The following is a 230686-nucleotide window of genomic DNA, read 5'->3' on the forward strand; positions in this document are numbered from 1 at the left end:
TCAGGATGAATGTCAGCTACTGGGCTATCTGGACAAGGGAAAACGCAAGCGCAAAGAGAAAGCAGGTAGCTTGCAGTGGGCTTACATGGCGATAGCCAGACTGGGCGGTTTTATGGACAGCAAGCGAACCGGAATTGCCAGCTGGGGCGCCCTCTGGGAAGGTTGGGAAGCCCTGCAAAGTAAACTGGATGGCTTTCTTGCCGCCAAGGATCTGATGGCGCAGGGGATCAAGATCTGATCAAGAGACAGACTTAGTGCTTGATGAAGCTTTGTTGCCCGCAGGGGGATTAATTGCTTCAGCGCCAGCTTATGCCGCCTTTCAGCATCTATTACATTCTGGCAAGTTGATGAGTGCAAAGAGTTATCAACGGATGACAACGGCGTATACCGAGATCCAATTCTTATGGCCGAATATGCGCTATGGCTATGGGGTGAGGATCAATAAGGACGATGGTCTCATCGAATACAGTCATACGGGCTATTTATCTGGCTATATGTCGATGACACTGCATTATCCTGAATTCAATTTGGATCTGGTGATGCTGGAAAATCTATCGCTAAATCTTAATGATCGCGCTCGAGTATTTGAACTGCATAATCAGATACGTCAAATCATTCGTAGCCAGTTACTGCTTGTTAAAACATCACTTGCACCAGTGATTTGAGTAAACTGACTACTGACATAAGTGCCCTTATGCTGATATTAAGCATGGTACTTTAGTACTTAAAAGATTTCTAAGATATAGTTTCTGCGGGAGATAATGGCTACTATCTCCCGCGTTAAGGGAATAAATATAGTCTTTTACTACTTAATGTCGCCATATTTAATTGAATCACGACTATCTGTTTCATATATCATTTCATATTCATAGTTCAATGAGTCTAACAAGCTAATTATATAATCTTCGGATTTAATTCTTTCGTATCCAGGAAAATCTTTGTGGAAAATGATACTCAATAACCAGCTGCATTCTGGTTTTGATGGTGCGAAAGTATTTGCATCAAGATCTACATTGGGAAATAATTTAATGAATGTGCCTGTCTCTTTATTTAGATTCCAATGGTAATGTTTTATCCTGAATGGTAAAAAACTCTCAAGCATAGTAGGGTTCTTAGCTGTAGATGTTTTTCTATCTATTAATACTAGAAATTCTTTGAGTTTATTATGAATTGTTTTTTCATCTTTACTTGTTGACTTTATACCAAATAGTACTTGATGTTTCATATGGTTGAATCTCCTCATTGAATAGATTTTATCGGCACTGGTGTCTTTTAAAGAGCCATTTTCTTTAGTTAAGGGTGTAAGTTTGTTAGCTAACAGAGAATTCAAACTCTATTTTAATGATTAACGTCCCTAACAAAGAGACGTTAATCTGTGACTTACAGTTACCAAAAGCGCTTTCTAAGTGCGGTCTCGATATCAATATCAACCCTAAAGTACTGCAAAATAGTCCAAACTGAATCGACTAAGGCTTCGGTAAGCGCTGGATAATCATCCTCGATAATTCTGTTAATTTCTTCGACGGTTTCATCGATATATTCCTGAACACCTTCCTCAAATTCGGCCTTTGTCGCTTGATTGCGGAAAAAGCTAAAGTTGTCGAGCTTTTCTATCAATTGATCAATAAGGACTCTCACCGAATTGAGTTGCTCAACTGTGATCGTGGGATCGGTGGCGATCAGTTTAAAAAAACTCTGCACTTTGGTTTTGAGATCGAATAGCGTTGGGATTTGATCTCGATTTGCCGCCGCATTACTCACCTCTAATTTGGTTTGCTTGACGGGGGCAGGTGTCACATTCACCTCAGATGCTTGCGGATTGGCCGTCATAGGCTCGGCATTGCTCGAAGCTGTTGCTGGTATTGCGTGATTGTGGGCTATGGTTGTGGGCGCTGGCGGTATCTCGCGCCCCAGTGTTTGTAGCAGGCGGCGCTGGAAATAGCTTTGCGGCAGGGCTTTGCTGAGTGCTTGCTCAAGCTGAGTTTCACTGTAGGAGGCTATCTGCAGCAGCGCTTCGAAAATCTCTTTATATTCTTGCTCAATAGCCGCTATTAGCGGGCTATTGCCTAAGCTATTGGTCACGGTTAAGTCGGCGCCATATTGCTGCAAAAGTCTTAAGATCCGCACAGCTGTTGATTCAAAGCGGGGGAACTCGATTGAACTGCCGCCTATCACAGCGCAAAGGGCAGGAGTGGTGTCTTCACCATTGAGCACATTGGGGTTGGCGCCATGTTCGAGTAGCGCCTCTACGCAGGACTGTGCGCCGTAGTAACAGGCGCACATCAGTGGCGTAAATTGCTCATCTACTGAGAATTCTTCTAACTTTGCTCCATGGCGCAGTAATAGTTCTACGGTTTTTCGCCGCATAGGGCCGGTAATTTCATCCCACCAGTAGGTCGAAATCGCCTTGTGTAGAATGGGCGAATTATCGTGGCCACAATGGGTAAAAATATCCCCGCCTTGGTGAATGAGCCATTCAAGTAGTTGGATTCGACAGGAGATGGCCGCCGCGGACACATAGTTAGTGTTGTAGATATTGGTGAGGCTTAAATCCAGCCCCTTGGTGAGCAGATATTCCATCACTTGGATAAGCGTTGCTTGATCTTCTTTCCCTGAACCACGCTGGCAGATAGTGAGTAAGGTTGGTTCATCCACCGCCCCAAATTTTTTATTGATATCCATACCATATTGCAGGAACAGATCGAAAAACTCGGGCAGAAAGGTTTTCTTTTCGACCATTGGATAAACCAATAGTCGTAAATTCGACCAGACTAACATCTCATAGGATTTACCCGTATTCACAAATTCGGCATTTGGATTAGCGCCATATTTGAGCAACAGTTCAAGGGCTTGGTAGATGTAACTCCGTTTATTCGGATCGGTAAATTGGGCATTATTAATATATTGGTTGAGCAAGGGTGAATGGTCGGCATCAGGCGGTGTCATCCTATAGATGCGATTGATATCGACGGTGGCCTTAATCAGTTTTTCGATAATCCTAAGGTCAAATTCTGAGGTCAATGCCGCATAGACCAAACTTTTAGCGTGGGAGTCGGCTTTGAGCTGCGGATAATGGTCTAACAGGTATTCAGTGTAGTCTTGCGCTTTAGCGTAAACGCATAGTTCGAGTAAATTAGCATCATCCCAGAAGCTGCTATCGTTGGCCATAATATAGCGTGACTTTTTAAATGCAGGGAAGCGTTTAACTAAGGGAGAAAATGTTTCTACTCCCCAAAATTCGCTCGAAGAAATAATGTTTTCAATTAGGCTTAATTTGCCAATGTCTAATGGAATATCTTTATTAATGATATGCAGGAACAGATCTTTATTGCGTTCATCATATAATATTTCTAGTGGGTGATTTAATTCACCATTAGTCCAAAAGCTCACTGGTTTATTGATATCTAAGTTAGCTGCAAGTAGAAGGTCGATCATGTCTCTACGTTGATGGTCTTGATAGATATATTGCGGATTAGGATGAAATAGATAGTTGAGCCAGCAATTACTATATTGATTTTGAAAGTAAAGATTGGCACTAGAGTCTAGGTATAGGGTAACGAGTTCTGAGTTGTTATATTCAATAGCCGAATGCAAGGCACTGAAACCATTACATTCGATTTTAGCACCTTTGCTGAGCAAGTATTTTATAAGCACTAAATCGGACTGAGGACTGCAAGATAGTGGAACTAATATATTGCAGGGCGAAACATTGAGATCAATAAAGTTGAGATCTCCACTATCGGCAAGAAATTGATCAACTTTCTTTATTTTAGCCGAGGTCGAAAGCGTGTTATCTAGGCATATTTCCCGAAGTGTGAGTTTCTTATCACTAAAAATCCAACTGAGCATAATGTTCCCTATTTAATGCCGTTAACAAAATGGTATCAAACACCTTTCAATTTATTAAAAATTGAGTGAGGTAAATTGCCATATTTTAATGCATTTAAGTTAAGAAAAACTATGCCCTAAGACTGATAATTAAAATCATCTTGCTGAATAACATTTGCTGATACAAATTGATAATGCCAAACAAGTTTAATCATGGCTGTTTGGCATTGTTACTTTGATTGGAATTCTGCTTCATATCCTATTGATTAAGATCTAGCTGCATCGGCATTTCGCAGGCGTCGTGGCCTGTGTTCCCTAGGGGAGCCGACAGATGTACAAAGCCTAATTTCTCATAGAGTTTTACGGCTTCATTTAGTACAGCGGTGGTTTCTAAATAGCAGCTTTGATAACCCGTTTCGCGGGCGAAATCGAGTGCCATTAACGCTACGCGTTTTGCGAGTCCTTTGCCGCGGATTTCTGGCATAAAGTACATTTTTTGCAGTTCGCAGACGCCATCATTGTTAGCTAAAGGCGCAATACCGGCGCCGCCTAAAATGCGGCCCTCTAATTCAATAATCCAATAGTTGGCGCCCGCTTGGGAGTAAATCTGGCTTAGGCAATCTAAGGTCGGGTCCGCCACGCTATAGCCTTTATCCGCGGTTAAGCCGTATTCGGCCGAAACATCGCGGATGACTTTGGCAATTGCGGCATCATCTTGGGCTGTGGCTTGGCGAATGTGGCAACCACTTTGCTGCTTGGCGTTATGTACGGCTTGATTATATAACACAAGGGCCTCTTCGATTTGTGAAGTTTGCAATGGAGTCAGTTGGGCTAAGATCCCTTGGAATAATTGATTCTGCTGAGTATCCAATTTAACGAGTAACTTCTTACCCGCAGGTGTCAGTTGCACAACTAAGCAGCGACTGTCCCGTGGGTGCACCTGACTCTGGGCAAGATGTTTATCGATCAAATGTTTGATAGCGCGGCTCGCATTGGACTTATCTATGCTGAGTTTGCTTGCAAGCTCTTTGATGGTCAGGGGCTGCTTGCCTATCTCAAACAGGGCATGGGCTTGCACGGGCGAAAGGGGTAAATCCCCAAAGGCGGCGTTGAGCATGCCTAAATTTCTCACCAGATAGCGAGACAAATGCCTGAGTTGGGCGGATGAGCCTGACTCAGTCGTTTGCTTAGTTTGAGTCACAGGCTTCGCGGGATCTTGAGCCAATGGTGCGTCTGTTTGAGCCATAGTCGAATAAGTTTGGTTGCATGTCACAACTAAGTTAGCGGGCTTTAATTCCTCTTGCAACATATTACTAACAATCTACTGTGTAAATATCAGGATTCAATAATGGCGCCATGGCGAGAATAATCGCTTGGGTGTAATTACTTTCACGGGTCGCATGGCCGTGGGTGAGTAAACCTATGGCACCGCCTTTTTGCTTAATATTGATTGTATTGAACAACCTATCCATGACATCCCCGAGTTCTTCTCCCGCTTCTAATGCCCGATAAACTTGCATTGGTAAAGGTAAAATCGCACTGCGGCCAATGGCAAGCTGGTCTTTATGGCCAATCGCGATATAGGCGAATGTGGCTGGGCCAAAGTCGAAACAATCGACACCGCCTTCCATCGCAAAATAGTAGTCGGCTTTAGTCTCTTGCGGGTCCTGCTGTTGACAATAGCGCACCCGATTGATCGCCCCTTGGCGAGTGTCGAGATCTGTCATTGGCTGCGCTGCAACACCAGAAGGGGCATCCATACCGCTGGCTTCTATGATGCTCTCTGGGAACAGCTGTGCCATGGCGTTAGTTGCCGCGTTGATTTTTACCGGGTTTTTAGAACCCACTTTTATCTTAACAATGTTTTGTTGCATATAAGTTATTTATTTTGGATTTTAATGTGGACGCTCGTTTGAATCATTGCTTAAATGGTCTGAGGTGTCTAAGCGTTTGGGTTTTCTATTCTGCCACAGTCGTCGGCGAAGCTCAGTAAAAAAGCCAACAGTAGGGGAGGCAATAGCCAGCCTTAGGGACTAGGAAGCGACATGCAACTATTGCTCCTTCAGTAATTTGGGCTGGAATAGGCAGTAAGGCTATGTCATTGAAGGAACCCAAACCAAGAGATAATAATAATGAAATTCAACAAACTCGTGATTGCTATGGGAATGGCCTGCGGTGTAATACTGACCGGCTGTAACGATAGCGAAGATAGCACTACGCCTACCGAACCTGAAACTCAACTGCAAGCTTTTGCCCCCAATGGTTTACTCAAAGCCAGTATTCGCCGTACTACCTTTGGCGTGCCGCATATCCAAGCAGACAACTTAGAAAGTTTAGGTTTTGGTAGTGGTTATGCGCAGGCACAGGACAACTTATGTGTATTAGCCGATGGTTTTATCAAGGCGAACTCACAGCGTTCTATGTACTTTGGTCCCCATGCGTCGATTGACTTCACTACGGGTCAACCTACGGCGGAAGATAACGGTAACCTTATCTCAGATTTTGCCTATAAAGCGTTAAAGATCAGAGCGCAAGCCGAAGAAAAATGGCCGAAATTTAGTGAAAACTCTCGGGCACTTATCCAAGGTTTTACCTCTGGTTATAACCAATATCTTGCTGATGTCGAAGCGGGCACACAAACGGCAGAACCTTTCTGTGGCGGTCAGCCTTGGGTGAAACCCATAGTGCCAGAAGATGTGGTGACTTATTTGTTTTCTATCGCCTTATTACCGGGCGCAGCTAACTTTCTCGATCTGATTTTTTACGCTAACCCAGGAGATGCACAGGAATACATGCCGCGTATCGTTGGGCCCGCGCCTAGCCGAGACCAAACTGCGTTTGTGGCCGATATGCAGTCTAAGTTGATTGCCCGCGCGGCTCGTATCACGACACCAGAAACCAATCCCCGCGATTTAGGTTCAAATGGTTGGGGTTTAGGCAAGGATAAAACCGAAAATGGTAAGGGCATGGTGCTAGGTAATCCGCATTTCCCGCATACGGGTAACCTGCGTTTTTGGCAATCCCATATTACGATCCCAGGGCATTTAGATATGATGGGCGGCTCGTTAGTGGGTATGCCTGGACCGATTAATATTGGTTTCAATAAAGATCTCGCTTGGACTCATACCTTCTCTACCGCTGAGCATTTTGTGATGTATAACCTTGAGTTAGTCTCGGGTGATCGGATGCAGTATTTGTTTGATGGTAAACCTATGCCGATCACCAAAGAGACAGTATCGGTTCTAGTGAATGCAGGTCCTGCGGGCATGCTGGTCGCCGAGAAAGATATTTATACTACGGCCAAAGGCCCTATGGTCGAAGCTCCTCCTGCTTTAGCGCCTTTTGGTTGGGATGATGGCAGTGCCTTTATGATCCAAGATGCCAATATGGGGACTATGGACCCTGTTGACCATTGGTTAGCCATGAACATGGCGACGAACAAAGAAGAGTTCCAACAGGCATTTAAGGACTACGATGGTGTCATCTTCAATAACACTATGTACGCCGATAAAGAGGGCAATGCTTTTTATATCGACGACTCAACTGTGCCAGGATTATCTGAATCGGCAGTTGTGTTGTTAAAAACCTCACCGGATATTAAAGCGGCTAAGGCAAAAGCCGGATTTACGATTTTACCCGGTAACACTTCGTTGTTTAGCTTCGATGGTCCTACGCCCTATGAGCGTGCGCCCAAGCTTGAGCGCAGCGACTTTGTGCAAAACTCCAATGACTCCTTTTGGTCGACTAACTTGAATGAACCGCTGACTTACTTCTCGCCTATGTACGGCGCAGAGGCTGGACAGCTATCACTGCGGACACGGATGGGCTTGAGTTTAATGCAGGATGCCGCGGGGGCTGATGGCAAGTTCAGCTTGGAAGAACTCGAAGCGGCTGTGCTGTCGAATCGCAGTTATCTCGCCGAGTTAGTGCTGCCTGACTTGATTGCCCAGTGTGATGCCCAAGGCAGTACACCTGTGGTGGTGTCGGCGAGTTTATCTAAGGATATCTCTTCGGCTTGTGCGGCTTTAAAGGCGTGGAACGGTAAGCAAGATAACGACAGTAAAGGTGGTGCTTTACTACGTGAATTTGCCCATCTATTCAGCCAAACAACCATGTTGACCCAAGGATTCGATCCCGCTAATGCGGCAACGACACCTAAAACCTTGACTACGGATGGCAGTGCCTTAAAGGCCTTGGCGCACAGTGCGCTTAACCTTGAGGCCGCAGGCTTTGCCTTAGATGCGCCATTAGGGGATGTGCAATTTGTGGAGAAATCTCTGCCAGATGGAACGCCAAGTGGGTCGCGTTTACCTTGGCCGGGTAGCCATAATGCTGAAGGTGGATTCAACGTGTTTTCAACCAGTTTGTCGGGTGATGACACTTTGATCCCGCAGCACAAATACGCTGCTGTGATGGATGTAGTCACAGGCAAGGCGATGAGTTCTGGCTTAACGGCGAAAGGATACCAAGTGCGTTACGGGTCGAGTTGGATGATGGCGGTGAACTTTACCGATGAGGGGCCTGTGGCGCGGGGGATTTTAACTTACTCTGAGTCGAGTAATATCTTAATACCTGCGTTTGCTGATCAAAGTATCTTGTACTCGAGTGCTAAAAGCTTCCGTCCTTTGTTGTTCAAAGAGGCTGACATAGCCCCTGCTGTAGTGTCGACGACTGAGCTGACACTACAAAAACCATAAGTCAGATTTTGCGCTTTAATCGTTAGCGGCTCACTTCGGAGTTGAATCTGGATGAGCCGTTTTTTATGCGTGTTTGCGACTGATAGCGATTTGTAAAAATTTAACATTAACGACTGTGATCTCGATCTACCTTAGGTGTGAGTATGCGGCGACTAGTCTCGTTTTGTTGATTTTTGCGACGCATGCCCGGTTAGCTGTTTTTCTCGGCGCTTATGCAATGTCACTGGATTTGGCTTGAGGTGAATACCTTGTGTTTTTAAGTGGCTTTTTATGTATATGTTTTGATGCTGTATTGAAAACTTATTACATTAAATCAGCGATCTAGATCTCAATATCAGTTTATTATGAAATTCCCTTACATAAAGCCGTGTCAGATCAACTTTTATGGGCTTTTTTTGGTTATCCTTAGCGCGAATTTATTATGCTAGTCACACCGTAAGGTAACTTTTATATGCAAAAAGATGCGACCAGTGTTCTTGGAACACCTCAAAGCACACAGAATCTAGATTCAACGAAACACTTACCTTGGACTCGCCAAGACACGACTTGGATGTTGAGTTTGTTCGGCACTGCCGTTGGCGCTGGAATTTTATTTTTACCTATCAATGCGGGCATGGGCGGCTTTTGGCCTCTTGTGTTAATGGCAGTGATCATTGGTCCTATGACCTATCTTGCCCACCGTGGTTTATCTCGTTTTGTTTGTTCATCAAGCATTCCTGGTAGCGACATTACTCAAGTAGTTGAAGAGCATTTTGGTGTTGGCGCGGGTAAAGCCATTACCGTACTGTATTTCTTTGCTATCTACCCGATTGTATTAATTTACGGTGTGGGTATTACCAACACTGTTGATAGCTTTATCGTCAATCAGTTAGGCATGGCATCGCCACCACGCTTCATTCTATCGGGTGTATTGATCCTCGGTATGATGGCTGTAATGGTCGCAGGTGAGAAATTCATGCTCAAAGTGACACAATTGCTGGTGTATCCGCTGGTGGGTATTTTGGCCTTTATGTCTATCTACCTGATCCCTGAATGGAAAATGGATGCTTTACTCGTTGTACCAGAAGCGGGTGCATTTTTAGGCACAGTTTGGTTAACGATTCCAGTTTTAGTGTTTGCCTTTAACCATTCTCCAGCGATTTCACAGTTTTCTGTGTCATTGAAACGTGACCATGGCGCGAATGCTTCTCGCAAAGCTGATGTTATTTTACGTAATACTTCCATGATGTTAGTGGGCTTTGTGATGTTGTTTGTGTTCTCTTGTGTGTTGTCATTATCGCCAGCACAATTGGCCGAAGCGAAAGCTCAGAATCTACCGATTTTGTCTTATCTCGCCAACGTGCATTCAAGTGGTTTTGTGAGCTACTTTGGTCCATTAATCGCCTTTATCGCGATTGTGTCTTCTTTCTTTGGCCATTACATGGGCGCGACAGAAGGCATGAAGGGGATTATTGTTAAGCAGTTAGACACGAATAAAAAAGGCATTTCAGAGCAAAAAATCAACAAATTTATTCTGGTGTTTATGTTTGTGACGATTTGGGCCGTGGCAATCAAAAACCCAAGTATTTTGAATATGATTGAAGCTTTAGGTGGCCCAATTATCGCGGCTATCCTGTACTTGATGCCTATGTATGCTGTATACAAAGTGCCAGCATTAAAAGCGCACCGTGGTCGCATCAGCAATATCTTCGTGGTTATAGCGGGTTTATTGGCAATGACGGCTATTCTGTTTGGCTTCTTTCGTTAAGTTTTAATCTTAGTAGGAACGCGGTTTGAATGTGAATCGTGAGTCGTAAAAAGAAAAGGATCGTGCCATTGGCCCGATCCTTTTTTATTACGTATAAGATTTGAATCGCTTATTTTTCTTCGTACATTAAGTAGTAACTCTGCTTCATCCCTAACGCTTGATAGGTCTGCTGTGCGGCGAGGTTTTCTTGCTCGACATATAAACGGAAGCTGGCGGCACCACCATTGGCTTCGGCCAGTTGTTTGACTTCGCTGTAGAGTTTGGCATAGATGCCTTGGCGACGATTTTGCGGGCGAATATACACACTCTGGATCCAGTAATAATCCTTCGCACGCCAATCGCTCCATTCAAATGTCACCATGAGCGAGCCGACTAGCTCACCTGCGATTTCAGCGACCAGGTAAAACCCTTTTTGCGGGCTCTCAAGTAGCGTGCCCACACCTCGAGTCAGTGTCGCTTCATCTAAGGCTAGGCCTTCGGTTTCTTGGGCCATGGCCTGATTAAACTGCACTAAGGCGATCAGGTCTTGAGCCTTAGCTTTACGAATCAACATACTACAACTCCTAGGCGGTTATTTGGCAATACCGCTCTTGTTTAGTAAACAACATTTTGTGATTCACTTTAGCATGGAACGACGAGGGATAACGAGTTTGGCAGTGGCAGGTTAGGCACTGATATTATTTATTGCTGTGGATATTTGTACGACTAAAGTCTTATCTGCTAGGCTTGTCTCTAGTGTCCTTTCGCTGAACTAAGTGAGTTAATGATGGGATTTATTAAGTCTACTCGCCGCTATAAACTTAAGATTTTACCCGTCTATGATATTGCTGCTGATGAACAGATAAATCATCGTCTGCATTTTATTTTAACGCTGTTGAGCTTCGGTTTATGGGGTTTAGTTTGGTGGTGGTTGGTCTTAAAAGCTAACGGTAAGTCCGACTTTATTTTCAGTGGTTTTGATGACGATTATTGGAGTTATTTGATTGAGCGTGAGCAACCGCCTGCGTCGCTTTATCGTCAGCAAATAGCACCAAAAAAAGTCACAGAATATTTTGATGCTTAAGCAGGAAAACTAACATCTCAGCGGCCAATTTAACAAAGTTGGTTTGGTTAATATTACTGATTTTAAGGCGGTTTAGCTCAACGTGACCCAGATCATCCCTCGATTAAAACCCCTCTGCTAGACTCGGCGATTGCCCCATTTAGACTGAGAAACTAGCGCGCTAGTTTTGGTCTTTGCCCCATCATAGTTTCGAATTCAAGGTTATCAATATGACAAAACAAAAGTCGTCAGCATTAGGCCGTGTTTGGTCTCGCTGGATGTCAGTGCCGCTGTGGCTGCAAATTGTTATCGGTATGGTGCTAGGTATTTTAGTGGGCATCATCTTCGGCGAGCAAGCGACTCACTTAAAACCGATAGGCACCTTGTTTGTTAATTCCATTAAGATGTTGATTGTGCCATTGGTGTTTTGCTCACTGATTGTAGGCGTCACTTCGATGCAAGATACGAACAAGATGGGGCGTATTGGTTTTAAATCTTTTGCGTTTTATCTCTTTACCACGGCTATCGCGATCACTATCGGTTTAATTGTCGGTTATGTTCTTCAACCCGGTGCTGGTTTAGGTTTGTCATTGGCAGATGGCGCGGCTCAAACTGCCAAAGAAATACCTTCTTTAGTCGATACTTTGATCGACATAGTACCGACGAACCCTATTGCGGCTTTAGCAAGCGGGCAAATTTTGCAAGTTATAGTATTTGCGATTGTTTTAGGTATCGCCTTAGTGCTGATTGGCGAGCATGGAAAACCTGCAATTAAAGTGTTCGAAAGTTTAGCTGAGGCCATGTATAAAATGGCCGACATGGTGATGAAGCTCGCACCCTACGGTGTATTTGGTCTAATGGCTTGGGTAGCGGGGGAGTATGGGATTGATATGCTCTGGCCACTGATCAAAGTCATTATTGCTGTGTACCTTGGCTGTATTATTCATGTGATTGGATTCTATAGTTTGTTACTGCGCGGATTTGCGAAGTTAAGCCCGCTGCAGTTTTTTAAAGGGATTAGCAATGCCATGTTAGTGGCGTTTACCACGTCGAGCTCTGCAGGCACGCTCCCTGTGAGTATGAAGTGTGCGAGTGAAAATTTGGGGGTTCATAAGAAGATCTCTAGCTTCGTATTACCGCTAGGCACCACAATCAATATGGATGGCACAGCATTATACCAAGGGGTCACAGTGCTGTTTGTGGCACAGGCGTTTGGTATCGACCTGACTTTAGTTGATTATCTCACCATTATTTTAACGGCGACGTTGGCCTCTATTGGTACTGCGGGTGTGCCCGGTGCGGGTTTAGTGATGTTGACTTTAGTACTCACAACCGTAGGGCTTCCCTTAGAAGGGGTGGCATTGATTGCGGGAATTGACCGTATTTTAGATATGGTGCGTACTGTGGTAAACGTCTCCGGTGACTTAGTGGCGACGACTGTCATTGCAAAGTCTGAAGATGAGTTGGATATGGCGCATTATAATGCCGACATAGATCAAAGCGCCGTAATAGCCGAACAGAATATCGCCCTCGAAATTGCAGCGGCTAAGAGTGTCAAAGCATAGGGACTTTTTATTGCTGGTTCGTTAACTAAAAAACCGCCATTGGCGGTTTTTTTATGCTGACAAGTTTTATGGTTACTTCATTTGGCTTAACACTAACACTGGCTTGTCGTCGCTGTTAAGTAAGGTAAGTCGGCCTTGCACTAATTTTGCTTTGGTAACTAATGGCATAGCTTGCATCACTTTGTGCTCTTGCTGCATTAGGGCATCCACACAGGCTTTCATTGTGCTACCGGCAGGAGATAGCTTAAGCTCTTCGCCTTGCTGAGTATATTGACCGAAAAAGTTATTGCAGCTGTTGTTGCCATGTAATTTACCTTCGGCCTCAAAGGTGATTTGCGCTGGGCTGTAATCGATAGTCGGTTGGCCTTGGACCATTTCAATGTGCCAGCGGCCTTCTAATGGAATGGTATCATTTGGGGCTATATCGGCACTTTGGCAGGCGGTGATGCCTAAGAGTAGTGCACCTAAGATGAATGTTTGTTTTAACATCGTTGCGGTTCCTTTTTCCATGATTATGGCCATAGTGTGACAAGTTTTTCGTAAGATCTAAAGGGGTTTATATGACAGGCTCATTTAAAAGCACTCTGAATTTGTTGAAGTTTTTACATTGGTTAGGTGTATTGATGCTAGTTTGTGGACTTGGGTTTTATATGTTGACGCAATGGAGTCTAGAGATAAGCGGCATGTTATTGATCTCAAGTCTGATTGGTTTAGGGTTGGTCTTAATGTCGCCCTATCCTGTGGTGCTGTTTATACAATGGGCGAAGCGCCAAGATGAGCATTCCAAGTAATTTTGTACTGCCTAATTAAGCTTAAATTTCATTAAATCAAAGCTCTGCCGAATCTGCGGCGGGATTATCGTACAAGCTTGAGTCAATGGCGGGTTCTACTGGCGTGTCTGCGGCTTGTGGTACAGGTGGGCGCATTGAATCGAGTTTACCCCGTGCGAGTTCCATCATAGGTGCAAGTTTGGCGCTGGATTCTGGGGTAAAAAAACTGTAGCTCACATCGAGTTTTAGCTGATGGTTTTGTTGTTCTAGCTGCTTTTCTACTCGCTTCATAATATGTAGAACATCCCGTTCACCATCCACAAAGGCCAGTACCACAAATTGAGTGCTGTTGTAATGGGCGGCAACGTCAGCGGTTCTTATCGTATCTTGGATTAACTTGCCTAACAGTCTGTGGTGATTATTTTCGAGTGGTATTGGAGTGTTATCCGTGCTCAGTAATTCAAAGAAGATGATACCTGCATGGGCGCCAAAGCGGCGGCCTAAATTGAGCTGTCTTGGCGCCATCATCAAGAAGCCGTAATGGTTGAGCATGCCCGTTTCTTGATCGCGCATCGAAAGGGATTCAATTCTATGGTTCTGACACAGAAGGGATAATTCCTGTTGCAGTAAAATCTGAAATGGTTCGAGCATAGCGGCATTGACTAGTGGCTCTGTTATATGCGGGTTGAGTACACACAGGGCACCAAATTGGCTACCATCCGGCCAAGCGATAGGACGTGAGAGAATATGCTGAATACCATCAAAATCCCTTGGTAAATCTTCTAACATAAAGCTGCCGAGGTTTTGATATAAACCATCAGGTTGGCTGTTTTGTATCTGTTTGAAGAGTTCGAGTGCTGGTGGATATAAAGTGCCCGCGGTAAATTGTGGTGTTTCAGTGATTGAACTGACGATGATCTCAAACCCTGCACTGATTTTTTGGAATATGAAAACCGTGTTGGCGTTGTAATAGCTTTTGATGAGCTCACATTGGTGCATCCAGCGTGTGAGATTCACTTGTTGATTATCGGTATCAAGTAAACTCAAGTTGGGATTAATGGTTTCTGGCAACATACAAACGCCTAGCTATGGCTAAATATCCATTAAGTTTGGGAAATAAAAGGATATTTAGCAAATCAAAGCCCTAAATATTGCCTCGTTCTTGCTGTGCCTATTAACCCAACCGAGTATACTGACGGCCTTAAATTGGGCCCAAAGCCGAAATAATGCTGTGAGAACACTGTGAAAATTAGACTAGCCTTACCTCAAGATGTTGATTTATTAGCGATGCTAGAGAAAAAACATCTTAATGATGAATTAGCTTCCGCCAGTATAGGGTTACAAGGGCAAGCTTTTTCCCACGGTGAACTGAGCGAATTAGTGTTGCACCATTGGGTCGTGGTGGCGCAGGTTGAGCAGCAGATCGTCGGTTATGTGATTGCCGGCCGCTGGGGATTTTTCGAACATTGGCCCATTTACCGCACTTTGTTGAATCGTTTAGGGCAACTCGATTGGGATGGACCTAAATTAACTAAGGTCAATTCTTGCCAATACGGGCCGATATGGGTGCAGCAAGCCTACCGTGGGCAAGGGATTTTCGAGGCATTAGTCTGTGAAATTCGTCGCCAACTTGCTCCGCATTTTAGCTATATGTTGACCTTTATTGCCGAAGATAATGAACGTTCCTTTGCCGCTCACTCGGGTAAAGCGCACATGCAGGTTGTGGATTTTTTCACCGTTTCGGCAAGAGATTATTATTTAATGGCGGCAAAGACCCAAGCTTAGTTGTTCAACGATAAGAATTAAGGGTTAAATCTCTACTGATATCAATAACGGAGATAAATACATGCGTGTGCAATTTGTTGAGTCATTATTAACGACTTATGCCAAGGTCAATTTATCGGCTTGGGACAGCTTGAGGTTAGTCTTATCAGAATGCGCTCACCATGAGTATGAGGCGAGGGGATTTGAAGTCGAGTTTTTATCTGACTTAGGTGCATTGCAACATTATTGGGTACAAGTGGGAGATATTTGGCTCGATTGTGGCCGAATCAATGCCTATTCGACGGTGATTACGCGACTGACCGATAAGGAACTTAGCCGTGTAAACTCCAAGAGCGCGTTAGAATGCGCTATTTTATCCCAAGAGCAGATTGGTCTACTGTGCATGCAAAACGCCCATTTCGACCATTGCTAAGTGCGCTTATTCTGCCTCAACCACCTTTTTGATCAATACTTCTTCATCAGAAAGATGCGCTGAGGGGTAGTGGTGACTGTGCCTATGATCTCAAACCCTTGTTTTTCATAAAATACAGGGGCTTGAATCGATAAGGTATCCACTTGAGCTACCAAGCAACCCCGTTGTTTCGCCTCTGCTTCAGCAAGCGCCATCAGTTTACGCCCAAGCCCTGTGCCTTTGGTTTGGTCATCAACCCAGACAACATTGATTAAGAAGTTTTTATAGATAGTTCGGCCACCCACACCACCAATCAACTTGCCAGCTTCATCACGTGCAATGACAGTCAAAGGTACTGATTTCTCTGGTCCTAAGAGCCCAGCATTATATTGCCGAACGCCGTCTACCAGCGCATCCACAATCGCGGTATTTTCTTCACTCATAACTTCAAATTTCATGTCAAAAACTCTTTCTTGAATGTGATTACTTTACAAAACGTAAATGTTATGTCTGTTGCATTCAACTTTTGATTGATCTCACTAATGTTAATCATTATCATTCGCGAAATCATTTATAGGTTACATTTGTAAACTAAGTTTACTAAACAGGAGAGGTTTATGTTATTTCGTCAAACTTGCTTGGCAGTTGCCATTACCGCTGTATTTGCGGGTAATTTTGTCCAAGCCGAAGAGGCTCCCGACAGAAAAATGGAAGTTATGGTTGTTACTGCCTCTGGATATGAACAGAAATTGGTTGATGCACCTGCCAGTATTTCTGTTATCACCCAAGAAGATTTGATGATAAAACCTTATACCACTCTCCTAGATGCAGTGCGTGACTTGGAAGGGGTTGATATTGGTGAAACCCGTGATAAAACAGGGCAAGGTACCATCAGTCTACGCGGTATGGGATCTGACTATACCTTAATCCTTGTCGATGGTAAGCGTCAGAATAACCATGGTGATATTTATCCAAACAGTTTTGGTGGCAATCAATTTGGTCATGTACCACCACTTGATGCTATTGATCGAATTGAAGTTATTCGTGGGCCAGCATCAACGTTATACGGTGCAGATGCTCTAGGTGGTGTGGTGAACATCATCACTAAAAAAGTGGGCGACGAATGGTCTGGCTCTATCACTCACAGCCGAACTCATCAAACCAATGATGCCTATGGTGAAGATATCACTACCGATTTCAGCGTGATGGGTCCCCTCATTAAAGGCGTTCTTGGGTTATCGATTCATGGCAGTATTTATGATCGAATGGGGTCTACACCAGAGTATGCACCAGTAGATTATCCCAATGGAGAAGTACGCACTCGTTCACTCGGTTTTGGTGGTGGCGGTAAAACCGTCGATAACGAAAATCATATGTTAGGTGGGAGTTTAAGTTGGACACTAAATGAACATCACAAAATTTGGTTTGATTTAGATTCCTCATCTCAAGATTATGATAATACACCACTGATCAATGATAACGGTGAACGAGAGTATCCGCTTGGTACTGTTGATAATATCGATAGTCTCTGGATTGCCAGTAACTTCTGCAAAGGCGGCGTAGGTTCCCGTGAGGCTGCTTGTCTAGCCAGCGGTGGTGAATGGGCAAGACGATCAAATCCGCGAGCGGGTTACAGCGAGACTCAAAAATTTACCCGTGATGCTTGGGCATTAACCCATGAAGGTGCTTGGGATTTTGGTACAAGCTTTGTGTCACTATCCTATGTAGACACACAAAATAATGGCCGCACACTGCCATTTACCACTGCTGAACGAGTATTACTACTGCAGATGATTGATGGTAAAGGGGATTACACCGGCATGACTGAAGCCGAACGTAAAGCGATTGCTGAATCCACTTTCCTGCCTAGACCTAAACGCGAAATGGCAAGTAATCAATATACGCTTGATATGAAACTCGATATTCCATTTGAAGCTGCAGGAAATCATGTCGCAGTGACGGGTGCGCAGGTGATTCGTGGTGAGTTGAAAGACGGTGTATTTGGTATGGAAGAAGGTACGCCGGGCGCAGTACAAGAACATAATATGTGGTCTGTTTTTGCTGAAGATACATGGAGCATGACTTCTGATTTATCTGTTACTGCGGGTTTACGTCATGATGATCATGAAATATTTGGCAACCAACTCAGCCCACGTCTATACGGTGTTTACACCATTAATAATGAGTGGACTGTAAAGGGTGGGGTGAGCACAGGCTTTAAAACACCTAAAACCACACAATTGTATGATGGTGTCGTTGGCTTTGGTGGCCAAGGAACCTCACCGCAATTTGGTAACCCAGATCTCGAAGCTGAAACCAGTGTGTCCAGCGAAGTCGCCCTGTATTGGTCTCATCCAGATGGCCATAATTTTAACGCCACTATCTTTAAAAATGACTTTGACGATAAGATTGCTTCACAACCCTGTGGTAAAGGTACGAGCATAGAATGTTCCGATGCGGGTGAATATGCTGATTTAGGTTATGCAGTCAGTAGCAAAACAGTCAACATAGATAAAGTTACTATTCAAGGTGCTGAGCTCGCGGGACGTTGGGAAATTCTAGATGCCTTAACGTTAAATGCTAATTATACCTACACAGATAGCGAGCAGAAAAGCGGTGCAGAGCAAGGCCGTCCACTCGGCAACAGTGCCAAGCATATGGCAAACGCGACATTAAAATGGGAGTTGACCGACTCATTTAACGTATTCTTGACCTCAGAATACCGTGCTAAACGTTATCGCTCTTGGGATATCATTAATGATGCTGCACTTTACTATAAGGGTTATAACGTGTTCCATCTTGGTGGTTCTTATCAGGCGAGTGAGTTTGTCACCTTCAACATGCGAGTAAATAACTTGTTTGATAAAGATTTTACTACATACGATATTGTCTTCACCGAATGTAGTGACACTAGCACCACTTGTGTCTCTGACGACAATGGCCAAAACGGATACACAGCATCTTACGTTGATGATTTTAATAACAAAGATAAGGCCCGTAACTTCTGGGTTGGTATGAATGTACGTTTCTAAACGAATACCCTGTGCATTAGCCATTATTTGATATTCATGGGCGATAGATAAAACTGAGAGTTACCCGTTTGATAAAGGTATCCACTATCAATTAAACAATAGGGTAACTCTCATTACTCATTACTCATTACTCATTACTCATTACTCATTACTCAGTGCACCTGCACTGTGCTGGTGAGTCCGCACTATCGAGCCATCAATAAAGACCCATTCCGTGTCGGCCATTTTCACTAAAGCTTTGAGTAAATAGGCCTGAATGTCTTTTTAGATCATAAATAAAACCGTCTAAAGACCGTACTCCAATGGTCCAACTCTTTGGGTAAATCTTGCTAAGGGGGGCCTGCTAGAAGGCGGTAAAGAATGCCTTCGAATGTTTGTCTATGTTCAGGTTTATCATAAACACGGCCTGTGCTTTTCATTAAAGGAAATAGTGTTTCCCAGCGTGCATTGGTTAGCATCAGTATTGGCATGCTGTCTAAAAATTATCCTCGAAAGCTCAATAGACCCTAGATGAAGTCAGAAAAATCAAAGGTGCTAGCGTATAAGCCTAAAGAATCAGCCATTGCCCGTTTGGGTAAGTACCAATATAACCAAAGGGGATTCTTCCACAGAGATACCAAGATAGGCGTTCACTCGTAAAGGCTGAAAGTTTAACGTCAGCTAGGAGCAGTGTTGCGAGCGTATCAGCGTCATCGGATGTCAGCGCGCATATTTCTGCAACGGGAATAATTTTCCAAGTGGAGAGGTAAGCTGACTTAGAAATTTCATCGACTTCGCTGTCAGAAATCCAAGCATGCACATCATTTACTACTGCCTTTGTTTTTAACGAATTTGCCAAGTCATGATCAGTTACACACAGGCTTTCATATTGGATTTCGTAAGGTGTTTCAAAAAAGGCTTCAGGATCGGATTCAAGAAAAGCGGCGATCTCCTCTAATGTGCCGTATGTCTTTGCTGTTTCCTCTGGCAGACCTACGTTGGCTGCCCATGTACAAGATTGAAGTTGCTGTAATAAGATGGCGTTATCGGTCATGGGGTCTGTGCACTCTAATGGTCTGTGTATATGCTGCTTTTATTTTGCCATATTTGTAATCTAACTAAATGTCAGACATAAAAAAACCGCTGGGTAGCGGTTTTTCATGGGTCTTAAGTGTAAAAATTGAAATGAATTAAGACTATAGACCCGCGTCAGCGCGCAATATTTCGGCTTTATCAGTCGCTTCCCATGGGAATTCGCTGCGACCAAAGTGGCCATAAGCGGCGGTCGCTTGATAAATTGGACGTGCTAAATCTAGCATGGCCGTTAAACCGTATGGGCGCAGTTCAAAGTGTTGACGTACTAACTTGATCAGCACTTCTTCAGACACTTTACCGGTACCGAAGGTCTCGATGCTGATAGAGGTCGGCTCTGCCACACCAATAGCGTAAGACACTTGGATTTCACAGCGATCAGCAAGACCAGCTGCAACTATGTTTTTTGCCACATAACGGGCAGCATATGCCGCGCTACGGTCCACTTTTGATGGATCTTTACCAGAGAATGCGCCACCACCATGACGGGCCATGCCGCCGTAAGTGTCAACGATGATCTTACGACCCGTTAAGCCGCAATCACCTACTGGACCACCGATAACAAAACGGCCAGTTGGGTTGATAAAGAACTTAGTCTCTTTGTTTAACCATTGAGCCGGTAATACTGGCTTAATGATGGTTTCCATCACGCCTTCAATTAAGTCGGCTTGTGAAACGTCATCTCTGTGCTGAGTCGATAACACAACTGCATCGATACCGACAATTTTGCCATCATCATAGGCAAAAGTGACTTGGCTTTTCGCATCTGGGCGTAACCAAGGTAGCGTGCCATTTTTACGCACTTCAGACTGACGTTTCACTAATGCGTGAGCATAGGTGATAGGTGCAGGCATCAGAATGTCGGTTTCGTTGTTAGCATAGCCAAACATTAACCCTTGATCGCCAGCACCTTGCTCTGCAGGGTCTGCGCGGTCTACACCTTGATTAATGTCGGGTGATTGCTTACCAATGGCGTTTAATACAGCGCACGAGTCTGCATCAAACCCCATATCTGAATGGGTATAACCAATTTCACGCACCGTTTTACGGGTGATTTCTTCAATATCAACCCAGGCAGAGGTAGTGACTTCACCACCTACTAATACCATGCCGGTTTTGACATAAGTTTCACACGCTACGCGTGCTTTTGGATCTTGAGCCAGAATTGCATCTAGCACAGCATCAGAAATCTGATCTGCAATCTTATCGGGATGACCTTCTGAGACCGACTCAGAAGTAAACAAGTGCTTTGCCATAGTAGGAAAATCTCGTCGTTAGCATTCAAACGTGTAGAAGCATCTACATCTAGACGGCTATTTTAGTTTAAATCCGATTGCCGATCACCCCCGATAATAAAAAATCCTCTCAGATTGTGACCTGAAAACGACTACGCTCTGTCATAAATAGGTTATTTTGCTTATATTTCATAGTATTAAGTTTACTATATTTTTGAGAAATTTATTTCTCCATTATAAGTGATCCTTGCTATGCCCTCTCAAGTAAACGCGAGCAAAGTGACTTGCTTATTTCTGCGACTTATATACTCAAGCAACCTGAATCCTGCATCTTCAGGTTGTTTGGGTACATATTCGCCCATCTTTTGCTGAGTGAATGGCAATTTTAGTTTGCGTCACACTGGCATGTAGGGGAAAATATGCATCCAAATTGCCCGCTAGACCCCACAAACAAGCAGGAGAGAGCATGTCTTCCCGTAAAGTACTCGCAAACGCAATCCGTGCGTTAAGTATGGATGCAGTTCAAAAAGCAAATTCAGGCCATCCCGGCGCCCCAATGGGTATGGCAGATATTGCTGAAGTGCTGTGGAATGATTTCCTTAAGCACAACCCGAACAATCCGAAATGGGTAGATAGAGATCGTTTTATCCTCTCTAACGGTCACGGTTCAATGCTGATTTACTCTTTACTTCACCTGACTGGTTATGAATTACCAATTGAAGAGCTAAAACAGTTCCGTCAATTGCATTCTAAAACCCCGGGTCACCCAGAATACGGTTACACCCCAGGTGTTGAAACCACAACGGGTCCACTCGGTGCGGGCATCAGCAACGCTGTCGGTATGGCGATTGCTGAGAAAACCTTAGCGGCACAGTTTAACCGTGATGGTCACGATATCGTTGATCACTACACTTACTGTTTCCTCGGCGATGGCTGTTTGATGGAAGGTATTTCCCACGAAGCCTGTTCATTAGCCGGTACTTTAGGCTTAGGTAAACTGGTCGCATTTTGGGATGATAACGGTATTTCTATCGATGGCCATGTTGAAGGCTGGTTCACCGATGATACGCCAAAACGTTTTGAAGCTTACGGCTGGCATGTGATTGCCGGTGTCGACGGTCACGATAGCGCGGCAATCCGTGCTGCTATCGAAGCGGCTAAAGCCGTTACCGATAAACCAACAATGATTTGCTGCAAAACCATTATCGGTTTTGGTTCACCCAACAAATCTGGCAGCCACGATTGTCACGGCGCGCCACTAGGCGATGCAGAAATCGCAGCCGCCCGTGAATTCCTTGGCTGGCCACATGCGCCATTCGAAATCCCTGCTGATGTTTATGCCGGTTGGGATGCCAAAGAAGCCGGTGCTGCCCGTGAAGCGGCGTGGAACGAGAAGTTTGCAGCATATCGCGCTGCTCACCCAGAACTGGCTGCTGAATATGAGCGTCGCGTTCTAAAAGGTGAATTACCGGCTGATTTCGAAGAAAAAGCGCAGGCATTCGTACAAGCATCACAAGACAAAGCCGAAGGCATTGCGAGCCGTAAAGCCTCACAAAATGCTATTGGTGCATTTGGCGCTATGTTGCCTGAACTGTTAGGCGGCTCTGCTGACTTAGCGGGTTCTAACTTGACACTGTGGTCAGGTTCTAAAGGTATTCAAGACGACCCAGCTGGTAACTACATTTACTACGGCGTGCGTGAATTCGGCATGAGTGGCATTATGAACGGTGCTTCGCTGCATGGTGGTTTCATCAATTACGGCGCAACGTTCATGATGTTCATGGAATATGCTCGTAACGCAGTACGTATGTCGGCGCTGATGGGCATTCAAAACATCTTCGTTTATACCCATGACTCTATCGGTCAAGGTGAAGATGGTCCAACGCATCAGCCAGTTGAGCAATTAGCTAACCTGCGTATGACGCCAAATATGGCCGTATGGCGTCCATGTGATGCGGCAGAAACGGCAGTTTCTTGGAAAGCTGCGATTGAGCGCCGTAATGCACCTACGTCACTGATCTTCAGCCGTCAAAACCTGAAAGCGCAAGCGCGTACCGCTGAGCAATTAGCTAATGTGGCTAAAGGTGCTTATGTACTGCAAGACTGTGCGGGTACACCAGAACTGATCCTGATCGCAACTGGTAGCGAAGTACAATTGGCAATGGATGCAGCTGCTGCACTGACTGAGCAAGGTAAACACGTTCGCGTCGTCTCTATGCCATCGACAACTGAGTTCGATAAGCAAGATGCCGCGTATAAAGAATCTGTATTACCACGTGCTGTGACTAAACGTGTGGCTATCGAAGCGGCGCATACCGATTTCTGGTACAAGTACGTCGGGTTTGAAGGCACAGTTGTGGGCATGACCACATTTGGTGAGTCTGCACCGGGTAACGTGCTATTGAATCACTTCGGTTTCACCGTTGAAAATGTGCTGAATGCTGCAAAATCATTGGGCTAATGGCTCAAGGGATTAGATTCAATACAAAAGGTTAAACTTTTTAAGTGTTAATCTGTATAATGCGGCCTGCAATCGTTTGCAGGCCGTTTTTGTATTAAGAGGAAATTGAGACCTCAATGATCCGAGTCGCTATCAATGGTTATGGCCGTATCGGCCGCTCTATTCTCCGAGCTTTATATGAGTCTGGAAAACGGCAGCAAATGCAGATTGTCGCGATTAATGAATTAGCTAAACCTGAAGCCATTATTCATCTGACCCAGTACGACACCACCCACGGTCGGTTTGCGCACAAAGTGAAGCTTGTTGATGATCATATGCTGATTGGCGACGATGCGATAAAAATCCTCCACGAGCCTGATCCGGCAAAACTCCCTTGGCACGAGATGGACATAGATATTGTCTATGAAGCCACAGGCGTATTAGTCGATCGTCAAAGCTGCGAAGCCCATATTCATGCTGGCGCTAAACAAGTGCTGATAAGTCATCCATCCTCAGCCGATGTCGATGGCACGATTGTCTATGGGGTGAACCACGATTTACTCCGCGCCGAACACACTGTGGTTTCCAACGCTTCTTGCACCACAAACTGTATCGTGCCTGTGATCGACGTACTCGATCGCCACTTCGGCGTTAAAAGCGGTGCCATTACTACTATCCATTCGGCAATGAACGATCAGCAAGTGATTGATGCTTATCATGATGATTTGCGTCGTACCCGCGCCGCGGGCCAATCGATTATCCCAGTAGACACTAAGCTTGCCCGCGGCATTGAGCGGATCTTGCCGCACATGAAAAATAAGTTTGAAGCGATTTCGGTGCGCGTGCCCACCATTAACGTGACCGCCATCGATTTGTCCGTGACCTTAGAAAAAACCGTCGATATTGCCACAGTCAATCAGGTGCTGGAATCAGCCGCCAATGGGCGATTTAACGGCATCTTAGGCTATACTGATGAGCCCTTAGTCTCATGTGATTTCAACCATGATCCGCGCTCCAGTATTGTCGATGGTACCCAGACCCGCGTGAGCGCCGGTCAGTTGGTGAAGTTACTCCTGTGGTGCGATAACGAGTGGGGTTTTGCCAATCGTATGTTAGATACGAGTTTGGCGATGATCGCGGCCAAGCGAGGCTGATAAAAGTAGATTATTCACTTGTGGGTTACTGAATTTATGCCAATTCGACGGGATGTCGAGCGCCGAGCGGCAGTCAATTCATACCGGCTATAGTGTGAAACAGTTTGTTTTTTGATTATAAAAGGAAGCGTTACCATGGCAATTATCAATATGTCAGATCTGGATCTACAAGGTAAGCGCGTGCTTATCCGCGAAGATCTCAATGTCCCTGTCAGCAACGGCGTCGTCACCAGTGACGCACGTCTGCGCGCCTCTCTACCGACTATCGAGTTGGCCCTTGAAAAAGGTGCGGCTGTGATGGTGATGTCGCATTTAGGTCGTCCGACCGAAGGTGAATACAATGCTGAATATTCTATGCAACCTGTGGTCGATTATTTGGCAAAAGCCCTGTCTTGTCCTGTGCGTTTAGCGACCGACTATTTAGATGGCGTTGACGTTGCCGTGGGTGAAGTGGTTGTGTTCGAAAACGTGCGTTTCAACGTGGGTGAAGGCAAGAACAACGAAGCCTTATCGAAAAAAATGGCGGCGCTGTGTGATGTCTATGTGATGGACGCCTTCGGTACAGCACATCGTGCCCAAGCATCGACCCATGGCGTGGGCATGTTTGCCCCAATCGCCTGTGCCGGTCCATTACTGGCACAAGAATTAGATGCCTTAGGCAAGGCATTAGATAATCCTGCGCGTCCTATGGTGGCGATTGTCGGTGGCTCTAAAGTGTCGACTAAGCTGACCGTGCTAGAAAGTCTTTCAGGCATAGTCGATCAGTTAGTGGTTGGCGGCGGTATTGCCAATACTTTCATTGCGGCGGCGGGCTACAATGTCGGTAAATCGCTGTATGAAGCGGATTTGATCGACGAAGCTAAGCGTTTAGTGGCTAATGCTAAGAGCCGTGGCGCCGATATTCCTGTGCCGACCGATGTGGTCGTTGCGGGCGAGTTTAGCCCAACAGCAGCGGCAACGTTAAAATCGGTTAGCGAAGTCGCTGATGGTGAAATGATTTTCGATATTGGTCCAGATAGCGCTGAAGCACTGGCTAAAATCATCGAATCTGCTGGCACTATCGTGTGGAACGGCCCTGTGGGCGTGTTCGAATTCGACCAATTCGGTGAAGGTACTAAGCGTATCGCCCAAGCGATTGCTGATTCAAAAGCCTTTTCTATCGCAGGCGGTGGCGACACTTTAGCGGCAGTCGATAAGTACGGTATTGCCGATAAAGTGTCTTACATTTCGACTGGCGGCGGTGCTTTCCTCGAGTTTCTCGAAGGTAAAGAATTACCCGCTGTGGCTATGTTAGAAAAGCGCGGCGCTTAATCATTAAGTTTTAAAAACGCGGCGCATAAGACGCTGCGATAAGCTCTGATAACATCAAAGCTTTGATAAAAAGTAAAAAATTATAAAAAAACCGCCCGTATTCATCTAAGGTACTTAATTTAAGTTGTTTAATTAAGGTACAGAGTTGAATGCGGGTATAAAAATCCATCCAAACGATAGCGACCTCGGTGATAGATATCACCCTATTATTGGAGTTAAAAAATGGCGTTAATTTCCCTACGACAACTACTTGATCACGCAGCAGAACATGGATACGGTGTGCCTGCGTTTAACGTTAACAACTTAGAGCAGATGCGTGCCATTATGCAGGCCGCTGAAGCAACAGACAGCCCTGTGATAGTGCAAGCTTCTGCTGGCGCGCGTAAATACGCTCGCCCACAGTTCTTAAAATATTTGATGGCAGCGGCTCTTGAGCAGTACCCAGATATCCCTGTGTGTATTCACCAAGACCACGGTACCGATCCTGATATTTGTCAGCGTTCTATCCAATTAGGCATGTCATCAGTCATGATGGACGGCTCTTTGATGGCTGACGGCAAAACGCCTGCATCGTACGAGTACAACGTTGATGTTACCCGTCGTACAGTGGCATTTGCCCATGCGTGTGGTGTGTCAGTTGAAGGTGAAATCGGCTGTTTAGGCAGCTTAGAAACTGGCCAAGCTGGCGAAGAAGATGGTGTTGGTGCATCAGGTACTTTAAGTCACGATCAAATGCTGACTAGCCCTGAAGAAGCGGCGCGTTTCGTTGCCGATACCCATGTTGATGCACTCGCGATTGCTATCGGTACTAGCCATGGTGCATATAAGTTCAGTCGTAAACCGACGGGCGATGTACTGCGTATCGACCGCATCAAAGAAATTCATGCGCGTATTCCTAACACTCACTTAGTGATGCACGGTTCATCTTCTGTGCCACAAGAGTGGCTAAAGATCATCAACCAATATGGTGGTCAGATCCCAGAAACCTACGGTGTGCCATTAGAAGAAATCGTAGAAGGTATCAAACACGGTGTACGTAAAGTCAACATTGATACCGACTTACGTTTAGCATCAACGGGTGCCGTTCGTAAATTCTTAGCTGAACACCCAAGTGAATTTGATCCACGTAAATTCCTGAAAGCATCAATGGAAGCCATGGCCGATATCTGTACGGTTCGCTATGAAGCTTTCGGCTGTGCAGGTCAAGCATCTAAGATTAAGCCATTGTCTTTACAAGCAATGTATAAAGCGTATCAGTCTGGCGCGTTAGATCCTAAGATCAATATGTAAGCGTTATCGCTGAGATAAAAACCCGCTAAAGCGGGTTTTTTTATACTTAAAATAGCTGCAATTTTCATTTTTTAATCGTAAATGTTAATATCGCGCAGATTTTCAGGGGAAAATACTAACCCTTATTAATATGTGCTTATTCAGCATCGCTGGGACGAACAGATATTTATAGGGATTGGATTTAACGGAACAGGAACGGATAAACATGAAGAAAGTACTGACCGCAGCACTATTAATGACTGCACCTTTTATGGCGACAGCTGGGGCCGATTTTGTAAAAGGCGATGAGACATTCGCAGGTGAAGCTGAGCTTGGTGCAACCTTAACCACAGGTAACACTGAAACCTCATCATTCAAAGGACGTTTAAATCTTAAGCATGAGCTTGGCGATTGGGAGAATCAGTACTTACTCGAAGGTTTATATAAAGAGGATACAGGTTCTGTTACCGCGAAACGCTATTTAGCGGGTGCACAAGGTAACTACAAGATGACAGATCGTAGCTACTTGTTTGCTAACGGTAATTATGAAGTCGATCCTTTCACCGGTTATGATTACACGCTATCTGGCGCCGCGGGTTATGGTTATAGATTCTATGATACTAACAAGACCTTTTTAGATGTCGAAGTCGGTCCAGGTTATATCTATCAGCGTCTTGATACAGAGCAAGCACTTATCGAAGGCCATGACACCAATGACAGCGTCGTCGCTCATGGCGTGATCAACTTTGAAACCGAAATCACTGACACCTCTAAATTCCAACAACGTTTCGTTGCCGATTACGGTGATAAGCTCGATGCCCGTTCTGAAACTTCGTTAACGGCGAATATTATCGGCGCATTAGCAATGAAGTTTGCCATTATTGTGCGTTACAACAGCGAGCCGTTGGACAATAAGAAAAGTACAGATACAGAAACCAATATGACCTTGTTATATTCCTTCTAAAGCTGTGACGCTGATTAGAAACTAAAAAGCACCTTTGAGGTGCTTTTTTATTGGCTCTTTTTAGACTAAGTTAAATGTTTCTTTATTAGTTATCGCTGTAGTTATACAAAAATTAATGTTTTAAACGCCTTTGGTTATAGGGTAATGCATAGAAAGTTGCGTTTTATCAACATTTACTATGCCGAAGCTATGGTAATTTTCGACTAATTTCCTACGTAGAGATGAACTTTAATGAAATTACAGCGGTTGTTTAAAGGCAGTGGAATGGCGTTATGGAGTCTATTCTGCGTTGCAATATTGAGCGGATTCTCACCTGCAGCATGGGCTATGACAGAAGGGATAGAACGGCTTAATTTAACCGCCTCGAGTGTGGGTTATGTTGCCGTCTTTGTGTTTGTACTTGCATACATAATGGTGATGGCTGAGGAGTCGTTACATTTACGCAAGTCGAAACCTGTGCTGGTCGCGGCAGGGATTATCTGGGGCATGATAGGTTTTGTGTATGTACAAAATGGTATGTCTGAAGTGTCGGAAGCGGCATTCAAACATAACTTGCTTGAATATGCGGAGCTTCTACTCTTCTTACTCGTGGCGATGACTTATATCAATGCTATGGAAGAGCGAAATTTGTTTGATGCCATTCGTGGTTGGCTTGTCGGCCGTGGGTTTAGTCTAAGAACCGTATTTTGGTTGACGGGGTTTATGGCGTTCTTTATCTCACCCGTGGCAGATAATTTAACGACTGCGCTATTGATGTGTGCCGTGGTGATGAAGGTGGGGGCAGGGCAACGCAAGTTTATCACCCTAGCCTGTATCAACATTGTTGTTGCGGCTAATGCGGGTGGCGCGTTTAGCCCGTTTGGTGATATCACGACCTTAATGGTGTGGCAAAAAGGATTAGTGCACTTTAGCGATTTCTTCCATCTGTTTATTCCTGCTTTAGTGAACTTTGCATTACCCGCTGCCATTATGAGTGTGTTTATCCCACATTTCGTGCCAGAGCCAGAAAAAGAGCATGTTTATACTAAGCCGGGTGCTAAGCGAATTGTTGCGTTGTTTTTACTCACAATCGCTACGGCAGTGTGTGCTCATTCCTTCTTAGGTATGCCACCTGTATTGGGTATGATGACGGGATTAGGTTTCTTACAATTCTTTGGTTTTTATCTGCGCAAAACCTTCAATCGTTCCGTTGCCCGCGAACGTGCAAAGGCTGAATTGCGTCAGGACGAGCAGCGTCTTCAGCAGCTTGGTAGTGTGGTGCCCTTCGATGTGTTTAGCAGGATCTCCCGCGCTGAATGGGATACCCTGTTGTTCTTTTATGGTGTAGTGCTATGTGTGGGTGGCCTTGGCTTTATGGGGTACTTGAGCTTAGTATCTGAGGCTTTGTATTCCAATTGGGATACGACCTATGCCAACGTGGCTATCGGTCTGTTGTCTTCGGTTGTTGATAATATTCCGGTGATGTTTGCTGTGTTGACGATGAACCCTGAGATGGCCTTAGGCCAATGGTTACTGGTAACGTTAACCGCAGGAGTTGGGGGCAGTTTATTGTCAATTGGCAGTGCTGCAGGGGTCGCGTTAATGGGACAAGCTAGGGGGATTTACACCTTTGGTGCCCATTTGCGTTGGACACCTGTCATTGCGCTGGGTTATATCGCGAGCATTTTAGTACATATGTGGCTCAATGCTGCGATGTTCTAAATAAAAGTACTGCTCATTCATCTTTTGGGCTGTATTGACGTTTGTGAGTCGTTTTGTAGCGAATTATTTAGCGAACAACATCGATCTAACAAAATTCAATCGCATAACGTCTAGATATCAATGAATAAAATAGAGGCATCCGATGGATGCCTCTATTTGTTTGGATATGTCATTGGAAGGATTATTGCGGTAGCACTTGAATTAAATCCAGCTCGTTATTGGCTTTTGCGCCGTAGATCTGAATCGCGACTTTAATTTGTGCCACTGAACCACTTGGATCCTGCTGAGCCCAATCTAAGCCTGCTATCTCAAATTGGTATTGACCGCTTGTGACTTCGGTTAATTTACCGCTGCATTCTCCAAGACTTTGGCAACGATAATTTTGGGTAACATGCCAGTGTTTCCATGCCTTCGGATTCGAGGATTCCTTGGCTTTGTCGGGGAACCCAAAATAGTAAATATCATAGGTTTTTGCCGCAGTGATCGCTTCTTGTTGCGCATCCGTCAGTGAAAATTGAATTGTCCCTGTACTCGAGTCAAATTGCTCAAGCTTGAGATTTATTTGCGTTGCTTCATCAATGTTTACTGCATTTTCGACGGGAGGTGGCTGCGTCGGCGGAGCTTCAGGCTCAGTGTTATTGTTGTCACTGCCACATCCTACGAGCATTAATGTCGCGAGGGTCAATGTGAGTAATGGGTATTTCATCACAGTCTCCTTAATTGAAATGCCCTGTATGGCAAGTGGTGCATTCCATGTCTGTTTTTACACTTGCCGCTGAGCCTAGTGTGCTAGTGCTACCATGACAAGTTTGGCAATCTTGCGCATCTGGTGTTGGCTTACTACCAACAAGGGCGCCGATATTCTCCCCTTGATAGGCACGATTCAATACATCTACTAGGTAATAAGCCATAGACGCGGATAAGCGGTAGCAGCGTTCACCTTTTTTCGCGAATGGTAAGCCAGAAGCCTTTGACCAGTTACTGATAGATGAGTGACATAACACGCTCTTGGCTTTTGATGAACTGCCCACAAGAGCCGTTTTTTCTGCTGTCGAGCCAATACCAGTAACAAATTCAGGTGAAGATAAAGGGAGCGTTGTATTTTCGTAGTAGCGGAAGGTATTAGCTATCACGGCGTTATTGTGACCATTAATGTCATCTAAAATATTCACTAACATGCCTATCGCATTAAGATTACCGCAGAGCGTGCCTTGACCCGTTACCCCTGCAAAACCATAGGCGGCTAATGCCGTTGGAATTGTTTTGAACTTGTCTGCATCGGCACTATTAGATTGGGCTAGCATAGTCACAACGGCATGAAAAACTTGGTGCATACAACCACCACCCGTTTCATAGGCCAGTTTTGCTGTTGCCATTGCATCAAGTGGAACGTATTTAAGTTTCTCACCTATCGCTAATTGATATTGACCATCGGCATTCGTTGCCGCGAGAACCGATGTTCCCATGAGGGTTGCACCTGCCGCAGCGGTGCTAATACCAATAATACGGGTTAATGCTTGACGTCTATTTATGCTCATTATGTATTTCCTCTATGTAGGATTACTTCTATTTATCAAATGCTAAAGATAAATTGATGGCGTAAATTCTAAGCATGCTTGAGATAAATATTGTGATTTACGCCGGAGGATATTTGCCTTTTACATGAGCGGTAAATAGCGTCACTACAATAGGATTAACCGACTTAAATTATGCATTTTAATTAACTAAACAGATTGCAAAGTGCTCATCGTCCCGATATTTGTTATATTTATGTAAATTTATGCCGAATTTCCCATGTGCTAAATGGCATTTATTCCTGTGAGTTAACGCATGTTTTTACCTAATAGCGCTGAACTTGGAGGTCGTCTCACGAAAATTAACTATTTGCTGACTTGGGTTAGCAAGATCACATTAATCATTAGTTAGTTTGCATAGACTTAACTTTGTGTTTTTATGGAGTTGAGTGGATGTTGATGCAATTGGGAGACTGCAGGTTTGATCGGGAACGAGGCATACTGATTGAGTTGTCTCGCGATGAATCTTGGCATCTTCCTCGAGCCGAGTTACAAGTACTTAATTTGCTTGTTGAGCATCAAGGTAAGTTAGTTTCTAAGCACATGCTGAAGACAGGGGATGGAAAACATCCGCCGCTAACTGATACCTCTGTGGCCCGTGCTGTTTTTATGCTTCGCAGCTTTCTTGGACCTCAATATGAGGGCTTGATTGAAACCGTGAAAGGCCAAGGTTATTTACTCCAACCATCTAATGGGACTGAGTTTAGAGGTGTTAATTACCTCAGATTGCACACAGTGCCTTTGTGGAGTGCCTTAGTGTTATTCGGGTTTATGTTAGCGTTTTCGGTGTTTTATTTGAATCATACGGATCACAGCAAGCCAACCCAAGCACTTATGACCTCAATATTACCTTTGGCTTCTGGCCAGCAAGTACGATTACACTTATTTGCTGATTCCAATACTAATAACACTTTACTCTTCGAGTTAGGTGAGCGCTTAAGTGCAGGATTAATCGCCTGCGGTCAAAGTGATTGGGCTGATGTCTATGCTTCTTTGTCCCATGATAAACAAGTGCTTAATATTACTTTTCGAGGCGAAAAACTCGGTCAGTCAGTGATCCGTAATATTAAAATCAGTGATTTCACTCGACCGAAAACCTTTATCGATGCTGCTTGGCTGCAGGAGGTTAACATCTGTGGCTAAATGGCTAAAGTGGACGATTAATATTGTTATCTTGTCGGCATTGATTATGGCCTGTGGTGTGATATACAAACAGTCGGCTACTAATCAGACGATGATTTTAAATTGCAGCTCTGAATTATTCGACCGCCATTCTAGTGCCAATCCTAGCGGCAGCTCGAGTGTTAGCAGTGATGGTAAATTTTACCTACTCGTGGATGTTTTGATTGCCGCTGACAATACGCAGATCAATTATCGTTACTTTAATATTGACGGTACGAGTGCGGGCAATATTTTAATGCAAGGCAAAGTCGACAGTATTGAGGCCAATAGCATGACCTACAAAGTTACCGTTAAAACGAAAACGGAATCTGAAATTGAAAAGCAAAAAAATTGGCCAGAACATATGAAATATCTTTCCTATATCAGCAGCTTACATTTTAATGATTCGGAAATGCACAATCTCAGTATCGAGGTGTTAGATATGGATGACACCAAAGATTATGCCGTGGTCCTTTTTCAGCCTAGCAATACCATTTGTGGATGCAGAATCGTAAATAGTCGAATTTAATCAGTGAATTTGAGTTTATTTCAGTTAAGATTAGTGCTCATTGATTTGTGATTACTGTGGTGAGTCTCCTGTGAGGGATTCATGAAAAGGGTGTTGTGTCTAAGATACGTGTAAAGCAAGAAGAATCCCTGTCGATTAAGTTCAGCCATCAGATGGAAAAGGGCGATAATCGTCAACTCGATCTCTATTTCTTTTTACCTAAGGAAATGGGCATAGGCTCGCGCACGCTCAATGAAGAAGAGTACTACTACAGCTCAATAGTTGGACGTCGCTCATACTATTCAGAAGGCTTGCACTTACCTCTGGTGCAGGGGCGTTTTGCCAGTTTAAATCGCCGTACTGTTGAAGAATTCAGATTGTACCTAAATCTTTTCGCCTATCAGTTTGCGGTTGCGGTTGAAAACGATGTTAAAGAACTCAATCAAATCACAGATGTAACCCATTTTTATTTTGCCCTCGACGAATTACGCGAGCAAATTGCTCAGTTGCTGAAAAAGTTTCGTCGTAACGAACCAGGTGATCCTAAATGGAAATCTTACTTTGAAAATGCTGATAACTACTTGTCTTGGTTTTGTGAGCAGCAGTTACTCAAAGTGCTCGCTTATGCCACTCGTACCAGTGATTTCAACGATATTTTAGAGCGGGTACTCACACTCTGCCGTAATGAATGTGCCTATCGTGATGAGCATAAGTACAACTCAGCGCAAACTAAGCAAGATCCTAACCGTATCTCTAACAAGATGTTGTTGTTGCGCCGTTTAATCCAACAAGGTGTGGTACTCAAAGAAGAGTTAAAGCCTTTAGGGATTGGCCTTAAAAAGTTTACGACAGGACTGGCAACCGCGTTAGTGATGTTGGTGGTGTCTGCGTTGATAATTCAAGCGCAGGGCGCCTTTAGTGGTTTTACTATTGCGCTAGTGCTGACCTTAGCCGTGATCTACGGTTTCAGGGAAATCTTTAAGGACGATGTGCGCAATGCCATGTGGCGATTTATTCAGCGGGGTCGACCACGTTGGAGCCGCATTTTACGGGATACTACGAGTCAGGCGGTTATCGCTAAGCAGTTGGTATGGCTTGAGTTTATGCGTCAGCAAGATCTACCGGAAAAAGTCAGTGACATTCTAAAGCACAGACATAGCCAAAATAAAGTCGATGCGGAAATTCTGCACTATAAAATCGCCACTAAGGTGAATCAGAGTGAATTCCAAGCGGGATATTCGACTATTCAAGAGCAAGTGAGCTTTAGCTTAGTGCCTTTCGCCCGTTATTTAGAACGGGGTAAAGCGAAGATTTATAAGGAAGTTGAAGGCAAAATTAGTTATGAATCGGTTGAGCGGCGCTATCAAGTCAACCTGATTTTAGTGTTGCGTGATGGGCGCGAAGCCCCGCAGTATATCCGCTATAAAATCACCATGAACCGCTCGGCAATCATAGAAATTACCCAGAGTCAGTTGCCTGACTCCGTTAATGCACCCGAATCTACGATTGATGACGAGTAAAGGCTTGACCGATATTCTGATCGTTATTTTGCTTCGCCCGTTTTAGGGCGATTTCGGCATTATTCAGATATTGCTCTAATGTCTGGCCTTCTTGATAACCCGCAATACCAATACTAATACCTTCCCCTAAGCCATTACCATTGAGCTTTTCCATCATATTGAGGGCAAAGTTGTGCGCATGGGTGGCATCTGTGTCAGGTAACATCACAATGAGCTTCCCTAGCTGCCAATGCAGAATTTGATAATTAGCTGGAATTTCAAGCAATAATTGCACTTCTATTTCTTGCTGACGATTTGCCAGTTGGTCGATATCACTCATGTGGCTTAGCATGCCCTCTGGATTGATATCCATTAACAGTAAGCTTGAACTGAGACGGCTTGGTGGCGGCAGAGAGTTAAAGTAACGTTCTAAATCTGCCAAATTCAGCAGAATAGTACTGCGATGGGGCACAAGGTTACGCTTCTCTGTGCCTCGACCACGCTCGGCGGCTTGCTCTAAAGTGCAGACGATATAATCAATCTCACCATCGGCGGCCACATGACCCTTCAAGGTGGCTTGCAAACAATTGGAATGCGCCTGTTTAGGTGAGCATAGAATTTGCCCTTGCCACTGACCTTGCATGGCAATTTGGGCGCTGATCCTCTGCCATTGATTGCCCAAATCATTCGCGAGTAATGACGCTAAATCTTGATTTAAATCGCCATTGAGTTGCATTAGCGCATCGAATACTGGATTGATTTTAATCAGTTTACCGTTAGCATCTGTGAGGGCTGTCGCGACTGTGTTATCGCATAAAAGCTCACTGAGAAAAGCATTTTGTTTGCTGCTGATTAACTCACTGATGTCCTCAAGGGTGATTAATAGATGTGGTGAGCCTCGGCTCGCCCTTGGTGCTTGGCGGATATGAACGCGTAAAGTAGGGCCATCGATACTGTCTAGACTGATTTCACCAGACCATTGACCTGTTTTATGTACCTGCTCCATTAACTCCGAGTAGGTTTTATCATCGAGGCATAAGGTACGCTGTAGGCTTCGGTCTGTCAGTTCATCTAATGGGACTAAGGTCGCTTGTGCCGCTTTAGTATTGGCACTGATGACTCTGGCATTTTCGTTGACCATCATAAAACCGATGTCACTATTAAATAAGCCATTAGCAACATCAATACTGTATTGGCGTGAACGCTGTTGTAAGCGATACATGTGGCTGAGTAGTACAACCCAAGCGGCTAAAACCGTTAATATTAACGATGCCACAATGACAATGTTTTGCCATTGTGAGAAACGAGCTGCTATGTCTGAGTTGCGCACATAGGAGAGTAAAAAATATTCTCTGTGAGTCTCAGGTTGGGCTGTGAGTTCGATTTTAAGGTAAACAAAAGTGGCTTCTTCACCGTGGAATTGTCCAAAGTTGCTCATGGACATATCGCGCCACAGGGCCGGATAGCTCTGTCTTAAACTTGCTCCTAAGGTCTCTGGCATATTGCTTAGAGGGGCGAGATCGCTCGCGCCAGCATAGAGTAATCCCTGAGTATCCAGCACTAACATAGGGGATTTATTGCTCGAAAAGGCTGGTTTTATGGCCTCCAGCATTTTTACCATAGAGTTGTACGTCACCAGATAACCGATAGAACTCTGATCGGGCTTCTCGAGCCACGCCATTTGATACATATAAGGTTCAAGCATGCCGTCTATCGGAACAAATTCCAGGGGCGAGGTATAGACCTCCTTGCCACCCATGCTCCGACTCGCTCCAAGTAAGGTCGGTGGTAAGGCATCTTTATTGAAATTAGGGGGAGTTGAGAATTTATAGTTACCTTGGGGATCGTACAGTGCAATGCCGAGTAACTCAGGAATATGTTTTACTAGATCTTGCCAGTTTTCCTGCAATTTAAGTTGTTGCTTGGCGGTAGGATTGCTTAAGTATTGTTTTAGCAGTTCCCCATTGGCGAAAATTTGGGTTCGAAATTGCTGAAAAGACACTTTATCTGCGATCAATGAGCCTATGGTTTGCAGTTCACTGTATCTTTGCGTTGCCCACTCTTCTTGCAGGCGTCGTTCACCTAAAGTAATGATTAAGTGAGTTAAAATAATCATGCCAATCACCAGCATAGAAAGCTGGCTTGCAATAGCGAGTAAGCGTTGATGCGACCAATAGATCCCTTGAGTTAAAGAGAGCAGTGGCGCAAGGGGATACGTGCTTGGGTTATTCTTCAGCATGAACCGATTATGAGTGGGTGAACTGTTAATTTCGCTATGTTAACACGAAAGAATTGTTACGACAGTGCCAAGTTACTCAGCAAGATTTCTTGAGTAAAAGTTAAGACGATTCACACATGTACCACTCACGTAATCGACAGTGTTATCTGCTTGGGTATTTCAGTCGATTTTGGCTGTATTAGAATGCCGTTTAGCCTAAGGCACCTAATATGCGATGCTTGAATTCGCAGCCGTAGGACTCAACTTGTTCACGACAGATGTCGATATCAACACCCGCTAATCCTTCGATGGCCGAAACTTGTACCGTTTCAATATAGTGTGGCGCTAATGCGATGAAAGCATGTACGGCGGCATAAGAACCGGCGAGTTTGGGGCGACAATGTTCCATATAGGCGGCTTCATTATCCGCATTAAGGGAAATGGATAAACTATCAACGCAGTTAGCCAGTTCTGGCAAAATATTGCGCCTATGGACTAAATTACCTAAACCATCGGTATTAATGCGTATTCGCCCGCCTCTTTGTTTAATTTCTTTCGCCACCGCCAGCAAAGTTGGAAGATTTAAGGTCGGTTCGCCATAGCCACAAAACACATATTCTTCGAAGTCTTTAACATCGCCAAGCAGTGGAATAATTTCTTCGGGCTTAGGTTGGTGACACAGTGCCAGTTGATATTCGTGGATCTGTTTACTGCCATTATGTTTCGGACAAAACGCGCAGCGCAGGGTGCAGCGACCCGTAATATTAAGGTAGCGACTGCGACGAATATCATAGACAAGCGTTTCAGTCGCACAGGTTTCATTTGTGCAAACTTCATCTGTTATGTGACCGTTCGCTAGGGTTTCTGTGGTGACAACTTGTGGTTTATCAATATTTTGCTTGTGCAGATGCTCAGACATAATGATGGGTTTCATTCTAACGATAGCTGACGACTTAAACACAGTGTAGCGAAAGCCTGATGCGATAACTGTCAACTAGATCGCAACTTGAAAGCTCAAGCCACTCGCGGCAGACTCAAAGTGACATAGATGATTGAGAGGTTATTGACTCGCACTGAGGATTAAAAAGAGAGCCTAAGCTCTCTTTTTAAGGTTCAATATATTGATTAACTGCTTCTAGTTAACTTCCTATAGATAGTCTTTTTTATAGTCAGTGGGGACTGGCGGCTCTAAATGCTCAGGTGTAAAGTCCACTTCATGGTCTTTTTTAGGCTGCCACCACCAATGGAAGAAGCGGCTGCTAGTGCGCTTAACGTCGTCGAGTATGATGTACAGCAAGGGTACTAAAATTAGCGTCACAACGGTCGAGAACAGGATACCGAAGGCGAGGGATGTCGCCATAGGGATCACTATTTGCGCCTGCAAACTACGTTCGAGAATAATAGGCACTAAGCCGACGAAGGTGGTGAGTGACGTCAGGATGATCGCCCTAAAACGATAACAGCCTGAATCGACCGCCGCCTGCCTGACCGATTGCCCTTGCTCCCGCGCACGGTTCACAAAGTCCACCAAAATCAAGGAGTCGTTCACCACCACACCTGCTAATGCCACTATGCCGCAGAGACTTAACACGCTCATCGCGAGTCCCTGAATTAAGTGACCAAACAGAGCGCCGATAATCCCGAAGGGGATCACAGACATGATGATTAACGGCTGACTGTAGGATTTAAGTGGGATTGCCATTAGGGCATAAATGGTGAACAGTGCAAAGAAGAAGCCTTGCATTAAACCGACCATGGCATTCTGTTCATCCAAACTGCCACCGTCCAGTGCAGTTTGGATTTTAGGGTACTTGGCCTGCAATTGTGGCAGGTAATCTTTTTGGATTTCTTGCACTACTTTTGAAGGTTCAACGATGTTTTTGTTGGCATTTGCCGTGATGGTAATCGCTCGCTTGCCGTCAACACGGGTAATTGAGGCGTAGGATTCACCTTTTTCAATTTGTGCCACGGTCGAGAAGGGAACCGAGGTGCCCGTTGGCGTGCGGATCAGCATATTTTCAAGATAACCCACAGTACGACGTTGCTCTAATGGGTAGCGCACCATCACCTTGATTTCTTCTTTATTACGCAAAATCCGTTGGGCTTCGTAACCGTAGAAACCATAACGTACTTGGCGAGCTAAATCGGAAAGCGTGAGGCCAAGGGCTTCTGCTTCTGGGCGTATCTTGAGGCGAATTTCATGGCTGCCCGATGAAAAGTTGTCGGCAATATCGTATACGCCTTCATAGCTGGCAAGTTTTTGCTTCAACTCTTTAGAGGCTGCGGACAGCTCATCGAGGTCACTCGAGGTCAATCTGAAGGAAATATCGCCACCGGCATCGTTGGTGCTCGCGTTAAAGCTGAGTTTTTTGACCGACAAAAGCTCGGGCAATTGTTCACGCCAGGCCGCAGCAATCGTCACGCCATCGACTTCACGGTCTTCACCTTTCGTCAGTTCGGCAAAAATGAAGGCCGAGGTACGGGAGCTCATATTGATAAAGCTGTGCTTCACCACTTGATAACCGTTATCTTTCTCCATTTTTTCGTTCACCTTGTACAGGGCTTCTTCTATGCTCTGTACCACTTTTAAGGTGTTACCTTCGGAGCTGCCTTCATCCATTTCAAGCTCAACTTGAATAAAGTCTGAGGGAATGTCTGGGAAAAATACCCAGCGCACTTTGCCACTGGCGACTAAGGCAATCGACAGAATCAATACACCGATAAAGGCCGCGACCACGTTGTATCTGTGTTTGATACAGCGCTCGAGGAAGTTGCGATAACTGTGGTGAATAAAGTATTGCACTCTGTCGTTAAAATTGGCTTTTAGGTGGCCAAAGAATCCCTTTGGTGCGCCAGGTTTTTTAAACTTCATGTGCGCTAAATGCGCTGGCAGAATGAATTTAGACTCTACCAGTGAGAAGGCTAAACAGAGGATGACCACCATACCGATGGATTTCCAGATAATCCCCATAGGGCCAGAAACCATTAACATGGGAATAAATGCTGCAATTGTGGTTAAGACCCCGAAGGTTGCGGGCATCGCCACTTTTTGCGCACCGCGGATCACGTTCTCAACCGAGTGACCGTGGCGTTCGACCTCTGTGTAGGCACTCTCGCCGATGACAATGGCATCATCCACCACTATTCCGAGCACTAAGATAAAAGCGAATAGGGTCAACATGTTGATCGTCATGGAGAAAGGTTCGAGCGGCATGACCAACATAGTGCCGAGGAAACACACGGGTATTCCCATCATGACCCAAAATGCTAACTTCAGATCGAGGAACATAGCTAAGATGATAAACACCAACAAGGCACCGTAAAACATGTTCGACATCATCATGTCTAAGCGGCCCTGGAGATAGTGGGTCATATCACCCCAAGTATCGAGTTGAGCGTTAGCTGGCAGTGTGGCGCGGCGCTGCTCGACGTACTGTTTGACTTGGTCTGCAATGTCTAAGGCGTTTTGATCATCAATGCTGGTGACTTCAATAATCGCAGCGGGCTTGCCGTTAAAGCGGGTATATTCCAAACGTTCTTCAAAATCATCTTTGATGGTCGCCACTTGCGGCAGCATCACGCGGCTACCGTCTGCGCGAGTTGTGACGACTATATTGGCAAAGTCATCGCCCGTGTAGGCTTGGCCTTTGGTGCGCAATAGAATATCGCCATCTTGAGCACGAATAGAGCCACCTGGTAAGTCTAAGGAGGAGTTTTGCACTGCTAATGCGACTTGTGAGAAGGTCAAGCCGTACTCTCGTAACTTATTCTCAGAAACTTCAATACCGATTTCATAATCGCGCACCCCTGTGACTTTCGCACGGGTTACAGCGGGGAGTTGGGTTAAATCGTCACGAACCGATTTAGCCAATTCTTTCATATCGTGGAGTGTCATATCGCCATAAACAGAAACCCAAATGACGTTATTCTCAGGTTTGATTTGTGAGATATTCGGTTTTTCGATGTTCACTGGGAAGGTTGAAATTGCATCTAACCGCAGTTTGGCTTCATCGAGAATGGTCTGCACTTCGTAACCGTCTTCAACTTCAACGGTAATCGAGCCAACGCCTTCGCTAGCCACAGAAGTCACTTTCTTGATGCCGTTGATATCTTGGATGGCTTCTTCAATCTTGATATTGATGCCTTCTTCGATTTCCTGTGGCGCCGCACCTGGATAGGCGACGGAAATATTTAATAAATTGAGTTCGAAAGAAGGAAAAACCTCTTTATTAATCAAAATACTGCTGAACAGGCCGCCGATGAGCAAAACACACATTAATAAGTTCGCGGCCACACTGTTGCGGGCGAACCAAGCTAAGATCCCTTTTTGAGTGTCCATTATTTGACTCCAGCGGCCGCAAGACTCGATTCAGGAGTCTTTTCTTTTGGTGTCTCAGTGGGCAATGCCGCTTCACCTAAGATTTTAACCATTTGCCCATTTGCCATACTGTTGAAGTGGGTCGTAGCGACGCGTTCGCCCGTTTTTAGACTGTCTTTGATGAACACATTCTCTAAATCACTACGAACCACATTTACTTGGCGCATTTCAATGATATTTTTGTCGTTGACTAGGGCGACTTGGTCGTTACGAACCACATGGCGGGGCAATTTGACTATGCCATCGACAGTGCGGCCCTTGATGACTGCATTGACGAAGCTGCCGTATTTAAGCGGTAAGCTACCTGGCTCTTTATTCGCGCGCAGATAGGGATCTTTGATTTCTGCGACTAAATACACCATGCGATTTTCGGCATCGATAACACCTTCACTGCGGATAATATTGCCTTCCCAAGTATTTTCTTTGCCCGCCAAAGAGGCGCTAAGCGTGACTTGGGTATCGGGATTATCGACAGACTCTAAATAGGCTAAATCATCATTAGAAATGGGTAAGCGGATTTCAGCAACGCGAGTATCGTAGAGCTCACCTAGATTAGTGCCTAAGCTAACGTATTGACCTAAATCGACATTTCTAACTTTGATTATGCCGTCAAAGGGCGCACGAATAACTGTGCGCTCAAGGTTACGTTGGGCACGCGCCAGTGCTGCCTGCGCATATTTTACGTTAGCTTGTTCTTTTTTGAGTTGCGGGATACGTAGACCTAACTCAGGGGGCAAGCCCTTGTCGTAGCCTTTGAATTCGATTTTAGCGACTTCACCACGGGCTATTTCTTCGTTCAGTGCGGCGGTGGCTTGGGCCAGCGTCGCTTCGGCTTGCATTAAGTCAGCCTCGTAATCTGAGGGCTCGATTTGTGCTAATTGGTCGCCTTTCTTGACTATGCCACCTGCAACAAAATGAGGGGAGATAGTGAGCATTCTGCCTTGAACTTCGGTCACGAGTTGGGTTTTATACTTTGGGGTAACCACGCCGTAGGAAGGTAAGTTTAGCGATACTGTTTGCTGAGTCACTTGCGTGACATCAACGATAGGAATGGGCATCTCTTCAGGTTTTTGTTCTGGCGCCTCCTTCGTTTGCATTAATAAGGCTGCGCCAAAGACAAACAGCAGCAGAATAAGAAAAGGAGACAGTCTCCTCAGTAGGGTCTTCATCATATAATGGTTAAATCCATGCTAATCGCGTAATGGGGTTAAAGTAGCAGAGTCGGCCACGCCAATAAATTTATTTTTGTAAATTAAATGTTTCTAAAAGTGATGCCGTGACAGATATGCGCATCGTGCATCGATATTTGGGCGAAAATTAGAGCAGAAAGGTGATGAAAGGTTCAGTTAGGTGATTGGAATATATTGAAATAAGAATGAATACGCATTGGGGTTAACCGCTCTAAAACCGCCGCATTTCATTCTATATAATTAAACATAGCAGGATATTTTTAGTAAAATCACCCACGTAAGTTATATTTTGGTAATAAAAAAGCCGCATATAGCGGCTTTAGTTTGGTGAATTTAAGCGGGTGTTACTTTTTCTTACGGGCGATTTTACTCGCTTTCTTTGCCGCTTCTTTCTTGCTCGTTTTCTTCGCAGCTTCTTTCGCTTTCACTTTGGCTTTTTTCTTACCCGGTGTGCGCGCTTCTTTATTCTTTGGACGCAGCTCTTCGATCACGCGGCGTTTCAACGGTTGCTCGATATAACGCTCGATTTTACCAACGATACGCATGTCGTGGGCTTCGGCAAGCGAAATCGCGGTACCTTTTGCGCCAGCGCGGCCAGTACGGCCAATGCGGTGGATATAAGTGTCGGCAGAACGTGGCATATCGAAGTTGATCACATGAGTGATATCGTCGATATCGATACCGCGTGCAGCCACATCGGTCGCCAACAAGACATTGACTTCACCTTTAGTAAAGCGACTCAAGGCTTGGAAGCGTTTCTTCTGTTCCATATCGCCACGCATAAAGGCGCAGGGAATACCGACTTTAAGTAACTGGCCTTCTAGGCTAGAAACGATGTCGCGGGTTTTCACAAATACGATAGTCCGTTTGACATCTTCTTGGCGTAGCAGATGACACAACAGCGCAAATTTATGCTCTTTATCATCGGCTAAGTGGATCCATTGGTGGATCTTGGCTTTTTCACTGCGAGGGGCTTCGACATCGATTTCAATCGGGTCGTTTAACACTTCACGGGCAAAACGTTGTACACCGCCGCCTTCTAAGGTGGCAGAGAACAGCATGTTCTGTTTGCGGCCTTGGGCCTCAATAGCAATGGCTTGCACCACAGAAGAGAAGCCCATGTCTAACATGCGATCGGCTTCGTCGATAATTAAGATATCGACTTCTTGGGCGTTGAAATTGCCTTTGTCTAAATATTCCATCAGGCGGCCTGGGGTCGCGACCAGAATATCGACGTTGCCTGCTAAGGCTTCTTCCTGTGGTCCATAAGGAACGCCGCCAGTAACGATAGCAATATCTAAACCTTGGCCTGTGGCTAGGTGACTCGCATAACGGTGGATTTGGCTGGCTAACTCACGGGTTGGCGTGAGGATTAGCACCCTTGCTTGTCCAGCAAAACGACGGGGAAAGTCGATCAAATGCTGTAGCGATGGCAGTAAAAAGCTTGCTGTTTTACCTGTTCCTGTCGGGGCGCGCGCAAGAATATCTCTTTGCTCTAGGGCGTAAGGAATCGTTTCTTGCTGAATCGTAGTGGGTGAATGATGCCCCATGGCATTAAGCGACTCTAATAAGCTAGGGTCAAGCTGGAAATCTTCAAATTGCATGCGCAGCGTCTCGACGGATAATAGCGAAGCATTATAAAGGTTATGGCGGTTAACTTAAATAACTTATCTAGATCTCCTGTGTTTATCTTCTGTGTTAGTAAAGTTTTATGGTAATTGGCATAAGTTAATTACTTTTAGGTCAATGTATTAGCATTTAATTTGTGGGAAATTGGACCTTTCGTTAAATTTGCCAAACTTAGCTAGCTTTACTTAACTTGTCAGGATTGGACTCGATATCAGTATTTAAGGTAAAAATCTTGGACCAATTGCACCATGGTTTGTGTGTATTGGCCAGAACGTTCACGAATAGTGATATCACTGAGCTTTGGAGCCATTTGTGGATGAGTCTTGTGGGCGAGTACGCAGAGTACTCGATTAGCGCTTTTCCCTACAATGCTGATAAGGTTGGTTATTTCAATCAAATTGAGCTGAGAGTGCGTTAAGATTTCGTCGAAACGGACCATACTCTGCATTGGTAATATGAGACTTGCCTTTCCTTGCGGTGCTAGGCACACATGAATGGCATCGAGTAGTGCGGTAAAGCTTAAGTTATCTGTGTGGCGGGCCATAGCGCGCTGGGATTGTATCGCTTGCGTGCCTTGCTCAAAATAGGGGGGATTACAAATTATATGATCAAAATACCCTTGATACTCAGTTTGTTGGCAAAAGTTTTGGATGCTGCAATTAACTAAGGTCAGTCGATTGGCCCAAGGACTATTGTGGAAGTTATGTTGGCAAGCATGGGCGGCATTGGTGTCTAATTCGACACTGGTGATATGTGCTTGACTGCGCTGAGCGGCCATTAAACTGAGTAAGCCGCTGCCTGCGCCTATATCTAAGATTGATTTCGCGGTGGTCAGTTGTGCCCATGCCCCAAGGACGACGCTGTCTGTGCCTACGGCCATGCCGCAATTCATGTCATCGATATGAAATTGTTTAAAAGTGAATGCCATGGGGAGTTAATTTTGCCGTTCTAAAGTGATTTAGGCCCAATATTGGGCGCGCAATATTCTAATTCTAGCCTTCGTTTTTAGCTAATGTTTTTAAACAGTCGCATCTGTCCTAGCTGTATGAATTTGTGTCGCCAAATCATTTACTATTTTACGTGGCAATACCGATTTCACTTAATTAACGCTTTAATTTATTGCCTTAGAAACCTTTTATTAGCAGTTAATTAGCATTATTTCACTTTTTTGCCTGAACGGACTTGTTGTCTTGTATTGACGCTTTAAGTCTGGTATTAGTTTCGCCCCCATTTTTAATCACTTTTAAGATTAACGGATAGGTAAACGAGTTTGTTGGTGAATTAGTCGTCAGTTAGGCTACATAAACGTTCGCCATCGTTTATAAACTCGGCAGATATCGAACATATTTACCACGGAATTGTGTAAACATAGATTTGCACTCCGGATGGGCTTTGTTTTAGCTATGGCTAATCGACACATAATCACTTAAGTTTGTAAAAAAACAATAAGACAAGATGGGGCTTCCAGTGCAAGACAATCAGATGAGTATCGGAGATACATTAGGCTTAGGTTTTATGACCTTTGCGTTCTTTTTAGGTGCGGGAAACCTAATTTTTCCACCATTCGCGGGTATGTTAGCGGGCGAAAATATGCCCCTCGCCATGTTGGGTTTTTTGATTACCGCCGTAGGTTTACCTTTAGTTGGACTGATTGCTGTCGCTAAGGCTCAAGGTAAGGTTATGGCTATGCTGCCAGTATTTGCAGCAACGACATTGGCCGTCGCGATTTACATTATTATCGGCCCTGCTTTTGCTGCGCCGCGTACGGGATTAGTGGCTTACGAGATTGGCGCTAAGCCATTTATCGATGACACCACGGCAACGTTTTTGCTGGGCAGTTTAGAATTAAACCTGACGCAACTGCTATACACATTAGGTTTCTTCGCTGTCACTATGTTGCTGGCGCTTTTCCCTGGTAAGTTGCTCGATAGCGTAGGTAAAGTATTAACACCTATTTTATTGATTTTGTTGGTCGGATTAGCAGTCTCCGTGCTGTTTTTACCTGCATCCGAAGTGGGCCAAGCTGTGGGGGACTACCAACAGCATCCGCTGACCAAAGGTATTTTGGAAGGCTATAACACTATGGATACGTTAGCATCCTTGATGTTTGGTATGTTGATTATTGATATCCTGCGTAAAAAGGGCATTGACCAACCCAGTGATCAAACTAAGTATCTAATCCGTGCAGCCTTTATTGCCGCCGCTGGTTTAACTTTTGTGTATGTGTCCTTGTTCTTTTTAGGTGCAACTGCTGGCGATATCGCTATCGGCACTAAAAATGGTGGCGAAATATTAACAAATTACGTGACCCGCGAGTTTGGGGAACTAGGCTCAGTCTTGTTGTCATCAGTCGTGACTTTAGCTTGTTTAACCACTGCGGTTGGGCTGGTGAGTGCGTGTTCTGAGTTCTTTAATGAGCTGATGCCTAAACTGTCTTACCGTTTCCTCGTGATCTTTTTAAGCTTGATATGCGCTGTGATTGCGAACGTGGGCCTAAGTCAGTTGATTGCTATTAGTATTCCCGTATTAATGACGATTTATCCTGTGGCTATTGCTCTTGTGGTTGTGACTTTCCTGACCGCTTATTTTGCGAATCCACAGTTTGCACATCGCGCAGTACTGAGCGTGGCACTGTTTTTCGGCATCTTCGATGGTCTTAAAGTGGCAGCGAAAAGTTTGACTGACGCTGATGGTCAAGCCATGAATGGCTTAGCACAGGTTTTTATCCATATAGTGAATGTTATGTCTCCAGTGTTATCTAAGCTGCCACTCTATGAAGAAGGTATGGCTTGGTTATTGCCGACCATTGCGACGATTGCACTGTGTTTAGTATTCGGTCGTGGCCGTGGTCAAACGGCTGCAGCCTAGGCTTTGCATTCTAGTTCTCGTCTTTATGCTTAACTCAGTTAAGCTTATGCAGGCTTAGACATATTTAAATTAATATCAACGGCGTATCATTTGATTACGCCGTTTTTTTATGGAGTATTTGTGCCTAAAACCTATATGCCAGATCCACTTATCGATGCTTTTCTTGATGATCTTTGGTCAAGCAAGGGACTGAGTGATAACACGCTATCGGCCTATCGTACCGATCTACGCCATTTTGATCGTTATCAAGGTCAGCAAGGCGTGACGTTACTCGCGGTTTCTCAGGCCGATGTTAGGGCATATCTGGCCTTTAGAGTTGAGCAGAATTTTGCGCGTACCAGTAGCGCTCGGCTGCTCAGCAGCTTACGGCGTTTCTATACTTATCTGGTGCAGACCAAGCAGATTTCAGCCGATCCTATGGCCTTAGTCGAGTCGCCTAAGTTAACGCGCCATTTGCCGGATTCTCTGAGTGAGTCGCAGGTTGACCGTTTACTGTCTGAGCCCAATGTGGATGATGCCGTCGAATGCCGTGACAAGGCAATGCTAGAGCTTTTGTATGCAACTGGCCTCAGGGTGAGTGAACTTGTCGGCTTGACCATGGAGCAAATGAGTTTGCGCCAAGGCTTAGTACGTATTGTGGGCAAGGGTGGCAAAGAGCGTCTTGTGCCGCTGGGGGAATTGGCTATTACCGAAGTGGAGGGCTACATGAAATTTGCTCGCCAAGAGTTGCTCGGTAATAAACAATCTGATGTGGTATTTCCGTCGAAACGCGGGCAGATGATGACGCGGCAAACTTTTTGGCATCGGATTAAACTTTATGCTCTGCGTGCGGGGATTGAAACTGCATTATCACCGCACACTTTACGCCATGCTTTTGCCACTCATTTACTCAATCACGGTGCCGATCTGCGGGTTGTCCAACTGTTATTAGGTCACAGCGACTTATCGACGACACAGATTTATACCCATGTAGCACGGGCAAGATTGCAGGAATTGCATCAACAGCATCATCCTAGAGGCTAAAAAAGGATTTAGTTACAGCATAAATTTGCTTTCCGCGCGGCTTGTCTGTAACTTTTTGCCCCTATACAGGGTCTATTGAATATCTCGAGTTAGAACGGCCCCAATATCTCGTTGTAGCGACACAATTTATAGGATGTCCCATGAAGTTGACCCCAGCATTATCCTTAGTTTTTGCCCTCCTAGTTGCACCACTTGCCAGCGCTGCCACTGCGACGTCTCCCGATACCGCTGCGATTAAGCAAAAACTCGGTGAGATGTTAGATGTTGAAGTCATTTCTATGCAGGACTCACCGATTGAGGGCTTGTATCAAGCCATGACCAACCGCGGCGTGCTCTATATTAGCCGTGATGGTTCAAAACTATTCCACGGTAGTGTGTATGATATCGATAAGGGCATGAAAAACTTAACCGAAGCCGCATTAGCGGGTCCGCGTTTAGAAATGATGAAGCCGCTTGAAGAGAATATGCTTGTCTATAAAGCGAAAAACGAAAAACATGTGGTCACTGTATTTACCGATGTTAGCTGTGGTTATTGCCGTAAATTGCATAGCCAAATGTCTGACTACAATAAACTTGGTATTACAGTGCGTTACTTAGCCTTCCCGCGCGCGGGTGTGCCGTCAGCTAATGCCGACGAGATGCAAGCTATCTGGTGTGCTAAAGATCCATTAAAAGCCATGACTGATGCTAAAGCGGGCAGCAAAGTTGCCGCGGCAACATGTGATGCTAAAATTGCTGAGCAATATGCGTTAGGCACAACCTTTGGTGTTAATGGTACGCCTGCAATCGTATTAGAAGATGGCAATATGATCCCTGGTTATCAACCGCCTGAAGACTTATTACGCACCTTAGAGGCACGTCAGTAACAGCCTAAAATGTAAAATTTATCCCACGAAAGGTGAGCTTAAGGCTCACCTTTTTGTTATCTTATTGCCACGATTTCATGAGAGTTTGAGTCCCTTGATCCATAAGATAGTCCGTCGCCCAACCGTTGATGATAGCCATTTACCCGCTCATCTTTCGCCGCTATTGAAACAGCTTTACGCTCGCCGTGGTGCGCTAACCCACGAATGCGAGCTTGTCCTTAAGGGGCTATTAAGACCTGAAACCATGAAAGGGTTGCCTGAAGCTGCGGCGCTTATTGCCGATGCCATGCAGGCGAATAAGTCGATTCTGATCGTGGGTGACTTTGACGCAGACGGCGCCACATCGACCAGTGTGTGTATGTTGGCGCTGCGGATGATGGGCGCGGTGAGAGTGGATTATTTGATCCCTAATCGCTTCGATTACGGCTACGGCTTAAGCCCTGAAATTGTAGCAGTTGCGGCCTCCAAACAGGCTGAGCTACTCATCACAGTTGATAATGGTATTTCATCAATTGACGGTGTTGCGGCGGCCAAAGCCTTTGGTATGCAAGTGGTGATTACCGACCATCATTTACCCGGCCATGAGTTACCCGCTGCCGATGCGATAGTGAACCCTAACCAACCGGGCTGTCCATTTGCCAGCAAATCGATAGCGGGTGTCGGCGTGGCCTTTTATTTGATGACGGCATTAAGGGCTGAATTACGGACGCGAAACTGGTATCAAACCCACGGTATTGCTGAGCCCAATTTAGGCACACTACTCGATATCGTTGCCCTTGGCACCGTTGCCGATGTGGTGTCACTCGATGCCAATAATCGTATTTTGGTTGAAGCAGGTTTGCAGCGCGTGCGAGCCGGGCGTTGCCGTGTGGGGATTACTGCGTTGCTTGAAGTGGCGAAGCGAAATCCGGCGCGGATTGTCGCATCTGACTTTGGTTTTGCCGTGGGCCCAAGGCTTAATGCTGCAGGCAGGCTGGACGAAATGGCACTTGGGGTTGAAACCTTACTCTGCGAAGACATGATGTATGCGCGGCGTATGGCGGCAGAGCTTGACGGATTGAATCAAGAGCGCCGTGAGCTGGAAGTCGGCATGCAGCAGGAAGCCTTAAAAAGCCTAGAGCACTTAAAGCTTAACGAAGCCGAGTTGCCTTGGGGAATTGCCTTATTTCAAGAGGATTGGCATCAGGGCGTGATCGGGATTTTGGCCTCGCGCATTAAAGACAAATACCATAGACCCGTGATTGCCTTTGCCGATGCAGGCAATGGTGAAATTAAAGGCTCGGCGCGTTCGATCAAAGGCTTGCATATGCGCGACTTATTGGAGTTAGTGAACACTCGCCATCCGGGACTGATTATCAAATTTGGTGGTCATGCAATGGCGGCGGGTTTATCGCTCAAAGCGGGCAGTTTTGCGACATTTGCTAAAGCCTATGATGATGCGGTGCGTGAGCAGCTTAAACCTGAGTTGTTAACGGGCGAGCTTTGGTCCGATGGCGAACTCACTCCCGCAGAGTTGAATCTTGAAATGGCTCAGTTACTGCGTAATGCGGGGCCTTGGGGACAAGCTTTCGAAGAGCCGTTATTCGATGGTTACTTCACGATAGTGCAACAACGTCTTGTCGGTGAGCGCCACCTTAAGCTCGTACTCGAAACCCAATGCGGCACTGTGATGCTCGATGCGATTGCTTTTAATGTGGATTTGCACACTTGGCCAGATGCGACGATTAATCATGCTCGTGTTGTGTATAAACTCGATGTGAATGAGTATCGCGGCAATTTTTCGCTGCAACTTATGGTTGAGCAAATCGAAGCTATGTAAGATGACAAGGAGTGAAGTTGAAATCATTATCCGATAAAAAAATCCGCCAGCTACTTAAGCGTTTTGCTTGGATATATGTTGTCTGCTTAAGCATACCGTTTATCTCAACCTTACTCACCACTAAGGCTCAGGGGCAAATGCTGCTTATGGGGATTTGGCCTGCAGCCTCCTTGTTTTACTTTCTCGCTTACCGTTATTTAGCTAAATCCTTTAAGTATGAAATCAATCGCCACTTAGCCTTTAGTTATCATGGCGGTGGTACTTTAGCGGGGGCTTTGTATTCGTTAGCTAAAGTGGTGTTATTAGCGATGGCATTTATGATATTTATGAGTGCCAATAACACCTGAGCTGACGTTAACGGAAAATTTCGGAGAAAGGAAAATGCAGCAGGAAACAGGATACAGAGTCAGTACAGATCAAGCTGAAATGAATCTTGAGGTTATCCATGGCTTTATTAGTAATAGTTATTGGGCGCAGGGCATGCCAAAGGCGCTGCTACAAAAAGCGTTAGCCAATAGCCTGTGTTTTGGGGTATTTGATAAGGACAATCAACAAGTGGCTTTTGGCCGCTTAATCACAGATAAAGCCACTTTTGCCTATCTTGCCGATGTGTTTGTACTTGAGTCGCACCGCGGCTTAGGTTTAAGCAAGTTGATGATAACAGCGATTCTTGAACATCCTGAATTACAAGGTTTAAGACGGATAATGTTAGCCACCCGTGATGCCCATGGACTCTACGCCCAGTTTGGTTTTGGTACCGTGGATCATCCTGAAACCCTGATGCAAATTCGGCTTGAGAATGCCTACCTTTAGAAAAGGATTGTTGAGATTATCCTCGTTGACATCGTCATGATTAAGATAAGGAAATTCAGATGACAAAACTACATTATGCCTATTTTGCCAGTTTTATGGTTTCCTCCGCTTTTTTGAATTGGTTACTCGAGGGACAAGTGCCTTGGGTGAGACTACTTTGCTTAATCTTGTTGTTTTCAACCTTCGTATTTGCCAGTTTAGACCATAGTTTAAAGCGGTCGATAAAATCAAAATATTAGAAGTAAACCCTATTAAAAACAAAAAGCCAGCTTGCGCTGGCTTTTTATCTTATGCGGTTAATATTTCACTATTATGCGGCTTTCGTTTCGGCGGTTTCTTCATCGCTGTGGCGAATTAAGTAATCAAATGCGCCCAGTGATGCGGTCGCGCCGCTGCCCATGGCAATGATAATTTGCTTGAAAGGTGAGTTAGTGACATCACCTGCGGCAAAAATACCTGGGACTGAGGTTTGTCCGCGCTCATCGACTATGATCTCGCCCCTTGGGGTTAAATCGATAGTGCCCTTTAACCATTCCGCATTCGGTACTAGCCCTATCTGCACGAAGATACCTGCAAGTGCGACATGGTGACTCTCGCCAGTGGTTCTGTCTGTGTAGTTCAGACCATTAACCCGAGTACCATCGCCAGTCACTTCAGTGGTCATAGCTTGGGTAATGATTTTAATGTTACCCATAGAAGCCGCTTTACGTTGCAGTACATCGTCAGCGCGCAGGGTTTTATCAAATTCCAGCACGGTCACATGTTCTACTATGTTCGCAAGATCGATAGCCGCTTCGATACCTGAGTTACCGCCGCCGATCACCGCCACACGCTTGCCCTTAAATAACGGGCCATCACAATGCGGGCAGTATGCGACACCTTTGCCGCGGTATTCTTTCTCGCCAGGGACGTTCATTTCACGCCAGCGTGCACCTGTGGCTAACAATACGGTACGGCTACGTAATTTAGCGCCGCTTGCCAGTTCAAGCTCGAACAAGCCATCTGTTGATAACGACACTGCCTTTTGGTTGTCCATGATGTCGACTTCGTAGTCTCGTACATGGGCTTCAAGGTTTGCCACTAGTTTTGGACCTTCGGTCGCTTTGACCGAAATAAAGTTCTCGATACCGACGGTTTCAGCCACTTGTCCGCCAAACTTGTCGGCAACAATACCGGTGCGAAGTCCTTTACGTGCTGCATAAATAGCGGCCGCTGCGCCGGCTGGGCCGCCGCCAACGACTAAGACTTCGAATGGCGCTTTTTCATTAATTTCATCGGCCTTACGGCTTGCTGCATTGGTATCCAGTTTATTGAGGATCTCGCCAATGCTGATACGGCCTGCTGCAAACACTTCGCCATTTAAGTAGACAGAAGGCACCGCCATAATGTTTTTGCTGGTTACTTCTTCTTGGAACAGGGCACCGTCGATCATCACGTTGGTGATATTCGGGTTAATGGCCGCCATCATGTTCAGTGCCTGTACTACGTCTGGGCAGTTTTGGCACGTCAGTGAGACGTAAGTTTCAAAGGCATATTTGCCTGGCAGATTGCGGATCTGCTCAATAATGTCATCGCTGAGTTTGATTGGGTGTCCACCCGTGTGCAGTAATGCCAGCACGAGTGAGGTAAATTCGTGACCCATAGGCAGACCAGCAAAGCTGATTTGCGTATTAAGCTCTGGGTTAATCACTGTCATTGCCGGGGTGCGTTCGCCCTGAACTTCTTTCAGGCTCACCAGAGAAGATAGGCTGACAATGTCTTGCGCTAAGCTTTTTAATTCTTGAGACTTTCTACTCTCATCTGCAGACACGACAAGTTCAACTGGTCTCTTGAGGTTTTGCAGATAGGTTTGCAGTTGATTTTTTAAATTCGCATCTAACATGTGATGACTCCAAAATCGCTTAAAAGGGAGAAGTAAGGGGGCCAGTCTAGGCTCTTGCAGGGGCGGGCTTAATCCTTTGCTGCGTGGCGCTACAACTGTGTTGGCTGTAACGCCAATCAGCTTGGGACGCTAGACTGGCGGGGTTGACGCTTTGCAGGCTAAATTAGATTTTGCCAACGAGGTCTAAAGACGGTGCTAATGTTTCGTCACCTGGTTGCCATTTAGCTGGGCAAACTTCGCCATCGTGAGTAGCAACATATTGAGCTGCTTGAATTTTACGAACTAGCTCTTGAGCGCTACGGCCGATGCCTAAATCGTGAACTTCGCTGACCTTGATTTGGCCTTCTGGGTTAATCACGAAAGTACCACGCAGTGCTAAACCGTCTTCTTCAATCATCACGCCGAAGTTACGGCTGATAGTGCCTGTTGGGTCAGCCAGCATTGGGAAGTTGATCTTCTTGATGGTGTCTGACGTGTCATGCCATGCTTTGTGAGTGAAGTGTGTGTCAGTTGATACTGAGTAAACTTCAACGCCCATACCTTGCAGTTTTTCGTAGTGATCCGCCATGTCGCCTAATTCAGTTGGGCAAACAAAGGTGAAGTCAGCTGGGTAGAAGAATACGACTGACCACTTACCTAACAGGTCTTGTTCAGTTACTGGAACGAACTCACCATTGTGGAATGCAGTGGCTTTGAATGGTTTGATTGTGCTGTTGATAATTGATTGAGTCATTTTATGCTTCCATTTAGTTGATGATGGCTTAAGTTCATAACGAGGACATTTGCTTGCGTCCTGTCGATGTGAAGCATATTACCGACTCGATTAAAATTAAGATAACGGATAAAAACTATTATCCTAATCGGTTTAGTCGAATTATGATGCGATTAGGTCGGACTCAATCGGTTTTTCTACGACGGCTGCGGGTTTGGCGTGATTGGGTGTAGTCAGGGTTTAGCCAGCTGGTTTTTGTTGATTGAGATAAGATAAATTTCGAGCATAAAAAAGGGATATCAATGATATCCCTTAAAGTGTAAATACAATTAAAACAAGATACTGAGGTTCTAGGTTCTAGGTTCTAGGTTCTAGGTTCTAGTTCTGTGCTTTGGGTTGAGTTAACCAAGTGCTGAGTAAGCGCACGCCGTAACCTGTTGCACCCGCAGGCACAACAGCGGTATCAGTGGCGGTTAAGGCATTGCCCGCGATATCCAAATGTGCCCAAGGCTGTTCGCCCGCAAAGCGTTTTAAGAACATGGCCGCAGAGGAAGCACCCGCGCTGCCTTCTTTACCTGTGTTTGTGAGATCCGCGATAGTGGATTTAAGCTCATCCGCATAGGCTTGATCTAACGGTAAGCGCCAGACCTTTTCGCCAACCTGTTGACCTGCATAAGTTAGCTGCTGCACTAAAGGCTCAGAATCGGTAAACAAGCCAGCATAAACATTGCCTAACGCACTCACTTTTGAGCCAGTCAGTGTCGCAACATCGATAATCACCGATGGCTTATAATTTTCTCTGGCATACCAGAGGCCATCGGCCAGCACTAGGCGACCTTCGGCATCGGTATTGAGCACTTCAACGGTGAGACCTTGGGCGGTTTTAATCACATCACCTGGGATCATTGCATGACCCGATACCATGTTCTCCGCCATGGGCATAATCGCCACTACGTTGACAGGCGCTTTTTGAATCGCCATGGCTTTAATAGTGCCTAGCACAGTGGCTGCACCTGCCATATCTGACTTCATCCGCGCGATTGAAGTACCTGTCGCCTTAATATTGTAACCACCCGAGTCGAAGGTGATGCCTTTACCGACCAGTGCGATTGGCGCGTCTTTGCTACCAGGCCAATGGGCGACCACTAACTTAGGTGGGCGCTCGCTGCCTTTACCTACAGCAGCTAAGGCGCCCAGTTGTAGACGTTCGATATCTTTGGCTTCTAATACCGTGACTTTAACGCCGAGGGATTTGAGTTTTCTGGCTTCGTTAGCAAAGCTGTCGGGATACATAATGTCTGCAGGTGCGTTTGTCAGATCGCGCGCTAAAAACACACCTGCTTCAACCGCTTGCAGATTTTTATGGTGTTTTTGGTTGCGACTTAAATCATCGACAGCGATTTGGTAATTCTTCTCGGCACGGGGGCTCGCTTTGAACTGAGTATAACGATAACTGCGTAGTTCAATTCCGTGGGCAAGCTCAGAGGCAAATAGCGGCGCGGCAGTTAAGCCTTGGGTGAGTACACGCACTGTGGCTTGGGGAACCGTATCGAGTTTAGCCGCAACATTGCCACCGATGGTATTAATGTCGCCGGGCGTTAAGTTTTTTGCATCGCCAATGCCGACCAGTAAGACCCGTTTAGCATCAATTTCGCTGGGTACCAAAATCTCGAGGATTTCTCCCCGTTTGCCGGAAAAAATATTATCCGCCGTTGCTAGGTTTAATTGATCTTGGGTCGACTGAGGTAAAAAGTCGATCCCATAGGTAGTAGAATCAGCGCTTTGGAATAGCACTAGTGTATCTGAATTCAGTGAGCTACGAGTGTCAAAACTAAAACTTTCGGCGTTAGCATTGAGAGAGTTAAGGCACGCCAGAGCCATAACGCTTAATATCAATTTATTATTATTTTTCATGGTGACAGCTCATATCATGGAAGTGTGAGAAGAATATCAAAGCTCAGCCTTAGGGTTAACTAATTTACGCTATTTTGCTGATATTAGTATTAAATCCAAGGCCCAAAGCGTGTCAATGATCGATCAAGGGCAAAACCCAATTGTTGCGATAAAGATTGAGCACTACTTTTAAGGGCCGAGGTGCCTAAAAGCTGTGGCGATTGGCTCGCAAAAATCACCCAATTCCCGCCGCCTGTGAGACAAGCGTTCACATGGGCAAAGTGTTGTTGTAAGTCGGCTAACAACTCGCGATTTTGGCTATGTTCTTTCCAGCAGTTCAGCACTAAATACCCATTGGGTTTGATGAGGTTAGTGCACTGCTCAAGGAATATTGGCGAAAGCTGCCCTGTTTCAACGCCTTTGGCTGTGTAAATATCGGCAAAAATTACATCCACTTTTTTATGATCGCCAGCAGCTAAAAAAGCAATAGCATCATCATTGATAAGATTGAGCTTTTTACCTATCGGCAGCTGAAAATAGCGCTTAGCTAACTCAATCACCGCGGGGCGTAATTCCACCGCTGTTAACTTTATTGCCGCGTCGAAATTGCGCAGTGAGTGAATAATCGAGCCGCCGCCTAAACCTAAAACAATAGCGCTCTTAGGCTTACAAAACAGTAAAACCAACAACATGGCTTGCACATAAGTGTGCTGGGGAATATAGGGCGCCGCCTTGAGGATCTTACTCTGCTCATCGTTATCCCCAAAGGACAGGATCCGTGAGTCGTCGTAATCGATTACACGAATCGGGCCTAGTGCGTCTTGGGTTTCATGTAAGAGGGTCGAATCGGCCATATTGGATTAATTACTCGGTTTAGCTGTTTGGCTTGTTTGCACGGGCTATAACTGCTCGCGCAAAAAAGTTAGAATTCAGACAGTTTTAGTTAATTGAGCCGCTATTATGACAAATCAAATCCTGCTTGCCTGTATTTATCTTGCAGTGTTTATCTTTTTACAGCGCGCCTTAACCCATTGGGTTAGAAAACTCGCGCAAATGAAGCAAGTGAGTGTTGCACGGACCAGTTTAGTGACCCGTTTTATTTCCTATGTGATGTTTTTTATTACTCTGTCCTTGATGGCGGTCTCGCTCGGACTGGGCTATCAGGATGTGTCGCTATTTGTGTCATCCGCCTTTGCAGTAATGGGCGTAGCATTGGTTGCTCAATGGTCGATATTGAGTAATTTAACCGCTGGCGTGCTGATCTTTTTCGTGTTTCCTTACCGTATCGGCGAGCGCATTCGAGTGGTTGATAAGGATGAAGATATTAGCGGAGTGATCATCGAAATCGCTTTATTCCATGTGCTTATTCACCGCGACAATGGCGATACCATTACTTATCCCAATAACCTCATGCTGCAAAAGGCAGTGTTAAAGCTGGCTGATCAGACCCCCTTAGCCGAACGTCAGGCGTTACTCGAAGGCAAAAAGAAGTTTGATCCTGAGTAACAAAGGATATAGATACATGGTCATTGAAGAAGATGTTGGCAAATTGATTGATACTGAACTTTATAGTTCATTACTCGTCTATGCAAAAAAGAATAGCAAAGTAAATGTGAATGAATGTGATCTACCTAAAGTGTTATTAGCCTATGATGCACAAAAAATAAACGCCGCCGAGTTTTCTATTTTAGAGATGGAGAAGATAGTGTCATCGAACATGCCACTATTTACTCGTTTCTTCGATAAAAAAATAGATACTTTTATTGATGCACCAGATGAGCAAGAGAGCAATGATGATGTTATCGCAACACTGCCTTTTTATAAAAATTTCTTGGTGATATACATTATTGAGTTCTGCCTCTTAATTGAAAAGCAAGATGAACTAGAACGTTATCTTAAAAAAATAAGAGTACCAGGCAGCAAAAAATATTCACGAAAATTAAAGGAGATAATGACTGCTTTGTAATTGAGAACAGTCAGAGTAATACGTGTATATAATTTTGAAAAAACTTGATAGATCTGACCATGGTTGGCAACCTTAGTTATTTGGAGTTCGCATGTTTGCAAAGTCAATAACCATTTTTCCTTTTGGTGATATTTCAGGAAAAGGTCAATCAAAAATCTGGGAAAGGAAGTTAGATATACCTTATTTAGGGGATGGCTTTCTCATACGTATTTGGGGGACAAAAGAGGGACCAACAGTATCCCAATGTGAGGCATTCGATAAACTCATCAATAATGCAGAGCAGATTAGAAAAGATGCAACTGCTAGGATTATTCATTTCCTTACCTCTTCTGACATTGTTCCTGCAGATATTGAGCTCTCCTCATCCAATGTTTGGGCATTTTTGTTGCCATGCTTGATCGAAGTTCATGCAAATAATGAATACAGCCTTGGTGTTGGTAAGCTAGGTTCAAATGCCATTACTATTGGATATGATATTTCTTGGGGTAAAGGTTTTCCCCTTTTGTAGATAGGTGTTTTAGATGGCTTTATCGATGAAATATATTCCGAATAGTGATTATCTGCTTTTTACTAGCAGTTTAATATATGAAAGGATGAATCACTAAAACCATAATATTAGTTAAGGTTTTAGTGATTCATTTTATTTTAAAAAGTTAGATCGTTAGGTGTATTTTTGGCAACACTAAATGCTATTTTAACGAGGCGATAAAGGCTTCAGACTTTTGGCGGTAGGATTCTTCAAATGCAATGATAGCAGCTATGATACCAGAGCCCAAAAGCACTTGTAGAGAGGGGATAAGAGTAGCTATGCCCACTGTCGACCAAAAGTTAAGGCTAAATCCACGTGTCATCCAAAACTGACTCGCTAGGCCAATTAATGAAAGCACGACGGCTAATAACGAAACAACGGTTGTTACTCGGGTAATCATTAATAGTAATGCTAAGTTTTTTGAGGATAAATTTTTATAGGGTTTCATTTTTACTCTTTCCTTAAGTATTTAATATTTTTGTATGTTTAATTTATAAACTAGTGAAGCACTCTTTGAAAAAAAGCTACCGCTTGCAGGTACATTTGCAGTGCGAGTGCGGGATCATAGCGTTCGCCTTCATCACGCATAAAGGCGTGTTGGGCGTTGACTTCAAGCCAAGTGAAGTTACGGTTCAGCGCCATTAATTGCTGGTGGATTAGTACTCGTCCCTCCGCGGATACGTGGGGATCTTGCTTGCCGAACACTAACACTAATTCCCCTTGAATATCACCGCTGCGGCTCAATGAGTCATTGCCGTAAGCGCAGGGTAGGGTGTTGGAATGAATGTCGGTAGGATAGAGGCAAAATGCACCTAAAATAGCGGGGTTGAGTGCGGCGCGGTAGGCTAAGTGGCCGCCGATACACACGCCCATAGAGCCAACTTTGCCATTGCAGTAAGTTTGTTGAGTGGCAAAATCGATCAGTGCTTGGGTATCGCTATCGTGGTGTTCTAGGGGTTTGGCAAATTTATCGGCGTTACCTTTATCTTTACCTGATTCATCATAGGCCAGCACTGTGCCTAAAGGATTTAGTTCATGGAACACTTCGGGTACTAACACCACAAAACCGTGGCCAGCAAGAATAGTGGCGGTGCGGGCGATGGGCGCAGTTTGCTGAAATATCTCGGAATAAAAGATGATACTTGGGAATATTCCCTGTGCTTCTGGGCGATAGATATAGGTGCGCATTAGCCCTGAAGGTGTGGAGATATCCTGAATTTCCTGAGTCACTAACATATTTATATTCCTCTATGAGGCTTCAAACGTTGAAGCCTCACTTTAGCAGTCAGGATTTTATCTGTCAGTTAAAACAATTCGTTACCTGAGAGTTCACCAGCACATAGTGCTTTTATATTACTCAAGGTCGTTTTGGCAATGGCGCCTAGGGCTTCTTCGGTGAGAAAGGCTTGGTGACCCGTGAAAATCACGTTATGGCAGGCTGATAAACGACGGAATACATCGTCTTGAATAATTTCATTCGATTTGTCTTCGAAGAACAGGCCCTTTTCGTTTTCGTATACATCGAGCCCAAGCGAGCCGATTTGCCCCAGTTTTAATGCTTCCATTGCGTCGAAAGCATTGAGTAAACCACCGCGGCTGGTGTTGATCACCATGACACCGGGTTTCATCTTGGCGAAGCTGGCTTGGTTAAGTAAGTGACGGTTATCCGCGGTCAACGGGCAATGCAAGCTGATGATATCGCTGTTGGCATAAATAGAGTCGAGATCTTGATATTCAACATTCAGCGCGATGACAGCCGGATTGATAAAGGGATCGAAGGCAATGACTTTACAGCCAAAACCGAGCAATACCTTGATGGTTGCTACGCCGATTTTACCTGTACCAATCACGCCGACGGTTTTGCCGAACATGTTAAAGCCGACTAAGCCTTCGAGGGAGAAGTTGGCATCGCGAGTGCGTTGGTAAGCTTTGTGGATTTTTCGATTCAGTGTCAACATCAGTGCGACTGTATGTTCGGCCACGGATTCAGGAGAATAAGCAGGTACGTTAACGACTTGCATGCCTAAGCGTTTAGCGGCAACTAAATCGACGTTGTTAAATCCAGCGCAGCGCATGGCGATAATTTTTGTGCCACCCTTAGCGAGTTCGACCAGAACTTCTTCACAGAGTGAATCGTTGACGAAGGCGCAGACAATTTCAAAACCTTCGGCAAGCTTCACTGTTTGCATGCAGAGGCGATAATCGAAGTACTCAATTTGTGCACCAAACGCAGCATTTGTGCGGTTAAAGTGCTGCATGTCGTAATGTTTCGCGCTAAAAAATCCAATTCTCATTTCAGTCACCTAACGGGTTTGCTGATGTAATTATCTGGCAAAGAGTGTAAGTGAGTTAGGGCTTTTTGTCCTTAGCCTTAGAAAATTCCCCTTTAAAAGAGTGAGCTTTATCATCAATTGGGAATAAAAAAGCGAGCCCCTGACGGCTCGCTTATTGATTGACTGCTTTTACTTGAAGTGTTCAAGCTAGAGCTCTCATATTGAAAGTCGTACTATATGAGCTGAGGGCTAGTCCTTTAACCCTCCGTTATTGCATTTTACTTTTTGTCTTTAGCGTATTTAGCTGCAGATGCACCCGCGATACGGCCATAAGTAACGATATCGGAGATAGCATTACCACCTAAGCGGTTAGCACCGTGAACGCCACCTGTGACTTCACCTGCTGCATATAAACCATCAATAGGTTTGCCTGTTTTTTCACTCTTCACTTCGGCTTTAGTATCGATCACAACACCACCCATAGTGTGGTGAACTGCTGGCGCGATTTCGAGAGCGTAGAAAGGTGCAACAACTAATTCACGTGGTAAATCAGGACGTTCAAATTGAGCATCTTTACCTGATTTAACAAAGCCATTATAAGCTTTCACTGTTTTAGCGAGTTCGGCCGCTGGAATATCTAACTGTTTAGCCAGATCTTCAATTGTTTTGCCTTCTTTAACAATGTTCAGGTGCACATAGCCTTCGATAGCTTTTAAGCTCTTACGGATAGAGTCATCGAATACCAAATAAGCACTTTCGCCTTTTTGTTGCAGAATCGCGGCAGACGCTTTGTCACGGGTGGTGATTTCGTTCATAAAGCGGTTACCTTCACGGTTAACCACGATCGCACCGTTACCACGTACCGCTTCGGTGATCATCACACCACCAGCAGGTGAATAAGTAGGGTGAGCTTGAATAAACTCTAAGTCGCGAGTTGCCGCGCCCGCTTGCAATGCCACGTCTAAGCCATCACCTGTAGCACCTGGGTGGTTAGTCGCTTTAAAGCCTTTTAACTTAGGATCATACTTAGCTACACGATCGTTATTTTTCGCAAAACCACCCGCTGCGATAACGACAGCGTCAGCTTTGACCACGTAATAACCTGTGTATTCACCCTTCACTAATACGCCGGTAATTTTACCGCTCGCATCTTCAAGAATACGTACTACACGGCTGTTTAAGCGGATGTCAGTACCACGTTTCACTGCATTGTCCCATAGAACTTGTGCTACGTGTGCACCCACGCCAGCGCCGCCTGTTGGACGGTGACTACGGTTAACACTTGCGCCACCCATACGACCTACGTCAGTCATATCGGCACCCATAGAGGTTAACCAATCGATAGAGTCTGATGAGTTGTTGGCTAAGGTTTTGACTAATTCAGGATCGTTAATATTGCGACCACCTTTCATGGTGTCGTCGATCATGATTTGTTTCTTGTCTGCGATACCTAGTTTAGCCTGTGGCTTAGTTTCTGCAGCGTTCATACCGCCAGCAGCAAGTTTAGTGTTTCCGCCTGGGATAGGTTCTTTTTCAAGCAGGATAACTTTAGCGCCTGCATCACGGGCTGAAACGGCTGCAGCAAGACCTGCACCACCTGAACCTATGATCACGACATCAGTGGTTTCTTTTGCGCCAGCGGCAATGGCTTTATCTTGAGCAGCTTTGTCTGCATCAACAGGCACAAACTTACGTTCCCACTTACCACCGTAAGGCATATCGAAGCCGAAGCTGTGACAAGCATCGCAATAGGTGACTGATTTTTCATGACCTTTATGGCAGCTAGTACAAGCAATTTCGCCAATTAGGTGAGATTTATGGGGGGATACTTTATCTTTAGGTGCAGCGGCGGCCAGTTCTTTTAAATCACCGTGGCAGCTAACACACTGAGCATTTTCATGGGTAAGGTTGTCGTTGGTGACGCCACCTTTGTCTGATACGTGGCAGCTGTCGCAGCTACCCATTTCACCGTGAAAATCGGCTAGCACTTCTGGTGCTGCATAGGCAGTACCTGCCATAGCGCCAGAGATCAGCATGGCTAGTGCTGTTTTTTGAATCTTTCTTGTGAACATGATAGTTCCTCCGCCGTATATTCATCTACTTAATAAGGGTTATTCATCGTGGCGTGATATTTATTTTTTACGCAGCTCACGCACTGTTAGAGCATTCTCCATTTGCAAATTTAGCACTATCTAAAGAGGTATATGTGTGTTCAGATCACATAACCTTTGTTACAGCGAAAATAACATATTTAAAATGTGCAATCGGATGGGAAATATTAATGAAGTTGAGACTAATCACTGCTTCAATACGGTATAACATGCGTTAGTTAACATATTGAATGGATTGATTTTAACTTTATAAAATAAAAATGGCATGAATTATGGCTTTGGTGGTGTGTTTTATCTATTTGTATTTTATAGATATTATAATTTAATCTTGTATATTGAGGAGATGGCTTATTTATTTTTATATATTCTATAAATAATGTTATTTCAAAAGCCTTTATTGTATAAAATTATATTATCATTTTAATTAAATGTTACGCAATTGATTCTTAAGGGGTTGTAATGCACAAACAAGGCATATCAGAAAAACGTTTTTGGTTTCAACGTTTGAGTAAAACCAGTTTAAGGGCATTACATATTTTAGGGATCGTCGGTGTCGGTGGTGGCATTTTATTAGATGTAAATAAAGTGCAATGGTTGAGTTATTGGTATCTCGCGATGACGACGGGCAGCATATTAATGTTGTGGGAAATCGTACGGGATTGGCGCTGGCTGATCCAGCTTAAGGGAGTGTTAACTTTAGTAAAAATAGGCTTGCTTGGCCTGTTTGTGCCGCTGGCTCATTACAAACCTGAGCTATTAATCGTGATACTTTTTTTGTCAGTTATCGTGTCCCATGGTCCTGCAGGGCTCAGGCATTATTCTATTGTGCATCGTCGGCAAATTGACTCGAAAAAAGAAATTAAGGGCTAATTGATATGTCTGTAATCCATACGTCAACTTTAACGCCTGCTGCGTTAATCACAGAGTTCGCTTGGCCTAATCCATCTGTGTCTAACTTAGACTTGAGTTGCTTCGATGGACTTAAGGTACTCGATCTCGCTTGCGGTTCTGGGCGTAATGGTTTGTGGTTTTTAGCGCGAGGGGCTGAAGTGACTTTTATCGATCGAGATTTGTCCGCTATGTCACACATTGATCAGGCTAATGCTTACAAATTACAAAGGGATTTAGAAGCAGAGGCAGGAGCATTATTGCTGGTTGAAGAGTACGATATTGTCTTAGTATTTAATTATCTGCATCGCCCATTACTGCCACAAATTGCTAAGGCGGTTAAGAGCACAGGCCTTATTGTCTATGAAACCTTTACAACGCAACAGGCGCAGATAGGTAGGCCACGCAACCCAGATTTCTTACTTACTGAAAATGAACTCAAATCAGTGTTTGCTAACTGGCAATCTTTACATTACTTTGAAGGTCGATTATGTGATCCGCAGTCCACTCAAAGCAGTTATAAAGCACAGTTGATTGCGCGAAAACCTACAACGTAAATTTATTGATTGAGACTCAGAGGTCGTAGGATGTTTCCCTATCCAGAGCAATATCGCATTGCAACGCCGCCGTTGACGACCGCCTTTATGGTGGCGTGGGCTTTATTCAGTCACAGCTTATTTTCCGATGCAAATCCTGTCGCACTCTATCCGTTGTTAGCGCTATTTCCCTTGGTGATTGGATTACACTTATATTTGATTTTGTTAGCAAAAGGAATGGGGCGACTCGATCAGTGTTTCTATGCCTTAGTGCATATCCCACTGGCGTTTGTGGTGTGGACATTCACTATTATGCACGTGAATGGTAACGCTTTTTCTTAAATTCGCCTGACGTTTTAGAGAAAATAACAAAAAAAAGCGCCCTGATAATCAGAGCGCTTTTTTTGATTTTGTATTGCTAACAATTAGGCCGTGGTGTTGATGTTGTGGCCTGCATTGCCTACGGGTTTTGGCGCCGCAGCTGCAATTAAATCTACCGCGATTTTACCTTCGGCTTTTTGCTGCTCTTTGGCTAACTGAGCAACCTTAACGCCAATTGCACCATTTTCTAGATTCGGTGCGATAGCTTGGGTATTCAGTGAAATTGACATAACTAACCTCGATTGTAAGCTGGATCCCTTTATCGGCAAACCCACGGTTAACTTTAGTCGTTACACATGAATTTGCCAATCTACAATTATTTTGCCTTGGCCGTGAACAGTTTGCGGCCGATGACAATTATTGCTGTAACGCCTAGTGAGCCTAAGATCAATCCAAGTGCCAGGCTCACATTTTGCAGTGCTGTTGGGTCAATAACCAGTGCGATACCCATACCCAACATCATCACGCCTGACATAAGTTTCAGGGTTTGGCCTTCTTTTTCGGTTAATTTACGTTTGCCTAAGGTCGCACTGAAAACGATAACAATAATAGCCAGCGGGATCACATATACAATATTGTATAAAACCAAATACATATAGCGTTCAATGTCTGGCAGATTGTGCATAGATAGCACACTGGTGTAGATCATTGGGAAGCCTGCGGTGCAAAGTAATTCATAGGCGTTGGCAAGGATAGCTAATACGGTAGAACCTATGAGTAACGCGCCTAAGTTACTGGAATTGGATAGTTTCCCCATGCGTTTTATCAGACTCGTACGATTTTCTGCCGACATCGATAGTGTCACTTCTCCCTTAGTAAAGAAGTAATCTTTGATATTGATGACTCCTGCGATCAAAGCTAAACAACCCGCTGCTAAAATGATCATACCGCCATCACTGCCTGCCCCCAGCAGTTGGAAGATGTTTAGCCATGCCGTCATAAACAGGAAATAGATAAAGCCGGAGAAGAATACGAAAATCCCGCCGACGAGTAACATGCGGCTGCGACTCTTGGCATTAACCATTATCGACAGTAAAAATAGCAACACAAAGAAGGCACAAGGGTTAAAAGCATCGACACCTGCGAGCACTAAGGTGAGTAACGGCAGAGACATAGTCTCTGGTGTCACTACTCCCACTAAAGGTAATTCAACGGGTTGAACTTCTGGCTCTGCAACGGGCTCGCTTAAGCTGGTGGCATCACAGGTGCCTTCACCAGTATCCGTGCCACAAGTGCCAAAGAGCGGTGCATCTGTTTGAGCGCTTGTGGTTGTGCTGGTGGCTCCTTTGGTGGGTAGGTCAGCGTCGCTCAGTTTACCGCCAAGGGATAAATAACAATTCTTCAGTCGATTGACTAAAAATTCACCCGTTACAGCTTCACTTGAATATCCCACAATGGCCTTTTCACAACTTGCCATATAGGGTACTGAGCGTGCTTCTGTACTGGTTTTGGAGGCGATATTTTGCCAAATATCCTGCACGCCGGGATCTGACACCCTATGGGATTCGAGTTCTATCCAAGGGTATTTTTGCGGTAATGAATCAATGAACGGATGGGCCTCTGCACAGTGCGGACAGGTTTTTGACCAAAAGAAATACAGCTTAATTTTGAGCTCACCCTGATCATTCACATAATGCCACGTTCGATCCGCTGAGCTTGAGGGTGTTGTCTCGGCCCAGCTCGGGATAGAAAAGGCAAAGAGGAATAATAGCGAGCAAAAGAGAGATAATTTCGATAGATATTTTGTCATAGCGCCTCCCACAGAAAGTGGGTTTAAGTATCGTCAAACGGTTCGATTATCTCTTACTCTACTTAAATCAATCATTTTGATTAAATTAGATATTAAGAAGTGTTAGTTAACTCGCGAATAATAATTTTTTGGGAACTGAAACCAGTTTATCTTCCTGTGAAATGGTGTGATGCACACTCACTCTCAGCTTGAGTCGTTATTGGCTAATAAAGAATAAAGCACCCGAGGGTGCTCTATTTCTGACGTTATCAACAGTTGTCGATGATGGGTTATGGTTAGCCTAGCGTTAAGCCATTTACGCTAAGTTTCACGTCGATATTATTGCGCGTGGCGTTCGAGTATGGACAAACTTGATGTGCATGACGCACTAGGGCTTCTGCGGCTTCTTGCGGTAAATCTAAGCTGACTTCTAAGGCAACCGCTAATGCAAAACCACCGGCGTCATTGGCACCTATGCCAACAACCGCACTGACTGGCGCTTCGGTAATATCCACTTTGCCGATTTTTGCGACGTGCAGAACGGCGTTTGAGAAACAGGCGGCATAACCTGCGGCAAACAGTTGTTCAGGATTCGTGGCGAGACCGCTACCGCCCATGGCTTTTGGATAGGTTAAAGCGACATCCAGTAAACCATCATCAGTGCTGACTTGACCTTGACGACCCGCTTTTGCTGTGGCACGTGTTTCATAAAGTGTTTTCATAGTATTAGACCTTCTGAGGTTAAGGATTAAGTAAATCGATTTAAATTGCGCGCAATTCAATTGTGATAAACTATAATTCGATCTTTGGTGTGAATGCAAGTATATTGTGCGCAATATATTTAATTTGTCGGATCTTCCTATGGCAACAACTCAAGCCAACACCCGTGTTAATACTGTCGATATGGCCGAAAATACCAGCACAGAGAATGCCTTATGTCTTGAGAATCAAGTGTGCTTCTCACTTTATAGTGCTGCAAATGCTATGGTGCGTGCCTATCGCCCTTTGTTGGACAAATTAGATCTAACCTACCCGCAGTACTTAGTCATGCTAGTGCTATGGGAAGAGCAGGGGATTAGTGTCAAAACCTTAGGCGATAAACTTTTCCTCGATTCAGGCACGTTAACGCCATTGCTGAAGCGGCTAGAATCTAAAGGATTAGTGACTCGTGGTCGTAGCGAGCAGGATGAACGCGTGAGAGTGCTGGCCTTAACGCCAGCGGGGTTTGCCCTCAAAACACAGGCAAGTGAAATTCCCCATTTGATGCGCTGTAAAGTAGGCGGCGAGGCGAGCGAACTAAAAGCCTTAAAGACCATGTGCGATCAAGCACTTAAGCAATTACATGCCAGTATTGATTAAACTCTTATCATCGAGATTTGATCTAAGATTAACTTATTGACATATTAACGCTTATTAGCGGTTCGATTGAGTGTAATGGGTTGTATGCTTGAGGCTCAGCGGGTCAGTCGTCTATTGAAGGTTAGCGAGAGTAAGTTATGGCCTGTTTCGATGTAGCCATTATTGGCGGTGGGATCAGCGGTGTCGGCATTTCCCAATATGCGGCGGCAGCGGGCTATTCCACCTTGCTGATTGAAAAGGGCGAAATTGGCGGCCAAACCTCAGCGAATTCCAGCAAGCTTATCCACGGTGGTTTACGCTATTTAGAAACTGGGCAAATTAATTTAGTCCGTAAGTCATTGCTTGAAAGGCGACATTTACTCAATCTTGCGCCATCACTTGTTAAAGCTGTGCCCTTTTATATTCCCGTGTACGACAACAGTCAGCGCAGTCCTTGGACCATTCGCGCAGGACTGAGTATGTATGCACTGCTGAGTGAATTTGATCCTTTAGGCCAATTTGTGTCAGTACCTGCTGTGCATTGGCATCGTTTCAAGGGATTAAAACTCTCTGGATTAAAAGCCGTATTTCAGTACTGGGATGCGCAGACCGACGATAAATTGCTCACTCAAGCGGTGGCGCGTAGCGCACAGGCACTGGGCGCTGAAGTGTATGCCGAGGCTGAATTTCTTGAGTTGGAACACAAGCGCGAGACCTGTGAGCTGAGTTTTAGCCACAGGGGCGAAATCCATAAAGCCGAGGCGAAGCTTGTGATTAATGCTGCAGGTCCTTGGGTGAATGCTGTTTTAAGCAAAGTCTTGCCCCCACTTGCGGGTGTTGAACTCGATTGGGTGCAAGGCGCCCATGTGTTGCTGAATATTCCCGCGCCCGATGGCATCTTGTACTTAGAGTCATGCTTCGATAAACGGGTAATATTTGTGATGCCTTGGTATGGTCAAACCTTAGTCGGCACCACAGAAACTGAATTAACCTCTTTAGATAAGCCGCCCCAAGCGACCGAGTCAGAAATTAATTATCTGCTTGGTATTTATAAGCATTACTTCCCGCTAACGCCGGAGATTGATGAGCTTAAGGCTTTAATTACCCAAACCTTCTGCGGTATTCGGGTTTTACCTAAGCAAAATAGCCAAGCCTTTGAGCGACCGCGGGATACGTTGATGAAAACATCAATTTCCCATCCGCGAATACTCAGTTTATATGGCGGTAAGTTAACGACGTTTCGCAGTACCTCAGCCGAAGTGCTTGAATGGATTGAAAAGGCCATAGGTAAGCGGCAGTCTATTGCTGATGTTGATAAACTCACCCTATCTTGAGTGCGCCGTGAATTATGCACTTGATGCTGATTTGAATATGCTTCAAGGTGATTTTTACCTGTAAAACCGCTACAGTGTGGCGCTTTTTTACTGATATCTAGGATCTGCCGTGAATGCTGCTATTGTAAATACCGCCAAGCAATGTGGTTATTTTAACCAAGGTCAGTGCCTTTCTTGCCGGCATATACAACAGCCTATGGTGCAGCAAGTGGCGGTTAAGACTCAAACTTTACAGCAACTACTCGCGCCTTTTATCCCAGCTAATTTGCCCGATATTTTTCAGCCGCCGGTAATTGGGGAGGACAGCGGCTTTCGTAATAAAGCTAAAATGGTAGCCTTAGGCGTCGCCCATGCGCCTGTGTTGGGGATTGTGAGCCCAAGTGGCGAGGCGGTAGATCTTTGCGACTGCCTTTTATATCCATCTGATATGCAAGATTTATTACATCGCTTAACACGCTTTGTGCAGCAGGCTGGACTTCCTCCTTATCGGGTAGATAGAGCCAAGGGTGAACTTAAATTTATTCTGCTGACCCGCAGTCAAGTGCGTGGTGAATATCTACTGCGGTTTGTACTGCGGTCCACCAATAGTATCGAACGTATCGAACGTGAATTACCTGCATTATTAGCTGAATATCCGCAAATAAAAGTGGTGTCAGTCAATATCCAACCGGTTCATATGGCAATACTTGAGGGTGATGAAGAGATTTTCTTAACTGAGAATACTAGGCTTGAAGAACGTTTTAATCATGTGCCTTTGTTTATTCGGCCTAAGAGCTTTTTCCAAACCAATCCACACGTTGCGGCTCAGTTATATCAAACGGCCCGTGAATGGGTTGCCGAGTTTTCACCTCATTCGTTATGGGATCTCTTCTGTGGTGTAGGCGGTTTCGGACTGCACTGTGCATCCAAAGATATTACCCTCACAGGGATTGAAATTGAAGCTGAAGCGATTGCCTGCGCGCAAATGTCAGCGCAAATGATGGGGCTCGAAAACGTACAATTTATGGCGCTCGATTCCACCGACTTTGCTAAGGGTAAAAGCGCTGCCGATAAGCCGGATTTGATCATTGTTAATCCACCAAGGCGTGGCATTGGCGAGGCGCTATGTCAGTCTTTAAGCGAGTTTGCCCCTAAAGCCATTCTCTATTCAAGCTGTAATCCCAAAACCTTAGCGAAAGATCTCGAACATATTCAAGGCTATCACTTAACCAAAGTGCAGCTATTTGATTTATTCCCCCACACGGATCACTTCGAAGTACTAGTCATGTTGGTGAAGGATTAGCTTTTTCTCTCATCATTTTATCACTAAGCATTTGTGTTCACTCGCTTTACGACTCTTGAAGTCCGCTCAAACAATCATAAGGACTCTACCATGTGGAGTCTTTGCAATACTTTTATCTGCGCTGCTCGCGTGAAACTTCATCAAAGTGTCTTTTTAGTGGCATAATCTTCAGCACTTTATGCATTGATGGGCGGCGATTTATGCTACAGATTTTCCTACGCTTTTTTACCTTGGGCTTGATGAGTTTTGGTGGACCTGCGGCGCACATTGGTTATTTTCGCCAGACCTTCGTAAATGAACTCGGTTGGCTCGATGATAAGCGTTACGCCAGTCTGGTTGCCTTAAGCCAATTTATGCCGGGGCCAGGGTCGAGCCAAGTGGGCTTTGCCATTGGTTATCAAAGAGGCGGGCTTGTTGGCGCGCTTGCTGCTTTTGCCGGTTTTACACTACCTTCCTTTATTTTGATGTACTTACTGGCGGTAACGACGTCGGCTTGGCTCGCCAATCATTATGTTCAAGGGATGATTTATGGGCTTAAGTTAATGGCCGTCGTTGTGGTTGCCGATGCCGTTCTCGCCATGTTTAAACAGTTCTGCCAACGCAAATCCGCACGCCTATTAATGTTAGTCAGTACTGCTGCAATCTTGATTGTGCCATCTATGTGGACGCAAATCCTTTTGTTACTTGGCGCCGCCACTATCGGCATCTATAAATTGAGTGCGAGCCAAGATGACACAGTAGCCCTGGCACCGATTCGATTGAATTACTTCTATTTGTTGCTCTTTTTCGTGTTGCTCATCGGCAGTTTTTTTATCGTGGATTTAGGCTCTGAAGCTTGGATCTTCGGTGAGTTTTATCGCGTAGGGAGCTTAGTATTTGGTGGTGGTCATGTTGTGCTACCTCTGTTGGAAACTGCGGTGGGTGATACCATAGGTGGCGATCGTTTTCTGACAGGTTATGCCTTTGCCCAAGCAGTGCCAGGACCTATGTTTACCTTTGCGACCTTTTTAGGCGCTGAAGTGATGTTAGATAAGCCCTTCATGGGGGCTTGCATCGCAACCGCAGCCATTTTTTTACCCGGTTTTTTACTCATGCTGGTGGGGTTGAAAAGCTGGCATGCGATTGCCGCAAGACCAAAAATTGCTGGTGCGATAGCGGGCGTCAATGCCTGTGTTGTTGGCTTACTTGCCGCAGCACTTTATCAACCCGTGTTTTCTCAGGCGGTATTCTCAGGTAAAGATATGGCCTTGGTATTGCTCGGTTTTGGTGCATTAAAGTTATTTAAACCACCCATGCTACAACTGGTATTAGGTTTTAGTGTATGTGGTGTGCTGCTTAATATGCTTTGAACTGAGTCGTTATTAATCGAATGTTTATTGAGCAAGATTAAGATTTTGTTACTTTAAGCGCATAGAAATACAACAATCTTAGCTATACTCCGAAGATACAAGTTGTAATCCTTTGGAGCATTCAAGTATGTCTAAGTTGAGTTTGCGCAATAAATTATTATTGCTATCGCTGTTCCCTTTGATCCTCGCATTATTGGTGTTGATGTCGGTTTCTTATTATGTCGAGAAAAATGCGCTTGCCGATGAGGTGGTTACCTTTAGATCTAAGCTCGTCGGTGAACGTAAACAACAAATTAAAGAAGCTACCGAAATTGCCGCTGGTATAGTGAATTACCAATTATCGTTAAAAGAACAAGGGAATGTGAATCAAGCGCTAAGAGACATACGTTTTGGCAGTGCGGGTTATTTCTTCATGTATGACTCTCAAGGGAAAAATATTTTCCATGCCCTAATACCGAGTTTAGAAGGGCAAAATAAAATGGATATGACAGATCCTCGCGGCACTAAAATTATCGTCGGTCTGCTCGATGCCGCTAAACGTGGCGATGGTAGTTTCTCCTATTACTATCAAAAACCTAATACTAATGAACAGATTGAAAAAATCAGTTACGCCATGATGATCCCAAGTACTGACTGGATGTTAGGTACTGGGGCATATATCGATGATATTGAAGCTGTTGTTGAAGATTATCGCCAGACAGTGACTGAGCAAATGGCAGAAAAATCCTTCGCGATTTTGCTGATAGCGCTTTTCCTTACGGGTATTACTGGCTTTATCATTATGATTGCCGCCCACCGTATGGTCGTGCCAATCAAGAATATGGCCGATAACTTAAATGATATTGCTAAGGGCGAAGGGGATTTAACCAAGCGACTTACCGTAAAAGGTGAAGACGAAATTGCCCAACTTGGGCGCTCCTTTAACCTCTTTGTCGATAAACTTCAGCATATTATCGGCGATGTTGCGACTGCGACGGCTAAAGTAAAAACGGCAGCCAATGCGATTCATGATCAAACTAAAGTCATGTCGAGCCAGTTGGTGAGTCATAACAATGAAACCGATCAGGTGGTGACTGCAATCACTGAGATGTCCTCCACTGCGAACGAAGTGGCTAAGAATACCACTCAAGTAGCCGAAGCTACTCACGCTGCTACTGGTGATGTGGCGAATGCACAGCGTTGTGTTGATGCTTCGCTTGAGGAGATTGCGTCTTTAATGTCGCAAATTAACAATGCGGCAGGCAGTATAAAATCACTCAGCGAGCAATCACAGAAGATCAACAGCGTGCTTTCTGTCATTGGCGGTATTGCCGAGCAAACTAACCTATTGGCATTGAACGCCGCCATCGAAGCGGCCCGTGCTGGTGAACAGGGTCGTGGATTTGCTGTGGTCGCCGACGAGGTGCGTAATTTAGCCAGTCGAACTCAAGCCAGCACGTTAGAAATCAACGAGATGTTATCGGCACTGCATAAGCTAGTGACCCAAGCCGTGAAAGCCATGGAAGAGAGTCAGCAAAGCTGTGTACGTTCGGTGGATTCTTCTCGTACGATTTCCGATAGTTTAGGCTCAGTCACTTCAGCGGTAACGGCGATTAATGATATGAGTACCCAAATTGCGGCCGCGGCGACAGAGCAAAGCTCAGTAACCGAAGAAATTAACCGTAACGTGTATGCCATCCAAGAGATTGTAAACGAGTTACTTCATTCCAGCGAAGATGCCGCCAGGATCAGTATGACAGTCTCGGAAGAAGGCATTAACTTGGGCAAGTTAGTTGGCCAGTTTAAGATTTAGTGTGACAGTTTAAGATTTAATTGCAGCAATCTTGATTAAAAACGGGAGACTTAAGGTCTCCCGTTTTTATTTGGCTTATTTACCTTTTTGAAGAGCACTTAATCCATCTACTTTAGTCAATTCAGCCTAGTCAGTTCATTCTAATCAATTTTCTCGGCAACCCGCTCAACCCTTACCGAGCAGACCTTATATTCTGGGATAAAAGCGACAGGATCGAGCGCATTGATGGTAAGTTTATTCGCCGCCGCTTCAACAAAATGGAAGGGCAGGAATAGCACGCCAGCTTGGGCTCTTTTCGTCACAAAGGCGTCGATTTCAATTTCGCCGCGACGGGTAGTGAGTTTGATTTTATCGCCATTGCCTATGCCGAGTTGCTCGGCGTCATAGACTGAAATCATTACTTTAGGCGAGCCGAGTAAGTCAAGTCCGGCCGTTTTACGGGTTAAGGTGCCTGTGTGAAACTGTTCCAGTAAACGTCCGGTCGAGAGGGTGAGCGGGTACTCACTGCAGGGCATTTCTGCGGGTAAGCGATAACTCACTGGCGTGAACTTACCTAAGCCGCGGGTGAATTGGCCTTGGTGCATAATGGGAGTACCTGGATGAGCTTCATCTGGGCAAGGCCATTGAATGCCTTGGGGAATTTTACCGTCAACTCTAGTGCTTAATCGCTGCCAAGTAATACCGCGATATTGTGGTGTCAGCTCATTGATTTCCTGCCAAATCGCTTCTTCATTAGGGTAATCCCAAGCGGCACCCATCGCATTGGCAATGGCTTGGACAATTTGCCAATCGGGCCGGGCTTCACCTGGCGGTAGCAGGGCCTGTTCGAGTCGCTGCACTCGTCGTTCAGTATTAGTGAAATGACCGCGTTTTTCGACAAAGGCCGCGGCGGGCAGAACCACGTCGGCAAGCTCGGCGGTTTCGGTGAGGAAGATGTCCTGCACCACTAAAAAGTCGATTGCATTAAGCGCCCTAAGCACATGGGCTTGATCTGGGTCGCTTAATACGGGGTTTTCGCCCATCACATACAACGCCTTGATTTTCCCTTTGGAAATATCATGCATCATATGGGTGGCGGTCACGCCAATTTCTCCCGATAACGGCGTTTGCCAATGTGCCTCGAAACGCATTCTGGCATGAATGTCAGTGACTTTTTGGTAACCACTGAAGAAGTTAGGCAGTGCGCCCATGTCACAGGCACCTTGCACATTACTTTGTCCCCGCAGTGGGTTAATCCCCGCTCCTTCAACTCCAATATTGCCGCATAGAAGTTGTAGATTAGATATGGTGGTGACATTGTCGTGTCCCGTCGTGTGCTGGGTAATGCCCATGGCATAGTAGACTGCGGTTTTGTCGGCCGTGCCTATGGTACGGGCGATGCGGGCGATATCTTCGGCTTTAACACCTGTTATCAAGGCTGCATTTTCTAGGCTGTAATCTACTTTTTTGAGTTCAGCATAGAGAGCATCCACGCCTTCGGTGCGCGCTGCAATATAGCTTTTATCCTGCCAGTCATTACGGATAATTTCCGCCATAATCGCATTGAGTAGCATGACGTCAGTGCCGGGTCTGTGGGCGACATAAAGCTGTGCACTGTCGGCAATGGCGACACGTTTAGGATCGGCCACCATTAATCTTGCGCCATGCAAAGCCACGGCTTGCTTAATTTTCGAGGCGATGATCGGGTGAGCACTGCTGGTGTCTGAGCCTATGATAAAAATCACATCCGATGCTTGAATGCTCGGAATGTCGTTGGTCATAGCGCCACTTCCGATACTTTGCTGCAGGCCTGTGACTGTGGATGAATGGCACAGACGGGCGCAATGGTCGATGTTATTGGTGCCGAGTATGCTTCTGACAAATTTTTGCAGGAGGAAGTTTTCTTCATTGGTGGCTTTTGCCGAGGCCAAGCTTGCCAGTGCATTGCTGCCATGTTGCTGTTTTATTTGCTGTAAATATTCGGCCACATAGGCGATGGCTTCAGGCCAACTACTTGGCGTGAGCTGGCCATTTTTACGAATGAGTGGCGTGGTGAGGCGTTTTTCACTGTGAATAAAATCGAAACCAAACCGGCCTTTCACACACAACATGCCTTGGTTTACCACAGACTCTTTATTGCCCTCGATATGACGGATCTGATTCGTGCTGGTATCGATTTTAAGGTCAAGCCGACAGCCTACTCCGCAATAGGTACAAATCGTTGAGGCGGTTTTGAGTGGCGTTTCATCGCCTTGGCGTTTATCCCGCGCATCGACGAGTGCGCCTGTTGGGCAAACCTGCACACAGTTACCGCATTGCACACATTTGCTATCGGCCATGCTAGCGCTAAAGCCGACTCTCGGTGCTCGGCGCGTGGCGGTTTCACTTATGTCTTGCGACAGCGCTTGATAGGAATCATGGGCAAATTGAATCGCACAATGGCCACTCTGCAACTGGCACACATCGACGCACTTACCGCAGCTAATACAACGATTTGCATCAAATTGAATGAACGGACTCGATTTATCGACCGAAAACTTACGCGCGCTTTGAGTGCTGAGTGACTTAGGTTCGACATGGTAGTCGGTCGCATAGTCCCTTAATTTACAATCCGTATTGGCTTGGCAGGCGCATTCGAGGCAGCGAGCCGCTTCTTGCATGGCGGCATCGGGAGCAAAGCCTAGTTCGACTTCGCCGTAATTGAGTAAACGTTGCACCGCGTTCAATTCGGGCATGGTTAAGCGGGCTTTACGTGCGACAGAGGGGTAGAGCTCGGTAGTTGGCAAGACTTGTTTTATTGTGTTACCGACGGCTTTTGATGAATTAAATTCAGTTGCATGTAGCTCACAGCTTAGGCCTTGTTTGAGCAATTTATCTATGGCAATTGCGGCTTTATGGCCATCGCCTATCGCGGCGACTGCGGTAGCAGGACCGCGGCGCGCATCCCCTACCACAAAGAGTTTTTCAACCCCGGACGACATAGTGTGCTCGCAGCCAATAAAGGTATTCCAGCGGCTGAGAGCGAGTTCACCATTGCTTAAGTGGCTCGCGGGATCTTGCATAAAACTCATATCGGGAGTTTGTGATACTGCGGCTATCACAGCGTCGAAATCTTGAGTAAAGGTTTCACCGGTATCAACGGGAGCGCGTCTGCCAGAGGCATCAGCTTCGCCGAGTGCCATCTTAGCGAAGGTGACTGAATGGACTCTACCTTGCGCATCGCTATGGTTTTCAAGCGGATTGGTTAAAAAATGAAACTTCACCCCTTCGACTTCGGCCTCATGTACCTCGTAAGCTTCGGCGGGCATTTCTGCGCGGGTACGACGGTAAATTAGGGTGACATCGCAGCCTTCACGCACCGCTGTGCGGGCGCAATCAATAGCGGTATTGCCACCGCCAATGACGGCGACTTTCTTACCTAAAACAAGTGTCTTTTCGAGACAATGATCTTTTAAGTAATCGACACCTAAGTAGCAACCCGCGAGTGTGCTGCCGGGATAATCCATAGGCACAGCTTTTTGGGCGCCAATGGCGAGACAGACGGCATCAAAATCTTCAACTAATTGATTTAAATGTATCTCGTTACCGAGACGAGTTTCTGTGTGTATGGTTAAGCCATTGCGGCACAGGAGTGCGATCTCCTTGTCTAGTATCGTTTTAGGTAAACGATACTCAGGAATACCATAACGTAGCCAACCACCCGCCTGTGGCATAGATTCGAATATCTCAACGCTATGGCCTTGGTTTGATAAGTAATATCCGGCACTTAACCCTGCTGGACCCGCACCGATAATGGCGACTTTTTTGCCCGTGTCGGTTTGGCGTGGCGGGACATAACTTATGCCCCCATTTTCGCCATCAGCTAAGTCGAGATCGGCGGCGTGACGTTTTAATTGGCGTATGGCAATGGGCTCATCGACGAGTCCGCGGCGACATTGTGCTTCACAAAAAGCAGGGCAGACACGGCCAATGGAGAGTGGCAGCGGCAAAGTTTGTTTAATGACTTTAACGGCTTCAGTATGGTTGCCTTGGGCTATGTGATACAGGTAACTCTGCACATCGACGCCCGCAGGGCATGCTTGTTGGCAGGGGGCTTCGCAATCGGCAAAATGATCGCTCAAGATCTCAGTCAGCGCTTGTTTGCGTTTTTGACTTAAGAATTCAGACTGAGTTATGACTCGCATGCCGACTGTGGCGGACGTTTCACAGGCGCGTACGCAGCGCAAACTGGCGTCGGAATTCTCAATCTGGACGACACACAAATTGCAGGCTTGCTTGTCTGCATGTTCGTGAACGCCTAATTGCTGCGAGGCTGCACTGGGATCACATAAGCTGGGTATTGCTATGCCAGCAGCATGCGCCACTTGCAGTAGGTTATCAGTCGGATTAACCGACAACACTTGGTCATCAATTCGAAGTTCTATCATCCCATGGCCTTTTTATATGTAGGGTGCTTAGCTGCTATAGCGCGGGGCTGCAGGCTTAGGTTGTTTCGAGTATACCTAGACAGCTTTAGAAGACGCTTATGGGCGAGTGAAGTTTGCTGCAAAATTGCAGCTTGAATCACAAACCCGCTCAGACTGTGCGCTGGTGAATGTTTGCTCTAATTTGATCGTGATGGGGTTGACGTTATCTGGCCTTTTTAGTTGCGTTTCCTTTGATATTATGGGGATTTTTTAGGCAGGAGATCGCTTGTGTGTCAGCCATTGGCCTCGCGCATAGCACTATCTTGGCTAAATTTAAGTAAGATCACAGTCTTAACTCATTGCTTTTTGTTAGTCTCGGCTTTAGTGCTGTGGTCTTTTAGCTTGGAAAATAATCCTTGTTATCCCATTTAATGAACAGTGCACCCCTAGGTTTACCAGTCTGGTTAGGTTAAAATGCGCGGTTGCAAATACTGTTAATCATCGCCCCTTTTAGTGGAAGATCAATTAAAGCGGCCAAATAAAGAAAGTTGAAAACTCATGTTTGAAGTTAATCCAGTAAAATTCAAAATTAAGGAGCTTGCCGAGCGCACGGAGCTTCTTAGGGGGTATCTTTGACTACGATGCCAAAAATGAGCGTCTAGAAGAAGTTACCCGTGAGCTTGAAAGTTCAGAAGTGTGGAACGACCCAGAGCGCGCCCAAGCCTTAGGCAAAGAGCGCGCCAGCCTAGAAGCTGTGGTCAAAACCATAGACGATATGGACTCAGGTCTTGAAGATGTTGAAGGCTTACTCGAGCTGGCTATTGAAGAGGAAGACGAAGATACCTTCAATGAAACCAGTAAAGAGCTGGATTATCTCGAAAGCCGTCTTGCCGATCTTGAATTCCGTCGTATGTTCTCCGGCCCGCAAGATGCGTCAAACTGTTATTTAGACATTCAGTCTGGCAGTGGTGGTACCGAAGCCCAAGATTGGGCCAACATGGTGCTGCGTATGTACCTACGTTGGGGCGAAGCCCATGGCTTTAGCCCTGAGTTGATGGAAGTAACCGATGGTGACGTGGCCGGTATTAAAGGCGCGACCATTAAGTTTACTGGCGAATATGCGTTTGGTTGGTTACGCACTGAGACTGGCGTGCACCGTTTAGTACGTAAGTCGCCATTCGATTCATCGGGTCGTCGTCATACGTCATTCTGCTCTGTGTTCGTTTATCCAGAAATCGATGACGATATCACGATTGATATCAACCCATCGGATCTGCGTATTGACACTTATCGTGCATCGGGCGCGGGTGGTCAGCACGTTAACAAAACGGAATCGGCGATTCGTATTACCCACTTACCGACGAATACCGTCGTGCAGTGCCAGAACGACCGTTCACAGCATAAAAATAAAGATGCTGCGATGAAGCAGCTGAAAGCAAAACTGTTTGAGTTAGAAATGCTCAAGCAAAATGCCGACAAACAGGCCGCAGAAGACGCTAAGTCTGATATCGGCTGGGGCAGTCAAATTCGTTCTTATGTATTAGACGATGCCCGCATTAAAGACTTACGCACAGGCGTTGAAACCCGCAATACTCAAGCGGTACTCGATGGCGATCTGGATAAGTTTATCGAAGCCAGTTTGAAATCTGGGCTGTAATTAATTCAAGGTATAGACGAGAAATAAGATGACTGAACAAGTAATTGATGAGAACAAACTGATCGCCGAGCGCCGTGCCAAGCTAGAAAGCATCCGCCCAAACTGTAGTGCTAATGCCCATCCAAATACCTTCCGTCGCACCCATAAAGCGGCTGAACTGCAAGCACAGTATGGTCAAAACACTAAAGAAGAACTCGAAGCCTTAGGTTTTAAGACCAGCATTGCTGGCCGCATCATGGCAAAGCGTGGCCCTTTCTTAGTGATCCAAGACGTGTCTGGCCGTATTCAAGCCTATGCTGAAAAAAGCGTACAAGCTGATTTGAAAGAGCGTTTTCAAGGTCTGGATATCGGTGACATCATAGGTGTAACCGGTCAGCTGCATTTGTCTGGCAAAGGCGACTTATATGTCAACATGGAACAGTACGAGCTACTGACCAAGGCGCTGCGTCCATTGCCTGCGGATTATTATGGTCTAGCCGATCAAGAAATGCGTTACCGTCAACGTTACGTGGATCTCATCGTTAACGAAGATTCACGCAATGCCTTTATCATGCGTTCTAAAGTGGTTTCTGCAATCCGTAACTTCATGATCAAAAAAGAGTTCATGGAAGTTGAAACCCCTATGATGCATGTGATCCCAGGTGGTGCTTCGGCCCGTCCTTTTATCACTCATCACAACGCCTTAGACATGCCAATGTACCTGCGTATCGCGCCAGAATTATACTTGAAGCGTTTAGTGGTGGGTGGTTTTGAGCGTGTGTTCGAAATTAACCGTAACTTCCGTAACGAAGGTCTGTCGCCACGTCATAACCCAGAATTCACTATGATGGAATTCTATATGGCTTATGCAGACTACAAAGATCTGATGGACTTAACCGAAGAAATGCTCAGCTCGATTGCTATCGAACTGCTTGGCAGTGCGCAAATGCCATACGGCGAGCACACAGTTGATTTCGGCGGCCCATACGCACGTTTAAGCATGTTAGAAGCGATTCAGAAGTACAATCCTGATAACGCGACTATCCAAGCTATGACCTATGAGCAAGTGAAAGATGTTGAATTCATGCGCGATTTGGCGAAAAGCTTAGGTATGAAGATTGAGAAGTTCTGGACTTGTGGTCAGCTGCTTGAAGAAATCTTCGGTGAAACTGCTGAATGGCAATTGATGCAACCGACGTTCATCACTGGCTACCCAGCGGATATTTCACCATTGGCACGTCGTAATGATGACAACCATTTCATCACTGACCGTTTCGAATTCTTCATCGGTGGCCGCGAAGTGGCTAACGGCTTTAGCGAGCTGAACGATGCTGAAGATCAAGACAACCGCTTTAAAGCACAGGTTGACGCGAAAGATGCAGGTGACGATGAAGCTATGTTCTACGATGCAGACTATATCACTGCACTGGAACACGGTTTGCCACCCACGGCAGGTCAAGGTATCGGTATCGACCGTTTAGTGATGTTGTTCACTAACACTCATACTATCCGTGACGTGATCCTGTTCCCTGCCATGCGCCCACAGGCGTAATGCAGTCGAACAAGGTATTTCGTTGTACATTTTGTTGTATTAGTTTAGCCACTCGACTTTTAGTAAGTCGCAATAGGTTAAGTTTACAGTGATTGATTTAGGTATGATCTGAGCATCGCTACGATGAAATACCCCCTAAAAAACCAGCCATTTGGCTGGTTTTTTGTTTTCTAAAATAGTTAAAAATAATGAGTGATAAAGTCGCACCATTAGTAACCTAAAAATGGGCTAGATGAGCATCATCAAGTGGCACGTTAGCTTTAGGTTGTGGCTATCGATCGTAGTGTAGATTGCGGGTTTAGCCTGTGAGTGTAGATAGTGTATTTAACTTGGGGTTGTATATTGGGATGTCACGAAACACTCGTCTATGCTGCTAGCATCTCGCCGCCAGTCACATGCGATATTGTCTGTGTTCATTTCATTTTCGATAGCGATGGTTTGCAGGAATACCTAGGGCAAAGAGTTCAAGAAGAGGCAATTGGGATACATCAAAATAGTTGGTTGTATTACTGAGTGCATAAATACTTCATAGGGATTATTTTTAAACGCGTTTGTTCATTTATACCCACTCGTACGGCTGTTTCAGATAATCAACCCGACATTAGTCTAATAGTGTGTTGCTTGACCTCAGTCGCTAACTCAATGAAACTCTCCATTAAATCACCTCCTACTAAAGTATGGATAATTAAATAATGTTAATTTTCTTTATTTGTATCGCACTCTTAGTGCTTGCATACAAGTTCTATAGTCCCTTTGTTGAGCGGCAAGCGGGTATCGATCCTAAAGCGATAACACCACAGGCGAGATTCGAAGATGGCGTCGATTACGTTCCGGTTCATCCGGCTAAAGCGTTTCTGATCCAGTTCCTCAATGTCGCTGGTGTGGGGCCGATATTTGGCCCGATCCTCGGTGCACTTTACGGCCCAATAGCCTTAGTGTGGATTGTACTGGGGAATATTATTGGCGGCGCAGTACATGATTATTTTTCTGGCGTGCTCAGTATTAAAGAAGACGGTAAGAGTCTGCCAGAGATTGCGGGCCACTACTTTAATATTTACTTTAAAGGCGTGATGTTGCTGTTTACCGCTATGCTGCTGTTTTTTGTGGGCGTGGTCTTCATCATGAGCCCCGCAGGTTTGCTGAGTAATCTCGATTATTTTAAAGACACCATCTTTGGCAATAATACCTTCTGGGTGTTAGTGATTTTAGTCTATTACTTTTTAGCGACTATGCTGCCGATTGATAAAATCATCACTAAATTATATCCCGCATTTGGTTTGTTGATGATAGTCATGACAGTTTCTATCGCCGTTGCTCTAATGATCAATGCGCCGCAGTTACCTGAAATGGGGGATGTGTTTGCCTATTTCGACCACAGCCATTACAACAATGAGTTACTCGAACCAAACCCTGATGGACTACCTGTTTGGCCACTGTTATTTGTGACTATTACCTGTGGTGCGATTAGCGGTTTCCATTCAACTCAAGCGCCCATCATGGCTCGTTGCTTGACGAATGAGAAGTATGTTCGCCCTGTGTATTATGGCGCTATGGTTGCTGAAGGTATCGTTGCTTGTGTATGGGCAACGGCGGGTATTGCAGCTTTCCCTGGCGGTTATGTTGAGCTTAAGAGTTTGCTCGACCAAGGTGGCCCAGGTTTAGTGGTTAACCAAGTGGCAACTACGTATTTAGGTGTTGCGGGCGGTATTATGGCGATTGTGGCCGTGGCTATCTTCCCTATCACCTCTGGCGATACCGCATTTCGTTCGCTGCGTTTGACGATTATCGATGCCTTCCATATTCCGCAAAGTATGCGTAATCGTTTATTGGTTGCAGTGCCTATTCTGACCATTGCGTACTTTATGACGAAGATCGATTTCTCTTTGATTTGGCGTTACTTTGCCTTCTCAAATATGCTGCTATCAACCAGTGTGTTGTGGTTAGCGACTAAGTATTTGTTCGATCGCGGGACCTTCCATTGGATTGTTAGCTTACCAGCAATTGGCGGTACCAGCGTTACTGTGTCTTATATTATGACTGCGGGTATTGGCCTAGGTTTACCGCAACCTTTGAGCCAGCCAGTGGGTATCGCTGTCGGGGTTATCTGTTTAGTTGCCCTGATCATTGCGCACAATAGACGCAAACCTGTGGCAGAAGCTAAATAGTTAGTTATCCCATAGTTTTACCCAATAAAAAACAAGGGCTGCATTTTGCAGCCCTTGTTTTTTATGATTGGTATCATTCTACTATCCTTTAATAGCTTATTTTAGAAAGGGTAATTTTGCTGAATATTTTTTAATGAGCGGATTCATCGCGTTTCATCTAGAGGTAAGGTAAGGTCGTTAGACTGGTTTTTATTTCTCTATTGAAACGATTAGTCTGTGGTAGAGAGCGTTAAGCAGTACAAACTTGCGGCAAAAGTCATTTAGATTTTATTTACTTGAATATTTTTTGCGAACAGAAGGAGAGCACGTTATGTCTGAGAACAAATGTCCTATGCACCATTCTGCTGGTGGCACCTCGAATCGAGATTGGTGGCCTAAACAGCTCCGGCTCGATATTCTGCACCAACACTCTTCCTTATCTAATCCTTTGGGTGATGACTTCAATTATGCTGAAGCCTTTAAATCCCTCAATTTAGCTGCTGTAAAGCAAGATCTCCTCGCATTAATGACGGATTCACAGGACTGGTGGCCAGCAGATTTTGGCCACTATGGGCCGCTATTTATTCGTATGGCATGGCACAGTGCTGGCACCTATCGTACCGGTGATGGACGTGGCGTAGCGGGGAGCGGTAATCAACGTTTTGCACCGTTAAACAGCTGGCCAGATAACGTAAACCTCGATAAAGCACGCCGGCTCCTTTGGCCGATTAAACAAAAATATGGCAATAAAATCTCTTGGGCCGATTTGATGATCCTTACGGGTAATGTCGCGCTGGAATCTATGGGATTCAAAACCTTAGGTTTCGCTGGTGGGCGAGTCGATATTTGGGAACCCGAAGCTGATATTTACTGGGGCGCGGAAAATAAATGGTTAGACGATAAGCGTTACTCGGGAGAGCGAGATCTTGAAGATCCCCTCGCCGCAGTCCAAATGGGGTTGATTTATGTTAACCCTGAGGGACCCAATGGCGACCCAGATCCTTTCGCTGCCGCCGTTGATATCCGCGAAACCTTTGCCCGTATGGCGATGAATGATGAAGAAACCGTAGCCTTGATTGCAGGTGGTCATACTTTTGGTAAAACCCATGGTGCAGGTGACGCAGCATTAGTCGGACCTGAGCCAGAAGCCGCAGGTATTGAGCAGCAAGGCCTAGGCTGGCAGAGTCGCTATAAAAGCGGTAAAGGTGGCGATACTATTTCCAGTGGCCTCGAAGTGACTTGGACTTCAACACCAACCCAATGGAGTAACAATTTTTTTGAAAATCTATTCGGATATGAATGGGAACTGACTAAGAGCCCTGCGGGTGCCCATCAGTGGATACCTAAAAATGGCGCGGGTAAAGGGGTGATCCCCGATGCGCATGATGCCTCAAAACGTCATGTGCCAACCATGTTGACTACCGACCTTGCACTGATTTTCGATCCTGATTACGAGAAAATATCACGTCGATTCTTTGAAAATCCCGATGAGTTTGCCGATGTATTTGCAAAAGCTTGGTACAAGCTGACACACAGAGATATGGGGCCATGCACGCGTTATTTGGGTCCTGAAGTGCCTGCAGAAACGTTTCTTTGGCAAGACCCAATTCCTGCGGTTGATCATTCCCTGGTTAATGAGCAGGATGTTACTGATCTTAAACTGAAGATTATTGGTTCTGGATTAACGATTTCAGAAGTCGTTGCCACTGCTTGGGCCTCGGCGTCTACCTATCGCGGTTCTGATATGCGCGGTGGTGCGAACGGTGCGCGAATTCGACTCGCACCGCAAAAAGATTGGCCAGTGAATCAGCCTGAGCAGCTCGCTAAGGTGCTCAAAGTGCTTGAGAGTATTCAGTCTGAGTTCAATCAAGGTGGTAAGACAATCTCCCTTGCTGACTTGATTGTGCTAGCAGGTTGCGTAGGTATTGACCAAGCGGCTAGAAATGCGGGGGTTGAAGTGACGATTCCATTTACGCCAGGTCGTATGGATGCCACGCAAGCACAAACTGATGTGGAATCTTTTGCGGTACTTGAACCTGTCGCAGATGGCTTTAGAAATTATCATCCCACTCCGTTTTCTGTTTCGGCGGAGGAGTTATTGGTTGATAGGGCACAATTGCTGACCTTAACTGCGCCGGAAATGACAGTGCTTATTGGCGGTCTGCGGGTGTTAGATACGAACTCTGATCAGTCAAAAACGGGTATATTGACTGCGCGTCCTGAGTTTTTGACCAATGACTTTTTTGTTAACTTGCTCGATATGGGGACGACGTGGAAACCCACTTCCAAAGCGGAGGATATGTTTGTGGGTGTTGATCGTGTCAGCGGCCAGCAAAAGTGGACTGCAAGTCGTGTTGATTTGATCTTTGGCTCTAATTCGCAGCTGCGTGCACTCGCAGAAGTGTACGCGAGCAGTGATGCACAGCTGCGATTTGTCGATGATTTTATCGACGCTTGGACTAAGGTGATGAACTTAGATAGATTCGATCTTCGCTGAGCTTATATTTATTAGTCTTTTTAGTGGTATATGGATCCAATTTAGGCGCCGCTGGGGTTAATGCGGACCGAGCGTTTAAGTGGATTTTCAGTTAAATGATCGCCTAATCCAAAGTGGTTAAGCGGTCATTTTTATTCATGTGCTTTGACGCTCAGCAATTTAGGTGGAATATGAATATTCAGCAAATGTCGGGTTTAGCCATTTTACAGGCGATGGCAAGGGGTGAATTACCCGCACCTTCTATCTCTCTCACTATGCCAATGTCGCTGGTTCAAGCCGACGAAGGAACGGTGACATTCCATGCGACTGCCGATGATAAGCACCTCAACCCATTGGGCGGCGTTCATGGTGGTTTTGCCGCGACTGTATTGGATTCTGTTACAGGTTGCGCCGTGCATACATTGCTTGAAGCGGGTGTCGGTTACGGCACTATCGACTTGAATATTAAAATGATTCGACCTGTGCCTAAACATCAAGTGTTAGTGGCTGAGGGTAAGGTGATCAATTTATCTAAGTCTTTAGGTATTTCGGAAGGTACGCTAAAAACGCAAGATGGAAAACTGCTCGCCACTGCTACGGCGACTTGTATGATTTTAAGGCCATAAACCGATTTTGCGGGCTGGCGATATTATCTCTTCGAGTTAACACGCTGAGCAGATAATTAACCTATGCCGAAGGTGCACTTTATCTTCAGATATTAAGTCGACGGCCTTCTTGCTGGCAGTGAAGTTTTTATGGGCGTGAATTCAGTAAATAACGGAATTTTTTAATCATATTTTCATAAATAGGCCTCAAGATTGAAAATAGCTAGCATGCCATATTCCATTCGACAGAAAGTATGCTAGATTCTGGCGAATTGTTGCTGATCGCTGTATTGTTACCTCTGTCATCAACAGTTCTCCACAGGGCCATCGCTGCAATTGAGTCAGATTTGCAGGGAAGTGTCAGGAAGTTACACCAATTCAGAGTCTGCTTATGCAACCCAATTTATTTCCCGAACAAAGAAACGTTTATCAAGAATCGAGGGCGACACAACCCTCGATTGAAGCCCAATCTTCCTCTCGTCGCGGCCGTTTGCAGCGTATGGTCGGTGGCGTATTGTTAACCTGTAGCGTATTGCTGAGTCTTTCAGCATGTGCGGCAGGTAAGCAGGCGTCACCACAAGAAGGTGAAGAGTTTAGTTACGCTTGGCTTAAGGGTTATGCCCGTACTATGGCTGCACAACCCTATGAGAGTCATAAAGGCGAATTACCTAAAAGCCTTCAGGGCATGAGTTGGGATGATTACCAACAATTCCACTTCAAGAAGAAAGCCGCGCTATGGCGTGATCAAGATTCGGAGTTTCGTGCCGAACTGTTCCATCTTGGGCTGTTTTTTGATACCCCTATCCATATTTATGAGCTAAATGAGGGTAAGGCTAAGTTAATCGAATATTCACCTTCAATGTTCGATTACGGCAAGTCAAAGGTCAAAGGTAGTCAGTTGCCTAAGGATCTTGGTTTTGCGGGTTTCCGTATGCAATTTAATACCGATTGGCAGCGTGACATTGTTGCCTTCCTTGGCGCTAGTTATTTCCGCGCAGTGGGTCAAGAAATGCAGTACGGTTTGTCGGCTCGCGGCTTAGCGGTTGATACTGCACTGCCAAAACCCGAAGAGTTTCCAATGTTCACCAATTTCTGGTTAGAAAAACCTAAACCAGGATCGAATATCACCACTGTGTATGCCTTGCTAGACTCTCCGAGTGTCACGGGGGCTTATCGTTTTGATATCGAACCGGGTGAACGTTTAAAAATGAAGGTGGATGTGGCTGTTTATCCACGTAAAGCGATTGAACGTTTAGGCGTTGCGCCACTGACCAGTATGTTTATGGTGGGTGAGAACGATCGCCGCACCGGTTATGACTGGCGTCCAGAAATCCATGATACCGATGGTTTAGCCATGCACACGGGGAATGGTGAATGGATTTGGCGTCCGCTAGGTAACCCTGAAAACCTGCGATTCAACGCCTATAGCGATGAAAATCCAAAAGGTTTTGGCTTACTGCAACGTGATCGTAACTTTGATCATTATCAGGACGACGGCGTGTTTTATGATAAACGCCCAAGCCTATGGATTGAACCAACCAGCAGTTGGGGTAAAGGTTCAGTGCAGTTGGTTGAAATTCCAACACTGGATGAAACCTTTGATAACATAGTGGCTTTCTGGAATCCTGCTGAGCCGATTGTTCCTGGTCAAGAGCTGCTGTACAGCTACAATATGTACTGGGGTGGCATTCCACCGGTTCAATCACCCCGTGCTCGGGTTGTCGATACCTTCACCGGGATTGGCGGCGTAGTTGGCCAGAAACGCAAATACTACAGTAAGCGTTTTGTGGTTGATTTCGCGGGCGGAACTTTACCTATGATAGGTAAAGACACCCAAGTTAAAGCCGTGATCACAGCATCTGAAGGCAAAGTGGAAATTGAATCTGCCCGTCCTCTAGCCTCGATTAATGGTTACCGCGCTATGTTTGACGTAGTGCCACCGGGAGACGGGACTGAGCCGATTAACCTGAGAGTCTATTTGGAGGTCGATGGTCAGCCATTGTCTGAGACTTGGATGTATCAGTGGAATCCGCCTGCTAAGGATGATCGTGAATTGCACAATGCAGGTCATCTGCAATAAGCGATTCGTGATTCGTGATTCATTAATCTAAAACGCCAGCTAACTTAGCTGGCGTTTTTGTTTTGGCTTGAGCCACTTTTTACTTTATACGGCTTGATAGGTTAGGACTAGATTATCTAAAAAATGCCCCAGCAACTGATTCATCCTAGCCGTTGATTGCCCCAGTATGAACTCAGGGCTTTGAATATATGGCATTTTCTGTGTGCTAGAAAAAGCATTTTCTTGATCAATTAATGGCGCTAATTGGCTACTGATAAATTCAAGATGGCATTGAAATCCAAAAACTAAATTTGTGTAACGTACAATTTGCCGCGGGCAGGCTGCACTTGTGGCGAGCACTTCGCAATCGGGAGTGAGGCCTGGCATGTCGTTATGCCAGTGGCCGACCACTTCAGTGGTCGAAAATGTCTTAAGGTTAACATCACTTTTTCCTGCCGCAGTCAGTTCAATAGGAAAGTAACCAATCTCGGCATGTGGACTCTTTTGATAACGGGCACCTAATGCCTCTCCGATTAACTGTGCCCCAAGACAAACCCCCACAACGGCTTTATTTTTTTGGATAGCTTGTCTGATAAACCTTTGTTCTGCTTGGCTATCAAAATATGGACAATCGTTTTGGCATGTCGCGGGAGACTGAGGGCCACCGAGGATAATTAATAGATCAAAACCATCACTATTGTCTGGTAAAGCTTCATCTAGATAGATTCTGCTAAAGCTCATACTGTAGTTTTTGCTTGCAGCCCAATAGCTAAAATAGCCTGGACCTTCATAGCTTTCATGGATAATGCAATGAATGCGCATCGAGTTTTCCTGTGTCTTTTATGGGATAACGCTATGCTACAATCCTTTTTATTTGGCTGAATAACGTTATATGGACAAGTAATGATGCTAAGTCGCCAACTCGATTCGATTAACGCCATTATTGAGCAAGCGCTTAATATGCCTTCTTTTGTCAAAACGATTGAGATGCAGAAGGGTTATGTGGATGTTTTACACCAGCACTGTTGGCATCAGCTTATTTTTCCGCTTCAAGGCCTGTTACAGACAGAGGCAAATGAGGTACTTTTTTTGGTCCCCCATACCACAGCGCTTTTTGTGCCTGCAGGTGTCATGCATGAGTCTGTTGCGATTACAGATACCTGCTTTATTGGTGTCTATTTGAATCCTATGTATGGTCGAGATTATGGTGCCATGGTTAAGCCCGTCGCCATGAGTGCTTTTATAAGGGAGTTAGTGCTAACGCTCAGAAAACAATGTGCTTTTAATACCCCAACGAATGTTGATCCAATGGTTCAGGCGCCAATACTGCGTTTGCTTGAGGTGTTATATGATCAAATTAATAGTGCGGAAGGACAGACTTTCAAGTTACTGATACCGCAAGATAGGCGCCTAAAATTGATTTTTGAGCATTTAACCCAAACGCCAGCTTTAGATTTCTCTTTAGTGAAATGGGGTGAGATGGTTGGGGCATCGGAACGAACATTGTCGAGGCTATTTGTGAGGGAGTTTGGTTCTTCATTCGTATTATGGCGTCAACATTTGCGGCTGATCTATTCACTGTCGTTATTGGCCACTGACCTATCAATACAGAATGTGGCCCACCAAATTGGTTATCAAAATGATTCATCCTATATCAAAGCCTTCAAGGAGCGTTTTGGGATGACGCCACAGCGATTTCGGTTAGGTGATCATGGGATATAACCCTGTTACGACGTATGGTTATGAACACTATTTCTAGTTGGCTTATTTAATATTAAATCAATATATTGCACCTTTTTGCGGCACAAATATTCATTTGGCCGAATAAAATCAAGCCAGTTGTAATTGCAAGCATGCTACTGAGTTATTGGGGGCTAATTCACTTTTTGACAATCTAAACAATTTTTCACTGTAAAAGACCCCAAACTTGGGCGTAACCTGTGGGCGTTCTCGCCATGGGTAAATATTTTATGTTTGAAATGTTCACAACGTTAGGCTTTGCGTGGTCGGTGGGTTTAGTCCTTGCCGTACTTTTTGTACTGGCATACGAATTTATTAATGGCTTCCACGACACAGCAAATGCGGTGGCGACGGTGATCTATACCAAGGCAATGCCGGCAAATCTGGCGGTCGTTACCTCCGCACTCTTTAATTTTGCGGGTGTGCTGTTAGGGGGGTTAGGGGTGGCCTATGCGATAGTGCATTTATTACCTGTAGACTCCTTGCTCGGTATGGACTCAATCCAAGGCTTGCTGATGGTGTTTTCCCTGCTATTTTCGGCAATTATCTGGAACTTAGGCACTTGGTATTTTGGTATTCCGGCATCGAGTTCCCATACCTTGATTGGTTCGATAATGGGCGTGGGTGGCGCGTTCGCTTGGATAAATCATCAGCCTATCTTGCAGGGCATTAATGTCTCTAAAGCAACGCAGATCATGCTGTCCTTGATTATTTCGCCGACCTTAGGGTTTGTGATGGCAGGGATTTTTTTGCTCATCATGAAATACGTTTGGCAGAAACATAAAATTCACCGTACCCCCGATGAGCAGATGCAGATTAATGGTAAAAAACACCCTCCATTTTGGGCAAGGGCGAGTTTAATTATCTCCGCTATGGGGGTAAGTTTCGCCCATGGTTCTAACGATGGACAGAAGGGGATAGGTTTAGTGATGCTAGTGCTGATTTGTATGGCACCGGCTTATTTTGCCTTGGATATGGGCAGTCAAACCTATGATTTAGAAAGAACTCAAGATGCTAATCGTCGCATTATGGCGATTTATGACCGTAACCAAGCCGTTATCGCGGATGTTATCGACTTTAAAGCCTTAGTCAACGTTCCCGAATATATGCTGGCCCATTGCTCATCTGCCAATGTATTACCGGCGATGTCGTTGCTTGACCGTCGCTTAGCAAAAGTCTCGACTTACAAAGATATGGATGTAGAAGAGCGACGCGAGGTGCGACGTTTATTGTTGTGCATCGATGATACTGCTCGCCAAGTGGCTAAATTGGATCTTCCTGCTAAGGATTTGAATTCATTGGCTAAATGGCGAAAAGATCTCACTAGAACTACTGAGTATGCGCCCATTTGGGTGATTATTGCCATTGCGACTGCGCTGGGCTGCGGCACGTTGGTGGGGTGGCGGCGGATTGTATATACCGTGGGGGAAAAAATTGGTTCATCGAGTATGACTTACAGCCAGGGCATTGCCGCGCAGGTCACCGCTGCCGTCTCTATTGGGATTGCCAGTATGACGGGGATGCCGGTATCGACGACTCATATTTTGTCTTCCGCTGTAGCGGGTACCATGGTGGCTAATCGTTCAGGGCTTCAGATCCAAACCATTAAGCAGATCATGCTTGCTTGGCTGCTGACACTACCTATTACTATGTTGCTCTCCGCGAGTGTGTTTATCCTTGCCAATGCACTTTGGGGTTAGCCAAGAATACTCAAGTTGAATGCTCACATAGCCAAGCCTTGAGGGCTTGGTTTTTCGGTTCAGTGCCGTTTCCCGCGATAATTACCTAAGCCATCTTGTTAGAGTTGAGCCTTTAACACCAACAAGGACATAAGATGGCTGAGCAATCTAGAATACTTTTCAAAGCACTACATCAACAATCAGAGCCGCTGATATTAACTAACGCTTGGGATGCCGCCAGTGCGGCCATCATCCAAGCATCGGGCGCCCGTGCGATTGCGACCAGTAGCGCGGCATTGGCTTGGTCGCTCGGTTATCCCGATGGGCAAGTGCTACCTAAAGCGGCTTTATTGGACGTAGTGAACAATATCCTACGGCTGAGCCGAGTGCCCGTGACGATAGATATTGAATCTGGTTATAGCCAAGATCCCGATGAGGTTGCTGCTTTTGTTGCGAAGTTCGCTGAGCTTGGCGTAGCAGGAATTAATATTGAGGATGGCAGTGCAGGTGTTGCTGAGATGGTGGCAAAAATTAAAGCTATTCGCGCCCATCCTCGTTGCCAAGGATTATTTATTAATGCGCGAACTGATGTGTATTTACTGGGTTTAGCCAGTGGTGAGGCCGCTGTTGTTATGACTATCGATAGGTTAACTCAATATCAGGCTGCGGGTGCGGATGGTGGCTTTATCCCTGGCGCGAATCAGGTCGAGACCGCTAAGCGCTTGTCTGCCGCTGTGGATATGCCACTGAATTTTATGCTATTGAATGAGCAGATGGATATCGGCGAGTTATTTGCCGCAGGTGTGCAGCGTTTTTCCACTGGCCCAGCTTCATTTTTACAGGCCTATAGCACTTTGCTTAATCCAATTTTGTTAAATTCAATTAAGGCAAAACCGTTTCAGCGAGAGTCAAATGATGCGGTTATTGCCGTTGATAAGGATTCAATACCTAAAACCATTTCCCTTGGTTTTGAGCAAATGAATAACTTATTTATCCCGAGTTAAAGCTGTTTTTCATCTATACCCAAGCTACCTGAAGATACGAGTTTCAGAGCGCCCAGGGTGCTTCAATTCAAGGCGCATTAATGACAGAATGTCGGCCACCTTTTGAATTGATGCAACACGGAAGTGGAGTGCCCTGGGCGCTCCGTCCCGGCGGGTTTTAACGCACTTTATGCTGCGTTGGTTATTTTTAACTTAGCCCGCTAGGCCTGCAAATAACCGCAATCGCCATGGATGGCGTGAATGCCATTTATGCAGGAGCAATAAATGGCCTTGCCTAAAGTGCGTTAAATTCCCGCTGAATCCTGCATCTTCAGGTTGTTTGGGTATATACCCACGGCGAGTTTGCCGTGGGTTTCTTCTTACGTCCATTTTACTTAGCGCCCGTTTTACCAAGAAAGTCCCATCTGCGTGCTTGTCTCCTCAGGTTTCTTATCAAGCAGGCGTAGCTCGGCGAGTTGAATGTGCGCTGCAATTTGGCTGCGCAATTTTTGATAGAGACGGATGGCTAGTTCAGGCGCGGCTTCATTGTCGGGAGTATGGATAAACAGATAGGGTTCACGATCTTCTGCGAGCCACTGCGGGAGTTGGGTGAGCCAATTATCAAAAAAGGTATCGTTATCCTTAGGTAAAACAGCAACGCCTTGCTGTGCGAGTTGTGTTACGGCATCGTCTGGTTGGCCGATAAAGCGCACCACTGGATTATTGGCGGTGGCAATTGCATGCACTGGCACTCGAGGTTTTTTCTTGTGAGCGTCGATAATCGCGACATTGCAGGGCGGCAGTGCAAACAAGGGCCTACTGTCCATGATGATGCGATTCACTTTTTTATCGATGAGTAATCGATTAAGCGCACGCTCGGCATCTCCTTTAGCAAAAAACGCTGCATGCCTGACTTCGACGCCATAGGTTAACCCTTGGGGGATTTGATCTAGAAATTGCGCTAACGCAGGCAAGTTTTCTGGGCCGAAATGGGCGGGCAGTTGAATTTTCCAGATCCCTGTTTTATCGATTAATGGTGCCATTATCTGGAAAAAATCTTTCAATTCTTGGCCGCAGTGTTGCAATAATCTTTGGTGAGTGATGGTTTGCGGTAGTTTGAAGGTAAAACGAAAGCTATCGGGCGTGGCACTGTGCCAATTCATTACCGTTTGCTGTGCAGGCGTTGCGTAGAAGCTGGTGTTCCCTTCGACAGTATTGAATATTGTCGCGTAACGGGCGAGTCGCTCCGCTTGTTTAGTTCCGTGACCATACACACTTTCTTGCCAATTCGAGTGCGACCACATGGCAAGCCCAAGGCGAAAATGGTTGGGTTGATGTAACGGAGAGCACAATCGGTCCAAAAATAAATTCCTTTAATGCGATTTGCGCGTACCAAAGCTGCGCCCTGATGTTGACCAACATTTTAGGGCATTGTGCCGATATCTGTCGTCCAGAGTCAAATAGTGCCACCGATGGCCTTAAGTATTGTGTTTGATTTTGTTTGAATTTAACTCTGTAAAAGTCGGACTTAACTTAGCCAACTCTGGAATGACATTGAAAATTAACCTACTCTAATAGTGTGTTATTATTATTTTTATGCTTATGATCAAACTTAGGACTTAGCCAAAGACGGACGTTTATTGGAGAATTACGTGAATAATGATGGCTACACTTCCTTAAGCAATTTTATCGACCTTCTCTTGGATGCTATTTGTGTCGTCGATAAAACGGGGAGGTTTGAATTTGTCAGTGCAGGGGCAGAACGTATTTTTGGCTATACACCAGAAGAAATGATGGGTATGCAGATGCTAGATCTTGTCATTCCAGAGGATAGGGAACGCACTCTCGCAACGGCCAATGAAATTATGGCAGGTCGCTTTAAAGTCGATTTTGAAAACCGTTATGTGCGTAAAGATGGTGTTATCGTCGATATTCTTTGGTCTGCACGTTGGTCCGATGCTTATCAACAACGTGTCGCAGTCGCTAGAGATATTTCTAAGAGCAAAAATGCCGAACGTAGACAAGCAGCCTTATATGAGATTTCAGAGGCTGTGCATGTCGCTGAGGACTTGCTAGCCCTGTATCGGCGAATTCATGAAATTATTGCTAAATTACTGCCCGCAGCAAACTTTGCTATAGCATTGTACGATCAAGATTTAAATGAATTAAGTTTTCCTTATAAAGCCGCTACTGGCGAGGATTCGCTTATCGATATTGCAAGTTTCAGTGTGTTCACTGACCAAGTGATCCGCAGTGCTGAGTCTTTACTCCTGTGCCCCGTGACCTTAACTGATTATCCCCAAGCGATTCGTGAAGATTTGGGTAATGGCTGTTTAAGTTGGCTGGGTGTGCCGCTGAAGCTACAGAAAGGCGTTATCGGCGCTTTGATTATGCATAGCTTGCCCACTTCGGCTTCATATACACACCAAGACCGTGAGTTATTGGAGTTTGTTTCTACGCAAATAGCCTTTGCGATTGAGCGTCGACAAATGCTCGCGCGATTAGAGCATATTGCACTTTATGATCAGTTAACCTTGTTACCCAATCGTGAGCTTTTTTACGATAGATTTCAAAAGGCGCTATCTCGAGCCCATAGGGAATCAAGTTATTTCTCTTTGCTTTATTTAGACTTAGATAAATTTAAGTGGGTTAACGATACTTTTGGTCATAGCGTGGGCGATTTATTACTGCAAGTGACAGCGCAGCGAATAGTCAGTTGTGTGAGGGGCTCAGATACCGTTGCGCGTTTTGGGGGGGATGAGTTTGTCATCTTACTTGAACGAGTCGATTCAGCACATAATACCCTGCTGGCCGCGCAAAAAATATTGCAAGTATTCGAGCACCCCTTCGAGCTTGCCGAACAGCAGATCCATATTCTGCCGAGTATCGGTATTGCTCTGTATCCAGAGCACGGTGAAAATGAGAAACAGCTTATTTCCTGTGCCGATGCCGCTATGTATAAAGCTAAAAAGAATGGCGGAAATCGAATTGAAATGGGTTATCAAGGATTAAGAAACGTACATGCTGAGCTTCGACCTGAGGCCAATATTCCTGAAAATAAAGCGATGAAGATCATTTAAGCTCGCTTTAGGCGAGCCATTGTAAGTCTTTGAATAAATAATATGTAAAGTAATGCCCGCAAATGTCACTGACACTTGCGGGCATTATTGTATGGAACTGTTGATGTAATCTTTATATAAAATAAGGCTTTTGATTACAGTTTAAAGCGATTAACTTCCTGCTGCAATGATGCGGCTAAATGGGCGAGCTCTTGAGCTTGGACCATAGACGTTTGTGCCTCAATCGAGAGATTCTCTGACACTTCACGAATCGACTCTGTATTACGGTTGATTTCGCTGGTGACTGAGGTTTGCTCCTCGGCTGCTGTGGCAATTTGGCTCGCCATATCTGAAATATCATTAATGGCTTTGCTGATTTGCAACAGACTTTCGCTGGCTGAATTAGCATCGGCCACACTGGTTTCTGCCATTTCATGACTTTGAGTCATAGACTTAACGGCTTTGCCTGCGGTTTGTTGTAGGGTTTCGATCATCGCTTGAATTTCTTGTGTCGATGAATGCGTACGTTGTGACAGTACACGCACCTCATCAGCAACTACAGCGAAGCCACGACCTTGTTCTCCTGCACGTGCCGCCTCAATGGCTGCATTGAGTGCAAGTAAGTTGGTTTGCTCTGCGATGCCACTAATGGTCAACAAAATGCTGTTGATCTTTTGTGAGTGCTCGTTCAGTTCACCGATAATTCGCCCTGCAGTTTCGACTTCACTAGCTAAATTACGGATAGATTGCTGGCTTTGCATTACCTGTTTATGGCCATGGTTTGAAAGTCCGACCGCATTTTGAGCGGTCTGCGCTGTATGCTCAGCATTACTGGCAATTTCCTCGGTGGCGCTGGCCATTTCGGTCACCGCAGTGGCAACCATAGTCACTTCATCTTGCTGTACTTCAATGCGCTGACTGTTATCCGTTGCCGATGCACTACTTCCTTTGGCTTGATATTCCAATTGACCCGCAATCTTGTGCATGCGGGAAATCATACCGTGTAGACGTTCTACAAAGCGGTTAAAACCCGAAGCTAACATACCAATTTCATCATGGCTGTTGGCAGTATGAATGCGCACAGTGAGATCGCCATCGCCTTCGGCAATATCATTGAGTGCTTGGGCAACGCGTTCGAGATCTTTGAATTGAATTTTAAAGATGGCGATTAAAATCAAACCAAACAGCACCAATAGTGCAACACCTACGGCAGACATCCACCAAGCGAGATCGGTTGCCTGTGACATGATTTCTTGCTTATCCATCACGAAAATCAGTGCCCAGTCAGTTGAGGGTATTGCCGCAACGTAAACTAATTTAGTGGCACCATCGAGGTTTCGCTCTTCCATGGTATTGGCATTAGTGCGCTGTGATAACCAGTTATTGCTAAAATTACTATCGATTTTAGTGAGCTGTTGAGTATTTAGCTGGCTATTGGGATGACTAATAATGAGCCCTGCATTATCGACCATCAGAGTGTAACCTTTGCCTGGTACTTGGAGGCGCTGCACTGCATCTGTTAACTGATCTATGGTTAAGTTCGCAGCCGCTACGCCTATGAGCTGGCCTGAGCTCATCACAGGTTCTGCTATAGTTACGACTTGTTTTTTCAATGTGGCGCTGACGTAGGGCGCCGTCATGATCATTTTACCCGCCGTTTTAGCATCCATATACCAAGGGCGAACGCGGGGATCATAATTTGCGGTATTCAGCGACGGATCTTGGCGATACATGTTGCCTTGCTCGTCACCATAGTAAGTGAGGGCAAAGTCAACCGCAGTATGCGCTTGCAACAAATGAGGGGTAACGTTGGCACTAGGATCGGCTTCAATGGTCTGCTTTAGGCTAGTAATGGCCATTTTTCTGTCTTGCATCCACTGACCTATGCCGGATGAAAAAGTCTTCGCCAGTTGGTCAATTTCATGTTGGGTGTTTTCTAACGCATTATTTCTAATGAAATAACTAGAGATACTCACGAGTACAGCAATAGTGATCAGTACAGCGGAAAGACTGCTAAACAGCAGCCGCGTTTTGAGTGTCGATCGCATAATCTATATCCTTTATATTCCGTTAGCTCTCTAACGTTGTTTTAGTATAGCGGCAGTACGGGGCAAAACATTAAATCATTGAAGAATTATAGTAATAAATTTAGAAGTGACGCCCATAATTTATGAATTTAATAATTACATGATTTTTATATCAATAACGATTGCGTCAGCGGTTGTTTATTTGATGAGCTGATGGAACTTAGCAGACTAAACTGAAGAGATGAATAATATTTTACAGGTGATAAATAACATTAGTTATCGTCAGTAAGCCGTTAAAATACATAAGCTCAAGCTAACAATTTAATTAAATATGTCACTGGTTGTGAGTGTGATTAATTCATTATTCAGAATGCTGGCTTGTTTATATCAAAGGTTAGTGAGCATAATTTCGCGCGGGTAGCATCTTGTGTGCTGGTTCAAGTTTAAGACTCATCTGTAACAGAACATAAAAAAGGGACTCCTAGGAGCCCCTTGTTCATTTTTAAATGACCTAAATATTAGTGAGTCATTTTATTTTTGATCAGCACACAACGCTGTTCTATTTGACGGGTTTCCAGTAGATTACGGCGGGTAAGGTTAGATAGCCCAGTTTGGCGATCAAGTACTTTGTCCAATGCCGCTATGCTAGTGTAATTACAATCGGTTGGGATGAGGAAATGGCTATAATTACGCATAAATACTGGCCCTTTTTTGTCCATATCCATTAAGCTCGCCAGACGCTCTTCCGCTGTAGCTGCGCTTAATAGTTTTTGCTCAGCAGGATAAAGATTTTGCATAATAATCCGCTGTTTGGAGAAAGGCAGGCTGTCTAGATGGACTTTACTTAACCAACGACGTTTTGCGGCCGCTTCAGGGCGGATCACTTGTGCCGCAAGTGCCGCTTTTTCGCCAGAGTCTGAATTATCCTTGGCAGCTTCTTTGGTTAAGCGCTGCAGCGCGTTAGGAAAATCATAGCGATTAAGCTGGGTGATGATTGCCCATCGTAAATCTTGATCTAAGGTTAATCCCTTAATTTTTGTTTCACCGTCAATGAGTTGTGCTAAATGACGTAGTGAATCTCTATCGCTTGCTAAACTGACATAGGCATTGAACCAGATCCGTTGGAAGTCATTATCGCCTTTATTTTCCATTGCTTTTCTCAGACTCATTTGGCTTAAGCCTTTAATTGCATTTTCTGCGTAGTTTTGCTGAATAGGGGCGATCTGCGCGAGATATTCCTTCGAGCGCAACATGCTATCGATGATCTGACCAACAATTGTGTAGTCCGTTTCAGCAGGCGCGTTAACAAACACTGTGCTTAGGTATTGATCTAAGCTCAATTTACCTTCGCGGACGCTGTCCCACAGACTTTGCCACAGCATAGATCGCAGTAGTGGATCGGAAATATTACTCAGTTGTTGTTTTGCGGTATTAAATGACTTGTCATCAAGCTCGACTTTCACAAAGCCCCAATCATCAAAGTTTGGATAGACTAGGTCTGGGCAGCGCTCACCAATCAGTTGTTTAACTTCAGTACGCTCGCCTTTGTAAGTCACTGGCACTGTAATGTCATTTCGCAGATCAAAGCGACCTTGGGTAAATAAAGCCACTTGGACTTTTTGTTCACGTAATGTGGGTAGCTCTGCGCTTGCAGGGAGCTGTCGTAGGCTAAATTCGCTGATTCGGTTGCCCTCACAACGATATTCCGCCTTGATGGTGTTAACGCCCGCGCTGTAGAGCCATTCTTGAGTCCATGCACTTAAATCGCGGCCAGCGGCTTTCCCTAGGCTATTGATAAAATCGTCTAACTCAGCGTTTTGATAACTGTATTGTTTTAAATAGTTACTGACGCCACGACGAAACACCATGTCCCCGAGTAAATGGCGTAATTGTTTCAGCGTTGATGCGCCTTTTTGGTAAGTGATAGCATCGATATTGTCGAAGGCGTTCTGAGTCGTTGCTACGGGTACTTCAATGGGGTGCGTGGTGACTAAGCTGTCTTGCTCATAGGCTTTTTGCTTGCCTTTAGCATAGAAGGTACGCCAAGCATTAGTGAACTCTGTAGCTTCTTGAGTCGCTAGTGTGCCCATAAATGAAGCAAAACTTTCATTTAACCACAAGCCGTTCCACCATTTCATGGTGACGAGATCGCCAAACCACTGGTGCGCCATTTCGTGCATGATCACGCCTGCAAGATTTTGCTTCTGATCCGCTGTCATAGCCGCTTTATGAAGGAAGATATCTTCGGAAAAGGTCACTGCGCCCGCGTTTTCCATCGCGCCATAAAGGAAGTCTGGCACTAGAATTTGATCGTATTTCTTAAAGGGGTAAGGAATACCAAAGTAATTATCGAAAAAAGTTAACCCTTGTTTTGTATAGGTAAACCAATCTTGCTCCGTGACTTGATTAGCAACGGATTGACGGGCGAACAGGCGCATAGGATAGCGGCCTGAGTTGTCTTGCCACATGTGATAAGGGCCCGCGTGCATCGAAAAGTTATATGGGCTTAGCTTAGGAGTTTGTGGGAAAGTCCAACGATTGTAAGCACCCGCTGGGGTGATTTGGCTTTCACGCATCGAGCTAATGACTTGCCAGTCTTTGGGCGCTGTTACCGTAATTTGATAGTTAGCCTTGAGATCCGGTTGGTCGAATACTGCGAACATCTGCTGAGCAGCAGCGGGTTCAAAATGAGAGTAGAGGTAGACCTTGCCATCGATTGGATCTTTAAAACGGTGTAAACCTTCACCATTGGTGCTGTGGGCACGGCTAAATTGCACTTCAATGGTATTTTCACCTGAGGTGAGCAAACGCGTATTTAAGCTGATGTAAGCGCCATTGTAATTGGGGTATACGGCGGTACCGTTGATGATAAAGCGTTTTATCTGCGCCTTGTTTAAATCTAAGCTCAGTTGTTTTGGCACTTCACTTAATTGAAATGTCGCTTTGGAGGTGGCGGAAAACTCGGCATCCCCTGTGAGCTGAAAATCCAAGTCATAGTGAATATCGGAGATGACCTGCGAGCGAAGCGCAGCCTGATATTGGCTAATATAAGCGCTAGCATCACGTGGACCCGTATTGAGTGTACTTTGGGTTGCACACGACATTAATGTGCCGCAGGTAAGGGCAACGAGACTGGCTTTAAACAAGTTCACAACTTAAATCCTTCAACGATTTGTTTTGTTTTCTGCTTGGATGTTTGCATTCAATATCGTGTGTGTAGGTTTGCCTTTGTGGCAAATTATCCCTCGCGCCAGCGCCAATTTTGAGCATCATCATCGCAGTGTATTTTGGCCGAGTACACTACCTTATTTACCTTGGATTACCAATGTTAAAAATGTAAAAAAAGCCAGCGTTAACGCTGGCTTCTTGAGATTACTGTTTGGCAGAATTAAGTGCCAATAGGACAATTACATGCCTAAGAAAGACTTAGACTTCATCTTACGGATTTCTTTTTCATCAGACCATTCGATAAGGCCTGTTTCTAAATCCATTAAACGCATTGTCATCTTATAGTAGACGTCTTTAGTGCTACCGTCTTGCTTCACTATGCTAGATAAATTGCCATATAACATGTATTGAGCGCCAATTTGACGACCAAACTTGATGGCGGTTGATGGGTCAACCATGCCAGTGTTGTTTTGGTAATCCAGTTGTTTACGGACTGAATCTACTTTAGTCATGTCGATAAAACGGAACTTGCCTGAGCGCAATAATTTGTTACTGATAGAGTCAGTGACAGACTCAGTGTCGATATGTTCTGAGGTTTTGTTTTTGATGCTATCAACAAATAAAATCGGGCGGTCATTGGCTGTTATTGCCACGATAGGAGGGAAAGTCATCATGCTATCCACCATCTTGGCTGCAATAGCTTGTAGATCCGTCGAGCCAAAGTTCTCATTGACGGTTTCAACTTCTGTGGCATCGCCATATTCGACTTTAGATTGACATGCAGCTAGACCCATAACGGCAGCCAGTACAAAAATCAGTTTAAATTGTTTCATAGTCAGTTCCATTTTGTGATTGTATAAACTTAATGACACACGTCTTATTCAAATACCACAACCGCTAGGCTAAATGATTATTGAATAAATTCGGGTGTAATTACCAGTATCAATTGCCCAGACTAAGGTGGTTTTGCCTGCTGCAACATCAATTTTAGCCGGTGGCGCTTTGTCTAACTGCAAAGTGTATTCACCTGCACTCAAATAACGCCGCCCGATCTGTGCTTGTTTAGGGAGCGTCAGCCAACTACGACGATCCGCTTGTTCTGTTACTACGTTAAAAATCTGCATCGCAATGCTGCCAATATCGGCCGCATTGTTACCTGGTTTACCACTCTTCTCAATCTGATAGGCCATCTCAGATTTAGCATAGACCCTAGCGACTTGACGAACTAGCGTCGCGGGCAGATCTTCCTTGAGTGCTGTGATGGCTAAGGCATCGATATTGGCAATAGGTTCAGTTTTCAGCACTGTACCTAAACCTTGCACTTGCGTCTCTGGCACAAAAGTATTGTTTGGCATGTAGGTAGCGAGTGACACTGTCTGCCAGTTACCATGGATAGTAAAAGGTACCGTGAGAGCTTGTTTTGCAGGCACAAAGCCGCGCTCGACCATCAAAATCACTTGACCATCTTTGGGATTGGGCAACTTAGCATCGCCCCAACGGCGCTTAAACTCATCATACTGTGGCATGCCGAGTTGCTTGGCGAGGCGGACCAGATCTTGCTGTAAATAGGTGTTATCTGGAGTGATTTGTGCTGCTTTACGATAATCGATATAGGCATCGTTCGGCTCACCCAGCACTTCGTGCAGTACGCCAGTGGTGTAATAACTGTAAGCGTTTAAGAAAGAACTGGTGACTGTGCCCGCGGCTTGTCCTAGTTTGTTAACCTCGGCATCTATGGTGCCGTTTGCCATGGCTTGAACTGACTTTTGTGATTTTTGATAACGTTCTTGCTCGCTGCTCTGTAGTTCGTTACTGCGACGAACTTCGACGAGAGCCCCCTGATAGTCGCCACTAAACAAATAGTTAAGAGCTTGGTATTGGTGCAGCATAATGCGTTCATACCCAGGGCCTCGGTACGGAATCGCATTGTCGTTTAACACTAAGCTGCTGGCTGTTGCGCCAATGTCACTAACGCTGACTTTGGCCTTATCATCAAAGGCGGTATAAGCATCTACTGCTTGCTGATAATATTTTTTACTGGCAGCAAAATCGCCGGCGACTTGAGCAATTCGTCCCGCTTCTTGGGCATAGAGTAAGCCGTCATTGCCATTGATATTACTAGCAAGTTTGTCGATATCGGCCATGGGAGTCGCACTATTAAGTTCTTGTTTGAGTGGTTCAATCTGCGCAGGATAATTAATGAAAATACTGTTATAAGCGCAGCCCGATAAGTTTAAAACCAATCCCATTGCCAAGGTTGGTGCAATAAATGCGCGAGAAAAAGGTGTAACGAAGGACAGTTTCATTATTGCGCTTCACCTTTTTTGATGGATTGGGCTGAAATCGCCTGAGTCTGTTCTGGCATAAGTGAACGCTCGAGTAATGTGATCCCTTGAAGGTGATCAAATTCATGTTGAAAAATCCGTGCAATAAAGCCCGTTAATTCGGTTTGTTGCCACTCGCCTTGTAAATTTTGATAGCGTACTTCAATGGCTTGATGTCTTTGTATCGTAAATCTTTGCCCCGGTACAGATAAGCAGCCTTCTTCTCCGCTGACCAACTCGCTTGATGCATTAATGATTTGCGGATTAACCACGACCACAGGCGCCATATTAGGCGCGTCGGGATAACGCTCATTAGGGCGAGAAGCCATAATAAATAAGGCTAAAGGGCTGTGAACTTGGGGGGCCGCGATACCAACGCCATTGGCAGCGTCCATGCTGGCAGACATTTGCTCGGCAAGATGCATAAGCTCTGCATCGAAATGGTGTACTGTGATTGCAGTCTGCCTTAGAATGGGTTCACCCACTAACGCTATGGGTAATAGAGTTGGGGTTTCTTTTGGCATTAAATGTTTAAACATCGCATTCCCTGGATATTTTGCAGTAACTGTTTTTTAATCAAAGTTAACATCTAAAGCGTCAGTGTTAATAATGAGGTGGTGGCGTTTCTTCAGCCTGAGTCGCCATATTACTTGGTTCCATGTCCTGCAACTTACCAATTAACATGTGAATTTGGTGTTGCTGGTGAGCCACCAGTCGATTTAATTTGATGACCTCTTGGTTTAATTCTTCGACTGTGAGCTCTTGAAAAGCCAATTTGGTTTCTAGATCTTCAATCTGTGCTTGTACGCCTTGCATGGCTAACCTCTATTTCTGCCAAGTTTCAACTAAGCCTTGGCTACTGATACTAACGACTTTATTGGTATCTCGAATTGCCACAGAGTATACAACGGCTCCTCGATTTTGGCTGTTTTTAGTGAGTGCAACCTGCCATTTTTCAATTTGTTTACCCGAGTCACGTTGCCAGAGTATAACTTCCCGCGCTGGCGTACCTGTTAATAGCTGGCTGTCTTGTTTGATAAACCTCACCGCTGAAAAGTTCATTTGGCGACGGGTAATATCCAGCTTATTTAACAGCTTACCGCTTGTGTTATCCCAGATTTTTGCTTCATCTGTGCTGCCATTGGTAAAACTTAAACTACCACTGTCGTTGAGTGCCACTTTGGTTATACGGCTGCCGAGTGTCCACGTATGAAGCGGTTGGCCAGTTTGTGCCTGCCAGAGAATCGCCTGCATATCATTTGACCCCGTTAATGCTAATCGGCCATCAGCAGAGAGGGCAACACTATTGACGCGCTCTTTATGTCCAAGAAACTTGATTAAGGCAGATTTTTCGGCATTAAGCGACATGACTGAACCATCATTTAAACCAATAAGTAGTGCGCCATTATCTGCTACCGCGACACTTTCACCGGATGAAGGTAAGGACCACCAGCCCAAAGGCTTACCGTCGGCTATTTTCCACATAGCAACTGAATCTCGGCTTAACGATGCTGCAAATATCCCGTTGGGAGAAATCGCTGTACCTGTGACGCCAGTATTAATATCGCCATGTATCCATTGGTATTTGAGGGTAAGGGTGCTGAGATCCCAGCATTGAACTCCACTACTTTGAGTGGCAACTAAGGCGAATTGCCCATTACTTGATAGGCTCGCGCTATAGCTGGGTTCTGTCGTGAGAACACTGATATCTTCTGCTTTGGGGTGGCAAGCGATTAGAAAAACTGTGCAAATTACCAGCAGTAGATTTTTCTTCATGAACTTGCTCCCTAAGTTGTTGTCTTTAGACTTGATCAAGTGACATTAATCACTGTTAACCCATAAAGAATCTAGTTGGTATAACCGAGATAACTAGTATAAAGTTGTCACGCTTAGGTTATTGTAACCGCTTGAGGATGCTGAGGAAGCTTTAATGAAATCGATTTATAAATTATCGTTAGTTGCATTGGCTATTATTGGCCTATCTGCTTGTAATCAAGAAGAAAAAGCAGCTACGAGTACAAATGTTGAATTAACGACTGAAGCTCAAAAAGAAGCTTACAGTGTAGGCGCTTCAATCGGTCGTTATATGTCTGGCCATATCAAAGAGCAAGAAGAATTAGGCCTGCCAGTTGATCGCACTCTGATCGTCACTGGTTTCACTAATGGTCTGAATGACCAATTAAGTTTAACCGAAGAAGAAATGCAAACCATTCTTCAAGGTCTAGATAAAAAGTTAAACGATAAACGTCAGGAACAAGCCACAGCGATTTCTGCGAAAAATATCGAAGATGGTAAAAAATTCCTTGAAGAAAACAAGGTTAAGCCTGGTGTAGTGACAACTGAGTCTGGCTTACAATATGAAGTATTAACTCCAGGCACGGGTGAAAAGCCTGCCGCAGAAGACACTGTAGAAGTGGATTATGTCGGTACTTTACTTGATGGTACTGAGTTTGATAGTTCTTATAAACGCGGCGAAGCGGCTAAGTTCCCTTTGAATCGCGTTATTCCAGGTTGGACTGAAGGCGTGCAATTAATGCCTGTTGGCGCTAAGTACAAGTTTGTGATCCCATCAGAATTAGCCTATGGCGTACGTGATACTGGTACTATTCCACCAAACTCTACGTTGATTTTCGAAGTTGAGTTGAAATCAATCGAGAAAGCTTCTGCGGCGCCAGTAGCTGAACCTGCTAAAAAGTAATTGATTAGCTGCGACGTGTAATACGCCGCAATTGAAAATACCGCTCCTAAATGAGCGGTATTTTTTTGTCTGTAAAATTCGCATTATTGTTTTAATATTGAGTTCACTATCTTACAGCCGTTGGTTCTCAGACTGGCTCTGTGTTTCATTTTTATACCCATCATCAACATTAATCTGCTGCAATAACCAAGGGTATAAATCATCCACTTTAGCAGTTTGACTGTTATGTTTATTTCAAAATAATGAATGCTAAATTAAGTTTTAATTATATCCATTACCTTTTAAGGACCCGTGTTCCTTATATTTTATTGGGTATTGCATACTGAATAATATCATCAAAATATCACATTAAAATATTGATTGTTATTTAAGCAGGATGCCAAATGCTTTGAGCTTATGTGTATTGCTCTTACTGTTTGTTTTTACATGGCTAATACTTTTGATTTACCATCCTGTTCTGTTAGGTGAACAGTGAGATGTCTATAATTAGTTACTCATCAATGTGTTACATTAGCAATGTGCGATCTTGCCCTCTTTTTTTACGCATTCAACTCTGAAATAATCCGCTCGCACGTTAATAGAAGTTAGCGGCAATATTATAATAATGGGGTTGATGATATGGATAATGTTAATAAATTAACGGCTATTTCTTTAGCTGTTGCAGCGGCTTTGCCTATGATGGCAAGCGCAGATGTGATGATCACCGAATATGTTGAAGGTAGCTCAAATAATAAAGCGATTGAACTGTATAACAGCGGCGATACGGCAATTGATCTCGCGGGTTATAAACTGGTTCGTTATAAAGATGGTGCTACTGTTGCGTCGGATATGGTGGCTTTAGGTGGTCAAACTATTGCGGCAAAATCGACAAAAGTTATTTTAAATACTAGCGGTACTATTACTGTTGCTCAAGGGGTTGATAGTTACTCTGGTAGTTTAAGTTTTAATGGCGGTGATGCGGTTGCCTTAATGAAAGATGATGCAGTCATCGATATTATTGGTGATGTGCCGACGCCAACGGGTTGGGGATTAGACGTTACCTTAAAACGTAAATTAGATGCGTTAGTGGCGAATACAGTATTTAATGCCGCCCAGTGGGAACAATTACCTAAAGATACCTTCTCTGGTTTAGGTTCTCTAGAAACGCCTGCTGAGCCAGAAGTGTCGCTCTTTAGCTGTACTGGCGCTAAAATTGTGCCTATTTATCAAGTACAAGGTGCGGGCGAGTCGAGCCCATTTGTACCAGCAGGGGCATTCGAATCTGAAGCCGAAGTGACTGTGCGTGGCGTAGTGACTGCCCGTGGTGAAAGCTTGTTTAAAGGTTTTTACTTACAAGAAGTTAAGGGTGATAACTCACCGTATACCTCTGATGGTGTATTTGTATTCTTAGGTGAAGCTGCACCTGAAGCGATTCAACCAGGGGTTGAAGTGTGTGTGCAGGGTAAAGTGAAAGAATACTTTGGCCTAACTCAAATCGATATTAAAGCCGATAAGAAATTTGATGTTGGCGCTAAGGGTGAAGTCCCTGTTGCCGCACCTTTCTATGTGGCCGATGGCGAAACCTTAGCGCAAGCATTAGAGCGCTATGAAGGCATGAATGTGGCCTTAGATGCGGGCAGCGATCTTAAAATCAGCCGCACCTTCAGCTTCGACTATGCGAGTAGTCGCAATAACATGCTAGTGTCATATCAAGCACCTTTGATGAAGCCTACACAGCTGTATCCAGCGCTTTCTGCTGAAGCAACGGCATTAGTTAAATCTAACCTCGAAAACCAACTCTTTATCGAATCCGATTACAAGCCTGCCAATGGTGTTATTCCATACTTCCCTGATTTCAATGTGGAAACGGGTTACATCCGTGTTGGCGATCAACTGACTAACCTGCAAGGTGTGATTGGTTACAGCTACGGCGCTTATCGTTTAGTGGCGACTAATACTATTACAGCGGGTGATTTTATCCGTGGTGACGATAGAACCGAAGCCCCAAGTGTTGCAACTAAGGGAGATCTGCGCGTGGCTAGCTTTAACGTGCTGAACTTCTTTAACGATGTTGATGGTGGCGATACCAATCCATCAGGCAGTAACCGTGGCGCCCTAACGCTGGAAGAAATGGTGCTACAACGTACTAAAATCGTTAGCGCTATTACCGCCATGAACGCCGATATCGTCGGTTTGATGGAAATTGCTAACAACGGTTTTGGTGAGAAGAGTGCGATTAAGGATTTAGTCGATGCACTAAATGACAAGCAGACGCCTGAAAACGCCTATAGCTTTGTTGAAATCACCGATGCTGATAAGTATGACGGCAAGTACTTTGGCACAGATGCGATTACTGTCGGCATGTTATACCGTGGTGGTAAAGTGGCTTTAGCGGGGGCAGCACAAGTTATCGGTACTCCAGAACAGCACGCCAGTGCTGGCAGCGTGACTCGCACAAAAGATGGCAAAACTGAGACTAACCCTGGCAATGATGCTTATCAACGTCACAGTTTAGCGCAAACCTTTAAAATCCATGATGAGTCTCTGACCGTAGTCGTTAACCATTTGAAATCTAAAGGCTCAGGTTGTTTAGAAGATTGGGTTAACTTCGAAGAGTCAGTTGATCCTGCCGATCAACAGGGCAAGTGTAATGCTTTCCGCGTATCTGCAGCGAAAGTCTTGGGTGAAACGCTAAAAGACGTGAAAGGCGACTTACTGATCATCGGTGATATGAATGCCTATGGTATGGAGGATCCTATCCGTGTACTAACCGACTTCGATGCGAGCAAGTCAGAGCGTGACATCCTGACCGCTTCGTGGACGACGCTCGACGGCAAAGTGTTTGAACGCCAAGGCAGCAAGATTGAAAAAGGTTATGGCTTTATCAACTTGAACACGAAAGCCCACGGTGCAAGCACTTTCTCTTATAGCTATAACGGCGAGTTAGGTAACTTAGATCATGCTTTAGCCAATGCTAGCTTAGCCAAACGTTTAGTGGATATTGAAGATTGGCATATCAACTCAGTGGAATCTAGCCTGTTTGAATACGGTAAGAAGTTCTCTGGTGATCTGGTTAAATCTGAAAATGCTTTTTCTGCATCGGATCATGATCCTGTGATTGTTGCTTTAAGTTATCCTGCGCCAGTAGTGCCGCCAAAACCTGAGCCAAAGCCTAAAGATGATGGCGGTGCTTTAGGTTATTTAGGTTTAGCACTGATGTCCTTGTTTGGTTTGCAGCGTCGTCGCCGTTAACCTGTATATGGGGTTAACTCACAAGTGCAATTTGTGAGCTAGACTGAAACAAAGGGATGGTTAACCATCCCTTTTTTATCTCTTTTTTCAGTTTTTATTAGGAGTGAGTATGGATACCACCTCAAATCCGCTGAAAACCATGAATATCAAGGCGCCACTGTGGTTTTACTTTGTCGCAACGCTCAGTTTGTTGTGGAATATCATGGGGCTGATGGCTTTTGTGATGCAAATGACTATGACGCCAGATGCACTCGCACAGATGAGCCCAGATCAAATTAAACTCTATGAAACGACGCCAATTTGGGTTGATGCTGTATTTGGCTTTGCCGTGGTTTCAGGGGTTCTAGGATGCCTATTATTGTTATTCAGAAAATTAATTGCTTATAAAGTGTTGGTCGCCTCGCTTATCGCTATTTTGTTGCAAATGACCTATGTATTTTGCATTCAGCAAGCGGCTGTGGTGCTAGGAGCTGACGCGTTAATTATGCCAAGTGTAGTCGTGGTGTGGGGATTATTTCTTGTCTGGTTTAGTCAGCTAAGTACCACTAAATCTTGGTTAGTTTGAGCTTTATTTTTGCCGATATTGATGTGACCAGCTGAGAGTAAACTAGTTGAACTTCATCCACTTCACAGTAAACTGCTGATTGGTTTTATTGACTAGGAAGTTGCAATGAGTATTTGGTTTAGAGCTGTAACGTTAGAGGATTGCGCGCGTTTAGATGCCGGTATGGGTGGCAAAGGCACCTTGATGCAGACTTTAGGAATTGAGATCAGTGAGATTGGCGACGATTACATGAAGGCCACTATGCCAGCCAGTCCGGCGGTGCATAACCCTTTGGGCATAGTGCATGGTGGCGCGAATGTCGCGCTTGCTGAAACCGTTGCCAGCTATGCGGCAAATTTCGCGGTGGATTTTGAGCAGTACTATTGTGTCGGTCAAGAAATTAACGCTAACCACTTACGGGCTTCCCGTAATGGGGTATTAACCGCTACGGCTAAGCCTATCCACTTAGGGAAGCGAAGCTCTGTATGGGAGATTTTAATCCACAACAGCGCGGGTGAACTGACTTGTATTTCACGGATGACGGCGGCTGTCGTTAAACGCTAAATGCAATGAGCCAGCTTATTACCTGTGGTGTGAATGGCGTATCAATCGTTTGATTTAAATAATATATAGATAAGGATTGGATATGGATAACGCTACAATTTGGGAATGGGTTGGTTATTTAGCTTCAGTGGTCGTTGCAATATCACTGATGATGTCAAACATTAAGAAACTGCGCTGGTGGAATCTCATTGGTGCGGCTTTATTTGTGGCCTACGGTGTGGCAATTGGGGCTTATCCTGTTGCCTTAGTTAACTTTTTTATCGTGCTGATTGACACTTATTATTTGGTTAAGCTTTATCGTGAAGCCGACTTATCCAGCAGTTAATAGCAGTGTATCAGCTTAACTCCGCTTTCTCGCACCGCACTTCGCTCCATTGTCCTGAACAGCTATTTGGTTTTTAAACAGCATCTTAAGTGATGTGAGCGGACCATTGGCTGTGAGTCCGTGTAATTCATTTACTGTCTTGCCAAACTTATCCTTAATCTTTTTTTTAGATTATATAAATCTAGTTTAATCGCTTTATTCTTAAATGGTAATTATCTATTCTTGCTCTATCGACAACACGTCGCCAGCCAAGGAGATAAACCATGGCCACCATTTACGATTTAATTGAAACCTGGTTAACCAGCAATCAAGACTAAGGAGCAGGGCATGAGTCAACAACATCAAACAAGTCAGTACTTAACGAGCCAAAACGGCGCCCCAGTGGCCGACGATCAAAACTCACTGTCGGCGGGTGAACGTGGTCCTCTGCTATTACAAGATTGGCATTTAATTGAAAAGTTAGCCCATTTCAACCGTGAGCGTATTCCTGAGCGTATCGTGCATGCTAAAGGTACTGGGGTTTACGGCACATTTACGCTGACTAAAGATTTAAGCGATTACACCATTGCTGACCATTTCAATGGTGTTGGTAAGCAAACCGAAACCTTTATTCGTTTCTCAACCGTAGGTGGAGAAATGGGTTCTGCCGATGCAGAGCGTGATCCACGCGGCTTTGGTTTACGTTTTTATACTGCCCGTGGTAATCACGATATCGTGGGTAACAATACGCCGACCTTTTTCTTGCGAGATGGGATTAAGTTTCCAGACTTTATCCATACGCAAAAGCGTAACCCCAAGACAAACTTAAAAGATCCGCAGGCTATGTGGGACTTTTGGTCATTGAATCCTGAAGCCATGCATCAAGTGACCATTTTGATGTCGGATCGTGGTATTCCGGCGAACTACCGTCAAATGCACGGTTATGGTTCACACACTTTCTCGCTGTGGAATGTCAAGGGCGAGCGTTTCTGGGTGAAGTTCCACTTTAAATCGCAGCAAGGCGTGGTCAACTTAACCAATGAACAGGCTGATAAATTAAAAGGGATTGATCCCGATTCATCACAGCGCGATATGGTGGTTGCTATTACTGATGGTAACTTCCCGCGTTGGACGGTTAATGTGCAGATTATGCCTGAGGCGGATGCCAATACTTACCATATCAATCCATTTGATTTAACTAAGGTTTGGCCGCATAGCGACTATCCATTAATTGAGATTGGTGTATTAGAGCTGAATCGTCTGCCACAAAACTACTTTGCTGAAGTTGAGCAAGTGGCATTAGCACCTAGTAATTTGGTCCCAGGCGTCGGGGCTTCACCAGACAAGATGTTACAAGCACGTTTATTTGCCTACGCCGATGCGCAGCGTTACCGCATTGGTGCTAACTACAACCAATTGCCAGTGAATTGCCCGCATGCCGCTAAGGCAAATCACCATCAACGTGCAGGTGCGATGGCGGGTACACAATGTCCTTATCATGGCAGTCAAACAGGTGGCGACGCTTCGGCAAACTATGGCCCGAACAGCACTGCTGATGCCTTGGTTGAGCCAGTAAACTTTAGCGAACCACCATTGCGTTTAGAAGGTGAAGCGGCGCGTTACAGTCGTTATAATCAAGACGATTATACCCAAGCGGGTAATTTGTATCGCATCTTCTCTGAAGCTGAGAAAGCGCGCCTAGTGGCAACAATTTCGGGTTCATTAAGTCAAGCGAGTTTAGATGTGCAGCAACGTATGGTGGCGCATTTTACTCAAGCCGATGCGGATTACGGACAACGTATTAAACTGGCATTAGGTCTTTAAACTATTGCTGTTGCGAATGTTTGAATAATAGTAGAAACGATAAAACTGAGTAGAAAGCCTCTACTCAGTTTTTATTATCAGCGACAACAATATTAACATTCTCGTTAATGTGCTCTTAGGCCGCGATGAGCGCTGCATTAGGGCTATTTAGCTGCTTTAACAATCCAAATGCTTGCTGCATTTTATCCTCGGTTACGATAAATCCTATAAATGTTTCATCCACGTCGAATGCTTTAATACAGCTTCCTTGAGCATCAATATCGACTTGCCAGCGATGGACGCCATTCACTGTTATACCGCTGAGTTGCATAGGTAACAGTGGCGTTTTCACTTTAATGAGCATGGCGGGAAAATTCACTGCTGTCGGTTGGTTCAGTAATGTGTTCGCCAGCGCATTGGCGCTCAGTAACGCAGGTTGCAAATAGGCCCTATTTTGGCCGTTGATTTGGGCGCAGTCACCTAGCGCATAAATATGGGCATCGTTGGTTTGTAAGCATTCGTTAACGACGATACCTTTATTGACCTCTAGCCCTGCATGCTGGGCAAGTTGACTGTTAGGGAGAAGTCCCGCTGCACAGATAACCGCATCACAAATAAACCGCTGGTCATTATCTAGGCACACAGAGATACTGCCATCTTGGTGTTGCAGTTGGCTGACTCGGGTTTGCAATTGCACTGTGACGTTATGCTGCGTTAGTACAGCGGTCAGTTTGTGGCTTAACATTTCGGGTAGCATATTCGGCATTAAGCTCGCTTGTGGATCGACCAAAAACACTTGCTTACCTGCAGTTGCTAAGTCCATTGCCAGTTCAACTCCGACCAAACCAGCACCGATAACCAGTACTCTCCTCGCGCCATGGATGTCTGCTTCGCAGGCCTGATACTCCATTAAGCTGTTAACTGTGTGGATGATATCGACGCCATCCCCCTCTATAGGCGGAATAAAGGGTCGAGCACCTGTGGCAAGCACTAATTTTTCGTACGCAATTTCGCGTCCTTGATGGCAACAGACTACCTGACGAACTTTATCTATTTTTATGACTTCACAGTGATTTATTAAATCAATTTGTTGTTCATGTGCAAATTCAGTCGCGGTCAATTTTATGAGGTCTGACGCCATTTTTTTAAGGCTAAACACATGGCTTAAATCTGGTTTATGGTATTCCTCACCAGAGTCGGCTGTGATAACTGTAATCGGTTGTTCGCGGTTTAAACGTCGCAGTGTTTTGACTAGCTGATATGCCGCGAATCCACTGCCGATAATGACGATTGGCTTAGGCATTAGTCACCTCATTTTTTATGACAGCGAAAACGCTTTTACCTAGGCCACATTCGGGACAGAGGAAGTCTTCGGCCACTTGAGTCCAAGGTGTGCCAGCAATGACATCTTGATTAGGTTCTCCTTTTTCAGGGTCGTAAACCCATTGGCAAACGGTGCAAATCATTGATTGTGTATCATTTAATTCGCACGCTTTTGTTGCAATCGGTGCCGTCACAGGGACGTTATTAGTAGCAGTATTTTCAGCTGTTTGACTGGCCGTGGTGGCTTGGCTAGGTTTTGACATGACTTGATTAATGATAGAGCGACTATTAGCGCTATCGAGGGGACGCAATGCCCATTCTCGTGCGATTCGCTGGCCGTGCTGACGGCATTCTTGCATCGCATCTCGATCGGGACGCCATTTGACTTTTAATCCCACCGAGGTTTCAAAACCAGCATCCATCAAACGAGTGTGAATTCTATCGACTGCGCCGCCATTCCAGCCATAACTACCAAAAGCTGCCGCCTTTTTATTGCGAAAACGCAGGCCCGTGATTTCTTCAAGCATGGCGGCAATTTTAGGCATCATCACATTATTCATGGTGGATGAGCCGACTAAAATACCTTTTGACCTAAATGCCTGTGCAAGGATTTCGTTTTTATCATGACGTGCGACGTTATACACTTTTACTGCTACATTGGGGTCAACATCATGAATACCTTGAGCAATACCGTCGGCCATCATGCGAGTATTATTGGACATAGAGTCGTAGAAAATCGTGATGCGGTCTTCTTGATAAGCGTCGGCCCAAGCTAAATATTGGTGAATAATTTGGGCAGGATTATCACGCCACACAATGCCGTGTGAAGTTGCGATCATATCTACAGGTAAATTAAAGCTTAATACTTCGTGAATTTTAGCCGTCACTAGGCTGCTAAAGGGCGTTAAAATGTTTGAGTAGTACCGTAGGCATTGTTCCATTAATTCATTTTGATCAACCTCATCATTGAATAAATGTTCGTCGCAATAGTGTTGGCCAAAGGCATCGTTACTGAATAAAACCGCATCTTCGGTGAGGTATGTCATCATGCTATCTGGCCAATGCAACATAGGTGCTTCGATAAATATCAGTTGCTTACCATTGCCTATCGCTAAACTATCCCCTGTCTTTACGGTAATGAAATTCCATTCTGGGTGGTGGTGATGTCCTACAATGGAGTCGACCGCATTTTCACTGCAGTAAATTGGAGTGTTAGGAATTTTGGCCATTAATGCAGTCAGGGCGCCTGAGTGGTCTTCCTCTGCATGGTTCATCACAATATAGTCTATGTCGGTTAAATTAATTTCAGCTTCAAGATTTTGTAAGAATTGCTGGCTAAAACGATGATCAACTGTATCAATTAACACGGTTTTTTCTTCACGGATAAGGTAGCTATTGTAGCTTGTGCCTTTAGTTATTTTGTACTCAGTACCATGAAAATCTTGCACTTCCCAATCGCGTTGACCCACCCAGTGGATATTGTTTTTTACATGAATAGTCATAAATACACCTGTGATAATTAATAATGAATGCGCTACGTAAATCTTGCTTATTTAGTTAAATCTCTTATTGCACTCACTATGCCAACATTGTAAGGCGTTGATTTTTATTGGTATTAACGTATTTCAACATTTGAAATCACTTGTTGGTGTCATAATGACAATTTGATATTGGTCAAATTGACATTACACTGTTGTCAATATGACTTTATTTGACTGTGGATGTGCTATGAGTGCCCATGCTGATTTAACTCAGTTAGCCTTAGATTTAACTGTCGGCGTGTCGACGCAAGACAGATTTGAGCGTTTGTTGGCAGTGGTCAGGCGGCGTGTCAATTGTGATGCTGCGGCATTATTGGCATTTCGGGAGCAGCAATTTGTCCCCTTGGCGATAGATGGGCTCTTTGCCGAAGTGTTAGGGCGGCGCTTTCAAATTAGTGAGCATCCGAGATTAGAGGCTATCGCCCGTGCTGGCGATGTGGTTCGTTTCCCTGCCGACAGTGAACTTCCCGATCCGTATGATGGTTTAATTCCACATCATAGTGCGAACTTACATGTACATGCTTGCATTGGTTTACCACTAATCGCGAACGATCGCTTAATTGGGGCGCTCACCATTGATGGTTTCAACCCTCATCAGTTTGATGGTTTTAGTGATAGCGAGTTGCGTGTGATCAGCGCACTGGCCGCAGCCAGTCTTAATACTGCGTTATTGATGCAACAGCTAGAATCCCAAGTTGTTGAAGTTTCCAATGGCACTGAGGTGCTCAATCGTCCTGCTAGTCAGCAGGAGATCATAGGGCAATCCACACAGATCCAATCGCTAAAGCAGCAGATAAGTGCCGTGGCAGGCACTGACTTATCGGTATTAATTACCGGCGAAACCGGTGTGGGTAAGGAGTTAGTGGCCGCGGCGATACATAATCAATCGACCAGAGCCGATAAATCACTTATCTATTTGAACTGCGCTGCATTGCCGGAGTCCGTCGCCGAAAGCGAGTTATTTGGGCATGTAAAAGGGGCATTTACGGGGGCAATCAGTCATAGGCAAGGCAAGTTTGAACTCGCTGACAAGGGGACCTTGTTTTTAGATGAAATCGGGGAGCTTCCCTTGGGGCTGCAAGCTAAGTTATTGAGGGTTTTACAATACGGTGAATTACAGCGAGTGGGCAGTGATAAGAGCCTAAAAGTTAATACTCGGATTATTGCTGCCACTAATCGAATTCTGCACCAAGAGGCAACGGAAGGGCGCTTTCGTTTCGACCTTTACCATAGGTTGAGCGTATTTCCTATCCACGTAGCACCATTAAGAGAGCGTGGGCAAGATATTGTTATGCTGACAGGTTTTTTTCTTGAACGTTGTAAAGCGAAGTTAGGACTCACCCATATCAATATCACACCCGCAGCGCAGCAGTTATTAGAGCAATACACATGGCCGGGTAATGTGCGTGAGCTAGAGCATGCGATACACAGGGCTGCGGTGTTGGCGAAAGCCGAGCTAAAAACGGCTTACATCAGCTTAAGTGATAAACATTTTCAGCTCGATTCTTTGATGAATCAAGCACACAGAACAGTCGACGAAGATAGGCCATCAGATGCCGCAACGCCAGCCAGTGAATTAGCATTTAGGTCTGAGTCGGCCTGTCGTGAGCGACAATCGCAAGATAATTCCAGTGTTATACTGGGGCTTAAGGCGGCGACTGAGAGATATCAGCGTCAACTTATTCGTCAAGTTTTAGCCGCGAATCAACAAAATTGGGCTGCGTGTGCAAGAATATTGCAAATCGATACAGGTAATTTGCACCGACTTGCAAAACGGTTAGGTTTAAAAGAATAAAATATTGCGTGAAGAAATTTTATTCTGCAGCAAAACCCCTGCCTCGATTCTTAGAAGAACAGTGTTGCTACGCCTAAGAGTGCGAACAATACGGCGCAGCCACGATGTATCCACAACATAGGCAATTTTTCAGCGCTGAAGTGGCCTGCGATCACTACGGGTACGTTAGCAAGCAGCATGCCTAAGGTTGTGCCAGCAACCACCATAGTTAATGAATCGTATTTTGCGGCTAATACCACAGTTGCGATTTGCGTTTTATCCCCCATTTCGGCGATAAAAAACAGGATAAAGGTAGCGAGAAAGGGGCCCATTTTATAGAAACGGCTCTCTTCTGCATCGACTTTATCTGGGATTAACACCCAAAGAGCGATCGCGAAGAAGGACGCAGCCACTAAATAACGTGCAAGATCTGGGCTTACCCAGTTAATGGCCCATTGACCAATCCAAGCGGCGGCAAAATGGTTAAATAATGTCGACAGCAAAATACCTAAAATAATGGCGGTTTTATTTTTAAATCTTGCGGCGAGGATTAGTGCAAGTAATTGAGTTTTATCACCAATTTCGGCGATAGCAACCGTAAAGGTTGAGGCAAGTAGGGCTTCCAAGTGTGATCCTTTAGGGGTGGTTATGACATAAGCACAATAAACCGTCCACCCCTAGGTGCGGTAATTGTGCTCAGGTCTTGCTGGGCAAATCTATGATTTGCTGTGAACACCATGGCATGTTGCCAAGTATGTTGATGTTCACCCTAGATGACGATGGTTCGAAATCCAGTTAGCTACTCCCCCGAAGCGAGGTGGGCATTATACCTAGGTAAGATTTAGTTTCAAGCACGAGTTTATAACAGTAGGTGCTGATAAATGTTTGACGGGTGTCAGAAAAATACCGATTCACATTCTGTAACTTAATGAATGTAAATGAATTATTTTTTGACAACGTTGTCTTTTGTTGCTAATTTAGCCAAGTCATTTCTACTTAGTTACATACTGTTAACTCGTAGTGACTCAATGATAACGACTGTATTTGGCAAACTAATTGAAAAGTTAGGACGCAAAGCTTCCGGTCTAAGGTTGTAAATGGATTTTTTAGTGAACTAAGATAGCGGAGTTGCCGCAGAATTCGATTTCTGTGAAAGATAAACGACTGCTGTTTAATGCTGTTGTTTGCCCAAATACCACTTTTATATCTAAGCCTATCATTATGTTTAGGATGATAGGCAATCAATGGAGTGCATTAAAGTGGCAAATCCTACTGTTTTTTCCCCTATTTCTAAATTGAGTTTATTGGCCGCGGCAGTAATGGCGACGAATGCGTTTGTGAGTATCTCTGCGCAGGCGCACGGTTATGTTGTGGCACCTGAATCGCGTTCATATGCCTGTAAAACAGGTAAAAATGCCAATTGTGGTGCGGTGCAATGGGAGCCGCAAAGTGTTGAGGGGCCATCGGGTTTTCCTGAATCAGGTCCTGCTGATGGCAAATTGGCGAGTGCTGGCAATGGTGCTTTTTCACCTTTGGATGAACAAAGTCCGAGCCGTTGGGCAAAGACGGATATTAAAGCGGGCTGGAATAAGTTCAGTTGGCAGTTCACAGCAAACCATGTCACCCGTAATTGGCGTTACTATTTAACTCGCCAAGATTGGAACCCAAACCAAGCTTTGAGTCGAGCGAGCTTTGACTTAGCACCCTTTTGCGTAGTTGATGGTGGTATGGAACAGCCGCCTAAGTTAGTGACCCATGACTGCTACGTGCCAGAAGGTCGCAGTGGTTATCAAGTGATCTTGGCCGTGTGGGAAGTGGGAGATACGACGAATAGTTTCTACAATGCTATCGATGTGAACTTGGGCTCGGGTCCTGTTGTGCCGAGTGAATGGCAAGATGTGGGGGATATCAATCCGTCACTCGATCTAAAAGCAGGCGATAAAGTGATGACCCGGGTGTTTGACGCCAATGGTGAGCAAGCGGCTAAGCAAACAGTCATTACCATTAGCGATGCGACTCAAGGTGATAAACAAAATTGGCCTTTCCTATTAGCAAGCGCGATTAATGCCCAGCAGTCCCAGTTAAAAGCGGGACAAAAAAATGCATCGGGTGTGATTGAGCCTGTGTATGGCAAAAACGACATTTTTACAGCGAAAAACTCAGGTATTGAGCGTGTCGAAGTAGGATTTGATTTAGCTCCTGCTCCGGGCAACAGCTTAGAAGTCACTTCACTTGCCGATGATTATCAAATTATCGATGGTGCGGCGAAGGTCAGCTTTGATGTGACCAGTAACGCCGAGATGCTAGTGTCAGCGTATTTGTTTAGCCATGATGGCACAGCGGCAGGTTTTGTGAGCCAAACTGTTAACAATACCAGTGCTAGCTTAGTGTTAGACGTCGTTGAGCCTAAAGCTGGGCATTATCATTTGCAGGTAAAAGCTGAGCCTAAACAAGGTGATGTTATTCAGCAGAACTTTGATCTCTTCTTAAAGGACCAAGCTCCTGCACCAGAAGCTGATTTTGTATTCCCAGCAGGCGTGAAAGGTTACGTTGCAGGTACTACAGTGTTACAGCCTAAAAATGGCAAAGTGTATCAATGTAAGCCATTCCCTTATAGCGGCTATTGCGTGCAGTGGTCGGCTTCTGCCACTGGATTTGAACCAGGTGTTGGCGCTTCTTGGGCTATGGCGTGGACTGAGCTGTAAATTAACTTTTTGAGTTAATCAATTCTCAACATGATGTGATTGGGCTTAAACATATCCGTGTGTTTAAGCCCTTTTTGTCTGCATCGGATGGAAAAAGACCGGCTTTATTTTGATTCGAGCCTAATACAAGATTACAGGTATTCTCAACAAAGGTAGCGCTTTTGTTGGCTTGTATATTTTCGTTTATCACAGCGCTATTAAGTTGTTACCGTACCGTTTGCTGCCCTTCTTTGTTCACAACTGGCTTGCCCACTGGGTTTGGCTCTGTTAATGTCCCAAACTATCTATTTAATCGATGCTTATATCGGTACATTAATTTGGGCTATCACAATTGAAAGTCATGCCATTTTTCAATAATCGATTTAGTTAGCCTCAATGGCTACTGGGTTGAAACATTCAAAAGCTATTGGGGCCAATTGATCTGCTAGGTCGAGATCTGATTGGATGCTTTAAGTGATGTGTCGCTTATTTCGATTTAAGACGCAAGGCTTTATCGGTTCAAATCTTACTCAAATAAAATAATAATTAATTATTGAACAGGACTATTGTGTGAATTCAAAAATGTTAGGCTCGATCGCCATCGTTGCCGGGACGGCCATTGGCGCAGGTATGTTAGCGTTACCTTTAGCCACAGCGGCTTTAGGTATTATCCCTGCTTTAGTGTTACTCGTCGTTATTTGGGGCGTGTCCGCCTATACCTCATTACTTATGCTCGAAATTAACTTACGCACTGGCGTGGGGGATAACGTGCATGCTATTACGGGTAAGTTACTGGGTAAAAAAGGTCAAATAATTCAAGGTGCTTCTTTCCTGAGTTTATTATTTGCTTTGACCGCGGCTTATCTCACCGGCGGCTCTTCGTTATTAGTGCTTAAAGCGAAGAACATGTTCGATATCGTGCTCGATAATCAAGTCGCAGTGTTGTTATTTACACTCGTGCTCGGTGGCTTTGCGGCGCTAGGTGTTGCTTGGGTCGATAAAGTTTCACGTTTCCTATTTTCGTTAATGATTCTATTGCTCGTGGTGGTGGTATTATTTTTATTGCCCGAAGTCAGTATTGCTAGCATGGCAACTGGCGCGATTGCCGAGTCTATGACCAGCAATTGGATGGCGGCAATTCCCGTAGTGTTTACTTCGTTTGGTTTCCACGTCTGTATCGCCACTTTAGTGCGTTATCTCGATGGCGATGCGGTATCACTGCGTAAAGTGTTGTTAATCGGCTCGACGATCCCACTTGCTTGTTATGTTCTGTGGTTATTGGTGACTTTAGGCACTGTCGGCGGATATGAGGTGAATAGTTTTGAAGGTTCACTACCTTCACTCGTCACGGCATTGCAGGATATTGCTCATACGCCTTGGATCAGCAAATGTATTTCATTATTCGCTGACTTAGCTTTAGTGACCTCATTCCTCGGTGTGACCTTAAGTTTATATGACTTTATCGCCGAATTAACTCGTGCCAAAGAAACGTTTGCCGGTCGTATTCAAACTTGGTTACTCACCTTTATTCCGCCTGTCTTGTGTGCCTTGTATTTGCCTGAAGGCTTTGTGGCGGTACTGGGATTTGCGGCCGTACCATTGGTCGTGATGATCATCTTCTTGCCAATTGTTATGGCACTGCGTCAACGTCAGTCGCAGCTCGGTGGTTATCAAGTGTCTGGCGGATCTGTTGCATTAGTCATTGCTGGCTTGTTAGGTGCCGTGATTGTGGGTGCCCAACTATTTGTTGGGATCTAATTCATTGCAATAGGCGTGGCTTTTTAGCGAACGCTGCTGGGTAACTTTGATTAAATGTATTTGCTTTGTAAGCGAGTTTTTCAGAGTCTGTTATAGAGAGTGTTGCATGTGATAAAGTCAGGCCCCGGCCTGACTTTTTGCTTTTTAGGTTTTAAAGCGAGTGATGCTGGTTTTTAGCACAGTTATTTAAAATTAAAACAACGCTATTAAAACGAGAAAATGGCCCAGCTTGCGCGTGGCTTCATTCACATCAAACGGACTTAACACAATGAAAAAATGGTTACTCACAGTTGCCGTGGCCGCTAGTTTTGGCGCACAGGCTGACGAAGGTATGTGGCAGCCCCATCAACTGCCTGCTATGGCTGATGAGCTGAAAGCAAAAGGCCTTGAAATTGATGCAAAATCGATTTCTAAACTTACCGAATTCCCTATGAATGCCGTGATAAGCCTTGGCGGTTGCACTGCATCATTTGTATCGCCAAAGGGCCTAGTCGTGACTAACCATCACTGTGCCTATGGGGCAATTCAATACAACTCCACTCCTGAGAAAAACCTGTTGCAGGATGGTTTTTTAGCTAAGACTTTCGCCGATGAATTACCTGCGACCCCAGGCTCACGTGTCTATGTGACTGAAGATGTCACTAATGTCACTGAGCGAGTTAAAAACGGACTTGAAGATAAAGTGGGCAGCGCCTTCTATCAAGGCATTGAAAGCCAAGAAAAAGCGTTAGTTGCTGAATGTGAAAAAGAAGATGGTTACCGTTGCCAAGTGTATAGCTTTCACGGTGGTCTCGAATATTATCTGGTTAAACAACTGGAAATCCGTGATGTGCGTTTAGTCTATAACCCAGCCGCGAGCGTGGGTAAATACGGCGGCGACGTAGACAACTGGATGTGGCCACGTCACACAGGCGATTTTTCTTTCTACCGTGCTTATGTATCTAAAGCAGGTAAACCCGCAGAATTTAGCAGCGACAACGTGCCATACGAGCCAAAAAGTTTCTTAAAAGTATCGGCTAAAGGCGTAAGTGAGGGTGATTTTGTGATGGTGGCAGGCTACCCAGGTCGCACCAACAGATATCGCACAGCCACTGAAGTTCAAAATGAGTTTGAGTGGGCTTATCCCGAAGGCAAAATGCTGCGTGAACGCTTTATAGAGATCATTAAAGAAACCGCGCCAGAGGGCAGCGACGAGCGTATTAAGTACGAGAGTCAAATTGCTGGCCTTGCAAATTATGCGAAAAACTTCACTTCTATGATTGAGTTTTACGGCAAATCAACCATGTTGGCCGACCGTAAAGCCCTCGAAGCTAAGCTTGCGTCGTGGATAGCCAAAGACAGCAGTCGTGAAGCGAAATACGGTAAAACCTTAGCGGAATTAGATGCCTTGATTGCCAAAGGCAAGACGCATCAAGAGCGTGACATGATCTTAAGCTACATAGGCAGCACGACTATGTTGCCGACGGCGCGCAGCTTATATCGCCTCGCGAACGAGAAACAACTGCCAGATATGCAGCGTGAACCGGGCTTCCAAGATCGTGATATGACACGTCTAAAAGCCAGCATGGAGCGTATTGATCGTCGTTATGCGCCGAGCGTTGATAAAGCGGTATTGCTCGACATGCTAAAACGCTACGCCGCACTGCCAGAAGATCAGCGCCTACCCGCATTGGATAAAGCCTTTGGTATCGATAAAAAGTTTAGTGAAGCTAAGCTTTCGAAAACCTTAGATAAAATGTACGCCAAAACTGAGTTAGGTAAGAAAGACGTTCGTCTGGCGTGGATGGATAAATCCGTTGCCGATTTTAAAGCCTCTAAAGATCCTTTCATTCAATTCGCTGTCGCTATGTATGACACAGATATGGCCGAAGAAAAGAAAGAAAAAGAATTAGCGGGTGAACTAATGAAGGTGCGTCCGCAATATATGGATGCCATTATTGCTTACAACCTAGAGCAAGGTAAGCCAGTGTATGCCGATGCTAACTCAAGCTTACGTGTCACGGTTGGTCATGTGAAAGGCTATTCGCCAAAAGACGGTTTAGTGGCCGTGCCATTCACTCGCCTTGAAGGCATAGTGCAAAAGGACACGGGTGTTGACCCATTCGATGCACCAAAGAAAGAGTTAGAGCTGATTAAGCAGAAGCAATATGGTGATTTCTATATGAAATCAATAGATTCTGTACCAGTAAACTTTTTATCAACTTTAGATACTACTGGCGGAAATTCTGGCTCACCGACCTTAAACGGACGTGCTGAATTAGTGGGCCTGTTGTTCGACGGTGTGTATGAAAGCATTATCGGCGGTTGGGCATTTGATAACGAGATTAACCGTTCTATTCATGTCGACAGCCGTTATATGCTGTGGGTAATGAAGTATTTAGATCATGCCGACAACCTATTAGCCGAGATGGAAATCGTTAAGTAATCCATTGCCGCATCAGCAATGGTGCGGCCTATAGTGGCATAGTGAATTTGGATTAACAGCATTCAAGTGCGATTTAGTGCTTTAAGAATACTGAAATAACAAGACAACAAAATAGCGATAAACTCACTGGGTTTATCGCTTTTTTTGTGCAATGACTGCTGATAGCTGTTGAGATAGCTTCGCTATGGTATTAGCTCACCGACTCGCAGCAAGTCCATCCGTGGATGCTCGACCGCCCCGTCCATGGGGCGGACGGTCGTCTCGCAAATCACCATGGCTCACCTTTTTAGCGTTAGTGTAATCTGTAGATTTAAAAGACATACGCAACACCGTTTTTGGGAGAATTCCGAGTTAGATTTTCAAAACTAATTGATGGGTTTCGGATTAAAATTTCTATGAATTAAGCGCACGTATAATAGGCGAAAGCTTACGAGCGTCCTAATTGTCGCGTTTGTTAGGCGATTTATCGGTTATTCAATGAACCACACATGATAAGCACCATTCCAACCATAGTGCTTATCACGAAAGGCATTCATAGCTGCGACGTACTGTGAAAGTATCAACGTGACGTCACTTGCCTGAGGCACATCATCCTCGTCCAATATATCCAAAAAACCAATAGATTCCTCATCTGACAAAACAGTTCTAACTTTTTCTAGCAAACGATTTTCATTTTGCTTTTACTTACCGCAGAATCGGGCTTTTTCTTCGATATCTCTTTAAACTCAGCGTACATAGCTTCTAGCAAAGGCGTCATATTATCGTGTGTTTTTGCCTTGTATTCTGTTGTATAGAATTTTTCTTTTTCCACTTTTAATCCTTAAGCTTTTTAGGCTTGACTGTACGAATAAAAACCATCCCGTCTTCATCTACTTTATCGTTTTCGCTCCCCTCAGCCCTCCAGTACCAAGCGCCATTTCTAAGGACAACATTATCAGACCGTTGCTTTTCAAAGCATTGTAAGTATTGAGAAAGGATAAAAACGACGTCGCTATTTTGCGGTATATCATCTTCATCAAAACTATCAAAATCATCAAAAGGCTTATACTTATCAGCCAAATAATCATTACTTTGAGATAGTAGTTTGTTAACAAAGTTTAGTTTGAACTTATTTACCGCATCATTCGGGCACTTTTTTGAAAGAAGTGATATTTCCTCATATATGCTCAGCAATTGACCAGATAGCTTTTCAAATGTATCTATATTAGCTCTATTCATACTTCTTACCTTATGATGGACATGAGCGTCTAAACTCGATGTACTTTTTTTTCAAGACTTCAATAGGAGCTCGCTGCTTACTTTCATAAACATCAACCATTAGCTTTAAGTCGTCATCTGTGATTGCAATTATGCACTTTCTTTGAGATGACCATAAATCAACAGTGTTACTAAACATCGCTTTTTGTAATGGATTTCGGGTAAGAAAAATCCCAAATCTCCCAATATTAGCTTGGAGATACCGATTAAGCTGATTTATATGATCCCGATCTATGGCTTTTACATTCTTCATCTCAATTACGAGCTGGCGATTCTCATATTCAGTAAAAATTTCATCAAGGAAATCAACGTCACGATTATTATAGAATATTAAATCTCGAATATGCCTTCCAGATTCTGTTCTACTTTGCGTTTGGGCAAAATCTAAATGAGGGTAGAATAATGTAGCCAATAAATCAGCAGCCAGCTCCTCATACCTCATGTCCGCACCATCTTCTTTCCCTGTATTGAGCTTTAAAATCTCGTTTAATTTTCTTTTTGCCGATAAAACTGGAATTTGACTAAAAAGAGGATCGTTTTGACAATTTTTTGAAGTTCTATCCTTATACTTGACGTAGTCTTCCACAACACCATAGTTGTCTCTGTTAAAGTTTAAAATCTTTACTCTCTCTTCGGGCTCATCTGGGTTGAAAATCTCGTCTCTCGGACAATGAGATTTAAAGTAATCTTCAAAATTAATCCAAGGGCTAAATCTGAGCCAGCGCTTGGGTGTGAAAATTAATGGCTCCCTAGTCTTCGGGTTTACAGGCAGAAACAGTTTTTGATTAAGATCAAATGCATTTTTTTGGTAGTTGTATAAAGAATCTAGGATAACCCCCTCTGTGGGTATTCTGTTAATTTCACACTGCTCAATTGTGTAATCAATTAAGAAAGATTTAATGTAGTTACAGGCAATATCGCTTATTCTATCTTTTGATATGCCAGCAACATAAAGCTGAATCAGCTCAAAATGCGTGAACCCAAACTGGCTATATTCAGGAATATCTCTAAACAGGCTTAAAATTTCACCTGCTTGTTTCTTCCCAATTTTCAGGCCTTTTCGTGACTTTGATACACCAAGCCCAACTTCAGGACATTCAGAGAGATTAACGAGTGTTTCAACTGCATCGTCCTCGCGCCCCTTTTTGATCATATAATTTAGGTGGTTGAATGAGTTGGTAATTGCAGTATGCAGTGACTGATCCTGCATAGATGGTGACTTCCATAGCAGGAACGGATCGACGTAAAGCGGAATGTCTTCATCAAAAAACTGAATTGCGAAATCCAAATCTGCTTGAGATTTATGAATACCATGATGGTCAGTCAATCTAGGTCGAAACAGATTCATATATCCTCAGTTTAATTTTCGTCTAATATCTTAGTATTTATTCGCTGCGCTGTTTGCAGGGCATAAATCGCTTGTTGACTAAATCTCAAATATGGTCGCTGCCACATCCGTGTAAATGGGTATAAATGATGTTATAGGAATTTGCTTTTTTGCAGTAGCTTTTTTATACAGTTTGGTGGGTAATTACTTGATATCGTTTTAGCTTTATCATTTTTTGCTGATGAATTGCTATCTAACGACTCAAAACTCCAAGGAATACACTTCCCCTCGGAGTTGCCGCAGGGCGAATAGAGCTCTTGATTTAATAAAGAGTGCGTGAGTTCGGTCATGGATGACCGACTAGCTTTCGCAGGTGCAGGGACGCATCCTTCGGAAGCGATAGCAAATTTGTCAATGAGCACAAGGGGCTTTCAACTCCGTTGGGGGTGTCTTGGAGCATCCAAGGGTGAAGGCCAACGGCCGTTTTGAGCGCGAGATAGGGATATCGAGCTGGCAGTTTAACATGGACGTTTTTGATAGGACGAGCAGTCATCCTTGGTCGACTCTTGATTAAACATCAGGGGGTGAAGCCCCACGACTTTGATTTTGATTAAAGCATTCAAACTAAGCTTGGAAAACTCTAAGGTCTTGCTTTGGTGCAGACGATGACGATTAACAGCTATTGGCTTAATGTAATATCCCAACCAACTGTCTACTTATTCTATCGCCAGTACTGTTTTTAGCGCTGCAATTTCCGATTCTGTTAATGGCCGCATTTGCCCTTCTTGTAATTCACCCAATGCTAATTTGCGTAAATTCAGTGTCATTATGACGACGCGCTCAAGATCGATAACGTGATATCCGAGCGCCTTGGACATCCTACGAATTTGTCGATTTAATCCCTGAGTCAGCACGATTTCAAAGCTGTCTGAACTGAGGCGGTGGACTTGGCAGGGCAGGGTTTGCAGGTCTTTATAACGCACTCCACTGGCCATTTGTTCAACAAAATCATCAGCAAATGCTCTATCGAGGCGCACATGGTAGGTTTTGCTGTGGGCAAAACTGGGGTGCATGAGTTTATGGGTCAGCTCACCATCGTTAGTTAACAGCAACAGGCCGCGGGAGTCTTTATCGAGCCTGCCGACGGGGTAGAGCCTTGGCGCTTTGGGAAGTAGGTGTATAAGGCTCGTTTCATCTTGCTCAAGTAAACGGCAATCCGTGCCCACAGCTTTGTTAAATACCCAATAGGCGAGTGTTTCGGCTTTAGTGATAGGCTTGCCATCAAACTCAATACGGTCGAGGCAGTTTAATGACTCGTCTAAACAGATGGGATCTGTGTGGCGGGCGATACCGCCATTGAGTGTGATGCGCCCAGCCTCAATCAAACGGCAGGCTTCACGGCGTGAGCCTATGCCACACTGGGCGAGGTATTTTGCTAAGCGCATGGATTACCCTAAAGTATTTGGCGTTCTTGGGCGCGATGATACAGTATTTTTGATAGGCGCCGCATTGCAAAGGCTAGGCTTAAACACCAAATAATACTCAAGTTAGTTTGGAGCCACATATTGGCTGAAACAGTACTTGGGGCACACAGGGAGGGAAATCCAATATGGTCCAATCTAATTGCAGGGTTAAACTCACGGCACTACAAAAGCTGATCAGGCTCAAATAGAACAGTGGTTTTGGGCAAATAAACCGAGGCACTATCCCCGCTATAATCACAAGGCTGTGTAAGATGAGGGTGCTTAATAGATAACTCGTTGAAACTATTCTGTGTATGCTCAAAAAATTAATGGGGAATATTCCCATCAAAATCACAGAGACTCCTACCCAAGCACCTGTAAGTGCTATGCATTGGCTGAACGTATCCAGTTTTAGTAAGTAGAGCCCGGTCATTGAAATGAGTATGCAGAGCCCTGCAGCTAATAAGCTTAAATTAAACACATAAGCGAGGGGTGAGTTGATATAGTTACCTAAATAATCAGCTCGTATTTGTAAGACTTGAACTCCAACGTTTTGATATTCAGCATAAATAGCAATTAAAACTCCAGAAGCGCTAATAAAGGCTGCGCCTACAATCAACCATGTAATAAGACGATGTAGATCGTAATAACTTGGTTCTTGGTGATAAAGAGGATTCATGGAGACTAAAAATATACTGACGGGATATGACCACATTGAATGCGGTAACTTGCCTGAATTGTTTAATGAAGGCAAGCGAGTTGATGCTTTTTCGTCAAAAGAGGGCTTTAAAATGACAAGGAACGCCTAGTGCGTTCCTTGTCATAAACGTTAGATTTTACTCATGCGACTCAAATATCATTTAGTGTCGTTTGCGGAAAATTACAATCGCAACAGCCACTACGGCTAAAATCATACAGTACCAAGCGTGTGATACCGCTGCTAATGGCGTGATGCTAAAGGTCGAAGCAATCAAGAGTGCCTGTGCACCATACGGGATCAAACCTTGGATAATACAGGCGAAAATATCGAGTATGCTGGCGGCACGTTTTGGACTCACGCCATGCTTCTCTGCTAAGTCTTTTGCAATATCCCCCGTCACCACGATAGAAACCGTGTTGTTAGCCACACAAGAGTTAGTCACTGCGACTATACCAGCCATGCCTAGCTCAGCAGCGCGGCATGAAGCTTCACCTTGCGCCTTGGAGAAACGAGTGATCAGCTTTTCAATCTGTTTACTCACAAAGGCAAGACCACCTTGCTGCTGCATGAGTGCGGCTAAACCACCCACTAGCATAGACAGAATGAAAATCTCCTGCATATTGCTAAAGCCAGCATAAATATCTTTACCGAATTGGATCATGCCGTAATCCATAGTAAACAGGCCGGTTGCGCCCGCTAATAAGATACCTAAGGTCAAGACCACAAATACGTTCAGACCCGCCACAGCTAAGATCAAAATGGTCAGATAAGGAATGACCTTAATAAGATCGATATTCTGCGTTGCTAATTCTGCTTGTCCTTGTCCGGCAAATACAAAGGCGATTAAAGTTAGCAGTGATGCGGGGATAGCGAAAATCAAATTTTCACGAAATTTATCTTTCATATCACAGCCTTGGGTGCGCGTAGCTGCAATTGTGGTATCGGAAATAATCGACAAGTTGTCACCAAATAGGGCGCCAGACATCACGGCTCCCGCCATCAGTGCATAGTCGATTTGCGCTTGGTCGGCTACGCCTAGGGCGATGGGAGCGACAGCAGCGATTGTCCCCATAGAGGTTCCCATGGCCGTTGCGATAAAAGCGGCAATCACGAAGAAACCAGGTAGTAACAGGTTCGATGGGATTAACGATAAACCAAGAGCAACAGTAGCATCGACGCCGCCAGTGGCTTTAGCGACTGCAGCGAAGGCGCCTGCAAGTAAGTAAATTAAACACATAGCAATAATATTGCTGTGACCAATACCGCCAATAAAGGTATCAATCGATTGATTTAATTTCTGTTTTGATAAAATCAACGCCAGAATGATTGCAGGTAAAATAGCGATAACGCTGGGTAATTGATAGAAGGCAAAGTCGACACCTTGGCTTTGGAAATACACACCCGCGCCAATGAAAAGACCAAGGAAAACAAATAATGGCAACAGGGCAATAAAAGATGCCGGGCTGTGCTGTGTTGCTGTTGGATTGCTCAAATGTTATCTCTCTTTCGCTTAGGGTTTTTCCGCAGGATCCTTGGCAGTCAAACTCGCTTAAATTCAGTGTTGCCGCGGCATCGTATCCTAGCAACTTGAGGCAAAGCATATTTGATCCCTGATAACCTGTCAATTTAGACGTCTAGATGTTTTTACTTCCGTTGTGATCGATAGGTTATTAATAGGTTGTATAAGATGAGAATTAGTCTTTATTTTAATTATTAATCAATACTTTAATAGTTTTTGTTCAGGTTGGCTTAGAGGATTTATATCTGATTTAGCGTGTATTTCAACTGAACGGAATAGCGTAAAATTTAAGCGGATGACTGGTGTGATGGAGTAAGCCGGCTATTTATCGCTCCATTTAGTGTGAGTTGTTGGTGGGTAAGCCAGCATAAATAACGTAAATGATGAGTGGCATTAATCAATAGGGCTTATTTGGGGACGTATTGACTTAGTTCGCTTGTGCAGCGTTGTGATAGCAATGATACGTCAAATAACTTTAATAAAACCTTAATAAGCAATCTATTGTTTTTAAATGTAAAACAGTTTCAAGCATCTAAAATCCCCATAAAAACTAATGGCAACAATTTGTATTGAAGTAGAGACTTTAATAGAATCCGCACAAATTATGTTAATTACTCTTAGTGCTTTGTTTAAATTTAACTGGATGAAGCGTTTATTGCTGATTCCTCAGATCTTCCTACTACAGTGGGTATTATCATGATACGTCGCGCTAAGCCATTACTCGGAACGCTGGTGGAAATCGCTGCCGAGTCACTGCCAAATCAAAGCGGTGAGGCACTACTTAAAGATAAAGCATTGGAAGCGGCTATTAGCGCGGCTTTTTCGCGTGTGACCCATATTGGGCGGTTGCTGAGCTTCCATCAACAGGACAGCGAGTTAAATCAGTTAAATCGGCAGCCGGGAATTTGGGTAACGTTAAGCCAAGATAGTTTACGAGTGCTCAAGTTGGCTAAGGGGCTGGGTAAGGCGAGCAACAACTTATTCAATTGTACCGTTGGCGGCGAAATGATGTCTCGCGGCGCTTTGCCTGCTTACCTTGGTATGCCATTGTTATTGCAAGGTGACTGGCAAGATATTGAAATAAAAGGTAATCAAGCGCGATTAGCTAGACCGCTAATTTTAACCTTAGATGGTATAGCTAAAGGTTATGCGGTTGATATGGCAGTGAGTGAGCTGCGTCGCGCTGGCGTGAGCGGAGGTTGGGTCAATGCGGGTGGCGATTTAAAAGTTTTTGGCAGTGCATCTTTAAATGTAGTGTGCCGCGGTCCATTAGGAGCGAGCCAAAAGCTCTGCGTTAGCAATATGGCGCTCGCTAGCTCAAGGGTCTCACAAACCTTAAGTCATGATTACCCTGCACTATTACTGCCAACTGGCAATGTTGCCGATACGAACGTCGATGCTGAAAGCGAGCGTATTGTTAGTGTGAGAGCCTCTTTTGCTTGGCGCGCCGATGCGTTAACGAAAGTCGCAGGCTATCTTAATCCCGACTTGGCCGCTGAAAAAATTGCTCACTTGGGTGGTCAATTAGTCAGTTTTGATTGATGTATCTTTTGGCTGTTTTACAGCTTTTGCAGATGATTGAATTAGAAATTCAATCATTACTGTGAGTTAACATTAAACAGTTAGTACTGTTATTCGCACTTTAACGGGTGAATCGATACAACTTGGGTTCAGTATCGTTACCGTTATTTGCAACTTGCATACGGTTGTTGGCTTTTATTGTCTTCAAGCTTTTCTTGGTATTATTTCCATTAAAAAGAGTGCCCATATTGGGCACTCTTTTCGTTTCAATAGCTAATCGCTCACCATGTGTCGTTAGTCATTTATCTTAAGCGACTTTAAATCGCGCAACTTCTTTTTGTAGGTTGCTGCAAATGGCTTTAGTGTTGACGACTATTTGCTGCGTTTCTTGGATCACTAAGTTGCAGTATCTTGTTTTATCGGATAATTCGGTCAAGTTACGATTAATTTCTTCGGTCACATGGGTTTGCTCTTCGGTCGCAGTCGCCGTTTGAGTGGACATCTCACTGACCTTAGAGGTGGAGTTTAGAATTTCATCTAGTGCATCTTGGGTTTGGCTGGCGAGGGTCACGGTTGATGTGGTCAAGCTAGCTCCCGATTCAATGCTTTTAACCGCATCATTTACTCCGCGTTGCAACTCTTCAATCATGCGCTGAATATCTTGGGTTGAGGTTTCGGTACGACTCGCCAGTGTACGTACTTCATCGGCGACTACGGCAAAGCCACGGCCCTGTTCGCCAGCACGTGCCGCTTCAATGGCCGCGTTAAGGGCAAGGAGGTTAGTTTGCTCAGCGATTGAGCGGATCACATCAAGCACTGAGGCAATATTGGCAGAATTGACTGAAAGTTTTTCAATAACTGTCACTGCATTTTTAACTGATTCAGACAGTTGCTGAATATGATTAACGGACTGGGCGAGGATATTCTTACCCTCTACTGTTTGGTCATTCACTTTAGTGATTTCGGTGGCAGTATGAAGAGCGTTACTGGCGACTTCTCTTACGGCTGCACTCATTTCATTTACTGCTGTGACAATAGTATCGACAAACTGCTCTTGTTCATGGCTGATGTTGATTGTGGTAGCTGACTTAGTTGCAAGGCTTTCAACGGTTTGGCTCACATCTTTAGTTTGACCAATAATCGAGATGACCATTTGCTGTAGCTGCTCTACAAATAAGTTAAATGCATGGGCGAGCTCGCCGATTTCATCCTGACGTGTGATAGGGATCCTTTGGGTTAAGTTACCGTCACCATCGACAATGTCATTGATCCTGCTAGTGATATCTTCAATTGCATTGACTATGATTTTAGGTCCGAAGTAGGCAATCAACAGCGCCACAATGGCGACTAAGCTCGCTATCGTTAAGGATATTTGGGTTTGCGTAGTTGCCTGTTCCGTTGCTTGTAAATCTAGCTCTTTTACTCTGTTATCGGCGGCTTCGCCCGCAGCATTGTAGATATCTCTTAATGCCTTAAATTCTTGCTTGGATTTGGTTTCGTGGAGTTGTTTCGCGCGTTCAAAATCATTACTTTTAACGGCATTAATGACCTCTGATGAGGCTTGATACCAGAGCGAAAACTGCGCCTCAAAGCCATTGGTTGATTGCAGTACTTGCAGGTGATCTGTAAGGATTTTTTTAAATTCTCCCATTCTGTCACGGGCTTGATCGACATTCTCTTGCCAGTTATCAATCTCACTCTTGCGATTATCGGCAGATAATTCTTCCCTGAGTAACACTTCTTCACTTAGCTGCGCTTGATAAAGGTCGCGATCTGCATTGAGAATTGCCGAAATTGCGGGATTAAATAACTGACTAAATTCCTGCATCTGTTTCACAGTAGCACGGCTTTGCATAGCGTCGGTGACAGCCATAACAATGAGGGCTGTCGCCATAATGGCAAACATCAGTGAAAACTTAACGCGAATACTGTTAAACATAGGACGATCTCCATTAATAACTTAATAAATAGCTTAGCCGTTATTTATAGAATTGCCTTTGCATGCAGCAGATTGCGATGGGATTTTGTACACATTGAAATAAGCGAAACCGCCTTGGTCACAGTTACCAAGGCGTTGACGCATTACTTTGGATTATTCAGGACAAGCTAGGGTAGGGATGACTTTAGGCTTAGGTTTTATCTGCACTAGCATGACGCCAATAATGACCATAGAACCGCCAATATAATGATAAATGGCTAAGGTTTCATCTAGGATGATGGCCGCCAGTATCGCCGCAATAATAGGCATTAAATTAAAGAATACGCTGGTGCGATCGGCGCCGAGTTTGCTTATGCCATTGATCCAAGCCCACGGCGCTAAAAGTGAGGCAGCGATAGCAGCGTAAAGTATCAGTGGTGCCGATTGGGCACTGATCGCTATGCTGGGACTCGTAAACAGCAGTGGCGTTAGCATGAATACGGCTATGAGTCCTTGAATATAAACCGATTCCCAAGTCGGTAGTGGCAGTTGCCAGCGTTTCAGTAATACGCCATAGAGCGCATACACAAAGGCGCTAAAGAGCAACAGTAAATCACCTTGAGTCACGCCGATGGCAAGATTCATCATATCGCCGTGACTGAGCATAAAAATCAATCCAAATAGCGAGATTAAGGTGCCACCAAAGGCTAACGGTGATAATTTTTGCTTGAGTAATGGCACGGCTAAAAACAGACTGATCATAGGCACGAGAGAGGTGATTAATGCCATATTTGTTGCCGTGGTGGTTGCCGCCGCAAAATAGGCCAGACTTTGGTTTAGCACCATACCTAACAAAGCCAAAGTAGCGAACTTAGGTAACAAAGGTAGTATCACTTGGCGTTTTTGCCAGACGCGACTTGCGACAAAGGGTGTTAACAATAACATAGCGAAAAACCAACGGTAAAATGCTATGGCTTCAGGATCGATAATCCCAAATGAGAGCTTGTTGACTATCGAATTGCCTGCCCAAATTAATACGGCCAACAGGGGAAACAAATACAGCATGGTCTTGCCTTTAGGTACTGGCTAAAGTGACTGGCCATAGCTTATGGCTTATCACTTAAGCATCCAGATAATAGATTAGTGGCTATTATCCATGGTCGGTTATGATATAAATATCGCTTATCAGACAAGGTCAGTTCCTCTACGGACAAGCGTAATCTGGGTTAGCGATTTCGTTTGAGTTTTTTGGACCACCATAGCTTTGAGGGCATCAAAATGCGCACGGTTTACCATCCGCTCACGGCAGAGCAAGAGCCTGCTGCAGATATCTTCTTCAACTATGAAGCTTTCCTGCCAAATACGGTAACGCCAAAACATCAACATGTTTGGGGGCAACTGCAGTTAATCAGCGGTGGAATTATGGAGTTACATGCTGCAGGGCAACGGTTTTTATCGCCGTCACAATACGCGATTTGGGTTCCTGCGGGGATAGAACATGAAAGTTATACTCGGCGCAGTATTCATTATTGCTCGATGAATATAGTTGCTGAGCGGGCTGCGGCTTTTCCCATAGAGACCTGTTTGTTAGCCGTGACACCCATTGCCCAATCGATAGTGAACGATCTGCGGGAGCGGCAAGTCACTGTGGCAGAAACTGAGGCGGATAAGCGACTGGTTGAGGTTTTGCTCGATCAGCTGACCTTGGGTAAAGCTCTACCGCAATTTCTGCCCACCGTTTCAGATAAACTGTTACAGCCGTTGTTGCTGGCACTTGAAGCCGACCCTGCGAGTTCGAAAACCTTTAAATCTTGGGCCAGTGAATTACATACCACAGAGCGTACCTTAGCTCGTCGCTGCCAAGAGGTTCTGGGGATGAGTTTTACTGAGCTAAGACAAAGGCATAAGTTTATCTATTCATTACATCTATTACGTCAGGGACTTGCGATCAAAGAAGTGGCATTGACGCTCGGCTATAACCAAACTTCGCCTTATATCGTGATGTTTAAAAAATATGCTCAGTGCTCACCTGAGCAGTATCGCCGCCGATTGTGATTGAGTGGCTGATGGAGCAAGGCTTAATAAAGGCGAGATGATGAGATCTTATGCGAAAGTCGCGCTAGATGATGCACTAAAAATATTGGGGTAAACTGTGAAATAAGATAGGGTGCTAAAGTATTAACACCCTATTTTCGGCCTATTTAAAGAGAGGATTTAAGGTTTTTTACAGAGTTAGATAAGTTAGTCGGAAGCCTTTTGGCGGTTCCGTTTATCTTGACGCTTCTCTTTTAAGGTTTTCATTGGCGGTTTTTTGTTTTTTTCTTTACTCATAGATATAAACTCCAAAGTGAAGGTTACTATCCGAACCCGCGCCGCAAATCGGTTTCGATAGTTGGGCTCAATTTTTATTTCAGGCTTTAATTGAGACGGTTTATTTATAAAGAGTATAAAAATAAATTTAACGATTGAGGCGCCGTGCTAAACCTCTTAACCCCTTTGCTGTTTACTCTAAAGCGCTGCCATGACTTATACGTAAATAGTTGCAAAGAGTCGTTAATTGCAGTGTTAAACTTATCTAAAGTGTCTCTTTAATAAATATCGCGGCCAGTTAATGACTTCAAAATAACATTCCCTCTTATTATATTATGTTGAAAATGCCGCTATAAGCCGCCGCTAATAGCGAGTTCAAAGCATGTTGCCACTGAATTGAACATGCTTTATTTTAAAATGCTTACAACCTTATAATCATATTTTTTAAAATTTTCTGAAATGTTATCAAGTAGCAATACTCAATAGCCATTTACAAAAAGTATGCCCAAATGATTTTTTCTATACAGACTTTTTAGGTTGTTTTTTCGTTAAACTGACATCTTTAATCATAAACAGAACTGGTTTGCCTAAAATGCTCACCTCTGCCAGTTCGCCCTTTGATAACCCAAGTAAGCTGACGCCTAAATCTGATATGACAGAGAAACGTCCTGCACTGGGTTTATGCCTTGGTGGATACACGAGTTCAATTTGGTACTCTTGCTGATCCTGCAGATTAACTAAGTGAATTTCCCGTCCCACAGTCACTTTATCACTCGTCGTATCATGCTTTAGCTGCTCAAGCTTACTAATCACGCCTGCCAAAGCCGTTGGGCGTAGAGAGGCATTAAAACTGTTTTGTAAATAATAGGTTTCAGTTTTTAGAATAAAATTATGGAAAAGACCACTAAAAAAAGAATACGCCATTGCCGCCTCTGAAATAACAAAGTTAAAATATAAGCATAGAAATTAAAATGAGTATTACTCTGTGCTTATTTCACAAGAAGTTATAATTCTGCCGAGCGCGAGTGACGCTCGGCTTAGACTGGGAATTTGAGCGAGAGGCGGATTGAGCTTACTGAACTAGATGTGTTAGCTAACACATGGGAAAATAGTGATGAAAATGCAGTGCTAAACATAGTGTTACATCTCCAGTCAAAAGTTAATATTCGATTGATTATTTATTTTTTGTATATCGATTTAGTATATCGGTCTTGCCATTAACTAAATCTCATCATTAATAAATAAGTACTAATTGCTTGGCTGATACCATAGGTCAAGTAAAAATATAAAGCAAGCCTAACTAAGCTAATCTTGCTGAATATACTGATAACAGTAAAGCTGGATTTAACATGGTTTTAACTTTGCTACATTGGGGCTAGTCTTCGTCAATTTAATGCTAGCACTCGTAAAGTAAACTGAGCACTTGTTAATTTGGCTGAACTGAAAGCCAAATTAATTCAACCATTGAATGTTCTAGTGCATTGTTGCTAGATGCTATGGGCATTAACTGAATTAAGCCTTAATATAAGCTTCTAAAGTCAATATTTATTTAGGTTGTTAAGCCCGCACCTTTTAAAAGTATTTTGATACACATAGAGACGAGGAACAGACAGCTTACGCTTGTACACCAAATCAGCACTAACCAGCCGAGTCGATAGGCGAGGGATTTCGTTTGGGTCGTCATGTTGATCTCCTGCATATGTAAAGTCATCTAAAGTGAATCAGCGACTTAAGCCAAGTTAGCTTCAGTCGCGTTTTGGGAACTCTCATCTAAAGTCATGGCTAGTGATAGCCAGCATCCTTGGTTACTTTGCCGCGGAACACGTAGTAGCTCCAAAAGGTATAAACCAAAATCAGCGGGATGATCATAAGGGCGCCGACGAGCATAAAGCTTAGACTGCTGTCGGGGGCTGCTGCCTGCCAAAGGCTGATGTTGGGTGGAATAATGTGCGGCCAGATACTGATCCCTAAGCCACTAAATCCTAAGAAAATCAGCCCTAGAGTGAGTAGGAATGGTTGATAGTTATCATCACGATTTAGGGATTTTATCAAGGCCCAACTGCAGGCTAATACCAGTATTGGCACTGGGGCGAAGTAGAATAAATTCGGTAAACTAAACCAGCGCAGGGCAATATTGGGTTGCACAAAAGGCGTCCATAAACTGACTAAACCTATGGTCATAAGCAGGCATAAGGTCAGTGCTCTACCGAGTTGTTGCATGGTCGTTTTAAGCTCGCCTTGGCATTTTTTCACCAGCCAAGTCGCGCCGAGCAGAGCATAGGCCAGCATAAGGCCAAAACCGCAGAAAAGTGAGAAGGGCGTTAACCAATCGAAACTACCGCCGCTAAATTGTTGCTTACTCACCGAAATGCCAGAGATAAACGCCCCCAGTACTACGCCCTGTGAAAAGGTGGCCGTGATAGAGCCAAACATAAACGCTTTATCCCAGAATGGTTTAGCTTCTGCGCCCGACTTAAATCTAAACTCAAATGCCACATCGCGAAAAATCAATGCCAGCAGCATGATGAGCAGCGGTATGGTTAGCGCTTCGAGCACTATGGCATAGGCGAGGGGAAAGGCACCGAGCAGACTAGCGCCGCCGAGCACTAACCAGGTTTCGTTACCATCCCAAACGGGGGCGACGGTATTAACCATAATATCCCTGTCGTCCTCGTCGTGAATGAAGGGAAACAGTATGCCGATGCCGAGATCGAAGCCATCCATCACGATATACATTAAGGTGGCAAAAATGATGATCCCGAACCAAATCAAGGGTAGATCGAATTCCATGGTGAGCCCTTAAATATGTTTAAGATTGAATAAGTAAACCTAGATTTATTTTCTTTAAAATTAATGGCTTGTTGCCGCGATATCTGGCCCTTTGCGGATGAGTCGCATCATATAGCGATAACCCACGCCGAAGATGCCGCAGTAACTGACGATGAAAATCCCTAGGCTGATACTCAGGTGGGTAACGCTGTGGGAAGACACGGCATCCTGAGTACGCATCAACCCTTGGATCACCCAAGGTTGACGGCCAAGTTCGGTAGTGAACCAGCCTGCCAGTGTGGCGAGCAATCCGGCGGGGCCGAGCACCAATACAAATCGCAGAAAGTGTTTGTTGCTGTAGAGGCTGCCTTTGCGCCTGAGATAAGCACTCCACAGTCCAGCAAAAATCATCAATAAGCCTAAGCCGACCATGAGCCTAAAACTCCAAAACACTAACAACACATTGGGTCTGTCCTCGGCGGGATACTCAGTCAAGGCTGGCACTTGTTTGCTTAAATCATGCTGTAAGATCAGGCTCGCGAGCCCTGGAATTTCGAGACTGAAGTGGTTTTTCTCTGCGTCCATATCGGGAATCGCAAATAAGATAAGCGGTGTGGCTTTATCGCCCTCATTACGCCAATGGCCTTCCATCGCCGCTACTTTTACAGGTTGATATTCAAGGGTATTTAAGCCGTGAAAATCGCCAATCACAGCTTGCAGCGGCGCGACAATTAACGCCATCCACATCGCCATAGACAACATCTTGCGGATCGCGGGCGTGTCGTTACCTTTGAGTAAGTGCCAAGCCGCCGATGCGCCCACAAAGAAAGCCGATGAAATAAAGGCCGCCACTGTCATATGGGCTAAACGATAGGGAAATGAAGGGTTAAACACTATCTGAAACCAATCCACTGGAATAACGCGATTGTTCACGATTTCAAAACCTTGGGGCGTCTGCATCCAGCTGTTTGAAGCTAAGATCCAGAAAGTTGAGATAATAGTGCCCGTGGCGACCATACAAGTGGCGAAGAAATGCAGGTTTTTGCCTACCTTCTGCTGACCAAATAGCATGACCCCCAGAAAACCCGCTTCGAGGAAGAAGGCGGTGAGGACTTCATAGGTGAGTAGCGGCCCAGTTACGCTGCCCGCGAAGGCGGAAAAAGCACTCCAATGGGTACCAAATTGATAGGCCATCACTATGCCTGAGACCACGCCCATGCCAAAGTTTATGGCAAAAATCTTCGACCAAAATTGATAGAGTTGTTGGTAAACCTCATTCGCTGTTTTCAGCCATAAGCCTTCTAATACTGCTAGATAGGTGGCGAGGCCGATAGTGATGGCAGGGAAAATAATGTGAAAAGAGATGGTAAAAGCAAATTGGATCCTAGCGAGTACTGTGGCATCAAAATCAAACATAATTTCCTCGAGCGATAGGCATTTCTCGTTACAAAGGCATTGTTCTAGTCGCGTTCATTGAGCCCTATATAGGCTCGACGGCGAACGCTTGTGTGCTATTAGACCATGGGATATGCTGGCTATAACAGACACAGAATATCTTGACTTGGCTATAACAGATGACGAAGTACGAGCAGTTAGCGCAGGAATTAAAGACACGAATAGCCCAAGGTGTTTGGCAGGCGGGGGACAAGTTGCCGTCGCTGCGTCAAACTGTGGCCGATTCAGGCTTGAGTCTGATGACAGTGCTCAATGCCTATCAGCTATTGGAAAGCCAAGGCGTGATCTCGGCGCAGGCTAAGTCTGGCTATTTAGTGGCGCCAAAGCCGGAATTAATCGCGCGGCAGGGAGAAGCCTTTCGTTATCCCGAGCGACAAAAGCCGATTTATCTTTCCGATAGCGTGGATATTAATGAGTTTGTATTCAATGTGCTGCAGGCTTCAAAGCAGGCGGACATAGTGCCCTTTGGCTCAGGATTTCCCGATCCTAGTTTATTCCCGCAACAAGCACTGGCGCGATCTTTGGTTAAGGTGACTCGGCACATGTCACCTTCTTTTGCCGCCGATAATTTACCGCCAGGAAATGCGGGATTGCGTAAGGCTATCTCCCAACGTTATGCCAAATTGGGCATGAGCATTTCGCCCGACGAAATCATCATTACCTCGGGTGCCATGGAGGCGCTCAATTTAAGTTTAGCGACCCTGACTCAAGCGGGGGATTGGGTTGTCATTGAATCACCGACCTTTTATGGCGCGATGCAAGCCATTGAACGACTTAAACTCAGGGCGATTGCGGTCGCGACCGACCCACAACAGGGGATTGATCTCGAGGCGCTGGCCGAAGTGTTAAAAACCTATCCAGTGAAAGCCTGCTGGTTGATGAGCCAACATCAAAATCCCTTAGGTTGCAGCTTATCGGATGCTAAAAAACAGGCGCTTTATCAGCTACTAAACGAGCATAAGGTCAGTCTGATTGAGGATGATGTTTATCAAGAACTCTATGTCGATTCCAGCGCGCCAAGGCCAGTAAAAGCCTTCGATACCGAAGGACGGGTGTTGCACTGCGGCTCATTTTCTAAGTCTTTGATTGCTGGTTATCGTGTCGGCTGGGTGGCGGCGGGATACCATGCACCGCAGTTACAACGCTTACAAGTCATGTCGACGTTATCGACCAGTGCGCCGATGCAGCTCGCCATCGCCGATTTTATTCAGTCGGCGCAATATGAACGGCATTTGAAACAGTTACGTAAAAAGTTAGCCAGCCGTAAATTGGCCATGTATCAATTATTGTGCGCGCATCTGCCCGAATCTGTGGGGGTCAACTTCGCGCAGGGCGGCTATTTTCTCTGGTTAGCGCTGCCATTACACATGGACGCTACACAAATTTATTATCAGGCGATTGAGCGTGGGATCAGTATTGCACCCGGAAATCTCTTTAGTAATCAGGTCGAATTCCGCCATTTTATGCGTTTGAATGCCTCATACGAGTGCTCGCCAGAGATAGTCTCTGCGGTCGTGGTGCTGGCCGAACTTATCCGTAACTATTCGCGCCGAAGTTAAAGATGTGTCTAAAAAATTTTAGACTTCTAGATGTCTATCTGTTAGCTTGTTGAGCATGCACAAATCTTGTGCAATTCTCAATGTCGATTGAATACTGGGCTGCTACGGATAAGGAAGGGAAAATGAAATTAGAGTCACTGGCATTACACCACGGTTATGAGTCAGAAGCGACCACGAAGGCGGCCGCAGTACCTATCTATCAAACGACCTCTTATACTTTCGATGATACCCAGCATGGTGCTGATTTATTTGACTTAAAAGTCGCTGGTAATATTTATACTCGGATAATGAATCCTACGACTAGCGTGCTAGAGCAACGTCTGGCGGCCATTGAAGGCGGCATAGGTGCGCTGGCCGTGGCATCGGGTATGGCGGCGATTACCTATGCGATTCAAGCCCTGACTCAAGTTGGCGATAACATCGTCAGCACCAGTCAGCTCTATGGCGGCACCTATAATCTGTTTGCCCATACGCTGCCGCGCCAAGGCGTTGAAGTGCGTATGGCGGCTTTCGATGATTTTGAAGGCCTCGATGAGCTGATCGATGACAAAACTAAAGCCTTGTTCTGTGAATCTATTGGTAATCCCGCGGGCAATATTGTCGATTTACAACGTTTAGCCGAGATTGCCCATAAGCATGGCGTGCCTTTAATTGTCGATAATACGGTCGCGACTCCAGTGTTATGTCGCCCCTTTGAGCATGGCGCCGATATCGTTATTCACTCTTTAACTAAATATATTGGTGGCCATGGCACAACGATTGGCGGCGTGATTATTGATTCAGGCAAGTTCGATTGGGTGGCGAATAAGGAAAGATTTGCCTTACTCAATCAAGCCGATCCTTCTTACCACGGTGTGGTTTATACCGAAGCCTTTGGCCCTGCGGCGTTTATTGGTCGTTGCCGTGTGGTACCGCTACGTAATACTGGCGCCGCACTGTCACCGCACAGCGCATTCTTACTGCTGCAAGGCCTTGAAACCTTAAGCCTTCGAATGGAGCGCCATTGCTCGAATGCCTTGACATTAGCGGAATATCTGGTGTTGCATCCGGCGGTCAGTTGGGTAAACTACGGCGCCTTGCCGAGCAGCCCTTATCAGGATAATTGCCACAAGATCACTGGCGGAAAAGCTTCTGGGATCATCAGCTTTGGGATTAAAGCGGCCACAGCAGAAGAAGGTAAGCGTGCTGGCGAACGTTTTATCGATGCACTGCAGATGATCCTGCGTTTAGTGAACATTGGGGATGCTAAATCCTTGGCCTGTCACCCTGCGAGCACTACGCACAGACAGCTCGATGCCGATGAACTCGCAAGGGCGGGTGTGTCAGAGGATCTTATCCGTATCTCGGTTGGGATTGAGCATATCGACGACATCATTAACGATGTGGCGCAGGCGCTTGATAAGGCACTGGTTAGCAAATAGTTCTTATTGAGTAGCCCATATCGAATAGCTGATATCTCATCGCTTTATTAAATCATTAACAGTAAAAAGCCGCCATCGACTCAATTCGATAGCGGCTTTTTTAGTGCTTTAAAAACGATGTTAATCTTGCTGCAGTCGATTTCTCGCCTTTTGATAGAAGTAAGAAACAGTCAGCAAAATGACTCCGATCAGCATAAAGGCAATCACCTTTTGTACTAGCTCGAAGGACGCCATATCCAGTAATAGCACCTTGAGCGTCGATAAGGTAAATAGCCCTGCGGCGAGGCGGATCATATCGGCATTTTGTGGTTTTAAGCTGATAAACATCAACACACTGCCATGGATAACCAATAAAATCGCGCTGAGTGGGGCGGCAATAATGTTATCGAAGCTATAACTCCACATGAAGTAACTTAAGGCGAGTAACAGATGCCAACCCCACTTAAGTCCTTGTAAAGGTAAGATCCGTCTATGCAAGCGTATTGCTGCACCGTGCTGCAAGATAAGCCTTGCTAGGAGTGCCAGTGATAAAAACTCGATTAACATAAACGAGGCATTATCACGATTAAGCCCGAGTGTTAGTTCAAAATGGAACATGATGGGCAACAGGGCTAAGCCTAAAGTGAGACCATAGGCGAGATGGTAGCTTTCCTTTATTGCGGCCTGGATTTCGGCTGCGAGGGTTAACTTCATGCTATGTGAGGCTTGGCTTACACCTCTTTGGATTAGCAATGCAAAATAACCACTTAAGGCTAATGCTGTCATGGCTATTCCTACTAGCTCAGAATGATTAAAACCATAAACGATCACGGCCAATACCAGTGCAAAGTAATAAGGGCTCAATTGCCATTGTAGTTGCAGCAAGGGGCGCCATGTCTCGGGTAACTGGCGGTAGCGGAGCAGGGTGAAGCCCATAAACAGGGCGCCAACGGCTAGCGCCGCGAGTCCTTGCCAAGCGTGAATAAGGCATTGCGAGGCTGTCATCAGAACCGCTAGCCAAGTGAGGATTTTGGCTTCTATGTTCAAACTCTTATGTTTAACAAAGTAGGCTAAACCTAGGCTCATAAAGGTGCTCAGCCAGAGTGCAATAGCGGTATATTCCCAATGGTTGCGGATGACTTTGGGCAGCAGAATAAGCGGCAGCAGCAAATAGCAGAAGATTTGCATCGTATAAGCGGCTTTGGCAAATAAGGCATCTTTATAGTGGCGACGATACCAATAATGGGCCAAGAGTAGGGCGATAAATAACTCAAACCGTGCCAGTTTTGCTATAAGCGGCTGGGCACTAAAGCTAAAACTGCCTGTGAGCGTTATGCCTTCAACAACCTTAAACAGCAGCGGCAATAGTAAGAGCCAAGCAGCAAACTCGCTGAGAACGAGTCTGTCCTTTGCGCTTAAATACAGCAGTAATAGGCTGACCAGTGGCAAGATGGCGAGGTAGTAATCGCTGCTCAGAAGATAAGCCGCGAGGATAATTGTCCCTACATAAAAACCGCTTAATAGCTCTTTTAACACTCTGTTTAGCTGACTTTCTAGGGTCGAAAGTAACGTATGATGGAGTGTTAATAGCCGAATCACTAAGACTAAGGCGGCGCAACTTAAGGCCAGTGCTAACAGTGGAAAGCCAAAAGCTGACAAGGGAGAAATTGGCGCCCCATCGATAAAGCTTGATTCTAAAAGGCTCATGCCCGTCAGTACACTAGACGCATTGAGCCCTAATCCCATCAGCAGCAATACATAGGCTTCGGCGCGAACGGAAATCAGTTCTTCTTTGGTGCCAATCCACAACAGTAATAAGGCTTCGAGCAGTAAGACTAATCCGAGGAAATCGTGGCTGAGTAAATACAGTGCGGCAAATCCCGCAAAACTCCCTGCAAAGACTAACAATAAGCCGCTGCGGGCTTTTTCTAGATTGCCTGTGCGCTTCCAATAGAGGGCTGCGCAAATCAGTGCGTTCGCCGCAAAGATTTCCCCTGCGAACTCAGTAAATTGTGTCAACTCTAATAACACAAAGGCGAGCAATGCTATCGGTAGGGGGAGTATGCGATGGCTCAGTGCATTATGTTTTTCATCCTGATGGGTAAACGGTTTGGTAAATAGTAGGCCTGTGATGCCGTAGAGATAAAAGAACGCATTAATACTGATAAGCGCGAGCAGACTGACGCCGCCAACGTCGCTGAGTGGCAATTCAATGAAATGGCTAAAAGTTTCGATGCAGCCTATGTGCAACAGGGCGGTGATTTCCAGTAGCAGCGGCCACTTAAGTTTGCGACTCTGGGCAAGGGCGCCTGCACCAATAAGCAGTAAATAAGGCAGATACAATAGCGGCACATAGCTTTGGGATAACAGCATCATAGGCGCGGTTGAGCCACCGACTAAGGCGATCACGGCGATCACTTTGGCATCTAAGCGCATCGACAGGCCATAACCCGCCAAAGTGATCAATAACAGTAAGATAAAACTCGCGCTATTGGGTATTAACTCAAAATACGGCCCAATAAAGTACGCGCAGAGATAATTAAGTATGAGTCCGAGTCCGACAATACCTGAGCCAAAATCCGCCATGCCCGCGCGTTTTTGGCGAATAAAAATCCCGCCGGCTATGATAGCGTTCGCGCTGGCAAACCCGAGTAGCGCTTTGCCAAGTTCTGAAAACCAATGGTTGATTGAATATTGCAGTAAATAACCAAAGCCTAAGGTCAGGGTGATGATCCCTGCGACAGTCATTAAAAAGACAGGTCCTAATCCCTTAGCCTGATAATGATGGTAGAAAGATTTGACTTGCTCGTTGACTGCCGCAAAGGGTGCCATGACGGCCGCGAGTCCTTGGGATAACAACTCATCAAATTGACTCGCCGCTTGCACGCTTGCCTGCAATTTGACTTCATCACTCAGCTGTTGATTTTGCGCTTGAGAAAGGTGTTCGGTTTTAGTGGCTTGTTCCGTCGGGGTATTTTTCGTTTTTCTTTGCCAAGGGTCTTCTTGCCAAGATTCTGTTGGTATAGGGCCTTGCTGCCATGGGTTGGGTTCTGCTGGGGCTGGCTCTACGGGAGTGGACTCAAGGGTTGATATTTGTGCCGCATAGGTTAATGTAGGCGCGTTATCGGCGGCGGTGAGCACAGATGCAATCGATGAAGCACTCGCTGCCATATTCAGAGTGGTTTCAGCGGCGTCTTCAGCCGCAATTTGCTGACTTAAGGTCTCGAGCTTAGTGGAGAATTCTGCTAATTGACGACCGAGCGAAGATTGCTGCGATAAATGCAGCGATTGTAACTGTGCCAGCTCAGCTTTTAGTTGGGCAACGTCATCCTTTAACGGCATATCTCATTCCTAAGTGTTTAAGTGCTTAACTCATAAACCTTTGTCGGCAAGAAGTGTACTTGTATGTGTATTTTTCGGCTAGTTGTTGTTGATTTTTAGGAAATCTCCGACTGCTACTTTTCCAACATGTCATTGCTCAGCATAAAAAGATCCCTGTATAAAAAAGAGCCAAACATTGCTGGCTCTCATTTAACGTGTCAATTTCGATGAGGTTATTTTTTCTGTGCCTGCAGGATCACAAATTTACCGTTGGAGGCGACTGTGGTGCAGTTCTTAAATAAGCGCTGTAATTTTACATGGTAAGCCAGATGACGGTTGCCGACGATATGTAAGATACCCCCCTCTTTTAAGCGGCGGCGGGCATCTAAAAACATCTGCCAGGCGATATGATCGGTAATGGCTTCACCTTGATGAAACGGCGGATTACACAGTACCAGATCCGGTTGGACTTCTTCTGGCAGATGCGTCATGCAATCGTCCCAATAGAAGTGGCCTTTGTCTGTGGGCAATTGGTTGCGTGCCCAGTTTGCCTTGGCTGATGCGACTGCCATTTCAGAATCGTCGATAAAGTGAATGTCGGCCTCTGGGAATAACTGGGCGGTGCGTAACCCCAGCACGCCATTGCCACAGCCGAGATCGACAATCGACTTGAAATCCCCTTTGGGCAGATTCTCTAGCATGATGCGTGCGCCAATATCGAGTTTGTTGGCGGCAAACACATTACTTAAATTGCTGATCTCAAGTTGATATTCAGGTACGGCCCAAGTCACTTCTTTGGCTAATGGTCTTGGTTTGCCATCACTGACACAGGTGATCACTCGGGTGTTTTTCCACGCTAAGCTAGCGCTTGCGGGGCCTAAATGCTTAGCAAAGATGTCGAGTAAGGCGCCATTAATCGATTTGGATTTGGCGGCCACTAATACACGAGTGCCTGCGGGTAACACTTGCGACAAGCGCGTTAGCTGGTGGGCAAAGTAGCTTAAGTTCTTAGGCAACTTCATCAATACTAAGGCTAAGTTTTCTGGCAAGGTATCGCGGCTGGTAAACCATTGCAGATTATCCATAGGCAACTGATTGTGGCCATGGTTTTGTTCTGTGCCTAAAAAGCTGGTTCTGGCATCGGTTTCAACACACAGTGGCCAACATGGATTCAATTTAGATAAACCGCAGCTTAAGGCGCCGAAACTGTCGTTGATAATGGCGGTTGGAACGGCGGCTTGCTCTGACTCAATAAGGCTTTTGAGTAAGTGTTCATCGGCGGCATCCCAAGCTTGAAGATTAGATTCCTGCTGAGCTGGATACCGTAAGAGTTCGAGTTCAACACCCGCTACTGAAAATTGTGTTGTCATGTGCCACACTGCGCCAATAAATTTAAGGCGCAGATTATCGCAGATTTCATGGCGCAGTGCGACGGCTCACATGGAGGACGTCAATGCAGCAAGGTAAGTTAGGGTTTGATACAGAGGGTGATGCTCAAATTAAACCGCCCATCACCTTAGTGCGGGGTTATCTTAATGCTGAGCAGCAAGCGGCGCTAATGAAAGAAGCGCTGACCTATCCCTTAAGTCGCCCTGAAATCCAAGTCTTTGGTCAGTTTCACGCGATTCCCCGCCAGCAAGTATGGTTTGGCGATTTGGGCTGCGACTATTTATATTCAGGACTGTTTATTCGTGCCTTACCTTGGCCTAAATATGCTCACAAGTTGAGGGATAAGTTAGCGCGGGATTATGGTTTGGAGAGCAATGGGGTATTAGTGAATCGCTACGCCGATGGTAAAGATTGTATGGGCGCTCACAGTGATGATGAACCTGAAATTGCTCAGGGGAGTCATATTGCTTCTATTACCTTAGGCGCCACGCGGGATTTTGTGTTTAAGCATAAGCACAGCCAAACCAAGTACAGCATAAGTTTGCACAGTGGCGATCTACTGATCATGCACTGGCCTATGCAAAGTGACTGGTTACACAGTTTACCTAAACGTTTGAAAGTAAAAGAGCCGCGTTGGAACTATACCTTTAGACAACTCATCGTTAATTTCCATGGTTAATTGCCTCCCGCTAACTGTCTATGGTGAAGCACTGCGAAATATGGCTGGATATAAAGTGGTAGGGCATCAACAAATTGAAAGCGTGAATTTGATCTTTTCAATTTGAAGCAGTACTCTGCGGCAACTGGATTTTCCCATTCTGAGACTCGAATATGTCCAATACTCATGTGCAGGGCACTGTGGCTAACACTATTTCGCAGAAATTAACCGAATGCTTTTCGCCGACCCATTTAGAAGTGATTAACGAAAGTAATCGTCACCATGTACCACCGAATTCAGAAACCCACTTTAAAGTTGTGCTGGTGAGCGAGCAGTTTGATGGCTTACGTTTATTAGCCCGTCATCGATTGGTCAACACTCACTTAGCCCATGAGTTAGCCAATGGCGTGCATGCTTTGTCTATTCACACTTTCACTCAAAATGAGTGGGATGCGAATGCACAAGTACCTAATACGCCAAATTGTCGTGGTTAATTAATCGTTCAGCAATACTGTTTAGCTTAGATTTCAAGGCCACTCTTCATAGAGTGGCTTTTTGTTTTAGACCAACTTAAGACTATTTTTGAGTTTGCCGACCTTAGTTTCTAGTTTCCCTACCTTAGTTTCTGTGTTAACAATATGTTTTATTTTAAGAGGTTGGGCGATGTGATTGTCGATACCCATCCTGAGTGCATTTCCATGTCAGTTGGATCCATGCGCTCGTTTGACATCAGAGAGAGTATTAAAAATGCGTAAGTTAGGGAGTTTGTTTATCTCAGTGCTGCTGATGGGACTGAGCGGTTGTAACCCCGTCTCCAGTGATGCGCAAAGCGTAGCCGCTTCCCACGCCGCAACTGATGTTCCCCACGCTTTACCTGCTATTGAATGGCGTCTTGCAACCTCTTGGCCGAAAAACTTCCCCGGTTTAGGCATGGCTCCTGAGCGTTTTGCGCATTTAGTCGATGAAATGTCTAACGGTCGGTTAAAGATTAGCGTTTATGGTGCGGGTGAGTTGATGCCCGCTTTTGCCGTATTTGATGGTGTGAGTCAGGGTAAAATTCAAATGGCCCACTCCGCTTCTTTCTACTGGAGAGGAAAAGCGCCCGCAGCGCAGTTTTTTTCATCGATCCCCTTTGGTATGACCGCACAGGAAATAAATGGCTGGCTTCACTATGGTGGTGGTATGGAGCTGTGGACTGAAGTGTATCAACCCTTTGGTATTATTCCCCTCGCGGGAGGCAATACTGGGATGCAGATGGGCGGCTGGTTTAATAAACCCATCAATACCATTGCTGATTTTAAGGGATTGAAGGTCCGCATGCCGGGCTTAGGTGGTGAAGTGTTGAAACGCGTTGGTGCTGTACCTGTAAACATGGCGGGGCGTGAACTTTATGGTGCACTGCAAACGGGGGCGATTGATGCCGCTGAGTGGGTAGGGCCAGTGAATGATCTTGCCTTCGGTTTACATAAAGTGGCTAAGTACTACTATTACCCTGGTTGGCATGAGCCAGGTTCAAATATGGAATTCTTGATTAATACAGCTGCCTTTGAGAGTTTACCTGAGGATTTACAGGCCATAGTCAGAGTTGCTGCGAGAGCCATTAACCAAGATATGCTCGATGAATACACGACCCGTAACGTGACCGCCCTTGAAACGTTAGTGAAGGACGAAGGTGTGGAGCTTAAAGCGTTTCCACCGAACGTCTTGTTGGAGCTTGAGAAAATTTCCAAACAAGTGATTGAAGATCAAGCGAATCAAGATCCCTTAATGCGAAAGGTGTACGATGCCTACCACACGTATGAGCAAGGTGTGCGCCAGTACCATAAAATATCTGAGGATGCTTACAGTCAACAGCGTCAACACTAAATGATGGTTTTTTTACTGCAAACTGTCACATTAGCATCTGATTTATATGAGATGATTTCATCTTAGATTATCTTGTTATCGGCGTAATTCATTTGGTGTTATGCTTGCAAGCCATAAATAGACAGTTACAGTGGCGTTGATGTCGCCCTGAGAATTTGGAGATCCCTATGCCATTACTTGATAGCTTTACCGTCGACCATACTCGGATGAATGCCCCTGCGGTTCGTATCGCTAAGCATATGAGCACGCCAAAGGGCGATGCCATTACTGTATTTGATTTACGTTTTTGCGCACCGAATAAAGAGATCCTCAGTGAGCGTGGTATTCATACTCTAGAGCATTTGTTCGCGGGTTTTATGCGTGACCATTTAAATGGCAGCGATGTTGAGATCATTGATATTTCGCCAATGGGATGTCGTACCGGTTTTTATATGAGTTTGATTGGTGAACCCACAGAGCGCCAAGTGGCCGATGCGTGGTTAGCCGCGATGGAAGATGTGCTTAAAGTGGTTGAGCAGTCTGAAATCCCTGAGCTGAACGAATACCAATGTGGTACGTATGAGATGCATTCATTAGAGCAAGCACAAGATATCGCCCGTAATATTATTGCGGCAGGCGTAAGTGTTAATCGTAATGACGATCTAAAATTAAGCGATGAAATTCTAGGTAACCTGTAATTGTTCGCACTCTTATAGTATGAGAGTGCTTCGTTAGTAAATTCAGTTTCCTGAAGTAAATAAGAGAAAGCGACGAGAGTCGCTTTTTTTTTCAAGTAAACTCAGCTATTTTACAAGTTAATAACAAAAACACCGTACGCTAACAAAGTTTTTGGGAGCTTGGTATGCCTAGTCGTTACTTCACTGTATCACTTTGTGCAATTTCTGTATCTCTTGCCTGTTCTAGCACAACGTTCGCCGATGATCTTCACAGTCAAATGCTTGAATTGAACAAGCTCAATGACACATTTCATTCAACGTCTAATCGTTTAGCGTTAGGTCAATTGACGGCTTTGACGGTTTTGCCTGTGGATCTTAGTGGAAATCCCGCGAGCATCAGCATGCGTAGCGCGACTCAAGGCGTGGCCGTATTGCAAGATAGAGTGTATTTCTCTCCTGCGCCGTATTCGGCACCGCAATTACAACTCTTACCTAATCTGCTGCAACAGCAGAGTGTTACTGCCACCCCGATGGCAAATATGGCTGTCGGTGGGCAAGGTGCGTTTGGGGTGGTGAGTTATCAAACCTTACCTGTTGCTGAGCAGACCGAGAATAGTAAGGCGACTCTCGAGGGCAATACCGATTCAGAATACAGTGTCGATATGAATTGGGGGGTGAAGCAAAAAGAGTATGGCATGATACTCGCGGTTAATTATGCAGATAATAGCGGCGCAGATCACTTGCTCAATGGTCAAGACACAGACCACCAAACGACAGACATCTTATTTAAAATTAACGCCGCGAGTTTACTCGGCGCCAGAAGTCCACAGGTGACTGAGTTTACTTACCAGTTTCTCGATGATGATAGTTATCGCTCTCAGCTTGGGTTAACACAGGCCGATTGGCAACAAGATCCTATGAGTTTGTATTCGGCCACTGCGGCGGATAAACATCAGGGGCGACATCATAAGTACCAACTGTCTCACCAAGTTACGCTCAATGGTGGGCATAAGGTCACCACAGACTTTTACTACCAGTCTTATTCGCAGCAATTAAACCAACTCAATCAATTTGATGGGCAAATGCTCGATGCCCAGAGTCTTGCTGCGTTGGCCGCATTTGAACGTCAGCCGACAGTCGATGGCGTCGAACTGGCTTCTTTACAGCAAGACAATGATTTCAGCTCCTTTGGGGCACAAACTGAATCAGTGAATCAGTATGGTGCCCATCAAATTATCTATAGCGCCCGTTATCATACGGATAAAGCCGAGATGCGCCTTGGCGATCAACAGAGTCTATGGCAGCAGGACTTGAGTTTAGTGAGTGATGCACAAAATGCGTTATTGGCCTATACCGACGATGCAACTGCATTTACTTCGGCAATCGATTCCTTGTTTAATTGGGACGAATTACAGATAAAGCTCGCGCTTGCCTATGAACAAGTGAGCGTCAATCGCAAGGTCGATTTAGCTTATGTAGGACTGGATGCGGCTGATTTCTCCGACAGCGATTGGATGCCACAACTCGGTGTTTTATATGATGCTGGAGATTGGCGCTTTAGTACGGATATTCGCCGCTCATGGACCGCCGCAAGTGCGGGGAATCTTGAGCAAGAGGCACAAGTATCATTGCAATATCAAGTCAGCGCCCAATATGCCAGTGAGCATTTTAGTGCTGACATCAAAACCTACGTTCAAGATTTTGATAACCTGCATGTCAATTGCGATGCGTATACCCAATGTGCCGACAGTCGCTTGTGGGTTCAAGGCAATGTCGTGGATGTGCTGACCAAAGGAGTTGAGCTGAATCTTGGCTACCAGTGGGATATTGGTAGTGTACAGTTACCATTAGTTTTAAATTATCAATATTCGAATTCGGAGTATCAAACCAATAGCTGTAACGAAATCCAAGGTTGCGTTGTGGCTGGTGATAGAGTGGCTTGGTTACCTGAGCAGCAATTGCATTTTAGTGCTGGAATGAAATATGCCGAATATGAATTGAATGCAAATGTCTTTTATCAATCTGAGCGGGAAATGGGCCAATTTGGTGCTGAATTACAACCTATCGCAGTACAATGGCGGGTAGATTTAGCGGCGAATTATCATTTTGATCGCCACCATGAGATTTATTTTAGGGTAGAAAATCTCTTAGATGAGTCATTAGTTACGACAGCATCAAATAGCGGAATTCGATCGGAAAATGGACGTATTAGCTATTTAGGTTATCAATGGCGCTTTTAAATTGAGTTTTATTTTGTTTGAATTTAAATCAATTGAAACAAATAAGATCGATTTCGGCTGCGTTTAGTGGACGTTTCGACTTTTTGCTAAATTAAATCTTTAATTATTAATGCTATAGTACCCAGTGGCCGTAATATTCTCTCTTTCTGATCAGTCACTAGGTCGGAAGGTGAACGCCGTAGCGCATGATTCTTTTCAATCCGTATTTTAGGTTTGAAATCACCTATAATTTTCGTGGCGATGCCAAGTCAATTGGGGTAAAATGCGCGCGACCAGCGTGATTGCGATCGCATTTCTGTGATAAATCTGCGCTAGCTCAATGCAGTAGGTTTTGTTTAAAACCTAAGTATTTAGCAGGAACGCGGCGCATTGTCTTTCCTTCAAACGTAGTGCTTGTGGATATGATTACAATTAAGAAAGGATTGGAACTGCCTATAGCAGGCGGACCAGAGCAAGTTATCCATAATGGCCCAGCCATTAAACATGTAGCTACTTTGGGTGAAGAGTATATTGGCTTACGTCCAACGATGAAGATCAAAGTGGGCGATAAAGTACAAAAAGGCCAAGTTCTTTTTGAAGATAAGAAGAATTTAGGCGTTAAATATACGGCTTTAGCCAGTGGTACTATATTAGACATTAACCGGGGCGCCCAGCGTGTTCTGCAGTCTGTTGTCATTGAAGTGGAAGGAAACGACAGCGTTGCCTTTGCTAAATATGATGCCACTGCACTCGATACGCTCGACTCGCAGTTAGTCCGTGACAATCTGATTGAATCAGGTTTATGGACTGCTTTGCGTACTCGTCCTTTTAGCAAAGTTCCTGCTGTAGACTCTTCTGCTGCTGGTATTTTTGTAACCGCAATAGATACTCAACCTCTTGCCGCTGATCCCGTTGTGGTGATCCGTGAGCATAAAGAAGATTTTGCTAATGGTCTTAAGGTCTTAGCAAGACTTACTGACGGTAAAGTTTACCTTTGTAAAGCGCCTGGCGCTGATATTCCTGCCGCAAACGCCCAAGTTGAAGAATTTGCCGGTGTGCACCCTGCAGGATTAGTCGGTACTCACATTCACTTCTTATTGTCTGCCTCTGCAAAACGTACCGTTTGGCATATTGGTTACCAAGATGTAATAGCAATTGGTCAGCTATTTACGACGGGTGAACTCAATACCGAACGTGTTATTGCGATCGCAGGCCCTAAAGCGGCTAAGCCAAGACTCGTACGCACTGTTGTGGGCGCGAGCATGACTGAATTAACCGCAGGTGAAGCCTTAGATGGCAATGTTCGTCTAATTTCAGGCTCTGTTCTGAATGGTCGTACAGCTGTTGGTCCACAAGGGTATTTAGGTCGTTACCATGTTCAAGTAAGTCTGTTAGAAGAAGGTACAGAGAAAGAATTTTTAGGCTGGGTATTACCAGGCTCAGACAAATATTCTATCACTCGTGCATTCTTAGGACATCTTGCTCCTTCTCGTCTGTTCAGCATGACGACCAGTACAGGTGGTTCAGACCGCGCTATGGTGCCAATTGGTAACTATGAGCGTGTAATGCCATTGGACATTCTTCCTACTATGTTGTTGCGTGACTTGATTTCAGGTGACTTTGACGGTGCTGCTACTTTAGGCGCGTTGGAGTTAGATGAAGAAGATCTCGCACTGTGTACGTTCGTATGTCCAGGCAAGTATGACTACGGTTCATATCTGCGTGACTGTCTAGATACGATCGAGAGGGAAGGCTAATGAGCTTGAAAGATTTTTTCGAACGTATTGAACCCGACTTTGAAAAAGGCGGTAAATACGAAAAGTTTTATGCCCTATTCGAAGCGGCATACACGATTTTTTATACCCCAGGTAAAGTGAACAAGGGCAAAACCCATGTTCGCGATAACCTCGATCTAAAACGTATGATGATTACGGTTTGGGCTTGTGCTTTCCCAGCGATGTTCGTGGGTATGTACAACGTAGGTTTACAAGCTCAATTAGCTTTAGTGGCTGGTTTTGCTACCCCTGACGTATGGCAAGTGAGCTTGTTCAGCATGTTCGGTACCGAACTGACGGCAAACTCTGGCTGGCCTGCGCTGATGTGGTATGGCGCCTGTTTCTTCCTACCTATCTACGCGGTAACCTTTGCCGTCGGTGGTATCTGGGAAGTGCTGTTTGCCTCTATCCGTGGTCATGAAGTCAACGAAGGTTTCTTCGTTACCTCTATCCTGTTCGCTTTAACGCTGCCAGCAACTATCCCATTATGGATGGTGGCGCTGGGTATCACCTTCGGTGTGGTCGTGGCGAAAGAAGTGTTCGGTGGTACAGGGCGTAACTTCTTAAACCCAGCACTAGCGGGTCGTGCCTTCTTGTTCTTCGCTTATCCGTTGAACATGTCAGGTGATACCTCATGGGTTGTGGCTGACGGTTACTCAGGTGCAACTGCACTGAGCCAAGCGGCGTCTGGCACTTTAGATTACGCAATTAACCAAAACTGGTGGGATGCGTTCTTCGGTTTCATTCCTGGTTCAGTGGGGGAAGTGTCTACATTAGCGATTCTGTTAGGTGGTTTGGTCATCATCTACACGCGTATCGCTTCATGGCGCATCGTTGGCGGTGTAATGGTGGGCATGATTGCCATTTCTACGCTGCTTAACGTTGTCGGTAGCGACACTAATCCAATGTTTGCAATGCCTTGGTACTGGCACTTAGTGTTAGGTGGTTTTGCGTTTGGCATGATGTTTATGGCGACAGACCCAGTGTCAGCGTCATTCACTAACCAAGCTAAATGGGCATACGGTATCTTGATCGGTGCAATGGCTGTGTTTATCCGCGTGATTAACCCTGCATTCCCTGAAGGCATGATGTTGGCAATTTTGTTTGCTAACTTGTTCGCGCCATTGTTCGACCACTTCGTGGTTCAGGCAAATATCAAGCGGAGGATTGCCCGTGGCTAGTAATAAAGATTCGTTCGGCAGAACCTTATTTATCGTCGTTGGCCTGTGTCTAATTTGTGCGATATTTGTGTCTACTGCAGCAGTGTTACTTAGACCGACTCAAGCAGAAAATAAACTGCTTGATAAGCAAAAGTACATTCTGGAAGCCGCTGGTCTTATCGATACTAAAGCTGGCAAAGTGACCAAAGCGCAAATTCTGGATACATACGGCAAACACATCGAAGCTAAACTGGTCGATTTGAAAACGGGTGCTTGGGTTGAGGGTGTTGATGCTGACACTTATGATCAACGTAAAGCGTCTCGTGATGTGAAAACCTCATTTGTACCTGAGAATGACATCGCTTCAGTGAAACGTGTTGCTGATAAGGCTGTGGTTTATCTTGTTCGTGACGGCCAAGGTAAATTAACCAGTGTCATTCTGCCAATCCATGGTTATGGCCTATGGTCTACTATGTATGCCTTCCTTGCTATGGATGCTGACCTAAACACAGTGCAAAGCTTAGTCTACTACGAGCACGGCGAAACGCCGGGCTTAGGTGGTGAAGTGCAAAATGCTCAGTGGAAAGCGAAATGGCATGGCAAAAAGTTATTTGATGAGCAAGGTAAACTCGCTATCAGCGTAACGAAAAACCCAACTGTTGCTAGCACTGAGTACGGTGTAGATGCATTATCTGGCGCAACCTTAACGAGTAACGGTGTACAACATTCACTGACATTCTGGTTGGGTAAAGAAGGTTTTGCGAGTTTCATTGAAAAAGCACGCAATGGAGGTCTCAACTAATGTCTGACGCTAAAGAACTGAAACAGGTTCTGACCGGACCTATAGTCAACAACAACCCGATTGCTTTACAAGTACTTGGTGTATGTAGTGCATTAGCGGTAACGAGTAAGCTCGAAACTGCACTGGTAATGGCGTTGGCGTTAACTGCGGTAACTGCGTTTTCGAACCTGTTTATCTCAATGATCCGTAATCATATTCCAAGCAGTGTGCGTATTATCGTACAGATGACCATTATTGCCTCTTTAGTAATCGTGGTTGACCAATTGCTGCAGGCTTATGCTTATCAGATCTCTAAGCAGCTGTCGGTATTCGTCGGTCTGATTATTACGAATTGTATCGTAATGGGTCGTGCCGAAGCTTACGCGATGAAAACACCGCCAATGATGAGCTTTATGGATGGTATCGGTAACGGTTTAGGTTACGGTGCTATTCTGTTAGCTGTTGGCTTCGTACGTGAACTGTTTGGTAACGGTTCTCTGTTCGGTGTTGAAATCCTGCACAAGATCTCTGATGGCGGCTGGTACCAACCAAACGGTCTGCTACTACTGCCTCCGAGTGCGTTCTTCCTGATCGGTGTTTTGATTTGGATTATTCGTACCTATAAGCCAGAGCAAGTTGAAGCAAAAGGGTAAGTGCGATGGAACATTATATTAGCCTGTTAATTCGCTCTGTTTTCATTGAAAACATGGCACTGGCCTTCTTCCTAGGTATGTGTACTTTCTTGGCTGTGTCTAAGAAAGTCACTACAGCCATGGGCCTAGGGATTGCGGTAGTTGTAGTGTTAACTATCTCTGTCCCAGCAAACCAAGTTATCTATCAAGGGCTGCTAGCTCCTGGTGCACTTGCTTGGGCTGGCGCACCTGAAGCTGACTTAAGCTTCTTGAAATTCATTACCTTTATCGGTGTGATTGCGGCTTTGGTTCAAATTCTGGAAATGGCACTGGACAAGTACTTTCCACCTTTGTACAACGCATTAGGTATTTTCTTACCTTTGATCACAGTGAACTGCGCGATTTTCGGTGCTGTATCATTCATGGTTGAGCGTGACTACAAGCTAGGCGAGAGTGTGGTGTTTGGTTTCGGCTCAGGAGTGGGTTGGGCATTAGCTATCGTATTGATGGCCGGTATCCGTGAGAAGCTGAAGTATGCCGACGTGCCTAATGGCCTACGTGGTTTAGGGATTACCTTTATCACCGCTGGTTTGATGGCCTTAGGTTTCATGTCGTTTTCAGGTGTGTCTCTGTAAGAGACACATAACGGCTTCTTGAATTGGACCTTCTAAGGATAAGTTAATGGATATTCTTGGTATTTTTAAATCTACTCCGCTCGAGGTTTACCTCGGTGTGAGTATGTTTACTGCTATCGTCCTCATCTTAGTATTAGTGATTTTATTCGCTAAGTCTAAGTTAGTGGCTAGTGGTGACATCACGATCGGCATTAATGACGATCCTGAAAAAGCGATTACAACCGGTGCGGGCGGTAAGTTGTTAGGCGTTTTGGCTAACAGCGGTATCTTCGTATCGAGTGCGTGTGGTGGCGGTGGCTCATGTGGCCAATGTCGCGTGGTGATTAAGTCTGGCGGCGGCGATATTCTGCCAACGGAACTTGACCACATCAGCAAAGGTGATGCCCGTAAAGGTTGTCGTCTTTCTTGTCAGGTTAACGTTAAGAACGATATGGAAATCGAGCTTGACGAAGAAATCTTCGGTATCAAGAAATGGGAATGTGAAGTTATCTCTAACGATAACAAAGCCACTTTCATTAAAGAACTGAAGCTGCAAATTCCTGATGGCGAGTCTGTACCATTCCGTGCTGGCGGTTATATTCAAATCGAAGCACCAGCTCATCATATTAAATATGCAGATTTTGATGTACCTGCACAATACCGTGGCGACTGGGAACACTTCGGTTTCTTCAATCTTGAATCTAAGGTTGATGAAGAAACTATCCGTGCATACTCAATGGCTAACTACCCAGAAGAGTTCGGCATTATTATGCTGAACGTGCGTATTGCTACGCCTCCACCACGTAACTTGACTCTGCCTTGCGGTAAGATGTCATCTTACATTTGGAGCTTAAAAGCTGGCGATAAAGTGACAATTTCTGGCCCATTCGGTGAATTCTTCGCGAAAGATACCGATGCAGAAATGGTGTTTATCGGCGGTGGTGCGGGTATGGCGCCAATGCGTTCACATATCTTCGATCAACTGAAGCGTCTTCAGTCTAAACGTAAGATGAGCTTCTGGTACGGTGCACGTTCTAAGCGTGAAATGTTCTACGTAGAAGATTTCGACGGCCTAGCGGCTGAGAATGATAACTTCGTATGGCATGTGGCACTTTCAGATCCTCAACCAGAGGACAACTGGGATGGTTACACAGGTTTTATTCATAACGTATTGTATGAAAACTATCTGAAAAACCATGATGCTCCAGAAGATTGTGAGTTCTACATGTGTGGACCTCCAATGATGAACGCTGCCGTCATTGGTATGTTGAAAAATCTTGGTGTCGAAGACGAAAACATCCTGTTGGATGACTTCGGCGGCTAATGTTCATTAGTCCTAGATAGAAAAGTTGCAGATGTTGAGGTTAACCTTTCATCTGCAACTTTTGCATTTAAGGGCCCAAATAAGAGTAGTAGGTCACTATGTTTCAGACCTTAAAGATCAATACCTCAGCACTAAAGCATTCATTTAACTGGCTAGTCCTCGTGGGACTGGCCTTTTTTGTTTCAGCCTGTTCAAAGCAAAACGAAGTCATTTCGTTGGCCGGCAGCACTATGGGCACGACTTATCACATTAAAGTCGTCCCGAATGAGCAGATGCCGACGGCGCAGTTACTTCAAGCGGAGATTGATTTAGCCCTTGAGCTAGTCAATGACCAGATGTCGACGTATCGGCCTAATTCAGAATTATCCCGTTTCAACCAATTGCCATTGGAGCAAAGCGTTGAAGTCTCACCGGATACCATAAAAGTGGTGCAAGAGGGAATACGTTTATATCAAGTGACTGATAAGGCACTTGATATTACCTTAGGTCCTTTAGTTAATCTGTGGGGTTTTGGACCTGATAAGCGTCCAACGAAAGTTCCGACACAGGCTGATATTGATGCGGCTAAAGCCAAAACAGGGATTAGTGAACTTTCCATTGAAGGCAACCGTCTAAGTAAGCACAACACCCATTTATATGTAGACTTATCATCAATCGCGAAGGGATTTGGGGTTGATAAGATCGCTTCCATTCTTGATAAATACCACGCGACAGGGTATTTAGTTGAAATCGGTGGCGAACTGAGTATCAAAGGTGCCAAAGGTGATGGAAGCTCTTGGCGTGTTGCTATAGAGCAACCGACCAATGATGGCTCTGAAGCCGTACAGCAGGTTATTGCACCTGGTACTATGGCGATGGCGACCTCTGGTGACTATCGTAATTATTATGAAGAAGATGGCCAACGTTTTACGCATATAATCGATCCGCGTACTGGTTTGCCGATAAATCATAAGTTAGCATCCGTGACTGTATTGCATCAAAATTGTATGACGGCCGACGGTTTTGCGACGGCCATGATGGTTTTGGGCACAGAAGCATCATTGGAGCTTGCCAAGAAGGAACACTTGGCGATAATGCTAATCGAAAAGCAAGGCGACGGATTTAAGGTCTATTACAGCGACGCCTTCAAGCCTTTCCTTATTTAGTTTTTGGAGTAAACCATGACCTCTTTTATCGCGGCATTTGTGATCTTGTTAGTCTTCTTTTTACTCATGTCGATTGGTTATCTCATCAAGCGCAAAGCCGTTGAAGGAAGTTGTGGCGGTTTAGGTGTTCTAGGGATTGAAAAAGCGTGTGATTGTGATGACCCTTGTGACAAACGTAAACGTCGTATGGCCGCTGAAGAAGCGCGTCGTGAGAAGTTAACGAAAGACCGCATTATCTAAATAGTCTTGATTCGATCATAGCCCCCCATTTAGGGGGCTATTTTTTGCCTCGTATTTTCTTACACGGGTTAATCATTTGAGATTTATCCTTGGGATTAGAGTGGGATAGCAAGTTAATCTAAGCAGGAATGAGAATGCTTTTCATCATTAAGTGAGTGAAATATAAAGATAATTTGAGTTGGTCGATAAATTGTACTAGGCTAGAAGCTTGATTTAGATCAATCTTTTCACGCTTACCAAGGATAGTAACTTATGAAAGGTCATCCTAAAGTGGTTGGGCAACTGAATCGGGTGCTTACCTGTGAGTTGACCGCCATCAATCAATATTTCCTCCATGCCCGCATGTTTAAACATTGGGGCTTAGAGAAGTTAAACCACGTCGAATACAAAAAATCCATCCAAGATATGAAGCACGCCGATAAGCTCATCGAGCGAGTGCTGTTTTTGGAAGGTCTGCCTAATCTGCAACAACTCGAAAAACTTCGCATTGGTGAACATAGCCAAGAGATGCTCGACTGCGATCTGGCCATGGTGCAAGAGCAGCTTACATTGTTGCGTGATGCGATCAGCTTGTGTGAAGCCGAACAGGACTATGTGAGCCGCGATCTGCTGGAAGATATTCTCGAAGACGAAGAAGAGCACTTAGATTGGCTCGAGTCGCAGCAAGAGCTCATTACGCTAACCGGTATTCAAAATTATCTACAATCGCAAATTAGCGACCAATAGGAGCAAGATATGAAAGGCGATAAAGACGTTATTGATGCGTTAAATCGACTCCTAACGGGAGAACTCTCGGCAATGGATCAGTATTTTGTCCATGCCCATATGTACGAAGATTGGGGCCTGAATGAACTCTATGAGCGTATCGCCCATGAGTCAGATGATGAGAAAGCCCATGCAGCCAAATTAGTGCAGCGCATTTTATTCCTCGAAGGTACACCCAATGTTGCCGCCCGTGAGGCATTGAACATAGGTAAAGATGTAGAAGAGATGCTACGTAATGATCTTGCCTATGAATACAAGGTCGCGGACGATTTGCGCAAAGTGATTGCACTGTGTGAGCAGAAGCAAGATTACCAGACACGTGAAATCCTCGAAGTATTACTCGACGATACAGAGTCTGACCATATGTATTGGCTCGAAAAACAACTTGGGCTTATTGACCGTGTTGGATTGCAAAACTACCTGCAAACTAAGATGTGAGCCTTAGATTGTTAGGTTGAGTAAATACCTAGGCCACTGAGTGTAATGGCCTAGGAAACTCAGTTATTAAGCATGTCTGTTGTTCCTCACACTTGTCTTGTTCTCTTTTCTAGCGCTAGGCCACATCTTATTGGCCCAAATCTATCAGGAATACTTGATTACTGTTTTTATATACAGTATTTTGGCGTTGGAGGAATTCAACGTGCGAAAAATTATTCATATCGATATGGACTGCTATTTTGCTGCAGTGGAAATGCGCGACTTTCCTGAGTACCGTGGCAAACCTTTAGCTGTGGGGGGCAGTAGCGACCGTCGCGGTGTTATCAGTACTTGCAGTTACGAGGCACGTAAATTCGGTGTACGTTCAGCAATGGCAACGGCTTATGCCTTTAAGTTGTGCCCTGAGCTGATTTTAGTTCCGGGTCGGATGCAGGTTTACAAAGAAGTGTCGCTACAAATTCGTGAAATATTTTCTCGCTATACCCAATTAATTGAGCCGCTTTCCTTAGATGAAGCTTATTTGGATGTGAGTGAGTGCCAACAACATAAGGGCTCTGCGACCTTGATTGCCCAAGCGATTCGTCGCGATATCTTAGCCGAAACGGGTTTAACCGCATCGGCGGGTATCGCGCCAGTAAAATTTTTAGCTAAGATCGCCTCGGATCTGAACAAGCCAAACGGCCAATATATCATTACGCCAGAGACGCTTTCTGAGTTTGTTAAGACCTTATCGCTGCGTAAAATTCCCGGTGTTGGTAAAGTCACCGCAGAAAAGCTCTCTTCGCTCGGGCTCAATACCTGTGGTGATGTGCAAGCTTATTCTAAACCTGAGCTCTTAGCGCGATTCGGTAAGTTTGGTGGCGTGTTGATTGAGCGTTCCCAAGGCATAGATGAACGGGGTATTTCTGCCGACAGAGAGCGCAAATCAGTGGGTGTTGAAACCACGTTAGCAAAGGATATTTATAGCTTAGAGCAGTGCCAGCAGGTGATGCCGAGTTTGATCCAAGAACTGTCGTTGCGTTTAAGTCGCAGTGCTAAGGAACGCAAAATACATAAACAGGTGGTCAAACTTAAGTTTAACGATTTCAAGCAGACTACAATTGAGCACCGCAGCGATGAAGTCTCGATTGTAATGTTCTATGAGCTACTCGCACAGGCTATGGAAAGGCAAGAAGGCCGTGGCATTCGTCTATTGGGTATTTCGGTCGGCCTCGCCGATTCTACTCTTGTCGTCGCCACAAGCTTAAACGGCCAGACTCAGCTGGATTTAGCTCTCTAGTGGGTGGAGCACAATAGCCTATATTGGCTCAATAAGCCTCGGGTGGATTTGCCAGCATAAAATCAATTAACAGTCTGACCCGTAAGGGCAGGTTGTCCCGATCGCGATACATCAAGTAGGCGGTGCGCGGAATACCTTGCCACTCGGGCAGTATTTGAATGAGTTTGCCACTTCGTATCTGTTCACTCGCCATGCTGATGGGTATGAGTCCAATCCCAAGCCCCGCCACCACGGCCTGACAGGCAATCGCCATATCATCGACGGCTAGTTTGATATTCCCCCTTGGTTCAAACTCGACATTTTGCCCTGTGCTATTGTGCTGTAAACGCCACGTTTTTGTGGGCTTGGCGATGATAACCGGATGCTGATCCAGCGCTTCAATGGATTGCAGCGCATGCCACTGCGTTGCCGATGTGCTGGCGCAAAGTACAAAGCTAATTGTGGTAAGTGGCCTTGCAATCCAATCGGGATCTTTAGGTTCGCCCACTCGAAAGGCGATATCGATGGCGTTTTCACTGACATCGATATTCATGTTCGACAGACTTAAATCGATATCAATATTGGGATAATGCCGTTGGAAGGCGTTGAGTGATTCACCCAGCCAGCGATAGGTTGTATTGATGGGCGCCGAGATCCGCAATTTGCCAACCGCTTGATGTTTATCCGCATGCAACTCACCAGATACCTGGTTTAACTCGATAAATAGCGGGCCGCAGCGTTCGAGATACCGCTGACCTGTGGCGGTAAGGTTGACTCTATGGGCGTCTCTGTGCAGTAAACGCAGACCTAAGGATTGTTCTAACAGATTGATTCGACGGCTTAAGGTTGAAGGTGGAATGCCTAAGTGCTGCGCCGCGAGCTTAAAACTCCCTTGCTGTGCCACCACCCAAAATAAGCGCATATCGTCTAAGGAATAATTAAGTTTCATATTTGGAATTTAAGCTCTCAATTTTGTTGGTTTTAATAATATATGAAACTTATAAACTAAGCTCAATCCCAATTACCTCCCTAGAGGCCGATATGAAATCCCATACACCTTACATGACATTCGTTTGTCTACTGATTTGCGTTTTTAGCTGGGGCAGTGTGTTTCCGATTGCTAAGCGAGTGCTGGAGGAGATGTCAGGAGAGTCCCTCGTCTTCTGGCGTTTTACCATTGCGGCTGTGACTCTAGCGTTATATATCGTTTTTACTCGTCAGGCTTGGCCCAAATTGAGTTTGGTGCAATATATTGTCATAGCGTTAGTGGGTGTGATTGGTGTAGGCGGCTTAAATCTGGCGTTATTTAATGGCCTGCAGCATACCTCTGCTGCCAATGGTGCCTTGATTATGGCGCTCAGCCCGCTGGTGACTTCAATCGTCAATGCGCTATTACAGCGTGAATGGCTCAGCAGACAACAAGTGTTTAGCTTAGTGGGGGGATTGGCGGGCGTACTGCTAGTGATCACCAACGGTAGTGTGCAGCAGTTGCTCAACTTTAGTTTTAACCAAGGTGATGTGATGATTGCCGCCGGCATGTTGGCGTGGAGTGGTTATACCATTTGTTCGCAACGGGTCGGCCATTGGTTGCCTGTGTTGCCCTTTACCTTGCTGAGTATGATAGCTGCCAGTGTGTCTATGTCCGTGGTTGGGCTTGGCCGAGGTGAATTTCACCCTTGGCTGGAGTTGATGGAACTGTCGGCAACGGCTTTTTCTAGCGTGCTCTACATAGGTTTGTTCGCCACTGTGCTCGGTTATCTGTTTTGGATTAACGGTGTTAAGGCGCTTGGCCCCGCTAAGGCATCGATTTTTTTTAATCTCGTGCCCGTTTTTGCAGCATTAACGGCGTTAGCCATGGGGCAGGCGGTGACGGAAATTCAGTTGGTAGGGATGCTGATAGTGATCCTTGCGTTGATGTTACCTATGTTAGTCAACCTACGCGCGGCAAGAGGCTTAGTGGTTAAGCGCTGCTAATCGGTGCTAGCTTTGCTGTTTAAATATAAGGGAGCACCTGAATTCAGATAATCACTGCGACAGGTTTATGCTCCCTTATTCGTTTGAGGGGACCTTTCAAACATCACTGATTTACAAAAGGTAACTTATATAAAAGCTTTCACTCTCAACAAATTACAGTTTAAAGCGGCTGACCAGCGCAGTGAGATTACTCGCCATTGACGAGAGTTGTACGCTTGCTGCGTAGATTTCATCAGTGGTTCGTAGACTCTCCTCCGACTGTTCGGCAATGTGTTGAATATTTTGATGGCTCTCATTGGCCATAGTGGTTTGCGCTTTGGCTGCGAGGGCGATTTGATTGTTCATCTCACTAATTTGGCTCACCATTTCTGCAATATGCGCTAAGGCTTCACCGGCATTACTGGCGGCTTCTACGCTTGAGATAGCCTTTTCATTACCGATATTAATCGCTGCCACAGCGCTTTGAGTGCCATTTTGCACATTGGCGATCATCAATTTAATTTCTTCGGTTGATTGGTGAGTCTTAGAGGCAAGGGAGCGCACTTCATCGGCAACCACTGCAAAGCCGCGTCCTTGTTCGCCCGCGCGCGCCGCTTCAATTGCAGCATTAAGGGCTAATAGATTCGTCTGTTCGGCAATGGCTTGAATCACCTCAAGCACGCGGCCAATATGTTGGCCTTCCTGTTCGAGTTTATTGATCTGCATTTCTGCCGTGCCTACATCTCCCGCAAGTTCACGAATCACATTGATGGTTTTTTTCACTCTTGCCTGACCGTCGGCGGTAAATACGTCGGCTTGTTTAGCGGCATCGGCGGCATGACTGGCACTGACTGATACTTCTTGCACGGATGCGGCAATATGATCGCTGGCATCGGCGATTCTGTGGGTGGCAGCTTGTTGATCCATCAAGTTATGTTTTGCTGATGCGCTGGTTTTGGCTAGACCTTCGGCAGCGGTGTTGAGCTCTGATGTAGACTGTTTAAATTGCGAGATAATACCGTGTAAGTTATCGAGAAAATGATTGAATGCCTTGGCGAGATCACCAAGCTCGTCTTTAGAGGTTAAGTGGACTCGTTCGGTCAAATCGCCATCACCATCGGTAATGTCGTGGATTTTTGCGAGTAAAACCGCCAGCGGTTTGCTGATGAGTTTAGGCAGTGCAACGATAAAGAGTATGCAGATCAAGAGACTGATGGCTAAGGCAATTAACTGCATCTGTTGTCCATGATTGGCATCATCATCTACTTGGGCTATCGCTGCGGTAGTATTACTATTTAAATCATTGATTAAATGATTAATGTTCTGGTGTAGTTGCTCGAATTGCGTTGCTGCTTGACCGAAACTAAGATCAATCGCCGTCGTTCTACCGTTACGGCCATTTTGGGTGCGTTGATTACTGATTTCTGTGGTTGTCGCTCGCCAATTATCGAAACTGTGATTTAATTCATTGAGCTTATCTTTAGCGAGGGGACTTGTGGTCACATCGGCAAACTTATCAATATGTTCTTTAACCAGAGAGATACTATTAGTGTGCTGCTTTAAAAGGTCGTTGTAAGAGTCTGTGCCCACGTTAACAAACATCAGGCTGCGCTCGGCCACTTGAGCTTGATAAAGCTCTTTATCGGCCTGTAGGAGTTCAGATTGGCTAGGTAAGTATTCAAGCGCGAGTGTATTCGCGCTGTGATTTAAGGCTTTGAGTCCTAAAATACCAGTTGAAGAGGCGAAGATGACTACGCCAGCGAGTAGCAGACTCGGATAAGTCAGTTTCTGATTAACGGATAGATCTTTATACCATTCCATAGTCACGCCCTCCTTGATTGATGCACTGAAAAGGTGAGAGCCGCAATAACCTCTGTGGTAAGAGGATGCAGCCCATCACTGGCGTTCTCTGGTAATTAGAGTCCAAATTGATCTAGGTTGATCCCAATCGTGATAGCACCAATTGCAGCATCGCCATCCATCACTGGAATAGAAATTTGTACTAGATAGGCTTGGGAGCTCTCGTCAAATTTGACCGGACCTATGTGTTTATCGCCTTTGCCATTGGCGAATGATTTTTGCCATTTATCCTCATCACCCTGCCAATAATCTGAAGTTTTACTGATCATGGCGACGTTCGCGCCTTGATTGTCCATGAGGAAAATTTCTTGGTAGTAAGGTTTGCTGGCTTCGAAGGTCGTGAGAAACTTGGCCGCTTCGTTGTTCATCAGGGATGACATAAAGTCATCAATACCTGCGGTGGCAATCCATTTTTCATCTAATGTTTTGATTGAATCTAAGCTTTTGCCTTGGGCATTTTGCGCTTTAACAGCATTCACCAGTACCACTTCTCTGCCTAATGGCATCAGTGAATCGGCTAGGTCTATAACGGCTTTGGGGACTTCTTCGGCGAAACTGAGGTTACTGCTGAGCAGTAGTGCAGCGGCTGACAAGATTTTACCAAATTTCATGATCTCTATTCCTTAAGGTCACAGTATTGAAGGGGAAAGCGGTTATCTCTAAAAGCGCGATAAGCAAAAATACGTTAGGGTCAGACAGAACAACTATAGTAGAAAATTCAAGTTATTCAGTTCTTTCATAAAAATTTTATCGATGGCATTTCTACACAAATAGAATCCGCGGTAAAAAATAAGGCCACATCTGACTTGAGCAGATATGGCCTTGAATTGAGTGAGCTAGGGTAAGGTTAGAATATTAAGCCTTGACTGGAATACGCTCGAGTACGGCTAATAATAAGGTCCAATATTGGCCGACTGTGGTGATGTTTACCATTTCGTCTGGACCGTGTGGATATCGAATGGTGGGACCAATCGAGACCATGTCCATGTCTGGATAGGGTTTCTTGAATAGGCCACACTCGAGACCTGCATGGATCACCATGATCACTGGCTCTTTGTGGTAAATGTCTTGATAGGTTTCGCGCACTATTGCCATTACAGGTGAGTTGTTATCTGGCTTCCAGCCTGGGTAAGCACCGCTTAAATCGATATCGGCTCCGGCTAAGTTGGTCAGCGCAGTTAACATGCCTTCGACTTGAGTACGGCCAGAATCGATCAGCGAGCGGATAAGGCACAGGATAGTGACTTCTTCATCGTTAGTGCTGATAACGCCAACGTTGAGCGAGGTTTCAGTCACACCTTCGACTTCATCACTCATGCGGATCACGCCGTTCGGGCACACATGCAGCAAATCGATCAGGGTATTTTGGCTGTTTTCGCTCATCACACGTTTTGGCGTGGGGATAGTGTTTAACACTAAACGCATATCGGGATCGGCAATGGCGAGTTCGGTGCGGATAAGCGCTTCAAACTCAGCGACTTTTTCGTTTAAGGCGCTGACGTTTTCTTCTGGCAACATAAAGCTGATGTTGGCTTCACGTGGGATCGCATTACGCAGTGAACCGCCGCTAAATTGGGTCAACTCCAACGCTAAATCATCTGCGTTTTCAAAGAGGAAACGCGCCAATAGCTTGTTGGCATTACCACGACCTAAGTGAATGTTCACACCAGAGTGACCCCCTTTTAAGCCAGATAAGTGCAGGCTAAAGGCTGAGTAACTTTGCTCAGAGGCTTGCCACACCATAGGCAGGGTGATTTGAGCATCAACGCCACCGGCGCAGCCCATGTAGATTTCACCTTCTTGCTCTGAGTCGGTATTGATCAGAATATCAGCGTCTAACATGCCAGCCTGTAAACCGAAGGCGCCTGTCATGCCCGCTTCTTCATCTATCGTCAGCAGCACTTCTAATGGACCGTGCTTGATATCATCAGAGCCTAAAATGGCTAAAGCCGATGCCATGCCAATACCGTTATCTGAACCTAAGGTTGTACCCTTGGCTTTAACCCAATCGCCATCGACATAAGCTTCGATAGGATCTTTAGTAAAATCATGCACTTTATCGGCATTTTTTTGTGGCACCATATCGATATGAGCTTGAATAACCACTATTTTACGATCTTCCATACCCGGCGTCGCAGGTTTACGGATGATCAAGTTGCCAACGGCATCCTCAACGACGGCAAGTTGTTTGCTTTTAGCCCACGCTTGAATGTGCTGGCTTAAGGCTTGCTCATGCTTAGATGGATGGGGAATCGCGCAAATTTGTTCGAACCATTGCCATAATGGCTGCGGGTATAACTGACTTAAGGCTGTCACTTGAGTGTCCCTCATAAGGTCTTGTGGGTATAGGGCAAATTTGCGGCCATTCTACCACATTCTGTGCAGCCAAATAATCTCAGCGTCACAGGCTTTTGGTGAGCTGGCAGCCAAAGTTTCCAGTTCGATTTTTTCTGGGAGTGTCGGTACCACTTTTAGATTGGTAATTAAGCGATAGAGCGGGAATAATGCAGGCACAATAATGAAAAAGGATGGGTCATGTTTCAAGTTAACTTCGTTGATGTAAAAGCAGAAAATGCCATTTTTGATGGTGAAGGCTGGGATGCGGTTGTGGTGGTGACGCCCGATCTGGATTCTATCGGTTTTGATGAGATAGGTTTATTGGCTCAGCACTGTGCCCACGTGGATAAGCGCGTGGGTAAGAGCCCGACATTACTGTTTGCCCCAGGGCTTGCGGGAGGGCGTTTGATCATTGCCCCTGTCACCCAAGTGAATGACGAGTATGTGGACGTGCGAGTCTATGCCAATGCTGCAAGGGCGGCGATTGCCATTGCAAAAGACGCAGGTGCAAAACGTCCATTGTTATATGTAGTGCCATCGAAGGACTCACGTTTTAGTTTTGCCTCTGAAGTCGCAGCATTAGCCTGCGGTCAAGAACTGTGGCAAACCTTAGAGCTGCGTGAAGCGACTGGCTTAACGCCTGCATTTGAGGCCATAGGGTTATTATCTTCATCAACCCATAACAGCAATTTGCTCAATGCCTTAGAAGCGGGCCGCGTATTAGCGCGGGATTTGTGTGGTACTGAACCTGAGCGCATGTCGGCTAAAGCCTTTGCCGATTATTGTCTGCAATCCTTAGCGGGCAGCGTGATCAAAACCGCAGTGGTAGAAGACAGAGATATTTTAGAGCGTGATTATCCGCTACTCAGCGCCGTGGCGCGTTCTTCTTTTGCCGTCGGTCGTCATCAGCCTCGCGTGGTGAAACTAGAGTATCTGCCAGAGGGTCAAGTGACTCGCACTTTCCTGTTTGCGGGTAAGGGCGTGATTTACGATACCGGCGGCGCCGATCTGAAAGTCGGCGGCGCTATGGCGGGTATGAGTCGTGATAAAGGTGGCGCTTCTGCCGTGGCGGGTTTATTTAAAACTCTGTCAATGCTCAAGCCTAAAGGTATTCGAGTGATTGCCGAGTTAGGTTTAGTGCGTAACAGCATAGGCAGCGAAGCCTTCGTGACCGATGAAATTATTACGAGCCATGCGGGTGTGAGGGTACGAATTGGTAATACGGATGCCGAAGGGCGCTTAGTGCTGGCGGATTTACTGAGCCATTTACGTATCAAAGCCGTGTCAGCGGTGAAGCCTGAGATGTTTTCGGTAGCAACACTCACAGGTCATGTCGTACGTTGTTATGGCAGTTATCCTGCGGCGGTGGAAAACTCAGTAGCGAGTTCACAGCAATGCGCTGTCACTTTACAGCAGCAGGCGACTCAATGGGGTGAGCCCTTTGAAGTGTCTACATTACGCCCTGAAGACTTCGCTAAGATCCGCGATGTGTCAGGCGCTGCTGAAATATTATCTTCCAATAATGCGCCATCATCGATTACCGCCCGTGGACATCAATATCCCGCGGCATTTTTACTGAAAGCATCGGGGCTATTTGACCATGGTGTAACAGCCCCTATTCCCTTGGCTTACACACACTTAGATATTGCAGGCAGTGCAACAGAAGGTGATCCGCTCTACGGCAAACCTACAGCGAGTCCGCTGGTGGGCTTGTATCAATATCTGATCAATCGCTAACGATTTGTGGTAACAAATAGAAATAATTCTGTAATATCTTATTTATTAGATATTTACAGGGTTATTTCTGTTTTTCTGTGAAGCAGGTCGCCATTAACCTCACTATAATTGTGTAATTTAATTACATTAAAAAGCCTTAATCAAAAAAAATACAAATAAAGGTTGTAATAAAACTACAAATCCATATAATTACTTTCGTGGATTAGGCACTACGCCTTTCCTCTCTAGTCTATCCAGGATGGATATTTTTCTCCAAGGACCTGAGTGACAAGTCGTCTCAACGGATATGAGAATCTCTAGTTCCAAGGAACCGAGCCAAGCTTCACTAGAGTACTTAATCACAACTAATTTAGGAGTATTGACTATGTCTTATACAGGCAACAACCATATTTATTGGCAAAACACTTGGTTTAACACTGATGTTTTGCGTGGCGGTTTATTCGCCATGAGCTTTAAGGCCTAACCCTCCTTAAAGTTTGAGTTTCCATCATCCATCAACCTTTGTATCGCCTTTTTTGGCGTGTTTAGACTCAAGTAGCATATTGATGTTTTTGCATGAATATGCCAGGTTTTTCCCGCTAGCGCGGTAATGTACTTCCCCGAAAGGGACGCTTGAAATATGTCTTTGCCTGCTCATTGAGCAGGCTTTTTTTTGTCTTTTTTTCGCTTAAGCATTTAACGGTTTTGCCTGATGGCAATGAGCGTAAACGGTTCGTTTTAGAAGTGATGCGGTATGGACAACAAATGGATAAGGGGTTCAATATACAAGCTATCGGCCTATCGCTTGTGCACTTGTTACTCAGGGACTGTTTATGGACACTAAGCTGTTTTTTCAAAATGGTAAGTTAACACTGGATATCAACCCCAGTGAGATGCGAATGTCGCATTGGGTTTATGCGCCAGTGTTAATCAATACTGAAACGGCGGAAGTGCTTTTTGATTTATCAGGGAAGGGCTGGGATTTTCGGTCTGCAGAAGAAAATGGTGATGACATCATTTTAAAACTTGCCCGTTATCCTGATGCGAACAACGTATTTAGGCTCGTTCTGAATATATCAAAAGACCGAGCAAGCCTTAACGGTAATATTTTTTCAATTAATGATGTGTGTAAGGTATTAGAGGATATTGCCTAACAAGTGATATATGGATGTCTTAATTTTTATATATAAATCATAGCTTTTAATCTGCAAAGATATATGTGGCAAACCCTACCCAACTTAATAGTAAAAGCGTTATGGCAATCCAAGTCGCGGTGGTGAACTGACGTTGAGATTCGAATAACTCGTCTGAATCCTCTAGTTCATCAGTGTCATTAACTGTGCGAGATTTTGCTCTCAACTGTTGTTTACGTGCTTTATCCCGTTCGCGAGCTTTGGCTTTTTGCAGCTTTTTATATTCAGCTATGCCTTTTTCAATCCCTTGGGCAATGAGTTTAGTTTGCTCTTTGGTTTGGCCCGGCTTTTGGGTGGCTTTGGCTGCGACTAGTGCTTCTTGTTGAGTTTCTGTCGAGATAGTGGGTTTCATCTGGGCTCTGCCTAAATTAATGCGGCTGTGGCTAAAAGGTGATAGCTAAAAGGTGATAGCTAAAGTGTAAACGCAGCGATTATACCCACATTAGACCTCAAAAACGTAAGATGAATATCTTCTTTCCATTAAAAAATCAGTGGGTGTCCACCCTCTGGGGCGGGGATATATACGGGCTCGTAGTCCCATACTTCCCTAATGGTATCAACCGACAAAGCATCGGATGGCTTGCCTTCACTGACGATTCGCCCTTGTTTTAACACAATTAATTGATCGCTATAGCGCGCGGCTTGGTTCAAGTCATGCAGTACCACTATTACAGTGTAGCCTTGTTGGTGAGCTAAGTTTTGGGCTAACTCAAGTACTCTGTGCTGCTGGGCAAGATCCAACGCTGATGTTGGTTCATCCAGTAATAGTACGGGCGGAAACGTCGATTGCCTGAGTTGAGTTAAGACTCTGGCGAGTTGGACTCGCTGTTTCTCGCCGCCAGAGAGGGTTGGATAGCTGCGCTTAGCCAGATGGGTTAAGCCCACTTGCGCCAGTTGCTCGGCAACTAACGCATCACCATCTATATTACTGATAGTTAAGGGATATAAACCCATTGCTACGACTTCCGACACAGTGAAAGGAAAGGTGAGGCTGGCATGTTGCGGCAGTACAGCTAAGGATTTTGCCAGCTCGCTCCTAGGCCAATCCGCCAGCTGGCTATGGCCTAGTCGTATACTTTGCCTTGGTGTGCTGATTTCTTGGCAAAGGGCTTTAAGTAGGGTGGATTTACCCGCACCATTTGGTCCGAGTAGGGCGGTTACCGCACCCGATTGAAACTGTACATTAATATCACTGAGCACGGTTTTTGGGCCGATGTTGACATCGAGCTGACAAATGCTGAGCTCGGTGCGATCAAATTGCGCCTTAGCTGAATAAGTTGTCGATTGTGATGGTTGATTTGCAAAGGATGTTGCAGCCATGAAAACTCGCTTAGATTAGCTTACTGCGTTGTTGCAGTAGTAAAAAAATGAAGAAAGGCGCACCGATGAGCGCGGTGACGAGTCCAACGGGTAACTCGGCAGGCGGTAAAAAAGCGCGAGCACCGATATCGGCCAATGCCAATAGGGCTGCACCTAAAAGTGCGCTGATGGGCAGCAGTTGGCGATGATCTGGCCCTAACATCATGCGCACTAAATGCGGCACGACGAGGCCGATAAAGCCGATAATTCCTGTTGCAGCTACACTTACGCCAACCCCTAAGGCGCAAAGCAAAATAAGCCTAAGTTTGAGCCTATCGACATCTATCCCTAAGTGGCGTGCTTCGGATTCGCCAAGCAGCAAGGCATTGAGTGCCGCCGCATCTTGGTGAAATCGCCAACTCAGTAGCGCTAAGGTCACAAGACACAGACTGACATATAGCCACTGCGCACCAGCAATCGATCCCATTTGCCATAGGGTTAAGTCACGTAGCGCCATGTCGTTGGCAAGATATGTGAGAACACCTATTCCTGCGCCTGCCAGCGCAGCTATGGCAACACCCGACAAAAGTAATAATACGACCGATGTACCTGTTGGGCTGCTGGCGAGTCGGTAGACGATAAGGGTGGTCACTAATCCCGATGCAAACGCACTGATGGGGATCATCAACGGATTCGCGTTGGGTAGCAGCACGATACAGATGGCTGCGCCAAGTGCAGCGCCGGATGACACTCCGATAATACCGGGATCCGCTAAGGGATTGCGAAAAAGCCCCTGCATTACCGCGCCGCACTGTGCGAGCGTAGCGCCTACTGCTAACGCCAGTAATGTCCGTGGTAAGCGCACATTGTTGATTACCAGTTGCTCGTGGGGCGCAATATTGCCGATATTTTGCTGGGTAGCCCAATTGAACACTGCATTTAGGGCGTCGACAAAGCTGATGCTAACAGGGCCAGTGCTGACCGAGAGTAAGCCGCTTAGGGCTAACAGTGTGACTAGACTCGGCCAGAGCCAGCGGTTGAGGAACATCTCAAATATCCTTTCTATTTTTATCTGGGGTTAATTAGTGCTAACTGTACTCATCGCTGCGTTTGTTAATGGTTTTGCTTGAGCAATGTGCTGGCGAGCGTATCCGCGGCGCTTATGGCACTGATGCCTAAACCACCGAGAAGGGCTTGCGGTGCCAGTGTTTGAATATGGCCGTTTTCACCTGCTGGGGTATGGGCGAGTAGTGGCATCTCTTTCAACAGTTCTTGAGCAATTTGTGCATTAGTTTGATCTGTGGGTTTATCGCTACGCTTTGACAGCAAAATAATGTCGGGCTGCAAGGACAGAATCCCTTCTTGAGACATGCTTTTGTAGCCATCAAACTCGGCGATATTTTGTGCTCCAGACAGCTCGATAATAGTATCTGCGGCTGTGCCTTTACCGCCAACCCGTGCACCGCGGCCTTCTTGTAACAGCATGAAGAGAATTTTTGGCTGAGAGCCCGCATCGCGCACTTGTTGTTTTTTACCCGCTAAGCTTTGCAGTTGTTGATGTAAATCTTGTTTTAATTTAACCGCATGTTCTTGGCGATTGAGTAAGTGACCTAAGGTATCCACATTGTTCATCAGTTGTGGTTCATCATTTGTTGCGGGTAATTGCACGACTTGGATATTCGCCTGTTTTAATACCTTAAGTGTGGTTTCTGGTCCCATCACATCTGAACCGACAACCAGCGTTGGGGAGAGGGCAATAATGCCTTCGGCGGAGAGCATTCTGTGATAACCAAGCTTAGCCACATGGCTCAAACTTTCAGGCACATAGCTGGTGGAGTCGATGGCGACTAGCTCATTGCCTGCGTCGAGGGCGAGCACGAGCTCTGTGACTCCTGTACCTGCACTCACGAGTCTTATCTCTGGCTCGGCACTCAGTTCAGCGCTAAAAACGCTTGAGGATAGTAAGGTCGTAAGTGCTGACGTGAAAAAAATAATTTTTTTCAATGCTTTATATGTGCGTCTATGTTGATAACGTTGAGCAATGGAACCTTTGTTTACTGGTATTTTAGTTGCTTGAAACAACATGGTTAAACTCCTAATACAACTTGTTCGCGACAGGCTTAGATGCCGTTTTTTGATGTCAGACTTTTGCTTTCTCGTTTAAATGGCTGGTTCGGATACGCTAATGCTCCATCAAAATTTGTGTCTGACTGATGGACTGCGTCTGCAACAGTGCAAGCAGTTGCATCAAAGGTTCCACTGGCGCGGCTTTGTCGGCGGCAATGACAACCGTCGCCTTCGGCATAGTCTGAAAATGTGCAGTAAATTCAGTGGTAAAAGTGGCTAAGTCATCAAACTCTTTGCCATCAATAGCCCAATAAGGCGCTGTTGCCATGATATTGATGGCAATTGTTTGTTTGTTGTCGATTGCCGTGATAGCTGAGCTTGGGCTTTGTGGCACATCTACCGGCAAACTCAATAATTGGCTATTTGCCGTCAGTAGTAAAAACACCAGCACGATAAAAATAATGTCGATTAACGCGGTTAAATCTAGGCTCGGAAGTTGCTCAGGCGAAGCAATGCCAGCCTGCGATAAGAATGATTTATCTGCACTTATCATGTCTGTGGCTCAATTTGAGAATGGGGCTTGGATGCCAATTTTTGCTCGACGCTGGTTTTACTGACTCGGGTGAATGCATGGTAATGATTGGCATCAATTGAAATATCTTCGATACCCGCTAACCAGAGATTGAGTTGATTGAGCACATGCCCAGCCCGCAGGCATTGGCCTTGAGCCCAGATCCCAAAAAGATGGGCGGCGGTAATGGCGGGCACGGCGATCATGAGTCCGGCAGCTGTGGTGTTCATCGCAAGGCCTAGTCCAGCACTGAGTTGTGCTGGAGTGACGGGGCCTTGTGATTGCCCGAGTTGGGCAAACATTTCGATGAGTCCTAATACTGTGCCGAGCAAACCGAGTAGTGGACTAATGATGCCAATCACTTGTAAAACCTTGAGTCCGGCTTGCAAGTCGCGTTGTTGCTTAGTGAGCCACAGACTGAGTAATTCTTCCCTTAGCACTTTTGGCTGGTGGACTTGTTTGAGTAACAAGGTCGCGCCACGGGCGAGTAAATCTTGCTGTGCGCTGGTTTGCGCTAGCAGCGCGCTGACGTTTTCAGTGGTCGCCGCTGAGCTTGATTGACGCAATGCTTTTACCCATGCCTGTTTTTTGGGCCAGATTGACAGCAAAGTTTGATGCAAAAACAAGGCGCTACGTTCAAGGCAGATCATCAAAGCTAAAAAAGCACATAACAACAAGGGCCAAGTCAGCACGCCAAGCTGAGTCTGTAGGGTTGAAAAATCAGTTACGGGCATTAATCCTCTCCAATCTATTGAAAAAGTAGTTTTATATGTAAGTTAGTAAAACAAAAATCAGGCTAGTTGTGCGGTGGCTAATTCCCTACGAGCTAACTCTCCACTGGCTAACTTTTCAGTGGCAACATTGGGCCTGTTAGTTGAGCGCGAAGCGAATAGGCACTCTGACCTTATAATGACTCGCTAGCCTTTGCGCTGGCGCCGCAAATTGCCAGTTTTCAACTGCATCTAACGCGGCTTGATCTAACAGACTGAACCCTGAGCTTTTTACTAACGTCAGTGCAAGTTGCTCACCAAGTTCGTTAAACATCACTTCTATGGTTGCAGTTCCTTCTAGCCCTTTTTTACGCGCTATCTTTGGATAAGTCGGTTGCGGTGGCGCTGCAGCGAACAGCGGTTTGGCTAATTCCACTATGTTAGTTTGGGCACTGTCAGCTGTTGCACTGGCCACATTTGGGGTCGTTTTTGCATCAACTTCGGCTGCGTTAGCGATTAAATCCATTTGTGCAGTTTGGGGTTCTGTTTGTTGTTCAACGTGTTCGAGTCGCTTATGTGCTAAAACGCTTGGATTTAAAGCACTTGAATTTAAAGCACTTGGTTCTAAAGCGTTCGTCGCTAAAGGGTCCGTATTCGGATGATTGTTAGCCGTGGGTTTTGTTGCTGAAGATTTTTTGGCGAGTTGGCTGTCAATTCGTTGATCAGCTTTAGTTTTCGGGATAACCGCCTTATTGACAGATTCTGCTGTTGATACTTTTTGCGCTGTACTGTTTTTTTGCACTGTACTGTTCACAGTGGCTACTTTGGCGTCTGTTTGCTTGATGGGCTCTGCACTCGTGTTGCTTGCAGCGCTAGTCGCGGTAGAAAAATTAAGGGTGACAGTATTCGCGCTGGGAGTGAGCGATGCTTGGTTTACGCTCGATGATTGGGCGCTTGGCTGCATAGTCATAGCGGGTTGGGAGGCGATAACACCCGTCTGGATGGCAACCGTTAACGCGCCAAAGGCAAGATATCGTTTTGGTGTCACAGCAACCTCTTTTTCCAATGAAAGCCATTTTCCTAATTAAGATATCTCAATATAAACAAGATCGCAAATGATAATGATTTGCATTTGATCTATTTTGTTGTCTCAGGTAGAGTGCCTGCAATAGCTCGAATGAGCGCTTTAAAAAGCAGCTAAACCGACGATTTATCCTACTTTATGGGTACTGATTGCCTTGGGCTCGATCTGGAAGAGGCTCAATCTCGAAAGAGCCAAATCTGGAACAGACTTAATCTCGAAAGGATTGGCGTCTGGAAAGAGAGTCTAGGCTCAGTAATAAATTGTACGGAAACAGCTGAATATCACTTGAGGATGAAGAGATGAAAAAAAAGCCGTTAGTGATCGCCATGGCGATAGCACTGAGTGGTACGGCCCTAAGTTTTACGTTAGCGGCAGAGGAAAGTGTTAAGCCTGTTGTTCAACAGGATGCGGATAAAAAACTGGTCACAACAGAGTTTGATGAAGTATTAGTGAGTGCAACACGCATCAGTGAAAAAGCCTCCGAAACCAGCCGTAGCGTGGCAGTGGTGGATGAAGAGCAACTTACGGTCGCCCAAGCATCATCAGTTGCCAATGCCCTTAAAAATGAGGCGAATATTACGTTGACCAATGGCCCAAGAGCTTCATCTCAAGGGGTTGAAATCCGTGGTTTAAGTGGCGATCGTGTGTTGCAAACAATTGACGGCGCAAGACAAAATACCAGCTCTGGTCACAGAGGTACCTACTTTATGGACCCTGAGTTGCTCAAATCCATCGAAGTGCTGCGCGGCCCTGCCAGTAGCTTGTGGGGCAGTGGTGCCCTCGGTGGTGTCGTAGCGCAGAATACTAAGTCGGCACAAGATTTTTTAGCGCCAGATGAGACCTTTGGTGGCTATTTCAAACAAGGTTATGAGACCAATGGCTCCCGCACTAAAACCAGTGGCGCTATCTATGGTCAACAAGACAGCATCGATTGGTTACTCAATGGTTCCTATTACGATTCAAACAATATAAAAACTGGTAATGACGAAACTCTAAACAACAGTGCATCCCAAGGCAGCAGTGGTTTAGCTAAATTCGGTTGGCAAGCCGACGAGGCATCACGGTTAGAGTTATCTGCAAGAGCCAGCAAAAACAATGAATTAGTACCGAGCAATCCTTCTGCTGCTGTGAGTAGTTCAGTGCCTTTGGTGCGCCGCAAGACTGACGATAAAAACCTCACCCTAAACTACAGTCTCAATCCTGCTAATAACCCGTATCTGGATACTAAGATGCAAGTGTATTGGAACAGTACCGACTACGATGAAGACCGTATTACGAAAGGTCAGCAAGACAGTACTGAGTTCCGCACTGTGGGGATTAACCTTAATAACAGTTCGCGTTTAGGCAATACTCTGTTGACCTACGGGGTCGATGGTTTTCGCGATACCATAGAAACGACGCGTGATGATTCGGGCCAAGTGGGCCAGCGTCCAGATAATATCGATGGCGAAACCACAGTATGGGGCGCTTTTACGCGGGCAGATATTGAGTTGACTAAGACGTTAAATCTTGATGCGGGTCTGCGTTATGACAGCTTTAAAAATGACAGCCATAATCTCAACTTATCCTCAGATGACAATGAGTTATCACCATCGCTTGGCTTGGTGTGGCAGACTCAGCCTTGGTTGACCTTAAGCGCACGTTACGATCAAGCCTTCCGCGCACCTACGGTAGAGGAAATGTTCTCCAGCGGCACCCATTATTGTATCCCGCCAATCCCCGGATTTTTACCCCAAGGTTTATGTAACACCTTCGCGGTGAATTCGGATCTAAAAGCAGAGACTGCGCGCAATAAAGAAATCAAAGCGGACTTACGTTTCAGTGAGTTAGCGGGTGATGATGAACTGGCGCTAACGTTTAACGTTTTCCGTAACGATGTGGACGATTTTATCGTGCAGCAAGTGTCTAATCCTTGGCGTGGCATTCCTGGATTCGAGCAAACGACCTCATGGAATAACGTTGAAGATGCACGTTTAACAGGTTTTGAAATTAGCGGTCGTTACCGTATTGGCCAAACTCGTTTAGCGATGAATTACGGCCAAACCCATGGCGAAGATCGTCAAACGGGCGATGATATAGAAAATATACCCGCCAATAAGTTCAATGTCGATTTATCCCAAGGCATTATGGAAGGCGACATGAAACTCGGTACTCGCGTCACTTATGTGGCGACTCAGTCGAATACGCCTGACGGCTTTAAAGTGGCGAAATACGACGATTACACCCTATGGGATGTGTATGTAGCGTGGGAGCCGACTATGGGCGCGATGGCGGGTGTGAGAGTGGATTTCGCAATCGAAAATATCGGTGATGAGAAGTATCAACAGGCGTGGCAAACCTTGTATCAACCGGGTCGTAATATGAAGTTATCGGCGCGCTATATGTTCTAAGCCACTCAATAGTCACTACCGCTGGAGACAGTAAAATGAAGATGACACTCGATACCGAGCTCAATGTCGCGCCAGATTTAAACTCTGAGCAACGTCAGCTAAGTGAGCAACAGGCGCAATTGCGACAACGATTTGAACAACAAGCTGATTTAATGCCAGCGCAGCTCGCCAGTGAATTAGGCATTGCCGAGCTCGAAGTGGTTGCAGCGCTGCCGCCCGAACAAGTGGTGTTTGTTCCGTTAACTCAGCTCGATACATTACTGCAAGCCTTACCCAAATGGGGAAAGTTAACCACTATTGTGATGTTATCTGGCAGCGTATTTGAATTTAAAGGAGATTTCCCCGAGGGAAAATACGCCCACGGTTATTACAACCTCTACAGCAAGGGGGACGGTTTGCATGGTCATCTCAAATTAGATGCCATGAGTGGTATCGCTTTGATCAGCAGACCTTTTAGAGGCAGCGAGAGCCATTCGATTAACTTTTTCGGCAGTGAAGGTGAGGTGGTGTTCAAAGTGTATTTAGGCCGTGATAAACAAAGAGCACTGTTTCCTGAGCAAGTTCGCCAATTTAAAGCGCTCGCGACAGCCTTTGCCTCGGTGCAATCACACCTCTGAATTGCAGCATTAACAAAAGTATTAAGGAAAACAGTAAATGAAGCCTGAAATTACCGAACAAGAACAGCGTTTAAGAGACAAACTCTTACCCGAAATCGAAGCCTTTAAACAGCAGCGCGAGACCTTGCAACTAGCCACCATTGGTACAGATGGCCAGCCGAATGCGAGCTATGCGCCCTTCGCACTGGCAGATGATGGTTTTTATATTTTGGTGAGTGACTTAGCCCGTCACGGTCATAATTTAAAGCACTCATCTAAGGTCTCTGTGATGTTAGTTGAAGACGAAACTGCGGCCAAATCGGTTTTTGCCCGCAAGCGTTTAACCTTCGATGCGATTGCCGAGGCAGTGCCCCGCGATACGCCCGACTTCAGCAAAGGTGTTGGTGTGTTATCGGCACGTTTTGGCGAAATGTCCGATAACCTTGCGGCGTTAACCGATTTTAACTTATATAAGCTCGCGCCTCATCAGGGTCTTTACGTCAAAGGTTTTGGCCAAGCATTTAGCCTGAGCGGCGCAGAGTTGTTAGATGTGGATTGGAAGCGCGATGGCCACCACGGCACGCCAAAAACGCCGGAAAACAAGCAAGTCGCTTAAGCCGCGTCAAGCTATTGTAATAAAACAAACCCGCACTCGCTGCGGGTTTGTTTTATGCTTTTCTTTTGAGTAAAACCACACAGCCCTTGAATTCCACTGCAAGAGGTAGCATCTCACTTATATGCTTTAAGTCATGCTGCGCGGCTAACGGCTGCTGATGATCCCATTCATGCTGATGTTATATTTGAATTGCCTTACCTACCTCAAGGATGCCACCCGTGACCGAGCCTACAGCTGAACTCGCCAAATCTTCCGAACCCATTAAAGCGGGGGCTGAGCCATTGCCCGAAAAGTTAATTCCAGTCACGTCTACAACAAGCGCTGATACATCAAAGGCTAAATGGACCTCGGCGCAGCAAAGATCGGTATTGCCTTGGATTATGGGTTTTCTTAAACCCTACAAACTGAAAGTTGTCGCGGCGATTATCTGCTTGATGATAGGGTCGCTCGCTTGGTTATCATTGGGCCAAGGTGTGCGCTTGATGGTCGATGAAGGCTTTGTAAGGGATAATGCGCAGCGGCTGAATGAAATCATACTGTTAGTGCTCGGGATTACCGCCGTCAGTGGCACAGCGGTGTTTTGCCGCTTCTACTTGATGACTTGGCTTGGCGAGCGGGTCAGCGCCGATATTCGTCTAACGGTTTACAATCAACTACTTAAACTCTCTCCCGCCTTTTACGCTAAGGTACGCACTGGTGAAGTTATCTCCCGTTTTACCGCCGATTCTACTTTGCTACAAACTGTGGTGGGTTCGAGTCTGTCCATGGCGCTGCGCTCTAGCGTAACTGTGCTTGGTGGTTTAGTCATGATGGGTATCACTAGCGTTAAGATGACATTGCTGGTGTTGTTGGCTGTGCCCTTAGTGTTAGGGCCGGTGATCTTTTTTGGTCGCAAAGTACGTGTGTTAGCACGGGAAAGCCAAGATAGGGTTGCTGATCTCGGCGCTTATGTTGATGAAACACTACATGAAATTCATACGGTACAAGCCTATGGGCATGAAGATAAAGACCGTAGCTTGTTCAATCGCCGCGTCGAAGATGTCATGTCTGCGGCCAGTGGCCGGATCCGTTACCGTGCCTTATTGATCTCAACCGTGATGTTTTTAAGTATCGCCGCAATTGCTATGGTGACTTGGGTCGGTGCCCACGATGTGATGGCGGGTAAGATGACGGGCGGTGAGTTATCTGCCTTTATGTTTTACGCTGTGATGGTTGCGGGCGCAGTGGCGACCATTAGCGAAGTGATAGGCGAAATTCAGCGGGCTTCTGGCGCCGCCGAACGTTTAATCGAACTGGCTGAAACACAAGTGGATATTCCCGTTGCAACTCATCCTGTGAGTTTACCCGCCAAGGTCAGTGGTGAGTTAATGATTGAAGGGCTCAATTTTGCCTATCCAGAGCATGATGCCTTAGTGCTAAAACAGCTCAATATGAGCATTGCTGCGGGTGAGCGGGTCGCCTTAGTCGGGCCAAGTGGCGCGGGTAAAAGTACCTTGTTCCAGTTATTGCAACGCTTTTATGTGCCTAGTGCTGGCAGTATTCGACTGGAAGGTATTGATATTGCTAATCTTCTTCCGCAGGAGTTGCGGTCGCAGTTTGCTCTAGTGCCGCAGGACTCGGTGATTTTTGCGACCAGTGTGCTTGAAAACGTGCGTTATGGTCGAGTTGATGCGACTGAGCAAGAAGTGATAGATGCTTGTATCGCGGCCCGTGCCCACGAGTTTATTAGCGAATTTACTGGCGGTTATCAAACCTATTTAGGCGAGCGTGGCGTGCGGCTTTCTGGTGGGCAAAAACAACGTATTGCCATTGCGCGGGCGATTTTAGCCGACAGACCGATATTGTTACTCGATGAAGCGACCAGCGCTTTAGATGCGGTGAGCGAGCAGAAAGTGAAGCAAGCGTTGGACGTATTGATGGCGGGTAAAACCACCTTGATTATTGCCCATCGCTTATCGACAGTAATCAATGCCGATAGGATTTTTGTGTTTGATAAGGGCGAGATTGTCGCCAGCGGTCGCCACCAAGAGCTGATGCAATCTAATGCGTTATATCGTGAATTTGCCAGTCTGCAATTGTTAACCGAAGAGGCCAATGCCAGCGCCTTGAATGAGACCATTTAGGTAAAATAAAACCCAGTCGCTAGCTTAAACACTTAAGCTCGGTCACTGGGTCTTTTATTGTGCTTTTGTTGCTAAGCTCTGTTACTCAGCTTTGTCTTTAAGTACGGCACTTTAAGTGCGGTCTCTAAGCTTTATCTTTTAGCTCGCGGCGCAGAATTTTACCTACGGTACTCTTAGGTAATTGCGCCATAAATTCAATCACTTTTGGCAATTTATAGGCGGTTAACTGCTCGCGGCAATAGGTTAGAATGGCCTCTTTAGCCTGTTGATGATCTTGGCTATCATCCTTTAGTACGATAAAGGCTTTAACCGCTTCGCCCGAGTGTTCATCTTTTACTCCCACCACGGCGCATTCGATCACACTTGGATGGCTCGCTAGGACGTTTTCCACTTCGTTGGGATAGACATTAAAACCTGAAACTATGATCATATCTTTTTTACGATCAACTATTTGGTGGAAACCTTCCGCCGTTGCTATGGCAATATCCCCAGTTTTGAAGAAGCCATCTTGAGTCATAGCATTGGCGGTTTCCTGCGGATTATTCCAATACCCCCGCATGACTTGTGGGCCGCGTGCGGCTAATTCTCCGGCCGTACCTAAGGGCACTTCAATGTCGTTTTCATCTAAGAGTTTAACCTCAGTGCCAATCACCGGTTTACCAATAGTGCCTAGTTTTTGATAACCGGGTGCATTGAGTGAAATCACCGGCGAAGTTTCAGATAGCCCATAACCTTCACTGATCATGTTGCCTGTCGTCTGTTGCCAAATGTTGGCCGCGGCGGCCGTCAGTGCTGTGCCGCCAGAGATGGTGATTTTTAAATGGCTAAAGTCGAGTGCTTTAAACTCGGGTTGATGGCAAAGGGCGACAAACAGAGTATTGAGTCCTGCAAATCCAGTGAAGGGATATTTGGCGAGTGTCTTAATTAAGCCGCTAATATCCCGTGGATTTGGAATTAATACCGAGCAGCCGCCACACTCGAAATACAGCACTAAGTTCACCATAAACGCATAAATATGGTAAATCGGTAGCGGTGCAACGAAGATATCTTCCCCTTCGGTGATCACGCTCGCGATGCGGGATTTTACCTGCGCCGCATTAGCGAGCATATTGCCGTGGGTCAACATGGCACCTTTAGATAATCCAGTGGTGCCGCCCGTATATTGCAACGCCGAGAGGTCGTCGAGATTTGAGATAAATCGGCTAAAGGGGAGGTCTGCGCCTTGTTTTAAAATTTGGCAAAACTCCACATTCTTCAGGCCTGTCTTAGGCTGTACGTGCGGATCGATCAAATCTAATGGGTGGGTTGAAATGACATATTCTATTTTGGTGCTGTCGATGACTTTGGCTAAGGTCGGTAATAGATCGGATAAAACCACGATCGCTTTGGCACCAGAATCATTGAACTGATGGATGAGCTCGCGCTCGGTATATAGGGGATTAGTGTTAACTAAAATAAGCCCAGCCCTGATTGCGCCGTAGGCCGCGATGACAAATTGGGTGATATTAGGCAATTGAATGGCGATGCGATCGCCAGGTTTGAGTGTGGTCTTATTTTGTAAATAGGCGGCAAAGTAACGAGAATCGCGTTCTATCTCGTTAAAACTGCAGGTTTTACCGAGACAGGCATAGGCGGGTTTATCACCGTAACGCAGGCTGGTTTTCTCGATCAGATCGACCAGTGATGAGTAGTTTAGTTTGAGTTGAGAGTCTTGATCGTATGCCATGCTGAACTACCTCAAAGATGATGTTTATTAGTTGTTATTATTTTGGAGTTAAACAGGTGTTTAGATTAGAGGGTGTTAGTACTAGAGGTCAATGCTTATCGCGAAAAACATCTTTATGCCAATAACGGTATCTTTATGTAACAAATAGTATTTTTACTCTAAAGCTGAGTGCTTAACTATAGCTTAGTTATCTTAGAAGCTTAGTTATCTAATGAACCACAAAACCTAAATAAGAGTTGAGGGAAAGACAATTTAAAATTTGTAACCGTTATGTTTCTAAGGATTAAGATTGAATGTGCTCAATTTGCTTTGTCTATGCGCCGTTTAACGGGGAAATTTTCAGCTTTGTAGGTGTTTGAGGTTTGATTCCGATGTATGAGACGTTAAAGATCAGGTTGTCTTTGGGGATGAATTTCTGCCTTTAACCGGCGCTTGGGTTGATTCCTCAAGCGCCGATTGGGTAGTTAATTTGATGATGACCAATGTTACGGTAACTCATATTAAGCGCTAAAAGCCCAGTGCTAAGGACTGAAGAATCCGGTTTCTTGGCTCACTTGTTGTGTTGGTTGTTTAACATCCGTCACCGAGAATTGGATCATTTTGCGCCCCGAGGGAATGGCATCCTTATCGGCTAATACTGTGACGGGATAGTCCACTTGTTCACCCGCTGCCAAGGTAATAATAGGATCGGCAATCAAGCTAAAGGGCATTTCACTGTCGACGGCGAGTTGATACTGCTTAGTATCTTGTGTCTTGTTGCGGATCTTCAGCTGATAGGTATTTTCAACTTTATTATCCGAGGTTTCACGGTACAAGCTTTGGCGATCACGGATCACGTTAAGCTGGATCTCGCTGCGGCTATTTAAGTCTAACCCTATGACGATAAACATGATAATGACCGCTGCACCGTAGCCTAAGAAACGCGGCGAGCGCCAATAGGAGTAATTCACTCCCTTAAGATCATTTTCACTCATATAGCCGATAAGATTCTGCTTGTAATCGAACTTCAACATAGTCTCATTACAGGCATCGACACAGGCGCCGCAGTTAATGCACTCATATTGCAAACCGTTACGAATATCTATCCCTGTTGGGCACACTTCGACACATAAATTACAGTCAACACAGTCACCTAAAGTATGGTCATCTTGATTGTTCTCTTGTTTACGTTTGCGAGGGCCACGGGCTTCACCGCGCTGTGCATCATAGGTCACGGTTTTAGTGTTGGCATCGAACATCACAGCTTGGAAACGTGAATAGGGGCAGCAATGTAAGCACATTTGCTCGCGCATCCAGCCCGCATTGAGATAAGTACAAATGGCGAAAAACCACACCCAGCTTGTTACCCAGAAGCTGGCATTACCCGTCAAGATGTCCACATAAAGTTCGCGGGCGGGAATAAAATAACCGATAAAACCACAGCCAGTGAGCAGAGCTGTTAGACCCCAAAGTAAGTGTTTTGCACTTCTTTTACCGATTTTACTGCTAGTCCAAGGGGCTTTGTCGAGCTGCTTACGTTTATTACTGCTGCCTTCGATGCGCGTTTCTATCCACACATAGATAAAGGTCCACGCCGTTTGTGGGCAAAGGTAACCGCACCAAACACGGCCCCAAAATACGGTAATGAAAAACAAACCGAAGGCGGCGGCGATAAAAATCCATGCCAGCAAGGTAAAGTCCTGTGGCCAGAGCGTGATACCAAAGAAGAAAAACTGTTGTTGGCTGATATCTAACAGTATTGCTTGGCGGCCATCAATAGAGATAAACGGCAGGGCGAAAAACATCACGATCAATAGGCTATTCATCATGGTTCGCAGGCGCTGAAAATCACCTTTTTGCTCACGGAAATGGATATTGCCAGAGGGGAGACGACTCTTTGCTGCGGTTTCAGTAGAGAGGTTTTTAACCGGAATGTGTAGCTCTACTGAGGCAGGTTTCGCGCCCACACTCTTATTTACACTTGGAGAATTTGGGGTAACTTCGCTCTTGGGCATAAAGGGTCCTAACGGCTTAAATAAGATTCGCCTCCCTATAGCAAGCGCTAGGCCAAGTTTTAATTGGCTCAACATCATGATATTTATAATTATTTTGTGATTGGAACTAGATGCTGATCACGATATATCACACATTGGCGATATATCGCGTTTTTAGTGTGCTCGTTTTGAATTAGATTTCACTCGATTGACGCTGGATCCCCAGTTTTTTCATTCGCGATCTCAGTGTACTTGCGGGCACTCCGAGGACATTCGCTGCACCGAGTGGGCCGGATATGCGCCAGTTTAAGCGCTTAAGGGTTTGTTCTATATGCAGCGCTTCCGCTTCCGCTAAGGTTTGCCCTTGGGTTTGAGCTAAGGGATTATTGCTCGGCATAGCGTGGATCTGCAGAATATCTCCTTGGGATAGAATGGCTTCGCGTTCGAGGATATTTTGCAGTTCGCGCACATTGCCCGGCCAAGTATAAGCCATGAGTTTTTGTAGCCCTTTTTGGCTCACTCCACGGATTTTTTTACCTAGCTTACGATTCAAGTTGTGCAGAATATGGCTGACGAGTTCGGGAATATCTTCGATTCTTGCGCGCAGTGGTGGTACTTGAATAGGGAATACATTCAAACGGTAATAGAGATCCATCCTAAATAATCCCTGTTCGACTCGCTTGAGTAAATCGTGGTGACTAGCGGCGACTAAGCGAATATCCACTTGAATGGTTTCGCTGCCACCGAGACGTTCGAAGGATTGTTCTTGGATGACTCGTAGTAGTTTTGATTGGGCTTCTAAACTGAGTTCAGCGACTTCGTCGAGGAACAGTGTGCCTTGATGAGCAAGTTCGAAGCGACCTTTACGGCGGCTCGTGGCGCCAGTAAATGCCCCCTTCTCGTGACCAAAGAGTTCACTTTCTAGTAAAGATGCCGAAAACGCGGCACAGTTGACACTGATCATGGGTTTATCTTTGCGGCGACTGAGCTGATGTAAGTTACGGGCAACGAGTTCTTTTCCTGTGCCATTTTCACCACAAATGAGCACAGTACTGTCGGTATTGGCCACCATGTGCAATTGCTGGATCATATGGCGGATCACTGTACTGGCACCCGAAATATCCACATCACCCGTTTTGTCTGCCAACTCTGCCTGTAGATAATGATTTTCAGAGGCGAGTCGCTCCGAGAGTGCTTGTACTTGGGCTAGGGCTTGGCGTAATGACTGCTCTGTTTGTTTTTGAATACTAATGTCACGAAATATCGCGACTACGCCAATCAGTTGATTGTCACGGTAAACAGGGGTGGAACTGTAATGAACGGGGAAGCTACTGCCATCTTTACGCCAAAATACATCGTGGGTGATTTCTCGGGTGATCCCATCCTTTAAGGTGTTGTAAATCGGACAATCCTCTTGGGGATAATGACTGCCATCTGCATGGCTGTGATGGTGGCAGTTATGGATGTTTTTACCGAGTAGCTCTTCATTCTTCCAACCCGTCATGCGTTCGGCTGCCGGATTGATAAACACCGCATTACCGCTTAAATTAAATCCATAAATACCTTCGCCGACAGCGTTGAGCAGTAACTGGTTTTCCGGTAAGAAATGCTTATCTATCGATTTTTCATTATTGACTGAAATCTTATTGGTCATCTGTCTTACTCTGGTTTTGGCGGTATTTTCTGAGTATACCTTAAGTACTGTGACGCGATATATCGTGTTTTTGATTATGCCCTTTAAGCATTTTTTCTTTGGTGATTTTTCTGCTCACACTTTTTGCCGTTCGAGTACATTTTACTTGGTGCCATACTCTAAAAAATATTTTCATCTAAGAAATTGATATAAAAGATAAATGACTAATATTCATTCAAAAGTCTGATTTAACATTGGATATTGTTTAATTTATGTTATAAAAATGTTTTGTAATGTGATTTTGTGTTGGCCGTGGTAGCAAGGTTTAGGGACGAGAATCGCACAAAGCAGGTCAGGTATTCTAAAAATAATAAGCAGTTGGGATGAATATGATGACCTCAAAGAAGCAGAAGTTTGGATTAAGTGCAGTGAGTTTGGCGATTACTCTAGCCTTGTCTGGTAGTTTAATCAGTCCGCAGGCAATAGCAGAAGAAGATGAGACGGCTATTAAAAATGAGAACGTTGAAAAAATTGCAGTTGTAGGGTCCCGTGCTGCGCCACGCTCAATCGGCGATTCCCCCGTTCCTATTGATATTATTAGTAGTGACGACCTTAAAAAGAATGGTTCGACTGACATGATTGATATGTTAGTGACTTCGGTGCCATCGTTTAACTCACGCGCTCAACCCATTAGTGATGCAGCAACCTTAGTTCGTCCCGTTAATTTACGGGGTTTGCCATCAGACAGTACGCTAGTGCTAGTCAATGGTAAGCGTCGTCACCGTGCATCTGTGATTGCGTTCCAAGGTGGTGGTATTAACGATGGCGCTCAAGGTCCTGATATCTCAGTTATTCCTGGTTCTGCATTAAAGCAAGTTGAAGTGTTGCGCGACGGTGCTGCTGCGCAATATGGCTCTGATGCGATTGCAGGAGTCATGAACTTTGTTTTAAAAGATAATTCCGAGGGTGGTTCCATCACTGTGACCCAAGGAGAATATTACGAGGGTGATGGTGCTACAACTACGGTCGAAGGTGATGTTGGTTTACCTGTGACTGAAAATGGCTTCGTCAATTTGAGCTTCCAGTATAAAAATGCTGACTCCACTAGCCGTAGTGTGCAGCGTCCTGATGCGGTTAACTTAGCCGAGCAGGGTAATACCGCGATTAATGACCCCGCTCAAGTGTGGGGTAATCCTGAAATTAATGATGACTATTCAGTGTTCATCAACTCAGGCTTAGACATTAATGCCAATATGCGTGCCTATGCCTTTGGTAACCTGTCATCCCGCGATGCCGTGGGAGGCTTCTATTATCGTTACCCGCAAAATCGTAGCAATGTGTATTCCAATGATGGTGGTCAGAACTTACTCGTGGGCGCGGTAAATGGTGATCCATCAACATGTGGACTCGTACCTATCCCTAAAAATGCTGATGGAAGTGACGGCAACGTACTCGACACTGATGCATACAAGGCGATGGTTGCCGACCCAAATTGCTTTGCTATGAACCAGATATTTCCAGGTGGCTATACGCCACAGTTCACCGGCACCATTGAAGATATGTCCTTCTTCGCAGGTGTAAAAGGCGATATCGGTGAATGGAATTATGATTTCAGTGCTGGTACGGGGGCGAACAAAGCCAGTTTTGGTCTTAAAAATTCGTTGAATCCATCACTGGGATTAGATACCCCGACGGATTTCGATACGGGAGCTTATGAGCAAGTTGAAACTACCGTTAACCTCGATTTCTCGCGCTTCATAACCTTAGGAGGCATTGAAGACATTAGTTTTGCTTCTGGTTTTGAATGGCGAAATGAGTCGTTTGAGATTTCTCAAGGTGATGAAGCCTCGTGGATTGCAGGCCCTTATGCTAACCAAGGTTTCAACATTGGTGCGCATGGTTTTAAAGGCTTTGGCCCAGAGTCTTCGGGTAAAAACTCACGTCATAACATAGGTATTTATACTGATTTAGAAGCTTATTTAAGTGATGACTGGTTACTCGGTTTAGCACTGCGCTACGAAGACTTTTCAACCTTTGGTGATACGTTAAATTACAAATTGACGTTGCAGTATTCTGCAACGGATGAATTGTCGTTCCGCGCTTCACACAGCACCGGCTTTCGTGCGCCAACGGTTGGTCAAGAAAACGTCGTCAACACCCAGACATCTATCATCGATGGTGAACTGATCCAGACCTTTATTGCCCCCCCAACCGATCCGCTTGCGGCATTTTACGGTGGTGAAGTGTTAAAGCCTGAAGAGTCGATTAGTTATGCGATTGGAGCTGTATATGAGTATGAAAGCTTCTTCTTAACGGTCGATTATTACAACATTGCCGTAGAGGGCCGTATTGCACAGTCGAGTAAGATTGATGTTGAGGCTACAGATTATGATGCGCTGCGGGCTGCGGGCGTTGAGTTCCCTGAGTTAATCCAAGGCGTGAGTTATTACACCAATGACTTTGATACTACCACTCAAGGTATCGATATCGTCGCTTCCTATGATGCGGAAATCCTATCGGGTAATGCTAAGTTTAGTCTTGCCTATGGTTGGACCGATACCAGTGTTGATAAGTTTGATCTTAAAACGACCGATGCAGGTAAAGTTCGCCGTTTAGAAGATGGTATCCCCGCACATCGTGCCACCTTAACTTGGGCACAGTCATGGGACAAGTTAACCCTGTCACTGCGTGGTAACTATTTTGGTGAGTACTATGCGACTCATGCTGACGATACCTCTGATTGGGGCTCTGAAATGGCTGATGCTGCGGTGACCGTCGATCTTGAAATGAGCTATCAATTACTTGATGGCTTAACGCTGGCTGTGGGGGCTAATAATCTATTTGATCAAGAAGCGCAAAAGCTGAAAGAAGGGACCTTGGGTGAACTCGGTGGCGTTTATTATGAAAGTGGGCCATTCGATTACAACGGCGGTTTCTACTATGGTCGAGTGAATTACCGTTTTTAATGAGTAAGCCAATTTATAGAAGCGATTTCTAACCCACCTTTCAAGAAATTTGGCTTTTATAAATAGAAGTGAAGTAAGCAAAAAGGCTGCAATGCAGCCTTTTTTATTCGTATTTGACTCGTCCTAAATATAGTTTAGTGCTTAGTTACGATTCGTTTGCGCGGCAACTAAACCATTTAACACATCACTCATACTGAGTTTTGACGGCAAGAGAATTCCATTGGGGGCGCTTGGACCATAAATTTTATTGTAGGGCGTGCCGGGCACTCCTTCGTGGCGCATATAGGTTTCAATCGTTTTATTCGCCTCACTCCAGTTTCCTTGCATCAGAATGATATTGTCGGCCATCAAGGCATTTACAATTTGCTCCCTGTGGGTGACTTCCGCTTTATTCGTTTGGCAGATGGTGCACCAATCAGAGGTAATATCGACAAAGACTGTATAGCCTTGGGCAACCAGAGGCGCGATTTTCTCTGGGGCTAAGGTGTGCCATTGTAGTTTTTGATAGGCTTGGTAATCCTCGCTTTTGTGCACAAATCCAATAATAGCACTGAGTCCTAAGGCGAAAAATCCCAGCACAAAAATCACCGTCAGTGGTATGGTTTTACCTTTTTGTCTTTGCCAAAGCAGCAATAAGATCGCACCTATTAATAGGCAAAGAATAAAAATACTGGTCAGCGTTATAGTGTTCATAAAATTTCCTGATTGAGAATCGCCTTTGTGATAATAGCGATGAAGGCTTAGGTATTAAGGTTTGGCTATAAAGACTTAGGTTAGCGCTAATCTTAGCGGTTAACGGCTTAAATCAGTGTGAATTTATGGGATTATCGCGTTTTGGGTTCTCTTAAATGACTGTTCATTTATTGAAAATGGATTTATTAGCGTTAACGCCTTGATGGCGCGATGCTAGAATGGCAAGCAAGTTTAAGGCCCTGCAGTGGGCATTTTTATTCGGCGAAAGGTGTCATCAATGAGTTGGAGTACTTGGTTAGGTTTATTGGCTATTTGTTGTTTGGGGGCTATGTCGCCGGGCCCAAGTTTGACTATGGTAGTACGTCATACTTTAGGTGGTGGGCGGGGAAAGGGGATCGTCTGTGCTTGGGCACACTCGATAGGGATTGGGATCTATGCGCTGGTGACGTTACTGGGCTTAGCCGTAGTCCTTAAAAAGGCGCCCTTAGTCTTTAATGGCATTGCGATTCTCGGTGCCTTATACCTTGCTTGGATGGGAGTTCAAGCGCTGCGTTCCAATGGCGGTATGCAAGCTAAATTGGCTGCAGGGGAGGCGACAGATACCTTAACCGCAGCCCGTGATGGTATTGCTATTTCTTTATTCAACCCTAAGATAATGCTATTTTTTCTTGCGTTATTCAGCCAATTTGTGATGGTCGCCGACAGTATGACGGCTAAAGCATTAATTGTCTTTACACCGTTAGTGGTCGATGGTCTTTGGTATACCTTGATAGCCTTATTGCTATCCCACTCGAGTGTGTTGCCTAAGTTGAGAGAAAAAGCGAGGTTAATTGATAAGTTGTCCGGCGTAGTATTAATATTGCTGGCGATTCGTGTGGTGTACACGCTTTAGTGATCTATCTAAAATCATTGGTTTTAAATAACAAACACGCCATCAATCGATGGCGTGTTTGTTGATGGCTATGCATTTTAAATCAAGGCGTGATTAGCCTTTAAACATTTGCACAGAATTATCAGCTTCTTCTGCCACACTTTCTTGGATAATGGGTGGATTGGCAATGTGGTCGTCTAAGTTGTCACTCAGCATTTCTTTGAATTCACTGCTAAACCATTCTAATGCGCTCTCTTTTTCTGCACCGAGATCCGCTGATTTTATCGCGGCTTCGAAGGCATTAAAACGTGCTGCGGCAAAACGGAGTGCTGTGCCAACTTTACCTACATCTGCTTCTTGTTGGCTTAGCTGATTGGCTAAGGCAATAAACTGATCGGCAAGTTCGTAAATGGTGGTGCTGCTCGTGTCGGTCATGGCGTTCACTCTAAAAAAGTAACAGATTAAAGTTCGATTCTAACTTAATTGGTGTAAGAAGGAATCGTCAGGCATTAACTATTGGGATCTGTGTCGGTAATGACGACTCCTGTATGGGAGTCATAATTAATCGACAGTTTATCGTTTGTTCGATACAAATAAGTGCACTGGCCAGGATCGGTATAACTGGCTTTATAGTCGGTTTCAGTCGCATCAATATTCAAGCGCGAGACACTTGGCTGGGCATTTTGAAATAATACTTCCCATACCGATATACAGTCTTCGACATTATCGAGTGCCGGAGAGGCCTCATTGCCATGGATATAGTGTTGTGCTGGCCAACCGAAGGCGTTGAAATCTATTTGTTCGGATTGTGCCGTACCAAATACGGGTAAATCCTCTTTTGGACCTGAGCCCACTTTTACAGCCCATACTGAACGTGCCAGATTGATGGCTGATTTAAAGCCTCCGCCTGCCGCTTTAACTGTTGCAATTTGCGCATCTTGTTGCACATTGATAAATTTTGGCAGGGCCACTACGGCTAAAATACCGAGCACTATGATGACCACCACAAGTTCAATTAAGGTGAAACCCGTTTGATGTCTTTGAATTGATTTATCAGAATGTTGGATCATCATTACGTATCAGAGTGTGCGAGAATGGGCGCACTATATCACTTAATTTCGAATGTTTTAAATTGAAAGTCTTAACGTGAGACCTAGCAGGTTTAGTGGTATTACTTAGCGGCAGGTAAGGTCTGCAAACTTGCCATACTACTACAGGACTTTTAAGCTAACCCGATTATAGAATTGAGGAAGTAAAATAGTGACTCAGGCGACATGGCAAACATTTATCGATGAGCAAAGAGCTTTGCCTTATTTTCAGCAACTAAGCGCATTTGTTGACAATGAACGCAGGGCTGGGAAAGTGGTTTATCCACCCGAAGTTGATGTTTTCAATGCTTTTAGTATGACGCCCCTTGAACAAGTCAGAGTGGTTTTGATTGGCCAAGATCCCTATCACGGCCCAGATCAAGCCCATGGTTTATGTTTTTCGGTTAAACGCGGGATAAAACCACCGCCATCTTTAGCCAATATGTACAAAGAATTAGCGACGGATATTGAAGGTTTTGTTGTGCCATCCCATGGTGATTTATCCGAATGGGCGGAGCAGGGGATATTGATGCTCAATACTGTGCTGACCGTTGAGCAAGGCAAGGCGCATTCCCATGCCAAAGCAGGGTGGGAAGTATTTACGACTGCGGTGCTGGAATCATTAAATCGGCAGACTCAGCCGATTATTTTCGTGCTTTGGGGCAGTCATGCCATCAAAAAAGGTCAAGTGATTAACGCACCGCAACATCAAGTGCTCACAGGACCACATCCTTCACCTTTATCGGCTTATCGCGGTTTTTTTGGTTGTGGGCATTTCTCTCAAGTGAATCAATTATTGCTTGAGCGAGGCGAAACGCCGATCCTTTGGCAGGTTTGATTTTAGGATTGCGGTTAAAGCAATAAAAAAGGTCTTACTGAGTAAGACCTTATTTTTGGGGCGAAACTACATTAGTTAGCAATCAGTGGTTTCTGTCGACCGAAATCTTAGCTAGTGTTACTAAGGCTTGCTTATAGTCGCTATCGGGTAAAGCAGATAATGCCGCGATCGCTTTCTCTGATTCTTCAATTGCTTTTTGTTGGGTGTAGTTTAACGCGCCGCAATGGTGCAGTGCTGCTACGATTTTATCTATGGCCTGAGTACCATCACCTTGTTCAATTGCTTGACGTATGAGCTGTTTCTCTTCGTCTGTGCCATGGGCAATGGCATAGATGAGTGGCAGCGTCGGTTTACCTTCGGCAAGGTCATCACCGATATTCTTACCTAGCTCGTCACTGTCGGCGGTATAGTCGAGTAAGTCGTCGGTAAGCTGAAAGGCGGTGCCGAGATACTTACCATAGTTGCCTAAGGCGGTTTCTTGCTCAGGCGTTGCACCTGCTAGCACGCCCGCGAGTAGCGTAGCGGCTTCAAATAACTTGGCTGTTTTGCAATAAATGACCCGCATATAGCTTTCTTCAGTGGTGTCTGGGTCATTACAATTCATCAGCTGTAAGACTTCACCCTCGGCCAACACGTTAGTCGTATCAGCTAACACTCTGAGCACTTTCATGTTGTCAAGTTCAGTCATCATCTGGAATGAGCGGGTATAAAGGAAATCCCCGACTAGCACACTGGCACTATTGCCAAACAGTGCATTGGCGGTTTCTCGTCCGCGGCGTAACGTCGATTCATCAACTACATCATCGTGGAGCAATGAGGCTGTATGGATAAACTCAATAATCGCCGCTAGCTTAAGATGTGCTTCGCCTTCGTAGCTCACCGCACGTGCGGCTAAAACCGACAGCAGAGGACGAAGACGTTTACCACCACCATTAATAATGTAAAAACCTAATTGATTAATTAGGGCGACATCTGATTCAAGCTGTTTATATATCAGCTGATTGACTGCTTGCATATCAGTGTCAGCCAGTTGACGAATAGCGTTTAAATCCATAATAGACTCTGGTTGTGGGGTCATTACGTACCCGGCCCCTGTTTAGGCTCACGTGTTATAATGAAATGAATTTTACCTAAAATTCTGACATATGACAGCACTAGCTCAACTAATGTGAGAGTTAATCCGGTCTTTTTTTATTCTTTCCTAATTAGGGCTTGCCAGAGTTAGATTCTTCGCGTAAACTCCGCGCCCATTGTCAATAAAGTTTTTGTAGCACCCTGCCTCATCCAAGAATGAGCCCGCGTGTTAGGAATTGGAGTAAAATAGCTATGTACGCTGTTTTTCAAAGTGGTGGTAAACAACACCGTGTAGCTGAAGGCCACACAGTACGTTTAGAAAAGTTAGAAGTTGCAACTGGCGAAACTATCGAGTTCGATCAAGTTCTTTTGATCGCTGATGGCGAAACAGTGCATGTTGGTGCTCCTTTAGTAGCTGGCGGTAAAGTCGTTGCTGAAGTTGTAAGTCACGGTCGTGGCGATAAAGTTACTATCGTTAAGTTCCGTCGTCGTAAGCACCACGACAAGAAAATGGGCCACCGTCAGTGGTTCACTGAAGTTAAAATTACTGCTATCAACGCATAATAGGAGTCTAACTCATGGCACATAAAAAAGCTGGCGGTTCTACTCGTAACGGCCGCGATTCAGAAAGTAAACGTCTAGGTGTTAAGCGCTTTGGCGGTGAATCAGTTCTAGCTGGTAACATTATTGTTCGTCAACGTGGTACTAAATTCCACGCTGGTGTAAACGTAGGTATTGGTCGTGACCATACTCTGTTTGCTCTGACTGATGGTAAAGTTAAATTCGAAGTTAAAGGCGCTAATAACCGTAAGTTTATTAGCATCGAAGCTTAACTTTCGAACCTAGCTTATACTGTTAAAGCCCCGCCATTGGTGGGGCTTTCTGTTTTTTGTGCTTCTATTTACGCCGTGTAGATGCTTGAGTTGGTAAATGATTACCAAGAATGAGCATTGACAGGTAAGATTGGGAGCAAAGTATCTCGAGTTTTTTGGCGACCAATGAAGTTAGACGGTATAATTGCTTCATTCAGTGGTGCCAGGAGTAAGTATGAAGTTTGTCGATGAGGCAGTAATTAGGGTCGAAGCAGGCGACGGCGGTAGCGGTTGTGTTAGCTTTAGGCGCGAAAAATATGTACCTGATGGTGGTCCTGATGGTGGTGATGGTGGCGACGGTGGCAGTGTTTTTCTGCAGGCTGACGAAAACTTCAACACTTTGATCGAGTTCCGTTTTGAACGTTTTCACATGGCTGAACGTGGCGAAAATGGTCGTGGCCGTGATTGTACTGGTCATAGCGGTAAAGATCTGATCTTAAAAGTTCCTGTTGGTACTCGCGCGGTCGATCATGATACTGAAGAAGTCCTTGGGGATTTAACAACCCACGGTCAAAAGCTATTGGTTGCCAAAGGTGGTTTCCATGGTTTAGGTAACACCCGTTTTAAGAGCAGTACTAACCGTGCCCCACGTCAAAAGACGTTAGGGACACCCGGTGAAGTTCGTAGCCTTAAATTAGAGTTGTTACTGCTGGCTGACGTTGGTTTGCTTGGCATGCCTAACGCGGGTAAGTCGACATTCATTCGTGCGGTTTCCCGTGCAACGCCGAAAGTGGCTGATTATCCGTTTACAACACTGGTGCCTAACTTAGGTGTGGTTAATCCACGTCCTGGGCAAAGCTTTGTGATTGCGGATATTCCTGGTCTCATCGAAGGCGCTGCCGATGGTGCGGGTTTAGGTATTCGCTTCTTAAAGCATCTTGAGCGTTGCCGTATTCTGCTGCACATCATAGATATTGAGCCGATTGACGGAACCGATCCGGTTGAGTCTGCGCGCGCTATCGTAGGTGAGCTTGAGAAATATTCTCCAAAGTTGGCGAGTAAGCCGCGTTGGTTAGTCTTTAACAAAACCGATCTGCTGCTTGAAGAAGAGCTGCAAGAGAAGGTTGATCGTATCGTTAAAGAAATGGGTTGGGAAGGCGATGTTTACACTATCTCCGCCTATAACCGCGACGGTACCAGTGAGTTGGCATTAAAACTCCTCGATTACATTGCGAGTCTTCCACCTGAAGACAATGAAGTCGACCCAGATAGTGAAGTTGAGTTCAAGTGGGATAATTATCATCAAGCAAACCTTGATTCATTGAATGAAGATTATGTTGATGAAGATGATGACGACGACTTTGATGATGACGACTACGACGTAGAAGTTATTTACCAAAGATAATAGTAATCTTTGAGTTTTGAGAGTTCTGTGTACGCTGATACTCAAAATGATATTACTCGGCAAGTTGTGCGTGCTGCACAATTGCTACTGGCCTACGGCGCGGAATCTGATTTAGTTGAAGAAATCAGCCAGCGTCTAGGTCAGGCTTTAGGTCTTGCCAGCGTAGAGCTCTCTATTTCCTCCAATTCCCTCGTGTTAACCAGTTTGGTTCATGGTCGCTGTATCACAACTACTCGTCGTATTCGTGAGCATGGCATTAACATGACAGTCGTCTGTGAATTGCAACGTATCTGTTTACTCGCGGAAAAGGGGCTGTATGGCCCAAATGAAGTGCGTAAACGCTTGGCGCGGATTGAACCTAAAACCTATCCTCCTAGCTTAGTGGTATTCATGATTGGCCTGTCGTGCGCTAGCTTCTGTCATTTATTTAATGGCGATCTCACTGCATGCGTGATTACTTTTTTTGCCGCGGCAGTGGGTATGTCGGTACGTTTAGCAATTGCTAAGCGACATTTTAATTTATTAGTCAATTTTGCCATCACAGCTTTCGTCACCAGTATGCTGGCTCAAACGGGTTATTTGTTTGAGTTAAGTGAAACTCCTAAGGCTGCTATGGCCGCGAGTGTGCTGATGTTAGTGCCGGGTTTTCCGATGATTAATGCGATTTCCGACATGGTAAAAGGGCACATGAATGTCGGTATATCCCGCTGGGGTCATGCTACTTTGCTGACCGTTTCTTCTGTCATTGGCATTACGATTGCGATGCAGATCGGCGGAATTTTCCTATGATGGAATTACTGATAACGCTGCTGCACGATGCTTTTTTCTCAGCAATTCCCGCCGTAGGATTTGCTATGGTATTTAATGTTCCTAAACGATTTCTTCCTTACTGCGCTTTAGCGGGAGCCATTGGCCATAGTTCCCGTACTTTAATGTTACAGTTTGGTCTGCCAATCGAGTGGGCAACCTTCGCCGCCGCGGCATTAGTAGGGATTATTACCATAGGGTTTGGTAAGCGCCACTTAGCGCCACCTTTAATGTATGCTGTCGCTGCGATTATTCCTATGATCCCAGGCACTTATGCATTTAATACTGTGATTGCCTTAGTGCAATTGACCGCTCAATCTCAAGTCAGTCCTGAACTGACGGGGCAAGTGATTAGTAATGGCCTCAAAACCGTCTTTATTCTAGGGGCGTTAGCCGTGGGTTTGGCCATGCCGAGTTTGCTGTATTTCAGGACTCGCCCCGTCATTCAATAATTCTATTTCTATAAAACAGGAGTGAGCATGCGCATTGCTATGATAGCCGCGATGGCAAACAATCGAGTCATCGGAAAAGATAATAAAATGCCATGGCATCTTCCAGAAGATCTACGTCACTTTAAAGCGATGACCCTAGGCAAGCCTGTTGTGATGGGACGTAAGACCTTTGAGTCAATCGGTAGGCCCCTTCCTGGTCGACATAACATAGTGATTTCACGCCAAACGGATCTTGTGATTGAGGGCGTGACCTGTGTGACCTCATTTGATGCAGCCAAACAAGCTGCTGGTGAATGTGAAGAGTTAGTGGTTATAGGTGGTGGCCAGCTTTATGCCGAGTTATTGCCCTGCGCCGATATCTTATATTTGACGCAAATCAATCTTGAGGTGAAAGGCGATACATTTTTCCCCCACTGGGACGATGGGACTTGGAAGGAAACTGAATCTTTGGCGAGTATAAATGCGGCTGGTTTGGAATATCGCTTTATCAATTTGGTAAAAAAATGTTAAATTGCAGCTTCTGTTGTGTACCCTGTGTGTATGGGGCGTCGGTTTATCTAACGTATTGCATCATATCGGACATTTAGTTTTCACGGAAAGAGATAGCCTATTTCGTTATCCTAGATTTCGAACGAGAGCTAAAGCCAAGAGGTCAATATCATTTAGACAATAGATGCAGCCCATACAGAATTGATAATAAAACTATAAGAAAGTATTAAGGAGTATCGGATGCGTCTTATGCCTGTGGCCTTGGCTGCGTTGATTGGATTTAGTTCTATTGCTGTACCAACTTCTGCTGTTGCGGGGGAAGATCCACTCGTAGCGAGTCTTTGTGATTATGTAAAAGCTAACGACAAAAACCGCTTACGTAAAAAGTTAAAAGAAAGCCGCGTTAAGTTACGTCAGATTTACAGTGGTATCAGTTGCGATGGTGCAAGTCTATTGCGCACCGCTTACGGTGCGAGTGCGAACGATACTGGTGAGTTTGTGGCTAAGCGTTTGTCGGCGACTGAATTGAGTGTTGCTGAAGCTGATGGGATGACAATCCAAGCTTGGGCTGAAGCAAACGGTCATGGTGCTAGCCCAATTACCGCTGCAGTGAAAGAGCGTCTTGGCGCTGCTGCGGGCGGTGAAGAAGAGTAATGCGGATTTGAACTTAGCGGCACTTTAGCCCTATTTGCTGCTACGTTATATTAAACGTCTAATATCAAGTATCTAGCATTAAGCTAGATAAAAATGCCAAACTTAAGTTTGGCATTTTTTATGGCCTTAATTTGTGCAAAGGCCGGACAGTTCGAGTCGTCAGTAAGATAGGCAAGTGAATTCGTCTCAAAAGAAAGGGCCGCTAAGCGACCCTAGGTTTTAGTGGTGATAAACATTAGACTCTAAATTCACCGACCGAAGCTTGGAGTTCTTCGGCTAATTTGGCGACTTGATGGCTAGATTGAGCCGTTTGATCTGCACCGATAGCGGTTTCTTCTGAAATTGCTGCAATATGCTCTAGTTTTTCAGAAACTTGCTGGCTTACTAAATTCTGTTCCTGCGCAGCATGGGCGATATGGGTGCCAGAATCATAGGCCTTATGCACAGATTGGCTAATGGTTTCGAGGGCAATGTTGGCTTGCTCCGTTTTTTCAACACAGGCGTTGGCTTGAGCACGCCCCATATCCATGGCGGCAACAGCTTGCTCTGCACCTTGCTGCAACACTTCGATCATCTGTTGGATCTCTCTGGTCGACACTTGAGTGCGTGAGGCTAAACTACGCACTTCATCGGCAACTACCGCAAAACCACGACCTTGTTCACCCGCACGGGCGGCTTCAATAGCGGCGTTAAGGGCGAGTAGGTTAGTCTGCTCAGCAATACCACGGATCACATCCAAAATTGAGCCAATAGAGGCGCTGTCCGACTGCACTTTATTAATCACAACACCCGCTTTGGCCACTTCATCGGCTAAAGCCAAAATAGTCAGTTTGTTCTCTTGTGCAATGGCACGCATGTGCTGAGTTTCTTGATCAGCCTGTTTGATTTGCTCAAGGGCTTGATTGGCACTTAAAGACACCTGCTGAGCACTAGAGCTAAGTTCAGTTGTCGCAGTAGCCACTTGGTCAACTTGGCTTTTTTGTTCTTGTATGCCTGAGGTGGTTTGCGCTGTGATTGCTGATGTTTGTTCGGCTGCCGCGGCAAGTTGATTTGACCTATCTAAAATACCTATGATTAAACTGCGTAAGCTATCGACGAGACGATTACAGTTTTTTGCAAGTTCGGCAAATTCATCGTGTCCAGAGTCATCTAGTTTATGGGTAAGGTTGCCTGAGGCTAAGACGTTCAGGGCATTGTTCACTTGGCTGAGTGAGCGTTTTAACGGATTCACCACAGCAAAACTCACAATCACTGCGACAACGATTGCTATTAACACGACAATCATGGTTTGTATGCTGGCAGAGTCAATCTTGGCTATGGTGTCATTGCTCATGTTCGCGGCAACAAGTTCGATGTTATCGCTGACATCATTCATGTTCGAATTGATGACTTTCACATCATTTTCAATAATGCCAAGTTTTATCACAGCTTCTTTGGAGTGGGAGAGCTGACTCGATTTTAGCAGCAACATAGATTGCGGACCTGTGACGAGCGCTAATACTTTTTCGATATCTTTAGTGACCGAGCTTAAGGTATCCGCTTCGACGATACCTTGACCGTGACGATTCACATATTCAAGTTTGTTCTTGGTTTCGCTGATAATGTAGTCAAGTTCCTTTGAGATCAGTTCGTGCTTACTGTCTTCGTCATTTGTTACTAAATCTGCAATAGTGGTGATGATATTTCCGAGGCTAGTATCAATAGCGCTGGCTGATGCAGCAAGACTCTGCTCATCGGGATTCTGACTGCTTTCTAAATCAACAATATCGAGCAGTTCTGATGAGGCATCATCGGCGGCATTTTCGAGCTTTTTCTTTAGTTCAACGAGCTGTTCTTGCTTGCTCAATGAGGCCTCACGTTCGGCGATCATGGCAATACTATCTCGCTCAAAGGTGGCAAAGCTGCCGCTTAATTGGGCAATTAAAGAAGATAGATTCTGCTGGCTCTTGACTAACTGAGTGAGTGTGGCAATTTCGTTTTTGAACTGAGTCCCATGGTCTTCGAATACTTTACGAATATTCGGGATATTTGCCGATCTAGGGGTGTTATAGGCAATGAGGATTTGTCTTTGTTGCTCACTCAATGCTTCACTAAGGTGGTTTGTCGATTTCAGCGCGGGCAAGCTTAATTCTTGCATCATAGCAGAGCTGGCTTTTAGGCTATTGTTGGTTAAATAAGATGTAAATCCTAGCAACACGAGTAAAAGTGTGACAATACCAAATCCGCCAATCACTCTGGTGGCTACATTAAATTTCATAGGATACTCCGATTTTTATTATATTTTTCCAAATGAAAACAGGGTGATATTCAGGGTTAGGCGGTTCAGTCTGTTATCGACTTTAAGCTGTTTTAGTTTAACTCTTTTTTAACTTTTTTTGCGTAATTTTTTGGTCTTTTTCAAGATGCCATAAGGTTAAGTGTTCACCCCAGCAACAGCCTGTATCTAAAGCCTTTAATTTAGTATCGTTGACTTTGCCCATCAACGCAGCCCAATGGCCAAATACTAAGGTATGACTCTGACGCAGTGGCGAAGCAAACTCAAACCAAGGTTTGAGTTGTGGATTAGTACAGTTTTCAGGAGGTTGTTTGCAATCAAAATCAAGTCGGCCATCGACATAAAGATAGCGCATGCGTGTTAATGCATTGATGCAATAACGTAAGCGCTCTATGCCTATTGCACTTGGATCCCATTGCTCGGCGGTATCTGAATACATTTGGCTTATTAATGTCTCAAGATAATCATCGTGCTTGAGCGCGCGACTGACGAGTGCGGATTCTTCTCTTAATACCTCCAGCGACCACTGGGGTGGTACACCCGCATGACTCATAATGAGTTGGTGTTCAGGTAATTCACGCATAAGAGGTTGTTGTCTCAGCCAGTCAATTGAGGCTGAGATATCGGGGGATTCTAGAATTTCAGTGAGATTATCGCTGGGCTTAGCGCGCTTGAGCTTACCGTGTAATGCCATTAGATGGAGATCGTGGTTACCTAAAACCGTTTTAGCGGAATCACCTAAGGAGCGAAAAAACCTTAGCGTAGCTAAGGAGTCAGGTCCACGTGCAACAAGATCACCTACAGCCCAGAGTTCATCGCGGGAAGGATTAAAATCGACCTTAGCTAGTAATTTTTGTAACTCAGCGAAACAGCCTTGAATATCACCAACAAAATAATGCGCCACAGTACCCCTTTTCTAACGATATTAATGTAGTAAGCCTGGGGTCGCTAAACGGAAGGGACGGATTGTCGCCTGGAAACGCTCACCCGATTCGCTGACCATACCATAAGTGCCGTGCATTATGCCAAGTGGCGTATCGAGCACAGTACCACTGGTGTATTGATAGGCAGTATTCGGCGCTATGGTTGGCGTTTCACCGACAACACCGGCACCTTGGACTTCACTGGTGTTGCCATTGGCATCAGTGATTATCCAGTGACGAGTTTCAAGTTTAGCCGCTTGCTCACCTAAATTGATGATAGTGATGGTGTAACTGAAGAGGTACTTTTCATCCTCGGGCGAGGACTGCTGCTCTATATACTCAGTTTTGACTTCGACCCGAATGGAGGTGTCCAATGCGCTCATTCTTGTTCCTAGGCTCTGGTCTAAGGGCACCTAAGTGCCCTGACATATTTATGCTTTCTTATCGCAAACCATGTTAGCCATAGCAACATACTGCTGCACGCTAATCTGTTCTGGGCGTTGACTTGAGTCAATCCCTAACTGCTCGAACTCATCGTCAGATAACATGTGCTTTAAGTTATTACGCAGAGTCTTACGACGCATGTTGAATGCGGTAGTACAAAGGTGGCGCAGTACGGTCACATCTTTACAAGGGAACGGCTTTACGGCGTATGGCAATAAGCGTACGACTGCTGAGTCCACTTTAGGCGCAGGGGTAAAGCTGTGGGGCGGCACTTCGAGAACCGGAACCACTTGGCAGAAGTATTGTGCCATGACCGTTAAACGGCCATAGGCTTTACAGCCTGGGCTTGCCGATAAACGCAGTACCACTTCTTTTTGTAGCATAAAGTGCATGGTTTCAATCTGTTCGGCAAATTCGAACAGGTGGAACATCAGCGGCGTTGAAATGTTGTAAGGTAAGTTACCAAACACTTTCATCTTTTTGCCTGGCACACTCAGTTGACCAAAATCAAACTGCAGTGCATCACCTTGGTGGATGGTCAGTTTATTTTTAAGGACTGGGTGTTGATGTAAGCGTTCAACCAGATCGCGGTCGAGTTCGACGACAGTCAGATTATCCACAGCATCGGCTACAGGTTCAGTTAAGGCACCAAGGCCAGGGCCGATCTCGACCATCACATGGTGATTATCGGGTGCAATTGCACCCACAATGCGGTCAATCACATTGCCGTCGGTAAGGAAGTTTTGTCCGAAACGCTTTCTGGCCGTGTGGCCTAAATGTACTTTGTTGCTCATTAATAATGTAATCGTTTAGTTCTTTGAGGATAACTCAATGGCTTTATTCAGAGCACAGACAAAACTGCCAATATCGGCCTTGCCTGTACCCGCGAGATCGAGCGCCGTACCGTGGTCAACCGAGGTACGAATATAAGGTAAACCTAAGGTGATGTTTACCGATTTGCCAAATCCTTGTGACTTGAGAACGGGAAGTCCTTGGTCATGGTACATGGCCAAGACGACATCGGCGTCCTGTAAATATTTAGGTTGGAACAGGGTATCGGCCGGTAATGGGCCGACAATATTCATCTGGAACTCTTCTCTCAACTCGTTGAGTGCAGGAATAATCACGTCGATTTCTTCACGCCCTAAATGGCCGTCTTCACCTGCGTGTGGATTGAGACCACAGACATAAATTTTCGGTGAAACTATGCCAAATTTGCTGATGAGATCGGCATGTAGAATCTTGATAATATGCTGTAAGCGTTGGCGCGTTATGGCTTTTGCAACATAGGCCAGAGGAATATGGGTGGTCACGAGTGCCACTTGCAAACCTGGTGTTGCCAGCATCATCACTACATCGGGGCAATTTGCTTGATGGGCAAAAAACTCAGTATGGCCACTAAAGGAAATACCTGCTTGATTGATAATGCCTTTATGCACTGGGCCTGTCACGACAGCATCAAACTCGCCGCTCATGTTTTTCTCGCCCGCATAACGCAAGGTTTCAACTACATAAGTGCTGTTTTGCTCATCGAGCTGACCGCAAATCGATTCGCTCACCAACTTAAAGGGCGCTATGGTTAATGTGCCCGCTTCTTGTGGCTTAGGAGCTTGATTTGGCTGGTAAGGGCGGAAAGTCACTTGCAAACCGAGTCGTTTCGCGCGGCTCGCAAGTAATTCTGGATCCGCACAAACGACTAACTCAGCAGGCCAAGCCTGCTGAGCGAGTTGTACGACTAAATCGGGGCCAATACCTGCGGGTTCGCCTGGGGTAACGGCAATACGTTTAGTGCTCAATTAGAATTAACCTCGATTGGTCTCTGGCTGGAAGATTTCAATGTATGCGTCTGAACGCATTTCGTCTAGCCAGTTTTGCAGTTCTTCGTTAAATTTGCGACGGAAGATCAACTGGTGCGCACGGTTGCTATTGAACTGATCCGTGGCGTCGGTTTTTCTGCGTTCTTCTAACTGAGTGATATGCCAACCGTGAGTCGTACGGAATGGCTCACTAATTTGGTCGTTTTTCAAACTGTTGAGCGTTTGAGCAAACTCAGGTACATAAATGCTTGGTTCTGCCCAACCTAATTCACCACCTTTTGTGGCCGAACCGGGATCCTCTGAGTACTGACGCGCTAGGTCTTCAAACTTAGCTTCACCTGAGCGGATTTGCTTCAGGAATTGCTCAAGCATGGCTTTAGCGCGGTCTTCTGACAGGATCGGCGATGGCTTGAGCAAAATGTGGCGCGCTCTAACTTCTTCGATTTCTTTGGTTTGTAGGCCGCGAGCATCCATGATCTTAATAATATGGAAACCTGCACCACTCTTAATCGGGCCGATAATGTCACCCATTTTCGCACCGTTAATCACTTCGGCGAACAGAGTTGGCATTTCGTTGATGTTCATATAATCCCAAATACCGCCTTCGAGTGCCTTAGGACCTGAAGAAGAAGCGATAGCGGTACGACGGAAATCCTCACCACTCTTCAAACGTTCTAATACGATATTGGCGCGTTTGCTTGATGCTTCGAGTTGTTCACTGGTGGGGTTATTAGGCACGTCAATCAGGATATGGCCAATTTGGTATTCCACATCTTTCATCCCTTGTTCTTGGATGAGTTTGACTAGGCTAGTAATTTCCTGTGGTGATACTTGAATGCGGCGTTGTACTTGAATACGTTGAATTTCACCTAGAGTGATTTCTTCGCGCAATTGTTCTCGGTATTGGCTGAAACTTAAACCTTCGCTTTCAATTTTTTGTTGCATCTGCGCGACAGACATTTTTTGTTCGCGTGCGATGTTTTCAATCGCTTGGTCTAGTTGTAAGTCACCAATATTCAGCCCTATACGACTAGCCATTTGCAATTGTAGGCGAGTTAAGATTAAACGCTCAATCACCTGAGTGCGCAGGGCACTGTCAGAAGGTAACGATTGGTTTGCTGCTTTGGCATTCGCTTTAACAGTGTCAATCATGTTAGTGATTTCACTTTCGAGCACTATGCCGTCGTTAATTTGGACTGCAACGCGGTCGAGCGGCTGGGGTGCGGCCAATGTAGGTTGGCTGATCGCGAGTGCAAATAAAGCAAAAATCAGATGTTTACTGGGTTTCATCCACAAAATCCTTGGCACGTTCTAAGGTCAGGTTCGACGGCTTAATTGAAATAACTTTACCATTTATATCGAAATTACAGTGAGTTGCCCTAATGTAATTTTTTGGCGACGCATTTGAGTGCAAGGTTAGACCTTAAGATCCGCTTTTATTCGCTTTAGCAAAAGGTGAACGGTAAAGCACTCATTAATCTGTTTGGACTCTGAGTCCTTGTTGAGGTTCAGCAATCTATCACAATTCTTTGCTAATTCCTCAGATAAAGCGGTTTTCTGTAGTTAAACAGGCCGTCATTGAGCATATCGGATACGCCTAATGGGCCAGAACCACCGAGTCCCTTAATGATTAAGTTCAGGTAGATACCACTATCAAACTGCTCACGGGGATCAATTGTGGCAGAACCTATGTTGTCGTCATAGTTGGTTTTAATGCGGTAATGATAACTAAGTCTTACTGCGTAACAGCATGATTCGTACTGGATACCTGTGTAAGTTTCAATACTGCGGCTTTCGTTAAGGTCATAATACCAATTACCAACAAAGTAGAGGTCGTCACTGATTGGCCAAGCGCCACGAACGCCCGCTTGGGAGATGTTCACTGTATCATTGGTATTTGAGTTCAATAAATCTGGGACATAGCGATAGCTAAATTGCAGCAATTTATTCGCTTCAGGTCTGAAATCTAAGGTGACTTCAGATTTTTTATTGTCACTGGTGTTGGTATCGTACTGAATCGCAGCCCCCATATACCAATCATGGGACAAGCGGGTATCTAACTCTGCAGCAAGTACTGAAGTTGATTGATTAGACTCAAAAATACTGTCTTCGTAACCGACTTTGCTGTCTTGCAGGTAAAAAATTTGTCCTAGGCTGAATTTAGTGGCTTCTTGGTTGTGACTATCAAACAGGCGTGTAGTAACACCTAGAGTGACTTGATTTGCATCGGAAATCCGATCCAGACCCGAGAAGCGACGATCACGGAATAGACCAAAGTAGTCGTCCTGTAATTGAGCCGTATCATAAATGCCTATGTTGCGTTGATCTTCGTAGCCGACATAAAGATATTGAAATTGTGGCTCGAGCGTTTGGCGGTAGTTTTGATCGAAAAGCTCAGTAAAACGTTCGAAGTTGATTTGACCATTAATCCGTACCTGCGGGATGGTGCGATTCACTGTGTCGTCAACAACTATGTCTGGATCTTCGTTATGCTGCCAATAATTGGTCTGCATCAACTTAACTTGACTGGTGAGCGAGCCTGAAGGCCCATGTATTGGCAGAGTTACGCTTGGTGACATGTACAAACGAGTCGCCGTATTAACATTGTTGTCCTGATGGGCAAAATTCGTTAGCTCTGAATTGAAACCAAAATCTAAATTGTTCCAAAAATCAGCAGCGCGATAGTTAAAGTTAACCTGAGGCATGACTTGATATGGTTTTTCATCCTCACCCAGTACTTTAATATCTTGTACTCGGGTGCTTAGATCCCAGTTACTTTCGAAGTAGCTGATTTCACCTATGCGTGATAACTGGTTATCGGTTGCACGGTTAACATCTGACTTTAAGTCATTGAAATAATTGTTATCTGATACATCGGTAAAATTCGCTAATACACGCCAATTTTTGTCGATCGCCCCTTGATGCTGCCAGTTATATAAGTAGCGATTCGGGCTACCATCGATCAATTGGTCATTGCCTAGATATTCTAAATTGACTCGGCCATTTTGGGCCTCACCCGCCAGATAACCAAACTCTGTTTTAGTGAATAAACCACGGTTTGACATATAGCTAGGTGTAAATGTTAAATCGTACTCTGGGGCAATATTCCAATAATAGGGTGCGGAAATTTCGACACCATCAGTAGTGCTAGTGCTAAAACTAGGGTAGAGAAAGCCAGATTTACGTTTTTCTGAAACGGGAACTGTCATGTAGGGAATATAGAATACAGGTACACCGCCAATTCTTAGTTTGGCATTCCAAATTTCGCCCCATTCTTCTTCACTGTTGATCTTGATCTTTTCGGCCTCAAGTAACCAAGATACATTGTCAGGAGGGCAAGTAGTGAAGTTGGTATTCGTTAAAATTAAATTATTATTGATAGTAATTTGCAGTTTTTCGGCGTCACCGTGAACTTGTTGGCCATGGATCCAATATTGTGCACCTTTAAGGGTGGCACGGTTTGTCCGCATTTGAGCTTGTAAGGATTCGGCTGTAACGGTGAAGTTGCTGTCTTGAAAGACTAAATTACCATTAGCATCAAACTGTTCAGTAGCTTGATCTAAAATCGCCTCATCGGCAGCTATGTGCCTATCGCCTTGGCTAAAAACCACATCGCCACGGAAAATCGCCTGCTTACCCATTTCGGCATTGGTGTTATCAGACGCAATACGAATTTTGTTGAGTTCAGCCGCACTCATCCCTTGGGTTTGAGATACGATACGGGGTACTGGCGGTTCAATTAAGCATTGGGATGCCGAAGCGGTTAGAGAGTCGTCTGCCAGGACTAATTGCGGTAACAGGCTCAGGGCCAGAAGGTATCGGATCTGCATCTTTAGGTCAGTAATTATGATTTCTTATTCTGGACAAGTATGGATGGGGAAAGTTGCAATTGACAAACGCAACATCGCTTAATAAATCTCTCAATTTCTTAGCTGTTTCCAAATTCTATGCCAGCTATAATAAAGCAATTTTTCTTTAAGAGCCATGAAATGACTTTATCCGATCCGAGATTTCTTTCCCTTAATCAGTGGCTGAATGCTTATTTTTCCTGTGAGGTGATGCCTGTATTGATTTCCGGAGACGCAAGTTTTAGGCGTTACTTTCGGATTTCGATGCCTGATGCTACCTTTATCGCCGCCGATTCACCGCCTCAGTTAGTGCCTATCGCCCCCTTTATTGCCCTGTCGAATGCTTATTCAGCCGTGGGACTGACAGTTCCAAAAGTAATCCACGCCGATGCCGATTTGGGTTTTATGTTGATAAGTGATTTGGGCGATACCCAACTCTTATCTGTATTGACGGTACAAAATGTGGAACGGTTTTACCGTCAGGCGCTCGATTTATTACCGCAAGTGGCCGCTGTGATTGAGTGCAAGAATCTTGATAGCGGTTTAGTTCAGGCATTACCTAACTACGATGAAGCCTTTGTGCGCCGTGAATTACACATCTTTACTGAGTGGCTGTTAGGAACACATCTTAATTTGTCTTTGGACGCTGCTGAGTTGCAATTGCTGAATGATACTTTTGATCGCCTCGTCGGCAATGCGCTATCTCAACCTAGTGTGGGAATGCATAGGGATTTCCATAGCCGTAATCTTATGCTGCAAGCGGACAAGCTGTGCGTGATTGATTTTCAGGATGCTGTCGTTGGTCCCGTGACTTACGATGCGGTATCACTACTACGCGATTGTTATATTCGTTGGCCGCAGCCTTTAGTCGCAGACTTGATGCGGTATCATTATCAGCAAGCATTAGCGCTTAGTTTTATTCCCGCACAGACTCCTTTTGATCAATATCAAACTTGGTTTGATCTCATGGGCTTACAGCGCCACATTAAGGCGGTGGGGATTTTTGCACGATTAAACTATCGCGATAGTAAACCTGCTTATATGGCGGATATTCCACTGACATTAACGTATATTGTCGACATCTCGCTGCAGTATCCCGAACTCGTGCCATTTGCACACTGGTTAACTCGTCGTGTGTTACCTGCGTTTAGTGTGAGTCAGTCTTTATCTGAGGTTAAGCAATGAAAGCTATGATCTTGGCCGCTGGACGAGGGGAAAGGTTACGGCCGTTAACGGACAGTTTACCTAAACCTATGGTGCCAGTATTAGATAAGCCGCTGATTGTTTATCATATTGAAAAACTTGCCGCGATAGGCATAGTCGATATCGTCATCAACCATGCTTGGCTAGGGCATAAGTTAGTCGAAGCTCTGGGCGATGGCAGCACTTTTGGGGTGCGCATTCGGTATAGCGCAGAAGAGAGCGCGTTAGAAACCGGCGGCGGCATTAAACGCGCTTTGCCTTTATTGTGTGAGGACGGAAGCGACGAACCTTTTTTAGTGATTAATGGTGATGTGTTTATTGATGATTTACCGCCAATTACGCAACTGGCTGCGGATAGGCTCGCTCACTTATGGTTAGTGCCTAATCCTGAGCAGCATCCAAATGGCGATTTTGCTTTGAATGATCATCAAGTGCAGGAGCGTGGCGATGTTAAGTACACGTTTTCGGGCATGGGCATTTATCACCCTGCGCTATTTCATGACACGCCGCAGGGCGCCTTTGCACTGGGTCCGTTGCTCCGATCGCAAATGGCTCAAGGCAGAGTTAGTGGTGCCTTGTTTAATGGATTTTGGTGTGATGTCGGTACCATTGCACGATTGCAAGCGCTTGAACTAAGGTTACAAAGTAACAAGTAAATTTCGGTGCTGGCATATCCATAGGATTAAGCTAGTGCATCAAATACATAATAGAAATCAGGAAATAAGATGCGGCTTTGGGGTAAGTTTTTTGGATTTGTCATTGGCTTTATGTTCGGCCGTATTTTTGGGGCACTGCTAGGTTTGTGGCTCGGTCATCTTTACGATAAGCGTGCGGCATCGGGCGTGGGTTTTCGACAGATTCTAGGGCAGGCTAAGAATCGCCAAGCCATTTTCTTTAATACCACATTTGCAGTAATGGGGCATGTGGCTAAAGCATCAGGACATGTTACCGAAACCGATATTCGCATTGCGACCTTATTAATGGATCAAATGCGTTTAACGGGGGAAGCCCGTAAAGAAGCGCAACAGGCATTTCGTGAGGGTAAATCGGCGGATTTTGATCTGCGCAGCAGCTTACAAGCTTTCCGTGTTATTACGATGGGACGCAAAGAGTTAGTGCAGATGTTCATCGAAATTCAGATCCAAACGGCATTGTCCGACGGTGAATTGGATCCCGCTGAGCACGCTATCTTGATGACGATTGCTCAAGAGTTAGGTTATGGCCGAGCGCAGTTAGATGAATTACTTAAACGCTGGCAGGCGGAGTTTCGTTTCCATCAAACATCGAGTGGCAATAAAACATCGATTACTGATGCCTACAGTTTACTTGGCATTACGAACGAAGCTAGCGACCAAGAAGTTAAACGGGCTTACCGTAAATTGATGAATGAACATCATCCCGATAAGTTAGTGGCGAAAGGGTTGCCACCGGAAATGATGGAGCTCGCTAATCGTAAGGCTCAGGATATTCAAGCAGCCTATGACAGAGTCAAGTCTGAGCGCGGTATGCGTTAGCCTTGATAAAATTGGTTTTTGTAAAAGATAAGGAATTCATTATGAAAAACACTTACCGTTTGTTGCTGTTGGCGAGTTTGTTACCTGTGGCTATGTCCGCGCAGGCCGAGGTGTTTATCGCTCCTTTTGGCGGTTATAGTCTGGGGGGCGGTCAATTTGATGTGAATCAATATGAGGTCAACACAGATCAAACTGGTGATAAGGCTGATGTGAAGGTCGAGGAGTCGAGTCATTACGGTTTGATGGTGGGTATTGGTACGAATGATCCCGGTAATATTTATCTTTTATATAGTCATCAAGCCTCTGAACTGAAAAGTGGCGGCTTGTTTACGCCAGACTTTCTTACCTCGTTAGATTTAGATTATATCCATTTGGGTGGCACTTTATATTTCCCCCGTGGCGATATCCTGCCCTATGTCACCGCCAGCGCGGGGATCACCCGCATGCTGCCTAGCGGTTGGTCGAGCGAAACGCGTTTCTCCATGGGAATTGGTGGCGGGGTAGAGTATCAAGTGACGCCACACTTTGGCCTGTTTGCGGATATTCGGGGTTATGCGACGTTTATCAACAGTGACACTTCGCTGTTTTGCAATGAAGATGATTGCCTATGGCACATTACGTCGGATGTGATGTGGCAGGCTCAGGCTAACCTTGGGCTCAAAGTCAGTTTTTAGATCTAACGTATCGTCTTAAAAGGAGATTTAGTGGCATGAAAATAGTCGTACTTGATGGTGAAACCTTAAATCCTGGCGATCTCAGCTGGCAATCCTTAAATGAATTAGGCGAGTTTGCGTGTTTTTCCCGCACGAGTGGCGCTGATATTGTCGCGCGAGCCCAAGGTGCTGAAGTCATTCTCACCAATAAAACGCCCTTGAATGCAAAGACGCTAGCGCAACTTCCTAGTCTCAAATACATAGGCGTATTGGCCACGGGCACGAACGTTGTCGATATCGCGGCAGCTAAAGCGCAAGGTATAGTGGTCACTAATGTGCCCGCTTATGCGCCTGATGCCGTTGCGCAAATGGTGTTTGCCCATATTCTGCATCACACCCAAGCCGTGGCCGCCCATCATCAAGCTGTGGTCGATGGCCAGTGGGTGAACTGCCAAGATTTTTGTTTTACTTTAATGCCGTTGCAATCTTTAAAAGGCAAGACTTTAGGCTTAATAGGTTATGGCGATATCGGTCAGCAGGTGGGAACGCTCGCCCTCGCATTCGGGATGAAAGTTCTTGTCAATACTCGTTCAATCATCAAGGATTTACCCCAAGGCGTGATGTGGGCGCAACGTGATACTGTGCTTAGCGAATCAGATATTATTTCGCTCCATTGCCCGCTAACACCAGAAACTGAGCAATTTATCAATCAACAAACCCTCGCCTTGATGAAGCCTAATGCGCTGCTGATTAATACAGCGCGCGGTGGATTAATTGATGAAGCCGCGCTTGCTGCTGCGCTGGCTCAAGGCAAGTTATTTGCCGGCGTGGATGTGTTATCGACCGAGCCGCCCACTGCAGATAATCCCTTACTGCATGCGCCTAATATCAGCATCAGCCCGCATAATGCGTGGGCGACGAAGGAAGCAAGACAAAGTCTACTCAATATCGCAGTGGCGAATGTGCACGGTTATTTACAGGGTGAAGTGATTAACTGCGTGAACAAGTAAAGCGGTATGCGTCTTTCTCTCTTTTCATCATGTCGATGTTGAGAGAGAAAGACGTAAATGGTTATTTATTATTGAGTTTTTCTTCTACGCATCCACCACACACCCAATAAGCCTGTGAGGGCTAATACGCCAAATACGACGGGCTTTTTCAGCTTGTGGTACAGGGCGTTCCATTCTGCCATTTCATTCGCCTGCGCTCGTTTTACTGCACCGTCAAAATCGGGCGCTTCACACTGCAAACCAAAGTTCTCGGCCCAAGGCACAAAGGGGCCGTTGGCGACGTATTTTTTGTAGTAACGTAGGGCAAGTTCTTGATCTCGATACAAGACCCAACCTGTGGCTTGGCAGAGTAGCGCTGCATAGGCTTGGCTGTTGTGGGGTACATGATCCGATGCCTTGTTGGCTAGTTCTGCTGCCGTGTAGCGATAATGGAAGCGTTTATCGGGAATTGCTTGGCTGGCGCTGATCCGCAGTTGTTCTTTCTCAGCCAGTTTGCTCGGCTCATTCCAATCACTTAGATCGAACACACCTTGGTAAATAGTGTAATCCGGGGCTAATTCAAATCCTAAGAGTTCCATGCCTTGGTGGCGAGCAAGTTCGGCAACAGCCCAATAGGCTTTCGCGCTATCAATGCCTTTTGTTTTTTTTGCTGCATTCAGCTCTGTGCCGTAGGCAAGGGCGCTGGCATTCAGTTTAGGATTAGGGAAGTAAACCGGCGCTTCAGCTATCGCGCCTTCGCGTAATAGCCTGCGACCTAACAAGTAGCGCAAGCGGTTGTTAATTGGCTCAATATTATCGTACCAGTCGCTGTCTTTAGGGTATTCAAAGGCGATAAATGGCACATGTTCGTCGATAAATAGCTTAAGTTCAGCCGTGGTGAGTACGCGCTCCGCCACATAGGCGATGTCTTGCCAGTACTCATCACCGCTGGCTAGTAAGTGATTGAGCGCATCGACATATTCGCCACGCTCTAGTGACAACACCCCTTGCTCGGCACGAATACGGCAGTAAGTGGCTGTATCTTCATCGGCATTAATGGCTTGTTGCTGAGTTTCTTTAGCGTCAACTGTGGCCGAGATCTTATTGAGCTGCTCAGGGAAGTGACGCGCTGCCTGAGCATAGGCCTTGGCCGCTTCTGCTTGATCGCCCTTTTGTAGCATTAATTTTGCGTTGAGCCACCAAGTGAGGCCGCTCGGTTTCGCTAGCGTTAATAGGCGCTCAGCACTGGCATAATCCCCTAACTGGTAATAAATCGCCGCTAATTTATCGCCATGGTTGAGCTCTAAGCCATCGGTTGGAAATACTTTAAGGAGCTCAGCAACCTTTAATCCCATTTCTGAAAGCTGGCCATTGTAGGCGAATTCATTAGTGCTGCTTTGCCAATAGGCAATCAATAACTGCTGCACGCTCGCCTGTTGCAGTAGCGGCTTAAGTTCAGCAATCTCTTTACCCATCAAAGTGCGGCTTAACATCAATAAGGAATCATAACCGCCGCTATCGCCCTGTACCGATTGCGTGGCATAGAGCTCAATAGCTTTATTTAGTGCATCAGGGGTGAGAGTCATTTGCAGCTCTGACTCAGTTTCACCTGCCCCTTGACTGGTCAATTGCGGGAGTGGCTGGCCTTGGTGTAGCAGGATATAGGCTTGCTCACCTAAGCTCGCTAAACTCAAACGCAGGGGATCGGCGGCGCCTTGTGCGACTTCGGTTTGTAATTGTGTCAGGTAAGCATCGGCACGATTAAAATGTTCAGGATCAGCCGAAGTCTTGCTTAAGATAAGCTCAATACGCGACAGCGAATAGAGTGCCCACAGGCTACGAGATGCGCGTTCACTTTGTGGTAATTTAATGATTTTGCTGAAATAGTTACTCGCCCTCTCATAATCTTTTGCTTCAAACGCTACGGCACCTAAGGTGTACCAAGTTAGCGCTTGTGGTAGATCTTTGTCTAACTTAGCGGCCATTTGCTCGGCTTCAATGGGGCCCGTTGCATCCCGCAAAGTGTTCACTAAAGCTAAATGGGCGTCACTTAACTCGCTGTTTTCAAAGGCGCGAGTTTGTGAAAGATAACGGCTATGCACTTCATCCCACAGATATTCCTGTGCAGCGGGTGCATCTTGATACTGCCAAGGCAAAGGTTTTGCGAGGGCGGTGAGCTGCTGGCTGAAAGAGGTTTGCGGTAAATAACTGAGATTGCTCTGCCTATCCTGAGTGAGTTGCAAAGGAAAATCGGGGCCGCAGGCCAATAGCATAGGGGAAAATAAGCTTAAACAAATGAGCGTGGTCTTTTTAAGCATAAAAGCCCGATTGGGTGTTGCCATGGTAAACGATAGTTTTGGCTTATGGCGCATAAATTCCCTGTAAATATAATGACTCACAACGTGCCCAGCCTATCACTTTTTGGCCGCCAGGGTTGAGCATGTGTGTTTGAATGTCTCTGTTTGATTGCGGCATAGGCATGATTGCAGTGCGTGAAACTGTTTTGGTTGGTGTCAACGCTGCTGTATTCTCAGCTCGCCATTGCCACGTTAACAGCCCATCTTTTTGTATTACGCTATAGCCATTTTGCGCATCATACCCGCTGCAAGCTTGTCCCGCTAGCGACAAAAGAGGAGGAATTTCACCTGCAATATTACCGTGATTCATTAAGCTCAGTTGGAATAGCTGTGGCTTGCGGATTTCCAGATTTTTTGGCTTATTTTCAGCGGCTAATGTCGTTTGGGTTGTGGCCTTGTTATCGCTCGAGATCACTAATTCAATCTTGGCGGCAAGTTCACCTTGCTGTGCAACGGCGATTAAGGTGTCGAGTGGCCAAACCCTTTTATCCCCTTCCAGCGGCAGCCGAAACCAGATAATGCCTCTGAGTTTGGCATCTTTTTGAGTGTGTAGTTTTTGCACAAAGGCTTGTAATACTAGAGGATCGGCCATCAGTTCCTGTACTACATTGGCTGATTGGAGTTGATCGCGCAGCGGTGTTTCACTTTCAACTTGATAACCTGAAGCTGTACTGATGACCGCCGAACCATAGGCGGGGAGCGCAATAAGGTAAGGCACAGTGCTGATATTTGAGAGTTGCTGCACCCACTGCCAACCTTGAGTCGCATCGAATAGCCCGAGGCGTGGATCGCTTACGCTGTGAATTTGTAGCACGAGTTCATCAATACTGGTGAGTAATGCGGGGAAATCGGCACTATTGAGCCAAGCGGGCAGTGCAGTAATGCTGAGTTTGAGTTCTGTGGGTAACTGCGCTTTAAGCTTTGTAAGAAAATCCCGATAGGCTGGCAGTTTACTGTTGGCACTGTCGTGGTCGATTTCCACCCCAGCGATTTTAGTGCCTTTAGCCTGCCAGCTGTTAAGTACTTGGCTGATTTTACTGATGATCTCAGCATCATTGAGTCGAGTAAGTTGGCCATCTAAGCGAACCACAGCGATTTTGGGTCTAGGATCGGTCTGTAGCCAAGTGTGGTTAACGGCGACCTCAAACCAAATATCGGCACCATTGGGTTTGGGGTGTGCCTGCAGGGCTAAAATACGTAATCCTTGGAATGCACTTTGGCTTTGCACTAATGCCGTTTGATTGGAGGGGCGCCATTGGCGCTGCCAGATATAGACTTCCTGCGAAAGTGGCGCTCGAAGTGTTGTTGCTTCTGTAGCGGTTTTTACTGCGACACTGGTATTTGGGCTAGCCGTGATTTCATTGGGGTTTGATGCCGGCTGGCAGGCGCTCATAAATACGGCGGCGCTCAACAAAGCAAATAAGAACCATTGATTTCGGCTTATGTTTTTAACCAGATTGCCTATGCCCATACTACTGCTATCGATTCCGTTTTGAGTGAGGCATTACTATGCCCGAAAAATGCCACTTATACATCGCGGTCAAACTTCTGATATCACGCCTTAAGTTTGGTTCTTTCTTTGGTGCCTTGCTAATCAATATCAGAACTCAGATCTCAAAAATCAGGATCGACTTGAAAGCGCATCTGTTCACGGGTGACGGGATGTTGAAGCATCAATAAATCTGCATGCAGATGCAGGCGATTGGCGCGAGTGCCGTACAGATCGTCACCTACAATGGGCGTATTTAGCCCTTCTGAGTGGGCGCAGTGAACTCTGAGTTGATGGGTTCGGCCCGTTTTTGGGGATAGATATACGCGGGCTGTACGTGCCATTTCATCGATATGGCTCAATTCCCAATAGGTTTGGGCCGCTTTGCCAAATTCATGGCAAACGAGTTGCCTCGGTCTATCGTCTAAATCGCCACGCAGGGGTAAAGAGATTTGTCCCGCTGCCTGTTTATCAGCCATTGCTGTAGGGATCCCTGCTAAAAGTGCCACATAACGTTTAGTCACTGTGCGCTGGATAAACTGTTTTTGCAGCTGTTTATGGGCGTCTTTTGTCAATGCGAACACCATTAATCCCGAGGTCGACATATCGAGCCTGTGGACGATAAGTGGCCCAGTGGAATTGGGAAACGTTTGCCGCATGCGCGAATACATTGAGTCTTCAATTTCTTTGCCGGGCACTGATAAAAATTCGGCGGGTTTGTTCACAATCGCCATCGCCTCGTCTTGGTAGAGGATGCTTAAGGTTTTGCCTTCGGCGGGGTTCGTCAGCAGCGGATTTTCATCGACAACAAGCCCTTCGAGCATATGCCCCAAGATAGGTTGGCATTTACGCAGACAGGCAGGATAAAACTGCTTATGTTGGCGAATTTCTGATTTTGGCGGCGCCCCCCACCAAAATTCGGCAATCGCTAATGGTTTAAGACCATGTTTGAAGGCGTAATGTAGCAACTTCGGGGCGGCACATTCTCCCGAGCCTGCGGGCGGCGTTAACTCAACCGTCCCGTTAAATATGCCGTTAAGGCTTTTTTCTGCGCCGCGAATATTCAAAAAACGATACTGCTCAAACAGCTTTTGCTGCAGCGCCGCCGAGAGCTGTTTACGCTGTAGTCTTAACGCGTCACGCTTATCAGTGAGCAGAGTTAACGCTTGGCTGATGGCATGGATACGTTCATCCCAATAGCGTTTAATATCTCTTAACTGATTCTTTTCGTTAATGCTTTCTTGGCTGAGTTTGGCTTCGATTACAGTATTTTCACGTAAAGTCTCATCAGTTGGATTGGCAGCCCATTGCACTGCGAGTTGATTGCGCTGCGTCTTGCGGGATTGACGGCCGTCAATCATCACTTGCCTGTGGGCGGCAAGCTTGGCTTGTGCTTGGGCTTGCTCAGCGTTGAGTTCGCTCGATAGCCGAGGAATCTCGGGGTGATTTTCTACTGCAAGTAGCTGCTCGTTAATTTGGTTGATTTGCAGATTTTCGGCGTGGAAAAAATTGTCCTTAGCCAGCATATCAAACACAGGTGGAACGAAGCGTGGCCAATGGTTCTGCTCAGCTAACTTGCCCGAAAATGCCGACAAATAGCCTACTTTTCCCTGCAGATCTTGCACTAAAAGCACACCAAACATCTTGCCAATGGCGCCGGTTAACTCCCCCGTGAGGCCAAAGTTATGTTGCCAATCGTTTTGAGTCTCAAGGTGGCGTTGTAATTCGTTGGCAGCGATCACGCACAATGGATGTGGCTCGTAATAGAAAGGAAAGGTAAAACGCTGCGGCAGGGCATAGGCATCAATGGCTTGTGTGAAAGAGGTAAAGCAAGAAGGCTGAAGATGCATATTGGGGTCTACTGTTGGTTTTACTTATCTGGGTTAATTATCAGAGTTAAGCCACAACTTAGGATTTACCTAAATGCAAGCTGAGGGCTGGCAAGAAAGGGCGCTAGTTTACTCCGCCTATTGGGGACGGTCACTTTTTATTGGTGCGGCTCTGTGTTGAAAAAGGGAAATGGTATTAAAGCGCATTTCCCTTTGATGTGTCGCTTGTGCTTAAAGCCAATTTTAAACGGCTAAACCCGCTTAAAAGATGACTTTCACTTTACTGGCGCTATCGAGTGCTTTGCAGATTGCGCTGTCGATATCGATATCACGGGCAAGCGCGACACCTAAACGGCGGCGACCATCAATATCGGGTTTGGCGAATAATCTAAGCTGAGTGTTGACCGCTTCTAATGCCGCACCAATCCCTTGGTAGCGGATATTGCTTGAGGTGCCTTCGGCCAAAATTACCGCTGAGGCACTTGGACCATGCTGATGGATATTGGGAATAGGTAGGCCGAGAATCGCTCTAACATGCAGGGCAAATTCCGATAAATCTTGGCTGATGAGTGTGACTAAGCCTGTGTCATGTGGTCTTGGCGAGACTTCAGAGAAATACACTTCATTGGCTTTAACAAACAGTTCTACGCCAAATAGTCCATAACCGCCAAGGGCTTCGACGACTTTGCTCGCAATCGCTTGGGATTTTGCTAACACTTCATCGGACATGGCTTGTGGCTGCCATGACTCGCGATAATCGCCATCTTCTTGCCTGTGGCCAATGGGCGCACAAAAATGAATGCCGTTGACTGCGCTGATGGTTAACAGGGTGATTTCATAATCGAAGGGAATAAAGCCTTCGACTATCACGCGACCGCCGCCGGCGCGTCCGCCTTCTTGGGCGTATTGCCACGCTTTATGGCTGAGGGCGATATCGCGAATAACGCTTTGGCCTTTGCCCGAGGAACTCATGACTGGCTTCACCACACAAGGTACGCCAATTTCACTAATGGCTTGATTAAATTCGGTTTCGGTATCACAGAAAAAATACGGAGAAGTCGGTAAACCTAAGGTTTCAGCGGCGAGACGACGAATACCTTCCCTGTCCATAGTGAGCTTCGTTGCCCTAGCCGTGGGGATAATATTCACCCCTTCTGCTTCCATGTCCACTAAGGTTTGGGTGGCGATGGCTTCAATCTCTGGGATGACTAAGTGCGGTTTTTCTAACTCGATAACCGCACGCAGGGCGTTGGCATCGAGCATATTGATCACATGGGAGCGATGCGCGACTTGCATGGCGGGGGCGTTGGCGTAACGGTCAACGCCAATCACTTCAACGCCTAAGCGTTGTAGTTCAATGGCAACTTCTTTGCCAAGTTCACCGCAGCCGAGCAACATGGCGCGTCGTGCGCCCTCAGTGTAGGGAGTGCCTATCATGTGTGGGTACCTTTGAGATTGTAGGGATGATGAGTTTTATGCTTGCGTTCTATGTCGCAATGATGCGGTTAGTTTAGCCTGAACAGGCTTTAGGGTCATGGAGTAAATTGACAAGTGTGTCCCGGATCACTGGGGGCAAAAACGAAACAGCATATCTTTGGTTAATATTGGGGCTGAGGTTGAGAGTAAACTCAAATGTTAATGTCATGTTGGTAGCATGTTTGGGGACCATCCACTAATCTTTGGGATGGAATACATATTATTAATACAAGGAGATGCAGATGTTCTTAGATTACTTTGCGTTAGGTATTTTGTTTTTTGTCATCATTATCATGTTTTATGGTGTCATTGCCATTCATGATATCCCCTATGAAATAGCCAAAAAGCGTAATCATCCCCAGCAAGATGCATTGCATATCGCCGGGTGGGTGAGTCTATTCACCCTACATGCAATTTGGCCATTTTTATGGATCTGGGCGACTTTATACCGTGAAGATCGCGGTTGGGGGTTCAATACTGTAATGAAGCGAGAATTAGTTTTAGAGGAGGATGTGAATTCATTGCGCGAGACGGTCAGAGGGCTTCAGACTCGGCTTGAACAGTTAGAGCAAATAACTCCCATGAATATAGCGCCTGCTGTGGATGCGATAAAAAAAGAAAAAGTTGAGGTATAACATGGATTTATTACTCATACTCACCTATGCGGCCGTGTGTATTGCTATCTTTAAAGTCTTTAAAATTCCGATGAATAAATGGACTGTTCCCACCGCAGTGCTGGGTGGGGTATTCATTATTGGTACCTTATTGCTGGTGATGAATTACAACCATCCTTATTCTCGTTTTGCCCGTGAATATTTTGTCACTATCCCTATCACACCCGCAGTAAAAGGCTTAGTGACTTCGGTGGAAGTGCAGCCTAATATGCCTGTTAAACAAGGGGATGTGTTATTTCGTCTCGATCCTATTCCCTTCGAAGCCGTTGTTAAACGTAAACGCGCTGCTTTGATGGAAGCAGAGCTCCAAGTGCCACAACTCGCCGCGGCGTGGGAGTCGGCTAAGGCTAATGTAGAGCGCGCTAGGGCCGATAAAGACCGTAATAAATCTGCCTTCGAGCGTTATGAGTTAGGCCGCAAGAAAGGGGGCGCGAATTCGCCTTTTACTGAACTGGAACTCGATAATAGGCGTCAATTGTACTTAGCCTCAGAGGCACAACTGACCGTCGCGAATGCTGAAGAACTGCGTGTCAGGCTGGCCTATGAATCTAATATTGATGGTGTTAATACCAAAGTGGCTGGCTTGCAAGCTGATTTAGCCAGTGCACTCTACGATTTAGAACAGACAGTCGTGCGGGCACCTGCAGATGGTGTGGTGACGCAAATGGCACTTCGTGCGGGAGCGATGGCAGTGCCTTTACCATTACGTCCCGTAATGAGCTTTATTCCCGACGAGCAACGCTACTTTGCGGGGGCATTCTGGCAAAACTCGTTAATGCGTTTGCAGGAAGGTGATGAAGCTGAAGTGATATTGGATGCCGCTCCAGGACAAATCTTTAAGGGAAAAGTGGCGAAAATATTACCCGCTATGGCTGAAGGTGAAGTTCAAATGGGCGGCGCGCTGCAGTCATCGGCTCGTTTATTTCAAAATGGTCGCGTTATTGTGCTGATTGATATCGAAGATGATGCTATCCGTACGCAATTTCCTGCGGGTGTTTCTGGGCAGGTTGCAATTTATACTGAACATTTCCATCATGTCGCTGTGATGCGTAAAGTATTGCTGAGGATGCAAGGTTGGCTGAATTACTTGTTTTTTGATGGACATTAACCCTTAATCGGTTAACTTTTGTCTGTTGTATCAAGTCCAGTTCGCTGGACTTTTTTGTGACACATTTTTGGGTGAATAAAAAGGAATTTGAAAGCATGCAAGATATTCACGATTTAACCTCAGTGCTGCGCTCCAATACGCCAATTGTAGTGATTGAAACCTATGAGAATATCGCGTGGTTGAGCTGCTTAAGCGGGTCGCCAGTGTGCTTTATCAACCTGTGTTTACATGGAGTATCACCCAAGGTCTGGCACGGGTCGATAAGCCCTTGGCGGCGCAAAAGTTTAATAGCGAACCTACAGATTTGCTCGGGCAAATTAAATCAACCTCGCAGCAGGGAATTTATGTGCTGTGCGACTTCCATCCCTTTGTGATTGATGCACCTAAGAATGTCCGTTTGCTTAAAGAAATCGCCCTTGAGTACGAGACGCTGCAACACACATTAGTGCTGGTGAGCCATGCCTTTGAAATTCCGCCTGAAATCAAACGTTATTGCGCTTATTTTCACTTAACTTTGCCAAGTACAGTGCAATTGCAAAATCTGATTTATCTTGAAGTTGATAAAATTCGTCACCAAGGTACGCCGCTACAGGTCGATGATGCGGCTGTGGTCAAATTAGCCGATAATCTGCGGGGCGTGACTTTAGACGATGCCCGTCGTCTCGTACGCAAAGCCATAGTCAATGACGGTGCTATTACCTTGTCAGATATCGACGCCATCAATAAAGCCAAGTTTCAGCTACTCGATCTTAATGGTGTGCTGCAATTTGAATACGACACCAGTGATTTTTCACAGGTCGCAGGACTACATAATCTTAAAAAATGGCTCAAGCAGCGCTCGCCCATAGTGGCTGTCAGCGCTATTGACCAAGGCGGCCAGCCGACTCCAGTTCAGCACGTCAAAGCGCTCGATGCGCCCAAGGGGATTTTACTGCTGGGCGTTCAGGGCAGTGGTAAGAGCCTCGCGGCTAAGGCCGTTGCGGGCGTCTGGCAACGACCTTTGCTCAGGCTCGATATGGCAGCCTTATATAACAAATACATAGGCGAAACCGAGAAGAACCTGCGTAATGCACTGGATCTGGCTGACATGATGTCGCCCTGTGTGCTTTGGATAGATGAAATTGAAAAAGGCTTAAGCGGGAGTTGCAGCGATGAGGGCACCTCGACGCGGATCCTCGGCACCTTACTTACCTGGATGGCGGAGCGTAAATCTGAAGTGTTTGTGGTGGCTACCGCTAATGATATTCAAGTTCTGCCGCCAGAGTTGATGCGAAAGGGCAGGATGGATGAAATCTTTTTTGTCGATTTACCCGACGAAGCTATACGCAAAGCCATCTTCTTAATCCACTGTAAGCGCCGTGGAATCGATGTGGCGAGCTTAGATCTCGCCCAGTTATCGGCGCGTAGCCAAGGATTTTCCGGCGCCGAAATCGAGCAAGCCGTTATTGCTGCCATGTATACCGCAAGAAGTGTCGAGTGCAGTGTCGACCAAGTGCTATTACTTGAAGAACTTAGTAAGACACGGCCTTTATCTGTGGTCATGAGCGATAAAATCAATGCGCTACGACAATGGGCAGCAGGCCGAACCGTGAATGCCCATGAGTAAGATTTTTGCTTGGTACCATGAGTGCTAACTAGCATTTTTAAACGTTACATTAGCTTAGTTATTTTCGACATTCCCAAGGTACCGTTATGAATGATGAGTCGTTTTACTGGATATTAGTGATACAAGGATAAGAGATTGAAAAGTATATATGAACTGATTGATATCGAAGACTCTGGCATAAAAGTAGTCAATGAAATGGTTGCTGGTGCTGAGCATTGTGTAGAGATACTACCGCCGTCAAAGGATCGGGTTGAAGTACTTGAATCCCTTCAGGTATCGACTCGTTCGGTATTAGGGGCTATTGCCTACGAAACCGGTGGGATTTTGATCGACAATGGATGGATTCGATTTTTCGGCTCTGGACATGAAAGATTGTCTAGAAACCTTACTGATTGGAATAGAAGTGCACATTATCTTTTAGTGGCGAATGACGTAGTTGGTGGATTTTTTGCTATCAACGGCGGCGGTTTAGGTGCAGATGTTGGGAATATATACTATTGGTCGCCAGACTCAATTCATTGGGAAGGATTAGAAATCGGATTCACAGATTTTTTTCAATGGTCAGCTACAAAGAGAATCAATGAGTTTTATGCGAGTTTAGGTAAAGATCGCTTTCAAAAAAACTATTCACAGATAGCTACAGATAAATGCCTGAGCTTTTATCCATTTTTATGGGCGAAAGAAGGTTCTATTGAAATAAGCAGCGTGAAAGTGGTGTCAGTTGATGAAATGTATAGGCTGAAATTGGAATTATTAACCTCGGTTAGTTAATTCGTTTACCCGCTGATTTTATGAGTACTTCTGCAATAATTATTTGTTATAAATATCGAATATATTGATTGTTAGATGTAAATCTGCTTATCAGCTCTATTGATTCAACATGGATGGGCTGTATATGCCATCTATAATTAATCACTTCTTCTGAGGGGACAGCACCAAGATCTAGCTGACGTTTTTGGCGATATCTTGGGCTTTCTCGTTATCGCTTGCATCAAAAATCAAAGCTGTCGCTATCACCAAAAGCTGTCGCGGCAATGCCTAATGAGTGCTTTAGTGTTGGCGTGACAATATCTCTTTAAATGGTTTGAATCTTAGCGGTATCCACTCCCTGTGGTACCGCTAATGCTGCTTATTCCTATCATGATGACATTAGATATCAAAGGCGAGACTGCCCGGAGTCAGGAATGGCCAACTTAGACGCGTCGGTGAACTCTCACCCTGCGCACCAAAGAAGTAAGCTGTTCTTGGGGTAGCGTAAACTACACTGCCTTTTTGCAACCCGAGTTCCTGCAGATTATGGTGGGTAAATTTGGCTTCCCACAGTTCTTCGCTATGCCAGCCATGTGGGGCTAATTCCAATCTAACTTCGGCGCCGATTGGGGTCATGGCGACAATATTGAACGGCAAATTGGCCTGACTATTGGGCTTATTTGACAGCGCTAATTCGTGACTGCGTACATAGAGAACACCATCTTGCTGCAGGGTTTGCTGTTCTGGAGGTGTTAAAAATGCTTGACCATTTTCCCAACGTTTTTGTTGCCAACTGGCTTCAAAGACATTGACGTTACCAAGAAAATCAAACACAAAGCGACTATTGGGGTGTGAGTATAGCTCAGCAGGTGTATTAATCTGCTCTATATGACCATTGCTCATCACTACCACTCTATCTGAGAGCTCAAGCGCCTCATCCTGATCGTGGGTCACAAACACGCTGGTGAATTTCAATTCATCATGCAGGCTGCGTAGCCAGCGGCGTAGTTCTTTACGCACTTTAGCATCTAAGGCGCCAAAGGGTTCATCCAGTAGCAAGACTTCTGGTTGGGTCGCCAGTGCGCGGGCCAATGCAATGCGCTGTTTTTGTCCTCCCGAGAGTTGTTCTGGATAGCGCTGTGCGAGGTGGCCTAGTTGTACTGTTTCTAGCAGTTGTGTCACTCGCTTATGAATTTCTGCCGCCGAAGGCCTTTGTTTTTTCGGCATGACTTCGAGTCCAAAGGCGACGTTATCGGCGACCGTCATATGGCGAAACAGCGCGTAGTTTTGAAACACAAAACCCACGCGTCTTTCACGCACATGCACTTGGGTGACATCTCGATTGCCGAATTGAATTTGGCCGCTATCGGCTCCTTCAAGACCGGCAATAATCCGCAGCAGTGTGGTTTTACCTGAACCTGATGGTCCCAGCAGACCAATCATTTCCCCTTCTTGAATATCGAGATTAAGTGGGGAAAGCGCCTGAAATTGGCCAAATTTCTTGGAAATATTAGTAAGACGAATACTCATAGTTGGCTCTGCTCTTTATTGTCATTGGCGGTTAAACTGCGTTGTTGCCGCCATTCCACTACGGCTTTTAACATTAGGGTAAATAGGGCGATCAGGGCCAGTAATGACGCGCTCGCGAAGGCGGCTTCGGCCTGATAATCTTCGTACAATAATTGCACATGTAAAGGTAAGGTATTGGTTTCGCCTCGAATGTTGCCAGACACGACAGCAACGGCACCAAATTCTCCTACGGCTCTGGCATTAGTGAGGATCACACCGTAAATCAGTGCCCATTTGATGTTGGGCAGGGTCACGCGGCGAAAGAGTTGCCACCATGACGCTCCGAGGATCACTGCAGCTTCTTCTTCCGATGCGCCCTGTTGTTGCATCAATGGGATCAGTTCTCTGGCTACAAAGGGGCAAGTGACAAAAATGGTCACTAATAGTATTCCCGGCCAAGCAAACATGATCTGCAGATCGTGCTCATATAGCCATTCGCCCAGCCAGCCACTGTTGCCATAGAGCAGCAAATAGAGCAAACCTGCGACGACAGGGGAGACCGCAAATGGAATATCAATTAGCGTGATCAGTAACTTGCGACCGGGGAATTCAAAACGAGTCACGCTCCAGGCCAGCATGATTCCGAACACTAAATTGATCGGTACTGTGAGTGCTGCCACCATCAGTGTTAAGCCAATCGCATGCAGCGAATCCGGTTGAGTTAAGTGTCCAATATAACGCTCCCAACCTCCGACAAACGCCTGCTGAAAAATACTCACCAGCGGCAATAGCAACAATAGCAAGCCTAAGAGCACGGCGAGGGTAATAAGGCTCCATTTGATCAGGGGCGCTTCACCGACTCTTAAGGGTTTAAATGAGTTCATATTCGCTCCTTATCGTCCATGAATGCGGCGCAGATAACGCGCCTGCCACAGGTTTATCAGCAGTAATAGCAGTAACGAGGTCATCAGAACCACTGAGGCAATGGCGCTGGCACCTGCAAAATCAAATTCTTGCAGGCGGACAAAGATCATTAACGAAGTGATTTCACTGATATAAGGCATATTGCCAGCGATAAAGATCACTGCACCAAACTCACCCAGACTGCGGGTAAAAGACAGTGCCGTTCCAATCATTAATGCTGGCCAAAGAGAGGGCAAAATAACCCGCCAGAATACCGAACGATCCGAGGCGCCAAGCGTCATTCCCGCTTCTTCTTCCTCGTGGGATAACTCTTCGAGAACGGGTTGTACCGTACGAACCACAAAGGGAATACTGGTGAAAATCATCGCGACCACTATGCCTAGCGGGGTGTAGGCGACTTTTATGCCCCATTCAGCTAATAGACTACCGATTTGGCCGTTTTCCGCATAAAGGGTGGCTAAGGTGATACCGGCAACGGCGGTCGGCAAGGCAAAGGGCAAATCTACCAAGGCATCTAAAATGCGTTTGCCGGGAAATTCATAACGCACGAGTACCCATGCGAGTAATAATCCGAAAAGGCAGTTAAATAATGATGCCGCGAGCGCCGATAGTATAGTGACTTGGTAACTGGCAACCACTCTGGGATCGGCAATCACGCCCCAGTATTCGGACCAGCTCATTGAACTGGTCTGCATGATTAGGCCTGTGGTTGGCAATAATAGGATTAGGCTGACAAACAGCAGGGACACACCTAAGCTGATGGTAAAACCGGGAAGAACCCGCTTATGGCGTAAACGCCCGTTATTAAAAATCACAGAATAATCACCCGATCAGGTTAATTGCGTTAAACCAATACTATTTATACGGTTCGCTCGTTGTTGGCTCAAGCCATTTGTTGGATGCAATCTTTACGGCTAACACTGATTGATAAATGCCAATTAGCGATAAACCCGAGACTTTGCTCGGGTTCAATGTTGATATCTTACTACATTAAGGACGATATCAGCGCTTTAATAGCTCATCGAGTTTTGCACCGTTAGCAAACTGCGTTTTCATCGCATTATCCCAACCACCGATGATTTGCTCAACAGTTAGCAGGTCAACGGTAGGGAACTGCTTAGCAAACTCAGCTTTTACCTTTTCATTGTGTACACGATAGCTGAATCCTGCCAGTAGACGTTGCGCTTCTTCGCTGTAGAGATAATTCAAATACTCAGTGGCGAGTTCCTGTGTACCGTTACGCTTAGCATTTTTCTCAACCACAGCGACGGGGAACTCTGCCAGAATCGAGGTTTTTGGTACAACCACTTGGTAATCGTCCGTACCATACTGCTGGCGGATATTGTTCACTTCCGATTCAAAGGTAATTAATACATCACCGATCCCACGTTCAACAAAGGAGGTGGTCGCACCGCGGCCGCCAGTATCAAATACTGCGACATTACCGAGGAATTTTTTCAGGAATTGATCCAGTTTAGCCTGATTATCCTTACCATAGTTTTTCTGAGCATAACCTAATGCGGCTAAATAAGTGTAGCGAGCATTACCAGAGGTTTTTGGGTTAGGAAAGACCAGTTTAACGTCATCTTTAGCTAAATCGCCCCAGTCGCTGATTTGCTTTGGGTTACCCTTACGCACCAAAAATGCAATGGTGGAATAGTAAGGTGAACTGGCGTTAGGCAGTAATTGTTGCCAATTTTCTGGGATCAATTTACCGCGGTCATGGAGGACCTGAACGTCTGTTACTTGGTTAAACGTCACCACATCTGCGGGTAATCCCTGCAGAATAGAGCGTGCCTGTGCAGATGATCCTGCATGGGATTGTTTAATTTCG

Annotated in this window: 190 protein-coding genes, 3 pseudogenes and 1 riboswitch (1 of these 194 cut by a window edge); of the genes and pseudogenes, 103 read left to right on the forward strand and 90 right to left on the reverse strand. The window is 45.4% G+C overall.

The genetic code is table 11. The annotated features are described in order from the left end of the window. Positions 1–238: pseudogene (locus L5M49_RS05780) on the forward strand (IS4 family transposase); the annotation flags it as partial. A gap of 7 nt (positions 239–245) precedes the next feature. Continuing rightward, positions 246–665 (forward strand): annotated as a pseudogene (locus tag L5M49_RS05785) (serine hydrolase); the annotation flags it as partial. Between the two features lie 140 nt (positions 666–805). Here L5M49_RS05785 and L5M49_RS05790 read toward each other — a convergent pair. The 4 genes from L5M49_RS05790 to yjjX all read right to left on the reverse strand — a co-directional run bounded on the left by L5M49_RS05790 (position 806) and on the right by yjjX (position 5702). Continuing rightward, a complete protein-coding gene (locus L5M49_RS05790; RefSeq protein ID WP_263265622.1) occupies positions 806–1225 on the reverse strand; it encodes a hypothetical protein in 420 nt (139 codons plus the stop codon). Positions 1226–1386: 161 nt separating this feature from the next. Further along, positions 1387–3849 (reverse strand): ankyrin repeat domain-containing protein, encoded by a 2463-nt coding sequence (locus tag L5M49_RS05795; protein ID WP_263265623.1) that lies wholly within the window; start codon positions 3847–3849, stop codon positions 1387–1389. A 238-nt stretch (positions 3850–4087) separates the two neighbouring features. Beyond that, entirely contained in the window at positions 4088–5137 is a 1050-nt protein-coding gene (locus L5M49_RS05800; RefSeq protein WP_263265624.1) for a bifunctional helix-turn-helix transcriptional regulator/GNAT family N-acetyltransferase, read from the reverse strand. A 4-nt stretch (positions 5138–5141) separates the two neighbouring features. Continuing rightward, entirely contained in the window at positions 5142–5702 is a 561-nt protein-coding gene (gene yjjX / locus L5M49_RS05805) for an inosine/xanthosine triphosphatase (protein ID WP_263265625.1), read from the reverse strand. A gap of 258 nt (positions 5703–5960) precedes the next feature. On the opposite strand from yjjX, the gene L5M49_RS05810 reads away from it, so the two are divergent. Together L5M49_RS05810 and L5M49_RS05815 are read left to right on the forward strand one after the other, a co-directional pair. Next, complete coding sequence (locus L5M49_RS05810) at positions 5961–8525, forward strand: acylase (RefSeq protein ID WP_263265626.1); 2565 nt, start codon at positions 5961–5963, stop codon at positions 8523–8525. 451 nt (positions 8526–8976) lie between these two features. Continuing rightward, the gene (locus L5M49_RS05815) at positions 8977–10272 is read left to right on the forward strand and encodes an aromatic amino acid transport family protein (protein WP_028761640.1); all 1296 of its coding nucleotides are present in this window, start codon (positions 8977–8979) and stop codon (positions 10270–10272) included. Positions 10273–10381: 109 nt separating this feature from the next. Here the strand turns inward: L5M49_RS05815 and L5M49_RS05820 are convergent, their stop codons facing one another. Further along, positions 10382–10825, reverse strand: a complete 444-nt coding sequence (locus tag L5M49_RS05820; protein ID WP_028761639.1) for a GNAT family N-acetyltransferase — start codon at positions 10823–10825, stop codon at positions 10382–10384. A gap of 213 nt (positions 10826–11038) precedes the next feature. On the opposite strand from L5M49_RS05820, the gene L5M49_RS05825 reads away from it, so the two are divergent. Continuing rightward, entirely contained in the window at positions 11039–11335 is a 297-nt protein-coding gene (locus tag L5M49_RS05825; RefSeq protein ID WP_113939800.1) for a hypothetical protein, read from the forward strand. 209 nt (positions 11336–11544) lie between these two features. Beyond that, positions 11545–12879 (forward strand): dicarboxylate/amino acid:cation symporter, encoded by a 1335-nt coding sequence (locus tag L5M49_RS05830; RefSeq protein ID WP_263265627.1) that lies wholly within the window; start codon positions 11545–11547, stop codon positions 12877–12879. 72 nt (positions 12880–12951) lie between these two features. Here L5M49_RS05830 and L5M49_RS05835 read toward each other — a convergent pair whose 3' ends face one another. Then, a complete protein-coding gene (locus tag L5M49_RS05835; protein WP_113939802.1) occupies positions 12952–13368 on the reverse strand; it encodes an META domain-containing protein in 417 nt (138 codons plus the stop codon). Between the two features lie 71 nt (positions 13369–13439). Between L5M49_RS05835 and L5M49_RS05840 the strand changes: the two genes are divergently transcribed. Continuing rightward, positions 13440–13670, forward strand: coding sequence for a hypothetical protein (locus L5M49_RS05840; protein WP_028759411.1), 231 nt, complete (start codon positions 13440–13442; stop codon positions 13668–13670). A 36-nt stretch (positions 13671–13706) separates the two neighbouring features. Here the strand turns inward: L5M49_RS05840 and L5M49_RS05845 are convergent, their stop codons facing one another. After that, positions 13707–14723, reverse strand: coding sequence for a GGDEF domain-containing protein (locus tag L5M49_RS05845; protein ID WP_168824842.1), 1017 nt, complete (start codon positions 14721–14723; stop codon positions 13707–13709). A 168-nt stretch (positions 14724–14891) separates the two neighbouring features. Between L5M49_RS05845 and L5M49_RS05850 the strand changes: the two genes are divergently transcribed. Then, entirely contained in the window at positions 14892–15434 is a 543-nt protein-coding gene (locus L5M49_RS05850) for a GNAT family N-acetyltransferase (protein ID WP_263265628.1), read from the forward strand. A 61-nt stretch (positions 15435–15495) separates the two neighbouring features. Next, on the forward strand, positions 15496–15846 hold the full coding sequence (locus tag L5M49_RS05855) for a hypothetical protein (RefSeq protein WP_263163798.1): 351 nt from the start codon (positions 15496–15498) through the stop codon (positions 15844–15846). Positions 15847–15878: 32 nt separating this feature from the next. Here the strand turns inward: L5M49_RS05855 and L5M49_RS05860 are convergent, their stop codons facing one another. Next, positions 15879–16283 carry a GNAT family N-acetyltransferase gene (locus tag L5M49_RS05860; protein ID WP_263265629.1) on the reverse strand — a complete coding sequence of 135 codons (405 nt, stop codon included), beginning with the start codon at positions 16281–16283 and terminating at the stop codon, positions 15879–15881. 159 nt (positions 16284–16442) lie between these two features. Here L5M49_RS05860 and L5M49_RS05865 point away from each other — a divergent pair, with 159 nt between their 5' ends. Then, entirely contained in the window at positions 16443–18857 is a 2415-nt protein-coding gene (locus L5M49_RS05865; protein ID WP_263236677.1) for a TonB-dependent receptor domain-containing protein, read from the forward strand. 144 nt (positions 18858–19001) lie between these two features. Here L5M49_RS05865 and L5M49_RS05870 read toward each other — a convergent pair. The 3 genes and pseudogenes from L5M49_RS05870 to metK form a co-directional block, all read right to left on the reverse strand. After that, a pseudogene (locus tag L5M49_RS05870) lies at positions 19002–19327 on the reverse strand (transposase); the annotation flags it as partial. Between the two features lie 77 nt (positions 19328–19404). After that, entirely contained in the window at positions 19405–19890 is a 486-nt protein-coding gene (locus L5M49_RS05875; protein ID WP_263265630.1) for a hypothetical protein, read from the reverse strand. A 142-nt stretch (positions 19891–20032) separates the two neighbouring features. Further along, positions 20033–21184 (reverse strand): methionine adenosyltransferase, encoded by a 1152-nt coding sequence (gene metK, locus L5M49_RS05880; protein WP_263265631.1) that lies wholly within the window; start codon positions 21182–21184, stop codon positions 20033–20035. Between the two features lie 445 nt (positions 21185–21629). Here metK and tkt point away from each other — a divergent pair, with 445 nt between their 5' ends. From tkt to nhaD, 6 genes are all read left to right on the forward strand, one after another. Beyond that, on the forward strand, positions 21630–23624 hold the full coding sequence (gene tkt, locus L5M49_RS05885) for a transketolase (protein WP_028761630.1): 1995 nt from the start codon (positions 21630–21632) through the stop codon (positions 23622–23624). 116 nt (positions 23625–23740) lie between these two features. Next, positions 23741–24757 (forward strand): erythrose-4-phosphate dehydrogenase, encoded by a 1017-nt coding sequence (gene epd, locus L5M49_RS05890; RefSeq protein ID WP_105250098.1) that lies wholly within the window; start codon positions 23741–23743, stop codon positions 24755–24757. Between the two features lie 135 nt (positions 24758–24892). Then, positions 24893–26068, forward strand: a complete 1176-nt coding sequence (locus L5M49_RS05895) for a phosphoglycerate kinase (protein ID WP_168824858.1) — start codon at positions 24893–24895, stop codon at positions 26066–26068. A gap of 222 nt (positions 26069–26290) precedes the next feature. After that, a complete protein-coding gene (fba, locus tag L5M49_RS05900; RefSeq protein ID WP_263265632.1) occupies positions 26291–27358 on the forward strand; it encodes a class II fructose-bisphosphate aldolase in 1068 nt (355 codons plus the stop codon). Positions 27359–27563: 205 nt separating this feature from the next. Next, a complete protein-coding gene (locus L5M49_RS05905; protein ID WP_263196716.1) occupies positions 27564–28301 on the forward strand; it encodes a YdiY family protein in 738 nt (245 codons plus the stop codon). Between the two features lie 231 nt (positions 28302–28532). Further along, positions 28533–30002 (forward strand): sodium:proton antiporter NhaD, encoded by a 1470-nt coding sequence (nhaD, locus tag L5M49_RS05910; RefSeq protein WP_173246601.1) that lies wholly within the window; start codon positions 28533–28535, stop codon positions 30000–30002. A gap of 181 nt (positions 30003–30183) precedes the next feature. On the opposite strand, the gene L5M49_RS05915 is transcribed toward nhaD, so the two are convergent. Next, entirely contained in the window at positions 30184–30708 is a 525-nt protein-coding gene (locus L5M49_RS05915) for a hypothetical protein (RefSeq protein WP_263265633.1), read from the reverse strand. Between the two features lie 10 nt (positions 30709–30718). Continuing rightward, the gene (locus tag L5M49_RS05920; RefSeq protein ID WP_168824862.1) at positions 30719–31540 is read right to left on the reverse strand and encodes a cytochrome C; all 822 of its coding nucleotides are present in this window, start codon (positions 31538–31540) and stop codon (positions 30719–30721) included. 429 nt (positions 31541–31969) lie between these two features. On the opposite strand from L5M49_RS05920, the gene L5M49_RS05925 reads away from it, so the two are divergent. From L5M49_RS05925 to L5M49_RS05935, 3 genes are all read left to right on the forward strand, one after another. Further along, a complete protein-coding gene (locus L5M49_RS05925; RefSeq protein WP_105250092.1) occupies positions 31970–32719 on the forward strand; it encodes a transcriptional regulator in 750 nt (249 codons plus the stop codon). Continuing rightward, positions 32712–33266: a hypothetical protein gene (locus L5M49_RS05930; RefSeq protein ID WP_113939813.1), complete on the forward strand. Its 555-nt coding sequence runs from the start codon at positions 32712–32714 to the stop codon at positions 33264–33266. The genes L5M49_RS05925 and L5M49_RS05930 overlap by 8 nt, the downstream gene beginning before the upstream one ends. 95 nt (positions 33267–33361) lie before the next feature. Further along, positions 33362–34765, forward strand: coding sequence for a hypothetical protein (locus tag L5M49_RS05935; RefSeq protein WP_028761621.1), 1404 nt, complete (start codon positions 33362–33364; stop codon positions 34763–34765). Here the strand turns inward: L5M49_RS05935 and L5M49_RS05940 are convergent. The 6 genes from L5M49_RS05940 to L5M49_RS05965 all read right to left on the reverse strand — a co-directional run bounded on the left by L5M49_RS05940 (position 34746) and on the right by L5M49_RS05965 (position 45087). Continuing rightward, positions 34746–36983 (reverse strand): PAS domain-containing protein, encoded by a 2238-nt coding sequence (locus L5M49_RS05940; RefSeq protein ID WP_263265634.1) that lies wholly within the window; start codon positions 36981–36983, stop codon positions 34746–34748. The two genes, L5M49_RS05935 and L5M49_RS05940, sit on opposite strands and share 20 nt — an antisense overlap. Before the next feature lie 190 nt (positions 36984–37173). Beyond that, positions 37174–37881 carry a TatD family nuclease-associated radical SAM protein gene (locus L5M49_RS05945; protein WP_263167470.1) on the reverse strand — a complete coding sequence of 236 codons (708 nt, stop codon included), beginning with the start codon at positions 37879–37881 and terminating at the stop codon, positions 37174–37176. Positions 37882–38109: 228 nt separating this feature from the next. After that, entirely contained in the window at positions 38110–41301 is a 3192-nt protein-coding gene (locus L5M49_RS05950; protein ID WP_263265635.1) for an efflux RND transporter permease subunit, read from the reverse strand. Continuing rightward, positions 41301–42512: an efflux RND transporter periplasmic adaptor subunit gene (locus L5M49_RS05955; protein WP_219250350.1), complete on the reverse strand. Its 1212-nt coding sequence runs from the start codon at positions 42510–42512 to the stop codon at positions 41301–41303. Before L5M49_RS05955 ends, L5M49_RS05950 begins: the two co-directional genes overlap by 1 nt. Before the next feature lie 362 nt (positions 42513–42874). Further along, positions 42875–44134: an ATP-dependent RNA helicase SrmB gene (gene srmB / locus L5M49_RS05960; RefSeq protein WP_105250089.1), complete on the reverse strand. Its 1260-nt coding sequence runs from the start codon at positions 44132–44134 to the stop codon at positions 42875–42877. A gap of 236 nt (positions 44135–44370) precedes the next feature. Beyond that, entirely contained in the window at positions 44371–45087 is a 717-nt protein-coding gene (locus L5M49_RS05965; RefSeq protein ID WP_263265636.1) for a tRNA1(Val) (adenine(37)-N6)-methyltransferase, read from the reverse strand. Between the two features lie 527 nt (positions 45088–45614). On the opposite strand from L5M49_RS05965, the gene brnQ reads away from it, so the two are divergent. From brnQ to L5M49_RS06000, 7 genes are all read left to right on the forward strand, one after another. After that, positions 45615–47027, forward strand: a complete 1413-nt coding sequence (gene brnQ / locus L5M49_RS05970) for a branched-chain amino acid transport system II carrier protein (protein WP_168824874.1) — start codon at positions 45615–45617, stop codon at positions 47025–47027. A gap of 120 nt (positions 47028–47147) precedes the next feature. Further along, positions 47148–48050, forward strand: a complete 903-nt coding sequence (xerD, locus tag L5M49_RS05975) for a site-specific tyrosine recombinase XerD (protein WP_105250086.1) — start codon at positions 47148–47150, stop codon at positions 48048–48050. Between the two features lie 140 nt (positions 48051–48190). Then, a complete protein-coding gene (gene dsbC, locus L5M49_RS05980; RefSeq protein ID WP_105250085.1) occupies positions 48191–48916 on the forward strand; it encodes a bifunctional protein-disulfide isomerase/oxidoreductase DsbC in 726 nt (241 codons plus the stop codon). A 94-nt stretch (positions 48917–49010) separates the two neighbouring features. Continuing rightward, on the forward strand, positions 49011–50735 hold the full coding sequence (gene recJ / locus L5M49_RS05985; RefSeq protein WP_263200357.1) for a single-stranded-DNA-specific exonuclease RecJ: 1725 nt from the start codon (positions 49011–49013) through the stop codon (positions 50733–50735). 11 nt (positions 50736–50746) lie between these two features. Then, positions 50747–51082 (forward strand): hypothetical protein, encoded by a 336-nt coding sequence (locus tag L5M49_RS05990; RefSeq protein ID WP_258547618.1) that lies wholly within the window; start codon positions 50747–50749, stop codon positions 51080–51082. 34 nt (positions 51083–51116) lie between these two features. Beyond that, complete coding sequence (locus tag L5M49_RS05995) at positions 51117–51548, forward strand: GNAT family N-acetyltransferase (RefSeq protein ID WP_263265637.1); 432 nt, start codon at positions 51117–51119, stop codon at positions 51546–51548. A 59-nt stretch (positions 51549–51607) separates the two neighbouring features. Then, the gene (locus L5M49_RS06000; RefSeq protein ID WP_263265638.1) at positions 51608–51787 is read left to right on the forward strand and encodes a hypothetical protein; all 180 of its coding nucleotides are present in this window, start codon (positions 51608–51610) and stop codon (positions 51785–51787) included. Positions 51788–51858: 71 nt separating this feature from the next. Here L5M49_RS06000 and ahpF read toward each other — a convergent pair whose 3' ends face one another. From ahpF to L5M49_RS06020, 4 genes are all read right to left on the reverse strand, one after another. After that, positions 51859–53430 carry an alkyl hydroperoxide reductase subunit F gene (gene ahpF / locus L5M49_RS06005; protein WP_263265639.1) on the reverse strand — a complete coding sequence of 524 codons (1572 nt, stop codon included), beginning with the start codon at positions 53428–53430 and terminating at the stop codon, positions 51859–51861. 163 nt (positions 53431–53593) lie between these two features. Next, positions 53594–54163: an alkyl hydroperoxide reductase subunit C gene (gene ahpC / locus L5M49_RS06010; RefSeq protein ID WP_105250080.1), complete on the reverse strand. Its 570-nt coding sequence runs from the start codon at positions 54161–54163 to the stop codon at positions 53594–53596. A gap of 357 nt (positions 54164–54520) precedes the next feature. Then, positions 54521–56056: a leucyl aminopeptidase gene (locus L5M49_RS06015; protein WP_263265640.1), complete on the reverse strand. Its 1536-nt coding sequence runs from the start codon at positions 56054–56056 to the stop codon at positions 54521–54523. An 89-nt stretch (positions 56057–56145) separates the two neighbouring features. Continuing rightward, on the reverse strand, positions 56146–56889 hold the full coding sequence (locus L5M49_RS06020) for a spermidine synthase (protein WP_168824883.1): 744 nt from the start codon (positions 56887–56889) through the stop codon (positions 56146–56148). Between the two features lie 106 nt (positions 56890–56995). Here L5M49_RS06020 and L5M49_RS06025 point away from each other — a divergent pair, with 106 nt between their 5' ends. From L5M49_RS06025 to L5M49_RS06035, 3 genes are all read left to right on the forward strand, one after another. After that, positions 56996–57541 carry a mechanosensitive ion channel family protein gene (locus L5M49_RS06025; RefSeq protein ID WP_106651494.1) on the forward strand — a complete coding sequence of 182 codons (546 nt, stop codon included), beginning with the start codon at positions 56996–56998 and terminating at the stop codon, positions 57539–57541. A gap of 16 nt (positions 57542–57557) precedes the next feature. Continuing rightward, on the forward strand, positions 57558–58001 hold the full coding sequence (locus L5M49_RS06030; RefSeq protein ID WP_131525118.1) for a hypothetical protein: 444 nt from the start codon (positions 57558–57560) through the stop codon (positions 57999–58001). 91 nt (positions 58002–58092) lie between these two features. Continuing rightward, complete coding sequence (locus L5M49_RS06035) at positions 58093–58509, forward strand: hypothetical protein (protein WP_263265641.1); 417 nt, start codon at positions 58093–58095, stop codon at positions 58507–58509. A 181-nt stretch (positions 58510–58690) separates the two neighbouring features. Here the strand turns inward: L5M49_RS06035 and L5M49_RS06040 are convergent, their stop codons facing one another. From L5M49_RS06040 to fccA, 4 genes are all read right to left on the reverse strand, one after another. After that, positions 58691–58978: a hypothetical protein gene (locus L5M49_RS06040; protein ID WP_173246570.1), complete on the reverse strand. Its 288-nt coding sequence runs from the start codon at positions 58976–58978 to the stop codon at positions 58691–58693. Positions 58979–59028: 50 nt separating this feature from the next. Next, the gene (locus tag L5M49_RS06045) at positions 59029–59766 is read right to left on the reverse strand and encodes a dienelactone hydrolase family protein (protein WP_131524705.1); all 738 of its coding nucleotides are present in this window, start codon (positions 59764–59766) and stop codon (positions 59029–59031) included. A gap of 68 nt (positions 59767–59834) precedes the next feature. Next, positions 59835–60824 carry a 2-hydroxyacid dehydrogenase gene (locus tag L5M49_RS06050; RefSeq protein WP_105250073.1) on the reverse strand — a complete coding sequence of 330 codons (990 nt, stop codon included), beginning with the start codon at positions 60822–60824 and terminating at the stop codon, positions 59835–59837. A 257-nt stretch (positions 60825–61081) separates the two neighbouring features. After that, complete coding sequence (gene fccA / locus L5M49_RS06055; RefSeq protein ID WP_113939829.1) at positions 61082–62875, reverse strand: fumarate reductase flavoprotein subunit FccA; 1794 nt, start codon at positions 62873–62875, stop codon at positions 61082–61084. Between the two features lie 498 nt (positions 62876–63373). On the opposite strand from fccA, the gene L5M49_RS06060 reads away from it, so the two are divergent. The 3 genes from L5M49_RS06060 to L5M49_RS06070 are packed head-to-tail and all read left to right on the forward strand — an operon-like array spanning position 63374 to position 64680. After that, the gene (locus L5M49_RS06060) at positions 63374–63784 is read left to right on the forward strand and encodes a hypothetical protein (RefSeq protein ID WP_113939830.1); all 411 of its coding nucleotides are present in this window, start codon (positions 63374–63376) and stop codon (positions 63782–63784) included. Between the two features lie 5 nt (positions 63785–63789). Next, positions 63790–64359 (forward strand): class I SAM-dependent methyltransferase, encoded by a 570-nt coding sequence (locus L5M49_RS06065; RefSeq protein WP_263265642.1) that lies wholly within the window; start codon positions 63790–63792, stop codon positions 64357–64359. Positions 64360–64389: 30 nt separating this feature from the next. Further along, positions 64390–64680 (forward strand): hypothetical protein, encoded by a 291-nt coding sequence (locus tag L5M49_RS06070; protein ID WP_105250069.1) that lies wholly within the window; start codon positions 64390–64392, stop codon positions 64678–64680. Positions 64681–64763: 83 nt separating this feature from the next. Here L5M49_RS06070 and L5M49_RS06075 read toward each other — a convergent pair whose 3' ends face one another. The 3 genes from L5M49_RS06075 to L5M49_RS06085 form a co-directional block, all read right to left on the reverse strand. After that, positions 64764–64949, reverse strand: coding sequence for a hypothetical protein (locus tag L5M49_RS06075; protein WP_028759392.1), 186 nt, complete (start codon positions 64947–64949; stop codon positions 64764–64766). A gap of 86 nt (positions 64950–65035) precedes the next feature. Next, positions 65036–66469 carry a cytochrome C biosynthesis protein gene (locus L5M49_RS06080; protein WP_263176843.1) on the reverse strand — a complete coding sequence of 478 codons (1434 nt, stop codon included), beginning with the start codon at positions 66467–66469 and terminating at the stop codon, positions 65036–65038. A gap of 275 nt (positions 66470–66744) precedes the next feature. After that, positions 66745–67170 carry an organic hydroperoxide resistance protein gene (locus tag L5M49_RS06085; RefSeq protein ID WP_263265643.1) on the reverse strand — a complete coding sequence of 142 codons (426 nt, stop codon included), beginning with the start codon at positions 67168–67170 and terminating at the stop codon, positions 66745–66747. A 139-nt stretch (positions 67171–67309) separates the two neighbouring features. Here L5M49_RS06085 and ohrR point away from each other — a divergent pair, with 139 nt between their 5' ends. The 5 genes from ohrR to L5M49_RS06110 all read left to right on the forward strand — a co-directional run bounded on the left by ohrR (position 67310) and on the right by L5M49_RS06110 (position 73543). Continuing rightward, complete coding sequence (gene ohrR, locus L5M49_RS06090; protein WP_263265644.1) at positions 67310–67807, forward strand: hydroperoxide resistance transcriptional regulator OhrR; 498 nt, start codon at positions 67310–67312, stop codon at positions 67805–67807. Positions 67808–67944: 137 nt separating this feature from the next. Continuing rightward, the gene (locus tag L5M49_RS06095) at positions 67945–69120 is read left to right on the forward strand and encodes a glycerol-3-phosphate dehydrogenase/oxidase (protein ID WP_263265645.1); all 1176 of its coding nucleotides are present in this window, start codon (positions 67945–67947) and stop codon (positions 69118–69120) included. Between the two features lie 109 nt (positions 69121–69229). After that, the gene (gene rlmC / locus L5M49_RS06100) at positions 69230–70402 is read left to right on the forward strand and encodes a 23S rRNA (uracil(747)-C(5))-methyltransferase RlmC (RefSeq protein WP_263265646.1); all 1173 of its coding nucleotides are present in this window, start codon (positions 69230–69232) and stop codon (positions 70400–70402) included. A gap of 200 nt (positions 70403–70602) precedes the next feature. Then, complete coding sequence (gene chrA / locus L5M49_RS06105) at positions 70603–71751, forward strand: chromate efflux transporter (protein ID WP_263145188.1); 1149 nt, start codon at positions 70603–70605, stop codon at positions 71749–71751. A gap of 127 nt (positions 71752–71878) precedes the next feature. Next, on the forward strand, positions 71879–73543 hold the full coding sequence (locus tag L5M49_RS06110; RefSeq protein ID WP_263145185.1) for a methyl-accepting chemotaxis protein: 1665 nt from the start codon (positions 71879–71881) through the stop codon (positions 73541–73543). A 140-nt stretch (positions 73544–73683) separates the two neighbouring features. Here the strand turns inward: L5M49_RS06110 and fdhF are convergent, their stop codons facing one another. Next, a complete protein-coding gene (gene fdhF / locus L5M49_RS06115) occupies positions 73684–77949 on the reverse strand; it encodes a formate dehydrogenase subunit alpha (protein WP_263265647.1) in 4266 nt (1421 codons plus the stop codon). A gap of 537 nt (positions 77950–78486) precedes the next feature. Here fdhF and prfB point away from each other — a divergent pair. The 6 genes from prfB to L5M49_RS06145 all read left to right on the forward strand — a co-directional run bounded on the left by prfB (position 78487) and on the right by L5M49_RS06145 (position 88421). Then, positions 78487–79585, forward strand: a protein-coding gene (prfB, locus tag L5M49_RS06120) for a peptide chain release factor 2 (RefSeq protein ID WP_168824900.1) whose coding sequence is annotated in 2 segments (ribosomal slippage) — positions 78487–78561 and positions 78563–79585 — 1098 coding nt in all. Because the reading frame shifts where the segments join, the coding sequence is not laid out codon by codon here. A 28-nt stretch (positions 79586–79613) separates the two neighbouring features. Then, on the forward strand, positions 79614–81116 hold the full coding sequence (gene lysS / locus L5M49_RS06125; protein ID WP_006080389.1) for a lysine--tRNA ligase: 1503 nt from the start codon (positions 79614–79616) through the stop codon (positions 81114–81116). 692 nt (positions 81117–81808) lie between these two features. Then, positions 81809–83281, forward strand: a complete 1473-nt coding sequence (locus tag L5M49_RS06130; protein WP_173497338.1) for a carbon starvation protein A — start codon at positions 81809–81811, stop codon at positions 83279–83281. A 310-nt stretch (positions 83282–83591) separates the two neighbouring features. Next, on the forward strand, positions 83592–85757 hold the full coding sequence (gene katG, locus L5M49_RS06135) for a catalase/peroxidase HPI (RefSeq protein ID WP_263265648.1): 2166 nt from the start codon (positions 83592–83594) through the stop codon (positions 85755–85757). Between the two features lie 170 nt (positions 85758–85927). Further along, on the forward strand, positions 85928–86362 hold the full coding sequence (locus L5M49_RS06140; protein ID WP_028761608.1) for a PaaI family thioesterase: 435 nt from the start codon (positions 85928–85930) through the stop codon (positions 86360–86362). A gap of 370 nt (positions 86363–86732) precedes the next feature. Then, positions 86733–88421 (forward strand): glucan biosynthesis protein, encoded by a 1689-nt coding sequence (locus L5M49_RS06145; protein ID WP_212601306.1) that lies wholly within the window; start codon positions 86733–86735, stop codon positions 88419–88421. 84 nt (positions 88422–88505) lie between these two features. Here L5M49_RS06145 and L5M49_RS06150 read toward each other — a convergent pair whose 3' ends face one another. Next, a complete protein-coding gene (locus L5M49_RS06150) occupies positions 88506–89222 on the reverse strand; it encodes a type 1 glutamine amidotransferase (RefSeq protein WP_263238720.1) in 717 nt (238 codons plus the stop codon). 84 nt (positions 89223–89306) lie between these two features. On the opposite strand from L5M49_RS06150, the gene L5M49_RS06155 reads away from it, so the two are divergent. The 3 genes from L5M49_RS06155 (at position 89307) to L5M49_RS06165 (ending at position 92823) form a co-directional block, all read left to right on the forward strand. After that, positions 89307–90122, forward strand: a complete 816-nt coding sequence (locus L5M49_RS06155) for a helix-turn-helix transcriptional regulator (protein ID WP_317630113.1) — start codon at positions 89307–89309, stop codon at positions 90120–90122. Between the two features lie 248 nt (positions 90123–90370). Further along, on the forward strand, positions 90371–91840 hold the full coding sequence (locus L5M49_RS06160; protein ID WP_263265699.1) for an inorganic phosphate transporter: 1470 nt from the start codon (positions 90371–90373) through the stop codon (positions 91838–91840). Positions 91841–91974: 134 nt separating this feature from the next. Next, positions 91975–92823 (forward strand): isocitrate lyase/phosphoenolpyruvate mutase family protein, encoded by an 849-nt coding sequence (locus tag L5M49_RS06165; RefSeq protein WP_263265650.1) that lies wholly within the window; start codon positions 91975–91977, stop codon positions 92821–92823. Between the two features lie 386 nt (positions 92824–93209). Here the strand turns inward: L5M49_RS06165 and L5M49_RS06170 are convergent, their stop codons facing one another. After that, positions 93210–94163, reverse strand: coding sequence for a DUF72 domain-containing protein (locus L5M49_RS06170; RefSeq protein ID WP_263238717.1), 954 nt, complete (start codon positions 94161–94163; stop codon positions 93210–93212). Positions 94164–94454: 291 nt separating this feature from the next. Here L5M49_RS06170 and L5M49_RS06175 point away from each other — a divergent pair, with 291 nt between their 5' ends. Then, positions 94455–95882 carry a GGDEF domain-containing protein gene (locus L5M49_RS06175; protein ID WP_212601310.1) on the forward strand — a complete coding sequence of 476 codons (1428 nt, stop codon included), beginning with the start codon at positions 94455–94457 and terminating at the stop codon, positions 95880–95882. Between the two features lie 134 nt (positions 95883–96016). On the opposite strand, the gene L5M49_RS06180 is transcribed toward L5M49_RS06175, so the two are convergent. From L5M49_RS06180 to L5M49_RS06210, 7 genes are all read right to left on the reverse strand, one after another. Next, complete coding sequence (locus L5M49_RS06180) at positions 96017–97909, reverse strand: methyl-accepting chemotaxis protein (protein WP_168824907.1); 1893 nt, start codon at positions 97907–97909, stop codon at positions 96017–96019. 497 nt (positions 97910–98406) lie between these two features. After that, a complete protein-coding gene (gene pepN / locus L5M49_RS06185) occupies positions 98407–101040 on the reverse strand; it encodes an aminopeptidase N (protein WP_263145162.1) in 2634 nt (877 codons plus the stop codon). 255 nt (positions 101041–101295) lie between these two features. Next, positions 101296–101889, reverse strand: a complete 594-nt coding sequence (lpoB, locus tag L5M49_RS06190; RefSeq protein WP_173246506.1) for a penicillin-binding protein activator LpoB — start codon at positions 101887–101889, stop codon at positions 101296–101298. Positions 101890–101958: 69 nt separating this feature from the next. Then, positions 101959–103362: a COG3014 family protein gene (locus tag L5M49_RS06195; protein WP_113939848.1), complete on the reverse strand. Its 1404-nt coding sequence runs from the start codon at positions 103360–103362 to the stop codon at positions 101959–101961. Next, a complete protein-coding gene (gene def, locus L5M49_RS06200) occupies positions 103362–103919 on the reverse strand; it encodes a peptide deformylase (protein ID WP_263145159.1) in 558 nt (185 codons plus the stop codon). Before def ends, L5M49_RS06195 begins: the two co-directional genes overlap by 1 nt. A 64-nt stretch (positions 103920–103983) precedes the next feature. After that, on the reverse strand, positions 103984–104196 hold the full coding sequence (locus tag L5M49_RS06205) for a SlyX family protein (protein ID WP_006080410.1): 213 nt from the start codon (positions 104194–104196) through the stop codon (positions 103984–103986). Between the two features lie 9 nt (positions 104197–104205). Continuing rightward, positions 104206–105156 carry a WD40 repeat domain-containing protein gene (locus L5M49_RS06210; RefSeq protein ID WP_168824916.1) on the reverse strand — a complete coding sequence of 317 codons (951 nt, stop codon included), beginning with the start codon at positions 105154–105156 and terminating at the stop codon, positions 104206–104208. 154 nt (positions 105157–105310) lie between these two features. On the opposite strand from L5M49_RS06210, the gene fkpA reads away from it, so the two are divergent. The 6 genes from fkpA (at position 105311) to katB (ending at position 112545) form a co-directional block, all read left to right on the forward strand. After that, the gene (gene fkpA / locus L5M49_RS06215) at positions 105311–106078 is read left to right on the forward strand and encodes an FKBP-type peptidyl-prolyl cis-trans isomerase (RefSeq protein ID WP_105250047.1); all 768 of its coding nucleotides are present in this window, start codon (positions 105311–105313) and stop codon (positions 106076–106078) included. Between the two features lie 618 nt (positions 106079–106696). Continuing rightward, positions 106697–109309, forward strand: coding sequence for an extracellular exonuclease ExeM (gene exeM, locus L5M49_RS06220; RefSeq protein ID WP_263265651.1), 2613 nt, complete (start codon positions 106697–106699; stop codon positions 109307–109309). A 109-nt stretch (positions 109310–109418) separates the two neighbouring features. Next, positions 109419–109874, forward strand: coding sequence for a hypothetical protein (locus tag L5M49_RS06225; RefSeq protein WP_113939851.1), 456 nt, complete (start codon positions 109419–109421; stop codon positions 109872–109874). A gap of 105 nt (positions 109875–109979) precedes the next feature. Next, complete coding sequence (locus L5M49_RS06230; protein ID WP_028761594.1) at positions 109980–110417, forward strand: PaaI family thioesterase; 438 nt, start codon at positions 109980–109982, stop codon at positions 110415–110417. 82 nt (positions 110418–110499) lie between these two features. After that, the gene (locus tag L5M49_RS06235; protein ID WP_028761593.1) at positions 110500–110742 is read left to right on the forward strand and encodes a YgjV family protein; all 243 of its coding nucleotides are present in this window, start codon (positions 110500–110502) and stop codon (positions 110740–110742) included. A gap of 327 nt (positions 110743–111069) precedes the next feature. Then, positions 111070–112545: a catalase KatB gene (katB, locus tag L5M49_RS06240; protein ID WP_263265652.1), complete on the forward strand. Its 1476-nt coding sequence runs from the start codon at positions 111070–111072 to the stop codon at positions 112543–112545. 115 nt (positions 112546–112660) lie between these two features. Here katB and norW read toward each other — a convergent pair whose 3' ends face one another. Together norW and norV are read right to left on the reverse strand one after the other, a co-directional pair. Then, positions 112661–113827, reverse strand: a complete 1167-nt coding sequence (norW, locus tag L5M49_RS06245; protein ID WP_263265653.1) for an NADH:flavorubredoxin reductase NorW — start codon at positions 113825–113827, stop codon at positions 112661–112663. Continuing rightward, positions 113820–115349, reverse strand: coding sequence for an anaerobic nitric oxide reductase flavorubredoxin (gene norV, locus L5M49_RS06250; protein WP_263265654.1), 1530 nt, complete (start codon positions 115347–115349; stop codon positions 113820–113822). The genes norW and norV overlap by 8 nt, the downstream gene beginning before the upstream one ends. A 226-nt stretch (positions 115350–115575) precedes the next feature. Between norV and norR the strand changes: the two genes are divergently transcribed. Next, on the forward strand, positions 115576–117183 hold the full coding sequence (gene norR / locus L5M49_RS06255) for a nitric oxide reductase transcriptional regulator NorR (RefSeq protein WP_242068390.1): 1608 nt from the start codon (positions 115576–115578) through the stop codon (positions 117181–117183). 50 nt (positions 117184–117233) lie between these two features. On the opposite strand, the gene L5M49_RS06260 is transcribed toward norR, so the two are convergent. Continuing rightward, positions 117234–117788: a TMEM165/GDT1 family protein gene (locus L5M49_RS06260; RefSeq protein ID WP_131524629.1), complete on the reverse strand. Its 555-nt coding sequence runs from the start codon at positions 117786–117788 to the stop codon at positions 117234–117236. 410 nt (positions 117789–118198) lie between these two features. After that, a riboswitch (cyclic di-GMP riboswitch) is annotated at positions 118199–118298 on the forward strand. 123 nt (positions 118299–118421) lie between these two features. Between L5M49_RS06260 and gbpA the strand changes: the two genes are divergently transcribed. From gbpA to L5M49_RS06275, 3 genes are all read left to right on the forward strand, one after another. Continuing rightward, positions 118422–119867, forward strand: a complete 1446-nt coding sequence (gbpA, locus tag L5M49_RS06265; RefSeq protein WP_168824930.1) for an N-acetylglucosamine-binding protein GbpA — start codon at positions 118422–118424, stop codon at positions 119865–119867. 561 nt (positions 119868–120428) lie between these two features. Beyond that, positions 120429–121604 carry an aromatic amino acid transport family protein gene (locus L5M49_RS06270; protein WP_173248682.1) on the forward strand — a complete coding sequence of 392 codons (1176 nt, stop codon included), beginning with the start codon at positions 120429–120431 and terminating at the stop codon, positions 121602–121604. Positions 121605–121872: 268 nt separating this feature from the next. After that, on the forward strand, positions 121873–124029 hold the full coding sequence (locus L5M49_RS06275; protein ID WP_263265655.1) for a S46 family peptidase: 2157 nt from the start codon (positions 121873–121875) through the stop codon (positions 124027–124029). Positions 124030–124224: 195 nt separating this feature from the next. Here L5M49_RS06275 and L5M49_RS06280 read toward each other — a convergent pair whose 3' ends face one another. From L5M49_RS06280 to L5M49_RS06305, 6 genes are all read right to left on the reverse strand, one after another. Beyond that, complete coding sequence (locus L5M49_RS06280; RefSeq protein ID WP_263265656.1) at positions 124225–124350, reverse strand: hypothetical protein; 126 nt, start codon at positions 124348–124350, stop codon at positions 124225–124227. A 334-nt stretch (positions 124351–124684) separates the two neighbouring features. Next, on the reverse strand, positions 124685–124840 hold the full coding sequence (locus tag L5M49_RS06285) for a hypothetical protein (protein ID WP_263265657.1): 156 nt from the start codon (positions 124838–124840) through the stop codon (positions 124685–124687). A 2-nt stretch (positions 124841–124842) separates the two neighbouring features. Beyond that, complete coding sequence (locus tag L5M49_RS06290; RefSeq protein WP_263265658.1) at positions 124843–125247, reverse strand: hypothetical protein; 405 nt, start codon at positions 125245–125247, stop codon at positions 124843–124845. Positions 125248–125257: 10 nt separating this feature from the next. After that, on the reverse strand, positions 125258–126634 hold the full coding sequence (locus L5M49_RS06295) for a hypothetical protein (protein WP_263265659.1): 1377 nt from the start codon (positions 126632–126634) through the stop codon (positions 125258–125260). Positions 126635–127329: 695 nt separating this feature from the next. Continuing rightward, positions 127330–128058, reverse strand: coding sequence for a 23S rRNA pseudouridine(2604) synthase RluF (locus L5M49_RS06300; RefSeq protein WP_263265660.1), 729 nt, complete (start codon positions 128056–128058; stop codon positions 127330–127332). An 878-nt stretch (positions 128059–128936) separates the two neighbouring features. Then, positions 128937–130268 carry a Na+/H+ antiporter NhaC family protein gene (locus L5M49_RS06305; protein ID WP_263141709.1) on the reverse strand — a complete coding sequence of 444 codons (1332 nt, stop codon included), beginning with the start codon at positions 130266–130268 and terminating at the stop codon, positions 128937–128939. Between the two features lie 723 nt (positions 130269–130991). On the opposite strand from L5M49_RS06305, the gene L5M49_RS06310 reads away from it, so the two are divergent. Further along, positions 130992–131837: an FAD:protein FMN transferase gene (locus L5M49_RS06310; protein WP_198572961.1), complete on the forward strand. Its 846-nt coding sequence runs from the start codon at positions 130992–130994 to the stop codon at positions 131835–131837. Between the two features lie 286 nt (positions 131838–132123). On the opposite strand, the gene L5M49_RS06315 is transcribed toward L5M49_RS06310, so the two are convergent. Continuing rightward, a complete protein-coding gene (locus L5M49_RS06315) occupies positions 132124–133755 on the reverse strand; it encodes a methyl-accepting chemotaxis protein (RefSeq protein ID WP_173496925.1) in 1632 nt (543 codons plus the stop codon). A gap of 153 nt (positions 133756–133908) precedes the next feature. Then, positions 133909–134799: a DMT family transporter gene (locus tag L5M49_RS06320; protein ID WP_113939865.1), complete on the reverse strand. Its 891-nt coding sequence runs from the start codon at positions 134797–134799 to the stop codon at positions 133909–133911. Between the two features lie 213 nt (positions 134800–135012). Between L5M49_RS06320 and L5M49_RS06325 the strand changes: the two genes are divergently transcribed. Beyond that, positions 135013–135789, forward strand: a complete 777-nt coding sequence (locus tag L5M49_RS06325) for an AraC family transcriptional regulator (protein ID WP_263265661.1) — start codon at positions 135013–135015, stop codon at positions 135787–135789. Between the two features lie 774 nt (positions 135790–136563). Here L5M49_RS06325 and L5M49_RS06330 read toward each other — a convergent pair. The 4 genes from L5M49_RS06330 to L5M49_RS06345 all read right to left on the reverse strand — a co-directional run bounded on the left by L5M49_RS06330 (position 136564) and on the right by L5M49_RS06345 (position 140229). Beyond that, the gene (locus L5M49_RS06330; protein WP_263265662.1) at positions 136564–136968 is read right to left on the reverse strand and encodes a GreA/GreB family elongation factor; all 405 of its coding nucleotides are present in this window, start codon (positions 136966–136968) and stop codon (positions 136564–136566) included. A gap of 625 nt (positions 136969–137593) precedes the next feature. After that, on the reverse strand, positions 137594–137728 hold the full coding sequence (locus L5M49_RS06335) for a DUF2474 domain-containing protein (RefSeq protein WP_105250029.1): 135 nt from the start codon (positions 137726–137728) through the stop codon (positions 137594–137596). Between the two features lie 98 nt (positions 137729–137826). Beyond that, a complete protein-coding gene (gene cydB / locus L5M49_RS06340) occupies positions 137827–138834 on the reverse strand; it encodes a cytochrome d ubiquinol oxidase subunit II (RefSeq protein WP_263265663.1) in 1008 nt (335 codons plus the stop codon). Positions 138835–138894: 60 nt separating this feature from the next. After that, complete coding sequence (locus L5M49_RS06345) at positions 138895–140229, reverse strand: cytochrome ubiquinol oxidase subunit I (RefSeq protein WP_263265664.1); 1335 nt, start codon at positions 140227–140229, stop codon at positions 138895–138897. A gap of 158 nt (positions 140230–140387) precedes the next feature. Here L5M49_RS06345 and L5M49_RS06350 point away from each other — a divergent pair, with 158 nt between their 5' ends. Next, positions 140388–141827, forward strand: a complete 1440-nt coding sequence (locus L5M49_RS06350) for a PLP-dependent aminotransferase family protein (protein ID WP_263265665.1) — start codon at positions 140388–140390, stop codon at positions 141825–141827. Between the two features lie 122 nt (positions 141828–141949). Further along, a complete protein-coding gene (locus tag L5M49_RS06355) occupies positions 141950–143248 on the forward strand; it encodes an O-acetylhomoserine aminocarboxypropyltransferase/cysteine synthase family protein (protein ID WP_263265666.1) in 1299 nt (432 codons plus the stop codon). 120 nt (positions 143249–143368) lie between these two features. Here the strand turns inward: L5M49_RS06355 and L5M49_RS06360 are convergent, their stop codons facing one another. Both L5M49_RS06360 and L5M49_RS06365 read right to left on the reverse strand, forming a co-directional pair. Beyond that, the gene (locus tag L5M49_RS06360; protein WP_263265667.1) at positions 143369–146569 is read right to left on the reverse strand and encodes a DUF2339 domain-containing protein; all 3201 of its coding nucleotides are present in this window, start codon (positions 146567–146569) and stop codon (positions 143369–143371) included. Positions 146570–146781: 212 nt separating this feature from the next. Continuing rightward, the gene (locus L5M49_RS06365) at positions 146782–147918 is read right to left on the reverse strand and encodes a methyltransferase (protein ID WP_263211570.1); all 1137 of its coding nucleotides are present in this window, start codon (positions 147916–147918) and stop codon (positions 146782–146784) included. An 83-nt stretch (positions 147919–148001) separates the two neighbouring features. Between L5M49_RS06365 and L5M49_RS06370 the strand changes: the two genes are divergently transcribed. The 16 genes from L5M49_RS06370 (at position 148002) to dinB (ending at position 163489) form a co-directional block, all read left to right on the forward strand. Then, positions 148002–148616 carry an alpha-ketoglutarate-dependent dioxygenase AlkB family protein gene (locus tag L5M49_RS06370; RefSeq protein ID WP_263211568.1) on the forward strand — a complete coding sequence of 205 codons (615 nt, stop codon included), beginning with the start codon at positions 148002–148004 and terminating at the stop codon, positions 148614–148616. Positions 148617–148768: 152 nt separating this feature from the next. Continuing rightward, complete coding sequence (locus tag L5M49_RS06375) at positions 148769–149089, forward strand: BolA family protein (RefSeq protein ID WP_028761572.1); 321 nt, start codon at positions 148769–148771, stop codon at positions 149087–149089. 253 nt (positions 149090–149342) lie between these two features. After that, positions 149343–150461 carry a TRAP transporter substrate-binding protein gene (locus L5M49_RS06380; RefSeq protein WP_263200414.1) on the forward strand — a complete coding sequence of 373 codons (1119 nt, stop codon included), beginning with the start codon at positions 149343–149345 and terminating at the stop codon, positions 150459–150461. Positions 150462–150628: 167 nt separating this feature from the next. Beyond that, positions 150629–151138, forward strand: a complete 510-nt coding sequence (gene luxS / locus L5M49_RS06385) for an S-ribosylhomocysteine lyase (protein ID WP_028761570.1) — start codon at positions 150629–150631, stop codon at positions 151136–151138. A 164-nt stretch (positions 151139–151302) separates the two neighbouring features. Next, complete coding sequence (locus tag L5M49_RS06390) at positions 151303–153357, forward strand: TonB-dependent receptor domain-containing protein (RefSeq protein ID WP_263265668.1); 2055 nt, start codon at positions 151303–151305, stop codon at positions 153355–153357. Positions 153358–153758: 401 nt separating this feature from the next. After that, complete coding sequence (locus tag L5M49_RS06395) at positions 153759–155093, forward strand: Na(+)-translocating NADH-quinone reductase subunit A (protein ID WP_028761568.1); 1335 nt, start codon at positions 153759–153761, stop codon at positions 155091–155093. Then, positions 155093–156292 carry an NADH:ubiquinone reductase (Na(+)-transporting) subunit B gene (locus L5M49_RS06400; RefSeq protein WP_105250021.1) on the forward strand — a complete coding sequence of 400 codons (1200 nt, stop codon included), beginning with the start codon at positions 155093–155095 and terminating at the stop codon, positions 156290–156292. The genes L5M49_RS06395 and L5M49_RS06400 overlap by 1 nt, the downstream gene beginning before the upstream one ends. Further along, positions 156285–157073, forward strand: a complete 789-nt coding sequence (locus L5M49_RS06405; protein WP_028761566.1) for a Na(+)-translocating NADH-quinone reductase subunit C — start codon at positions 156285–156287, stop codon at positions 157071–157073. Before L5M49_RS06400 ends, L5M49_RS06405 begins: the two co-directional genes overlap by 8 nt. Then, positions 157073–157705 (forward strand): NADH:ubiquinone reductase (Na(+)-transporting) subunit D, encoded by a 633-nt coding sequence (locus tag L5M49_RS06410; RefSeq protein ID WP_006080467.1) that lies wholly within the window; start codon positions 157073–157075, stop codon positions 157703–157705. Before L5M49_RS06405 ends, L5M49_RS06410 begins: the two co-directional genes overlap by 1 nt. 5 nt (positions 157706–157710) lie before the next feature. Then, complete coding sequence (gene nqrE, locus L5M49_RS06415) at positions 157711–158319, forward strand: NADH:ubiquinone reductase (Na(+)-transporting) subunit E (protein WP_006080469.1); 609 nt, start codon at positions 157711–157713, stop codon at positions 158317–158319. A 46-nt stretch (positions 158320–158365) separates the two neighbouring features. After that, positions 158366–159622, forward strand: a complete 1257-nt coding sequence (gene nqrF / locus L5M49_RS06420) for an NADH:ubiquinone reductase (Na(+)-transporting) subunit F (protein WP_028761565.1) — start codon at positions 158366–158368, stop codon at positions 159620–159622. A 98-nt stretch (positions 159623–159720) separates the two neighbouring features. After that, positions 159721–160767, forward strand: a complete 1047-nt coding sequence (locus L5M49_RS06425) for an FAD:protein FMN transferase (RefSeq protein ID WP_131523870.1) — start codon at positions 159721–159723, stop codon at positions 160765–160767. A 15-nt stretch (positions 160768–160782) separates the two neighbouring features. After that, entirely contained in the window at positions 160783–161007 is a 225-nt protein-coding gene (gene nqrM / locus L5M49_RS06430) for a (Na+)-NQR maturation NqrM (RefSeq protein ID WP_105250019.1), read from the forward strand. A gap of 252 nt (positions 161008–161259) precedes the next feature. Continuing rightward, entirely contained in the window at positions 161260–161733 is a 474-nt protein-coding gene (gene bfr, locus L5M49_RS06435; RefSeq protein WP_006080475.1) for a bacterioferritin, read from the forward strand. A gap of 9 nt (positions 161734–161742) precedes the next feature. Further along, complete coding sequence (bfr, locus tag L5M49_RS06440) at positions 161743–162210, forward strand: bacterioferritin (RefSeq protein WP_011918791.1); 468 nt, start codon at positions 161743–161745, stop codon at positions 162208–162210. A gap of 202 nt (positions 162211–162412) precedes the next feature. Further along, the gene (dinB, locus tag L5M49_RS06445; protein WP_263164235.1) at positions 162413–163489 is read left to right on the forward strand and encodes a DNA polymerase IV; all 1077 of its coding nucleotides are present in this window, start codon (positions 162413–162415) and stop codon (positions 163487–163489) included. 28 nt (positions 163490–163517) lie between these two features. On the opposite strand, the gene L5M49_RS06450 is transcribed toward dinB, so the two are convergent. Next, positions 163518–164417: a LysR family transcriptional regulator gene (locus L5M49_RS06450; protein WP_263164234.1), complete on the reverse strand. Its 900-nt coding sequence runs from the start codon at positions 164415–164417 to the stop codon at positions 163518–163520. 92 nt (positions 164418–164509) lie between these two features. On the opposite strand from L5M49_RS06450, the gene L5M49_RS06455 reads away from it, so the two are divergent. Further along, complete coding sequence (locus tag L5M49_RS06455) at positions 164510–165442, forward strand: DMT family transporter (RefSeq protein WP_212600395.1); 933 nt, start codon at positions 164510–164512, stop codon at positions 165440–165442. A 153-nt stretch (positions 165443–165595) separates the two neighbouring features. On the opposite strand, the gene L5M49_RS06460 is transcribed toward L5M49_RS06455, so the two are convergent. The 3 genes from L5M49_RS06460 to L5M49_RS06470 form a co-directional block, all read right to left on the reverse strand. Beyond that, the gene (locus tag L5M49_RS06460; RefSeq protein ID WP_263203126.1) at positions 165596–167242 is read right to left on the reverse strand and encodes a methyl-accepting chemotaxis protein; all 1647 of its coding nucleotides are present in this window, start codon (positions 167240–167242) and stop codon (positions 165596–165598) included. A gap of 95 nt (positions 167243–167337) precedes the next feature. Continuing rightward, positions 167338–167892, reverse strand: coding sequence for a cache domain-containing protein (locus tag L5M49_RS06465; RefSeq protein WP_028761558.1), 555 nt, complete (start codon positions 167890–167892; stop codon positions 167338–167340). 244 nt (positions 167893–168136) lie between these two features. Next, the gene (locus L5M49_RS06470; protein ID WP_263203128.1) at positions 168137–169597 is read right to left on the reverse strand and encodes an aminoacyl-histidine dipeptidase; all 1461 of its coding nucleotides are present in this window, start codon (positions 169595–169597) and stop codon (positions 168137–168139) included. A 219-nt stretch (positions 169598–169816) separates the two neighbouring features. Here L5M49_RS06470 and L5M49_RS06475 point away from each other — a divergent pair, with 219 nt between their 5' ends. Both L5M49_RS06475 and L5M49_RS06480 read left to right on the forward strand, forming a co-directional pair. Continuing rightward, positions 169817–171355 carry a leucyl aminopeptidase family protein gene (locus tag L5M49_RS06475; protein WP_263265669.1) on the forward strand — a complete coding sequence of 513 codons (1539 nt, stop codon included), beginning with the start codon at positions 169817–169819 and terminating at the stop codon, positions 171353–171355. Between the two features lie 812 nt (positions 171356–172167). Beyond that, a complete protein-coding gene (locus L5M49_RS06480; RefSeq protein WP_105252983.1) occupies positions 172168–172488 on the forward strand; it encodes a hypothetical protein in 321 nt (106 codons plus the stop codon). 46 nt (positions 172489–172534) lie between these two features. Here L5M49_RS06480 and L5M49_RS06485 read toward each other — a convergent pair whose 3' ends face one another. The 7 genes from L5M49_RS06485 to L5M49_RS06515 form a co-directional block, all read right to left on the reverse strand. Next, a complete protein-coding gene (locus tag L5M49_RS06485; protein ID WP_113939881.1) occupies positions 172535–172879 on the reverse strand; it encodes a DUF2956 domain-containing protein in 345 nt (114 codons plus the stop codon). Between the two features lie 128 nt (positions 172880–173007). Then, a complete protein-coding gene (locus L5M49_RS06490) occupies positions 173008–173847 on the reverse strand; it encodes a heme ABC transporter ATP-binding protein (RefSeq protein ID WP_263265670.1) in 840 nt (279 codons plus the stop codon). A 10-nt stretch (positions 173848–173857) separates the two neighbouring features. Next, on the reverse strand, positions 173858–174874 hold the full coding sequence (locus L5M49_RS06495; protein ID WP_028761552.1) for a FecCD family ABC transporter permease: 1017 nt from the start codon (positions 174872–174874) through the stop codon (positions 173858–173860). A 65-nt stretch (positions 174875–174939) separates the two neighbouring features. Further along, a complete protein-coding gene (locus tag L5M49_RS06500) occupies positions 174940–175911 on the reverse strand; it encodes a hemin ABC transporter substrate-binding protein (protein WP_263265671.1) in 972 nt (323 codons plus the stop codon). Between the two features lie 97 nt (positions 175912–176008). Then, complete coding sequence (locus L5M49_RS06505) at positions 176009–176446, reverse strand: ExbD/TolR family protein (RefSeq protein WP_168824988.1); 438 nt, start codon at positions 176444–176446, stop codon at positions 176009–176011. Next, complete coding sequence (locus L5M49_RS06510) at positions 176443–177198, reverse strand: MotA/TolQ/ExbB proton channel family protein (RefSeq protein WP_263265672.1); 756 nt, start codon at positions 177196–177198, stop codon at positions 176443–176445. The genes L5M49_RS06505 and L5M49_RS06510 overlap by 4 nt, the downstream gene beginning before the upstream one ends. 136 nt (positions 177199–177334) lie before the next feature. Beyond that, positions 177335–178222 carry an energy transducer TonB gene (locus L5M49_RS06515; RefSeq protein ID WP_263265673.1) on the reverse strand — a complete coding sequence of 296 codons (888 nt, stop codon included), beginning with the start codon at positions 178220–178222 and terminating at the stop codon, positions 177335–177337. 335 nt (positions 178223–178557) lie between these two features. On the opposite strand from L5M49_RS06515, the gene L5M49_RS06520 reads away from it, so the two are divergent. The 4 genes from L5M49_RS06520 (at position 178558) to L5M49_RS06535 (ending at position 183983) form a co-directional block, all read left to right on the forward strand. After that, on the forward strand, positions 178558–180648 hold the full coding sequence (locus L5M49_RS06520) for a TonB-dependent hemoglobin/transferrin/lactoferrin family receptor (protein WP_173246402.1): 2091 nt from the start codon (positions 178558–178560) through the stop codon (positions 180646–180648). 35 nt (positions 180649–180683) lie between these two features. Next, entirely contained in the window at positions 180684–181265 is a 582-nt protein-coding gene (hutX, locus tag L5M49_RS06525) for a heme utilization cystosolic carrier protein HutX (protein WP_375539963.1), read from the forward strand. A 37-nt stretch (positions 181266–181302) separates the two neighbouring features. Beyond that, a complete protein-coding gene (gene hutZ, locus L5M49_RS06530; protein WP_173246400.1) occupies positions 181303–181860 on the forward strand; it encodes a heme utilization protein HutZ in 558 nt (185 codons plus the stop codon). Positions 181861–182078: 218 nt separating this feature from the next. Further along, positions 182079–183983 carry an ABC transporter transmembrane domain-containing protein gene (locus L5M49_RS06535; RefSeq protein ID WP_263265674.1) on the forward strand — a complete coding sequence of 635 codons (1905 nt, stop codon included), beginning with the start codon at positions 182079–182081 and terminating at the stop codon, positions 183981–183983. Positions 183984–184107: 124 nt separating this feature from the next. Here L5M49_RS06535 and L5M49_RS06540 read toward each other — a convergent pair whose 3' ends face one another. From L5M49_RS06540 to L5M49_RS06550, 3 genes are all read right to left on the reverse strand, one after another. After that, positions 184108–185709, reverse strand: a complete 1602-nt coding sequence (locus L5M49_RS06540) for an AMP-binding protein (protein WP_263265675.1) — start codon at positions 185707–185709, stop codon at positions 184108–184110. A 521-nt stretch (positions 185710–186230) separates the two neighbouring features. Continuing rightward, positions 186231–187703, reverse strand: coding sequence for a cytochrome c oxidase accessory protein CcoG (gene ccoG / locus L5M49_RS06545; protein WP_263141619.1), 1473 nt, complete (start codon positions 187701–187703; stop codon positions 186231–186233). Between the two features lie 172 nt (positions 187704–187875). Beyond that, positions 187876–189336, reverse strand: a complete 1461-nt coding sequence (locus L5M49_RS06550; protein ID WP_263265676.1) for a sigma-54 interaction domain-containing protein — start codon at positions 189334–189336, stop codon at positions 187876–187878. A 368-nt stretch (positions 189337–189704) separates the two neighbouring features. On the opposite strand from L5M49_RS06550, the gene L5M49_RS06555 reads away from it, so the two are divergent. Next, the gene (locus L5M49_RS06555) at positions 189705–192281 is read left to right on the forward strand and encodes a TonB-dependent receptor plug domain-containing protein (RefSeq protein WP_263265701.1); all 2577 of its coding nucleotides are present in this window, start codon (positions 189705–189707) and stop codon (positions 192279–192281) included. A 141-nt stretch (positions 192282–192422) separates the two neighbouring features. On the opposite strand, the gene L5M49_RS06560 is transcribed toward L5M49_RS06555, so the two are convergent. Further along, on the reverse strand, positions 192423–192974 hold the full coding sequence (locus L5M49_RS06560) for a thioredoxin family protein (RefSeq protein ID WP_219255264.1): 552 nt from the start codon (positions 192972–192974) through the stop codon (positions 192423–192425). A 277-nt stretch (positions 192975–193251) separates the two neighbouring features. Between L5M49_RS06560 and L5M49_RS06565 the strand changes: the two genes are divergently transcribed. Beyond that, positions 193252–193866, forward strand: a complete 615-nt coding sequence (locus L5M49_RS06565) for a LysE family translocator (protein WP_263265677.1) — start codon at positions 193252–193254, stop codon at positions 193864–193866. 93 nt (positions 193867–193959) lie between these two features. Here the strand turns inward: L5M49_RS06565 and L5M49_RS06570 are convergent, their stop codons facing one another. Together L5M49_RS06570 and L5M49_RS06575 are read right to left on the reverse strand one after the other, a co-directional pair. Then, positions 193960–194280, reverse strand: a complete 321-nt coding sequence (locus tag L5M49_RS06570) for a DUF3144 domain-containing protein (protein ID WP_105250001.1) — start codon at positions 194278–194280, stop codon at positions 193960–193962. Positions 194281–194354: 74 nt separating this feature from the next. Next, positions 194355–194918, reverse strand: a complete 564-nt coding sequence (locus L5M49_RS06575; protein ID WP_028761538.1) for a Tfp pilus assembly protein FimT/FimU — start codon at positions 194916–194918, stop codon at positions 194355–194357. Between the two features lie 187 nt (positions 194919–195105). Here L5M49_RS06575 and ung point away from each other — a divergent pair, with 187 nt between their 5' ends. Then, positions 195106–195771, forward strand: a complete 666-nt coding sequence (gene ung / locus L5M49_RS06580) for a uracil-DNA glycosylase (RefSeq protein ID WP_263265678.1) — start codon at positions 195106–195108, stop codon at positions 195769–195771. Between the two features lie 82 nt (positions 195772–195853). Here ung and ispB read toward each other — a convergent pair whose 3' ends face one another. Next, positions 195854–196825, reverse strand: coding sequence for an octaprenyl diphosphate synthase (ispB, locus tag L5M49_RS06585; RefSeq protein WP_049821790.1), 972 nt, complete (start codon positions 196823–196825; stop codon positions 195854–195856). Positions 196826–197097: 272 nt separating this feature from the next. On the opposite strand from ispB, the gene rplU reads away from it, so the two are divergent. The 7 genes from rplU to L5M49_RS06620 all read left to right on the forward strand — a co-directional run bounded on the left by rplU (position 197098) and on the right by L5M49_RS06620 (position 201464). Further along, positions 197098–197409 carry a 50S ribosomal protein L21 gene (gene rplU / locus L5M49_RS06590; RefSeq protein ID WP_006080526.1) on the forward strand — a complete coding sequence of 104 codons (312 nt, stop codon included), beginning with the start codon at positions 197098–197100 and terminating at the stop codon, positions 197407–197409. Between the two features lie 14 nt (positions 197410–197423). Then, complete coding sequence (gene rpmA, locus L5M49_RS06595; RefSeq protein ID WP_006080527.1) at positions 197424–197678, forward strand: 50S ribosomal protein L27; 255 nt, start codon at positions 197424–197426, stop codon at positions 197676–197678. Between the two features lie 214 nt (positions 197679–197892). Then, entirely contained in the window at positions 197893–199062 is a 1170-nt protein-coding gene (gene cgtA, locus L5M49_RS06600) for an Obg family GTPase CgtA (protein WP_105250000.1), read from the forward strand. Between the two features lie 27 nt (positions 199063–199089). Further along, positions 199090–199851, forward strand: a complete 762-nt coding sequence (locus tag L5M49_RS06605) for a threonine/serine exporter family protein (RefSeq protein WP_113939893.1) — start codon at positions 199090–199092, stop codon at positions 199849–199851. Beyond that, the gene (locus L5M49_RS06610) at positions 199848–200321 is read left to right on the forward strand and encodes a threonine/serine exporter family protein (protein ID WP_113939894.1); all 474 of its coding nucleotides are present in this window, start codon (positions 199848–199850) and stop codon (positions 200319–200321) included. The genes L5M49_RS06605 and L5M49_RS06610 overlap by 4 nt, the downstream gene beginning before the upstream one ends. A gap of 27 nt (positions 200322–200348) precedes the next feature. Then, on the forward strand, positions 200349–200831 hold the full coding sequence (folA, locus tag L5M49_RS06615) for a type 3 dihydrofolate reductase (RefSeq protein ID WP_263265679.1): 483 nt from the start codon (positions 200349–200351) through the stop codon (positions 200829–200831). Between the two features lie 219 nt (positions 200832–201050). Beyond that, the gene (locus tag L5M49_RS06620) at positions 201051–201464 is read left to right on the forward strand and encodes a DUF3718 domain-containing protein (protein ID WP_105249997.1); all 414 of its coding nucleotides are present in this window, start codon (positions 201051–201053) and stop codon (positions 201462–201464) included. Positions 201465–201699: 235 nt separating this feature from the next. Here the strand turns inward: L5M49_RS06620 and L5M49_RS06625 are convergent, their stop codons facing one another. From L5M49_RS06625 to lptD, 7 genes are all read right to left on the reverse strand, one after another. Further along, the gene (locus L5M49_RS06625) at positions 201700–203721 is read right to left on the reverse strand and encodes a methyl-accepting chemotaxis protein (RefSeq protein ID WP_198572988.1); all 2022 of its coding nucleotides are present in this window, start codon (positions 203719–203721) and stop codon (positions 201700–201702) included. A gap of 97 nt (positions 203722–203818) precedes the next feature. Further along, on the reverse strand, positions 203819–204643 hold the full coding sequence (locus L5M49_RS06630) for a symmetrical bis(5'-nucleosyl)-tetraphosphatase (protein WP_263168054.1): 825 nt from the start codon (positions 204641–204643) through the stop codon (positions 203819–203821). A gap of 21 nt (positions 204644–204664) precedes the next feature. Beyond that, the gene (gene apaG, locus L5M49_RS06635; RefSeq protein ID WP_028761528.1) at positions 204665–205045 is read right to left on the reverse strand and encodes a Co2+/Mg2+ efflux protein ApaG; all 381 of its coding nucleotides are present in this window, start codon (positions 205043–205045) and stop codon (positions 204665–204667) included. A 48-nt stretch (positions 205046–205093) separates the two neighbouring features. Continuing rightward, on the reverse strand, positions 205094–205900 hold the full coding sequence (gene rsmA, locus L5M49_RS06640; RefSeq protein WP_028761527.1) for a 16S rRNA (adenine(1518)-N(6)/adenine(1519)-N(6))-dimethyltransferase RsmA: 807 nt from the start codon (positions 205898–205900) through the stop codon (positions 205094–205096). 15 nt (positions 205901–205915) lie between these two features. After that, positions 205916–206902, reverse strand: a complete 987-nt coding sequence (pdxA, locus tag L5M49_RS06645; RefSeq protein ID WP_105249994.1) for a 4-hydroxythreonine-4-phosphate dehydrogenase PdxA — start codon at positions 206900–206902, stop codon at positions 205916–205918. A gap of 6 nt (positions 206903–206908) precedes the next feature. Further along, entirely contained in the window at positions 206909–208213 is a 1305-nt protein-coding gene (surA, locus tag L5M49_RS06650; protein ID WP_105249993.1) for a peptidylprolyl isomerase SurA, read from the reverse strand. A 242-nt stretch (positions 208214–208455) separates the two neighbouring features. Next, on the reverse strand, positions 208456–210753 hold the full coding sequence (gene lptD, locus L5M49_RS06655; RefSeq protein WP_263265680.1) for an LPS assembly protein LptD: 2298 nt from the start codon (positions 210751–210753) through the stop codon (positions 208456–208458). 117 nt (positions 210754–210870) lie between these two features. Here lptD and L5M49_RS06660 point away from each other — a divergent pair, with 117 nt between their 5' ends. The 5 genes from L5M49_RS06660 (at position 210871) to L5M49_RS06680 (ending at position 215151) form a co-directional block, all read left to right on the forward strand. Next, the gene (locus tag L5M49_RS06660) at positions 210871–211956 is read left to right on the forward strand and encodes an aminoglycoside phosphotransferase family protein (protein WP_263265681.1); all 1086 of its coding nucleotides are present in this window, start codon (positions 210871–210873) and stop codon (positions 211954–211956) included. Beyond that, positions 211953–212630, forward strand: coding sequence for an N-acetylmuramate alpha-1-phosphate uridylyltransferase MurU (gene murU / locus L5M49_RS06665; protein WP_263265682.1), 678 nt, complete (start codon positions 211953–211955; stop codon positions 212628–212630). Before L5M49_RS06660 ends, murU begins: the two co-directional genes overlap by 4 nt. Before the next feature lie 69 nt (positions 212631–212699). Continuing rightward, positions 212700–213488 (forward strand): co-chaperone DjlA, encoded by a 789-nt coding sequence (gene djlA, locus L5M49_RS06670; RefSeq protein ID WP_113939902.1) that lies wholly within the window; start codon positions 212700–212702, stop codon positions 213486–213488. Positions 213489–213529: 41 nt separating this feature from the next. After that, entirely contained in the window at positions 213530–214162 is a 633-nt protein-coding gene (locus tag L5M49_RS06675) for a porin family protein (RefSeq protein ID WP_263265683.1), read from the forward strand. A gap of 35 nt (positions 214163–214197) precedes the next feature. Continuing rightward, positions 214198–215151, forward strand: a complete 954-nt coding sequence (locus tag L5M49_RS06680; protein WP_263265684.1) for a D-2-hydroxyacid dehydrogenase — start codon at positions 214198–214200, stop codon at positions 215149–215151. Between the two features lie 68 nt (positions 215152–215219). Here the strand turns inward: L5M49_RS06680 and L5M49_RS06685 are convergent, their stop codons facing one another. The 4 genes from L5M49_RS06685 to purT all read right to left on the reverse strand — a co-directional run bounded on the left by L5M49_RS06685 (position 215220) and on the right by purT (position 222242). Continuing rightward, positions 215220–217502, reverse strand: coding sequence for a hypothetical protein (locus L5M49_RS06685; protein ID WP_263265685.1), 2283 nt, complete (start codon positions 217500–217502; stop codon positions 215220–215222). After that, positions 217492–218958: a DUF3142 domain-containing protein gene (locus L5M49_RS06690; protein ID WP_263265686.1), complete on the reverse strand. Its 1467-nt coding sequence runs from the start codon at positions 218956–218958 to the stop codon at positions 217492–217494. Before L5M49_RS06690 ends, L5M49_RS06685 begins: the two co-directional genes overlap by 11 nt. Before the next feature lie 143 nt (positions 218959–219101). Next, the gene (locus tag L5M49_RS06695) at positions 219102–220826 is read right to left on the reverse strand and encodes an RluA family pseudouridine synthase (protein ID WP_263265687.1); all 1725 of its coding nucleotides are present in this window, start codon (positions 220824–220826) and stop codon (positions 219102–219104) included. A 240-nt stretch (positions 220827–221066) separates the two neighbouring features. Then, complete coding sequence (gene purT / locus L5M49_RS06700; RefSeq protein ID WP_263265688.1) at positions 221067–222242, reverse strand: formate-dependent phosphoribosylglycinamide formyltransferase; 1176 nt, start codon at positions 222240–222242, stop codon at positions 221067–221069. Between the two features lie 281 nt (positions 222243–222523). On the opposite strand from purT, the gene L5M49_RS06705 reads away from it, so the two are divergent. The 4 genes from L5M49_RS06705 to L5M49_RS06720 all read left to right on the forward strand — a co-directional run bounded on the left by L5M49_RS06705 (position 222524) and on the right by L5M49_RS06720 (position 226440). Further along, a complete protein-coding gene (locus L5M49_RS06705) occupies positions 222524–222916 on the forward strand; it encodes a DUF3302 domain-containing protein (protein WP_263141553.1) in 393 nt (130 codons plus the stop codon). A gap of 1 nt (position 222917) precedes the next feature. Next, on the forward strand, positions 222918–224063 hold the full coding sequence (locus L5M49_RS06710; RefSeq protein ID WP_219250285.1) for an HlyD family secretion protein: 1146 nt from the start codon (positions 222918–222920) through the stop codon (positions 224061–224063). A gap of 175 nt (positions 224064–224238) precedes the next feature. After that, the gene (locus L5M49_RS06715) at positions 224239–225669 is read left to right on the forward strand and encodes an AAA family ATPase (RefSeq protein ID WP_411569099.1); all 1431 of its coding nucleotides are present in this window, start codon (positions 224239–224241) and stop codon (positions 225667–225669) included. Positions 225670–225804: 135 nt separating this feature from the next. Then, on the forward strand, positions 225805–226440 hold the full coding sequence (locus L5M49_RS06720; protein WP_263175720.1) for a DUF2625 domain-containing protein: 636 nt from the start codon (positions 225805–225807) through the stop codon (positions 226438–226440). Positions 226441–226818: 378 nt separating this feature from the next. Here L5M49_RS06720 and L5M49_RS06725 read toward each other — a convergent pair whose 3' ends face one another. The 4 genes from L5M49_RS06725 to cysP all read right to left on the reverse strand — a co-directional run. Next, positions 226819–227949, reverse strand: coding sequence for a sulfate/molybdate ABC transporter ATP-binding protein (locus tag L5M49_RS06725; protein ID WP_131523841.1), 1131 nt, complete (start codon positions 227947–227949; stop codon positions 226819–226821). Then, positions 227946–228812, reverse strand: a complete 867-nt coding sequence (gene cysW, locus L5M49_RS06730; protein WP_028759251.1) for a sulfate ABC transporter permease subunit CysW — start codon at positions 228810–228812, stop codon at positions 227946–227948. Before cysW ends, L5M49_RS06725 begins: the two co-directional genes overlap by 4 nt. 9 nt (positions 228813–228821) lie before the next feature. Beyond that, complete coding sequence (cysT, locus tag L5M49_RS06735; protein ID WP_263265689.1) at positions 228822–229667, reverse strand: sulfate/thiosulfate ABC transporter permease CysT; 846 nt, start codon at positions 229665–229667, stop codon at positions 228822–228824. A gap of 187 nt (positions 229668–229854) precedes the next feature. Beyond that, positions 229855–230686: the 3' portion of a thiosulfate ABC transporter substrate-binding protein CysP gene (cysP, locus tag L5M49_RS06740; RefSeq protein WP_168825039.1), read on the reverse strand. The gene runs 176 nt beyond the window's last position; the window shows 832 of its 1008 coding nt (coding positions 177–1008); its start codon lies beyond the right edge, outside the window; its stop codon occupies positions 229855–229857.

The sequence above is a fragment of the Shewanella sp. SM74 genome (assembly GCF_025653725.1).
In the GTDB taxonomy this organism is placed as follows: Bacteria; Pseudomonadota; Gammaproteobacteria; order Enterobacterales; family Shewanellaceae; genus Shewanella; species Shewanella oncorhynchi.

Bases quoted from the DNA above. Each gene is read 5' to 3' on its own strand.
- L5M49_RS06410 (WP_006080467.1), top strand. From the start codon at position 157,073: ATGTCTGACGCTAAAGAACTGAAACAGGTTCTGACCGGACCTATAGTC.
- L5M49_RS05810 (WP_263265626.1), top strand. From the start codon at position 5,961: ATGAAATTCAACAAACTCGTGATTGCTATGGGAATGGCCTGCGGTGTA.
- ccoG (WP_263141619.1), bottom strand. From the start codon at position 187,703: ATGCCCAAGAGCGAAGTTACCCCAAATTCTCCAAGTGTAAATAAGAGT.
- L5M49_RS06110 (WP_263145185.1), top strand. From the start codon at position 71,879: ATGTCTAAGTTGAGTTTGCGCAATAAATTATTATTGCTATCGCTGTTC.
- L5M49_RS06425 (WP_131523870.1), top strand. From the start codon at position 159,721: ATGTTTCAGACCTTAAAGATCAATACCTCAGCACTAAAGCATTCATTT.
- L5M49_RS06015 (WP_263265640.1), bottom strand. From the start codon at position 56,056: ATGAAAAATAATAATAAATTGATATTAAGCGTTATGGCTCTGGCGTGC.
- tkt (WP_028761630.1), top strand. From the start codon at position 21,630: ATGTCTTCCCGTAAAGTACTCGCAAACGCAATCCGTGCGTTAAGTATG.
- chrA (WP_263145188.1), top strand. From the start codon at position 70,603: ATGCTACAGATTTTCCTACGCTTTTTTACCTTGGGCTTGATGAGTTTT.
- rplU (WP_006080526.1), top strand. From the start codon at position 197,098: ATGTACGCTGTTTTTCAAAGTGGTGGTAAACAACACCGTGTAGCTGAA.
- L5M49_RS06320 (WP_113939865.1), bottom strand. From the start codon at position 134,799: ATGCTGTATTTGTTTCCCCTGTTGGCCGTATTAATTTGGGCAGGCAAT.
- L5M49_RS05945 (WP_263167470.1), bottom strand. From the start codon at position 37,881: ATGTCTGAGCATCTGCACAAGCAAAATATTGATAAACCACAAGTTGTC.
- bfr (WP_006080475.1), top strand. From the start codon at position 161,260: ATGAAAGGTCATCCTAAAGTGGTTGGGCAACTGAATCGGGTGCTTACC.
- epd (WP_105250098.1), top strand. From the start codon at position 23,741: ATGATCCGAGTCGCTATCAATGGTTATGGCCGTATCGGCCGCTCTATT.
- L5M49_RS06375 (WP_028761572.1), top strand. From the start codon at position 148,769: ATGTCCAATACTCATGTGCAGGGCACTGTGGCTAACACTATTTCGCAG.
- L5M49_RS06155 (WP_317630113.1), top strand. From the start codon at position 89,307: ATGCTAAGTCGCCAACTCGATTCGATTAACGCCATTATTGAGCAAGCG.
- katG (WP_263265648.1), top strand. From the start codon at position 83,592: ATGTCTGAGAACAAATGTCCTATGCACCATTCTGCTGGTGGCACCTCG.
- L5M49_RS06210 (WP_168824916.1), bottom strand. From the start codon at position 105,156: ATGAAGAAAAATCTACTGCTGGTAATTTGCACAGTTTTTCTAATCGCT.
- L5M49_RS06325 (WP_263265661.1), top strand. From the start codon at position 135,013: ATGCGCACGGTTTACCATCCGCTCACGGCAGAGCAAGAGCCTGCTGCA.
- katB (WP_263265652.1), top strand. From the start codon at position 111,070: ATGAGTCAACAACATCAAACAAGTCAGTACTTAACGAGCCAAAACGGC.
- L5M49_RS06345 (WP_263265664.1), bottom strand. From the start codon at position 140,229: ATGTTTGATTTTGATGCCACAGTACTCGCTAGGATCCAATTTGCTTTT.
- L5M49_RS06570 (WP_105250001.1), bottom strand. From the start codon at position 194,280: ATGACCGACACGAGCAGCACCACCATTTACGAACTTGCCGATCAGTTT.
- cysW (WP_028759251.1), bottom strand. From the start codon at position 228,812: ATGAACTCATTTAAACCCTTAAGAGTCGGTGAAGCGCCCCTGATCAAA.
- ahpF (WP_263265639.1), bottom strand. From the start codon at position 53,430: ATGTTAGATGCGAATTTAAAAAATCAACTGCAAACCTATCTGCAAAAC.
- L5M49_RS06460 (WP_263203126.1), bottom strand. From the start codon at position 167,242: ATGGAATGGTATAAAGATCTATCCGTTAATCAGAAACTGACTTATCCG.
- L5M49_RS05895 (WP_168824858.1), top strand. From the start codon at position 24,893: ATGGCAATTATCAATATGTCAGATCTGGATCTACAAGGTAAGCGCGTG.
- L5M49_RS06450 (WP_263164234.1), bottom strand. From the start codon at position 164,417: ATGAAACTTAATTATTCCTTAGACGATATGCGCTTATTTTGGGTGGTG.
- L5M49_RS06365 (WP_263211570.1), bottom strand. From the start codon at position 147,918: ATGACAACACAATTTTCAGTAGCGGGTGTTGAACTCGAACTCTTACGG.
- L5M49_RS06165 (WP_263265650.1), top strand. From the start codon at position 91,975: ATGGCTGAGCAATCTAGAATACTTTTCAAAGCACTACATCAACAATCA.
- norW (WP_263265653.1), bottom strand. From the start codon at position 113,827: ATGCCTAAGCCAATCGTCATTATCGGCAGTGGATTCGCGGCATATCAG.
- lysS (WP_006080389.1), top strand. From the start codon at position 79,614: ATGACTGAACAAGTAATTGATGAGAACAAACTGATCGCCGAGCGCCGT.
- L5M49_RS05820 (WP_028761639.1), bottom strand. From the start codon at position 10,825: ATGTTGATTCGTAAAGCTAAGGCTCAAGACCTGATCGCCTTAGTGCAG.
- L5M49_RS06085 (WP_263265643.1), bottom strand. From the start codon at position 67,170: ATGAAAACACTTTATGAAACACGTGCCACAGCAAAAGCGGGTCGTCAA.
- L5M49_RS05845 (WP_168824842.1), bottom strand. From the start codon at position 14,723: ATGTTGCCAGAAACCATTAATCCCAACTTGAGTTTACTTGATACCGAT.
- L5M49_RS06695 (WP_263265687.1), bottom strand. From the start codon at position 220,826: ATGCATCTTCAGCCTTCTTGCTTTACCTCTTTCACACAAGCCATTGAT.
- lpoB (WP_173246506.1), bottom strand. From the start codon at position 101,889: ATGAAACAATTTAAACTGATTTTTGTACTGGCTGCCGTTATGGGTCTA.
- L5M49_RS06620 (WP_105249997.1), top strand. From the start codon at position 201,051: ATGCGTCTTATGCCTGTGGCCTTGGCTGCGTTGATTGGATTTAGTTCT.
- L5M49_RS06520 (WP_173246402.1), top strand. From the start codon at position 178,558: ATGAAAAAAAAGCCGTTAGTGATCGCCATGGCGATAGCACTGAGTGGT.
- L5M49_RS06565 (WP_263265677.1), top strand. From the start codon at position 193,252: ATGAGTTGGAGTACTTGGTTAGGTTTATTGGCTATTTGTTGTTTGGGG.
- L5M49_RS06490 (WP_263265670.1), bottom strand. From the start codon at position 173,847: ATGGCTGCAACATCCTTTGCAAATCAACCATCACAATCGACAACTTAT.
- L5M49_RS06080 (WP_263176843.1), bottom strand. From the start codon at position 66,469: ATGACAAAATATCTATCGAAATTATCTCTCTTTTGCTCGCTATTATTC.
- L5M49_RS06275 (WP_263265655.1), top strand. From the start codon at position 121,873: ATGAAAAAATGGTTACTCACAGTTGCCGTGGCCGCTAGTTTTGGCGCA.
- L5M49_RS05855 (WP_263163798.1), top strand. From the start codon at position 15,496: ATGCGTGTGCAATTTGTTGAGTCATTATTAACGACTTATGCCAAGGTC.
- ahpC (WP_105250080.1), bottom strand. From the start codon at position 54,163: ATGACTCAATCAATTATCAACAGCACAATCAAACCATTCAAAGCCACT.
- L5M49_RS05875 (WP_263265630.1), bottom strand. From the start codon at position 19,890: ATGACCGATAACGCCATCTTATTACAGCAACTTCAATCTTGTACATGG.
- lptD (WP_263265680.1), bottom strand. From the start codon at position 210,753: ATGCAGATCCGATACCTTCTGGCCCTGAGCCTGTTACCGCAATTAGTC.
- norR (WP_242068390.1), top strand. From the start codon at position 115,576: ATGAGTGCCCATGCTGATTTAACTCAGTTAGCCTTAGATTTAACTGTC.
- djlA (WP_113939902.1), top strand. From the start codon at position 212,700: ATGCGGCTTTGGGGTAAGTTTTTTGGATTTGTCATTGGCTTTATGTTC.
- L5M49_RS06160 (WP_263265699.1), top strand. From the start codon at position 90,371: ATGTTTGAAATGTTCACAACGTTAGGCTTTGCGTGGTCGGTGGGTTTA.
- L5M49_RS06705 (WP_263141553.1), top strand. From the start codon at position 222,524: ATGTTCTTAGATTACTTTGCGTTAGGTATTTTGTTTTTTGTCATCATT.
- L5M49_RS06095 (WP_263265645.1), top strand. From the start codon at position 67,945: ATGGCCTGTTTCGATGTAGCCATTATTGGCGGTGGGATCAGCGGTGTC.
- L5M49_RS05965 (WP_263265636.1), bottom strand. From the start codon at position 45,087: ATGGCATTCACTTTTAAACAATTTCATATCGATGACATGAATTGCGGC.
- L5M49_RS05795 (WP_263265623.1), bottom strand. From the start codon at position 3,849: ATGCTCAGTTGGATTTTTAGTGATAAGAAACTCACACTTCGGGAAATA.
- ohrR (WP_263265644.1), top strand. From the start codon at position 67,310: ATGGCAACAACTCAAGCCAACACCCGTGTTAATACTGTCGATATGGCC.
- L5M49_RS06510 (WP_263265672.1), bottom strand. From the start codon at position 177,198: ATGCCCGTAACTGATTTTTCAACCCTACAGACTCAGCTTGGCGTGCTG.
- hutZ (WP_173246400.1), top strand. From the start codon at position 181,303: ATGAAGCCTGAAATTACCGAACAAGAACAGCGTTTAAGAGACAAACTC.
- yjjX (WP_263265625.1), bottom strand. From the start codon at position 5,702: ATGCAACAAAACATTGTTAAGATAAAAGTGGGTTCTAAAAACCCGGTA.
- L5M49_RS06380 (WP_263200414.1), top strand. From the start codon at position 149,343: ATGCGTAAGTTAGGGAGTTTGTTTATCTCAGTGCTGCTGATGGGACTG.
- L5M49_RS05865 (WP_263236677.1), top strand. From the start codon at position 16,443: ATGTTATTTCGTCAAACTTGCTTGGCAGTTGCCATTACCGCTGTATTT.
- L5M49_RS06000 (WP_263265638.1), top strand. From the start codon at position 51,608: ATGACAAAACTACATTATGCCTATTTTGCCAGTTTTATGGTTTCCTCC.
- L5M49_RS06455 (WP_212600395.1), top strand. From the start codon at position 164,510: ATGAAATCCCATACACCTTACATGACATTCGTTTGTCTACTGATTTGC.
- L5M49_RS06045 (WP_131524705.1), bottom strand. From the start codon at position 59,766: ATGTTAGTGACTCAGGAAATTCAGGATATCTCCACACCTTCAGGGCTA.
- L5M49_RS06475 (WP_263265669.1), top strand. From the start codon at position 169,817: ATGTTTCAAGTTAACTTCGTTGATGTAAAAGCAGAAAATGCCATTTTT.
- srmB (WP_105250089.1), bottom strand. From the start codon at position 44,134: ATGCAATTTGAAGATTTCCAGCTTGACCCTAGCTTATTAGAGTCGCTT.
- L5M49_RS06020 (WP_168824883.1), bottom strand. From the start codon at position 56,889: ATGGCCGATTCGACCCTCTTACATGAAACCCAAGACGCACTAGGCCCG.
- brnQ (WP_168824874.1), top strand. From the start codon at position 45,615: ATGGGGCTTCCAGTGCAAGACAATCAGATGAGTATCGGAGATACATTA.
- L5M49_RS05920 (WP_168824862.1), bottom strand. From the start codon at position 31,540: ATGAGCATAAATAGACGTCAAGCATTAACCCGTATTATTGGTATTAGC.
- surA (WP_105249993.1), bottom strand. From the start codon at position 208,213: ATGAAACCCAGTAAACATCTGATTTTTGCTTTATTTGCACTCGCGATC.
- L5M49_RS06395 (WP_028761568.1), top strand. From the start codon at position 153,759: ATGATTACAATTAAGAAAGGATTGGAACTGCCTATAGCAGGCGGACCA.
- ispB (WP_049821790.1), bottom strand. From the start codon at position 196,825: ATGGATTTAAACGCTATTCGTCAACTGGCTGACACTGATATGCAAGCA.
- L5M49_RS06290 (WP_263265658.1), bottom strand. From the start codon at position 125,247: ATGAATAGAGCTAATATAGATACATTTGAAAAGCTATCTGGTCAATTG.
- L5M49_RS05860 (WP_263265629.1), bottom strand. From the start codon at position 16,283: ATGAAATTTGAAGTTATGAGTGAAGAAAATACCGCGATTGTGGATGCG.
- L5M49_RS06150 (WP_263238720.1), bottom strand. From the start codon at position 89,222: ATGCGCATTCATTGCATTATCCATGAAAGCTATGAAGGTCCAGGCTAT.
- L5M49_RS06560 (WP_219255264.1), bottom strand. From the start codon at position 192,974: ATGAACACTATAACGCTGACCAGTATTTTTATTCTTTGCCTATTAATA.
- L5M49_RS05905 (WP_263196716.1), top strand. From the start codon at position 27,564: ATGAAGAAAGTACTGACCGCAGCACTATTAATGACTGCACCTTTTATG.
- fkpA (WP_105250047.1), top strand. From the start codon at position 105,311: ATGAAATCGATTTATAAATTATCGTTAGTTGCATTGGCTATTATTGGC.
- nhaD (WP_173246601.1), top strand. From the start codon at position 28,533: ATGAAATTACAGCGGTTGTTTAAAGGCAGTGGAATGGCGTTATGGAGT.
- L5M49_RS06310 (WP_198572961.1), top strand. From the start codon at position 130,992: ATGATACGTCGCGCTAAGCCATTACTCGGAACGCTGGTGGAAATCGCT.
- L5M49_RS05835 (WP_113939802.1), bottom strand. From the start codon at position 13,368: ATGTTAAAACAAACATTCATCTTAGGTGCACTACTCTTAGGCATCACC.
- L5M49_RS06070 (WP_105250069.1), top strand. From the start codon at position 64,390: ATGTTTCCCTATCCAGAGCAATATCGCATTGCAACGCCGCCGTTGACG.
- L5M49_RS06180 (WP_168824907.1), bottom strand. From the start codon at position 97,909: ATGCGATCGACACTCAAAACGCGGCTGCTGTTTAGCAGTCTTTCCGCT.
- hutX (WP_375539963.1), top strand. From the start codon at position 180,684: ATGAAGATGACACTCGATACCGAGCTCAATGTCGCGCCAGATTTAAAC.
- L5M49_RS05925 (WP_105250092.1), top strand. From the start codon at position 31,970: ATGTTGATGCAATTGGGAGACTGCAGGTTTGATCGGGAACGAGGCATA.
- L5M49_RS06690 (WP_263265686.1), bottom strand. From the start codon at position 218,958: ATGGGCATAGGCAATCTGGTTAAAAACATAAGCCGAAATCAATGGTTC.
- L5M49_RS06035 (WP_263265641.1), top strand. From the start codon at position 58,093: ATGTTTGCAAAGTCAATAACCATTTTTCCTTTTGGTGATATTTCAGGA.
- L5M49_RS05950 (WP_263265635.1), bottom strand. From the start codon at position 41,301: ATGGACACTCAAAAAGGGATCTTAGCTTGGTTCGCCCGCAACAGTGTG.
- fccA (WP_113939829.1), bottom strand. From the start codon at position 62,875: ATGTTCACAAGAAAGATTCAAAAAACAGCACTAGCCATGCTGATCTCT.
- L5M49_RS06555 (WP_263265701.1), top strand. From the start codon at position 189,705: ATGATGACCTCAAAGAAGCAGAAGTTTGGATTAAGTGCAGTGAGTTTG.
- L5M49_RS06295 (WP_263265659.1), bottom strand. From the start codon at position 126,634: ATGAATCTGTTTCGACCTAGATTGACTGACCATCATGGTATTCATAAA.
- L5M49_RS06130 (WP_173497338.1), top strand. From the start codon at position 81,809: ATGTTAATTTTCTTTATTTGTATCGCACTCTTAGTGCTTGCATACAAG.
- L5M49_RS06495 (WP_028761552.1), bottom strand. From the start codon at position 174,874: ATGTTCCTCAACCGCTGGCTCTGGCCGAGTCTAGTCACACTGTTAGCC.
- L5M49_RS05830 (WP_263265627.1), top strand. From the start codon at position 11,545: ATGACAAAACAAAAGTCGTCAGCATTAGGCCGTGTTTGGTCTCGCTGG.
- L5M49_RS06485 (WP_113939881.1), bottom strand. From the start codon at position 172,879: ATGAAACCCACTATCTCGACAGAAACTCAACAAGAAGCACTAGTCGCA.
- L5M49_RS06540 (WP_263265675.1), bottom strand. From the start codon at position 185,709: ATGGCATACGATCAAGACTCTCAACTCAAACTAAACTACTCATCACTG.
- L5M49_RS05995 (WP_263265637.1), top strand. From the start codon at position 51,117: ATGCAGCAGGAAACAGGATACAGAGTCAGTACAGATCAAGCTGAAATG.
- L5M49_RS06675 (WP_263265683.1), top strand. From the start codon at position 213,530: ATGAAAAACACTTACCGTTTGTTGCTGTTGGCGAGTTTGTTACCTGTG.
- bfr (WP_011918791.1), top strand. From the start codon at position 161,743: ATGAAAGGCGATAAAGACGTTATTGATGCGTTAAATCGACTCCTAACG.
- L5M49_RS06205 (WP_006080410.1), bottom strand. From the start codon at position 104,196: ATGCAAGGCGTACAAGCACAGATTGAAGATCTAGAAACCAAATTGGCT.
- L5M49_RS06330 (WP_263265662.1), bottom strand. From the start codon at position 136,968: ATGGCGTATTCTTTTTTTAGTGGTCTTTTCCATAATTTTATTCTAAAA.
- exeM (WP_263265651.1), top strand. From the start codon at position 106,697: ATGGATAATGTTAATAAATTAACGGCTATTTCTTTAGCTGTTGCAGCG.
- L5M49_RS06225 (WP_113939851.1), top strand. From the start codon at position 109,419: ATGGATACCACCTCAAATCCGCTGAAAACCATGAATATCAAGGCGCCA.
- folA (WP_263265679.1), top strand. From the start codon at position 200,349: ATGCGCATTGCTATGATAGCCGCGATGGCAAACAATCGAGTCATCGGA.
- L5M49_RS06685 (WP_263265685.1), bottom strand. From the start codon at position 217,502: ATGCGCCATAAGCCAAAACTATCGTTTACCATGGCAACACCCAATCGG.
- L5M49_RS06075 (WP_028759392.1), bottom strand. From the start codon at position 64,949: ATGTCAATTTCACTGAATACCCAAGCTATCGCACCGAATCTAGAAAAT.
- L5M49_RS06060 (WP_113939830.1), top strand. From the start codon at position 63,374: ATGCACAAACAAGGCATATCAGAAAAACGTTTTTGGTTTCAACGTTTG.
- L5M49_RS05840 (WP_028759411.1), top strand. From the start codon at position 13,440: ATGACAGGCTCATTTAAAAGCACTCTGAATTTGTTGAAGTTTTTACAT.
- luxS (WP_028761570.1), top strand. From the start codon at position 150,629: ATGCCATTACTTGATAGCTTTACCGTCGACCATACTCGGATGAATGCC.
- L5M49_RS06350 (WP_263265665.1), top strand. From the start codon at position 140,388: ATGACGAAGTACGAGCAGTTAGCGCAGGAATTAAAGACACGAATAGCC.
- L5M49_RS06465 (WP_028761558.1), bottom strand. From the start codon at position 167,892: ATGAAATTTGGTAAAATCTTGTCAGCCGCTGCACTACTGCTCAGCAGT.
- L5M49_RS06355 (WP_263265666.1), top strand. From the start codon at position 141,950: ATGAAATTAGAGTCACTGGCATTACACCACGGTTATGAGTCAGAAGCG.
- fdhF (WP_263265647.1), bottom strand. From the start codon at position 77,949: ATGATAGAACTTCGAATTGATGACCAAGTGTTGTCGGTTAATCCGACT.
- dsbC (WP_105250085.1), top strand. From the start codon at position 48,191: ATGAAGTTGACCCCAGCATTATCCTTAGTTTTTGCCCTCCTAGTTGCA.
- L5M49_RS06335 (WP_105250029.1), bottom strand. From the start codon at position 137,728: ATGACGACCCAAACGAAATCCCTCGCCTATCGACTCGGCTGGTTAGTG.
- L5M49_RS06575 (WP_028761538.1), bottom strand. From the start codon at position 194,918: ATGATGATCCAACATTCTGATAAATCAATTCAAAGACATCAAACGGGT.
- L5M49_RS06280 (WP_263265656.1), bottom strand. From the start codon at position 124,350: ATGTCTTTTAAATCTACAGATTACACTAACGCTAAAAAGGTGAGCCAT.
- L5M49_RS06625 (WP_198572988.1), bottom strand. From the start codon at position 203,721: ATGAAATTTAATGTAGCCACCAGAGTGATTGGCGGATTTGGTATTGTC.
- L5M49_RS06140 (WP_028761608.1), top strand. From the start codon at position 85,928: ATGAATATTCAGCAAATGTCGGGTTTAGCCATTTTACAGGCGATGGCA.
- rsmA (WP_028761527.1), bottom strand. From the start codon at position 205,900: ATGAGCAACAAAGTACATTTAGGCCACACGGCCAGAAAGCGTTTCGGA.
- L5M49_RS06610 (WP_113939894.1), top strand. From the start codon at position 199,848: ATGATGGAATTACTGATAACGCTGCTGCACGATGCTTTTTTCTCAGCA.
- fba (WP_263265632.1), top strand. From the start codon at position 26,291: ATGGCGTTAATTTCCCTACGACAACTACTTGATCACGCAGCAGAACAT.
- norV (WP_263265654.1), bottom strand. From the start codon at position 115,349: ATGACTATTCATGTAAAAAACAATATCCACTGGGTGGGTCAACGCGAT.
- L5M49_RS06315 (WP_173496925.1), bottom strand. From the start codon at position 133,755: ATGTTTAACAGTATTCGCGTTAAGTTTTCACTGATGTTTGCCATTATG.
- L5M49_RS06195 (WP_113939848.1), bottom strand. From the start codon at position 103,362: ATGAAACTGTCCTTCGTTACACCTTTTTCTCGCGCATTTATTGCACCA.
- L5M49_RS05790 (WP_263265622.1), bottom strand. From the start codon at position 1,225: ATGAAACATCAAGTACTATTTGGTATAAAGTCAACAAGTAAAGATGAA.
- L5M49_RS05800 (WP_263265624.1), bottom strand. From the start codon at position 5,137: ATGTTGCAAGAGGAATTAAAGCCCGCTAACTTAGTTGTGACATGCAAC.
- purT (WP_263265688.1), bottom strand. From the start codon at position 222,242: ATGATAGGCACTCCCTACACTGAGGGCGCACGACGCGCCATGTTGCTC.
- L5M49_RS06065 (WP_263265642.1), top strand. From the start codon at position 63,790: ATGTCTGTAATCCATACGTCAACTTTAACGCCTGCTGCGTTAATCACA.
- metK (WP_263265631.1), bottom strand. From the start codon at position 21,184: ATGGCAAAGCACTTGTTTACTTCTGAGTCGGTCTCAGAAGGTCATCCC.
- L5M49_RS05915 (WP_263265633.1), bottom strand. From the start codon at position 30,708: ATGAAATACCCATTACTCACATTGACCCTCGCGACATTAATGCTCGTA.
- L5M49_RS06725 (WP_131523841.1), bottom strand. From the start codon at position 227,949: ATGAGTATTCGTCTTACTAATATTTCCAAGAAATTTGGCCAATTTCAG.
- nqrE (WP_006080469.1), top strand. From the start codon at position 157,711: ATGGAACATTATATTAGCCTGTTAATTCGCTCTGTTTTCATTGAAAAC.
- L5M49_RS06400 (WP_105250021.1), top strand. From the start codon at position 155,093: ATGAGCTTGAAAGATTTTTTCGAACGTATTGAACCCGACTTTGAAAAA.
- L5M49_RS06300 (WP_263265660.1), bottom strand. From the start codon at position 128,058: ATGCGCTTAGCAAAATACCTCGCCCAGTGTGGCATAGGCTCACGCCGT.
- L5M49_RS06025 (WP_106651494.1), top strand. From the start codon at position 56,996: ATGACAAATCAAATCCTGCTTGCCTGTATTTATCTTGCAGTGTTTATC.
- cgtA (WP_105250000.1), top strand. From the start codon at position 197,893: ATGAAGTTTGTCGATGAGGCAGTAATTAGGGTCGAAGCAGGCGACGGC.
- cydB (WP_263265663.1), bottom strand. From the start codon at position 138,834: ATGGAATTCGATCTACCCTTGATTTGGTTCGGGATCATCATTTTTGCC.
- L5M49_RS06370 (WP_263211568.1), top strand. From the start codon at position 148,002: ATGCAGCAAGGTAAGTTAGGGTTTGATACAGAGGGTGATGCTCAAATT.
- L5M49_RS06145 (WP_212601306.1), top strand. From the start codon at position 86,733: ATGCAACCCAATTTATTTCCCGAACAAAGAAACGTTTATCAAGAATCG.
- L5M49_RS06710 (WP_219250285.1), top strand. From the start codon at position 222,918: ATGGATTTATTACTCATACTCACCTATGCGGCCGTGTGTATTGCTATC.
- L5M49_RS06500 (WP_263265671.1), bottom strand. From the start codon at position 175,911: ATGTTGTTTCAAGCAACTAAAATACCAGTAAACAAAGGTTCCATTGCT.
- nqrF (WP_028761565.1), top strand. From the start codon at position 158,366: ATGGATATTCTTGGTATTTTTAAATCTACTCCGCTCGAGGTTTACCTC.
- L5M49_RS06660 (WP_263265681.1), top strand. From the start codon at position 210,871: ATGCCAGCTATAATAAAGCAATTTTTCTTTAAGAGCCATGAAATGACT.
- def (WP_263145159.1), bottom strand. From the start codon at position 103,919: ATGTTTAAACATTTAATGCCAAAAGAAACCCCAACTCTATTACCCATA.
- L5M49_RS06235 (WP_028761593.1), top strand. From the start codon at position 110,500: ATGGATAACGCTACAATTTGGGAATGGGTTGGTTATTTAGCTTCAGTG.
- L5M49_RS05815 (WP_028761640.1), top strand. From the start codon at position 8,977: ATGCAAAAAGATGCGACCAGTGTTCTTGGAACACCTCAAAGCACACAG.
- L5M49_RS06480 (WP_105252983.1), top strand. From the start codon at position 172,168: ATGGACACTAAGCTGTTTTTTCAAAATGGTAAGTTAACACTGGATATC.
- L5M49_RS06505 (WP_168824988.1), bottom strand. From the start codon at position 176,446: ATGATAAGTGCAGATAAATCATTCTTATCGCAGGCTGGCATTGCTTCG.
- L5M49_RS06680 (WP_263265684.1), top strand. From the start codon at position 214,198: ATGAAAATAGTCGTACTTGATGGTGAAACCTTAAATCCTGGCGATCTC.
- rpmA (WP_006080527.1), top strand. From the start codon at position 197,424: ATGGCACATAAAAAAGCTGGCGGTTCTACTCGTAACGGCCGCGATTCA.
- L5M49_RS06360 (WP_263265667.1), bottom strand. From the start codon at position 146,569: ATGCCGTTAAAGGATGACGTTGCCCAACTAAAAGCTGAGCTGGCACAG.
- L5M49_RS06270 (WP_173248682.1), top strand. From the start codon at position 120,429: ATGTTAGGCTCGATCGCCATCGTTGCCGGGACGGCCATTGGCGCAGGT.
- L5M49_RS05825 (WP_113939800.1), top strand. From the start codon at position 11,039: ATGGGATTTATTAAGTCTACTCGCCGCTATAAACTTAAGATTTTACCC.
- L5M49_RS06040 (WP_173246570.1), bottom strand. From the start codon at position 58,978: ATGAAACCCTATAAAAATTTATCCTCAAAAAACTTAGCATTACTATTA.
- murU (WP_263265682.1), top strand. From the start codon at position 211,953: ATGAAAGCTATGATCTTGGCCGCTGGACGAGGGGAAAGGTTACGGCCG.
- L5M49_RS06030 (WP_131525118.1), top strand. From the start codon at position 57,558: ATGGTCATTGAAGAAGATGTTGGCAAATTGATTGATACTGAACTTTAT.
- L5M49_RS06390 (WP_263265668.1), top strand. From the start codon at position 151,303: ATGCCTAGTCGTTACTTCACTGTATCACTTTGTGCAATTTCTGTATCT.
- nqrM (WP_105250019.1), top strand. From the start codon at position 160,783: ATGACCTCTTTTATCGCGGCATTTGTGATCTTGTTAGTCTTCTTTTTA.
- L5M49_RS05955 (WP_219250350.1), bottom strand. From the start codon at position 42,512: ATGATGAAGACCCTACTGAGGAGACTGTCTCCTTTTCTTATTCTGCTG.
- L5M49_RS06050 (WP_105250073.1), bottom strand. From the start codon at position 60,824: ATGAGAATTGGATTTTTTAGCGCGAAACATTACGACATGCAGCACTTT.
- L5M49_RS05940 (WP_263265634.1), bottom strand. From the start codon at position 36,983: ATGCTGAAGAATAACCCAAGCACGTATCCCCTTGCGCCACTGCTCTCT.
- L5M49_RS06550 (WP_263265676.1), bottom strand. From the start codon at position 189,336: ATGACCAATAAGATTTCAGTCAATAATGAAAAATCGATAGATAAGCAT.
- apaG (WP_028761528.1), bottom strand. From the start codon at position 205,045: ATGAGCGCATTGGACACCTCCATTCGGGTCGAAGTCAAAACTGAGTAT.
- L5M49_RS06230 (WP_028761594.1), top strand. From the start codon at position 109,980: ATGAGTATTTGGTTTAGAGCTGTAACGTTAGAGGATTGCGCGCGTTTA.